General features: G+C 71.2%; 211 protein-coding genes, 27 tRNA genes, 8 pseudogenes and 1 riboswitch (1 of these 247 cut by a window edge). Of the genes and pseudogenes, 153 read left to right on the top strand and 93 right to left on the bottom strand.

What is annotated here, in order from left to right:
• Window positions 1-1,258 carry the 5' portion of a hypothetical protein gene (locus tag AB0J88_RS25235; protein ID WP_364351977.1) on the bottom strand. It extends 113 nt beyond the left edge of the window, so 1,258 of the gene's 1,371 nt are visible here — the first part of the coding sequence; it begins with the start codon at window positions 1,256-1,258; its stop codon lies off the left edge, out of view.
• A 41-nt stretch (window positions 1,259-1,299) separates the two neighbouring features.
• Here AB0J88_RS25235 and AB0J88_RS25230 point away from each other — a divergent pair, with 41 nt between their 5' ends.
• Both AB0J88_RS25230 and AB0J88_RS25225 read left to right on the top strand, forming a co-directional pair.
• Entirely contained in the window at window positions 1,300-2,592 is a 1,293-nt protein-coding gene (locus AB0J88_RS25230; RefSeq protein WP_364351980.1) for a pitrilysin family protein, read from the top strand.
• Entirely contained in the window at window positions 2,589-3,938 is a 1,350-nt protein-coding gene (locus AB0J88_RS25225) for a pitrilysin family protein (protein ID WP_364351983.1), read from the top strand. Before AB0J88_RS25230 ends, AB0J88_RS25225 begins: the two co-directional genes overlap by 4 nt.
• Here the strand turns inward: AB0J88_RS25225 and AB0J88_RS25220 are convergent.
• From AB0J88_RS25220 to AB0J88_RS25200, 5 genes are all read right to left on the bottom strand, one after another.
• A complete protein-coding gene (locus tag AB0J88_RS25220; protein WP_364351986.1) occupies window positions 3,935-4,351 on the bottom strand; it encodes a PPOX class F420-dependent oxidoreductase in 417 nt (138 codons plus the stop codon). The genes AB0J88_RS25225 and AB0J88_RS25220 overlap by 4 nt on opposite strands.
• Before the next feature lie 24 nt (window positions 4,352-4,375).
• Entirely contained in the window at window positions 4,376-5,401 is a 1,026-nt protein-coding gene (locus AB0J88_RS25215; RefSeq protein ID WP_364351989.1) for an aspartate-semialdehyde dehydrogenase, read from the bottom strand.
• A 62-nt stretch (window positions 5,402-5,463) separates the two neighbouring features.
• The gene (locus tag AB0J88_RS25210) at window positions 5,464-6,228 is read right to left on the bottom strand and encodes a putative protein N(5)-glutamine methyltransferase (RefSeq protein WP_364351992.1); all 765 of its coding nucleotides are present in this window, start codon (window positions 6,226-6,228) and stop codon (window positions 5,464-5,466) included.
• Window positions 6,221-7,111: an SDR family oxidoreductase gene (locus AB0J88_RS25205; protein ID WP_364351995.1), complete on the bottom strand. Its 891-nt coding sequence runs from the start codon at window positions 7,109-7,111 to the stop codon at window positions 6,221-6,223. The genes AB0J88_RS25210 and AB0J88_RS25205 overlap by 8 nt, the downstream gene beginning before the upstream one ends.
• Window positions 7,108-7,440 carry a TfoX/Sxy family protein gene (locus AB0J88_RS25200; protein ID WP_364351998.1) on the bottom strand — a complete coding sequence of 111 codons (333 nt, stop codon included), beginning with the start codon at window positions 7,438-7,440 and terminating at the stop codon, window positions 7,108-7,110. Before AB0J88_RS25200 ends, AB0J88_RS25205 begins: the two co-directional genes overlap by 4 nt.
• A 74-nt stretch (window positions 7,441-7,514) precedes the next feature.
• Here AB0J88_RS25200 and AB0J88_RS25195 point away from each other — a divergent pair, with 74 nt between their 5' ends.
• Both AB0J88_RS25195 and AB0J88_RS25190 read left to right on the top strand, forming a co-directional pair.
• Window positions 7,515-8,402 carry a hypothetical protein gene (locus AB0J88_RS25195; protein ID WP_364352001.1) on the top strand — a complete coding sequence of 296 codons (888 nt, stop codon included), beginning with the start codon at window positions 7,515-7,517 and terminating at the stop codon, window positions 8,400-8,402.
• Between the two features lie 27 nt (window positions 8,403-8,429).
• Entirely contained in the window at window positions 8,430-9,065 is a 636-nt protein-coding gene (locus AB0J88_RS25190; RefSeq protein ID WP_364352003.1) for an SRPBCC domain-containing protein, read from the top strand.
• Here AB0J88_RS25190 and AB0J88_RS25185 read toward each other — a convergent pair.
• Complete coding sequence (locus AB0J88_RS25185) at window positions 9,047-9,304, bottom strand: hypothetical protein (protein WP_364352006.1); 258 nt, start codon at window positions 9,302-9,304, stop codon at window positions 9,047-9,049. The two genes, AB0J88_RS25190 and AB0J88_RS25185, sit on opposite strands and share 19 nt — an antisense overlap.
• A gap of 124 nt (window positions 9,305-9,428) precedes the next feature.
• Here AB0J88_RS25185 and AB0J88_RS25180 point away from each other — a divergent pair, with 124 nt between their 5' ends.
• Window positions 9,429-10,283 carry a helix-turn-helix transcriptional regulator gene (locus AB0J88_RS25180; protein WP_364352009.1) on the top strand — a complete coding sequence of 285 codons (855 nt, stop codon included), beginning with the start codon at window positions 9,429-9,431 and terminating at the stop codon, window positions 10,281-10,283.
• Between the two features lie 83 nt (window positions 10,284-10,366).
• On the top strand, window positions 10,367-11,182 hold the full coding sequence (locus tag AB0J88_RS25175; protein ID WP_364352012.1) for an SAM-dependent methyltransferase: 816 nt from the start codon (window positions 10,367-10,369) through the stop codon (window positions 11,180-11,182).
• A gap of 57 nt (window positions 11,183-11,239) precedes the next feature.
• Here AB0J88_RS25175 and AB0J88_RS25170 read toward each other — a convergent pair whose 3' ends face one another.
• Window positions 11,240-11,422, bottom strand: coding sequence for a DUF397 domain-containing protein (locus AB0J88_RS25170; protein ID WP_364352015.1), 183 nt, complete (start codon window positions 11,420-11,422; stop codon window positions 11,240-11,242).
• A gap of 394 nt (window positions 11,423-11,816) precedes the next feature.
• Between AB0J88_RS25170 and AB0J88_RS25165 the strand changes: the two genes are divergently transcribed.
• Both AB0J88_RS25165 and AB0J88_RS25160 read left to right on the top strand, forming a co-directional pair.
• Window positions 11,817-12,089 (top strand): hypothetical protein, encoded by a 273-nt coding sequence (locus AB0J88_RS25165; protein WP_364352018.1) that lies wholly within the window; start codon window positions 11,817-11,819, stop codon window positions 12,087-12,089.
• 70 nt (window positions 12,090-12,159) lie between these two features.
• Window positions 12,160-12,570 (top strand): hypothetical protein, encoded by a 411-nt coding sequence (locus tag AB0J88_RS25160; RefSeq protein WP_364352021.1) that lies wholly within the window; start codon window positions 12,160-12,162, stop codon window positions 12,568-12,570.
• Here AB0J88_RS25160 and AB0J88_RS25155 read toward each other — a convergent pair.
• Window positions 12,567-13,235 (bottom strand): response regulator transcription factor, encoded by a 669-nt coding sequence (locus AB0J88_RS25155; protein ID WP_364352024.1) that lies wholly within the window; start codon window positions 13,233-13,235, stop codon window positions 12,567-12,569. The two genes, AB0J88_RS25160 and AB0J88_RS25155, sit on opposite strands and share 4 nt — an antisense overlap.
• The gene (locus AB0J88_RS25150) at window positions 13,232-14,014 is read right to left on the bottom strand and encodes a histidine kinase (RefSeq protein ID WP_364352102.1); all 783 of its coding nucleotides are present in this window, start codon (window positions 14,012-14,014) and stop codon (window positions 13,232-13,234) included. The genes AB0J88_RS25155 and AB0J88_RS25150 overlap by 4 nt, the downstream gene beginning before the upstream one ends.
• 146 nt (window positions 14,015-14,160) lie before the next feature.
• Between AB0J88_RS25150 and AB0J88_RS25145 the strand changes: the two genes are divergently transcribed.
• The 29 genes and pseudogenes from AB0J88_RS25145 to AB0J88_RS25005 all read left to right on the top strand — a co-directional run bounded on the left by AB0J88_RS25145 (window position 14,161) and on the right by AB0J88_RS25005 (window position 22,517).
• Window positions 14,161-14,844, top strand: coding sequence for an ABC transporter ATP-binding protein (locus AB0J88_RS25145; protein ID WP_364352027.1), 684 nt, complete (start codon window positions 14,161-14,163; stop codon window positions 14,842-14,844).
• Window positions 14,845-14,914: 70 nt separating this feature from the next.
• Window positions 14,915-17,257, top strand: a complete 2,343-nt coding sequence (locus AB0J88_RS25140) for an ABC transporter permease (RefSeq protein ID WP_364352030.1) — start codon at window positions 14,915-14,917, stop codon at window positions 17,255-17,257.
• 277 nt (window positions 17,258-17,534) lie between these two features.
• Window positions 17,535-17,607: transfer RNA gene (locus AB0J88_RS25135), tRNA-Trp, on the top strand.
• Window positions 17,608-17,676: 69 nt separating this feature from the next.
• Window positions 17,677-17,750, top strand: a tRNA-Glu gene (locus tag AB0J88_RS25130).
• A gap of 1 nt (window position 17,751) precedes the next feature.
• Window positions 17,752-17,824 (top strand) — tRNA-Gly (locus AB0J88_RS25125).
• 35 nt (window positions 17,825-17,859) lie between these two features.
• Window positions 17,860-18,300: an HNH endonuclease gene (locus tag AB0J88_RS25120; RefSeq protein ID WP_364352033.1), complete on the top strand. Its 441-nt coding sequence runs from the start codon at window positions 17,860-17,862 to the stop codon at window positions 18,298-18,300.
• 38 nt (window positions 18,301-18,338) lie between these two features.
• Window positions 18,339-18,411 (top strand) — tRNA-Gln (locus AB0J88_RS25115).
• Between the two features lie 4 nt (window positions 18,412-18,415).
• Window positions 18,416-18,488: transfer RNA gene (locus AB0J88_RS25110), tRNA-Leu, on the top strand.
• A gap of 12 nt (window positions 18,489-18,500) precedes the next feature.
• Window positions 18,501-18,574: transfer RNA gene (locus tag AB0J88_RS25105), tRNA-Thr, on the top strand.
• 139 nt (window positions 18,575-18,713) lie between these two features.
• Window positions 18,714-18,956 (top strand): annotated as a pseudogene (locus tag AB0J88_RS25100) (hypothetical protein); the annotation flags it as partial.
• Window positions 18,957-19,031: 75 nt separating this feature from the next.
• Window positions 19,032-19,113, top strand: a tRNA-Leu gene (locus AB0J88_RS25095).
• Window positions 19,114-19,214: 101 nt separating this feature from the next.
• Window positions 19,215-19,286 (top strand) — tRNA-Arg (locus AB0J88_RS25090).
• Window positions 19,287-19,291: 5 nt separating this feature from the next.
• A tRNA-Pro gene (locus AB0J88_RS25085) sits at window positions 19,292-19,368 on the top strand.
• A 6-nt stretch (window positions 19,369-19,374) separates the two neighbouring features.
• A tRNA-Asn gene (locus tag AB0J88_RS25080) sits at window positions 19,375-19,447 on the top strand.
• A gap of 6 nt (window positions 19,448-19,453) precedes the next feature.
• Window positions 19,454-19,525 (top strand) — tRNA-Val (locus AB0J88_RS25075).
• Between the two features lie 2 nt (window positions 19,526-19,527).
• A tRNA-His gene (locus AB0J88_RS25070) sits at window positions 19,528-19,603 on the top strand.
• A 1-nt stretch (window position 19,604) separates the two neighbouring features.
• Window positions 19,605-19,688: transfer RNA gene (locus AB0J88_RS25065), tRNA-Tyr, on the top strand.
• Window positions 19,689-19,692: 4 nt separating this feature from the next.
• Window positions 19,693-19,764: transfer RNA gene (locus AB0J88_RS25060), tRNA-Arg, on the top strand.
• 20 nt (window positions 19,765-19,784) lie between these two features.
• A tRNA-Leu gene (locus tag AB0J88_RS25055) sits at window positions 19,785-19,857 on the top strand.
• Between the two features lie 4 nt (window positions 19,858-19,861).
• Window positions 19,862-19,933: transfer RNA gene (locus AB0J88_RS25050), tRNA-Asp, on the top strand.
• 4 nt (window positions 19,934-19,937) lie between these two features.
• Window positions 19,938-20,025, top strand: a tRNA-Ser gene (locus AB0J88_RS25045).
• Between the two features lies 1 nt (window position 20,026).
• Window positions 20,027-20,100, top strand: a tRNA-Ile gene (locus AB0J88_RS25040).
• 5 nt (window positions 20,101-20,105) lie between these two features.
• Window positions 20,106-20,196, top strand: a tRNA-Ser gene (locus AB0J88_RS25035).
• 1 nt (window position 20,197) lies between these two features.
• A tRNA-Lys gene (locus AB0J88_RS25030) sits at window positions 20,198-20,272 on the top strand.
• Window positions 20,273-20,274: 2 nt separating this feature from the next.
• Window positions 20,275-20,353: transfer RNA gene (locus tag AB0J88_RS25025), tRNA-Met, on the top strand.
• A 1-nt stretch (window position 20,354) separates the two neighbouring features.
• A tRNA-Val gene (locus AB0J88_RS25020) sits at window positions 20,355-20,431 on the top strand.
• 4 nt (window positions 20,432-20,435) lie between these two features.
• Window positions 20,436-20,510 (top strand) — tRNA-Glu (locus tag AB0J88_RS25015).
• A 147-nt stretch (window positions 20,511-20,657) separates the two neighbouring features.
• Window positions 20,658-20,729: transfer RNA gene (locus AB0J88_RS25010), tRNA-Ser, on the top strand.
• 216 nt (window positions 20,730-20,945) lie between these two features.
• A complete protein-coding gene (locus AB0J88_RS25005; RefSeq protein ID WP_364352036.1) occupies window positions 20,946-22,517 on the top strand; it encodes a TROVE domain-containing protein in 1,572 nt (523 codons plus the stop codon).
• Between the two features lie 96 nt (window positions 22,518-22,613).
• On the opposite strand, the gene AB0J88_RS25000 is transcribed toward AB0J88_RS25005, so the two are convergent.
• Window positions 22,614-22,689 (bottom strand) — tRNA-Arg (locus AB0J88_RS25000).
• Window positions 22,690-22,737: 48 nt separating this feature from the next.
• Between AB0J88_RS25000 and AB0J88_RS24995 the strand changes: the two are divergent.
• Window positions 22,738-23,271 (top strand): annotated as a pseudogene (locus tag AB0J88_RS24995) (DUF1444 family protein); the annotation flags it as partial.
• A 127-nt stretch (window positions 23,272-23,398) separates the two neighbouring features.
• Here AB0J88_RS24995 and AB0J88_RS24990 read toward each other — a convergent pair.
• Window positions 23,399-24,439: an alpha/beta hydrolase gene (locus tag AB0J88_RS24990; RefSeq protein ID WP_364352105.1), complete on the bottom strand. Its 1,041-nt coding sequence runs from the start codon at window positions 24,437-24,439 to the stop codon at window positions 23,399-23,401.
• 178 nt (window positions 24,440-24,617) lie between these two features.
• Between AB0J88_RS24990 and AB0J88_RS24985 the strand changes: the two are divergent.
• Window positions 24,618-25,169 (top strand): annotated as a pseudogene (locus AB0J88_RS24985) (single-stranded DNA-binding protein); the annotation flags it as partial.
• 7 nt (window positions 25,170-25,176) lie between these two features.
• On the opposite strand, the gene AB0J88_RS24980 reads toward AB0J88_RS24985, so the two are convergent.
• Window positions 25,177-25,755, bottom strand: a complete 579-nt coding sequence (locus tag AB0J88_RS24980) for a TetR/AcrR family transcriptional regulator (RefSeq protein ID WP_364352039.1) — start codon at window positions 25,753-25,755, stop codon at window positions 25,177-25,179.
• A 53-nt stretch (window positions 25,756-25,808) separates the two neighbouring features.
• Here AB0J88_RS24980 and AB0J88_RS24975 point away from each other — a divergent pair, with 53 nt between their 5' ends.
• The 10 genes and pseudogenes from AB0J88_RS24975 to AB0J88_RS24930 all read left to right on the top strand — a co-directional run bounded on the left by AB0J88_RS24975 (window position 25,809) and on the right by AB0J88_RS24930 (window position 37,380).
• On the top strand, window positions 25,809-27,098 hold the full coding sequence (locus AB0J88_RS24975) for an NAD(P)/FAD-dependent oxidoreductase (protein WP_364352042.1): 1,290 nt from the start codon (window positions 25,809-25,811) through the stop codon (window positions 27,096-27,098).
• 105 nt (window positions 27,099-27,203) lie between these two features.
• Entirely contained in the window at window positions 27,204-28,388 is a 1,185-nt protein-coding gene (solA, locus tag AB0J88_RS24970) for an N-methyl-L-tryptophan oxidase (RefSeq protein WP_364352045.1), read from the top strand.
• Window positions 28,389-28,447: 59 nt separating this feature from the next.
• Complete coding sequence (locus AB0J88_RS24965) at window positions 28,448-29,416, top strand: cobalamin biosynthesis protein (protein ID WP_364352048.1); 969 nt, start codon at window positions 28,448-28,450, stop codon at window positions 29,414-29,416.
• Entirely contained in the window at window positions 29,413-30,945 is a 1,533-nt protein-coding gene (locus tag AB0J88_RS24960) for a cobyric acid synthase (protein ID WP_364352051.1), read from the top strand. The genes AB0J88_RS24965 and AB0J88_RS24960 overlap by 4 nt, the downstream gene beginning before the upstream one ends.
• 50 nt (window positions 30,946-30,995) lie before the next feature.
• A pseudogene (locus tag AB0J88_RS24955) lies at window positions 30,996-31,484 on the top strand (hypothetical protein); the annotation flags it as partial.
• A gap of 269 nt (window positions 31,485-31,753) precedes the next feature.
• Window positions 31,754-32,860: a M48 family metallopeptidase gene (locus AB0J88_RS24950; protein WP_364352054.1), complete on the top strand. Its 1,107-nt coding sequence runs from the start codon at window positions 31,754-31,756 to the stop codon at window positions 32,858-32,860.
• A gap of 32 nt (window positions 32,861-32,892) precedes the next feature.
• Window positions 32,893-34,263, top strand: coding sequence for a dipeptidase (locus AB0J88_RS24945; protein ID WP_364352057.1), 1,371 nt, complete (start codon window positions 32,893-32,895; stop codon window positions 34,261-34,263).
• A 53-nt stretch (window positions 34,264-34,316) separates the two neighbouring features.
• A complete protein-coding gene (locus AB0J88_RS24940; protein WP_089254827.1) occupies window positions 34,317-34,523 on the top strand; it encodes a hypothetical protein in 207 nt (68 codons plus the stop codon).
• A 76-nt stretch (window positions 34,524-34,599) separates the two neighbouring features.
• Complete coding sequence (locus AB0J88_RS24935; protein ID WP_364358401.1) at window positions 34,600-34,971, top strand: glyoxalase superfamily protein; 372 nt, start codon at window positions 34,600-34,602, stop codon at window positions 34,969-34,971.
• Between the two features lie 852 nt (window positions 34,972-35,823).
• Window positions 35,824-37,380, top strand: coding sequence for an ATP-dependent DNA ligase (locus AB0J88_RS24930; protein WP_364358398.1), 1,557 nt, complete (start codon window positions 35,824-35,826; stop codon window positions 37,378-37,380).
• Window positions 37,381-37,389: 9 nt separating this feature from the next.
• Here AB0J88_RS24930 and AB0J88_RS24925 read toward each other — a convergent pair whose 3' ends face one another.
• A complete protein-coding gene (locus AB0J88_RS24925; protein ID WP_364358395.1) occupies window positions 37,390-37,959 on the bottom strand; it encodes a GNAT family N-acetyltransferase in 570 nt (189 codons plus the stop codon).
• Entirely contained in the window at window positions 37,956-41,096 is a 3,141-nt protein-coding gene (locus AB0J88_RS24920) for a cobyrinate a,c-diamide synthase (protein WP_364358392.1), read from the bottom strand. The genes AB0J88_RS24925 and AB0J88_RS24920 overlap by 4 nt, the downstream gene beginning before the upstream one ends.
• Window positions 41,097-41,239: 143 nt before the next feature.
• Between AB0J88_RS24920 and AB0J88_RS24915 the strand changes: the two genes are divergently transcribed.
• The 3 genes from AB0J88_RS24915 (at window position 41,240) to AB0J88_RS24905 (ending at window position 44,491) form a co-directional block, all read left to right on the top strand.
• Complete coding sequence (locus tag AB0J88_RS24915; protein ID WP_364358389.1) at window positions 41,240-42,046, top strand: SURF1 family protein; 807 nt, start codon at window positions 41,240-41,242, stop codon at window positions 42,044-42,046.
• 476 nt (window positions 42,047-42,522) lie between these two features.
• Window positions 42,523-43,104, top strand: coding sequence for a hypothetical protein (locus tag AB0J88_RS24910; protein ID WP_364358386.1), 582 nt, complete (start codon window positions 42,523-42,525; stop codon window positions 43,102-43,104).
• A gap of 37 nt (window positions 43,105-43,141) precedes the next feature.
• Entirely contained in the window at window positions 43,142-44,491 is a 1,350-nt protein-coding gene (locus tag AB0J88_RS24905) for an APC family permease (RefSeq protein ID WP_364358383.1), read from the top strand.
• Here AB0J88_RS24905 and AB0J88_RS24900 read toward each other — a convergent pair.
• Window positions 44,488-45,138 (bottom strand): pyridoxal 5'-phosphate synthase, encoded by a 651-nt coding sequence (locus AB0J88_RS24900; RefSeq protein ID WP_364358380.1) that lies wholly within the window; start codon window positions 45,136-45,138, stop codon window positions 44,488-44,490. The genes AB0J88_RS24905 and AB0J88_RS24900 overlap by 4 nt on opposite strands.
• A 130-nt stretch (window positions 45,139-45,268) precedes the next feature.
• Between AB0J88_RS24900 and AB0J88_RS24895 the strand changes: the two genes are divergently transcribed.
• Window positions 45,269-45,721, top strand: a complete 453-nt coding sequence (locus tag AB0J88_RS24895; RefSeq protein ID WP_364358377.1) for a protein phosphatase — start codon at window positions 45,269-45,271, stop codon at window positions 45,719-45,721.
• Window positions 45,722-45,866: 145 nt separating this feature from the next.
• Here the strand turns inward: AB0J88_RS24895 and cobC are convergent, their stop codons facing one another.
• On the bottom strand, window positions 45,867-46,916 hold the full coding sequence (cobC, locus tag AB0J88_RS24890) for an Rv2231c family pyridoxal phosphate-dependent protein CobC (RefSeq protein WP_364358374.1): 1,050 nt from the start codon (window positions 46,914-46,916) through the stop codon (window positions 45,867-45,869).
• Between the two features lie 92 nt (window positions 46,917-47,008).
• Here cobC and AB0J88_RS24885 point away from each other — a divergent pair, with 92 nt between their 5' ends.
• From AB0J88_RS24885 to cobA, 3 genes are read left to right on the top strand one after another with little or no spacing between them, the layout of a single operon-like run.
• Window positions 47,009-49,165, top strand: a complete 2,157-nt coding sequence (locus AB0J88_RS24885) for a transglycosylase domain-containing protein (protein WP_364358371.1) — start codon at window positions 47,009-47,011, stop codon at window positions 49,163-49,165.
• Between the two features lie 52 nt (window positions 49,166-49,217).
• Entirely contained in the window at window positions 49,218-50,369 is a 1,152-nt protein-coding gene (locus AB0J88_RS24880; protein ID WP_364358368.1) for a nicotinate-nucleotide--dimethylbenzimidazole phosphoribosyltransferase, read from the top strand.
• Window positions 50,366-51,592, top strand: a complete 1,227-nt coding sequence (gene cobA, locus AB0J88_RS24875; RefSeq protein ID WP_364358365.1) for a uroporphyrinogen-III C-methyltransferase — start codon at window positions 50,366-50,368, stop codon at window positions 51,590-51,592. The genes AB0J88_RS24880 and cobA overlap by 4 nt, the downstream gene beginning before the upstream one ends.
• Here the strand turns inward: cobA and otsB are convergent.
• Both otsB and AB0J88_RS24865 read right to left on the bottom strand, forming a co-directional pair.
• Window positions 51,582-54,152: a trehalose-phosphatase gene (otsB, locus tag AB0J88_RS24870; RefSeq protein ID WP_364358362.1), complete on the bottom strand. Its 2,571-nt coding sequence runs from the start codon at window positions 54,150-54,152 to the stop codon at window positions 51,582-51,584. The genes cobA and otsB overlap by 11 nt on opposite strands.
• Window positions 54,149-55,558, bottom strand: coding sequence for a trehalose-6-phosphate synthase (locus AB0J88_RS24865; protein WP_364358359.1), 1,410 nt, complete (start codon window positions 55,556-55,558; stop codon window positions 54,149-54,151). Before AB0J88_RS24865 ends, otsB begins: the two co-directional genes overlap by 4 nt.
• A gap of 157 nt (window positions 55,559-55,715) precedes the next feature.
• On the opposite strand from AB0J88_RS24865, the gene AB0J88_RS24860 reads away from it, so the two are divergent.
• The 5 genes and pseudogenes from AB0J88_RS24860 to AB0J88_RS24840 all read left to right on the top strand — a co-directional run bounded on the left by AB0J88_RS24860 (window position 55,716) and on the right by AB0J88_RS24840 (window position 59,973).
• Window positions 55,716-56,261, top strand: a complete 546-nt coding sequence (locus tag AB0J88_RS24860; protein ID WP_364358356.1) for a hypothetical protein — start codon at window positions 55,716-55,718, stop codon at window positions 56,259-56,261.
• A 94-nt stretch (window positions 56,262-56,355) separates the two neighbouring features.
• The gene (gene ettA / locus AB0J88_RS24855) at window positions 56,356-58,032 is read left to right on the top strand and encodes an energy-dependent translational throttle protein EttA (protein WP_364358353.1); all 1,677 of its coding nucleotides are present in this window, start codon (window positions 56,356-56,358) and stop codon (window positions 58,030-58,032) included.
• A 31-nt stretch (window positions 58,033-58,063) separates the two neighbouring features.
• Window positions 58,064-58,429, top strand: a pseudogene (locus AB0J88_RS24850) (thioesterase family protein); the annotation flags it as partial.
• A 158-nt stretch (window positions 58,430-58,587) separates the two neighbouring features.
• Window positions 58,588-59,253: a hypothetical protein gene (locus AB0J88_RS24845; RefSeq protein WP_364358350.1), complete on the top strand. Its 666-nt coding sequence runs from the start codon at window positions 58,588-58,590 to the stop codon at window positions 59,251-59,253.
• A 129-nt stretch (window positions 59,254-59,382) separates the two neighbouring features.
• Window positions 59,383-59,973, top strand: coding sequence for a YbjN domain-containing protein (locus tag AB0J88_RS24840; protein ID WP_364358347.1), 591 nt, complete (start codon window positions 59,383-59,385; stop codon window positions 59,971-59,973).
• A gap of 186 nt (window positions 59,974-60,159) precedes the next feature.
• Here AB0J88_RS24840 and AB0J88_RS24835 read toward each other — a convergent pair whose 3' ends face one another.
• From AB0J88_RS24835 to AB0J88_RS24815, 5 genes are all read right to left on the bottom strand, one after another.
• Window positions 60,160-61,416 carry a PKD domain containing protein gene (locus tag AB0J88_RS24835; RefSeq protein WP_364358344.1) on the bottom strand — a complete coding sequence of 419 codons (1,257 nt, stop codon included), beginning with the start codon at window positions 61,414-61,416 and terminating at the stop codon, window positions 60,160-60,162.
• Between the two features lie 90 nt (window positions 61,417-61,506).
• The gene (locus tag AB0J88_RS24830; RefSeq protein ID WP_364358341.1) at window positions 61,507-61,926 is read right to left on the bottom strand and encodes a globin; all 420 of its coding nucleotides are present in this window, start codon (window positions 61,924-61,926) and stop codon (window positions 61,507-61,509) included.
• Window positions 61,927-62,044: 118 nt separating this feature from the next.
• Window positions 62,045-62,440, bottom strand: coding sequence for a DUF5130 family protein (locus AB0J88_RS24825; RefSeq protein WP_364358451.1), 396 nt, complete (start codon window positions 62,438-62,440; stop codon window positions 62,045-62,047).
• Window positions 62,441-62,510: 70 nt separating this feature from the next.
• Window positions 62,511-62,822 (bottom strand): hypothetical protein, encoded by a 312-nt coding sequence (locus AB0J88_RS24820; protein WP_090789270.1) that lies wholly within the window; start codon window positions 62,820-62,822, stop codon window positions 62,511-62,513.
• A 46-nt stretch (window positions 62,823-62,868) separates the two neighbouring features.
• Window positions 62,869-64,305 (bottom strand): amidase, encoded by a 1,437-nt coding sequence (locus AB0J88_RS24815; RefSeq protein ID WP_364358338.1) that lies wholly within the window; start codon window positions 64,303-64,305, stop codon window positions 62,869-62,871.
• Here AB0J88_RS24815 and kynU point away from each other — a divergent pair.
• The 3 genes from kynU to AB0J88_RS24800 all read left to right on the top strand — a co-directional run bounded on the left by kynU (window position 64,304) and on the right by AB0J88_RS24800 (window position 67,527).
• A complete protein-coding gene (gene kynU / locus AB0J88_RS24810) occupies window positions 64,304-65,587 on the top strand; it encodes a kynureninase (protein WP_364358335.1) in 1,284 nt (427 codons plus the stop codon). The two genes, AB0J88_RS24815 and kynU, sit on opposite strands and share 2 nt — an antisense overlap.
• A 63-nt stretch (window positions 65,588-65,650) precedes the next feature.
• The gene (locus AB0J88_RS24805; protein ID WP_364358332.1) at window positions 65,651-66,247 is read left to right on the top strand and encodes a hypothetical protein; all 597 of its coding nucleotides are present in this window, start codon (window positions 65,651-65,653) and stop codon (window positions 66,245-66,247) included.
• Window positions 66,248-66,906: 659 nt separating this feature from the next.
• Complete coding sequence (locus tag AB0J88_RS24800) at window positions 66,907-67,527, top strand: class F sortase (protein ID WP_364738019.1); 621 nt, start codon at window positions 66,907-66,909, stop codon at window positions 67,525-67,527.
• A 6-nt stretch (window positions 67,528-67,533) separates the two neighbouring features.
• Here the strand turns inward: AB0J88_RS24800 and AB0J88_RS24795 are convergent, their stop codons facing one another.
• A complete protein-coding gene (locus tag AB0J88_RS24795; protein ID WP_364358329.1) occupies window positions 67,534-68,076 on the bottom strand; it encodes an HNH endonuclease in 543 nt (180 codons plus the stop codon).
• A gap of 278 nt (window positions 68,077-68,354) precedes the next feature.
• Between AB0J88_RS24795 and AB0J88_RS24790 the strand changes: the two genes are divergently transcribed.
• The 3 genes from AB0J88_RS24790 (at window position 68,355) to AB0J88_RS24780 (ending at window position 72,184) form a co-directional block, all read left to right on the top strand.
• Window positions 68,355-69,371: a mechanosensitive ion channel family protein gene (locus tag AB0J88_RS24790; protein WP_364358445.1), complete on the top strand. Its 1,017-nt coding sequence runs from the start codon at window positions 68,355-68,357 to the stop codon at window positions 69,369-69,371.
• A gap of 225 nt (window positions 69,372-69,596) precedes the next feature.
• A complete protein-coding gene (locus tag AB0J88_RS24785; RefSeq protein WP_364358326.1) occupies window positions 69,597-70,946 on the top strand; it encodes an MFS transporter in 1,350 nt (449 codons plus the stop codon).
• Complete coding sequence (locus AB0J88_RS24780; RefSeq protein ID WP_364358442.1) at window positions 70,943-72,184, top strand: MFS transporter; 1,242 nt, start codon at window positions 70,943-70,945, stop codon at window positions 72,182-72,184. The genes AB0J88_RS24785 and AB0J88_RS24780 overlap by 4 nt, the downstream gene beginning before the upstream one ends.
• A 105-nt stretch (window positions 72,185-72,289) precedes the next feature.
• Here the strand turns inward: AB0J88_RS24780 and AB0J88_RS24775 are convergent, their stop codons facing one another.
• The 3 genes from AB0J88_RS24775 to AB0J88_RS24765 all read right to left on the bottom strand — a co-directional run bounded on the left by AB0J88_RS24775 (window position 72,290) and on the right by AB0J88_RS24765 (window position 75,677).
• Complete coding sequence (locus tag AB0J88_RS24775) at window positions 72,290-74,047, bottom strand: glycosyltransferase (RefSeq protein WP_364358324.1); 1,758 nt, start codon at window positions 74,045-74,047, stop codon at window positions 72,290-72,292.
• Between the two features lie 4 nt (window positions 74,048-74,051).
• A complete protein-coding gene (locus AB0J88_RS24770) occupies window positions 74,052-75,095 on the bottom strand; it encodes a glycosyltransferase family 2 protein (RefSeq protein WP_364358321.1) in 1,044 nt (347 codons plus the stop codon).
• A gap of 69 nt (window positions 75,096-75,164) precedes the next feature.
• Window positions 75,165-75,677 carry a hypothetical protein gene (locus tag AB0J88_RS24765; RefSeq protein WP_364358318.1) on the bottom strand — a complete coding sequence of 171 codons (513 nt, stop codon included), beginning with the start codon at window positions 75,675-75,677 and terminating at the stop codon, window positions 75,165-75,167.
• Between the two features lie 78 nt (window positions 75,678-75,755).
• Here AB0J88_RS24765 and AB0J88_RS24760 point away from each other — a divergent pair, with 78 nt between their 5' ends.
• Window positions 75,756-76,985: a GNAT family N-acetyltransferase gene (locus AB0J88_RS24760; protein ID WP_364358315.1), complete on the top strand. Its 1,230-nt coding sequence runs from the start codon at window positions 75,756-75,758 to the stop codon at window positions 76,983-76,985.
• Between the two features lie 24 nt (window positions 76,986-77,009).
• Window positions 77,010-77,438 (top strand): hypothetical protein, encoded by a 429-nt coding sequence (locus AB0J88_RS24755; RefSeq protein WP_364358312.1) that lies wholly within the window; start codon window positions 77,010-77,012, stop codon window positions 77,436-77,438.
• On the opposite strand, the gene AB0J88_RS24750 is transcribed toward AB0J88_RS24755, so the two are convergent.
• The 4 genes from AB0J88_RS24750 to AB0J88_RS24735 all read right to left on the bottom strand — a co-directional run bounded on the left by AB0J88_RS24750 (window position 77,428) and on the right by AB0J88_RS24735 (window position 80,112).
• Complete coding sequence (locus AB0J88_RS24750) at window positions 77,428-77,901, bottom strand: ribose-5-phosphate isomerase (protein WP_364358309.1); 474 nt, start codon at window positions 77,899-77,901, stop codon at window positions 77,428-77,430. The two genes, AB0J88_RS24755 and AB0J88_RS24750, sit on opposite strands and share 11 nt — an antisense overlap.
• Before the next feature lie 13 nt (window positions 77,902-77,914).
• Window positions 77,915-79,105, bottom strand: a complete 1,191-nt coding sequence (locus tag AB0J88_RS24745) for a DUF1015 family protein (RefSeq protein ID WP_364358306.1) — start codon at window positions 79,103-79,105, stop codon at window positions 77,915-77,917.
• Between the two features lie 55 nt (window positions 79,106-79,160).
• Window positions 79,161-79,433: a hypothetical protein gene (locus tag AB0J88_RS24740; RefSeq protein WP_364358303.1), complete on the bottom strand. Its 273-nt coding sequence runs from the start codon at window positions 79,431-79,433 to the stop codon at window positions 79,161-79,163.
• A 76-nt stretch (window positions 79,434-79,509) separates the two neighbouring features.
• Window positions 79,510-80,112 carry a disulfide bond formation protein DsbA gene (locus AB0J88_RS24735; RefSeq protein WP_364358439.1) on the bottom strand — a complete coding sequence of 201 codons (603 nt, stop codon included), beginning with the start codon at window positions 80,110-80,112 and terminating at the stop codon, window positions 79,510-79,512.
• 216 nt (window positions 80,113-80,328) lie between these two features.
• On the opposite strand from AB0J88_RS24735, the gene pepN (AB0J88_RS24730) reads away from it, so the two are divergent.
• Window positions 80,329-82,884 (top strand): aminopeptidase N, encoded by a 2,556-nt coding sequence (gene pepN, locus AB0J88_RS24730; RefSeq protein WP_364358300.1) that lies wholly within the window; start codon window positions 80,329-80,331, stop codon window positions 82,882-82,884.
• Between the two features lie 56 nt (window positions 82,885-82,940).
• Here pepN (AB0J88_RS24730) and gntF read toward each other — a convergent pair whose 3' ends face one another.
• The gene (gene gntF / locus AB0J88_RS24725; RefSeq protein ID WP_364358297.1) at window positions 82,941-84,179 is read right to left on the bottom strand and encodes a guanitoxin biosynthesis pre-guanitoxin forming N-methyltransferase GntF; all 1,239 of its coding nucleotides are present in this window, start codon (window positions 84,177-84,179) and stop codon (window positions 82,941-82,943) included.
• 109 nt (window positions 84,180-84,288) lie between these two features.
• On the opposite strand from gntF, the gene AB0J88_RS24720 reads away from it, so the two are divergent.
• Entirely contained in the window at window positions 84,289-86,343 is a 2,055-nt protein-coding gene (locus AB0J88_RS24720) for an AAA family ATPase (RefSeq protein ID WP_364358294.1), read from the top strand.
• On the opposite strand, the gene AB0J88_RS24715 is transcribed toward AB0J88_RS24720, so the two are convergent.
• Together AB0J88_RS24715 and AB0J88_RS24710 are read right to left on the bottom strand one after the other, a co-directional pair.
• The gene (locus AB0J88_RS24715; RefSeq protein ID WP_364358291.1) at window positions 86,289-87,674 is read right to left on the bottom strand and encodes an FAD-dependent oxidoreductase; all 1,386 of its coding nucleotides are present in this window, start codon (window positions 87,672-87,674) and stop codon (window positions 86,289-86,291) included. The two genes, AB0J88_RS24720 and AB0J88_RS24715, sit on opposite strands and share 55 nt — an antisense overlap.
• A gap of 75 nt (window positions 87,675-87,749) precedes the next feature.
• A complete protein-coding gene (locus AB0J88_RS24710; protein WP_364358288.1) occupies window positions 87,750-88,523 on the bottom strand; it encodes an SDR family oxidoreductase in 774 nt (257 codons plus the stop codon).
• 180 nt (window positions 88,524-88,703) lie between these two features.
• Here AB0J88_RS24710 and AB0J88_RS24705 point away from each other — a divergent pair, with 180 nt between their 5' ends.
• From AB0J88_RS24705 to AB0J88_RS24685, 5 genes are all read left to right on the top strand, one after another.
• The gene (locus tag AB0J88_RS24705; RefSeq protein ID WP_364358285.1) at window positions 88,704-90,404 is read left to right on the top strand and encodes an enoyl-CoA hydratase-related protein; all 1,701 of its coding nucleotides are present in this window, start codon (window positions 88,704-88,706) and stop codon (window positions 90,402-90,404) included.
• Window positions 90,405-90,475: 71 nt separating this feature from the next.
• Window positions 90,476-91,060 carry a TetR/AcrR family transcriptional regulator gene (locus AB0J88_RS24700; RefSeq protein WP_364358282.1) on the top strand — a complete coding sequence of 195 codons (585 nt, stop codon included), beginning with the start codon at window positions 90,476-90,478 and terminating at the stop codon, window positions 91,058-91,060.
• A 5-nt stretch (window positions 91,061-91,065) separates the two neighbouring features.
• Complete coding sequence (gene gap / locus AB0J88_RS24695) at window positions 91,066-92,061, top strand: type I glyceraldehyde-3-phosphate dehydrogenase (protein WP_364358279.1); 996 nt, start codon at window positions 91,066-91,068, stop codon at window positions 92,059-92,061.
• Window positions 92,062-92,077: 16 nt separating this feature from the next.
• On the top strand, window positions 92,078-92,392 hold the full coding sequence (locus AB0J88_RS24690) for a cold shock domain-containing protein (protein ID WP_364358276.1): 315 nt from the start codon (window positions 92,078-92,080) through the stop codon (window positions 92,390-92,392).
• Between the two features lie 49 nt (window positions 92,393-92,441).
• Window positions 92,442-92,750, top strand: coding sequence for a hypothetical protein (locus AB0J88_RS24685; RefSeq protein WP_364358273.1), 309 nt, complete (start codon window positions 92,442-92,444; stop codon window positions 92,748-92,750).
• A gap of 745 nt (window positions 92,751-93,495) precedes the next feature.
• Here the strand turns inward: AB0J88_RS24685 and AB0J88_RS24680 are convergent.
• From AB0J88_RS24680 to AB0J88_RS24670, 3 genes are all read right to left on the bottom strand, one after another.
• Window positions 93,496-93,822: a GNAT family N-acetyltransferase gene (locus AB0J88_RS24680; RefSeq protein WP_364358270.1), complete on the bottom strand. Its 327-nt coding sequence runs from the start codon at window positions 93,820-93,822 to the stop codon at window positions 93,496-93,498.
• Between the two features lie 1,064 nt (window positions 93,823-94,886).
• The gene (locus tag AB0J88_RS24675; protein ID WP_364358267.1) at window positions 94,887-96,212 is read right to left on the bottom strand and encodes a hypothetical protein; all 1,326 of its coding nucleotides are present in this window, start codon (window positions 96,210-96,212) and stop codon (window positions 94,887-94,889) included.
• On the bottom strand, window positions 96,205-97,314 hold the full coding sequence (locus AB0J88_RS24670) for an XRE family transcriptional regulator (protein WP_364358264.1): 1,110 nt from the start codon (window positions 97,312-97,314) through the stop codon (window positions 96,205-96,207). The genes AB0J88_RS24675 and AB0J88_RS24670 overlap by 8 nt, the downstream gene beginning before the upstream one ends.
• 206 nt (window positions 97,315-97,520) lie before the next feature.
• Between AB0J88_RS24670 and AB0J88_RS24665 the strand changes: the two genes are divergently transcribed.
• A complete protein-coding gene (locus AB0J88_RS24665; RefSeq protein ID WP_364358261.1) occupies window positions 97,521-97,823 on the top strand; it encodes a hypothetical protein in 303 nt (100 codons plus the stop codon).
• Window positions 97,824-97,913: 90 nt separating this feature from the next.
• On the opposite strand, the pseudogene AB0J88_RS24660 reads toward AB0J88_RS24665, so the two are convergent.
• Window positions 97,914-98,099 (bottom strand): annotated as a pseudogene (locus AB0J88_RS24660) (hypothetical protein); the annotation flags it as partial.
• A gap of 198 nt (window positions 98,100-98,297) precedes the next feature.
• Here AB0J88_RS24660 and AB0J88_RS24655 point away from each other — a divergent pair.
• Window positions 98,298-98,489 carry a hypothetical protein gene (locus tag AB0J88_RS24655; RefSeq protein ID WP_364358258.1) on the top strand — a complete coding sequence of 64 codons (192 nt, stop codon included), beginning with the start codon at window positions 98,298-98,300 and terminating at the stop codon, window positions 98,487-98,489.
• Between the two features lie 276 nt (window positions 98,490-98,765).
• Here the strand turns inward: AB0J88_RS24655 and AB0J88_RS24650 are convergent.
• A tRNA-Gly gene (locus AB0J88_RS24650) sits at window positions 98,766-98,839 on the bottom strand.
• A gap of 30 nt (window positions 98,840-98,869) precedes the next feature.
• Window positions 98,870-99,658 carry a hypothetical protein gene (locus tag AB0J88_RS24645; protein ID WP_364358255.1) on the bottom strand — a complete coding sequence of 263 codons (789 nt, stop codon included), beginning with the start codon at window positions 99,656-99,658 and terminating at the stop codon, window positions 98,870-98,872.
• A 138-nt stretch (window positions 99,659-99,796) separates the two neighbouring features.
• Here AB0J88_RS24645 and AB0J88_RS24640 point away from each other — a divergent pair, with 138 nt between their 5' ends.
• Window positions 99,797-100,693 carry a TAXI family TRAP transporter solute-binding subunit gene (locus AB0J88_RS24640; RefSeq protein WP_364358436.1) on the top strand — a complete coding sequence of 299 codons (897 nt, stop codon included), beginning with the start codon at window positions 99,797-99,799 and terminating at the stop codon, window positions 100,691-100,693.
• On the opposite strand, the gene AB0J88_RS24635 is transcribed toward AB0J88_RS24640, so the two are convergent.
• The gene (locus tag AB0J88_RS24635) at window positions 100,649-102,040 is read right to left on the bottom strand and encodes a HAMP domain-containing sensor histidine kinase (protein ID WP_364358252.1); all 1,392 of its coding nucleotides are present in this window, start codon (window positions 102,038-102,040) and stop codon (window positions 100,649-100,651) included. The two genes, AB0J88_RS24640 and AB0J88_RS24635, sit on opposite strands and share 45 nt — an antisense overlap.
• 1 nt (window position 102,041) lies before the next feature.
• Window positions 102,042-102,698: a response regulator transcription factor gene (locus AB0J88_RS24630; RefSeq protein WP_364358249.1), complete on the bottom strand. Its 657-nt coding sequence runs from the start codon at window positions 102,696-102,698 to the stop codon at window positions 102,042-102,044.
• A 241-nt stretch (window positions 102,699-102,939) separates the two neighbouring features.
• Between AB0J88_RS24630 and AB0J88_RS24625 the strand changes: the two genes are divergently transcribed.
• The 7 genes from AB0J88_RS24625 (at window position 102,940) to AB0J88_RS24595 (ending at window position 108,936) form a co-directional block, all read left to right on the top strand.
• A tRNA-Pro gene (locus AB0J88_RS24625) sits at window positions 102,940-103,013 on the top strand.
• Between the two features lie 94 nt (window positions 103,014-103,107).
• Window positions 103,108-104,442, top strand: a complete 1,335-nt coding sequence (tig, locus tag AB0J88_RS24620; RefSeq protein ID WP_364358246.1) for a trigger factor — start codon at window positions 103,108-103,110, stop codon at window positions 104,440-104,442.
• Window positions 104,443-104,545: 103 nt separating this feature from the next.
• Entirely contained in the window at window positions 104,546-105,187 is a 642-nt protein-coding gene (locus AB0J88_RS24615) for an ATP-dependent Clp protease proteolytic subunit (RefSeq protein ID WP_364358243.1), read from the top strand.
• 11 nt (window positions 105,188-105,198) lie between these two features.
• On the top strand, window positions 105,199-105,861 hold the full coding sequence (locus AB0J88_RS24610; RefSeq protein ID WP_364358240.1) for an ATP-dependent Clp protease proteolytic subunit: 663 nt from the start codon (window positions 105,199-105,201) through the stop codon (window positions 105,859-105,861).
• A gap of 159 nt (window positions 105,862-106,020) precedes the next feature.
• Window positions 106,021-107,304, top strand: a complete 1,284-nt coding sequence (gene clpX, locus AB0J88_RS24605; protein WP_364358237.1) for an ATP-dependent Clp protease ATP-binding subunit ClpX — start codon at window positions 106,021-106,023, stop codon at window positions 107,302-107,304.
• 6 nt (window positions 107,305-107,310) lie between these two features.
• Window positions 107,311-108,120, top strand: coding sequence for a carbon-nitrogen hydrolase family protein (locus tag AB0J88_RS24600; RefSeq protein ID WP_364358234.1), 810 nt, complete (start codon window positions 107,311-107,313; stop codon window positions 108,118-108,120).
• A gap of 3 nt (window positions 108,121-108,123) precedes the next feature.
• A complete protein-coding gene (locus AB0J88_RS24595) occupies window positions 108,124-108,936 on the top strand; it encodes a methyltransferase domain-containing protein (RefSeq protein WP_364358231.1) in 813 nt (270 codons plus the stop codon).
• Between the two features lie 132 nt (window positions 108,937-109,068).
• On the opposite strand, the gene AB0J88_RS24590 is transcribed toward AB0J88_RS24595, so the two are convergent.
• Window positions 109,069-109,287 (bottom strand): hypothetical protein, encoded by a 219-nt coding sequence (locus AB0J88_RS24590; RefSeq protein ID WP_364358228.1) that lies wholly within the window; start codon window positions 109,285-109,287, stop codon window positions 109,069-109,071.
• Between the two features lie 241 nt (window positions 109,288-109,528).
• Between AB0J88_RS24590 and AB0J88_RS24585 the strand changes: the two genes are divergently transcribed.
• Entirely contained in the window at window positions 109,529-110,344 is an 816-nt protein-coding gene (locus AB0J88_RS24585; protein WP_364358225.1) for an SAM-dependent methyltransferase, read from the top strand.
• On the opposite strand, the gene AB0J88_RS24580 is transcribed toward AB0J88_RS24585, so the two are convergent.
• A complete protein-coding gene (locus AB0J88_RS24580; RefSeq protein WP_364358222.1) occupies window positions 110,305-112,071 on the bottom strand; it encodes a hypothetical protein in 1,767 nt (588 codons plus the stop codon). The two genes, AB0J88_RS24585 and AB0J88_RS24580, sit on opposite strands and share 40 nt — an antisense overlap.
• Window positions 112,056-112,811, bottom strand: coding sequence for an ABC transporter ATP-binding protein (locus AB0J88_RS24575; protein WP_364358219.1), 756 nt, complete (start codon window positions 112,809-112,811; stop codon window positions 112,056-112,058). The genes AB0J88_RS24580 and AB0J88_RS24575 overlap by 16 nt, the downstream gene beginning before the upstream one ends.
• 333 nt (window positions 112,812-113,144) lie before the next feature.
• Between AB0J88_RS24575 and AB0J88_RS24570 the strand changes: the two are divergent.
• Window positions 113,145-113,735, top strand: a pseudogene (locus AB0J88_RS24570) (hypothetical protein); the annotation flags it as partial.
• Window positions 113,736-114,502: 767 nt separating this feature from the next.
• On the opposite strand, the gene AB0J88_RS24565 reads toward AB0J88_RS24570, so the two are convergent.
• Both AB0J88_RS24565 and AB0J88_RS24560 read right to left on the bottom strand, forming a co-directional pair.
• On the bottom strand, window positions 114,503-115,531 hold the full coding sequence (locus AB0J88_RS24565) for a hypothetical protein (protein ID WP_364358216.1): 1,029 nt from the start codon (window positions 115,529-115,531) through the stop codon (window positions 114,503-114,505).
• A gap of 171 nt (window positions 115,532-115,702) precedes the next feature.
• Window positions 115,703-117,217 (bottom strand): hypothetical protein, encoded by a 1,515-nt coding sequence (locus AB0J88_RS24560; protein WP_364358213.1) that lies wholly within the window; start codon window positions 117,215-117,217, stop codon window positions 115,703-115,705.
• A gap of 121 nt (window positions 117,218-117,338) precedes the next feature.
• Here AB0J88_RS24560 and AB0J88_RS24555 point away from each other — a divergent pair, with 121 nt between their 5' ends.
• A complete protein-coding gene (locus AB0J88_RS24555; RefSeq protein WP_364358210.1) occupies window positions 117,339-118,121 on the top strand; it encodes a metallophosphoesterase in 783 nt (260 codons plus the stop codon).
• A gap of 59 nt (window positions 118,122-118,180) precedes the next feature.
• On the opposite strand, the gene AB0J88_RS24550 is transcribed toward AB0J88_RS24555, so the two are convergent.
• A complete protein-coding gene (locus AB0J88_RS24550) occupies window positions 118,181-118,879 on the bottom strand; it encodes a DUF4097 family beta strand repeat-containing protein (RefSeq protein ID WP_364358208.1) in 699 nt (232 codons plus the stop codon).
• A 260-nt stretch (window positions 118,880-119,139) separates the two neighbouring features.
• Here AB0J88_RS24550 and AB0J88_RS24545 point away from each other — a divergent pair, with 260 nt between their 5' ends.
• Both AB0J88_RS24545 and AB0J88_RS24540 read left to right on the top strand, forming a co-directional pair.
• The gene (locus AB0J88_RS24545; protein WP_364358205.1) at window positions 119,140-119,874 is read left to right on the top strand and encodes a phosphotransferase; all 735 of its coding nucleotides are present in this window, start codon (window positions 119,140-119,142) and stop codon (window positions 119,872-119,874) included.
• A gap of 24 nt (window positions 119,875-119,898) precedes the next feature.
• Entirely contained in the window at window positions 119,899-120,396 is a 498-nt protein-coding gene (locus AB0J88_RS24540) for a YcxB family protein (protein WP_364358202.1), read from the top strand.
• Between the two features lie 11 nt (window positions 120,397-120,407).
• On the opposite strand, the gene AB0J88_RS24535 is transcribed toward AB0J88_RS24540, so the two are convergent.
• The 4 genes from AB0J88_RS24535 to AB0J88_RS24520 all read right to left on the bottom strand — a co-directional run bounded on the left by AB0J88_RS24535 (window position 120,408) and on the right by AB0J88_RS24520 (window position 125,979).
• Window positions 120,408-121,094, bottom strand: coding sequence for a lysophospholipid acyltransferase family protein (locus AB0J88_RS24535; protein WP_364358199.1), 687 nt, complete (start codon window positions 121,092-121,094; stop codon window positions 120,408-120,410).
• A 77-nt stretch (window positions 121,095-121,171) separates the two neighbouring features.
• Entirely contained in the window at window positions 121,172-124,288 is a 3,117-nt protein-coding gene (gene ileS, locus AB0J88_RS24530; RefSeq protein WP_364358196.1) for an isoleucine--tRNA ligase, read from the bottom strand.
• Between the two features lie 267 nt (window positions 124,289-124,555).
• Window positions 124,556-125,551, bottom strand: a complete 996-nt coding sequence (locus AB0J88_RS24525) for an aldo/keto reductase (protein WP_364358193.1) — start codon at window positions 125,549-125,551, stop codon at window positions 124,556-124,558.
• Complete coding sequence (locus AB0J88_RS24520) at window positions 125,548-125,979, bottom strand: VOC family protein (RefSeq protein ID WP_364358190.1); 432 nt, start codon at window positions 125,977-125,979, stop codon at window positions 125,548-125,550. The genes AB0J88_RS24525 and AB0J88_RS24520 overlap by 4 nt, the downstream gene beginning before the upstream one ends.
• Before the next feature lie 39 nt (window positions 125,980-126,018).
• Between AB0J88_RS24520 and AB0J88_RS24515 the strand changes: the two genes are divergently transcribed.
• A complete protein-coding gene (locus AB0J88_RS24515; RefSeq protein ID WP_364358187.1) occupies window positions 126,019-126,669 on the top strand; it encodes a helix-turn-helix domain-containing protein in 651 nt (216 codons plus the stop codon).
• On the opposite strand, the gene AB0J88_RS24510 is transcribed toward AB0J88_RS24515, so the two are convergent.
• From AB0J88_RS24510 to AB0J88_RS24500, 3 genes are read right to left on the bottom strand one after another with little or no spacing between them, the layout of a single operon-like run.
• A complete protein-coding gene (locus AB0J88_RS24510) occupies window positions 126,661-127,416 on the bottom strand; it encodes an SDR family oxidoreductase (protein WP_364358184.1) in 756 nt (251 codons plus the stop codon). The genes AB0J88_RS24515 and AB0J88_RS24510 overlap by 9 nt on opposite strands.
• Window positions 127,413-128,882, bottom strand: coding sequence for a cryptochrome/photolyase family protein (locus AB0J88_RS24505; protein ID WP_364358181.1), 1,470 nt, complete (start codon window positions 128,880-128,882; stop codon window positions 127,413-127,415). Before AB0J88_RS24505 ends, AB0J88_RS24510 begins: the two co-directional genes overlap by 4 nt.
• 29 nt (window positions 128,883-128,911) lie before the next feature.
• Window positions 128,912-129,931, bottom strand: coding sequence for a hypothetical protein (locus tag AB0J88_RS24500; protein ID WP_364358178.1), 1,020 nt, complete (start codon window positions 129,929-129,931; stop codon window positions 128,912-128,914).
• 60 nt (window positions 129,932-129,991) lie between these two features.
• On the opposite strand from AB0J88_RS24500, the gene AB0J88_RS24495 reads away from it, so the two are divergent.
• Window positions 129,992-130,387, top strand: a complete 396-nt coding sequence (locus AB0J88_RS24495; RefSeq protein ID WP_364358175.1) for a VOC family protein — start codon at window positions 129,992-129,994, stop codon at window positions 130,385-130,387.
• Here the strand turns inward: AB0J88_RS24495 and AB0J88_RS24490 are convergent.
• Window positions 130,384-131,397 carry a prenyltransferase gene (locus tag AB0J88_RS24490; protein ID WP_364358173.1) on the bottom strand — a complete coding sequence of 338 codons (1,014 nt, stop codon included), beginning with the start codon at window positions 131,395-131,397 and terminating at the stop codon, window positions 130,384-130,386. The genes AB0J88_RS24495 and AB0J88_RS24490 overlap by 4 nt on opposite strands.
• A 111-nt stretch (window positions 131,398-131,508) precedes the next feature.
• Between AB0J88_RS24490 and AB0J88_RS24485 the strand changes: the two genes are divergently transcribed.
• Both AB0J88_RS24485 and AB0J88_RS24480 read left to right on the top strand, forming a co-directional pair.
• On the top strand, window positions 131,509-133,446 hold the full coding sequence (locus tag AB0J88_RS24485) for a TIGR03960 family B12-binding radical SAM protein (protein WP_364358170.1): 1,938 nt from the start codon (window positions 131,509-131,511) through the stop codon (window positions 133,444-133,446).
• Window positions 133,439-133,870 carry a GNAT family N-acetyltransferase gene (locus AB0J88_RS24480; protein WP_364358167.1) on the top strand — a complete coding sequence of 144 codons (432 nt, stop codon included), beginning with the start codon at window positions 133,439-133,441 and terminating at the stop codon, window positions 133,868-133,870. Before AB0J88_RS24485 ends, AB0J88_RS24480 begins: the two co-directional genes overlap by 8 nt.
• On the opposite strand, the gene AB0J88_RS24475 is transcribed toward AB0J88_RS24480, so the two are convergent.
• The gene (locus tag AB0J88_RS24475; RefSeq protein ID WP_364358164.1) at window positions 133,843-134,598 is read right to left on the bottom strand and encodes an ABC transporter permease; all 756 of its coding nucleotides are present in this window, start codon (window positions 134,596-134,598) and stop codon (window positions 133,843-133,845) included. The two genes, AB0J88_RS24480 and AB0J88_RS24475, sit on opposite strands and share 28 nt — an antisense overlap.
• Complete coding sequence (locus AB0J88_RS24470; RefSeq protein ID WP_364358434.1) at window positions 134,595-135,536, bottom strand: ATP-binding cassette domain-containing protein; 942 nt, start codon at window positions 135,534-135,536, stop codon at window positions 134,595-134,597. Before AB0J88_RS24470 ends, AB0J88_RS24475 begins: the two co-directional genes overlap by 4 nt.
• 67 nt (window positions 135,537-135,603) lie before the next feature.
• Between AB0J88_RS24470 and AB0J88_RS24465 the strand changes: the two genes are divergently transcribed.
• The 4 genes from AB0J88_RS24465 to AB0J88_RS24450 all read left to right on the top strand — a co-directional run bounded on the left by AB0J88_RS24465 (window position 135,604) and on the right by AB0J88_RS24450 (window position 140,880).
• Entirely contained in the window at window positions 135,604-136,176 is a 573-nt protein-coding gene (locus AB0J88_RS24465; protein WP_364358161.1) for a TetR family transcriptional regulator C-terminal domain-containing protein, read from the top strand.
• Between the two features lie 117 nt (window positions 136,177-136,293).
• Complete coding sequence (locus AB0J88_RS24460; protein WP_364358431.1) at window positions 136,294-137,016, top strand: TIGR03936 family radical SAM-associated protein; 723 nt, start codon at window positions 136,294-136,296, stop codon at window positions 137,014-137,016.
• 144 nt (window positions 137,017-137,160) lie between these two features.
• The gene (locus AB0J88_RS24455; RefSeq protein ID WP_364358158.1) at window positions 137,161-140,172 is read left to right on the top strand and encodes an Rne/Rng family ribonuclease; all 3,012 of its coding nucleotides are present in this window, start codon (window positions 137,161-137,163) and stop codon (window positions 140,170-140,172) included.
• 153 nt (window positions 140,173-140,325) lie between these two features.
• Window positions 140,326-140,880: a hypothetical protein gene (locus tag AB0J88_RS24450; RefSeq protein ID WP_364358155.1), complete on the top strand. Its 555-nt coding sequence runs from the start codon at window positions 140,326-140,328 to the stop codon at window positions 140,878-140,880.
• On the opposite strand, the gene AB0J88_RS24445 is transcribed toward AB0J88_RS24450, so the two are convergent.
• Window positions 140,877-141,452 (bottom strand): TetR/AcrR family transcriptional regulator, encoded by a 576-nt coding sequence (locus AB0J88_RS24445; protein ID WP_364358152.1) that lies wholly within the window; start codon window positions 141,450-141,452, stop codon window positions 140,877-140,879. The two genes, AB0J88_RS24450 and AB0J88_RS24445, sit on opposite strands and share 4 nt — an antisense overlap.
• A gap of 72 nt (window positions 141,453-141,524) precedes the next feature.
• Here AB0J88_RS24445 and AB0J88_RS24440 point away from each other — a divergent pair, with 72 nt between their 5' ends.
• The 6 genes from AB0J88_RS24440 (at window position 141,525) to AB0J88_RS24415 (ending at window position 147,629) form a co-directional block, all read left to right on the top strand.
• The gene (locus AB0J88_RS24440; RefSeq protein WP_364358149.1) at window positions 141,525-143,291 is read left to right on the top strand and encodes an ABC transporter ATP-binding protein; all 1,767 of its coding nucleotides are present in this window, start codon (window positions 141,525-141,527) and stop codon (window positions 143,289-143,291) included.
• A 415-nt stretch (window positions 143,292-143,706) separates the two neighbouring features.
• The gene (locus tag AB0J88_RS24435) at window positions 143,707-144,192 is read left to right on the top strand and encodes a RidA family protein (protein WP_364358146.1); all 486 of its coding nucleotides are present in this window, start codon (window positions 143,707-143,709) and stop codon (window positions 144,190-144,192) included.
• A gap of 206 nt (window positions 144,193-144,398) precedes the next feature.
• The gene (gene rplU / locus AB0J88_RS24430) at window positions 144,399-144,713 is read left to right on the top strand and encodes a 50S ribosomal protein L21 (protein WP_090789446.1); all 315 of its coding nucleotides are present in this window, start codon (window positions 144,399-144,401) and stop codon (window positions 144,711-144,713) included.
• Window positions 144,714-144,723: 10 nt separating this feature from the next.
• A complete protein-coding gene (gene rpmA, locus AB0J88_RS24425) occupies window positions 144,724-144,981 on the top strand; it encodes a 50S ribosomal protein L27 (protein WP_364358143.1) in 258 nt (85 codons plus the stop codon).
• A gap of 684 nt (window positions 144,982-145,665) precedes the next feature.
• Complete coding sequence (gene obgE / locus AB0J88_RS24420) at window positions 145,666-147,120, top strand: GTPase ObgE (protein WP_364358140.1); 1,455 nt, start codon at window positions 145,666-145,668, stop codon at window positions 147,118-147,120.
• 35 nt (window positions 147,121-147,155) lie between these two features.
• A complete protein-coding gene (locus tag AB0J88_RS24415; RefSeq protein WP_364358137.1) occupies window positions 147,156-147,629 on the top strand; it encodes a GNAT family N-acetyltransferase in 474 nt (157 codons plus the stop codon).
• 5 nt (window positions 147,630-147,634) lie between these two features.
• Here AB0J88_RS24415 and AB0J88_RS24410 read toward each other — a convergent pair whose 3' ends face one another.
• The gene (locus AB0J88_RS24410; protein WP_364358134.1) at window positions 147,635-149,287 is read right to left on the bottom strand and encodes a DHA2 family efflux MFS transporter permease subunit; all 1,653 of its coding nucleotides are present in this window, start codon (window positions 149,285-149,287) and stop codon (window positions 147,635-147,637) included.
• A 63-nt stretch (window positions 149,288-149,350) separates the two neighbouring features.
• Window positions 149,351-150,343, bottom strand: a complete 993-nt coding sequence (trpS, locus tag AB0J88_RS24405) for a tryptophan--tRNA ligase (RefSeq protein WP_364358131.1) — start codon at window positions 150,341-150,343, stop codon at window positions 149,351-149,353.
• A 295-nt stretch (window positions 150,344-150,638) separates the two neighbouring features.
• On the opposite strand from trpS, the gene AB0J88_RS24400 reads away from it, so the two are divergent.
• The gene (locus AB0J88_RS24400; RefSeq protein ID WP_364358128.1) at window positions 150,639-151,160 is read left to right on the top strand and encodes a hypothetical protein; all 522 of its coding nucleotides are present in this window, start codon (window positions 150,639-150,641) and stop codon (window positions 151,158-151,160) included.
• A 26-nt stretch (window positions 151,161-151,186) separates the two neighbouring features.
• Here AB0J88_RS24400 and AB0J88_RS24395 read toward each other — a convergent pair whose 3' ends face one another.
• A complete protein-coding gene (locus tag AB0J88_RS24395; protein ID WP_364358125.1) occupies window positions 151,187-151,408 on the bottom strand; it encodes a DUF397 domain-containing protein in 222 nt (73 codons plus the stop codon).
• Window positions 151,409-151,510: 102 nt separating this feature from the next.
• On the opposite strand from AB0J88_RS24395, the gene pepN (AB0J88_RS24390) reads away from it, so the two are divergent.
• From pepN (AB0J88_RS24390) to AB0J88_RS24350, 9 genes and pseudogenes are all read left to right on the top strand, one after another.
• Window positions 151,511-153,994, top strand: a complete 2,484-nt coding sequence (gene pepN / locus AB0J88_RS24390; RefSeq protein WP_364358122.1) for an aminopeptidase N — start codon at window positions 151,511-151,513, stop codon at window positions 153,992-153,994.
• Between the two features lie 18 nt (window positions 153,995-154,012).
• Entirely contained in the window at window positions 154,013-154,624 is a 612-nt protein-coding gene (gene nadD, locus AB0J88_RS24385) for a nicotinate-nucleotide adenylyltransferase (RefSeq protein WP_364358119.1), read from the top strand.
• Between the two features lie 172 nt (window positions 154,625-154,796).
• The gene (gene rsfS / locus AB0J88_RS24380; protein WP_364358116.1) at window positions 154,797-155,219 is read left to right on the top strand and encodes a ribosome silencing factor; all 423 of its coding nucleotides are present in this window, start codon (window positions 154,797-154,799) and stop codon (window positions 155,217-155,219) included.
• Window positions 155,216-155,839, top strand: coding sequence for a histidine phosphatase family protein (locus AB0J88_RS24375; RefSeq protein ID WP_364358113.1), 624 nt, complete (start codon window positions 155,216-155,218; stop codon window positions 155,837-155,839). The genes rsfS and AB0J88_RS24375 overlap by 4 nt, the downstream gene beginning before the upstream one ends.
• A gap of 160 nt (window positions 155,840-155,999) precedes the next feature.
• Window positions 156,000-156,842: a DegV family protein gene (locus AB0J88_RS24370; RefSeq protein WP_364358110.1), complete on the top strand. Its 843-nt coding sequence runs from the start codon at window positions 156,000-156,002 to the stop codon at window positions 156,840-156,842.
• A 199-nt stretch (window positions 156,843-157,041) separates the two neighbouring features.
• A complete protein-coding gene (locus tag AB0J88_RS24365; protein WP_364358107.1) occupies window positions 157,042-157,884 on the top strand; it encodes a helix-hairpin-helix domain-containing protein in 843 nt (280 codons plus the stop codon).
• Between the two features lie 65 nt (window positions 157,885-157,949).
• Window positions 157,950-160,523 (top strand): ComEC/Rec2 family competence protein, encoded by a 2,574-nt coding sequence (locus AB0J88_RS24360; RefSeq protein ID WP_364358428.1) that lies wholly within the window; start codon window positions 157,950-157,952, stop codon window positions 160,521-160,523.
• Window positions 160,524-160,616: 93 nt separating this feature from the next.
• Window positions 160,617-161,615, top strand: a pseudogene (holA, locus tag AB0J88_RS24355) (DNA polymerase III subunit delta); the annotation flags it as partial.
• Window positions 161,616-161,886: 271 nt separating this feature from the next.
• Window positions 161,887-162,579 (top strand): hypothetical protein, encoded by a 693-nt coding sequence (locus AB0J88_RS24350; protein ID WP_364358104.1) that lies wholly within the window; start codon window positions 161,887-161,889, stop codon window positions 162,577-162,579.
• Window positions 162,580-162,589: 10 nt separating this feature from the next.
• Here the strand turns inward: AB0J88_RS24350 and AB0J88_RS24345 are convergent, their stop codons facing one another.
• The 6 genes from AB0J88_RS24345 to lepA form a co-directional block, all read right to left on the bottom strand.
• The gene (locus AB0J88_RS24345; protein ID WP_364358101.1) at window positions 162,590-163,420 is read right to left on the bottom strand and encodes a carbohydrate ABC transporter permease; all 831 of its coding nucleotides are present in this window, start codon (window positions 163,418-163,420) and stop codon (window positions 162,590-162,592) included.
• Window positions 163,417-164,310, bottom strand: a complete 894-nt coding sequence (locus AB0J88_RS24340) for a sugar ABC transporter permease (RefSeq protein WP_364358098.1) — start codon at window positions 164,308-164,310, stop codon at window positions 163,417-163,419. Before AB0J88_RS24340 ends, AB0J88_RS24345 begins: the two co-directional genes overlap by 4 nt.
• A gap of 95 nt (window positions 164,311-164,405) precedes the next feature.
• Window positions 164,406-165,701 carry a sugar ABC transporter substrate-binding protein gene (locus tag AB0J88_RS24335; RefSeq protein ID WP_364358095.1) on the bottom strand — a complete coding sequence of 432 codons (1,296 nt, stop codon included), beginning with the start codon at window positions 165,699-165,701 and terminating at the stop codon, window positions 164,406-164,408.
• A 167-nt stretch (window positions 165,702-165,868) separates the two neighbouring features.
• Window positions 165,869-166,156, bottom strand: a complete 288-nt coding sequence (locus AB0J88_RS24330; RefSeq protein WP_364358092.1) for a GlsB/YeaQ/YmgE family stress response membrane protein — start codon at window positions 166,154-166,156, stop codon at window positions 165,869-165,871.
• 91 nt (window positions 166,157-166,247) lie between these two features.
• Window positions 166,248-166,823 (bottom strand): NUDIX domain-containing protein, encoded by a 576-nt coding sequence (locus AB0J88_RS24325; RefSeq protein ID WP_364358089.1) that lies wholly within the window; start codon window positions 166,821-166,823, stop codon window positions 166,248-166,250.
• Window positions 166,820-168,700 carry a translation elongation factor 4 gene (gene lepA / locus AB0J88_RS24320; RefSeq protein WP_364358086.1) on the bottom strand — a complete coding sequence of 627 codons (1,881 nt, stop codon included), beginning with the start codon at window positions 168,698-168,700 and terminating at the stop codon, window positions 166,820-166,822. Before lepA ends, AB0J88_RS24325 begins: the two co-directional genes overlap by 4 nt.
• 97 nt (window positions 168,701-168,797) lie before the next feature.
• Here lepA and AB0J88_RS24315 point away from each other — a divergent pair, with 97 nt between their 5' ends.
• The 5 genes from AB0J88_RS24315 (at window position 168,798) to AB0J88_RS24295 (ending at window position 173,122) form a co-directional block, all read left to right on the top strand.
• Window positions 168,798-169,781, top strand: a complete 984-nt coding sequence (locus AB0J88_RS24315; protein ID WP_364358083.1) for a phosphotransferase — start codon at window positions 168,798-168,800, stop codon at window positions 169,779-169,781.
• A gap of 304 nt (window positions 169,782-170,085) precedes the next feature.
• Window positions 170,086-170,751 carry a HEAT repeat domain-containing protein gene (locus AB0J88_RS24310; RefSeq protein ID WP_364358425.1) on the top strand — a complete coding sequence of 222 codons (666 nt, stop codon included), beginning with the start codon at window positions 170,086-170,088 and terminating at the stop codon, window positions 170,749-170,751.
• A gap of 3 nt (window positions 170,752-170,754) precedes the next feature.
• The gene (locus AB0J88_RS24305) at window positions 170,755-171,747 is read left to right on the top strand and encodes a HEAT repeat domain-containing protein (protein ID WP_364358080.1); all 993 of its coding nucleotides are present in this window, start codon (window positions 170,755-170,757) and stop codon (window positions 171,745-171,747) included.
• Between the two features lie 124 nt (window positions 171,748-171,871).
• On the top strand, window positions 171,872-172,138 hold the full coding sequence (gene rpsT / locus AB0J88_RS24300) for a 30S ribosomal protein S20 (protein ID WP_364358077.1): 267 nt from the start codon (window positions 171,872-171,874) through the stop codon (window positions 172,136-172,138).
• A gap of 339 nt (window positions 172,139-172,477) precedes the next feature.
• Window positions 172,478-173,122: an MOSC domain-containing protein gene (locus tag AB0J88_RS24295; RefSeq protein ID WP_364358075.1), complete on the top strand. Its 645-nt coding sequence runs from the start codon at window positions 172,478-172,480 to the stop codon at window positions 173,120-173,122.
• 118 nt (window positions 173,123-173,240) lie between these two features.
• Here the strand turns inward: AB0J88_RS24295 and AB0J88_RS24290 are convergent, their stop codons facing one another.
• The 3 genes from AB0J88_RS24290 to AB0J88_RS24280 all read right to left on the bottom strand — a co-directional run bounded on the left by AB0J88_RS24290 (window position 173,241) and on the right by AB0J88_RS24280 (window position 176,162).
• Window positions 173,241-174,143: a phytanoyl-CoA dioxygenase family protein gene (locus AB0J88_RS24290; RefSeq protein WP_364358072.1), complete on the bottom strand. Its 903-nt coding sequence runs from the start codon at window positions 174,141-174,143 to the stop codon at window positions 173,241-173,243.
• A 314-nt stretch (window positions 174,144-174,457) separates the two neighbouring features.
• The gene (locus AB0J88_RS24285) at window positions 174,458-175,315 is read right to left on the bottom strand and encodes a hypothetical protein (protein ID WP_364358069.1); all 858 of its coding nucleotides are present in this window, start codon (window positions 175,313-175,315) and stop codon (window positions 174,458-174,460) included.
• Window positions 175,316-175,394: 79 nt separating this feature from the next.
• The gene (locus AB0J88_RS24280; protein ID WP_364358066.1) at window positions 175,395-176,162 is read right to left on the bottom strand and encodes an enoyl-CoA hydratase family protein; all 768 of its coding nucleotides are present in this window, start codon (window positions 176,160-176,162) and stop codon (window positions 175,395-175,397) included.
• Between the two features lie 18 nt (window positions 176,163-176,180).
• On the opposite strand from AB0J88_RS24280, the gene hemW reads away from it, so the two are divergent.
• Window positions 176,181-177,386, top strand: a complete 1,206-nt coding sequence (gene hemW, locus AB0J88_RS24275; RefSeq protein WP_364358063.1) for a radical SAM family heme chaperone HemW — start codon at window positions 176,181-176,183, stop codon at window positions 177,384-177,386.
• A gap of 32 nt (window positions 177,387-177,418) precedes the next feature.
• Here hemW and AB0J88_RS24270 read toward each other — a convergent pair whose 3' ends face one another.
• The gene (locus tag AB0J88_RS24270; RefSeq protein WP_364358060.1) at window positions 177,419-178,042 is read right to left on the bottom strand and encodes a DUF4870 domain-containing protein; all 624 of its coding nucleotides are present in this window, start codon (window positions 178,040-178,042) and stop codon (window positions 177,419-177,421) included.
• Window positions 178,043-178,203: 161 nt separating this feature from the next.
• Here AB0J88_RS24270 and hrcA point away from each other — a divergent pair, with 161 nt between their 5' ends.
• From hrcA to AB0J88_RS24255, 3 genes are all read left to right on the top strand, one after another.
• A complete protein-coding gene (gene hrcA / locus AB0J88_RS24265) occupies window positions 178,204-179,223 on the top strand; it encodes a heat-inducible transcriptional repressor HrcA (RefSeq protein WP_364358057.1) in 1,020 nt (339 codons plus the stop codon).
• A gap of 64 nt (window positions 179,224-179,287) precedes the next feature.
• Complete coding sequence (gene dnaJ, locus AB0J88_RS24260) at window positions 179,288-180,424, top strand: molecular chaperone DnaJ (RefSeq protein WP_364358422.1); 1,137 nt, start codon at window positions 179,288-179,290, stop codon at window positions 180,422-180,424.
• Window positions 180,425-180,445: 21 nt separating this feature from the next.
• A complete protein-coding gene (locus tag AB0J88_RS24255; protein ID WP_364358054.1) occupies window positions 180,446-181,183 on the top strand; it encodes a 16S rRNA (uracil(1498)-N(3))-methyltransferase in 738 nt (245 codons plus the stop codon).
• 264 nt (window positions 181,184-181,447) lie between these two features.
• Here AB0J88_RS24255 and AB0J88_RS24250 read toward each other — a convergent pair whose 3' ends face one another.
• A complete protein-coding gene (locus AB0J88_RS24250; RefSeq protein ID WP_364358051.1) occupies window positions 181,448-183,895 on the bottom strand; it encodes a glycoside hydrolase family 3 C-terminal domain-containing protein in 2,448 nt (815 codons plus the stop codon).
• Between the two features lie 98 nt (window positions 183,896-183,993).
• Between AB0J88_RS24250 and AB0J88_RS24245 the strand changes: the two genes are divergently transcribed.
• From AB0J88_RS24245 to AB0J88_RS24200, 10 genes are all read left to right on the top strand, one after another.
• Window positions 183,994-184,341 (top strand): histidine triad nucleotide-binding protein, encoded by a 348-nt coding sequence (locus AB0J88_RS24245; protein WP_364358048.1) that lies wholly within the window; start codon window positions 183,994-183,996, stop codon window positions 184,339-184,341.
• Window positions 184,338-185,684, top strand: coding sequence for a serine hydrolase domain-containing protein (locus tag AB0J88_RS24240; protein ID WP_364358045.1), 1,347 nt, complete (start codon window positions 184,338-184,340; stop codon window positions 185,682-185,684). The genes AB0J88_RS24245 and AB0J88_RS24240 overlap by 4 nt, the downstream gene beginning before the upstream one ends.
• Before the next feature lie 122 nt (window positions 185,685-185,806).
• Complete coding sequence (locus AB0J88_RS24235; RefSeq protein ID WP_364358042.1) at window positions 185,807-186,874, top strand: PhoH family protein; 1,068 nt, start codon at window positions 185,807-185,809, stop codon at window positions 186,872-186,874.
• 22 nt (window positions 186,875-186,896) lie between these two features.
• Entirely contained in the window at window positions 186,897-187,364 is a 468-nt protein-coding gene (ybeY, locus tag AB0J88_RS24230; protein WP_364358039.1) for an rRNA maturation RNase YbeY, read from the top strand.
• Window positions 187,364-188,710, top strand: a complete 1,347-nt coding sequence (locus tag AB0J88_RS24225) for a hemolysin family protein (RefSeq protein ID WP_364358419.1) — start codon at window positions 187,364-187,366, stop codon at window positions 188,708-188,710. Before ybeY ends, AB0J88_RS24225 begins: the two co-directional genes overlap by 1 nt.
• Window positions 188,703-189,068, top strand: coding sequence for a cytidine deaminase (locus tag AB0J88_RS24220; RefSeq protein WP_364358416.1), 366 nt, complete (start codon window positions 188,703-188,705; stop codon window positions 189,066-189,068). The genes AB0J88_RS24225 and AB0J88_RS24220 overlap by 8 nt, the downstream gene beginning before the upstream one ends.
• A complete protein-coding gene (gene era, locus AB0J88_RS24215) occupies window positions 189,065-189,949 on the top strand; it encodes a GTPase Era (protein ID WP_364358036.1) in 885 nt (294 codons plus the stop codon). The genes AB0J88_RS24220 and era overlap by 4 nt, the downstream gene beginning before the upstream one ends.
• A 13-nt stretch (window positions 189,950-189,962) precedes the next feature.
• A complete protein-coding gene (locus AB0J88_RS24210) occupies window positions 189,963-190,736 on the top strand; it encodes an NAD(P)-dependent oxidoreductase (RefSeq protein WP_364358033.1) in 774 nt (257 codons plus the stop codon).
• 64 nt (window positions 190,737-190,800) lie between these two features.
• On the top strand, window positions 190,801-191,970 hold the full coding sequence (locus AB0J88_RS24205) for an acyltransferase (RefSeq protein ID WP_364358030.1): 1,170 nt from the start codon (window positions 190,801-190,803) through the stop codon (window positions 191,968-191,970).
• Between the two features lie 56 nt (window positions 191,971-192,026).
• The gene (locus tag AB0J88_RS24200) at window positions 192,027-192,380 is read left to right on the top strand and encodes a response regulator (RefSeq protein ID WP_364358027.1); all 354 of its coding nucleotides are present in this window, start codon (window positions 192,027-192,029) and stop codon (window positions 192,378-192,380) included.
• On the opposite strand, the gene AB0J88_RS24195 is transcribed toward AB0J88_RS24200, so the two are convergent.
• On the bottom strand, window positions 192,365-193,003 hold the full coding sequence (locus tag AB0J88_RS24195) for a response regulator transcription factor (protein WP_364358413.1): 639 nt from the start codon (window positions 193,001-193,003) through the stop codon (window positions 192,365-192,367). The two genes, AB0J88_RS24200 and AB0J88_RS24195, sit on opposite strands and share 16 nt — an antisense overlap.
• A 57-nt stretch (window positions 193,004-193,060) precedes the next feature.
• Between AB0J88_RS24195 and AB0J88_RS24190 the strand changes: the two genes are divergently transcribed.
• The 5 genes from AB0J88_RS24190 to AB0J88_RS24170 all read left to right on the top strand — a co-directional run bounded on the left by AB0J88_RS24190 (window position 193,061) and on the right by AB0J88_RS24170 (window position 199,038).
• Window positions 193,061-194,404 (top strand): histidine kinase, encoded by a 1,344-nt coding sequence (locus AB0J88_RS24190; RefSeq protein ID WP_364358410.1) that lies wholly within the window; start codon window positions 193,061-193,063, stop codon window positions 194,402-194,404.
• A 64-nt stretch (window positions 194,405-194,468) separates the two neighbouring features.
• Window positions 194,469-195,389 (top strand): PrsW family glutamic-type intramembrane protease, encoded by a 921-nt coding sequence (locus AB0J88_RS24185; protein WP_364358024.1) that lies wholly within the window; start codon window positions 194,469-194,471, stop codon window positions 195,387-195,389.
• Window positions 195,390-195,546: 157 nt separating this feature from the next.
• Window positions 195,547-197,820, top strand: coding sequence for a protein kinase (locus tag AB0J88_RS24180; RefSeq protein ID WP_364358021.1), 2,274 nt, complete (start codon window positions 195,547-195,549; stop codon window positions 197,818-197,820).
• Between the two features lie 13 nt (window positions 197,821-197,833).
• A complete protein-coding gene (locus tag AB0J88_RS24175; RefSeq protein ID WP_364358018.1) occupies window positions 197,834-198,547 on the top strand; it encodes an NTP transferase domain-containing protein in 714 nt (237 codons plus the stop codon).
• An 11-nt stretch (window positions 198,548-198,558) separates the two neighbouring features.
• Window positions 198,559-199,038 carry a hypothetical protein gene (locus AB0J88_RS24170; RefSeq protein ID WP_364358015.1) on the top strand — a complete coding sequence of 160 codons (480 nt, stop codon included), beginning with the start codon at window positions 198,559-198,561 and terminating at the stop codon, window positions 199,036-199,038.
• Here AB0J88_RS24170 and AB0J88_RS24165 read toward each other — a convergent pair.
• Window positions 199,018-199,836 (bottom strand): sugar phosphate isomerase/epimerase family protein, encoded by an 819-nt coding sequence (locus AB0J88_RS24165; RefSeq protein WP_364358012.1) that lies wholly within the window; start codon window positions 199,834-199,836, stop codon window positions 199,018-199,020. The two genes, AB0J88_RS24170 and AB0J88_RS24165, sit on opposite strands and share 21 nt — an antisense overlap.
• Window positions 199,837-199,934: 98 nt before the next feature.
• Window positions 199,935-200,915: an SMP-30/gluconolactonase/LRE family protein gene (locus AB0J88_RS24160; RefSeq protein WP_364358009.1), complete on the bottom strand. Its 981-nt coding sequence runs from the start codon at window positions 200,913-200,915 to the stop codon at window positions 199,935-199,937.
• A gap of 77 nt (window positions 200,916-200,992) precedes the next feature.
• Between AB0J88_RS24160 and recO the strand changes: the two genes are divergently transcribed.
• The 3 genes from recO to AB0J88_RS24145 all read left to right on the top strand — a co-directional run bounded on the left by recO (window position 200,993) and on the right by AB0J88_RS24145 (window position 202,956).
• Entirely contained in the window at window positions 200,993-201,769 is a 777-nt protein-coding gene (recO, locus tag AB0J88_RS24155; protein ID WP_364358006.1) for a DNA repair protein RecO, read from the top strand.
• Entirely contained in the window at window positions 201,766-202,578 is an 813-nt protein-coding gene (locus AB0J88_RS24150) for an isoprenyl transferase (protein WP_364358003.1), read from the top strand. The genes recO and AB0J88_RS24150 overlap by 4 nt, the downstream gene beginning before the upstream one ends.
• A 189-nt stretch (window positions 202,579-202,767) precedes the next feature.
• Window positions 202,768-202,956, top strand: a complete 189-nt coding sequence (locus AB0J88_RS24145; protein WP_364358000.1) for a hypothetical protein — start codon at window positions 202,768-202,770, stop codon at window positions 202,954-202,956.
• A 26-nt stretch (window positions 202,957-202,982) separates the two neighbouring features.
• Here AB0J88_RS24145 and AB0J88_RS24140 read toward each other — a convergent pair whose 3' ends face one another.
• Genes AB0J88_RS24140 through AB0J88_RS24125 form a run of 4 tightly spaced genes read right to left on the bottom strand, consistent with a single transcriptional unit; the run spans window position 202,983 to window position 206,398 of the window.
• Complete coding sequence (locus AB0J88_RS24140) at window positions 202,983-203,582, bottom strand: N-acetyltransferase (protein ID WP_364357997.1); 600 nt, start codon at window positions 203,580-203,582, stop codon at window positions 202,983-202,985.
• A 33-nt stretch (window positions 203,583-203,615) separates the two neighbouring features.
• Window positions 203,616-204,416 carry an energy-coupling factor transporter transmembrane component T gene (locus tag AB0J88_RS24135; protein WP_364357995.1) on the bottom strand — a complete coding sequence of 267 codons (801 nt, stop codon included), beginning with the start codon at window positions 204,414-204,416 and terminating at the stop codon, window positions 203,616-203,618.
• Complete coding sequence (locus AB0J88_RS24130) at window positions 204,413-205,816, bottom strand: ABC transporter ATP-binding protein (protein ID WP_364357992.1); 1,404 nt, start codon at window positions 205,814-205,816, stop codon at window positions 204,413-204,415. The genes AB0J88_RS24135 and AB0J88_RS24130 overlap by 4 nt, the downstream gene beginning before the upstream one ends.
• A 6-nt stretch (window positions 205,817-205,822) precedes the next feature.
• Entirely contained in the window at window positions 205,823-206,398 is a 576-nt protein-coding gene (locus AB0J88_RS24125; RefSeq protein WP_364357989.1) for an ECF transporter S component, read from the bottom strand.
• Window positions 206,399-206,503: riboswitch (TPP riboswitch) on the bottom strand. It lies immediately after the preceding gene.
• A gap of 49 nt (window positions 206,504-206,552) precedes the next feature.
• Between AB0J88_RS24125 and AB0J88_RS24120 the strand changes: the two genes are divergently transcribed.
• From AB0J88_RS24120 to AB0J88_RS24105, 4 genes are all read left to right on the top strand, one after another.
• A complete protein-coding gene (locus AB0J88_RS24120) occupies window positions 206,553-207,362 on the top strand; it encodes an alpha/beta hydrolase (RefSeq protein ID WP_364357986.1) in 810 nt (269 codons plus the stop codon).
• The gene (locus AB0J88_RS24115) at window positions 207,359-208,168 is read left to right on the top strand and encodes an AAC(3) family N-acetyltransferase (protein ID WP_364357983.1); all 810 of its coding nucleotides are present in this window, start codon (window positions 207,359-207,361) and stop codon (window positions 208,166-208,168) included. Before AB0J88_RS24120 ends, AB0J88_RS24115 begins: the two co-directional genes overlap by 4 nt.
• A gap of 119 nt (window positions 208,169-208,287) precedes the next feature.
• Window positions 208,288-208,806, top strand: a complete 519-nt coding sequence (locus AB0J88_RS24110; RefSeq protein ID WP_364357980.1) for a DUF6328 family protein — start codon at window positions 208,288-208,290, stop codon at window positions 208,804-208,806.
• Window positions 208,807-208,940: 134 nt separating this feature from the next.
• Window positions 208,941-210,857 carry an acyl-CoA dehydrogenase family protein gene (locus AB0J88_RS24105; protein ID WP_364358407.1) on the top strand — a complete coding sequence of 639 codons (1,917 nt, stop codon included), beginning with the start codon at window positions 208,941-208,943 and terminating at the stop codon, window positions 210,855-210,857.
• Between the two features lie 37 nt (window positions 210,858-210,894).
• On the opposite strand, the gene AB0J88_RS24100 is transcribed toward AB0J88_RS24105, so the two are convergent.
• The 8 genes from AB0J88_RS24100 to AB0J88_RS24065 form a co-directional block, all read right to left on the bottom strand.
• Window positions 210,895-211,542, bottom strand: a complete 648-nt coding sequence (locus AB0J88_RS24100; protein ID WP_364357977.1) for a DedA family protein — start codon at window positions 211,540-211,542, stop codon at window positions 210,895-210,897.
• 71 nt (window positions 211,543-211,613) lie between these two features.
• The gene (locus tag AB0J88_RS24095; RefSeq protein WP_364357974.1) at window positions 211,614-212,216 is read right to left on the bottom strand and encodes a hypothetical protein; all 603 of its coding nucleotides are present in this window, start codon (window positions 212,214-212,216) and stop codon (window positions 211,614-211,616) included.
• A gap of 38 nt (window positions 212,217-212,254) precedes the next feature.
• The gene (locus AB0J88_RS24090; RefSeq protein WP_364357971.1) at window positions 212,255-212,653 is read right to left on the bottom strand and encodes a transcriptional repressor; all 399 of its coding nucleotides are present in this window, start codon (window positions 212,651-212,653) and stop codon (window positions 212,255-212,257) included.
• On the bottom strand, window positions 212,650-212,949 hold the full coding sequence (locus tag AB0J88_RS24085; RefSeq protein ID WP_089249188.1) for a metalloregulator ArsR/SmtB family transcription factor: 300 nt from the start codon (window positions 212,947-212,949) through the stop codon (window positions 212,650-212,652). Before AB0J88_RS24085 ends, AB0J88_RS24090 begins: the two co-directional genes overlap by 4 nt.
• Before the next feature lie 14 nt (window positions 212,950-212,963).
• On the bottom strand, window positions 212,964-213,854 hold the full coding sequence (locus AB0J88_RS24080; protein WP_364357968.1) for a metal ABC transporter permease: 891 nt from the start codon (window positions 213,852-213,854) through the stop codon (window positions 212,964-212,966).
• Entirely contained in the window at window positions 213,851-214,606 is a 756-nt protein-coding gene (locus tag AB0J88_RS24075; protein WP_364357965.1) for an ATP-binding cassette domain-containing protein, read from the bottom strand. The genes AB0J88_RS24080 and AB0J88_RS24075 overlap by 4 nt, the downstream gene beginning before the upstream one ends.
• The gene (locus tag AB0J88_RS24070) at window positions 214,603-215,544 is read right to left on the bottom strand and encodes a metal ABC transporter substrate-binding protein (RefSeq protein ID WP_364357962.1); all 942 of its coding nucleotides are present in this window, start codon (window positions 215,542-215,544) and stop codon (window positions 214,603-214,605) included. The genes AB0J88_RS24075 and AB0J88_RS24070 overlap by 4 nt, the downstream gene beginning before the upstream one ends.
• A gap of 75 nt (window positions 215,545-215,619) precedes the next feature.
• Entirely contained in the window at window positions 215,620-215,877 is a 258-nt protein-coding gene (locus AB0J88_RS24065; protein ID WP_364357959.1) for a DUF6703 family protein, read from the bottom strand.
• Window positions 215,878-215,904: 27 nt separating this feature from the next.
• Here AB0J88_RS24065 and AB0J88_RS24060 point away from each other — a divergent pair, with 27 nt between their 5' ends.
• The 3 genes from AB0J88_RS24060 to AB0J88_RS24050 all read left to right on the top strand — a co-directional run bounded on the left by AB0J88_RS24060 (window position 215,905) and on the right by AB0J88_RS24050 (window position 218,302).
• Window positions 215,905-216,246 (top strand): antibiotic biosynthesis monooxygenase, encoded by a 342-nt coding sequence (locus tag AB0J88_RS24060; protein WP_364357956.1) that lies wholly within the window; start codon window positions 215,905-215,907, stop codon window positions 216,244-216,246.
• Window positions 216,247-216,271: 25 nt separating this feature from the next.
• Entirely contained in the window at window positions 216,272-216,865 is a 594-nt protein-coding gene (locus tag AB0J88_RS24055; protein WP_364357953.1) for a hypothetical protein, read from the top strand.
• Between the two features lie 66 nt (window positions 216,866-216,931).
• Entirely contained in the window at window positions 216,932-218,302 is a 1,371-nt protein-coding gene (locus tag AB0J88_RS24050) for a glycine--tRNA ligase (RefSeq protein WP_364357950.1), read from the top strand.
• On the opposite strand, the gene AB0J88_RS24045 is transcribed toward AB0J88_RS24050, so the two are convergent.
• The 3 genes from AB0J88_RS24045 to AB0J88_RS24035 form a co-directional block, all read right to left on the bottom strand.
• Window positions 218,299-219,543 carry an MFS transporter gene (locus AB0J88_RS24045; RefSeq protein ID WP_364357947.1) on the bottom strand — a complete coding sequence of 415 codons (1,245 nt, stop codon included), beginning with the start codon at window positions 219,541-219,543 and terminating at the stop codon, window positions 218,299-218,301. The genes AB0J88_RS24050 and AB0J88_RS24045 overlap by 4 nt on opposite strands.
• Before the next feature lie 86 nt (window positions 219,544-219,629).
• On the bottom strand, window positions 219,630-220,919 hold the full coding sequence (locus AB0J88_RS24040; RefSeq protein ID WP_364357944.1) for an NAD(P)/FAD-dependent oxidoreductase: 1,290 nt from the start codon (window positions 220,917-220,919) through the stop codon (window positions 219,630-219,632).
• Complete coding sequence (locus tag AB0J88_RS24035) at window positions 220,916-221,473, bottom strand: TetR/AcrR family transcriptional regulator (RefSeq protein WP_364357941.1); 558 nt, start codon at window positions 221,471-221,473, stop codon at window positions 220,916-220,918. The genes AB0J88_RS24040 and AB0J88_RS24035 overlap by 4 nt, the downstream gene beginning before the upstream one ends.
• Before the next feature lie 83 nt (window positions 221,474-221,556).
• Between AB0J88_RS24035 and AB0J88_RS24030 the strand changes: the two genes are divergently transcribed.
• The 4 genes from AB0J88_RS24030 (at window position 221,557) to AB0J88_RS24015 (ending at window position 224,312) form a co-directional block, all read left to right on the top strand.
• On the top strand, window positions 221,557-222,147 hold the full coding sequence (locus AB0J88_RS24030) for an XRE family transcriptional regulator (protein WP_364357938.1): 591 nt from the start codon (window positions 221,557-221,559) through the stop codon (window positions 222,145-222,147).
• Window positions 222,148-222,186: 39 nt separating this feature from the next.
• A complete protein-coding gene (locus AB0J88_RS24025; protein WP_364357936.1) occupies window positions 222,187-223,653 on the top strand; it encodes a pyridoxal-dependent decarboxylase in 1,467 nt (488 codons plus the stop codon).
• Window positions 223,650-224,102, top strand: coding sequence for an HAD-IIIA family hydrolase (locus AB0J88_RS24020; RefSeq protein ID WP_364357933.1), 453 nt, complete (start codon window positions 223,650-223,652; stop codon window positions 224,100-224,102). Before AB0J88_RS24025 ends, AB0J88_RS24020 begins: the two co-directional genes overlap by 4 nt.
• Before the next feature lie 63 nt (window positions 224,103-224,165).
• The gene (locus AB0J88_RS24015) at window positions 224,166-224,312 is read left to right on the top strand and encodes a hypothetical protein (protein ID WP_364357930.1); all 147 of its coding nucleotides are present in this window, start codon (window positions 224,166-224,168) and stop codon (window positions 224,310-224,312) included.
• A 44-nt stretch (window positions 224,313-224,356) separates the two neighbouring features.
• Here the strand turns inward: AB0J88_RS24015 and AB0J88_RS24010 are convergent.
• Window positions 224,357-224,455: ricin-type beta-trefoil lectin domain protein (locus AB0J88_RS24010; RefSeq protein WP_364358404.1), on the bottom strand; the 99-nt coding region annotated here is incomplete at its 5' end.

The following is a 224,455-nucleotide window of genomic DNA, read 5'->3' as shown; positions in this document are numbered from 1 at the left end:
CGTCGTCGTCCGCGACGTACGGCAGCGGTGTGCCGGCTGGGTCGGTCAGCGGCGCGACCGTGGGCAGCACCGGCGCGAGGCCGCCGGGGTCGCCGCGCTCCGGAAAAGCGCCGTAGGAGTTGCCGACGTTCGAGCTCTCCAGCCAGTTGACCCCGGCCGCGTCGCGGAAGCGGTTCCACAGGTGGTTGTGCCCGTTGAGGACCAGGTCGACCCCGGCCGTGCCGAACAGCGGCGCCAGATCACGCAGGACGACGTCGTTCTCGATCGGGTACGCGAAGCGCCCGCCCGCCGGAACGGGGTCCGTGTAGGGCGGCACCACGTGCGCGCCCAGCGAGTGACTCGCGTGGTGGAAGATCACCACCCGGAACCGGGCCGCCCGGGCCGCCGCCGACCCCAGCTCGCCGGCCAGCCACGTGTGCTGAGCCGAGCCGGCGTCGACCCGCTCGAACAGGAACTGCCCGGGTTCCAGGTACGTGGCCACCGCGTCCTGCCACGCCCGGGTGACGAACAGCGACACGACGAACACGTCGCCCACCGTGCGGGACCACCAGCGTGACCCCGCCGGCCCCCGGGGCACGGGGAACAGCTCCTCGTAGGCGGCGGTGTCCCAGCCGCTGGGCGCCGGGTCGTCGAACCGCTCCTGCAGCGTGTGGTGCCGCTGGCCCATCACCTCGTGGTTGCCGATCGCGGGAAACAGCGGGGCGTGCTGGAGCAGCGGCGCGCCCCGGTAGCGCCGTCCCGCGATCTCCGTGTCGGCCCGCCCGGTCAGCCCCGCGAAGAAGCCACGCCCGTTCGGGTTCTCGAACCAGTCCGAGGCCCGCGCCGGCACGCCGACCATGTCGCCGGCGAACAGCACGCCGTCGAGCTCGACGCCGACGGTCTCGGCCACCTTGGCCAGGTTGGCCGGCGTCATCCGCCACAGCTGGTGGTCGCTGGTGAGCAGCAGCCGCACGGGGTCGCCGGCCGGCACGGCGGGGGCCAGGCTGTAGGTGTCCGACTCCCGCGTCGCACCCTCGTCGAGGACCGAGACGACGCGGTACGGCGTGCGACCCGCGCCGAGCCCGCGCACGTCCGCCCAGTGGCGGTGCACCGTCGCGCGTACCCCATCGTCGTCATGGAGAGCGACCAGCGCGGAGCTGGTCGCTTCGACGCGCCTCCCGTCGCCCAGCAGCACCGCGCCCGTCGCGGGCGCGCTGGTATGCCAGAGCACGTGCACCCCGTCGGCGGAAGGGTCGAGAAGATACGGCTCGCTGTGCACCGGGCAAGTATCCCGGCTCGCTCATCCGATAACGTCACTTCATGTCCGAGACGGGTTATCCCTGGCCGATCGAGACCACCCGGCTCGCCAACGGCATGCGCGTCGTGGTCAGCGAGGACCGCAGCGCACCGGTCGTGGCGGTCAACCTCTGGTACGACGTCGGGTCGCGGCACGAGCCCGACGGGCAGACCGGCTTCGCGCACCTCTTCGAGCACCTCATGTTCGAAGGCTCGGTCAACGTGCCCAAGACCGAGCACATGCGCCTCGTGCAGGGCAACGGCGGCTCGCTCAACGCGACCACCAACCCGGACCGCACCAACTACTTCGAGACGCTGCCCGCCGAGCACCTCGAGCTCGCGCTGTGGCTCGAGGCCGACCGGATGGGCGGCCTGGTGCCGGCGCTGGTCCAGGAGACCCTCGACAACCAGCGCGACGTGGTCAAGAACGAGCGCCGCCAGCGGTACGAGAACGTGCCCTACGGCGACGCCTGGCTGCGGCTGCTCCCGCTGCTCTATCCGGAGGGCCACCCCTACCACCACCCGACCATCGGCTCGATGGAAGACCTCAACGCCGCGGAGCTGCGCACGTTCCAGGCGTTCCACCGCAGCTACTACGCGCCCGACAACGCGGTGCTGACGGTGGCCGGCGACGCGTCCCCGGCCGAGGTGTTCGAGCTGGCCGGGAAATACTTCGGTGGGCTGAGCGCCGGCGGTTCGCGGCCCGCGGCGCCGACGGGCTCGCTGGAGGGCTGGGCCGGGCCGGTCTCCTCCGTCGTGGCGGCCGAGGTCCCGGCACCCCGCGTCTACGTGGCGCACCGCACCTACCCCTACGGCACGCCCGAGCACGACGCGGCGACCGTGCTGGCCACCGTGCTCGGCCAGGGTCGCGGCAGTCGGCTCTACCGGCTGCTCGCCGACGGCGCCCGGCTGGCCCAGCCCGACACGGTCGCCGCCTACGGTGTCGACCTCGCGTACGCGCCCGCGCCGCTGATCGCCTCCGCCACCGCCCGTCCCGGCGTCACCGCCGCCCGGCTCGGCGCGGCCCTGGCCGAGGTGGTCGACGAGCTCGTCACCGGCGAGGTCACCGAGCAGGAACTGGCCCGCGCCCAGGCCTTGCTGGAGACCGAGTGGTGGACCGCGGTCGCCACCGTGGACGGCCGGGCCGACCTGCTCAGCCGCTACGCCACCCTGTTCGGCGACCCGGCCCTGGTCGGCTCGCGGCTGCCCGGCTGGCGCGCGGTGACCACGTCCGCCCTGGCGGAGGTGGCCCGCGAGGTGCTCCGCCCCGAAGACCGCGTGACGCTCGTCTACGAGCCGATGGAGGCAGTGGCATGACGCAGCTCATCGCGCAGCGCCCGGAGCCCGGGACGCCGCGCCCCTACCGCTTCCCGACCGTGGTCCGGCGCTCGGTGGCCGGCGGTTCCGTGGTGGCCGCCGACCTGCCCGGCCACAACCTGGCGGTCGCGTCGCTGCTGCTCGACGCGGGCGGCGGTCGGGAGACGATCGGCGTCGAGGGCGTCGCCGAGGTGCTGGCCAAGGCCCTCGAAGAGGGCACCGAATCGCGTTCGGCCGCCGACTACGCCGTGGCGCTCGAGTCGCTCGGCACCGACCTGTCCCTGTCGGTCGACTGGGACTCGTTCTCGGCGACCGTCCAGGTGCCTGTCGCGGCGCTGCCGGCGGCGGTCGAGCTGCTCGCCGAGGCCGTACGCCGGCCCAAGCTCGACCCGGCCGACGTGGAGCGGGTCCGCGACGACGAGGCCGAGTCCCTGCGCCTCTACTGGGCCAACCCCGGCCCGCGCGCCGACGCGGTGCTGCGCGGCGACCTGTTCGGCGCCGAGGTGCGGCACGGCCGGCCGCTGTCCGGCGACCCGCGCACCGTGGGTGGGCTCTCCGTCGACGACGTGGTCGGCTTCCACCGCTCCTGGTTCATGGCACCCGGCACGCTGCTGGTGGCCGGCGACCTGTCCCGGATCGACCTGGACGCGCTGGGCCGGGCGGCGTTCGCCGGTGCGAACGAGTCCTCGCCGGTGGTCGGCGAGCCGTTCCCGGTCGACGGCCGGACGACGCGGCGGATCGTGCTGGTCGACCGGCCCGGGTCCGTCCAGTCGACGCTGCGGCTCGGCCACACCGCGCCGCACCGCTCACACCCGGACTACGTGCCGATGACGTTGGGCGCGATCGTGCTGGGCGGCGCGTTCACCTCGCGCCTCAACCACCTGCTGCGCGAGGTGCGCGGCTACACCTACGGCATCCGCTCCGAATACGGGCTGTCCCGGCGGTTCGGCCGGTTCGTGACCAGCGCCGGCGTGCAGACCGCGGTGACCGCGCCGGCCCTGGTCGACGCGGTCGGCGAGATCGCCCGCACCCAGGCCGAGGGGGTCACCGAGCCGGAGCTCGCGGTCGCCCGGGACTGGCGGGCCGGGCAGCTCTCGGTCGGCCTCCAGACGCCCCGCGCCTACGCCAGCGCCCTGTCGACGCTCGTGGTGCACGACCTGCCGGACGACTACCACGCCCGGCTGCGCGAGTCGCTGCTGCACGCCACCGTCGACGAGGTGTCCGCGGCGACCGCGGCCCACCTCAACGCCGAGGGCATCACCCTGGTCATCGAGGGCGACGCGGCCGCGATCCGCTCCGAGCTCGAGGACACGGGCCTCGGCGAGGTGGTCGTCGCGGCGATCTAGCTCCGGGGCCAGCCGTAGAGACGCTCGACGTGCAGGGTCAGGGCGATCCGGTGGTCGGTGACCATCGCCGCCCTGAACTCGGCCCAGTCCGGGTGCTCGCCGGCGATCTTCCGGTAGATGTCGACGAGGGCGTCGACGGTCGCGTCGGCCGGGTCGGCGGCCACGGGGGAGAGCTCGGCCCGGCACTCGGCCACCACGTAGCGGCCCAGGTCGGGCGTGGTGACCTCGAAGCTGGCTCGCGGGTCGCGCCGCAGGTTCACCGTCTTCTGCCGGTGGTCGGTCACCGAGACGCGGATGGTGCCGGCCGCCCGGTCGTACGTGTAGTTCACGTTGGACAGGTGCGGGCGCCCGTCGCGCTTGATCGTCGCGAGGACGCCCGCGTCACGGCTCTCCAGCAGCTCGTGAAAAGCCATAAGGTCTTCGCCTCTGTTCTGGCCTCAGCGGCCTTCGGCCGCGAGCAGCTCGGCGATCTGCACCGCGTTGAGGGCGGCGCCCTTGCGGAGGTTGTCGTTGGACACGAAGAAGGCCAGGCCGTTGTCGGCGGTCTCGTCTTCCCGGATCCGGCCGACGTAGGACGGGTCGCGGCCGGCCGCCTTGAGCGGGGTCGGCACCTCGTCGAGGACGACACCAGGCGCGCCGGCCAGCAGCTCGGCGGCCCGGGCCGGGCTCAGCGGTTGCGCGAAGCGGGCGTTGACCTGCATCGAGTGTCCGGTGAAGACCGGCACCCGCACGCACGTGCCGGAGACCCGCAGGCCCGGGATCTCGAGGATCTTGCGGCTCTCGTTGCGGAGCTTCTGCTCCTCGTCGGTCTCGGCCGAACCGTCGTCGACGATCGAGCCGGCCAGCGGCAGGACGTTGAAGGCGATCGGCTCGCTGAACTGGTGGGGCTCGGGGAACTCGACCGCGGCGCCGTCGTGGGTCAGCTCCGTGGCCCGCTCGCCGACCTTGCGGACCTGCTCGTCGAGCTCGGCGACGCCGGACAGCCCGGCGCCGGAGACCGCCTGGTAGGTCGCGACGACCATGGAGACCAGACCAGCCTCGTGGTGCAACGGGCGCAGCACGGGCATCACGGCCATCGTGGTGCAGTTGGGGTTGGCGATGATGCCGTGAGGCCGGTCGGCGATCGCGTGCGGGTTGACCTCGGCGACGACCAGCGGCACCGACGGGTCCATCCGCCAGGCCGACGAGTTGTCGATCACCACGGCGCCGGACTCGGCCACCTTCGGCGCGAGGGTCTTCGAGGCGCCCTTGCCGGCCGAGAACAGCACGATGTCGAGACCGCGGTAGTCCGCGGTGTCGGCGTCCTCGACGGTGATCTCCGTGCCCTGCCACGGCAGCGTGCGCCCGGCCGAGCGGGCGCTGGCGAACAGCCGCAGCTGCGTGGCCGGGAAGGCGCGCTCCGCCAGGATGCGCCGCATCACGCCGCCGACCTGGCCGGTGGCACCCACGATTCCGATCCTCATGCCCGCGAATCTACCGAGCCCGGGCGCGTTCGCTGATCAGGTTTCCCACGCTGTGGTGGCGTTCACCGCCGGCCGATGATCACCGTGGCGTCCAGGTCGTCGTCCGAGACCACCTCCGGGGCCAGCCCGGCCGAGGTCAGGGCCGTCTTGGCGGGGTCGATCTGGTCGACGCCGATCTCGCTGAGCAGGGTGCCGCCCGGCCGCAGCCAGCCCGGTGCGCCGGCGGCCACCCGGCGCAGCACGTCGAGCCCGTCCGCGCCGCCGTCCAGGGCGCGCAGCGGCTCGTGCTCGCGGGCTTCCGGCGGCAACAGGCCGACGGCGCCGCTGGGCACGTACGGGACGTTCGCCACGAGCACGTCCACCCGCCCGCGCAGGGTCGCCGGCAACGGGCCGAACAGGTCACCGACGTAGACGTGGCCGCCGATCGGCGCCAGGTTCCGCCGGGCGACGTCGACGGCGGCGGGCTCGATGTCGGCCGCGTACACGGCGAGCCCAGGGACCCGGTCGGCCACCGCGGCGGCGATCGCGCCCGAGCCGCAGGCCAGGTCGACCAGCACCCGCCCGCCGTCGACCGCGGCGGCGGCGAGCCGGACCAGCAGCTCGGTGCGGTGGCGCGGCACGAAGACCCCGGGGCCGACCGCGACCCGCAGCCCGCAGAACTCGGCCCAGCCGACCACGTGCTCCAGCGGCACGCCGCGGACCCGCTCGGCGACCATCTCGGCCAGCCGGTCCTCGTCCGACGCGGAGTCGACCAACAGCCGCGCCTCTTCTTCGGCGAACACACACCCGGCGGCCCGTAGGCGGGCCACGATCTCCCGTTCAGGCACGGGCGGCCCGGCGGAGCACCTCGGCGAAGTCGATCGGCGGATGGCCGGCGATCCGCTCGACGTCGTCGGTCACCTCGGCCAGGTCGCCGTTGGCGATCGCGGTGTACGTGCTGACCCAGCCGTCCACCTGCCAGGCCGGGGCGCCGTACCTGGCCCGCGACGCGTACGCCTCCTCGACCGTCTCCTCCGCGTACGAGTAGGGACGGTTGAGAACCGCCGTCATCGTGGCCGCGGCCTCCTCCATCGTGATCGCCAACGGCCCGGTCAGCGCGTACGCCTGGCCGGCGTGCCGACCCGGCTCGCCCAGCACCGCGACCGCCACGTCGGCGACGTCGTCCCGGGCGACGCCGGCCACCCGGCCCTCGCCGGCCGGGCCGCGGATCACCCCGTCGACCGCGAGGTTCGGCAGGAAGTCGAGGTAGAGGTTGTCGCGCAGGATCGTGTGCGAGATGCCGCTCGCGTGGATGTGCTGCTCGGTGGCGTAGTGGTGCCGGCCGAGGGTGAAGGTCGAGTCCGGCGCGGCGCCCAGGAACGAGGTGTAGACCAGGTGCCGCACGCCGGCCGCGATCGCCGCGTCGATGAACGTGAGGTGGTGGGTGACCCGATCGGCGGTCTCCGCGGCGGACACCATGAACAGGGTGTCCACGCCGGACAGTGCGGCCTCGGCGGCCGCGGCGTCGCCGTAGTCGGCCACGGCGACGGTCGCACCGGGCAGCGTCGGCGCGCGCTCGGGGTCGCGGACCACGAGCCGCTGCGGCCGACCGGCGTCGGCGAGCCGGCGGGCGACGCGGGAGCCGAGCTCACCGGTCGAGCCGGTCACGGCCAGCACGCCCGGGCCGGGTGCCTGGCTGCGGCCGGCCTCGCGGGCCGGGGTCGTGCTCATTTGGCGGGCAGGGTGCGCGCGTACGCGACGCCCCGCTCGACCCAGCCGCGCAGCGCCGCCTCGTTGGCGACGCCGGCGGGGCCGACCACCACCCAACCGGCGGGACGCCGGCCGCCGCCCATCTCGAACGGCGTGACGTGCGGCTCGGCCAGGGCCGCCTCGGTGGCCTCCTTGCCGACCCGGACCAGCAGGCCGCCGTCGCGTACGCCGCAGGCCATGTTCCCGTCGACCATGAAGACGAGGCTGCCGAACATCCGGCGCTCGTCGACCCCCGGGTCGCCGGCGACCAGCTCCCGGACCTGGGTGACCAGGCCTTCATCACGCACCATGCCCCCGATGGTGCCACGGGAACGAAGCGACTTTCGCCCGGAACGCAACCGGCCTCCGGATCGTCAGAGGAGGTATGGGACGTTCGACGTGGGCGGCTGTGGCCGCCGTTCCGCTGCTCGCGCTGGTCACCGCCTGCGGGGCACAACCCGCCGCTGACGCCGCACCACCGGCCCGACCGGCCGCCGCGTCGTTGGGTGCCGACGAGGTGGCGCTGCGGGTCACCTACACCGGCGGTTTCGTGACGCCGCAGTCGATTCCGGGGCGCGTGCCGGCGGTGTCGATCTACGGCGACGGCCGCGTGATCACCGAGGGTCCGGTGGCGGCGATCTACCCGGGTCCGGCGCTGCCCAACCTCCAGCAGGCCCGGATCTCCGAGGCCGACGTCGACGCGCTGGTCGAGCGGGCGGTCGCGGCGGGCGTGGGCTCGGGCGCCGACCTGGGCCAGCCCGGCGTCGCTGACGCGTCCACGACCCGGTTCGTGGTGAACACCGAGAACGGCATCAAGCAGACCGACGCGTACGCGCTGGGGATGGCCGACGCGGGCGGCATGCTGAACGCGTCGCAGACGGCGGCCCGCAAGAAGCTGGCCGACCTGCTGGCCGCGCTGCAGGACCTGCCGGCGACGCTCGGCACCGGCGCGGTGCGCGAGGAGGGCGGCTACCAGGCCAAGGCGATCGCGGCCATCGCCACGCCCTACGTCAAGCCGGAGCAGCCGCTCGAGCTCGAGCCGCCGGCGCCGGTCGACTGGCCCGGGCCGGCGCTGCCCGGTGACAAGGTCAACCCGAACCTCGAGGTGGGCTGTGTAACCGCGACCGGCGACCAGGCCCAGGCGGTGCTCACCGCTGCGGCCAAGGCCAACGCCGCGACACCGTGGGCCTCCGGCGGCGAGCAGTGGTCGCTGCTGCTCCGCCCGGTGCTGCCCGACGAGAGCGGCTGCGCCGACCTGGCGAAGCAAGGGTGACGCGTACGCCAAGATAAAGTGTCGAACATGGACTTTCTGGACGCGATCAAGGCCGCCACCCGCGAGGTGGGCCGGCAGAACCTGCCCGAGGGCCCGGCCCGTTCGGTGGTCCTGCGGCGCAGCCTTCCGGTGCCGGCCGACGACGTCTGGGACGCCCTGACGAACCCTGACCGCCTCGCCCGCTGGTTCCTGCCGGTCACCGGCGACCTGCGGGAGGGCGGCCTGTTCCAGATGGAGGGCAACGCCGGCGGCCGGATCCTGCGCTGCGAGCGGCCGACCGAGCTGGTGGTCACCTGGATCTTCGGTGCCGACATCGCCACGACCACCGGCAGCGAGGTGCACCTGACGCTCTCGCCGGAGCCCGACGGCGGCACGGAGCTGTTGTTGCGCCACGTCGCGGTGGTCGACCCCGCCCTGTGGGAGCAGTACGGCCCAGGCGCCACCGGGGTCGGCTGGGACCTCGCGTTCCTCGGGCTCGGCCTGCACCTCGCCGGTGGCGGCCTCGACGACGCCGAGGGCTGGGAGGAGTCACCAGAGGCGCAGGCGTTCATGGTGGCCAGCGCCGAGAGCTGGGGCGCGGCTCAGCTCGCCGACGGCGCTCCGCCGGAGGCCGTGACGGCCGCGGTCGCCAACACCATCGCCTTTTACGCCGCGTCGGATTGAGCGACTATCCCGAACGGTGGGCGGTCGTCGCGCACGTCCGACCAGACCCCGCTGGCGTCGATGCGGCGTTGCGCCTCGCCGAGGTCGATGTCGTAGATGTCGCAGAGCGCGCGGGCTGAAGGCAGCAGCTGCAGCCCGCCGTCGCGCAGCTGGCGCAGCACCACCGTTTCGGTGGCACCGGCTCGCGCTTCGGCGGATGCGTGCTGGACCAGGTCGGCATAGCCGGTAGGGAGCGGCATGACCGCAGTATCCCCCGATAGGGTGGCGCGCGGTGTACCTGTGGCGCTCCGGATCGATCTCATGGATTTGATCCTTCGGGTGGTGTAACTGGACTGGTACGGCCGGTAAGGTGTCGGCGTTGACATGAGAGGCGTCGCGGGGGCGCAGCGCACGGGAGGTCGGGAAGTGCCGGTCACTGGCCAGCGGGTGGTTCGGCGTGCCTTGGGGCGACGCTTGACCAAACTGCGAGTCGCCAACGGCAAGTCGCGCCGTGAGGTAGCCGAGGCGAAACTCGGCATCTCGGAGCCGACGCTGCACCGCATCGAGACCGGCAAGGTCCCGGTCACCGGTGCCAACGTGCGGGCGTTGTGCTGGCTCTACGGCGCCGACCAGAGCGTCACCGACGCGCTCGCGGAGCTCGCCCTCGGCACGTCGCGCGAGGAGTGGTGGGACGGCAGCCCGGTCATCCCGGACTGGTTCAAGCTCTACGTCGGCCTGGAGGCCAGCGCCTCGAAGATCTGCACCTACGACGGCGAGATCATCCCGGGCGAGCTGCAAACGGAGCAATACGCGCTGGCCGTCTTCGGCGCCGAGCAGCCTCGCGACGACGAGGCCGTGCACCGCCACGTGAAGCTGCGGATGCAGCGGCAGCGCGCGTTGCTGGCCCGCGCGCCCCAGCTGGTCACCGTGCTCGGCGAGGGCGCGCTGACCCGCCCGGTCGGCGGCAGGACCGTGCTCGACGGCCAGATCGAGCACCTGCGGCGCACCGCCAAGCGTGACAACGTCGAGATCCGGGTGCTGCCGTTCACGGTCGGCGCGCACGCGGCGATGGCCGGCGCGTTCCGCATCCTCGACTTCGACGACCCTGACGACCCTGACGTCGTCTACCTCGAGTCCCACGTCGGCGCCCTCTATCTCGAGGAAGAGCACGAGGTCGCCGAATACCGCAGGGTCTTCGACCTGGTCTGCCGCGCGTCGGTCCCGCTCGAGAACTTCTGAGCCGTCCCGGGGTGACCTTGGCCCGCGCCCTCGTGCATAGTGGACGCGTCGGCTTGTCGACCTTGAACCCTGGGGAGGGATTCGTGGCCGGTGTTGCGAACGATGGCAATTCCAAGCCCGCGACCGCGGCTCGGATCTACGACTTCCATCTAGGCGGCACGCACAACTTCACGGCCGACCGCGAAGCGGCCATGGCGATCACCAAGATGTTCCCGTTCGTGCCGCTGCTCGCCCGCAACAACCGGGCCTTCCTCCGGCGTGCGGTGCGGCACCTGGCGAGCCAGGGCATCACGCAGTTCCTCGACGTCGGCTCCGGCATCCCGACCGAGGGCAACGTGCACGAGATCGCCCAGGAGATCGTCCCCGAGGCGCGGGTCGTCTACGTCGACATCGACCCGGTGGCCGTGTCCGAGAGCCTCGACCTGCTGGCCGGCAACGACAACGCGACCGCGATCCGGGCGGACCTGCGCGACCCGCAGTCCATCCTGGACAACCCGCAGGTCCGCAAGATCATCGACTTCGACCAGCCGGTCGGCCTGCTGATGGTGGCCGTGCTGCACTTCGTCTCCGACGACGACGTGGCCAGCTCGTCCGTGCGCGAGCTGCTCGCGCCGCTGCCGCAGGGCAGCTACCTGGTCATCTCGCACGGCTCCGCCGAGGGCATGCAGCGGGACCTGACCGACCTCGACAGCGCCCAGGCCGTCTACAAGCGCGACACGGCGACGCCGTTCGTGCTGCGGTCCAAGGCTCAGGTCGCGACCTACTTCGAGGGGCTCGAGCTGGTCGAGCCCGGCGTCGTGTGGCTGCCCGAGTGGCGCCCCGCGGCCGACGACCCGCAGGACTTCACCGACCGTCCCACCGAGAGCGGCGGCGTGTGCGCCGTGGGCATCCTGCGCTGATCCGACGTCACGTGCGCCGGGCCGGTCTGACCGGCCCGGCGCTCTGTTGTTTCCGGCTCAGTCCGTCAGCAGCTGGTCGAACTCGCCGCGCCTGGCTCCGAAGAGGAACGAGTCCCACTCCTCGGTGGTGAAACGCACCAGGCCACCCGACCGGTTCTTGCTGTTGCGCACCTCGATCCAGCCGTCGTGGCGGCGCGCCTCGACGCAGCTGCCACCGTTGCCTGTGGATCGGCTGGACATGATCCATCCCGTGCTGTCCGGCATGGGGTTAGTCCCTTCTGGTCATTTGACGTGGAAACTGGCGCCCGCCACGGTTTCCGGCGAACCGGACATCCACTCGGCACGGACCCAGAAGTTGCTCTCGGTAGTCGAAGATCGGCACCGCGTGCCCCTTTCGCGCTTCCCGCACCGCACTTGCTCCTGGTAGTGACCGATATTGGGCTTACTGCTCACGGCTTGCTTCTTTCACCATGAAACCGTGGCGTACATAGCGTAACTGAAAGCCGCTGCGATGGATGTCCTCAGGATGTTAAAGATCGCCGTGAAATCTTGCACGCTGATGAGCCGGCTGCGATGCTCATGTGCACCACCCCTCGCGCCCCCCAGCACCGACATCGCGACGGAGATGATCCACATGGCTGCGCCGCTGCTCGACCCCAACCTCCGCATGGAAGCCCCGACCGTTCCCAGCGATGGTTTCCAGCCGGGCTCGTGGGTCTGGGTGCACACATTGGGCAGTTGGCGCCCCGGGATCGTGCTGCACTCGTCGCCGCACGCGGCGACCGTGCGTTACCGGCCGGCGCAGGGGCGGGGCACCAGCGTCGACACCGTGACGAGCCACTCGCTGGCCGCGCGCATGGACGAGGACCCGTTCCTCGACAACGCGCCGCTCTCCGCGCTGCGCTGACCACGCTTTCGTCCACATTGGAATAGATGCGCTGGGCCGCGTTCTGGTTGCATCATCCGGGGAAAAATCATTGTCCGTCCTGCTCATGGGCGCCGAGCTGATCGCCCTGCGCGCCGGTTTCCTGTCCGCCCGCCGGGTGCGGGACGCGTACCTTGGCTACGCGACGAAGCAGTTCCGGCTCCTGGCCAACCGTGGCGGCGACTACGACCCCCGGGTCGCCAAGCACGCCCGGCACCTGATGCGGCTGTGCCACCAGGGCCTGCACGCGTACCGGACCGGCGAGATCCGGGTCGAGCTCGACGACCCCCAGGCGTTCCTCGACTTCGGCGAGCGGGTCGCGGCCGGCGACCTCGGCGCCGCCCGCGCGATGCTGGCCGAGCACGAGGCCGGCTTCGCCGCCGCCACCACGCCACTGCCCGAGACACCCAACGTGGCGCCGGTCGAGGCCTGGCTCCACCGCGTACGCCTGGCGTTCCTCTAGTCCTCGCCCGGCGTGACCAGGCCGGTCTCGTAGGCCAGGACCACCGCCTGTGCGCGGTCGCGCAGCGTCAGCTTCGCGAAGATGCGCGCCACGTGCGTCTTCACCGTCGCCTCGCTCAGGGTCAGCGCCTTGGCCAGCTCCGTGTTGGACAGGCCGCGGCCGAGCAGGGCGAGCACCTCGCGCTCGCGCGGTGTCAGCGCCGACAGGTCCTGGTGCACCCGCGGCTGCCCGCCCTGCCGGTCCTCGACCGCGAACCGCTGCACCAGCCGTCGGGTGATCGACGGCGCGAGCAGGGCGTCGCCTGTGTCGACCAGCCGCACCGCGGCGGCCAGGTGGTCGGCGGTGACGTCCTTGAGCAGGAAGCCGCTCGCGCCGATCGACAGGGCGGCGTAGACGTACCGGTCGAGGTCGAACGTGGTCAGCATCAGCACGCGGCACGCCGCGCCCTCGTCCAGGATGCGCCGGGTCGCGTCGAGCCCGTTCATCGTCGGCATGCGGATGTCCATCAGCACCACGTCCGGCCGCAGCCGCCGCGTTTCGGCCACCGCCTCGGCGCCGTCGCCGGCCTCACCGACCACGTCGATGCCGCGGGCGGTCAGGATCAGCCGGAAGCCGGTCCGGATCAGCTCCTGGTCGTCGGCGATCACCACCCGGGGCGCGGTCACGGGTACTCCACCGGGATGCGCGCCCGGACCCGGTAGCCGCCGCCGAGCCGTCGTCGCGCGTCGAGGTCGCCTCCGTACACCGCGACCCGCTGTTTGAGGCCCAGCAGCCCGCGCCCGGCGCCGTTCGGGTCCGGCAGCGCGGGAGGGTCGCCGGTGAGCACGCTCGGGCCGCTCGTCAGCACCTCGACGCGCAGCGAACGCTCGGCGTACCGGACCGTCACCTCGGCCCTGCCGCCCGTGCCGTGCTTGAGCGCGTTGGTCAGGGCCTCCTGCACGATCCGGTACGCGGTGACGTCCACACCGGACGGCAGCGGTCTCGGCTCGCCGGCGATCCGCACCTCCACCGGCAGGCCGGCGAACGCGATCCGGTCGACCAGCGGGCTGAGCCGGCTCAGGCTGGGCTGCGGCGCGTCCTCCTCCTCGACGCCGTCCGCGGCCGGGGCGAGCAAGCCGAGCAGGTGCCGCAGCTCGGTCATCGTGGTGCGGCCGGCTGTCTCGACCGCGGCCAGTGCCGCTTCGGCGTCGGCGGGCAGCGTGGTCAGCACCTCGCGGGCGGCGGTCGCCTGCACGATCATCAGGCTGACGTTGTGGCTCACGATGTCGTGCAGCTCCCGCGCGATCCTGGCCCGCTCCTCCTCGACGGCGGCCCGGCCCGCGCTCTCCCGTTCGCGTTCGAGCAGCCAGCCACGTTCCTCCAGGGCCTGGCGGTGCCGGCGGCGGGCACGCAGAAACGCCACACCCAGCCCCGCGGCGATCCCGCCCGCGAGCGCAGCGACCAGCCAGCCCACGGGTCCACCATGGCAGACGGCGCGCGCGGTGGCGTCATCCGCGAGGTCCAGCCGGCTACATCCCGGGAATGACGGGGTCCCCGGGTTGCATCCCGCGGCCGACGTGCCACCGCCCGTGCGCTGGCTACCTTGCTGCCATGACCACTGTCGTGCGGCTGGAGAACGTCCGCAAAGAGTACGGAGACACGACCGCCCTGGACGGCGTCTCGCTGGAGATCAGGGCCGGCGAGGCCGTGGCGGTGATGGGTCCGTCGGGTTGCGGCAAGTCCACCATGCTCAACATGATCGCCGGGCTGGACCGCCCGACGTCCGGCTCGGTCCGCGTGCACGACGAGGAGCTCGGCCGGCTCAACGAGACGAAGCTGGCCCTGTTCCGGCGGCACCGGATCGGCATGATCTTCCAGTTCTTCAACCTGCTCGACGACCTGCCGGCCCTCGACAACGTGGCGCTGGCGGCCCAGCTGACCGGCAGCCGGGTCGGCACGGCCCGGCAGCGGGCGCTGGAGCTGCTAGACGAGCTCGGCATCGCGGACCGGCGCAACGTCTACCCGGCGGCGCTCAGCGGGGGCGAGCGGCAGCGGGTGGCGGTGGCCAGGGCGCTGATGAACCGCCCGGCGCTGCTGCTGGCGGACGAGCCGACCGGCGCCTTGGACAGCCGCGCGGGGGAGCAGGTGATGGACCTGCTGCTCGACCTCAACCAGATCGGCCAGACGCTGCTGATCGTCACGCACGACGAACGGCTCGCCACCCGCTGCGCGAGCCGGGTCGTCGAGCTCGCCGACGGCCGGGTCACCCACGAGCGCACGTTGGAGCGGGCATGAGCGAGCGAAGCGAGCGCGGTCAGCTCAGCGCCGGGCGGTCAGGCTCCGCCGACCGAAGGGAGGTGGCGGCATGACAGCCGTATGGCGGGCCGCTCGGGCGGCGGTTCGTCGGCGCAGGTTGCAGACGTTTGTCATCGGGCTCGTGGTGTTGTTGTCCACCACGACGATCGTGGTCGCGTTGGCGTTGTTGGCGGCTACGTCGGCGCCGTTCGACCGGGCCTTCGCTCGGCAGGCCGGTCCGCACGCCATCGCGCTGTTCGATCCGGGTGTCAACCCTCCGTCGCAAGGAACCGGCGTGGCAGCGGCGGCGGGGCCGTTCGGTCAGGTCGAGCTCGAGTCCACGGACAGCGTCCGGTTCGGGCCGCGGGGGCCGTTGACCGTCGTCGGGCGGGCCGACCCCGGCGGGCCGGTGGACAAGCTCGACCTGTGGCACGGGCGCTGGCCGTCCGCACCGGGGGAGATCGTGCTCAACGAGCCGGTCCACGACCTCGACCAGGGTCCGCCCCGGTCCGACGAGGTGACGCTGGGCGGCCACCGGTTCACGGTCGTCGGGTTGGCGCACAGCCTCGTCGGCTCGGCCGACGCCTGGGTGACTCCCGCGCAGGTCGCCGCCCTGCGGCCCACCGCCACGCAGATGCTCTACCGGTTCAGCGGCGACGTGTCGACCGAGGCGGCCGTCGAGGCCGACCTCGCCGCCGCCACCGCCGGGCTGCCGCTGACCGCCTCGCAGACCTACCTCGTGGTCAAGGAGCAGATCTCCGCGGACGTCGGGGTGTACGTGCCGTTCCTCGCCACCTTCGGCGTACTCGGACTGGTCGTCGGTGTCGTGATCGTCGGCAACGTGGTCAGCGGCGCGGTCGTCTCCGGCTACCGCCACATCGGCATCCTCAAGGCGATCGGCTTCACGCCACCCCAGGTGGTCGCCGTCTACCTGGCGATGGTGTCGCTGCCGGCCGTCGTGGGCTGCGTCCTCGGCACCGTCGCCGGCTCGCTGGCCGCCCAGCCCCTGCTGTCGGAGGGATTCGAAGGCCTCGGGCTCGACGTCGGCGTGGGTGTCGGACCGTGGATCTGGCTCGCCGGGCTCGTCGGTGTGCCCGCCACGGTCGTGTTCGCCGCGCTCGTGCCGGCCGTCCGTGCCCACCGCCTGTCGGCCGCCGAGGCCATCAGCGCCGGCAGCGCGCCCCGCCATGGCCGGGGCACCCGGATCCAGCACCGGCTCGCCGGCGTCCGGCTGCCGCGCTCGGTGTCTCTGGGACTCGGGCTGCCGTTCGCCCGGCCGGGCCGCACCGCGTTCACCGTCGCGGCCGTGCTGCTCGGCGTGACCACGGTGACGTTCGCGACCGGGCTCGCCGACACCCTGGTGCGGATCTCCACCATCGAGGACACGGCGGCCGGGCAGATCGGCGTACAACCGTCGAACGGTCAGTTCCGCGTCGCACCCGACAACGCGCCGCTGCCCGCCGGGGCGCCGGCCACCACCACCCGCACCAACGAGCAGGTCGAAGAGCTGCTCCGCGGGTTGCCGGACGCCGCCCGGGTGACCGCCATCCACCGCCTGCCCGTGTCGGCCGTCGGGCAGACCGAGCCGCTGCCCGTGAACTTCGTGCGCGGCGACTACTCCGCGATGGGCTACTCGGCGGAGCTCACCGCCGGCCGCTGGATGACCGGGCCGTCGGAGACCGTCGTGCCGACCGAGGTCATGCGCGGTCGGGGACTCGCGATCGGCGACCGGGTCACGCTGCGGCTCGGCAGCGGGCAGGCGGTGCTGACGGTCGTCGGCGAGACGATGGACGGGCCGCAGGGTCCGCCCGCCATGTTCGTCGACTGGACCGTGCTCAGCACCATGGCGCCGGACCGGGTGGTCCCGGCGTGGGACGTCTACTACCAGGTGCAGCTCGTGCCCGGCGGCGACGTCGTCGCCTACGTCGCCGCGGTGCTGGCCGCCGACCCGGCGATCGACGCGTGGAACAACGCGCAGCTCAGCGACTTCCTGGTCACCGTGGTCAGCTTCTCGTCGGTGCTGTCGCTGCTGCTGTCCACCGTCGCGGCGCTCGGCGTCTTCAACACGGTCGTGCTCAACGTCCGTGAGCGGCGCCGTGACCTGGGCATGCTCAAGTCGATCGGGATGACGCCACGCCAGGTGGTCACGATGGTGCTGACGTCCATGGCCCTCGTCGGCGTCGTCGGTGGGGTGCTCGGCATCCCGCTCGGCGTGCTGGCACACCGTTTCGTCGTGCCGTTGGCCGCGGACTCCGCCAGGGTCTCCCTTCCGCCGGCCGTTCTGGAGGTTTGGCAGGTGCCGACGCTCGCCCTGCTGGGCCTGGCCGGAGTGGTGATCGCGCTGCTCGGAGCCCTGGTGCCGGCGCGCGGTGCGGCCCGGCTCACCATCGCTTCCGTACTACACAACGAATGATCCTCGTTATTTCTGTTGCCCAAGACGGATCACGCGCTCTACCTTTGATACAGACAACGACGAACAAGGAGAACCCGAGATGTTGAGGCAGCGAGTTTCGCGACCGCAGTGGCTTACGCCGCGCGGCATCGCGGGCATGCCCAACGCCGGGCTATCCGCTTACCTGAAGCCCAGTGAGCACGCGACCTACGCGGGTCGGTGGCTGACGTAGCGTTGTTTTCACAAAGCGCTGACGCCGCCCACCCGCGAGGGACCGGGCGGCGTTTTCTTTATCCATAGGGGCGTGGCGCAACTGGTAGCGCACCGGCCTCCAAATCCGGTTGTTGCAGGTTCGAGTCCTGTCGCCCCTGCTTTCCTACCGTACCCATGGGCACGGTTGGGATTGTGATTTGAAAATTCCACAGTGGATGGCATTTTTTGGGCCGTTGGAGCAGCTGGACAGCTCGTCGCGTTCTCAGCGCGAAGATCAGGGGTTCGAGTCCCCTACGGCCTACGCGGATGTGGCGCAGTTGGTAGCGCGGCACCTTGCCAGGGTGCAGGTCGCCGGTTCGAACCCGGTCATCCGCTCGCTTCTTTGTTTCTATCGCTGAAAGGAGGATCCGGTGGACGTGCTGGTCATCAACGCCGACCTCGGCCCGCTCCACCGGGTCAGTCTCAGGCACGCCGTGCGGATGCTGGTCCGCCAGGTCGCCGAGGTCCACGAGTCGCGGCCCGACGGCCTGATCGGCGTCTACCCGGTGCCGACGGTCGTGCGACTGGTGCGCTATGTGGTCACGCGCTGGCGCTACACGGCGGTGCCGGGCTGGTCCCGGTCCGGCGTCCTGGTGCGCGACGGCCGGGCCTGCGGCTACTGCGGCGGACACGCGAGCACCGTCGACCACGTCCTGCCCCGCTCGCGCGGCGGCCGGAACACCTGGTCCAACACCATCGCGGCCTGCGAAGGCTGCAACCAGCGCAAGGGCGACCGCACCCCGGCCGAAGCCGGGATGACCCTGCGGTCCGAGCCGACGACCCCGTCGTGGGCGTCACTCACCCGGCGCTGACCGCGGCCGGCGGAGCTCCCTACCGCCGGCCGCACCCATGGGAGCTGATGTAACCCGGCAGCATGGTTGGCTCTGAACCAGCTCGTGGAGGTTCGAATCCTCCGCTCCCAGCTCTGCCCTCGTAGCCCAACGGCAGAGGCGACGGTCTGAGGGGCCGTAGGTTGCGCGTTCGAATCGCGCCGAGGGCACGTTCTTTCCTTGCCGCCGTAGCTCAGCTGGTAGCAGCGCCGCTCTCGTAAAGCGGAGGTCCCCGGTTCGAACCCGGGCGGCGGCTCTTGGTGTTTCCTTGGGGTGGGTGCAGGTGCACAGCGTTGCCTTGCAAGCTTCGCGTGCGCGGTTCGATACCGCGTCACTCCACGCACGTCGCCGCGTGTTACAGGGCGCGCGTCAAGGTCGATGACTATCGTTGTCTTATGCCGAGGGTCCGCACGTGGACGGACGAGCAACTCGCGAAGGCCGTTTCGGCGTCCACTACCGCGGCCGGTGTGCAGCGGCTTCTAGGCCGCGTCAGCGGGTTGCGTGACCGACTTATCGCTGCCGGGTTCCGCGAAGCCCGGTGCGAGGAGTGCGGGCTTACCAGGTGGCGTGGTCGGCCAGCACCACTGCAAGTCGACCATCTGGACGGGGACCGCATGAACAACGAGTTGGCCAACCTTCGGGTGCTGTGCGCCAACTGTCACATGCTCACGGAGAACTGGGGATTCAAGGGTGCGCGCAGGCGCCCCCGCCAAGCGCTTGTGGTGGAAATGGTAGACACGCCGGCCTCAGACGCCGGTGCCTCAGGGCATGGGAGTTCGACTCTCCCCGAGCGCACGCAAGATACCGCGAAGCAACGCTTGGTGCCGTAGCTCAGCTGGTCAGCGCACCGGTTGACAGACCGGGATGGCAGGGTCGAGTCCCTCTCCTCCCACCGAGCCTCCGTAGCTCAACGGACAGAGCACCGGTCTACGAAGCCGGGGGTGGAGGTTCGATTCCTCCTGGGGGCACACAACGGGCTGTGGCGCAGTTTGGTAGCGCACCGCGTTCGGGACGCGGGGGTCGTCGGTTCAAATCCGGCCAGCCCGACCAGATCATTTCCCCGTAGCTCAATCGGCGGAGCAGGCGACTGTTAATCGCAAGGCTGCTGGTTCGAATCCAGCCGGGGAAGCGCAACGCCCGGGTAGCTCAGCGGGAGAGCACTGCTTTCACACAGCAGGGGTCCCTGGTTCAAGCCCAGGTCCGGGCACGGTGTTCGTGGTGTACGGGTGTGCACGCCGGATTGTGGCTCCGGAAGGCGAGGGTTCGACTCCCCGCGATCACCCCACGGGAGCGCGCCACCGACGGTGAGGTGGGACTGGCTGTAACCCAGTTGCCTTCGGGCTCAGGGGGTTCGAATCCCTCCGCTCTCACGATGCCCTCGTAGCTCAGCGGAAGAGCGCGGCTCTCCGAAGGCCGAGGCCGCTGGTTCGAATCCAGCCGGGGGCACGTCTTTTTGTCGTCGTTTCGCCGAGGTAGCCCAACGGGAGAGGCGCGGAACTCAAAATTCCGTTGTTGCGGGTTCGAGTCCCGCCCTCGGCACGTTGCCCTGTTAGCTCAATGGAAGAGCGTCCGCCTGTCGAGCGGAAGGCCGCCGGTTCGATCCCGGTACGGGGCGCAACGGAGAGTCCGCCATCGGTGAGGCAAGCGGGTTGCTAACCCGTGGGCGGGGTGACTCGTCGGCCGGTTCGACTCCGGCACTCTCCGCCACGTCGTCGTGGCCAAGGTGGTGAAGGCACTGCGCTGATATCGCAGAGATCGGTGGTTCGAGCCCACCCGACGACACGCGTGGTGAGGCCAGCCGACAGTCGGCGCCGGCCGCGGTCCCGAAAACCGTTGGGGTTTACGCCCGTAGGAGTTCGACCCTCCTCCTCACCGCCACGTTCCGTTAGCTCAGCCTGGTCAGAGCGGCGGCCTCTTAAGCCGCGCGTCGGGGGTTCGAATCCCTCACGGAACACTTGCGGGATAGAGGAGTTCGGTCGTCCTCGCAGGGCTCATAATCCTGAGATCGCGGGTTCGAATCCCGCTCCCGCTACCACGTTCCGGTAGCTCAGCCTGGTAGAGCGCCCGCTCGACGCGCGGGAGGTCGGGGGTTCGAAACCCTCCCGGAACACCACCCTGGCGCGGTGGACGAATAGGTAGAGTCGCCCGGCTTTCACCCGGGACAGGTGCGGGTTCGAATCCCGTCCGCGCTGCTCGATGCCATCCACTGTGGACGATGACGCAGGAGGACGTTGGCTGTCCAGCCGCCGCTCATAACGGCGGTCCGCCCGGTTCGACACCGGGGCCTGCGACGGTGGGGCCATCCGGTCCCGCCCTCACACGCACCTCCCCGGTGCGCGGGCGACGGCTACTTCTCGGTAACGCGACCCTGTAAAGGTCGGCGGGTTCGATCCCCGCTAACGCCGCCGCCAACTTGATCTCGGGGAGCACAACGTCAGATGCGGTGCCCGGTGCGCAGGTTCGGAGTTCTTCCATTCGTAATGGGGTGGTTGCGGGTTCGAGTCCCGTCGTCGGCTCTGCGCCGGCGTAGCTCAATCGGCAGAGCACCTAATGACCGCCGGACCGACTTGATCTCGGGCACCTCCATCTGAAGCTTGGCTCCCCTCCGGGCGGAGGGACCCAAACCCATGTCGAAGTTCAACAGCACGGCGACGCGTACGGCGGCCGGCTCGAGCCCGGTCACGACCGCGAGCACGCCGACCGGGCGTACGTACGAGGGCGCTCCGGGTTTCACCCGTGACCAGAAGTCCGAGCTCTTCCTGCTCGCCGTGACCAACATGGTCGGCGAGGCCACGTTTTACGAGTCCGCGGGCGACCGCGACAGCCGCTTCGCGCACCTGGTCCGCGAGGTAGCCGTCGCCGACCCGGCCTGGATGGGCGGCTTCCTCGGCTGGCTGCGCTCCGACGCGAACATGCGTTCCGCGTCGCTGGTCGGCGCGCTCGAGGCCACCCGTGCGCTCGTCGCCGCAGGCGTTCCGGGCGGCCGTCAGCTCGTCGCCTCGGTGCTGAAGCGGGCGGACGAGCCGGGCGAGGCCCTGGCGTACTGGACGTCCCGCTACGGTCGGGCGATCCCGAAGCCGGTCAAGCGCGGTGTGGCCGACGCGATCGCCCGGCTCTACACGGAGTACGGGCTCCTCAAGTACGACACCGCCAGCAAGGGTTTCCGGTTCGCAGACGTCATCGACCTCGTGCACCCGACGCCGGCCGCGCCCTGGCAGGGCGACCTGTTCCAGGTCGCGCTCGAGCGACGGCACAACCGCGACGTGGTCCAGCGGGAGTCGCTGCCGATGCTCGCGGCGAACAGCGAACTCCGGCGGGCCGCGGTCGCCGATCCGCGCGTGCTGCTCGACGCCGAGCGGCTGCGGGCTGCGGGCATGACGTGGGAGGACGTGCTGTCGCTGGCCGGCGACCGCCTCGACAAGGCGGCGCTGTGGTCCGCGCTGGTTCCGGGCATGGGCTACATGGCGCTGCTGCGGAACCTGCGCAACCTCGACCAGGCCGGCGTTTCCGACCAGGTCGCGAGCGTGGTGGCCGCGCGGCTGGCCGACCCGGCCCAGGTCGCGACGTCGCGGCAGCTGCCGATGCGGTTCCTGTCCGCCTACCGGGCCGTGCCGTCGCTTCGGTGGGCGTACCCGCTGGAGCAGGCGATCGGACACTCGCTCGCGTCGGTCCCCGCGTTGCCGGGCCGCACGCTGGTGCTGGTCGACACGTCGTACTCGATGAACGCTGGTTTCAGCAAGGACGGCACGCTGCGCCGGTGGGACGCCGCGGTCACCTTCGGCATCGCGCTCGCCCAGCGCTGCGCCGCCGCCGACGTGGTCTCGTTCTCCACGTCGACGAAGGTCTTCCCGCTCGTCGCGGGAGAGTCGTTGCTGCGGTCGATCGAGCGGTGGAAGGCCGGCGGGTTCTTCCTGGGCGACGGCACGGACACCTCCGGCGCGCTCCGGCGACACTTCGCACGCCACGACCGGGTGGTGGTGGTCACGGACGAGCAGGCGTCGGCCGGCGGCAGCGTCGACCGCGCGGTCCCGGCGTCGGTGCCGATGTTCACCTGGAACCTGGCTGGCTACCGCATGGGGCACGCGCCGTCCGGGTCGGGCAACCGGCACACCTTCGGCGGCCTGACCGACCAGGCGTTCCGGATGATCCCGCTGCTCTCGGCGGGTCGTGACGCCGACTGGCCGTGGATGCGCGGCTGAGTGTCTCCGGCGGCCGCGGACTCACCGCGGCCGCCGGACTCAGGGCTCAGGGCTCACGGGTCGGTTCGTGGCTCGTGGCTCGTGGCGAAGGACTGTTGGTGCGCTCGGCAGGATTCGAACCTGCGACCCTGGGCTTAGAAGACCCCTGCTCTATCCACTGAGCTACGAGCGCCTGGCGGATGTCGCGCCCTGTGTCGGCCGATTGACGGACAGCCAGGGCGTGACGATCTCGCCTGCACATATTAGGTTTCCACGCGTGCAGGTGACGAGCACCCGCTTTCTACCGCTCCTGGTGTCGACCGCTGATCGCTCGGTCGACGAGGGGCACGTGCTCGACGAGTTCACGGAGGGTATCGCCGTCGCGTACTCGTTCGGTCCTCCGTTCGGGGAGAGATTGGTCAGCTGGTCGGATCTTGATCGGTTGGCCATCAACCGGCGCACGCTGCGGCGCGTGGCTATCGACCACCTTTACGACAATCTGCGCAGGGCGCAGATTCACGGCCGGCCACCAGCGCTGATGCTCTCGTTCGAGGGTCTCGAGTCGAGTGTGCTGCTGGCCGAGGAGTTCTGGGAGGAGATCGCGCCGCGCGTACCCGGTGAGCTGGTCGTCGGGGTTCCGGCTCGTGATGTTGTGATTATCACGGGAAGTGAGTCACCGCCCGGGCTGAACAAGGCGCGGCGGGCGATCGAACGGGTCTTCATGGCTGGCGACCGGCATCCGATCAGCCGGGAGCTGCTGGTGTGGCGCCAGGGGGAGTGGCAGCCGCTGCTGCTCGGCCGGCGGCCCGGCCCGCGACCGCCCGAACCCGGATGGGGTGGTGGTCCGCGCGCCGCTCAGGGCTGGTCGGGGCCGCGGCCGGTCAGCTCGGCACCGCGGCCGGTCAGCTCGGCACCTGATCCGGCATCGCCCCGGTGGCAGCCGCCGCGCCAGCACCCGGAGCCCGATTATCGCCCTCGGTGGCGTCAACCACCGGAGGACCCCCGTCAGTGGGAGTCACGTACGCGTCGATCCAGCGCCCCACCTCAGTGAAGAGGCGCTCCCGAGGCTGCGGCCCGGAGAGCGTGAGGTCGTGGAGGCCGCCGTCGATGCGCACCAGGGTGACGTGCTGGCCGAGCCGCGGCGCGTAGCGGACGATGTGCTCGACGTCGAGGACGGCATCGGCCACGTTGATGCTTTCGTGCCATTTCGCGCCTCGGAACGTGCGGGTCGAGCAGGCCACGAGCACCGGTGCCGGGATCTCGAGGCCGGCCCAGAGCTGGCGGTGCGCGGCGCGGATCGCGCCGACCCAACCGGCGTAGATCGGGAACGCCTCGATCGGCTTCCAGGCCAGGTTGTAGTCCCACTCGCCGCGGTAGTTGATGTGCAGGCTCTGCCCGTAGAGGCTTTCGAGCCCGCGGGGTACGACCCGGCGCGGGCGGCGGCGGCCCAGGCGGGCCACTCCGGCGAGCGCGGGGCCGCGCATCAGCCAGGGCATGTTGAACTCGAAGAACGGACTGTTCAAGAAGAGACCGTCGATCATTTTCCGGTCACGCCGGGCATGCGCCCACAGTGACGCGACCAGGCCGCCGGTGGAGTGGCCGTTGACCAGCAGCGTCTCGGCGCCGATGAGCTCGGCGGCGATGTCGAGCTCGGTGAAGTACTCGTGCAGGTCGGTGGTGAAGTTCGGGGTCTGGTGCGGCAGCAGGCTGCGGCCGTAGCGGCGCAGGTCGATGGCGTGGAAGTCCCAGCCGCGGTCGACGTAGAAATCGGCCAGGTGGGTCTGGAAGAAGTAGTCGACGAAGCCGTGCACGTAGAGGACGGCGCGGCCGGTCGGGCGCTCCGTGCGGCGGCTGACCAGCGTCGCTATCAGCGGTCCCTCGTCGTCGTGTCCGAGGTCGATGACCCGGCGCTCGTACGGTTTGCCGAGGACGTCAATCTCCACGTCTGCCACGACCCGAATTTACCGCTCCCGTAGCACATCCGAACTTGATCGTTCGGTTTTCCACAGTCGGCCACTTATCCACAGCCGTCAGTCCGTCCGTGGCGTCCGCCCTCGTACCCGGCGAGGCTGGTCCTCCGAGTCGACTCACGTCCTGTCCAGCCTTCTCGTGGAGATGATGATGTTCGATACCTACGTGACTCTGGTCGGCAACGTGCTGACCGCGCCCGAGTGGCGCCGCACCACCAAGACCAACTCGCTCGTGGCCAGCTTCCGGGTGGCGTCCACGGCCCGCCGCTTCGACCGCGACAACGACCGGTGGGTCGACGGCAACAGCCTTCGCGTACGCGTGACGTGCTGGAGGCGGCTCGCGGAGGGCATCGCGTCCTCGGTGATGACCGGCGACCCGGTCGTCGTGGTCGGCCGCCTCTACACGCGCGACTGGTCCGACGGCGAGGGCAACAACCGCACGTCGTACGAGGTGGAGGCGATCGCCGTGGGCCATGACCTGTCGCGGGGCAAGGCCCGGTTCATCCGCACCCGCGGCGCCGGCGCGATCAGCGAGCTCGACGACGACGAGGGCGCGCTGCAGGCGCGTGGCGAGCCGACCGAGGAGGTCGCCGACGACGAGGTGCCGGCCCGCTACGGCGACAGTGCGGAGCTGTTCGAGGACGCGGAGCTCGCCGAGCGCGATGCGCCGGCGATCGTTCCCGAGGAGGAGCCGGTGCCGGCCTGACCGCTTAGTTGGCCGCCGGCTTGCCGTTTTCGCCCAGCACGGCGGCCAACACCGTGCCCAGGTAGGCCTCGAGCGCGGGACCCTGTGGCACCGCTTCCGGAATCCGCACCACGAGCTGGATGTGGCCGATGTAGGTGGCGTACGCGAACAGGGCCCTGCGCTCGGCCTCGGCCTGGTCGAAGCCGAGCGCGGTGAGCTGGGAGGCGATGTAGGCGGTCCGCCGGGCGACGGCCCGGCGCATCGCCGACGCCACCGCCGGGTGGTCCGCGGCCGCGTGCAGGTGCACCTCGACCGGTGCCCGCTCCGAGGCGGTCACCGCGATGAACAACGCGCGAAGGCGTGCGGCGGGGTCGGGCTCGGCGTCGACGGTGCGCAGGATCTCGTCGGTGTAGGTCTCGTCCCAGCTGCTCAGGGCGGCTTCGAGAAGGGCGTCGCGGTTGGCGAAGTGCCAGTAGAAGCTGCCCTTGGTGGTGCCGAGCCGGGCGGCGAGCGGCTCGACGGCGACGCCGGCCAGGCCCTGCTCGCCGATCGCGGTCAACGCCGCGGCGGTCCAGTCGTCGCGTCCGAGACGGGGTTTACGCACAGCCATACGCTACCGTATGGTCTCTCCATACGGTTCCGTATGGAGGAGGCCTCATGGACCATGACGTGATCGTCGTCGGCACCCGGGCAGCCGGTGCCGCGACCGCGATGCTGCTGGCCAGGGCCGGGCTGCGCGTGCTGGCCGTCGACCGGGCGCGCTTCCCGAGCGACACCCTCTCGACGCACCAGGTGCAGGTGCCCGGCATCGCCCGCCTGCGGCGGTGGGGCGTGCTCGACCGGATCGCCGGGGTGACGCCGGCGGTGCCGACCGTGCGGCTCGATGCCGGGCGGGCGGTGCTGCACGGGCGCTATCCGGTGGTCGACGGGGTCGGGGAGCTCTACGGTCCGCGCCGCACGGTGCTCGACGCGGCGCTGGTGGAGGCAGCGCGGGAGGCGGGCGTCGAGGTCCGCGAAGGCTTCGCGGTCGAGAAGCTGACCCGCGACGCCGAAGGCCGGACAACCGGCATCCGCGGCAGAGAACGCGGGGAGGGGAGGGGGAGGGGCCCCTCTGCCAGGCGCATCACCGCGACCGCTCCCCTCGTGATCGGCGCCGACGGCAAGCGGTCCACGATCGCCGAGGCGGTCGGCGCCAAGGCCTACCACGTGCGGCAGCCGGCGACGTTCGCCTGTTACACCTACTGGTCGGGGGTCGACCTCCCCGTCGGCGAGATCCACACCCGCCCCGGCCTGACCGTTCCGGCCTTTCCCACCAACGACGGGCTCGTGATGGTCGCGCTGTTCGCGCCCCTGGCCGACTTCGACCGGTTCCGCGCCGATCCGGCGGCGAGCTACCAGGCCGCGCTCGACCGGTGCGGTGGCGACCTCGGCGACCGTGTCCGGTCCGGGGTGCGGGCCGAGCCGTTCCGGCTGGCTCCCGACGTGCCGAACGGCTTTCGGGTGCCGCACGGACCGGGCTGGGCACTCGTCGGTGACGCCGGCGTCGTGATGGACCCCGTCGCGGGTCAGGGCATCAGCAACGCCTTCCGGGATGCCGAGCTCCTCGCCGCGGCGATCGTGCGGGGCCTCGCGCCCGGCGGCCGGCTCGACGACGAGCTCGCCGGCTACCAGCGGGACCGCGACGCCACCGCGCTGCCGATCTATTCGATGACCAGGTCCCTTGCCGCGTTGCGGGTCTCGGTCGGGCAGCGGCTGCTGCTGGCCGCGATCGCCGACGACCCGGCGGAGACCACGCGGTTCCTCGGCGTGCTGGCCGGCTCCGAGCGCTACGACGACTACCTGCGCGCCGGGAACGTACTCGGTCGGCTCGGCGCCGGCGTCGGGCGGCGGCTGCTGTGCAAGGGACCGGCCGCGGACCAGGCAGACGCCGCACCGGTGGCTGGATGACCTGGGTCAGCCCATCGAGTCGGGGTCCTGACAGGGCGACGCGTCAGGGTGGATTACGCATCTCCTGTCCGCTTCCGTACGGGCCGTTGCGTCTAGGCTGCCGGAATGGAAACGACCGCCAGCCGGCCCGAGGTCATCGTCGTGGGGCTCGGCACGATGGGTGCGGCGGCCGCGTACCACTTGGCTAGCCGCGGCATGCGGGTCTTGGGCATCGACCGGTTCACGCCGCCGCACGGGCGCGGTGAGCACGCCGGCGGTTCGAGGATCATTCGCCAGGCGTACGCCGAGGGTCGTGCCTATGTGCCCCTCGTGCTGCGCGCCTACGAGCTCTGGGAGCAGCTCGGCGAGGTCCACGGCGTCGAGCTGATGACCCAGACCGGCGGCCTGATGGTGGGCCGCGAAGACTCCGCGCAGGTGTCCGGGGCGTTGGCGTCCGCGCGTGCGCACTTCCTGGACCACGAGGTGCTCGACGCCGACGCGATCCGGCAGCGGTTCCCGGCGTTCACGCCCGCCGACGACGAGGTCGGGCTCTACGAGCGCGCCGCCGGCATCATCCGGCCCGAGGCCGCGATCAGCGCTCACCTGCGGCTGGCCGAGCTGTCCGGTGCCGAGCTGCGCTTCGGCGCCACCGTCGGCGGTTGGGACGCCACTGCCGACGGGGTGACCGTGCGGGTCGGCGGCGACACGATCGAGGCCGACCGGCTCGTCGTCTGCCCGGGGCCGTGGGCGGCCGACCTGCTGCAGATGCCCGGCACGCCCGTGACGTTGCAGAGCCGGTTGCAGCACTACTGGCTGCCGTCCGACGCCTTCGCGATCGGCCGGTGCCCGGTCTGGATCTGGGAGCCGACCGACGACGCGGTGGGGTACGGCATCCCCGCGTTCGCCCCGCCCGCCGACTTTCACGACCTGGGGCCGGGGGTGGGTGCCGTGGTCAAAGCCGCCTTCCACACCGGTGAGCGGCCCGCGGACGCCGAGCTCGGCCCGCCGTCGGCGACCCCGGACGACCTGTCGACGATGCTGTCGTGGCTGTCCGGACGGCTGCCGGGGCTGGCCGACGCCAAGTACCTCGAGGCCAAGCCCTGCCTCTACACCATGACCCCGGACGGCGACTTCATCCTCGGCACGCACCCACAGGCACCCACGGTGACGCTCGCGGCCGGCTTCTCCGGGCACGGCTTCAAGTTCGCGCCGGTCATCGGCGAGATCCTCGCCGACCTGGTCCAGACCGGCCACACGCTGCACAACATCGACCAGTTCGCGCCGGGCCGGTTCACCGCGAAGGCCGCCTGAGGCGGTCCCCGAGGCGGCCACGAGCCGGCCGCTAGGGTGATCATGTGGGATGGCTGGCGGTGGATCGGGTAGCACTCGGTGGGCGGGTGGCCGACGCCGCCGGGCTGCTGGCCGGGTACGGGCTGGACGCGTTGCTGGGTGACCCCCGCCGGTTCCATCCGGTCGCCGGGTTCGGGACCCTCGCGCAGCGCCTGGAACGCCGGCTCTACCGCGACAACCGGCGCGCGGGGGCCGCGTACACGCTGATGGCCGTCGGTGCTCCCGCGGCGCTCGGGGTGGCGGCGGCGCTCGCGACGCGCGGGCATCCCGTGTCGCGGTTCGTGGTGACCGCGGCGGCCACCTGGACCGTGCTCGGCGGGCGGACGCTGCGGGCCGAGGGGCAGCGGATGGCCGGTTACCTGCGCGGCGGCGACCTGCCGGGCGCGCGCGGGCGGCTGAACTACCTGTGCGGTCGCGACCCGGCCGCGCTCGACGAGGCGGAGCTCGCCCGGGCGACCGTGGAGTCGGTCGCCGAGAACACCTCCGACGCCGTCGTCGCGCCGCTCTGGTGGGGTGCCGTCGCCGGCGTTCCGGGGCTGCTGGCCTACCGCGCGGCGAACACGCTGGATGCGATGGTGGGTCACCGGTCGGCGCGGTACGCGCGGTTCGGCACTCCCGCGGCCCGGCTCGACGACGTGCTCAACCTCGGTCCGGCCCGGCTGACCGCGCTGCTGACGGTGGCGGCCGCGCCGCAGGTCCGGGGGCGGCGCGCGGAGGCACTGCGGGTCTGGCGGCGCGACCGCGACGACCACCCGAGCCCCAACGCCGGCCAGTGCGAGTCGGCGATGGCCGGCGCGCTCGGGGTCCGGCTCGGTGGCCGCAACGTCTACTTCGGACGCACCGAGACCCGTCCGTACCTCGGTGACGGGCCGCGTCCCGACTTTCGCCACATCAACCGCGCCGCGAAGCTGTCGGCGACGGTCGGGGTCGCGTCGGTGGCGCTCGCGGCGGCGGTCTCGTTCGTCCGCCCCAGGCGGGTCCGCCTGTGAACGGCGGCCTGCTCGTCGCCGGCACCACCTCCGACGCCGGCAAGAGCGTCGTCACCGCCGGCATCTGTCGCTGGTTGCGCCGGCAGGGAGTACGCGTGGCGCCGTTCAAGGCCCAGAACATGTCCAACAACTCGGCCGTCGTGGTCGGGCCGGACGGGCGCGGCGGCGAGATCGGGCGGGCGCAGGCGATGCAGGCCGCCGCCTGCGGGATACCGGCTGAGGTGCGTTTCAACCCGGTGCTGCTCAAGCCCGGCAGCGACCACTCCAGCCAGGTCGTCGTGCTCGGCGAGGCCGTGGACCGGGTCGACGCCGGCAACTTCCGCGCGCTCAAGTCGCGGCTCGCCGGCACGGTCTTCGAGACTTTCGACCAACTGCGCACCGAGTACGACGTCATCGTGTGCGAAGGTGCCGGCAGCCCGGCTGAGATCAACCTGCGGGACAGCGACTTCGTCAACCTCGGGCTGGCCCGGCACGGACGGCTGCCCACCGTGGTGGTCGGCGACATCGACCGCGGTGGTGTCTTCGCCGCCATGTTCGGCACGGTCGCGCTGCTCGACAAGGCCGACCAGGACCTCGTCGCCGGGTTCGTGGTCAACAAGTTCCGCGGCGACCGCGGGCTGCTCCAGCCCGGCATCGACATGCTGGAGCGGGTCACCGGGCGGCCGACGTACGGCGTACTCCCGTGGCATCTCGATCTCTGGTTGGACGCGGAGGACTCGCTCGCCTACGGCAGCACGCTCGGGCGGCCCGCGGCGCCGCACGGCAGCGAGTGGCTCGACGTGGCGGTGGTGCGGCTGCCGCGCGTCTCGAACGCGACCGACGCCGAGGCGCTCGCGACCGAGCCCGGCGTGCGGGTGCGGCTGACCGTCGAGCCGGCCGACATCGCCGCCGCCGACCTGGTCGTGGTGCCGGGCAGCAAGTCCACCGTGGACGACCTGCGGTGGCTGCGGGAGACCGGGTTGGCTTCGGCGGTCAGTCGCCGGGCCGCGGCGGGGCGGCCGGTGCTGGGCATCTGCGGCGGCTACCAGATGCTCGCGCGTGCCATCCACGACGACGTCGAGAGCGGTCGGGGCACCGTCGACGGGCTCGGGCTGTTGCCGATCGAGATCACGTTCGACCCGCGCAAGACCGTGACGCTCGCGTCGGGCACGGCGGAGGGCGGGCTGCCGGTGCGCGGATACGAGATCCATCACGGGTACGTGTCCGCGGGGGCGCCGTCGGCACCCCTGCTGACCTATTCGGACGGTCGGCCCGAGGGTGCCCGGGACGGTGCGGTGTTCGGCACGCACTGGCACGGCGCCTTCGAGTCCGACGGGTTCCGCCGCTGGTTCCTCGCGGAGGCGGCGGGGCTCGCGGGTCGGACGGGGTTCACACCCGCACCGGGCACGGAGTTCGCCGCTGTCCGCGAGCGCACGCTGGACCTGCTCGGCGACCTGGTCGAGGAGCACCTCGACACCGACGCGCTGTGGCGGCTGGTCGAGCGCGGCGCGCCGGCCGGTCTGCCGTTCGTGCCGCCCGGCGCGCCGTGAGGCCGTCCACTTTCGACGGTATGGCGCGGGAGATCCTGCGGCGTCGACCTCGGCTGGGATCGACGCGGCTGGTCGCGGTCGACGGGCCGAGCGGTGCGGGCAAGACGGTGTTCGCCGAGCGGCTCCGGGCGGCCGTCGGCACCGGCGTTCCGTTGGTGCACACCGATGACTTCCTCGACGGGTGGGACGACCAGTTCACCTACTGGGAGCGGCTCGAGGAGCTGGTGCTGGCGCCGCTGCGGTCGGGTCGGCCCGGGCGGCATCGGCGGTACGACTGGGAGCGGGGTGCGTTCGTCGGGCCGTGGGTGCCGGTGCCGGCCGCGCCCGTGGTCGTGCTGGAGGGGTTCGGTGCGATGCGGGCCGGGCCGGAGCTCACGTTCGCCGTCTTCGTGACCGCGCCCGCTCGGCTGCGTCTTCGGCGGTCGTTGTCGCGGGACGGTGCCGATACCCGTCCCGAGTTGCTGCGGTGGCGGCGGCGCGAGAACCGGCATTTCGCGGTTGACCGCACCGCGGCGCGCGCCGACGTCGTGGTGTCGGGGGTCTGGAGCGCGGAGCCGGTCCTGCTCGACCGCTGACCTGGGTGGTGTCGTCCACAGGGGTTGACCAGTGTGCTCCTTCGTGCTGCGGGCGCACGGTCGCGCGTATCCCCTGGGACGCTCCTTGATTTTTGATCTTGACTTGCGCCACGGTTGATCTGGTTGTCGGGATCTGACCATCCGAGTGGTCAGTGGTTATCCACAGGCATAGACGGGCGCCGTGCCGTCGTGCACGCTGGTCGATGACAGGCAGCGGCGACCCGGGGGAGCCCATGACCAGTGACGAGCAGGGCGAGACGCTTCCCGTGCGCCGGCGCGTGGTGCTGACCGGCATCAGCTCACGGGCCTGGGAGCACCCGGCCGACCGTGGCGCGCTGACGGCGTTGCGGGAGTTACGGGGCTTCGACGACGTGGTCAAGGCGTTCTTCGGCATGTGGAACGAGCGCGGGTTCCGGCTGACCTACCTGGCCTCGGCGATCCGCGTCGACCACCGGCAATATCCGCGGGTCTACACGCTCTACACCGAGGCCGCGCAGGCACTCGACCTGCCCGAGCTACCTGAGCTGTTCGTGCGACAGTCGCCCATGATCGGCGGCATGGCGATCGGGCTCGACCGGCCGTTCATCGTGCTCAACTCGGCATCCACCCAGCACCTCGATGACGACGAGCTACGCACCCTGCTCGGGCACGAGCTCGGCCACGTGCGCAGCGGGCACGCCGTCTACAAGACGATCCTGATGATCCTGACCCGATGGGCCGCCAACCTGAGCTGGCTACCCGTCGGCGCGATCGCGCTGCGGGCGATCATCGCGGCGATGCTGGAGTGGTGGCGCAAGGCCGAGCTGTCCGCCGACCGCGCCGGTCTGCTCGCCAACCAGGATCCGGCGGCGGCGCTGCGGCTGCTGATGAAGCTCGCCGGCGGGGGCGACCTCAGCCAGATCGACACGGCGGCGTTCCTGGAGCAGGCGGCCGACTACGACGGCGGCGGCGACCTGCGCGACAGTTTCCACAAGATCCGCATGACCGCGTGGAGCAGCCACCCCGTCCCGATCGCGAGGGCGGCCGACCTGCGCCACTGGGTCGATTCGGGCGATTATGCCCGAATTCTTGGCGGCGACTATCCGCGCCGTGACGACGACCGGGGCGCCAGCGTCAGCGAGGAGATCAAGGCCGCGGCCGCGTCCTACCGCGACGCGTTCGGCCGCAGCCAGGATCCGCTGGTCGGGCTGCTTCGCCGACTAGGCGACGGCGCGAGTGACCTGGGCGACTGGGCCGGCACAGGAGCGGCGCGGGCGCGCACCTGGGTGGCCAACGCGGCCGACGCCGCCGGTCGGGCCGCGCGCGGGCGTCCCGAGGACTCGACCCCGAACGGCGGGTGAGGGCCTGATCGGGGGCGGCTTACGATCACGGGATGACCGCTGCCATCCCCACCGAGTCCGAGCTGCGCGCTGCGATCGAGCGCGAGATGCCGGGCGTCCGTGCCGATCTTGAACGGCTGATCCGCATCCCGGGCATCGCGTTCGACGGCTTCGACTTCAGCCAGGTCGAGCGCTCCGCCGAGGCGGTGGCCGAGCTTCTGCGCGGCTGCGGCCTCGAGGTGTCGATCGTCCGCAACGGCGGGCAGCCCGCGGTGATCGGTCACCGCCCGGCTCCCGAGGGCGCGCCGACGGTGCTGCTCTACGCGCACCACGACGTCCAGCCGGTCGGCGACCTCTCGCTCTGGAAGTCCGAGCCGTTCGAGCCGACCGAGCGCGACGGGCGGCTCTACGGGCGCGGCGCCGCCGACGACAAGGCCGGCGTGATGGCGCACGTGGCGGCGCTGCGAGCGTTCGGCGACGCACTGCCGGTGGGTGTCGTCGTCTTCGTGGAGGGCGAGGAGGAGTTCGGCTCGGAGTCGCTGGGCGGGCTGCTGGAGCAGCACCGCGAGACGCTGCGCTCCGACGTCATCGTGATCGCGGACTCGGGCAACTGGGACATCGGCGTGCCGGCGCTCACCACGTCGCTGCGGGGGCTCGTCAACTGCTTCGTCGAGGTACGCGTGCTCGACGCGGCCGTGCACAGCGGCATGTTCGGGGGCGCGGTGCCGGACGCGCTGACGGTGCTGTCGCGGCTGATCGCGACCTTCCACGACGCCGCTGGTGACGTGGCGATCGCCGGCCTTTCCTCGCGCGACGCCGCGGTGGTCGACTACCCCGAGGACCGGCTGCGCGAGGAGGCCGGGCTGATCGACGGAGTTTCCTTCATCGGCACCGGGCGGCTCACCGACCGGATCTGGAACCACCCGACCGTCTCCATCCTCGGCATCGACGCGCCGCCCACCGCGGGCGCGCCCAACGCGCTGATCCCCGTCGCGAAGGCCAAGGTCAGCGTCCGGCTGGCGCCGGGTGAGGACCCGAAGCACGCGTACGCGGCGATCGTCGAGCACGTCGAGAAGCACACGCCGTGGGGAGCCGTGGCGTCGGTGGTCCTGGAGTCCGACGGCGCGCCGTGCGAGATCGACACCAGCGGGCCGATGTTCGCCGCCGGCCGCTCGGCGTTCCGGTCCGCGTGGGACGGCGTCGAGCCGGTCGACATGGGTGTCGGCGGTTCGATCCCGTTCATCGCCACGTTCCAGGAGATGTTCCCCGCGGCGGCCATCCTGGTCACGGGCGTCGAGGACCCGAACTCGAAGGCGCACGGCCCGAACGAGAGCCTGCACCTGGCCGAGTTCCAGCGGGCGTGCCTGGCCGAGGCGCTGCTGTTCGCTCGGGTGGCGGAGGCGGCCCGCGGCTCGGTCGGGTGACTCTTCGATCTCTGGGTGCTCTTTTGTCGGTGGGTTGCCCTAAGCTATCGAACATGAGTACGAACGAGGCCATCACGCGGCTCGGTGCCGCGGTCAGTGCACTGGGAGACCTCGATGTCTCCGCGTGGTCGGAGGAGGCCCTCCGCGAGCAGCTCGGCGAGCTGTCGGTGAACCTATGCGCCCTCGACGCCCTGCTCGCCAAGGTCGCCGACGGCGTACGCGCCCGCGGCCTACGGATCGAAGAGCCGGTCGCCGCTTGACCCGATCGGGGGTCGGCCCTGGCCGACCCCCGACAATCCGGAAGAAGTTGTCGCACCCGCTCGCTAACGTCGCTCCATGGACTGGAAGATTGAGCTCGTAGCCATCCCCGTGACCGACGTCGACCGAGCCAAGTCGTTCTATGTCGACCAATGCGGCTTCAACGCCGACCACGACCACCAGGTCAGCCCCGAGCTCCGCTTCGTGCAGCTCACGCCGCCCGGCTCGGCCTGCTCCATCGTCCTCGGCACCGGCATCACCGAGATGGCGCCCGGTTCGCAGAAGGGCGTGCAGGTGGTTGTCGCGGACGCGGCCAAGGCCCGCGAGGAGCTCATCAGCAAGGGAGTCGAGGCCAGCGAGGTCGACATCCAGGCGTGGGGACATTTCGTCTATTTCGCGGACCCGGACGGCAACACGTGGTCGCTCCAGCAAATGCCGCCGCGCGGGTGAGTTAGTGCCGCCTTGCGGGCGGACGCGTATGGGCTGGGGGCACGGTCTGGGGGTCGGGTCCGCGGTCTGACGCTGTCCGCCCGCCGGTCGCACGATTCGCGCGGCTTGGGGATGGCTCGTTGCCGTGTGTGGCTTTGGGCGGCTCTGGCCGCTTGCCAGGCGGTTGGGGAGTGGCTGGCTGCCGCGTGCGGCCTTTGGCGGACCTGGCCGTTTGCCGCGCGGTGGTTGGGGAGTGGCTGGCTGCCGCGTGCGGCCTTGGGCGGACCTTGCCGCCTGGCACGGGGCGGTTGGGGGAGTATCTGGCCCCCGTGTGCGGCCCTTGGCGGCACTGGCCGCCCGCCGCGTGCGCCCAGGGGACATGGCGGCCCCCACGCGGCGGCATAAGAGTGGCTGGAAAACGCGTGTGGCGCTGGGCGGACCTGGCCACGCGCCGCCACAACCCCCTCTCCGCCACCGGCTGCTCGCTCCCGCGGACGCCGGGGCCAGCCGCATGGCCAACACCCCCATACCCACTGCCGTCCGAAGCCGGCCAACCGCTCGCCCCGGTTCCGACCGGCTACCGAACGCCGCGGCCACTCACTCCGCCTGGCGTCGGGAGCTGACCAGCGATCCGCACGCCGCCAGCACCCACACACGCTGCGGCTACCTGCAGAGCCGCATGGCCAACACCTGCGTCCGCACCCGGCCACTTGCTCCCACCGGACGTGACCCCCGCAGCTCTTTGGTCGAGGTCGGCGTCGCGTGGGTTGCCTCGGTCGGTGGCGATGCCGGTCGTCGTGGGCCGTCGTTGCGGGCGAGGTTGGTGGGATTCGGTGGCCGACGGTTGTCGTACCCGGGTGTCAGGATGTGGAGATGCTGTTCGCAGATCTTGCCGCTACCTCGGCAGGGGTGGCGGCCACCTCTAAGCGGCTCGTCAAAGTCGATCTGCTCGCGGCCGCGCTCCGGGCGCTCGAGCCCGCCGAGGTCGAGGCGGGGTCGGCCTACCTCGCGGGTGAGTTGCGGCAGCGGCAGACGGGGGTGGGCTACGCGGGCCTACGCGACCTGCCGCCGCCGGCGGAGCAGCCGTCGCTGACCGTCGGGGCGGTCGACGCCGCTATCGCGGAGATCTCCTCCGTCAGCGGGAGTGGCTCGCAGGCGCGGCGAAAGGCGCTGTTGGGCGCGCTGTTCGGCGCCGCCACCGTTGACGAGCAGCGGATGTTGCGCGGGCTGTTCAGCGGTGAGCTGCGGCAGGGTGCGCAGGCGGGGCTGCTCGCCGACGCGATCGCCCGGGCCGCCGACGTGCCGGGGCCGGCCGTGCGGCGGGCGTTGCTGCTGGTCGGCGACCTCAAGACCGTCGCGGTCGCCGCGCTCGGCGGTGGGGTGGGTGCGCTTTCCGAGTTCTCGCTGCGGGTCGGGCGGCCGCTCGCGCCGATGCTCGCGTCCAGCGCGCCGAGCGTCGACGAGGCGCTCGAGGCAACCGGGGCACCGTCGGCGGTCGACGTGAAGCTCGACGGGATCCGCATCCAGGTGCACCGCAGCGGCGACGACGTCGCCGTGTTCACCCGCAGCCTCGACGAGATCACGCCGCGGTTGCCCGAGGTGGTGGCGGCGGTCCGTTCGCTGCCGGCGCGGGACATCGTGCTCGACGGCGAGGCGATCGGGATGGACGCCGACGGGCGGCCACGGCCGTTCCAGGAGACGGCGAGCCGGGCGGCGACCCGGGGCGCGCGGCGTGGTGCTCCCACGGCGCCGGCCGCTGACGGGGTGAGGCTGACGCCGTACTTCTTCGACGTCCTGCACATCGACGGCGCCGACCTGCTCGACGCGCCGGGTGTCGAGCGTTGGGCGGCGCTCGAGGCGGCCCTGCCCGAGTCGCTCCGGGTGCCGCGCACCATGGTCGAACGGCCCGAGCAGGCGCAAGAGTTCTACGCGAAGGCGCTCGACGCCGGGCACGAGGGAGTGGTGGTCAAGTCGGCGACAGCGGCCTACGACGCCGGGCGCCGGGGAGCCGCCTGGGTCAAGGTCAAGCCGCGGCACACGCTCGACCTGGTCGTGCTCGCGGTCGAGTGGGGCAGCGGGCGGCGCACGGGCTGGCTGTCGAACTTGCACCTGGGCGCGCGCGATCCGCGTACCGGCGGGTTCGTGATGCTCGGCAAGACCTTCAAGGGTTTGACCGACGAGCTGTTGCGCTGGCAGACCGAGCGGTTCCAGGAGTTGGCCGTCGACAAGGGCGACTGGGTGGTGCGGGTCCGGCCCGAGCAGGTCGTCGAGATCGCTTTCGACGGGGTGCAGACCAGCCCGCGCTACCCGGGCGGGGTGGCGCTGCGGTTCGCGCGGGTGCTGCGCTACCGCGACGACAAGACGGCCGACGAGGCCGACACGATCGACACGGTGCTGGCGATCCACGCCGGGCGGCCGATCACGCCCTGACCCCGGCGGTCAGCGCAGGTCGGCGGCGACGAACGACCAGACCTCCAGGTCGACGCGACCGCTGTGCACATAGCCGGCGTTGCGCAGCAGCCCCTCGTAGGTGAAGCCGGCCTTCTCCGCCACCCGCCGCGACGCCGTGTTGCCCGGTGCGACGCGCAGCTCGATGCGCTGGAAGCCGTGCTCCAGGATCAGCGCGATCGCGAGCGCGACGACCGCCTCCGGCGCGACACCGAAACCGCGGGCTTCGGGCGCGACGGCGTACGAGATCTCGGTGACCTTCGCACCCCAGTCGGTGCGTTTGGTCCAGAGGCAGCCGACCAACCGGTCGTCCTCACGCCGGACGACGCCGTAGTGGTCGCCGGCACCGCTGTCGCGCCGCTCCTGGGCCATCTCCGTGCACCACGCCGTGCCGTCGATCTGGCCGAAGTCCCGTGGAAAGGGCAGCCAGCGCTGGGTCTGCTTGTCGGCGAAGATCTCCGTGACCGGCTTGGCGTCGTCGTCGACCAACTGGCGCACATGCACCCGCGGCGTCGAGACCCGCAGCACCGGAAACTGGCGCAGCGGAAGTTGGCCCCTCACGCGATACCCCCGTCTTCGTCGCGCATCCGTCCGCCGCCGCCGGTCTGGCGCGGCGGCTGCGGCGCCCGTACCCGGACCGTCGGCACCTCGGCCGTGCCGCCGTCCAGCGCCCCGTCGGCCGCCGCCCGTCCCGACAACGTCTGGTCACCGCCGCCGGGTACGGGCTGCCCACCCGTGACCGGCGCCACTCCCCACTGGTTAGCCGGCCGACCGTCAGCGGGGTGCCGACCGCCCGGGCCACTCGGTTGATGCGGCACACCGGCTGGCCCGCTGCCGTCCTGCATCGATCCGTGTCCGCCGCGGCTCAGAGCCGAGGGCTGACCCTGGTAGCCGCCAGTCGGCCGGAACGGTCCTGCCTGGTCTGCGGAGGCCGGTCCGTGCCCGCGGCTCGGCGGTGGGAAGGGTCCTGGCTGGTCAGCGGATGCTGGACCGTGGCCGCTAGGGGGCGCGAAGAGTCTTGCCTGGTCCGCGGATGCCGATCCGTGCACGCTGCCGGGCTGTGGCAAGGGTCCTGGCCGGTCAGCGGATGCTGGACCGTGGCCGCTAGGGGGCGCGAAGAGTCCTTCCTGGTCCGCGGATGTCGATCCGTGCCCGCTGCCAGGCGGCGGAAACGGCCCTGGCCGGTCATGGGAAACCGGCCCGTGCCCGCCGCCAGGCGGTAGGAGGGTTCCCGCATCGTCCCGTGATCTCGGCCCGTAACCATCACCGGGCGACGGAAACGGTGCGGCTCCGTCGGCGAACGCCGGCCCGTGCCCGCGCCCAACCGGCGGGAAGGGTCCTGGCAGGTCCGCGGGCGCCGGCCCGTGCCCGCCGCCAGGACGCGGGAAGGCTCCCGCATGGTCAGGAGACCCCGGCCTATAACCAACACCGGGTGACGGAAACGGCGCGGTCTCGTCAGGGGACGCCGGCGCGTGCCCGCCGCCGGGCGGTGGGAAGAGTCCTGGCTGGTCAGGGAAGCCGCCGCTACGGGCGGGCCCTGCCGGCGGCTGACCTGGAGACACCGGCGGAGGAATCCCCCCGCTGCTCCACTCAGAGGAGGCCGGGCCGAACCCACCGCCAGGCCCTGGGCCGAACTCGTCGTCGTACGCGGGAATGCTCGAGACCGCTCGCAGTCTCGGTCGCTGGTCGAATCCATCGCCGTCCAGGGCTGGGACCGCCGACGGTTGACCGGCCGAGCCCATCGGCCCAGGACCGCGTCCCGGAAACGGTGGTGAACCACCGTCCGCGAAGCCGTGCGCCGGCACACCCGACGCCGGCCCTGGCATCGCACGCGGGCCGAAACCGTCGGCAGGAACAGCCGAGCCGGGTGGAACCGGCTCGTCATCACGGCGCGCCGGAGAACCGAACCTGTTGCCCGCGGCCGGCCGGCCTACCGGGAAGCCGAACTCGGCACCCCCCGGCCGGCGCGGGTCGCCGGCGTCCGGCGGCACCTGCTCGCCCGGCATCACGTACGCGTAGCCATCGCCCATCGGCTCACCCGCCCGCGCACCCGGAACCCCGGCGAACCCGAAACCGTCAGTCACCTGCTCGGCGGCGTCATAGCCGCGGCCGTCGTCCGGCTCGGGCAACGGCGGCACGACCCGCAGCCGAGGCGGTCCGGGGGACGTCGACGCCTCGGTGGTCTCGACGACCGAACCACCCGCGGGGACCGCACGCAAACGGGGCGCAGACTCCGCCGTGGGGGTGCCGTAGTCGAGCGCCCCGCCGACCACCGGCACCGGCCCGGTCGCTTGCGCCCACGAGCCTTCGGGCGTCGGCCCGTCGCCGGGTCGGGCTGACAGCACCAGCCGGCGGGCGATCTCTGGGAAGCCGGCCCAGTGCAGGCTGAGCTGGGACGCGTGTACCCGGCGCCAGACGAAGCCCTCGGGCGTGCCGCTGTTCCACGTCCACGCGGGGGTCTGGCCGGACCGTGGGTTGACCACGCCGCGGTGCTGCTTGTAGCCGACCACCCGGGCGCCGACCTCGGCCACCGCGGTGGTCGCGCGGGCGGTCGCGTCGCGGTAGCCGACGATCATCTGGTCGCCGGTGCTGCCCGTCGCGTCGAGCACCCCGCACATCGGCCGCCCGTCGAACGACTGGGCCAGCCAGAGCAGACCGGCGCCTTCGGCGATCACCGGGCGCCCGGAGCGGGCCAGGTCGGCCACGTCGGCGCAGAGTCGGCGGTTGGCGGACAGCTCCTCCGCGTACGCCTCCGGAAGCGCGCCCCCGACGATCAGGGCGTCGGTGCCCTCGGGAAGCAGCTCGTCGCGCAGCGGGTCGACGGGGACGACGGTCGCACCGGCGGCTTCCAGCAGTTCGCGCGTCTCCGCGTACGTGAAGGACAGCCCCTGACCGCCGGCGAGCGCGACGACCGGGCGGCGGCCGACCATGACGGCGGCGGTGTCATCAGGGGCGAGGGCCAGCTCACTGGCCGGTGACCAGGGCGTCGCCGGCAGGTCGGGCGCGGAGTGGGCGAGTGCGAGCAGGCCGTCGAGGTCGACGGCGCCGGCGACCGACTCGCCGAGCCGGCGGATGCCGCGCAGCGCCTCGACCTCGCGGTGCAGCACCGGAACCACGCCCTCGTGCCTCGGCGGCAGCGTCGACGGCAGGTCGCGGCGGCGCAGCGCACCGTAGACCGGCACACCGATGTCGTCGAGCGCCTCGCGGAGCAGCTGCTCGTGGCGGTCGGAGGCGACCCGGTTGAGGATCACACCCCCGAGCCAGGTCAACTCGTCGTACGCGCGGAAGCCGTGCACCAACGCCGCCACCGACTGGCCCATGGCTCCGACGTCGACGACCATGATCACGGGTGCGCGGAGGGCGGCGGCGACGCCGGCGGTGGAGTCGGTCTCGACCCGGCCGGCGAGGCTGTCGAAGAGGCCCATCGTGCCCTCGACGACAGCGATGTCGCGGCCCTGCGCCGCGTGGGCGAACAGCGGGGCCACCCGATGGGCGCCGACCAGCCGGGGGTCGAGGTTGCGCCCGGGACTGCCGGCGGCGGCGCCGAGATAGGCCGCGTCGGTGTGGTCGGGGCCGACCTTGAACCCGACGGCGGACAGGCCGCGGCCGGCGAACGCGGCGAGCAGCCCGACCGCCAGCGCGGTCTTGCCGTGGCCGGACGACGGCGCGCTGACCACCACCCGGGGCACGGCGGACATCGGCGACTCCTCGGCGGAAAAAGGTGAGCCGTCCGACGATACCTAATGGCCCCGACAACATCAGGCTGACGACACATCGACGAATCTGGTACGCGGGGTGACCGCACAGAAAACCCGTCATACCCCCGCAGTAGCCTCTTGGCGTGTACCGGTTCCTGCTGACCCCCCGCTGGCTGGGCTTCCTCGCTCTCGCGCTGGTCGCCGCCACGGTGATGGTGCTGCTCGGCAACTGGCAGCACGGGCGCTACGAGCTCCGCAAAGACGTCAACCACCGGATCGACGTGACGGGCACCGCCACGCCTGTGCCGCTCGACTCGGTGGTCACGCCGGGTGGCACTGCGGGCACGCCGGGTCCTGGTCCGGCGCGCGTGACCGAATGGACCCGGGTGACGGTGACGGGGCGCTACGACCCGACCAACGTGGTCCTGGTCCGCGGCCGCACCGTCGACAACAAGGTCGGCTTCGAGATCGTCACGCCGCTCCGACTATCCGACGGGTCGGCGGTGCTGGTCGACCTGGGCTGGGTGCCGGCGGCCCCGGGCGGTGGCGCCTACACGCAGCCCACCGTGCCGCCGATCCCGACGGGCCAGGTCACCGTGACCGGCGCGGTCAAGCTCTCCGAGAGCCGAGGCACAGCGGTCGACCGGGCCGAGGGCAAGCTGGAGACCCGCCGCATCGCGGTGCCGCAGATCGCGGCGGAGCTGCCCTACCCCCTGCGCGGCGCGTTCGTGCAGCTCGACACTCAGGTGCCGGCAGCCGACAAGGGCTTCACGGCGGTCCCGCCGAACTACGAGAACGACTGGCTCAACCTGGGCTACACGGTCCAGTGGTGGCTGTTCGGCGTGATGACTTTGTTCGCGTTCGGCTGGGCCGCCCGCCGCGAGGCCCGCGGCCCGCGAGACCGCAACGACCGCACAACCCAGGAACGAGAACTAGCCGGCACGGCCTGATTTCTCGGCGCGGCCTCACCGGCCCAGCCATCGCGACGCGGACAGGAAGTTCCGGTAGGCGTCGGGCGGGGTCGCTGCGTGGGCTTGTCAGTGCGCGAGCAGAGCAGGAACTTGCCGGCGCGTGCTGGCGAGTCGTGGCGTGGGCTTGTGGAGGCGCCCGCGCAGGATGAACTTCGCGGTGCGCTGATAGTTGGCAGTGCCGGCTTGTGGGGTGGGGCCGCGCGGAGCGGGAACTTGGTGGCGGCGCTGGTAGGTCGCGGTCCCGGTGTGTCGGTGTGGGGCGTCGGCGGAACAGGTACCTGCCGGCGGTGCGCGGGAAACTTGCGTGCGGTGCTCGCAGGTCGCGGCGTGGGCTTGTCCGTGCCGGGCGTCGACGAGAGGGCAACTTGCCGGCGGCGGCTGATGTCGTGGCGGGTGGTTGTCGGTGCCGGGCAGTAAGGTGCCGGGGGAGAAGCCGCGCGACGAGGGGGTGCGTGATGGGCACGGAGCCGACGCTGCCGCTTCCCGGGGCGGGGGAGCCGGGCCAGTTCCCGCCGGCGACCGATCCCTGGTCGACGCCCGACCTCGGGCCGATGCCGGATCCGACCTCGGACCCCGGGCCTGTCTACGCCCCACCGCCAGAGCCCGCGTCACCGCAGCCCACCAGCGTCAGCGGTCAGCCCGTGTCACCGTCCGCACCGCCGGGGGCGTTTCCGCCCGGTGGCGATGCGACCGTCGTCGCGCAGATCGGTGAGATTCAGGTGACCTCGAAGCTGGTGCACACGCCGGCCGGGAGTTTTCCGCTCGCCGGGTCCACCTGGCAGGTCAACGACTTCTGGCACACCGAGCAGAAGACGCCGACCTGGGCCGTGCTCACCGCGATCTTCGGGTTCTGCGTCCTGACCGTGTTCAGCCTGCTGTTTCTGCTGGTCAAGGAGACCGTCCACCGCGGAACAGTGCAGGTCACCGTCAGCAACGGTCGGCATCAATATGTTGCCCGCAACGCGGTGACCAACCAGGAGCAGGTGCAGTACCTGCACCAGCAGGTCAACTACGTGCGCGCGCTCGCTGCTTTGTGAGGCATGCCACAGCCCTCGGCTGGGTATGGCGCCAGGCATGACCGTCGATACCAACACGGCCGAGCCGACCGGCGAGGGTCTTCGCCGGGTGATCTCGCGGCCGATGCTGACGTTCTTCATCGTCGGCGACATTCTCGGCGCGGGCATCTACTCGCTGACGGGTGAGGTCGGCGGCGACGTCGGTGGTGCGATCTGGGCGTCGTTCCTCGTCGCGTTCGCGCTGGCGTTCCTGACGGCGTTCGCGTACATGGAACTCGTCACCAAATATCCGCAGGCCGCCGGCGGAGCGCTCTACTGCGACCGGGCGTTCCGGATCAAGTTCCTGAGCTTCCTCGTCACCTTCGCGATCATGGCGTCCGGTGTCACCTCGGCGACGTTCGCCGCGAGCCGGATCGGTGGCGACTACTTCACCGGCCTGTTCGGCGTCGAGAACCCGCCGATGGTCATCATCGGAATCGTGGCCATCCTGCTGGTCGCGGCGGTCAACCTCTGGGGCGTGGCCGAGTCGGTGCGGGTAAACGTCGTGATCACCTGCATCGAGCTCGCCGGCCTGCTGTTCATCATCGGGGTCGGCATCGTCGTGCTCGGCGGCGGCGACGGCGACCCGGGACAGGCATTCACCTTCTCGGGCACGGGCTTCGGTGTCGTCACCGGCCTCCTGACCGGCGCGGCGACGGCGTTCTACGCCTTCCTCGGCTTCGAGGACTCGGTCAACCTGGCCGAGGAGACCGAAGAGCCCAGCCGGTCGTTCCCACCCGCCATGATCACCGGTCTGGTCCTGGCCGGCGTGGTCTACCTGCTGGTCGCGTTCACGGCCGCGATGACGGTGCCGCTCGACGTGCTCACCGAGTCCACCGCCCCGCTGCTCGAGGTGGTCCGGTTGGGCGCGCCCGACCTGCCGGTCACCGAGATCTTCTCCGCGGTCTCGATCATCGCGGTGACCAACACGATGCTGATCAACATGCTGATGGCAAGCAGACTGTTGTACGGCATGGCCGAGCGCGACGTCCTGCCCGGCGTGTTCGGTCGGCTCAGCCCGCGCCGTACACCATGGGTGTCGATCGCCTTCACGACCGCGATCTCGATCGTCCTGCTGTTCTTCGTGGACGACCTCGGCGACCTGTCGGACACCACGGTCCTCCTGCTGACCGCGGTCTTCCTGCTGGTCAACCTCTCGGCCCTGTACCTGCGCCGCGACCCGGTCGACCATCCCCACTTCCGCGCCCCGACGGTGGTCCTGGTCCTCGGCGCCGGGGTCTCGCTGCTCTTCCTGCTGCCGATGGTCCGCGAGGCGTCGATCTACGTCCTGGCCCTGTGGCTGCTGCTGGGCGGCGTTGCGCTGTGGGCGGTCAACTGGGCCTTCCTCCGCAGGTCGGCGGCGCGCTAGGGCCAGAGCAGCTCCTTGCGCCAGGCGTCGCCGGACCGGAGATACCGCAGGCGTACGTGACGGCGCGAAGCGTCCCCCTGCCAGAACTCGACGCTCGTGGGTGTCACGGCGTACACGGTGTGGTCCGGGCACGGGGTTTCCGGGTCGGCGGCGACGGTCGTCTCGGCCGCGGCGAGGGCGCGCTCGAGGTCGGCCGGGTCGGACAGCACCGCGCTCTGCTCGCTGGCCAGGCTGGCCACGCGGGAGGACACCGGCCGCGCGCGGAAGTCGGCGGCGGAGGTCTCCGGGTCGAGCGCGGCGACGGTGCCTCGGACCCGGACCTGCCGCCCCTGCTCGCGCCAGTAGAAGCCGAGGGCGGCGGCCGCCGTGCCGGCGACCTGGCGTCCCTTGGCGCTGCCGCTGGAGGTCGCGAACTGCCAGCCGCGGTCGTCGATGTCTTTGAGCAGGAGTACGCGGGTGTCGGGCACCCCGTCGCCGTCGACCGTGCTGAGGGTCATCGCGTGCGGCTCCACCACGCCGGCGTCGATCGCCTCCGCCAGCCACGTCACGAACAACTCGTCGGGGTTCGCCGGGGCGTCGGCCGGTACGAACCGCGGCAACGGTCGGGCGAAGACGGGAAGACCCCGCAGAAGATCACGAATGGACACGACCCGATCCTGCCACGAGGGGGTACGCGCTCTGGATCTTGTTGGCAGGCGGTGAGCGGAAGACGTGGCGAAGGGTCCGGAAAATGGCAGAATCTGCCTCGAAAGGGTAGGTGGCCATTATGGTGGGCTCATGATCGACTCGTGGGATCCAGCCGGCGCCGGTGTGCTGCGGCTGCCCTCGGGGCGGCTGGTCCGGGGGAGGGGTCTGCTGCGGGCGTACCCGATGGGGCCCCCGCCGACCTTCGGGTTGTATCTGCTCGGGAAGCCCGCGTCGCTGACCGCCTGGGAGAGTCGCTGGGTTCGCTGGCCGGACCTGTGGCTGCCGAGCGACCCGGCCGATGCGGGGCTGGCCCTGCGCGAGGCGTGGGAGCGGGCGGCCACGGAGCGGGTCGAGCTGGCCTGCCGCGGCGGTCGCGGCCGCACCGGCACGGCACTGGCCTGCCTCGCGATCATCGACGGCGTGCCGGCCGCGGAGGCGGTGACCTACGTCCGCGAGAACTACGACCGCCGGGCGGTCGAGACACCCTGGCAGAAGCGTTTCGTCGCCCGCTTCGCGGCTCCGGACCCCCGCGACCTGAACTGATGCGCCCTTCCCGCTGGTGGGCGGGGCGAACGGATTTGGTCGCCGATCGGGAGCCGCGCGAGCTGAACTGATCCGCGCCCGAGCGGAGTCGGTCGCTGCGATACCGGGCAAGCGTTGACAAGGGTCCCCATGCGCTGCGGAAGCGTTAAGAGGCTGCCCGTTCTTGCAGCACCGCCGACAGTTCGCGGGTGAAGGCGTCCGTTGTCGCGCGGTCGCGGACCGCTACCCGGACGAAGTCCGTGCCCAGGCCCGGGAACGTGTCCCCCCGCCGCACCGCATAGCCGCGGTCCCGCAGCGCCAGGCGGATCTTGTCCGCGTTGGGGATCCGTAGCAGGACGAACGAGCTCGACGGTGGCGCCGCGATCGAAACCCCAGGGATCTGGGACAGCTGGTCCAACAGGTGGTCACGGTCGGCCGCCAGAGAACGCGCTATCGAGTGCTCCGCCGCAACCGCGACCGGGCTCGCGCACGTGATGGCCGCCGCCAGGGCCGGCGTGGAGACCGGCCACAACGGCTGCACCGTGGCCAGCCGACCGACGACCTCCGGCGCCGCCAGGGCGTACCCGATCCGTAGCCCTGCCAGCGCCCACGTCTTGGTCAGGCTGCGCAGCACGATCAGCCCCGGGAGATCGTCGCGGCCCGCCAGCGACGACGGCTCCGGAGAGCCCGACGGCCCGAGCGTCGTGTCCGCGAACGCCTCGTCGACCACCAGGATCCGGCCCGGCCGGGCCAGGGCCGCGAGCGAGCGCGACGGGTGCAGCACCGACGTCGGGTTCGTCGGGTTGCCGATGAAGACCAGGTCGGCCGATTCCGGGACAAGGGCCGGGTCCAGCGTGTACGGCGGCGGCAGCACCACCCGACCGACCCGGTGGCCAGCCGCCAGCAACGCGGCCTCGGGCTCGGTGAACTGCGGATGCACGACCACCGGTGCCACACAGGAGCGAAACGCCTGGGCGATCAGTACGAACGCCTGCGCCGCCCCCGCGGTCAGCAGGACCGACGACGGGGAACGGCCGTGCCGGGCGGCGACCGCCGCGCGTGCCGGCTCGGGCGACGGGTACGCGGCCAGCGAACCCAGCGACTCCGCCACCGGCGCCAGGAGCCACGGTGGCAGCGGCGCCTGCCGGACGTTCACCGCCAGGTCGACCAGTCCCGGACCGACCTCGGCGTCACCGTGATGTCCCAACTCGATCACGCGCAGAACCGTACCCGGGAACAGGAACATGAGACGTAGACGTTGCTCGCTTTCGGGTACGGACATATCAGCTTATGTCCTAGTTTTAGTTGGTGATTAAGCGCACCCTCTCCGCGACCAGTCGGTTCGCTCCGCTGCTGCGGGCCGGGCTCATAGCCGGCGTCGTCGTGGCGGCGGTCGCCTATCCGCTGGTGGCCGTCGGCGGTCTCGGCGCCAAGAAGGGCGCCGACGCGTTCAACAACATGCCGAGCCAGCTCAACGTCAAACCCCCGGCCCAGACGAGCTACGTGTACGCGTCCGACGGCAAGACGCTGCTCACGATGTTCTACGAGGAGCATCGCAAGTACGTCCCGATCGCCGACATGTCGCCGTACATCCAGCAGGCCATCGTCGCGAGTGAGGACCAGCGCTTCTACGAACACAACGGCGTCGACCCCAAGGGCATCGCGCGCGCGTTCGTGGCCAACCACCAGAGCGACGGTGTCCAGCAGGGTGCCTCGACGCTGACGATGCAGTACGTCCGGATGGCCCAGCGCGACGGCGCCACCACGCCCCTCGAGGTGCAGCAGGCCACCGAGCAGACCAGCACCCGCAAGCTGCGTGAGATGCGGCTCGCGCTCGCGGTCGAGAAGCAGTACTCGAAGCAGGAGATCCTCGAGCGCTACCTGAACTCGGCCTACTTCGGACACCGGGCGTACGGCATCTACGCCGCGTCCGAGGTCTTCTTCTCCAAGTCGCCCAAGGACCTGTCGCTGGTCGAGGCCGCCACGCTCGCGGGTCTGGTCAAGGCGCCCACCGAGTACGACCCGGCGACGCAGGACAAGCTCGCGGCGACCGCCCGGCGCAACTACGTGCTCGACAACATGCAGAAGATGGGCTACCTGAGCCCGCAGGACAACGCGGCCACCAAGCAGCTCCCGATCCAGCTCAACCTGAGCACTCCGGCCAACGACTGCGTCTCCGTGCCGAAGAACCTCAACAGCTGGGGCTTCTTCTGCGACTACCTCAAGGCCTGGTGGGTGGAGCAGGCCGCGTTCGGTGACAACTCCTCGATGCGCGAGGACAACCTGCGCCGCGGCGGCTACAAGATCATCACCTCGCTGGACCCGAACATCCAGAACATCGCCGAGACCAACGTCATGGCGAAGGAGAAGTCCACCAGCAAGTTCGCGCACGGACTCGTGGTGGTCCAGCCCGGCACCGGCCTCGTCAAGGCGATGGCCGTCAACCGCGTGTACTCGCTCGACCAGAGCAAGAACGGCACGCACTCGGACCCGCAGAAGGCCTCGAAGATCAAGGGCAACTACCCGAACACGGTGGTGCCGTTGCTCGGCGGCGGTGACATGCCGGGCTACCAGGCGGGTTCGACGTTCAAGATGTTCACCATGCTGGCCGCGCTGGACGCCGGGATGCCGCTGTCCACCGCGTACAACTCGCCGATGAAGCTGGTCTCCCAGTACCCGGGCGAAGGACCGGCCTCGTGCGGCGGCCGCTGGTGCCCGTCGAACGCCTCCGGCGCGATGACCGGCAAGCACGCCATGTGGTCCGGGTTCGGCAAGTCCGTGAACACGTACTTCGTGCAGCTCGAGCAGGCGGTCGGCGCGGACAAGGCGGTCCGGATGGCCGAGCGGCTGGGCCTGACCTGGCGCACCGACGTCGACCAGATGATGGCCAAGCCGCCGCGGTCCAAGACCTGGGGTGCCTTCACGCTCGGCGTCTCCGACGTGACACCCCTGGAGATGGCCGGCGCGTACGCCACCGTGGCCGCCGACGGTGTCTACTGCGAGCCGTTGCCGGTGACGTCGATCCAGACGCCCGACGGCAAGCAGGTGACCTGGAAGAACCCGCACGGCGACGTGGTGGACGTGGCCAAGCCGCGCTGCCGCCAGGAGGTCACCCAGGACGTGGCCCGCGCCGCGGCCGACGCCGCCCGCTGCCCGACCGGTGGCAAGGCACAGACCGGCTCCTGCCAGGAGTGGTCGACCGCGCCGAGCGTGACCCCGACGGTGGGGCGCCCGGTCGGTGGTAAGACGGGTACCACGGACAGCACCCGGTCGGCCTGGTTCGTCGGCTTCACCCGGGAGTTGGCGGCGGCGAGCTTCATCGCCGACCCGGACAACCCGTTCAACGCGGTGGGTGACGCGCAGTCGCAGAAACCGATCGACTCGGCGGCACAGACACTGCGCGACGCGCTGAAGGGCCAACCGATCCAGAACTTCCCACCACCGTCACCAGCGATCGTCAAATGAGGAAAGGGCCCCCACCGGGGGCCCTTTTCACGTCGGACGGGATCATGGGCACATGACCCTCCTCGCCGAGACCGTGGCCGCGATCAGGCCGCTCGACGCCGCCGCCATGGCGGCCGCCGACGCGCGGCACGCCACGCTGACCAAACCGCCGGGCTCGTTGGGGGCGTTGGAGGAGTTGGGCGTACGCCTCGCGGGGCTGGCCGGCACGAACCCGCCGCCGCTGCCCGAGCCGGCGGTGGTCGCGGTGTTCGCCGGCGACCACGGCGTGCACGCGCAGCGGGTCAGCCCGTGGCCGCAGGAGGTGACCGCGCAGATGGTCGCCAACTTCCTCGCCGGCGGCGCGGTGGTCAACGCGTTCGCCCGCCAGGCCGGCGCGGACGTCGTCGTGGTCGACGTCGGCGTCGCGACCCCGCTCATCAGCCCCGGGGCAGAGGCCGGAGCCGCCGGGGACGACGCGGCGTCGGCAGGGGCCGCCGGCGGCGAGCCATTGATCGTGGGCCAGCCGGACCGTGCCGCGCAGCCGCGGCTCGTCCAGGCGAAGGTCCGCAGCGGCACCGCGGACCTCAGCGTCCAGGAGGTCATGACCCGCGACGAGGCGGTCGCCGCCGTCGAGGTCGGCATCCGGGTGGCCAACGACCTGGTCGACGCCGGCGCCGGCTGCCTGCTGACCGGCGACATGGGCATCGGCAACACGACGCCCGCCGCCGCGCTGATCGCCGCGTTCACCGGCGCCGCGGCCGCCGACGTGACCGGACGCGGCACCGGCATCGACGACGAGACCCACGGCCGCAAGGTCGCCATCGTGCAGCGGGCGCTGGCCCTGCACCGGCCGGACCCGGCCGACCCGATCGGTGTGCTGGCCGCGGTCGGTGGCCTGGAGCACGCCGCGCTGGCCGGCCTCGTGCTGGGAGCGGCGGCGCGCCGCGTACCCGTGATCCTCGACGGGGTGATCGCCGACTCCGCCGCGCTCGCCGCGGCGGCGCTGGCCCCCGACGCGGTCGGCGCGATGGTCGCCGGGCACCGCTCCGCCGAGCCGGGCGCGGCGATCGCGTTGCGCCACCTCGGCCTCGGCCCGCTGGTCGACCTGGGCCTGCGCCTCGGCGAGGGCACCGGTGCGGTGCTGGCGTGGCCGATCGTGGCCAGCGCGGCGCGGGTGCTGCACGACGTCGCCACCTTCGACTCGGCCGGGGTGGCCGAGAAGTGAGCGACCTTTACCCCTTGGCGCTGCGGCTCGACGGGCGGCCGGTGCTGGTCGTCGGCGGCGGCGCCGTGGCCAGCCGGCGCGTGCCGGCCCTGTTGACCGCCGGCGCGGACGTCACCCTGGTCGCGCCGGAGCTGACCCCGACCCTGCACGGCCTGGTCGACGCCGGCCGGATCCGCTGGGAACGGCGCCGGTTCGAGCCGTCCGACGTGGACGGCGTCTGGCTGGTCCAGGTCGCGGTCGACGATCCGGAGGCGGCGGCCCAGGTGTCGACGGCCGCCGAGGAGCGCAGGGTGTTCTGCGTCCGGGCCGACGACCGAACCGCCGCGACCGCCTGGACCCCGGCGGTGACCCGCCGTGGCCCGGTCACGGTCGCGGTGCTCGGCGGCGGCGACCCGCGCCGGGCCGTGGCGACCCGCGACGCGATCGCGGCGTTCCTGGCGGGCTGGACCGGGGCCGCGGCCAGCGCCACCGCGGTCGGTGCGCCGCCGGTGCCGAAGGGAGGCCAGGTCGCGCTCGTGGGCGCCGGCCCCGGCGACCCCGAGCTGATCACCGTCAAGGGCCGGCGGCTGCTGGCCGAGGCCGACGTGGTGGTGGCCGACCGGCTGGCGCCCGGGCTGCTGCTCGACGAGCTGAGGCCGGACGCCGAGCTCGTGGACGCGGCGAAGAACCCGTACGGGCCGGCGCGTACGCAGGACGAGATCAACGAGATCCTGGTCGACCGCGCCCGGCAGGGCCTGTCGGTGGTGCGGCTCAAGGGCGGCGACCCGTTCGTCTTCGGCCGCGGCGGCGAGGAGGTCATCGCGTGCGCCGAGGCCGGCGTCCCGGTCGTGGTCGTGCCGGGGGTGACCAGCGCGGTGTCGGTGCCGGGCGCGGCCGGCATCCCGGTCACCCACCGGGGTGTCGCGCACGAGTTCACCGTGGTCTCCGGGCACCTCTCGCCGGACGACCCGGAGTCGCTGGTCAATTGGCCGGCGCTGGCGGCGACCAGCGGGACGTTGGTCGTGCTGATGGGGCTGAAGAACCTCGCCGCGATCACCGCGACGCTGGTGGCGCACGGGCGCCCGGCCGGGAGCCCGGCCGCGGTGATCCAGGAGGGCACCACCGCCAACCAGCGCGCCGTCGAGGCGACCCTCGGCGAGCTGGCGGAAACGGTGCGGGAGGCCGGAATCCGGCCTCCCGCGATCGTCGTCGTCGGCGACGTGGTCTCCGCCCTTAGGGCTTGAGCAGCCCGGAGAGCAGCAGGGCGCAGCGGACCAGACCCAGGTGGCTGTACGCCTGCGGGTGGTTGCCCAGCCCACGTTCGGCCAGCGGGTCGTACTGCTCCGGCAGCAGGCCCGTCGGGCCGGCCGTGGCGATCATCTGCTCGAACAGCTCCTCGGCGTCGGCCCGGCGCCCGGTGCGCAGGTAGGCCTCGACCAGCCAGGACGTGCAGATGTGGAACCCGCCTTCGCGCCCCGGCAGGCCGTCGTCCCAGCGGTACCGGTAGACGACCGGGCCGCTGCGCAGGTCGGCCTCGACCTTGAGGACGGTCGCCAGGAACCGCGGGTCGTCGTCGGGGAGCAGCCCGGACAGGCCGATCCACAGCGAGGACGCGTCCATCTCCTCGTCGCCGTACGCCACGGTGTAGGCGCCGGCCTCCTCGTGCCACCCGTGCTCGAGCACGTTGTGACCGATCCGGTCGCGCAGGGCGACCCAGTCCGGCCGGTCCTGCCCGGCGTGCTTGCGCACCACGTGCAGTGCCCGGTCGACGGTCATCCAGCACATGACCTTGGAGTAGACGTGGTGCCGCGGCTGGAGCCGGGCCTCCCAGAGCCCGTGGTCCGGCTCGTGCCAGCGGCGCTCGACCGCCTGCACCATCGCCTCCAGCACCCGCCACTCCTCGTCGCGGACGGAGCCTCGGGCGTCGGCGACGGCGGCCAGCAGGTCCGCGACCGGGCCGAAGACGTCGAGCTGGAGCTGGTGGTTCGCGAGGTTGCCGACCCGCACCGGGCGGGAGCCCGCGTAGCCCGGCAGCGTGTCGATGACCGCCTCCGCGCCCAGCTCGTACCCCTCGACCGTGTAGAGCGGGTGGAGCCGCTCCGGGTGGCCGCCGGTGCGCTCGACGCAGCCGTCGACCCAGCGCAGGAAGCCCTCGGCCTCGTCGAGCGAGCCCAGGTCGACCAGCGCCCGGGCGGTCATCGCCGCGTCGCGCAGCCAGCAGTAGCGGTAGTCCCAGTTGCGGACCCCGCCCAGCTCCTCGGGCAGCGAGGTGGTCGCGGCCGCCAGGATCGCGCCGGTCGGCTCGTGGGCGAGGCCCTTGAGCGTGAGCGCGCTGCGGGCCACGAGCTCGCGGCCCTCGCTGGGCAGGTGCAGCCCGCGCACCCAGTCCTTCCACGGCTGCTCGGCCGACTCCTGCCGGTCCTGTGCCGCGGTCGGGTGCGCGTGCAGGCTGTGCGTGCCGAAGCGCAGCTCCAGCAGCTGTTCGCCGTCGAGGGCGGCGAGGTCGACGGTGGCGCGCGCCGTGTCGTACCCGCCGTCCTCGCTGATCTCCCAGGCGACGCCGGGGGAGTAGAGCGCGACCGGCTCGTTGGAGCCCAGCACGAGCAGGCCGTCGCCGAGCGCCTGCAGCCGCACCTGGACCTGCCCGAACTCGGGCCGCGGCGCGAACTCCAAGCCGACCTTGGCGTGGCCGGTCAGGCGGCGGACCAGGGCCGCGTCGCCGGTCGGGGCGCGGTCGAGCCAGTCGGTGACGGTCAGGCCCGACCAGCGGGTCTCGACGGTCATCGTGCCGGGCCGGTAGCGCTGGCCGAGCGGGAGGCCGCCGCGTTCCGGCGCGACCGCGAAGTGCCCGGCCGGGCCGCCGCCGAGCAGGTCGGCGAAGATCGCCGACGAGTCCGGCCGCGGGTGGCACAGCCAGGTGACCTTGGCCTCGGGGGTGACCAGCGCGACCGTCTCGCCGTTGGAGAGCATCGAGTGCCGCTCGATCGGCACCGCCGCCTCGCCGAACAGCCAGTGCCGCCGGGTCTGGAGCAGCAGCCCCAGCAGCCGGGCGGCGTCGATCGGCTCGGCGACCCGGTGACCGGCCTTCGTCTCACCCGGGCCGATCTTCACGCCGACGTCGGGGCCGTGCAGGTTCGCGAACGCGTTCTCGTCGGTGATGTCGTCGCCGATGAACAGCACGGCGCTGGCCGACAGCGAGGTGCGCAGCTGGTCGACCGCGGTGCCCTTGTGGGTCGGCACGACGGAGAGCTCGATCACCTCTTTGCCGTGCGTGACCGTGACCTCCGGCCACGTGGCCGGCCCGGCCGCGACGCGCGCCTTGACCTCCTCGGCCACCGGCCGGTCCGCCGTGCGGTAGTGCACCGCGACGCTGGCCGGCTTGTTCTCCAGGCGTACGCCCGACTGGCCCGAGACGATGTCGCGCAGCGCCACCTGGAGCCGGGTGCGGACCTCGACCAGCTCGGGCGTCAGCCGCTCGACGAAGCCGATGTCGAACTCGGAGCCGTGGCTGCCGACGAGGTGCACCTCGCTCGGCAGCCGCGACAGCGTCGCCAGGTCACGCAGCGCACGCCCGGAAACCACGGCCACCGTGGTCTGCGGGAGCGCGGCCAGGGCGCGCACCGCCGCCACACTCTCCGGCAGCGGCACGGCCAGGGTCGGGTCGGCGACGATCGGCGCCAGCGTGCCGTCGTAGTCGCACGCGATGAGAAGCTGGGGAACCCGCGCGATGCGGCCGATGGCCGCGCGGAGCTCCGCGTCGATCTGGCCGGCGGCCTTCTGATCGACCTCGATCACGTTGGTCACGCCGGGTCAGCCTCCACCTCAGGCACGCCCAGCTCGTTGAGGAACGAACGGGCCCAATGGCCGACATCGTGGGTGCGCAGGTGCCGCTGCATGAGCCGCATCCGGCGGCGGGCTTCCGGATGTTCGACATGTACCGCGCGCAGCAGCGCCTCCTTGACTCCGTCGGGGTCGTGCGGGTTACACAGGAACGACTGTCGTAGTTCCGTCGCGGCGCCGGCGAACTCGCTGAGCACCAGCGCTCCGCCGGTGTCGGCACGCGCCGCCACGTATTCCTTTGCCACCAAATTCATCCCGTCTCGCAGCGGGGTCACCATCATGACGTCGGCCGCGCAATAGAGCGCGGCCAACTCGGTGCGACTGTACGACTGGTGAAGGTAGTGGACGGCGGGCACGCCTACGCGACCGAACTCGCCGTTGATCCGGCCGACCTCGCGCTCGACCTTGACCCGCAGGGTCTGGTAGTGCTCGACACGCTCCCGGCTCGGCGTGGCGACCTGCACCATGACCGCCTCGGGCACGCTCAGCTTGCCGTCGGAGAGCAGCTCCCGGAACGCCTTGAGGCGCAGCTCGATGCCCTTGGTGTAGTCGAGCCGGTCGACGCCCAGAATGACCATCCGCGGGTCGCCCAGCTCGGCCCGGATCTGCTTGGCCCGCGCCTGCACCGCGGGGTCGGCGGCCATCCGCTCCATCTCGGCGACGTCGATCGAGATCGGGAACGCGCCCGCCTTGACCGGCCGGCCGTCGACGTCGATGACCTGGCCCTCGTAGCGCAGCCCCAGCAGGTGCCGGGCCAGCCGGACGAAGTTCTGCGCGGCCAGGCGCTGCTGGAAGCCGATCAGGTCGGCGCCGAGCAGCCCGCGCAGGATCTCGGCGCGGAAGGGCATCTGCATGAACAGTTCGATCGGCGGGAACGGGATGTGCAGGAAGAACCCGATCTTGAGGTCCGGCCGGCGCTCGCGCAGCATCGCGGGCACGAGCTGCAGCTGGTAGTCCTGGACCCAGACCGTCGCGCCCTCGGCGGCCACCTCGGCGGCGGCTTCGGCGAAGCGGGCGTTGACCTGCCGGTACGACTCACGCCAGCGCCGCTTGAACACCGGCGTCTCGACCGCGTCGTGGTAGAGCGGCCAGATGGTCGCGTTGGACATGCCCTCGTAGTAGCGCTCGAGGTCGCTGGCGGTCAGGGGCACCGGGTGGATGTGGATGCCTTCGAGGTCGAACGGCTCCGGTGCCTGCTCGCTGGTCCCGCCGGCCCAACCGACCCACGTGCCCTTGTGCTCCGCCAGCACCGGGTGCAGCGCCGTCACCAGACCGCCGGGGCTGCGTCGCCATTGGCGCCCCTCGTCGGTGGTGACCTCGTCAACCGGTAGTCGGTTCGCTACAACGACAAAAGAGCTACGAACCGTCACGCTCCGCACACCTCCGGTGATCACGGGTCCGCCGTCGAGCCTACCTGCGTGGCGTTGCGGCGGTTGCGGGCCTGGTTGCCCCCGATGAACGGGATACCCGTACACCCGAGGTAATGATCCTTCCGTTCGGTTGCTGTTGGATGTCAGGCTCATAGGCGTGTCGACACCGGGGCCGAAACCACGCGTGGTGGCCTTCCTGGCCGCCCTGGCGCTGCTGGCCGTGATCGGCGGCGCCGGCGGATGGATCTACGGCGCCCGGGTCGCGGACGAGCGGGCGGCGAACCGGCAGGCCCAGGAGACGCAGAACACGCCGGTGGTGATCGACACGCCGGAGTCGCAGGAGCCGCCGCGCGGCGAGGACTGCCCGCGGGCGACCCAGGTGGCGGCGGAGGCTGTCGGCTCGCCGGGAGGGCTGACGGAGGTGCTGTTCATCCGCACCGAGGACGACCGCCAGGTGTGGATCTGCCGCGACGAGGCGGGGACGCTGTTCTACCAGGGCTACATCGGCCCGGCCGACGGCGATTTCATCCAGGGGGAGAACGCCCTTTTCCTGACGACTGTCGAGGAGACGGACGGCGGCTACCTGGCCACGAACCGGACGGACGACGGCACGACCACCTACAGCGTCACCCCGTACCGCCTGACCCAGACGACGAACGGAAAAGACTCGACCTTCCCGGTAACGGAGCGCCGCCCCGACTAGTGCCTGGGGTGATGTGGGCGTTCGGCTGGCTACCTGTCAGGATTGACGACGGCGTTCTGCCGGTATCGACAATTACTCGGAGGTAGGCCGCACCGTGGCCCAGTACATCTACGTCCTGGAGAAGGCGCGCAAGGCGCACGGCGACAAGGTCGTGCTCGACAACGTGACGCTCAGTTTCCTGCCGGGCGCCAAGATCGGGGTCGTCGGTCCCAACGGCGCCGGTAAGTCGAGCCTGCTCAAGATCATGGCGGGGCTCGACAAGACGAGCAACGGCGAGGCGCGGCTGATGCCCGGCTACACCGTCGGCATGCTCGCGCAGGAGCCGCCGCTCAACGACGCGAAGACCGTGCTCGGCAACATCGAAGAGGCGGTCGCCGAGACCAAGAGCAAGCTCGAGCGGTTCAACAAGATCGCCGAGCAGATGGCGACCGACTATTCCGACGAGCTGATGGAAGAGATGGGCAAGCTCCAGGAGGAGCTCGACCACGCCGACGCGTGGGACATCGACTCCGCGCTCGAGCTCGCCATGGACGCGCTGCGTTGCCCGCCGCCGGACGCCGACGTGACCACCCTCTCCGGTGGTGAGCGCCGCCGGGTCGCGCTGTGCAAGCTGCTGCTCGAGGCGCCCGACCTGCTGCTGCTCGACGAGCCCACCAACCACCTGGACGCCGAGAGCGTGCAGTGGCTGGAGCAGCACCTGGCCAAGTACGCGGGCACCGTCCTGGCGATCACCCACGACCGGTACTTCCTCGACAACGTGGCCGGTTGGATCCTCGAGCTCGACCGCGGTCGCGCGATCGGCTACGAGGGCAACTACTCGACGTACCTCGAGAAGAAGGCCGCCCGGCTCGCCGTCGAGGGCCGCAAGGACGCCAAGATGAAGCGGCGTCTCTCCGAGGAGCTCGAGTGGGTGCGGTCCAACGCCAAGGCGCGGCAGACCAAGTCGCGTGCCCGGCTCGACCGCTACGAGGAGATGGCCACCGAGGCCGAGAAGACCCGCAAGCTCGACTTCGAGGAGATCCAGATCCCGCCGGGCCCGCGCCTGGGCAACACGGTGATCGAGGCCAACAAGCTGACCAAGGGCTTCGGCGACCGTACGCTGATCGAGAATCTCTCGTTCTCGCTGCCCCGCAACGGCATCGTCGGCATCATCGGCCCGAACGGCGTCGGCAAGACCACGCTGTTTAAGACCATCGTGGGCCTGGAGCAGCCGACCGACGGCTCGGTGCGCGTCGGTGAGACCGTTTCGCTGTCGTACGTGGACCAGAACCGCTCGGGTCTCGACGGCGACAAGACCGTCTGGGAGGTCGTCTCCGACGGGCTCGACCACCTGATGGTGGGCAAGGTCGAGATGCCGTCCCGGGCGTACGTGGCGGCGTTCGGTTTCAAGGGTCCCGACCAGCAGAAGCCGACCAAGGTGCTGTCCGGCGGCGAGCGCAACCGGCTCAACCTCGCGCTGACGCTGAAGATCGGCGGCAACGTGATCCTGCTCGACGAGCCGACCAACGACCTCGACGTCGAGACGCTCTCGTCGCTCGAGAACGCGCTGCTGGAGTTCCCCGGCTGCGCCGTGGTCATCTCCCACGACCGGATGTTCCTCGACCGCGTGGCGACCCACATCCTCGCCTGGGAGGGCGACGAGGAGAACCCGGCCAAGTGGTTCTGGTTCGAGGGCAACTTCGAGGCGTACGAGAAGAACAAGATCGACCGCCTCGGCGCCGAAGCCGCCCGGCCGCACCGGGTGACGTACCGCAAGCTGACCCGCGACTGACGTCGTGGCCAGGTTCGTCTACGAGGCCGCCCTGCGGTGGTCCGACATGGACGTCTACGGGCATGTCAACAACGCGCGCTTCCTCACGCTGTACGAGGAGGCGCGCGTTGCGCTCATGTTCGTCGCGGCGCGCCGGCACGGGCTGACCTCGCTTGAGGAGGGCGTGGTGATCTCGCGGCACGAGGTCGACTACGTGCGCCCGGTCGACTACGGCGACACCGTGCGGATCGAGATGTGGGTCGAGGAGATCCGGGCGTCCCGGTTCGTGATCGCGTACGAGCTCTTCGACGACGACGCGGTGGCCAGCCGGGCCAGGTCGGTCTGCGTGCCGTATGACCTGGCCGCGGGTCGTCCGCGGCGACTCTCGGCGGAGGAGCGGTCGTTCCTGTCGCCCTACGGCCCGGAGCCCGCCGGTGCGGAGCCCGCCGGTCCGGAGCCCGCCGGTCCGGAGCCCGCCGGTCCGGAGCCCGCCGGTCCGGAGCCCGCCGGTCCGGAGCCCGCCGGTCCGGAGCCCGCCGTGGCGCCGGCTCAGGGCGGTCCCGCTCGCGAGTCGGTATGACCGGCGCACACGGGCTGGCGTCCCGGTCGGACGCGGGCGCGTTCCTGAGCCGGCTGATCCGCCTGGACGCGGCGACGGTGGTCCGGCTGCGTCCGGTGGACGGCCGCGTGCAGCTCTGGGCGCCGCTGCCGTGGGGCGTGCTGGTCGGGCGCACGGTGCCCGGGGATGGTGCCGGCGACGCCACGGTGTCGGCCGCGGCGCTCTTCGAGGAGGTCGCCCGCGGCGGTGCGGTGCTGCCGCCACGCCGGGACGCGGACTGGCGCTGGCCGCTGCCGCCGCTCGCCGGTGGCCGGGTCGTGGAGTCCGTGCCGGGCGAGGAGGTGCGCCGGGTCGCCGCGGCCGCCGCGGGCACGTTGCGCACCGCGACGGCGGAGGGCGTGGGCGGGCGAGCGGTCGGCCAACGGGCGCTTCGGGACGCCCTGCTCGACCATGTACCGATCGTCGTCTCCGATGGCCAGTCGTCGGTCGATGTCTCACAACGGTTGATCCAGGCAGTAGTCCGGATGGGCTTTCTGGGTCAGCCGGACGTATCGGTTGCCGCATTCATTGATGTGCGTGTATCCGGGAGATGGATAGGCCTCTCTGCACCGTACGGGGTCGCCTGGCTACCACCCGTTCAGCAATTCTCCCTAAAACCGGCATCGCCTCGTACTTTCGGCTGATACGCAGCCGGCCGTTCGGGTCCGGCCTGTCGTTGGGGGGATGCCCTCCGCCGACCTTCCGGGTACCGTCACCCCGGGTCCAACGCAACGTACGCGGACGGATTCGCTGGGGAGTGAGGTGCGCGAGCGATGCCTTGGTGGTCATGGCGTCCCGGCCACGCCGGTGGGGTTGAGTCCGAGCTTCGGTCGGAGGACAGCAACGTCCGATTGGGAGTGCCTCCGCAACGTGATCCCAACGCCGTCGTGCTAGAGCCACTGGCCGCGCTCGCCGTGCCCCGGGAGACCCCAGACCGCCCCGCCGCGGTCGAGACGGTGACGCTGCCCCGCCTGGGCAACGCGCTCGACCTGCTCGACATCCGCTACCTCGCCGACGGCGACGGCAGCCTGCTGGCGATGTGGGAACGCCACGCGGTGCTGTTCACCCTCGAGGGTCCGGAAGACGAGATCCTGGTGATCCGCGCCCGCCCACACTCGACAGTGCCGCCGGACTGGGCCGACCGCGCGTACCGCGTCGTCAACGAGTGGAACCACACGCGGCGCTTCTGCAAGGCCTACGTGGGAGACCCGACGGAGCGCGGCCAGCTACCGATCTACGCGGAGATCCAGGTGCCGCTGGGCGCCGGAGCCCACGACGCCCTGCTGGTCGAAATGCTCGACTGCGGAGCCGCCGTCTCCAGCACCTTCGTCGACTGGCTACACGACGAAGGCGCGCTCCTCTAGACCGACGATCGGATCTTGTCCCGGGTCCGCCGGGGGCACGACCGTTGCTCCCGCCGGAGACCGCTCCGCTTCGCTCCGCTGCCACCTCCGCCGTGGGTCGCGCGGCGACACGCGGAGCAGCCGGACCGGTGACCCACCGCGACCCCGGGACCGCTCCTTGCTCTTCTGAACCAAGAATTTGATCGATTACGGGAGCGGGAACATGCCGATCCTGCCGTGGTACTCCTTGCCGAGTTTGTCGGTGTCGGAGCCTACGTAGAGGCCGGTTTTGGTGGCGACGATGGCTCGGGCGCCGATGCCTCGGCTGCGGGTCGGGTTCCAGGGCAGGGCTTTGCCGGTCTTCGGGTTGATGGCGCCGATGCCGGGGCGGTCGACGGCGCCGGGGCCTTTGCTCTTCTTGCCCTTCGGGTTGTCGAGCCACTGCTGGTGCCCGCCCACGTAGACCGCCGCGCCGGTAACCGAGACCGAGAACAGGGTGTTGCCGCCCGTGTGGTTGACCCAGGTCGGCTTGTGAGCCCCAGCGCCGGCGCTCTCGAAGCGGGCCGCTGAGTCGCACATCTTGCCCGGGCCGGTGAGGGCGCCGGTGGTGACGGTGACGAAGTACGCGCCGTCCGGCGAATAGTCGACACCGCGCAGGTAGGTGTCCAGCGACGTGTCGCACTGCGACCGGAACGCGTCCGTATACCAGTTGGCGACCACCGCCTTCGGGCCGGAGACGTCGAGCATCGCGAGCTGGTGGCGGGGCTGGCCGCCCGCGTGGGTGATCGCACCGACCGCTACCAGGCGGCGGCCGTCCGGTGACAGGGCCATGTCCTCGACCCGCACCCGGGCCATCTCGGTCGCCGCCAGCTTGGCGTCAAACCCGGCGTCGACCGCGCCGCTGACGCCGTCCAGACGGGCCAGGCCCGCCCGGTTGACGCCGTTGACCGCCGAGAACGGGCCGCCCGCGTAGAGGCGCTTTCCGTTGACCGCGAGGGTACGCACGTCGCCCCAGTTGATTTCCGCCTTGAACGGTGACACGCGGGCGCCGTTGGTGACCGACAGGCGGGCCAAGCCGCGCGATGAGACGCCGTTGACCGTGCGGAAGGCGCCGCCGACGTAGACCGTGTTGTCCGGGCCCGCGGCGAGCGCGTAGACCGCGCCGTCGACCGTCGGGGTGAAGGCCGTGCGGATCACGCCGGTCTTGGCGTCGAAGGCGAACAGGTACGGGCGGCGGACCGACCGGAAGCCGCCCTCGTTGGCGACGCTGCTGAACGTGCCGCCGACGACGATCGTGTTGCCGACCGCCGCGATCGCACGGACGGTGCCGTCCAGTGCGTGCGGGGTGAAGTCGACCGGGTCCGCCGTCACGACGGTCGGCTGGGCCGTGTCCGCCACGGCGGGCAGCGCACCGGCGATTCCGGCGGCGATGACCACGGCGGCGGCGATGAGTCGGCGGCGCATGCGGGCGAGGCTCCTCGGGGTGCGGCCCCCACGATCCTTCCGCGGCGGCGGTCGTCCGGATCAACGACCGAGAAGTGCCCTGCGATGCGTTTATGTCGGATTTGTGGCGGCTGGGTCGTCCATGGTGTTGACCATGAAGTACGCCGCCCGCTCCAGGTAGTCCCAGAGCGTCTTCTCCTGGTCGGCCGGCAGGTCGAGCGAGTCGACGGCGTCGCGCATGTGCCGCAGCCAGGCGTCCCGCTCCGCCGGGCCGACCCGGAACGGGGCGTGCCGCATCCGCAGCCGGGGGTGGCCGCGGGTGGCGGAGTAGGTGTTGGGACCACCCCAGTACTGCATCAGGAACAACGTGAGTCGCTCGGTTGCCGGCTCCAGGTCTTCCTCGGGGTAGAGCGGCCGCAGCAGCGTGTCGTCCGCCACGCCCTCGTAGAAACGGGCGACCAGCTTGCGGAAGGTCGGCTCGCCACCGATCAGCTCGAAGAAGGTCGGCTCACCGTTCGCCTGTGCAGTCACGCCTTCCATCCTGCCAGGCCGCGATCCGGGAGCCATTCACGCGGGACTGTGCCTGCCGCCACAGCCCACCCAAGCGAAAGGCCCGGCACCCTGGGTGCCGGGCCTTTCGTGGAGAGATCTAGGAGCGGCCCGCCCGGGTGGCGAGCTGGTCGAGGCCGCTGATGATGCCGCCTGCCAGGTCGCCGCCGCCGAACGCCGCCACCATCGACAGCGCGGCCAGCTTGGCGTCGCGGTCGGGGATGCGCCGGCGAGCGTCGCCGCCCGTGACGACCTCGAGCACCCGCTGGTTGGGGCTGACGGCGATCAGCACGGCCGACGCGACCTCGGGAAGCTGCTGGTGCATCCGCTCGGCGTGGCCGCGGACCGGCTCCTCCAACTCTCCGACGTAGACGGAGAAGACGAGCCCGGTCGCCCGGTCGGCGGTGCGCAGCGCCTCGTCGAGACGGAGCAGCTGGCGGGTGCTGAACGGTCCCTCGAGCACCTCGGGCTGGCCGTACTTGTGCTCTTCGATCAGCTCGGCGCGGTGCTGCGCGGCATCCGACGGTGCCTCGTCGGGCTCGCGGGCCAGCAGGGGACCGGACGTCTCACCAGCGGTCACTTGCGCCTCCAACCTTGCCCGCCGACGCCGCCGAGGGCACCGGCTCGATCGCGCCGACCGGGCCGCCGTAAGGCGTCGCCGCGGTGGAAAGCGCGCGGGTCTCGCCCGCCTCGATCATGTGGGAGTCCGCCTCTTCCGGCGCGTGGGAGAGCAACTCCGGAGCGGACAGGAACCAGACCGGCCGGAAGTCGTACGGCCGCCCGGGCCGGTAACGCTTCGGACGGGGTCCGCCGCCCGCGGCCGCCAGCCCCGCGATCACCAGTACGGCGGCCGCCGGGATGACGACGAAGTAGAGCACCGTCTCGGTAACTGACAACGCCAACGCCCTTTCAAAGCCGACCGGCTCAGACGCCGTTCACGGTAGCGGAGGGCGCGTCCGTCCAGATCGCCGGGTGGCGATCAACACGCCCGGCGATCCGCTCCAGCTGCGCCGCGGCGGCCAGCAGCCGCGCGTCGTCACCGTAGCGTCCGCTGCACAGGACACCGACCGGAAGACCGTCGTCGGTCGCGCCGATCGGCACGCTCACCGACGGTTGGCCGGTCACGTTGAAGATCGCACAGTACGGCGAGAAGCGCCGCTGGCGGTCGAAGTCCTCGCCCGGTTCGTCCGCCGAGGTGAACCAGCCGACCTCGGCCTGGGGCACCGCCAGTGTCGGGCTGAGCAACAGGTCGTAGTCGGCCAGCCGGGCCAGGCCCTGCCGCACCTGGGTCTGGAGCTCGGCCAGCACCGCGATCAGCTGGCCGGCGCCTACGGTCTCGCCGCGGGCGCGCAGGTAGCGGGTCAGTGGCAGCAGCGACGGTTCCGCCGCCGGGGGCACGGGTCCCAGGGACAGCACGTACCAGAGCGTCTCGAACAGCGGCCAGATCTCGGGTGTCAGCGGCGCCGCGACCTCCTCGACCCGATGCCCGGCGCCGGCCAGCGCGGCAGCGGCGTCGTCGACGGCCCGCACGCACGCGGGGTCGACCGGGGTGTCGACCAGCATCGGCGTGGTGAACCGGCCGATCCGCAGCGGGCCGGGTGCCGCCGTGCGCGCGGCGCCGAGGTAGCCGCCGCCCGGGGCGGGCGGCGCCAGGTAGGGCTCGCCGACGGTCGGCACCGCCATCGCGTCGAGGAAGGCGGCGGCGTCGGTCACCGTGCGGGCGATCGCGCCGTGTGTCGGCAGGCCGAACCCGGTGGAGCCCAGCGGGCCGCCGGAGACCACGCCGCGGCTCGGCTTGTAGCCGACCAGGCCGCAGATCGCGGCGGGTATCCGCACGGACCCGCCGCCGTCCGAGCCCTGCGCGACCGCCACGAGCCCGGCGGCGACCGCGGCCGCCGCGCCGCCGCTGGAGCCGCCCGCCGTGTCGGCCAGCGCCCACGGGTTGCGGGCCGGCGGTGCGACCAGGCTCTCCGCGTGGCACGAGGTGCCCAGCTCCGATGTGGTCGTCTTGCCCAGCGACACGGTGCCGGCCGCGCGCAGGTAGGTCACCACGTCGGCGTCGATCGGCGGCACGTAGTCGGCGAAGGCCGCGGAGCCGAACGTCGTGCGTACACCGGCGGTCAGGGTCAGGTCTTTGATCGCGGTCGGAACGCCGTGCAGGGGACTCTTCCGGGGCGCCCCGTCCAGGGCCGCGGCCTCGCTGCGCGCCTGGTCCGCGGTCACGGTGACGAAGGCGCCGACGCGGTCGCCGAACGCGGCCACCCGCGCCAGGTAGTGCTCGACGAGCTCGGCGCTGGTCAGCTCGCCGGCGGCGATCGCGGCACCCTGCTCGAGCGCGGTCAGGTCGTGGAGGTCCGCCATGCCTCTCATCCTGCCCGGCTACGGTGTCGGCGTGCCCGTTGATCGCCTCACCCAGGCCAAGCGACTCGATGCCGAGGACCCGCTGGCCGCATTCCGCGACGAGTTCGTCATCGACGAGCCCGATTTGGTGTACTTCGACGGGAACTCGCTGGGCCGGCTGCCTCGCGTGACCCGGTCGCGGTTGCGCGCCGCTGTGGACCAGGAGTGGGGCGTCGACCTCGTGCGCGGGTGGGACCGCTGGATCGCTCTGGCCCGCGAGGTCGGCGACGTGCTGGCCGGCGGCATCCTGGAGGCCTCGCCGGGTGAGGTGGTGCTGGGCGACTCGACCAGCGTCAACCTCTACAAGCTGGCGGTCGCCGCATGTGACGCACGGCCCGGGCGCCAGGTCATCCTCACCGACGACGACAACTTTCCGACCGACCGGTACGTGCTGGAAGGGGTAGCGGCGGCGCGTGGCATGACGCTTCGGGTGCTGCCGTCCGACCTGGACACCGGCGTGACGCTGGCGGCGGTGCGGGAGGCGCTCTCCGACGACGTGGCGCTGGTGTCGCTGTCGCACGTCGCCTACCGGTCGGGCGCGATCGCGGACATCGCCGGCATCACGGCGGCGGCGCACGCGGCCGGGGCGCTGGTGCTGTGGGACCTGTGCCACTCGGCGGGTGCGGTGCCGGTGCCGTTGTCGTCGGCCGGGGTGGACCTCGCGGTCGGGTGCACCTACAAGCACCTGAACGCGGGGCCGGGCGCGCCGGCGTTCCTGTACGTGCGGCGTTCGCTGCAGGACTCGCTGCGGCAGCCCATCTGGGGATGGTTCGGGCAGCGGGACCAGTTCGCGATGGGGCCGGCGTACGACCCGGCGCCGTCGGTGGACCGGTTCCTGGTCGGGACGCCCCCGGTGCTCGGCGGGTACGCCGCCTTGTGCGGGGTCCAGCTCTCGGCGTCGGCCGGCATCGACCGGATCTTCGCCAAGGGGACCGCGCTGGGCGACTTCGCGGTCGAGCTCTTCGACGAGTGGCTGGCGCCGCACGGCTTCGCGCTGGCGTCGCCCCGGTCCGGCCGCGGCGCGCACGTGACCCTGCACCACCCGGCGGCGTGGCAGATCAGCCAGGCGTTGCGGGACGCGTCGGTGGTCCCGGACTACCGCACGCCGGATCGACTCCGGTTGGGCTTCGCGCCGCTCTACACCAGGTTCGTCGACGTGCACGAGGGCTTCGCCCGCCTCCGCACGATCATGGAGGCGGAGTCCTGGCGCCGATTTTCCGCGAATCGTTCTCGGGTTACCTGACCGATTTCGGGTCTTTGACCCGATAGGCGGGGTTATCGTCTCCCCATGCGGAGGGGGGCTTTCGTGTCTGTCGTTTCGTTTGCCGCAGTTAGCCGGATCGTGGTGGCCGGGGTCGCTGCGGCCGCTGGGACCGTGCTGATCGCCGGTGTTCCCGCTCATGCCGAACCGCCGTCACCCGCCGCGCCGGCCTACGGGTCCGAGGGTTCGCAGCCCGGTGGCGGTGAGCGTCCCGGTGACGGCCAGGCTCAGGCCGAGGGCACCTGGATCGAGGTCAGCCCCAGCACCGTACAGGCCGGCGAGCAGGTCGAGATCAAGGCGAGTTGCAAGGAGAAGGTCGACGAGGCCAAGGCGCACTCGAAGGCCTTCGGCGAGGTCGTCCTGGTGCCGAAGTGGGGATTCCTGACCGGCTCGGCGACCGTGCCGGCCGACACCCGGGCCGGTGACTACGAGGTGAAGCTGAGCTGTGTCAAGAGCGGCCACGCGGAGACCAAGCTCAAGGTCATCGAGCGGTCGCGACCGACGCACGGCCCACACACCGGCGGCGGCGGCCTGGCCGGCTCCGGCAGTGACGGGACGGTCGCGCTGGTGAGCGGACTCGCGACGTTGACCGCGGGCGCTGGGCTGGCCGTGGCACTCCGCCGTCGCCGGCGACTGGTCTAGCCGCGATGTCCGATGGCCCGGAGTCGATCCCGGTCATCCGGGACCTGCTCCGTCTTCCGGGGGCAGGCGCACCCCCACCGGTAGCGCCGCCCCCGGACACCGCCTCCCCGACGCCGGCGACGGCCCCAGGCCGGGTCTCCCGGCCGGCCTCGGCCGCGCCGGCTCCGGCGGCCTCCGGCCTCGTCGGGGCTGGGTCTGCTGTCCCGGGTGCAAGCCCCGGTCCCGTCTCGGCCGGGCTTGTGGACCCGGCCCTGGCCTCCGGGTTCGTCTCGGCTGGGCCGACCGTCCCGGGCGCCGGCTCCGGGTTCGTCTCTGCTGGGCCGACCGTCCCGGGCGCCGGCTCCGGGTTCGTCTCGGCTGGGCCGACCGTCCCGGGCGCCGGCTCCGGGTTCGTCTCGGCCGGTTCTGACCCGTCAGATGCGGGCTCTGGCCTTGTGCCGGTCGGTTCTGCCGCGCCGGGCTCCGCCTCGGGCCTGGTGGCGACCGCGCCCGGTTCCGGTCTTGTCCCGGCTGGCTCGGCCGCGCCGGGTTCGGAGGCTGGGCTCGGCGCGGTCGGGTCTGTCGGTTCGGGCGCCGCCCACGGGGCCGGGTCTGCCGGAACCGCCGCCTCGGCTCGGTTGCTCGGGCTGTCCCAGCGCGCCCCGGCGCCGAAGCGGCGGCTGTTGGGCGTACCCGGCGTGCTCGCCCTGGTCCTGCTCGGGGTGTTTCTGTCAGGGCTCGGGCTCGGTCAGGCGACCGGAGGCTTCTCGATCTCGATGCCGAACTGGTTCGGCTCGCGTGACAAGCCGCCGCCGCGGGAGTTTCCGGTGATGGAGCCGAGTCGGCCCACCCGGATCAAGATCGCGGCTATCGGCGTCGACGCCCCGGTCAACGACGTGGGACTGGCCGACGACGGCACGATCGCCGTGCCGCCGGTGGACGAGCCCAACGAGACCGGCTGGTACGAGGCCGGACCGACGCCGGGCGAGTTCGGGCCCGCGGTGGTCGTCGGGCACGTCGACACCAAGACCGGGCCGGCCGTGTTCGCCAAGCTGTCCACGCTGAACCCCGGTGACCGGGTCGAGGTGAGCCGGCGCGACGGCACCGTCGCGGTGTTCGAGGTCAACTCCGTCGAGCGCTTCGACAAAGGAGACCTGCCGGCCGACCGCGTGCACGGTGACTTCAGCCGGCCCGCGCTGCGGCTGATCACGTGCGGCGGGCGCTGGGTGGGCGGGGCGACCGGCTACGCCGACAACATCGTGGTGTTCGCGTCGCTGGTCTCCGCCCGCGACCGAAGCTGACCGGAGCTAAGCCGCCTCGGCCTTCTCGGCGATCGGCAGGTCGAGCCAGCTCGCCCAGCGCGGGTCGGGCGCCCGGTGGCCGAGCACGCGCCACGCGACTCCTTTGGGTGCCGCCGGCTTGGTGTGCAGCCGCCAGCCGAGCTCGGCCGGGGTCTTGTCGCCCTTGCTGTGGTTGCAGCGGGCGCACGCGGCGACCACGTTCTCCCAGGCGTGCCGGCCGCCCCGGCTGCGCGGGAACACGTGGTCGATGGTCTCGGCCGGGCCCTTGCAGTAGGCGCAGCGCCAGCTGTCGCGGGCGAATATCGCTCGGCGGGAGAGCCCGACGGTGGCGCGGTAGGGGACCCGGACGTAGCGGGTGAGCCGGACCACGGACGGCACCGGAAGCTCGTGGCGGACGCTGTGCAGGAAACCCTCGCCGTCGGCGACGCAGACAGCCTTGGCGGATAACACGAGGATCGCGGCTCTTCGCACTGACACGACGCACAGGGGCTCGTAGGTAGCGTTCAGGACTAATACCCCAGAGCCCACAGTTGGTCGTATGTCAGGCATCCCGCTCACCCTCTCGGTCGTTCTGTCGCCCGCTCCACAAGTCCGCGATGTGTGGTCGTGGTGCGCAGCGCCACGACCGGCGCCGGCGAGGTGCCTTCGCCCGTGCAGCAATCGTCCCTGATGGGGGACCCGATTGCACGTACTAATCGGGGGTCGGTAAGTGAAGCTTTGTTTTCGTGTGGTGAGATGGTCGGTTCCGTCCGGTTGCGGGCTGGCTCAGGCCGCCTCTTTGACCGAACGGCCCATGCGGTACGAACACACGTGTGACTGCCATCGACATGATCATGAACCTCGCCGAGGCATCCCCGTCCCCGTCGCCCACCCCCAGCTGCGCGAAGGATGACCCTTTCTGCGGCTGGATATGGGACGTGTCCGGTTCCGTCTGGGCGGCCGAGGGAAGCTACTACTTCCTGGTCAAGCCGCTGCGGATCGTCGCCATCCTGCTGCTCGCGATCCTGGCCCGCTTCCTCCTGCACAAGCTGATCAGCCGCCTGGTCCGGACCACCTCCGAAAGCTCCGTCCCCGCGATCCTCAAGCCGCTCCGCCAGCGGACCCCGACCGCCCCGGACGCGGACCCGGCCTCCGTCGTGCCCGAGCGGCGGCGCCAGCGGGCCGAGGCCATCGGCTCCGTCCTGCGCAGCCTGGTGACCGCCTTCGTCTTCTCGATCGCCCTGCTGATGGTGCTCGAGGAGTTCAGCTTCAACCTCGGACCCCTGCTGGCCAGCGCCGGCATCCTCGGTCTGGCTGTCGGCTTCGGCGCGCAGAGCCTGGTCAAGGACCTGCTGGGCGGCCTGTTCATGCTCCTGGAGGACCAGTACGGCGTCGGCGACACCGTCGACCTGGGCGAGGCGACCGGCATCGTCGAGTCGGTCGGGCTCCGGATCACCACCGTGCGGGACGCCCGCGGAGTGCTCTGGTACATCCGCAACGGCGAGATCATCCGGGTCGGCAACAAGAGCCAGGGCTGGGCCATGCTCATGATCGATATGCCGATCGGCTTCGCCGACGCCGAGGAGGCGACCGAGGTGCTGCGGACGGCGGCCGCCAGCGTGTACGCCGACCCGGAGCTCACCGAGCACTTCGTCGACGCGCCGGAGGTGCTCGGCGTCGAGACGGTGACCGTCGAAGGCACCGTCATCCGCACGATCGCCAAGACCACAGCGGACGGTCAGTACGTGGTCGGGCGGGAGCTCCGCCGCCGGCTGACCGAGGCGCTGGCCGGCGCGGGCATCACGGCACAGCTCGCCGCCAACCGGGTGTTCCCCCGTCCGGCCACACCGGAGGGTGGTTCTTAAAGCTCTCTTCGCCCATCCCGCACATCGAAGGTCGTGCCGGCCGGGGTCGCGCGCCGGTCGAACGGTCGGGTATCGTCCGATCGTTCAGTCGGACAAGCGACCCCCTGCCCGTTCGCCCTAGCCAGTTGTCAGACGATCGGGCAGAATCCGTCCCAAGCTCACTTCACCACCGACGTCTGACAACGTTGCTCGGTCGCACCGCCACAAGTGGGCTGGCCGAGGACGATGGAGGCTTACGCAGTGTCCGAAGAGACACGACCGTCCGATCGGCCGGCGACGTTTCGCGAGGTGTTCGGCGAGCGCGAATACCGGGCGGTCTTTGCGGCGAGTCTGCTCTCCTGGCTCGGCGACTACATCTCCAAAGCCGCGGTCACGGTCATCGTCTACCAGGAGTCGCAGTCCGTCGCCCTGTCGGCCGCCGCGTTCGCGATCAGCTATCTGCCCTGGTTGGTCGGCGGCCCATTGCTCGCCACGCTGGCCGAGCGCTACCCGTACCGCAATGTCATGGTCGTTTGTGACCTGGCGCGGATGGCGCTCATCGCGCTGATCGTGATCCCGGGCCTGCCGGTGCCGGTCATGCTGGTCATCCTGTTCGTCGCGACGCTGGCCAACCCGCCGAGCCAGGCGGCCCGGTCGGCGCTGATGCCACTGATCCTGCCGGGCGACAAGCTGGTCGTCGGCCTGTCGCTCAACAACAGCGTGGGCCAGGCGGCCCAGGTCGCCGGCTACGCCATCGGCGCCGGCATCGCGGCCTTCAACCCCCGCGCGGCGATCGTCGTCGACTCGTGCACGTTCCTCGCCTCGGCGCTGCTGATCTGGTTCGGCACGAAGCACCGGCCGCCGGCGATGCGCGAACACCTCCGGTCCAACCTGCTCCGCGAGACCGGCGAGGGCTTCCGCCTGGTCTTCGGCCGCCCGGTGCTGCGCGGCATCGCCCTGCTGGTCTTCTCCGCGATGCTGTTCTCGATCGTGCCGGAGGGCCTGGCCGCGGCCTGGGCCCAGGAGAGGTCCGAGGGTACGACGGCCGGGGTGTACCAGGCCCTGATCATGGCGGCCAACCCCCTCGGCTTCATCATCGGCGGCCTGGCGATGGCCCGCCTCGTGCCTCCGAACCTCCGCCGCCGGCTGGTGCGCCCGTTCGCGGTGATCTCCCCGCTGATCCTGGTGCCGTCGCTGCTCAACCCATCACCGGTCTGGGTCGCGGTGCTGGCGTCGATCTCCGGGTTCGCGGTGGCGGGCCTGATGCCGGTCGCCAACGGCCTGTTCGTGCAGGCCCTGCCCCACGGCTACCGCGCCCGCGCGTTCGGCGTGATGGCCACGGGCGTCCAACTCATGCAGGGCGCCGCGGTCCTGATCACCGGCGTCCTGGCCGAACACTTCGAGATCCCGTTGGTGGTCGGCGTCTGGAGCATCGGCGGGGTCGCCCTGATGCTGATCATGGCGAGCAGTTGGCCGAACACCGAGCAGTTCGACGTAGCGATAGCGGAAGCCGCCAAGTCGCACCCGGACGCGGAAGAACGCCCACCGGCCCAACGCGGCCCGTCCAGCCACCGCCCGGCGCACGCCCAACCCTGACGGCGCGGTCGCGTAGTCGACCCGTAAGGAAGAGCACACTCGACCAAGATCGAAAACTGGATAGGCTGGCCGGCGTGCGTAATGTCGCAATCACGGCCTTCGTCTTCTGGACCGTCATGCTCGGGACGACGGTGCCCACCCCGCTCTATCCGCTCTACGAGCAGTCGTTCGGCATCGTCCCGGTCGAGATCACGGTCCTTTTCGGCGTGTACGCGCTCGGCGTCGTCGTCGGTCTGCTCACCCTCGGCCGGCTGTCGGACCAGATCGGGCGCAAACCCGTACTCGCGATCGCACTGCTCCTCTCCGCCCTCGCCGCGAGCCTGTTCCTCGTCTCGGACAGCCTCGGCATGCTGCTCGCCGCCCGGGTGATCTCCGGCTTCTCGGCCGCCCTGGCCACCGGCGCGGGCACCGCCGCGATCGCCGAGCAACTTCCCGAGCGCCGCAAGTGGCTCGGTCCCGTGATCGCCCTGCTGGCCAACATGGGCGGTCTGGCCTCCGGCACGATGATCTCCGGCCTGCTGGCCCAGTGGGCGACCCATCCGCTGCGGCTGAGCTGGGTGGTCGACCTGGCGCTGATCGCGGCCAGCCTGGTCGGACTCACCGTGGTCGCCGAGACGGTCCGTCGCGGCCGCGCCACGTTCCACCTCGAACGGCTCCGCGTCCCGCACGAGATCCGCGGCGACTTCATCCGGGCGGCGGCCACCGGCGGCGCCGGGTTCGGTGTGCTCGGCGTGCTCACCTCGGTCACCGGCATCCTCCTCGGCGTGGAGCTCGGCAAGCACGACCCGGCGCTGACCGGCTTCGTGGTGTTCCTCGGTTTCGTGTCCACCGCCGCCGGTCAGCTCATCGACCGCCGCCTGCCGCCCCGGCTGTCCCTGCCGCTCGCCTGCGTGGCCCTGATCATCGGCGCGGCGCTGATCGCGTCCGCCGTGCTGGGTGCCGCGCTGCCGCCCCTGCTGGCCGCGGCGGTGGTGGTCGGCCTCGGCACCGGCAGCGCGGTCAGCGCGGGCCTGCGCGCGATCGCGACCGGCGTGCCGCCCGAGCGCCGCGGCGGGGCGTTCTCGGCCCTGTTCGCGATCCTCTACACGCTGCTCGCACTGCCGGCGATCGGCGTCGGCGTCGTCATCGAGTTCGCCGGGCTGCGCTGGGCGGGCGGCATCTTCACGCTCGTCGTCGCTCTCCTGGCCGCAGGGGTGCTGGTCAGCCTCGCCCGCCGCCGCCAACCGGTCCACGCCTGACCGGCCGCGGGCGCAGACGGCCGGGCGGCCGATCGCCGTCAAAATGCCGACGACCCGAGCGCGCCGACGGCGTACGTCGGCGCGCTCGGGTCGGTTCGTCAGCTCTTAGACCGAAGCCGTGGCGAGCGGTACGCCGAACTCCGAGTACGGCGGCAGCCCCTGCCAGGTGACCTGGGCCGAGTCCAGGAAGTACTGCTGGCCCGGGTCCCAGGTGTGTCCCTTGGCCCGGCGGTGGTAGATGTAGCCGAACGGGTGTGTCCGGTAGATCAGCCCGCCGTCGGCCTTGACCCGGGTGATGATGCCCAGGTCGACCGAGCGCGGCACCGGCCGCCAGCCGCCCGCGTTCTCCAGGTCGCCGCGGCCGATCATGATCGTGCCGCCGGCCACCGACTCCGCGAACGACTCCGGGTTGCCGAACTTGCGGCGGATCGTCTCGTTGCGGTCCTCGAGGTGGACGAACTCGGCGCCCTTGCCGACCATCGTCGCGCCGGAGTAGTGGCGGCCGAGGACCAGGTCCCACATGTGCTCCGGGCCGTACGTGTCGTCGTCGTCGACCTTGGTGACCAGGCTGCCGTTGGAGCGCGCGGTCACGATGCCGAGCCCCGTGCCGAAGTCGACGTCCGCCGGCACCTCGACCACGGTGACCGGTCGCGCGGACCGGGCCACCCAGGCGTTGAGCGCGTCCGGCGGCGGGCAGCCGTGGAGGCCGACCACGATCTCCAGCTCCGGGTACGACTGCTTCTCCAGCGCGTCTAGCACCGGACCGAGGATTTCTGGCCGCCGGGTCATCAGGATCGCGCTGACGCTCGGCAGCTGGCGCAGCATCGGGAAGCCGTCGGCGGCGAGGCGCGGCAGCACCAGCTCGGACGCGTGGCCGCGCAGTGCGGCCCGGCGCTGCCGGATGCTGTGCACCTCCAGCGCCACGGAGTCGGTGACGTCGGGTGCCGGCTCGGCCAGGATCGCGGCGAGCTCGGGTGCGAGCAGCTTCGCCACCGCCGGCTGCAGGTCGGGTGCCAGCAGCACCGCGCCGGTCGCCGCCACCTGCACCAGGATCGCGGCCGCCTGGCCGGGGTCGCCCTGGTAGCCGGCGAGGTCACCGACGTCGACGAGGGCCCGGCGCCGGACCATCTCGATGGTCAGCTGGTCGAGGCCGATCCCGTCGAGCCGGCCCGAGCGCACCGTCGGCCCGGACTGGGCGTCGCCGAAGACCAGTCGCTGGGTGCCCTTGGCGGTGCGGTCGGGACGACCCCGCGGGTTGATCCGGATGGCGTCGAGCAGCACCGCGCCACCGGCCTGGGCTGAGTCGCTGGTCAGCACGACGCCGGCCGTGCTCGGGTCGGCGGCCGGGTCGGCCGTCAGCAGCACGTCGGTCGGCCGGATCTCGTCAGGAGACGGCAGCTTGCCGACCCGCGCGCTCGGCGGCAGGTACGCGGGGGACAACCCGGTCGCGGCGATGTCGGCGCTGGCCGGCATCGGCATCCGGCGCACCGGCAGCAGCGCGCTGAGCCCGCTGCGCACGATCTCGCGCAGCGGCAGCGGCTCGTGCAGGCGGAAGGTGATCGACGCCACACCGCGCTTGCGCATCGGTAGGGACACCTGGTGCCGGCGCATCCGGGGCAGCGGGTCGACGGCGCCGGCCCAGCCGGGCCGGATGGTCTGCCAGATCGTCATGATCCGGACGGCGCGGGCCGGTGCCACCGACTCCGGCGCCGCGATCAGGTCACGCAGGTGACCCGGAGTGGCCGCGAGGATCAGCACCCGTTGCCGGGGCAACCGGATGACCCGCAGGCCGAGCAGGCGCTTGATCCGGTTGAGGCGGCCGCGCGGCCGGGGGCAGTCGAGCAGGGACCAGTATGACGACACGCGGCTAGGGTACGGCGTCCGGAACCCGCGGCTTAGCCCTGGCCGGCCGGGTGGCGCGCCGGATCATCCGGACCTGCATCTTGCGACCGGCCCGCAACGCCTCGAAGAGCAGGAATGCGTTGCGCGCGACCAGCCGGTGCTTGACACCCTCGTCACCGGCCGGCAGCGGGTAGCCGCCCGCGGGTCGTTCGGCCCGGTAGAACGCCACGACGCGGGCGAAGAACGGGCGACGCAGGTGCTGTGGCACCCGGGCGTAGTGGTTGAGCACGCGGAGCAGGTGCCAGATCGCCCGCTCGAAGATCGGCGCGCGCAACGCGGCGTCGTCCGGGCCACGGCCGTTCAGGAACTGGAACACGAACTCCCACTGCCCGATGACGTCCATGTGCCGGGGGCTGACGGTCCGGGTGATCGAGCCGGTCGGCCGCTGGCGGTACGCGTACGCGGTGAAGTCCAGCAGCGTGATCCGGTCGGCGGCGATCATCAGGGGCATCGAGAACGCGACGTCCTCGTACCAGCCGGGGCGGAACACCAGGCCCAGGTCGACCAGCAGTTGCCGGCGGATCACCTTGTTGCAGGCGATGTGGAGGAGCTTGACCAGCCCCGGCACCTCGGCGAGGCGGAACGTCTCCGGTGCCGGGCCGGCCTTGCGGACCGTCGACTCGGAGGTCTTCCCGGTGTCCCAGACCTTGGCGAAGCCGGTGATCAGCAGGTCGGCGTCGGTCTTCGCCAGCCGGTCGGCGACCTCCTGGACGGCACCCTCGGTGAGCCAGTCGTCACTGTCGACGAACCACACGTAGTCACCGGTGGCGGCGGCGAGGCCGGCGTTGCGGGCCGCGCCGAGCCCGCGGTTGGTCTCGAAGCTGAGCACCCGGACCCGGCTGTCGCGGGCGGCGTAGTCGGCCAGGATGGCCGCACACCCGTCGTCGGAGGCGTCGTCGACGGCGATCAGCTCCAGGTCACGGAAGCTCTGGCGGAGGATCGAGTCGAGGCACTCGGCGAGGTAGTCCTCGACCCGGTAGACCGGGACCACCACAGAGAGGAGCGCCATCCCGGGTCGCCTTCCTTCGACGGAAATGCGTGAAGTGTAGGGCGGACGGTCAAGCCCCGGCAGCCCGCGTCAGAACAGGCCCGCGAACCAGCTCCAGACGCTGACGACCCAGTCGATCTGCCGCAGGTACGCGACGCCGACGCCGACCAGGAACACGGCGGTGACCAGGTGGGCGCCGCGCGCGGACTTGCGTACCCGGCCGAGCTGTTTCTCCCACACGACCCGGCCGACCACCCGCGCCAGCGCGTACAGGCCGAGCGCGACCAGGCCCGTCAGCACGAACAGGGCGAACGGGGTGCCCAGGTTGCCGCCGTCGGAGATGGCCCAGAGACCCCAGCTGACGAAGGCGAACAGCGCGCCGGTGAGCATCAACCGGGCGCCGCGGCGGAACAGCCGGAGCTCCTCGGAGAACACCGGGCGCGGGATCGAGCCGGTCTCGCCGGGCCAGCCGGTCCCTGTCGGAATGTGCGGCTCGGCGGGTCTGGCCGGACCCACCTGCGCCCGCCCACTGCGGAACGGGTTCTGCCCGCCCGGCGGCATCTCGACGGTGCGCTCGGCCCACGGCTCGCGTTGATCGGTCATCACGCCCCCCTCCTGACGCCAGGGTAGCGAGCCGACAAACCGGTCGCCTCGGGGCCGACATTCCGGTACGCAGAACGCATGACTTCCCCCGACGTGGTGCTGCGGACGGCTACCGCCGACGACTTCGAACCGATCGCCACGATGCTAGGTGTGGTCTTCCACCACACGCAGGACCCGGCGGTGCTGGCCGTCGAACGGCCACTCCACGACCCGGCGCGCGGCCTGGTCGCGGTCGACGGTGACGCGATCGTCGGCGCGGCGGCCTCGTTCGACCGCGAGATGGCGGTGCCCGGTGGCGCGCTGCCGTGCGCGCACGTCACCGGCGTCGGCGTCCTGCCGACCCACCGCCGGCAGGGCATCCTGCGCCGGATGATGGAGCGCCAGCTCCGCGACGTGTCCGCCGCCGGGCGCGAGCCGATCGCCGCACTGTGGGCCAGCGAGACGGCGATCTACCCGAGGTTCGGCTACGGCGCGGCCGGCGGCCGGATCCGTTTCCAGGTCGACCTGACCAGCGCCGGGCTGCCGGCGCCCGCGCCCGGCCGCCTTCGCGCCGGCGCGCCCGAGACGCTGCGGCCCGAGCTGGTCAAGGTCTACGACGAGGTGCGGGCGCGCCGGCCCGGCTGGTCGAGCCGCGACGAGAACTGGTGGAGCTGGCTGCTCGCCGACGTGCCCTCCGAGCGCGACGGCGCCACCGAACGGCAGGTGGTGCTGCACGAGGACACCGACGGCACGGTCGACGGCTTCGCCCTGTGGCGGGTCAAGAACGAGTGGAACCAGGGCGGCCCGGCGGCCGAGGTCCGCGTAGACGAGGTGGTCGCCGCCGGGCCGGACGCCTACCGCGCGCTCTGGCGCTTCCTGTTCTCGCTGGACCTGACCCGGCAGCTGACCTACTCGTTCGCCACGCCTGACGAGCCCTTGCCGCATCTGGTGGCGGAGCCGCGCCGGCTCGGCGCGACGGTGGCCGACGGGCTGTGGGTGCGGCTGGTCGACGTGCCGGCGGCGCTGCGCGGGCGGGCCTACAGCGCGCCGCTGGACGTGGTGGTGGAGCTGACCGACGCGATCCTGCCTGGCAACGCGGCCCGCTGGCGACTGAGCACGGACGGTGGCACCACGACGTGCGAGCGCACGACCGACTCCGCGGACCTGGCCTGCGACGTGCTGGAGCTCGGAGCCGCCTACCTCGGCGGCACCTCGCTGGCGGCGCTCGGCCGGGCCGGGCGGGTCCACGAGTGGCGCCCCGGTGCCCTGGCCGCCGCCGACACCGCCTTCCGCTGGCATCAGGCGCCGGGCGGAGCGGAGGTGTTCTGACGGGCGAGCGGGTACGGTGCGCTGATGGGTGAGAACGAACGGCGCCGGCGGCGTCAGCGCCACCCGGCGGACCGGCCCGCGCCGGCAGCGCCACCGTCCGATCCCGACGACGGCCTGCCCTCGGCGACGACCGCCGAGGTGCACGACCCCGCGCCGCCACCCGCGCCGCGCCGCCCCGATCCCATCGAGAGCCGGCCGCGCCGCCCGGCCGGCCCGCGACCGATGGGTGGGCTGCCGCCGTCGGAGGAGCGCGAGGCCGAGCGGGGGTTGCGCGGGCTGGTCGGCTCGGGCGCGTCGCAGGTCGCCATCACCGCGGCGATGCGGGCGCGCGACGCGTCCCGGCCCAGCGCGGCGGACGAGGCGGAGGCGATGGAACGCCTGGTCGTCGTCCGCCGCAACTGGGTGCCCCGCGAGGACCTGCCCCGCGGGAGCGGCGGCCGCCCTAAGGGTTAGGCAGCGCCGGCAGCTCCTGGGCGACCTCGTAGTCGGCGACCTCGGCGATCCGGCGGGAGTGCCGCTCGGCGCCCGAGAACTCCGTCGAGAGGAACGCCTCGACCAGCGCCGTCGCCTCGTCGAGCGAGTGCTGGCGGGCACCGACGCCGGCCACGTTGGCGTCGTTGTGCTGCCGGCTTAGCCGCGCCGTGTCGAGGTTCCAGATCAACGCGGCGCGTACCCCCTTGATCTTGTTGGCGGCGATCTGCTCGCCGTTGCCGGAACCGCCGATCACGATGCCGAGGCTGCCCTCGTCGGCCACCACCTTGGCCCCGGTGTGCAGGCAGAACGCCGGATAGTCGTCCTCGGCGTCGTAGGTGTGCGCACCGACGTCGACCACGTCGTAGCCCACGGTGGCGAGGTGGTTGACGAGGTGGGACTTGAGTTCGAAGCCGGCGTGGTCGGAGCCGAGGTAGACGCGCATGGTCAGCAGTCTCTCAGTGGTCGCCGAGCTCGGCGAGCACCAGGCCACCTCGCGCCTTCGGGGTGAACCAGGTGCTCTTGCGCGGCATCTTGGCCCGGGCCAGGTTGACGGCCACGAAGTCGTCGACGGTCACCGGTGCGACCAGGATCGCCAGCTCCGCCCGGCCGGCGTCGACCTCGCCGGTCAGCCACTGCGCCGGGTAGTCGCCGCCGACGTACGTGATCCGCTTGTCGCCGGGCTCCAGGCCCAGTGCGTCGCGCAGGATGATCCGCTCGACGAGCGCGTGGTCGAGGTTCTCGACCCGGCTGACCGTGGGGTCGTGCGGGAGCGTGACCGCGTGCGCGGCGCCGGCGGCGTACAGGACGACCGAGGCCGGCTCGAGGTCCGTCGTCGGGGTGACCGACGCGCCCGCGGCGCGCAACGCGTCGAGCAGCTCCGCCGGGGTGCTGGTCAGCTCGCTGATCAGGCGGTTGTAGGGCTGGATCGCGACCGAGCCGGGGGTGGTGATCACGGCGAGGAAGCGCGGCAGCCCGCCGGTCTGCGCGGCCAGGCTGCGGTGGTTGCCGTCGGCGACGACGAGCTCGCCGCCGCCGGCCAGCGCGGCCAGGCGGTCCTGCGCCTCCCCGGGGCCGAGCGGCCAGATCGCGTGGGTGCGTCCCGCCTGGTCGAGGTCGGTCGCGGCGGGGGCGCCGGCCGCGTCGCACGCCTCGGCGAGGGCGGCGTGCAGCTCCGCGCCGCGCGCGGTCTGCAGCAGGAGTACGGGGGAGAGCAGGTGACCGACCGCCTCGGCGAGGGCGACGCGCTCGCGCACCTTCTCGATGAAGACGTCCTCGTTGCGGATCACGAGGCCCGGCTCGTCGGCGCTCGTCGAGATCTGGTCGGTGTCCACCATGGCCCACAGGCCGTACGCCGGCTCCTCACCGGGCGCCGTGATGCGGTAGAGCACCATCGCCTGTTCGGCCGGGGTGTAGCTGCCGTCGGCCTTGGCGTCCGCGAGCCGCTGGGCGGCTGCGGGCAGCGAGTCGCGGAAGGAGCGTCCGCCCGCGTCCGGAGCGCGGTGCGGCATCTCGATCGCGAGCGCGCTGCGCGGGTTGTCGGCGATGATCGCGGTGATCTCGTTGTCGTCGGCGAACTCGTCGTAGTTCTGCGCGCCGGTGCCGCCGGTGGTGATCCAGGCCCGGGCGATCGGGTGCACGATCGTCATGTCCGAAACGCTACCGATGGGCGTTCACGTGACGGCCGACACCCAGGTGCGTGTCTCAGGCTATGGCCACGGCCCGCGGCTCCCGGGCCGCCGGCACCAGCATGTCGAGCCGGTCGAGGGCGGTGGGCGGGCCGGTCGGGTCCGGCATCGGCAGCGCCGCGACCGCGTCCGTGCCGCAGGGGGCCGCGCCGACCAGGATCGGCGGTGCCAGCAGGTCCACGACGTGGTCGGGGAGAGCCGGCGCGACGGTTTCCCAGCGGCCTTCGTCGACCGACCAGTAGGCGCCGCCGATGCTCTCGGCGACCTCGTCTGACGTGTGCTCGGACATAGGTGATCCTTCGCTGCGAGGGTGCCCGTTCGACACCCTGCGCAACGAATCGATCAACCCAGTGGAAAGCGTCCGATCAGTCGAAAATCGGACCCACGTCGCGGGTCCGCTTGAGCTCGAAGAAGCCCGGCGTGCCCGCGACCAGCACCACGCCGTCCCAGAGCCGGCCGGCGGCCTCACCCTTCGGAGCCGGCGTGACGACCGGGCCGAAGATGGCGACCCGGTTGCCCTCCGGGCCGGGGGCGTGGATCACCGGCGTGCCGACGTCCATGCCGACCGGCTTCATGCCGGCGTCGTGGCTGGCCCGCAGGGCCTCGTCGTACTCGGTGCTCTCGCCGGCCTCGACCAGCGCGGGGTCGAGCCCGACCTCGGCCAGGGCGGCGGCGTAGAGCTCCGGGCCGCGCTCCTGCTTGCTCGGGTGGATCCGGGTGCCGAGGGCGGTGTAGAGGTCGCGCAGCACGGCGTTGCCGTACTTCTGCTCGGCGGCAATGCAGATCCGCACCGGAGCCCACGCCGTACGCAGGAAGTTCTTGTAGTTCTCGTCGAGCTCGTCGCGACCTTCGTTGAGGACCGCGAGGCTCATCACGTGGAAGCTGATGTCCAGGGGGCGGACCTTCTCGGTCTCCAGCAGCCAGCGGGAGGTGACCCATGCCCAGGGGCAGGCGGGGTCGAACCACATGTCTACCTTCTGACGGTCATTGCTTTCGGACACGGCAAGTCCTTGGGGGGAGAGGGGTACGTACCCTGATATTCACCCTCGCCCAACCCTTCTGCCACCGGCCGGGCACCGTGACGTGGGTTACCGTGGTTGGCCGCGGCCGGCATGGAAGACTCGAAAACGATGCCGCCGGTGTCGTCGGCGAAAATGCGAATGGGAGAACAGACCGTGGCTGGTGTGCGCAACCTGACCCAGGCCGAGGCGGCCGAACGAGCCCGACTGCTCGACGTCACCTCGTACGACATCAGCCTGGACCTGGCCTCCGCCGGGCAGGGTGACGCGCGGACGTTCCGCTCGACGACGACGATCGTGTTCGACTGCAGCGAGCCGGGGGCCACCACCTTCATCGAGCTCGCGGCCGCGTCCGTGCGCTCGGCCACGCTCAACGGCGCGCCGGTCGACATCAGCGGTTGGGCCGCCGACAAGGGCCTCGCGGTCACCGGCCTGGCCGCCGCCAACGAGCTCGTGGTCGACGCCGACTTCAACTACTCGACCTCCGGCCAGGGCCTGCACCGCAGCGTCGACCCGGTCGACGGCGAGACCTACCTCTACAGCCAGTTCGAGACCGCCGACGCCCAGCGCGTGTACGCGTCGTTCGACCAGCCCGACCTCAAGTCGGTCTACACCTGGCACGCGACGGTGCCGGCGCACTGGAAGGTCATCTCGAACTCGCCGGTGTCCGGGGTCGAGGCCGTCGACGACGAGCTCAAGACCGTCCACTTCGAACAGTCCGCGCGGATGTCGACCTACATCACGGCGCTGTGTGCCGGGCCGTACCACGAGGAGCGCTTCCAGCACGACGGCATCGACCTGGGCTACTTCTGCCGGGCCAGCATGGCGCAGTACTTCGACGCCGACGACCTGAACCTGATCACCACGCAGGGCTTCGACTTCTACCACGCGAACTTCGGTGTCCGTTACCCGTTGCCGAAGTACGACCAGCTGTGGGTGCCCGACTTCAACGCGGGCGCGATGGAGAACTTCGCCTGCGTCACCCACGCCGAGTCGGCGTACGTCTTCCGCTCGCAGGTCACGGATTTCGAATACGAGCAGCGGGCCAACACGATCCTGCACGAGCTCGCCCACATGTGGTTCGGCGACCTGGTCACCATGCGCTGGTGGAACGACCTGTGGCTCAACGAGTCGTTCGCCGAGTGGGCCAGCCACTGGTGCAACACCAACGCCACCCGGTTCACCGACGCGTGGACGACGTTCCTGTCGATCCGCAAGAACTGGGGCTACCGGCAGGACCAGCTCAGCTCCACCCACCCGGTCTACTGCGAGATGCCCGACCTGGAAGCGGTCGAGGTCAACTTCGACGGCATCACGTACGCCAAGGGCGCCTCGGTCATCAAACAGCTCGTCGCGTACGTGGGCATCGAGCCGTTCCTGGCCGGCCTGCGCGCCTACTTCGCCCGGCACGCGTGGGGCAACGCGACCTTCGACGACCTGCTCGGCGAGCTCGAGTCGGCGTCCGGCCGTGAGCTGCGCAAGTTCGCGGCCCAGTGGCTCGAGACGGCGCAGGTCAACACGCTGCGCCCACAGGTGGTCATCGGGGCTGACGGCACCTACGAGTCGGTCGTCGTGCTCCAGGAGGCGCCGGCGGACTACCCGACGCTGCGTACCCACCGGATCGGGGTCGGCCTCTACGACCTGACCGACTCGGGCTCCCTCGTGCGGCGGGAGCTGCTCGAGATCGACGTGACCGGCGAGCGGACGCAGGTCTCGCAGCTCGTCGGCGTCCGCGCGCCGGACGTGCTGCTGCTCAACGACGACGACCTGACCTACGCGAAGCTGCGCCTCGACGAGCGCTCCATGGCCACGGTGGTGCAGCACATCGACGGCTTCGAGTCGTCTCTCTCACGCGCCCTGTGCTGGGCCGCTGCCTGGGACATGCTGCGGGACGCCGAGCTCGCGGCCCGCGACTACGTCGCCCTGGCGCTGACCGGCCTGCCGGCGGAGACCGACATCAACCTGGTGACCGCGACGCTGCGCCAGGCCGCCGGCGCCTTGTCCTACTACGCCGACCCGGAGTGGGCACCGACCGGCTGGGCACAGCTCGCCGACACGGCCCGCACGGCGATGCTGTCCGCGGCGCCGGGCAGTGGCTTCCAGCTGGCGTGGGCGCGCACGTTCGCGTCGGCGGCCCGCTCGGACGAGCACCTGGCGGTGCTGCGGGGTTGGCTGGGCGGCGACAACATCCCGGACGGCCTGCCGATCGACACGGAGTTCCGCTGGTCGCTGCTGCGCGCGCTGGTCGCCAACGGAGCCGCGGACGCCACGGAGATCGAGGCGGAACTGGCCCGCGACCGCACGTCGAGCGGCGAGCGCGAGGCCGCGGAGACCCACGCCCTGATCCCGACGGCCGAGAGCAAGGCATCGGTATGGCGGACGCTGACCGAGTCGAAGGAACTGCCGAACTGGCGCAACCGGGCGCTGCTGATCGGCTTCCAGCACCCGACGCAGGTCGAGCTGACAGCCCCGTACGCCCCGAAGTTCTTCGAGTCGGCGGCCGCCGTGTGGTCGATGCGCGACTCGGAGCCGGCCCAGGAGTTCGTGGTCTACGGCTACCCGACCCACACGATCACGGACGAGGTCGTCGCGGCCGCGGACGCGTGGCTGTCGCAGACGGGCCACCCGGCGGCGCTGCGCCGCCTGGTAGCGGAAGGCCGCGACACAACCGAGCGCGCCCTCCGCGCCCGCCTCCGCGACATCGCCGCCTCGCAGTCCTGACCCTCCGCACGTCGATGCCTGGGGAGGCCGAGCCAACGGCCCAGCCTCCCCAGCGGTCATCGGGCGCCGCGCTTACGGGCGCTGGCCAGCAGGACCGAGGCGTAGCCGTGCGCGGTTTGCTGGCCTGTCGAGCACACCTCGACGGAGTCGTCCAGCACCTCGAAGTCCGGGCGTAGGGACGCTCGCAGGTCGGCCTCGCTCACGTTCGCGCTCGGGAAGCGGCGGTCTCCCACCGTGTACGCCGTGCAGCGGTGCAGGGCTGCCGTGATGAACAGACCCCCGGGTGAGACCAGGCCGGTGATGTTGCGCATGAGCTCGCGCCACGTCTCCAGGTTGTCCGTGGCCGAGTCCGCGCAGTACGGGCTGATCACCGTCGCGTACCGGCGGTCGGTCGGGCGATGCACGCGGGCGTCCACCTGGATCAGATCGGTGATCTTCTTGCGGGTCAGGTCCTCGCGGAGCGTCACCTCGTCCTCCGTCGGCTCGCTGACTCCCTCACAGCGCAGCGTGTAGCGCACGAACGGCCGCCAGTCGTGCGCGTCCGGCGCGCGGTCGATCCAGCGTTGGAGCTCGGCGAGGTTCGAGTGCAGGAAGTCGCCCAGGTGGATCTCCGAGGCCACCTCCGCCGCGGCGAAGACGTGGTGCAGTGTCGGGCCCACGCCGAAGTACAGGATCGGTTCGTCGCGGTCCGCCGACCGCAGCGCCTCGACCAGGAAGGCGATCGTGGCCAGCTCGTCCGGCTCGACGGTGCGGTAGTAGTCGGCCAGGTAGCGACGCGGCACCCAGTCCCGCTCGAACGACGCGAAACGGCGCCGCAGGAACACCGTGGTCAGGCGGCCCAGGCCGTACTCGTACACCGCGGCTCCGAGGTTCGCTCCTGCCAGGAAGACCAGCGCGTCCGCCGAGGTGATCGCGTCCGTCGCGGCCGCTGCCCCGAACGCCGCCGCGTAGTAGGGCAGCTCCTTGACGACCTCCGTGCCCGCATAGGCGACCGCCGCCGCCACGCGTGGCGCACGCCCCGCACGCGAGAAGCGTCGGGTCAGGTCGTGCGCCGCCTTCGACAGGACGTTCGTGCTCGTGCCCGTCGCGGCCAGCAGAGCGCCGTTCGCGCGCAGGTTCGTGCGCAGTCCGGCCGCCCAGACCACATAGCTGGCGACCAGGATCACCACCACCCACTGGTACGCGAGCCCGTCGAGCACGCCCGACGTCACGACCAGAGCGCCCGCCGCGGCGGCGAACGCGTCCAGCGCGTAGGTCGACACGACGGTGGCGGCGGCGCTCACAGTCCATCTCATGCACGCAGGGTCGGGTCACGGGCCGCTCACCCACCACGTCAGATAGTGGCTAATCGCTGTCCAAACCCACGCTGCCGGGCGGACAGTAGGGCAACCGAAGGAGAAGGGTGTGACCACGAGCCTCGGCGACCTGCTGGACACCGCGCGGCGCGAACGATTCGTCGGGCGCCGCCGGGAGCTCGCCTGCTTCGACGACGCCATCGCCGGGCGCTCGTCGCACCGGGTGCTGTTCGTGCACGGCCACGGTGGCATCGGCAAGACGACCCTGCTGGCCGAGTTCCGTGCCCGTGCCCGCGCCGCCGGGCGCACCGTCGTGCAGCTCGACGGCCGTGAGGTCGACCCGTCACCCGACGGGCTGACCGCCGCCGTCAACCACCACGACCTCGACGACGCGGTGCTGCTCGTCGACGGCTACGAGGAGCTCGGTGCGATCGACGACTGGCTGCGCGACGCGTTCGTGCCGGGCCTGTCCGCCGACACCGTCGTCGTGCTCGCCGGCTGCGACCCGCCCGCCGCGCCCTGGCGCACCGACGCCGGGTGGCGCCGGCTCGTCGCCGTACACCAGCTCGATCATTTCGACGCCGCGGAGAGCACGGACCTGCTCGCCCACGCCGGCGTCCCGCCGGAGATCCGGTCGCACCTGGCGCGGCTCGGCCAGGGGCATCCGCTGACCATCGCCCTGCTGGCCGACCTGGCGGCGACCGGCACCGTGCCCGGCTCGTTGGCCGACGCGCCGGACCTGATCTCCGCGCTGCTCGGGTCGTTCCTGCGCGACGTGCCCGGCGACGCGCACCTGACCGGCCTCGCGACGTGCGCGATCGCCTGGCTGACCACCGAGGACCTGCTCGAGCGCATGGTCGGCGCCGACGCGCCCGAGGTGTGGCGCTGGCTCGCGCGACGCCCGTTCGTCACCCGGGGACCACGCGGGCTGTTCGTCCACGACCTGGCGCGCGACGTGCTCGACGCCGAGTTCGAGCGCCGGATGCCCGAGCGCTACCACGCGCACCGCAGGGTGATCCACGCCCACACGGTCACCGGCCTACGGGCCACCACCGGCCCCGACCGGCAGCGCCACGCCCAGCAACTGCTCTTCCTCCAGCGCAACAGCCCGTACGCGACCGCCTTCTCGGCCCTGCGGGCGTTGGGTTCCGCCGCGGTGGTGCCGGGCCGGGCCGACGACCACGACCAGGTCTGCCGAATCGTCGAACGGTTCGAGGGACCGGCGGCCGCCGAGCTGACCCGGGCCTGGCTGCACGAGCAACCCGAACATCTTTACGTCGTGCGTACGCCCGACGGTGTCGCGGGTTTCGCCCTGCACCTGTTCTGTCCCAGCGGGTCCGCGCTGGAGGAGCGCGACCCCGCGGTCCGGGCCGTCCTCGACCACGTCGCGCGGCACGGCCCGACGCGGCCCGGTGAGCTGGTCAACATCGTGCGGGTCGTCGCGGGCGCGCGGGAGTACGAACGCGACCCCTACGCCGTGCTCGCCGCACCGGTCTCCAGCGTGATCGAGTGGTTGACCCGGCCGCTCGCCTGGTCGGTCGGGGTCACCTCGGACCCGGAGTTCTGGGCGCCCCGATTCGAGCACGTCGCGTTCGCGCCGCTGGTCTCTGTCGAGGTGGACGGGCAGCGGCGCGTCGGCTTCGGCATCGACTGGCGGCGCCTCCCCGTCGACGGCTGGCTCGACCTCATGCGGGAACGCGGGCACTCGGGGGAGACCGGCCCACCCCCGGCCGCGCTGCTGCGCCCACCGCCGATGGGCCGCGACCGGTTCGGCTCGGCGGTCAAGGCGCTGCTGCCGGTGCTGCACCGCCCTGACCAGCTCGCCGCCAGCCCGCTGATGGGCTCCGCGCTGGCGTCCACGCCCGAGGGGCCGACCGCGGCGCAACTGCGCGCCACGATCGAGGCCGCCGTCGCCCGGCTCGCCGACGAGCCCAAGGGCGAGCAGCTGCGGGCCGTCCTGCACCGCACCTACCTGCGCCCCGCGCCGACCCAGGAGGCGGCCGCGCAGGTCCTGGACCTGCCGCTGAGCACGTACCGCCGTTATCTGGCCCGGGCGCTCGAACACCTCACCGATCTGCTGTGGACGGTCGAGATCGGCGATGTGCGCCTTCAGCCCCCGATGGCGGCCAGCAGCTCCCGGCGCCCCGGGCCGGGCAGCGGATAGTTCGGCGCGCCGGCACCGAGCTTCATGATCTTCTCGGGCAGTCCGGGCCGGGCGCGCAGGTCGTCGGGCGTGCTCAACAACGAGCTCAGCGACTGGTACGCGCGGGCGACCTCCTCGTCACCCAGGCTCGCGGCGAACGTGGCCAGGCCGAACGCCCACCTCGGGTCGCCCGGCCGGTACGGCACGCCCTCCGCGTCGGCGTCGAGTTCGGCCAGGCGGTGGGCGTCGAACCACAGGGTGCCTCGATAGAGCGGCTCCACGTTGGCCATCGTCCAGTCGTGGAAGCCCCGGACCAGCTTCTCGTGCTCGCCCGCGTCGGTGTCGCGCAGTACGTCACGCAGCCCGATGGCGTGCAGCAGGCCGATCGCGGCACCGCGCCCCAGCGAGGGGTTCGTGCACGCCCACGCGTCGCCGACCGCGACGACGCCGGTCGCGACCGGCTCGCCGTCGACGACGAACGAGCGGTGGCGGTCCTCGATGCCGGCCATCACGTCGACGCCAGGGGTCGGTTCGCCGTCACACCAATGAGCGGCCAACGGGTACAGGGCCACCGCGGCATCCCAGCGCGCCGGCTCACGCAGGCCGCGCATCACCCGGTCGCGGGCGCTGGTGATCACGGCGACGCTCCATGTGCCGTTGTCGCCCGGCAGCGTCAGGATCGACGCCGACTCGTGCCGTTGCACGACGTTCGTGCGCCCCTCGGGCATCGCGCCCCTGAAATGCCGGCCGTAGTAGACGAAGCCACAGTCGGCCCGCTCCTCGGCGGGGGGCCGGGCACCGGCGGCGACCAGCCACGACGCGACCGCCGAACGGCGACCACCGCAGTCGACGACCAGGTCGGCCCGCAGCGTGTGGCCGCCTTCGGCGAGCACGCCCGTGACGCGCGTCCCCTCGGTGAGCAGCCCGCTGACGGTGATGCCCCGCCGGATCGTGACGTCCGGCGTGGCCGCGGCGGCCCCGGCCATCACGGCTTCCAGGACCGGCCGGCGGGCGGTGACGGTCTCGAAGATCTCGTCGCCGGACCGCCAGTCGCCGCGCTGGGCCGACGGCAGCAGCCCGAGCAGGTTGGTCCGGAGCCCGCCGACGGCGACCAGGTCGTCGAGCACGTGCGGCAGCTCGCGGGCCATCTCGACCCGCCAACGGGCCGCCATCAGATGCGGCAGCCGGAACTGGTTGACACCGGGCCGCTGCCACGCCTCCCAGGCGTCCGCGACGGGTGGTGGTTCGGCGGGGTCGCGCTCGAGCACGGTGACGTGGTGACCGTCGCGGGCGAGCAGCATCGCGGTCGACAGCCCACACAGGCCGGCGCCGAGAACGAGGATTCTGGACACTGTGCACCTCCGGACCCGAGGATCGAGCCCGCGGGTGCTCACGCGACAGGTCAGTTGGTTACTAATCGCTGTCCACTAGAGCGACGTCGTCAGGCCGCCGTCGATGATGTGGTCTGTGCCTGTGACGTTGCCCGGTAGGGCGCTGGCCAGGAAGACCACCAGGTCCGCCACCTCCTGCGGGTGGGTGAAGCGGTTCGTCGCCGACTGGCCGGCCGCCGCGTCCTTGACGTCGCCCGGGTTGGCTCCCGTCGCCGCGCCCATGGTCTGGGCCATGCCGTGCTCGCCCAGCCAGAGGTCGGTCTCCACCGGGCCGGGGCTGACCGTGTTGACCCGCACGCCGCGTGGACCGACCTCCTTCGACAGGGCCTTGGAGAAGTTGAGCAGGGCCGCCTTGGCCGCGCTGTAGTCCATGACCAGCGGGTCGGGCAAGGTCGCGTTGACCGAGCACACCGTGACGACCACCCCGCGCCGCTCCAGCAGTTGCGGCAACGCCGCGCGCGTCGCACGTACCGCCGTCAGGAAGTTGATCGTGATGGTCTGGAGCCAGTCGTCGTCGGTGATCGAGGCGAAGCCGTCCGGGCGCGGCCGGGTCGCACCGACGTTGTTGACGAGGATGTCGGCGCCGCCCTGCTGCTCCGCCTCGGCGAGGAGCCGCACCGGCCCGTCGGGCGTCGCGAGGTCGAGCGCGATCGGGCGGACTCCCTCGAGCTCGCTCAGCTCGGGGGTGATCGTGCGTGAACCGGCTATCACGCGTACGCCTTCGCGGGCGAGCGTGCGGGTGATGGCGAGCCCGATGCCTTTGCCGGCCCCGGTGACCACCGCTGTCTTTCCGTTCAGACCCAGATCCACAACCCATCTTCTCGCCGATCCCGCCGCCCGCAGGTGGATTCGGCTGACATTTCGTCCGTCGCCGTCGAGCAGGGGCGCGCGTTAATCGGGCTCGTGCGCGATTCATGGTCGGAATGGTTTCTCCGCGGCGGTGAGGCCGACTCGGTCGTTGGACTGGATGACCGGATTGGGAGTATTGCCGTGGTCTCACGTCGCATACAACGGGTGCTGTTGCTGTCCAACGGGTTCGGCGGTGCCACGATGGCCGCCTACTGCTGGCTGCGGGACCGCGGGATCCAGACCGCGTTCCAGCCGGTCGGCTCGCCGGAGGCCATGGTCGAGGCACACCGGTGGTACGGGCCGGACCTCGTCTTCGCGCCCACGCTGACCACCCGGGTGCCGGACGAGCTGCTCGGCCGCGTCGTCATCAACCACCCGGGCCGGCTCGGCGACCGCGGCGCCTCGTCGATCGACTGGGGACGGTGCCGCCGCGAGCCGTTCGGCGGCACGACCCTGCTGCTCGCCGCGGCCGGCTGGGACACCGGCGACATCGTGCACACCAGCACCTTCCGCTATCCGGCCGGGCCGGCCACGAAGAGCTGGATTTACGCGTACCAGAATCGGGCCGCCATGTTGGCCGGGCTCGAGCGGGTCGTGGCCGACCCGCCGCCGGACCCGCGGCCCCTCGACTACGAGCACTCGGACGTCCTCGGCCGCTGGAACGACGTGCTCCGGCAGGACGACTGCACCGTCGACTGGTCGCTGCCCGCCGAGGAGGTCGTCTGGCGGGTGGCGGCCCGCGACGGCGCCCCCGGCGTCCGCACGGCGCTGCTCGGGCATCCGGTCCACGTCTTCGACGCGCACCCCGCCGGCCCGTGCCGGGGCGACCAGGGCGAGGTCGTCGGCTGGCTCGCGGACAGCGCCATCCAGGTCGCGACCGGCCCGGTGCGCGGCGACGGCCGGCGCGACAGCGTCTGGATCGGCCACGTCAAGACCGACTTCAAACAGCCGGCGGCCTGGTGGCTTCGCGACGTCCTCGGCTACCTGCCGGCGTGGCAGGGCGACCCGGCGTCGTACCGTCCGGTCGTCACCCGCCGCCGCGGTCCGGTCGCCGTGATCACCGCGGCCGCGTACAACGGAGCCTGGTCGACGGGTTTCTGCCACGCGGTCGCCAGCAGCATCACCGCCGCGGCGCGCCGCACCGACGTCGACCAGATCGTGCTGCGCGGCGGGGGCGGCGGCCCGTTCGGCAACGGCATCAACCTCAACCACGTGTACGCCTCCCGCGCCGGCCTCGTGCCCGAGGCCCAGGCCAACATCCGCGCGATCAACGAAGTGGCCCTGGCGATGTTCCAGGCCCGGCGCGACGGCGTCTCGGTCATCGCGCTCCTGGACGGCGACGCCGGCGCCGGGGGCGCGTTCCTGTCGCTGTGCGCGGACGTGGTGGTCGCGGTGCCGGGCCGGACCTTCAACTACCACTACGTGGGCATGGGCGGCCTGACCGGTTCGGAGTTCCACACGCTGACGCTGCCGGCGCGCCTGCCCGACGAGCAGTCCCGGGCCGACCTGCTGCTCGACTGCCTCCCGCTCAGCGCCTACCAGGCGCACCGGCAGGGCCTGGTCGACTACCTGGCACCCGACGGCCTGGCCGGCGACGACCTGACGGAGTGGGTGCACGAGCTCGCGGTGAACCACCGGGACGTGGGCAAGCGAGCGGGGCGGGCACGGTGGCGGCCTCTGCCGACGGAGGCCGAGCTGGCGGCCACGCAGGCACGGGAGCTCGCCCGGATCGACCGGGACTTCGCGAGCCCGGAGTTCCAGTCGGCGGTGGCCAACTTCGTCCGCAAGCGCGCCACGGCCCCACCGACGGCGGCGATCGAGTACCGCGGCGCGTACGCCTGACCGGTGTGCTGCGTCACGTCGTGAGCGCGTGGGTGTTGCGCTGTACCTACTGGTATGTACAGACTGGCCGCATGGACTCGCGAGAACTGTTGGTCGAGACGATGAGCGAGCTCATGTGGGAGCGGGGCTACGCCGATACGAGCCCGCGTGACGTGCGCGAACGGTCCGGGGTCGGCCAGGGCAGCATGTACCACCACTTCCCGGCCAAGCGCGACCTGGCGTTGGCGGCCCTCGAGCGCAACGTCGCCGACCTGCTGCCGGCCGCGTCCGAACTGGACGGTCCCGGCGACCCGATGGCCCGGATCGAGGCCTACCTGATGCGTCCCCGCGACGCGCTCAAGGGTTGCAAGGTCGGCCGGATGACGCAGGACCCTCAGGTCCGCGAGGACCCCGTGCTGCTCGCCCCGGTGGCGAGCGCGTTCGCCCAGGTCCACGTCAGCTGGGTCAAGGTGCTGAGCGAGGCGGTCGCCGCCGGCGAGCTGCGGGCCGACCTCGACGCCGAGCGCCTCGCCCACACCCTGATGGCCGTGTTGCAGGGCGGCTACGTGATCGCGATCGCGCAGCAGGACCCGGGACCGTTCGAGGACGCCCGCGCCGGCGTCCTCGACCTGCTCCGGGCGGCCGCGCCCGCGCCTGACAAGAAGAAGAGGAACTGAACGCCATGACGGTACGCATCGGCATCAACGGGTTCGGCCGCATCGGGCGCAGCTACCTGCGCGCGGCCCTGGCGAACAACGCCGACGTGCGGGTGGTCGCTGTCAACGACCTCACCGACGCCCGCACGCTGGCCACCCTGCTCGAGTGGGACTCGGTCTCCGGCCACCTCGACGGCGTCGCCGTGGACGGCGACACGATCACCGTCGCCGGCAACAGCATGCGGGTCTTCGGGCAGTCCGACCCGGCCGGCATCCCGTGGGGTGACGTGGGCGCCGACGTCGTCATCGAGTCGACCGGCCACTTCACGAACGCGGTCACGGCTGCGGGACACCTGCGGGGCGGCGCGCGGAAGGTCCTCATCTCGGCGCCGGCCAAGGGTGACGTACCCACCTACGTGCTCGGGGTGAACGACGACACGCTCGACCCGGACAGCCACGACGTCTTCTCCAACGGCTCGTGCACCACGAACTCGCTCGCGCCGCTGGCGAAGGTGCTCAACGACGCGTTCGGCATCGAGTCCGGCCTGATGACGACGATCCACGCGTACACGGGTGACCAGCGGCTGCACGACGCCCCGCACTCCGACCTGCGCCGCGCCCGTGCCGCCGCGGTGTCGACCATCCCGACGTCGTCGGGCGCGGCGAACGCGATCGGCAAGGTCATCCCGGAGCTCGACGGCCGGCTCACCGGTGCCGCACTGCGCGTACCGGTCCCGGTGGGCTCGATCACCGACCTCACGGTGGTCCTGCGGCGCGGCGCGAGCGTCGACGAGGTGAACGCGGCCTTCCGCGAGGCGGCCGCCTCCCCGCGACTGCGGCATTACCTCCAGTACTCGGAAGCGCCGCTGGTCTCGGCGGACATCGTGGGCAACCCCTACTCGTCGATCTTCGACGCCCCGCTCACGGAGGCCGTCGGCAACCAGGTCAAGGTCTTCGGCTGGTACGACAACGAATGGGGTTTCGCCAACCGCCTGGTCGAGTTCTCGGAACGGCTCGCCTGACCGCGATACTGATGCCGTGGACACGGTGGGCATCGTCCGGGAATGGCACAGCGACGAGGGGTGGGGCGTCATCGACTCCGCCTCCACCCCTGGCGGATGCTGGGCTCACTTCAGCAGCGTCCGCATGACGGGCTACCGCACGCTGCACCCGGGCCAGCACGTCTCGTTCGACTTCGAACCGGCGGAGCAGGACGGCTATGCCTACCGGGCGGTCACCGTCCGAACCGGCGACGACCACCCCGAGCCTCCCGCGGACCAGAGCCCGTCGGCGGCGTACGGCAGCACCCTGCGGCTCGACGTCGACCCGCCGGACGAACCCGCTCGAATGTGACCGCGGCAACCCACTCCTCGCCACGATCGGCGACGGCTAAGTTCACACCGTGCTTAAGCAGGGGAGGAACAAGTTCGGCCAACTCCTCGTATGGCGCCTGGGCCGCCGCCTTGCCTGGCGTCCCCGGCTGCCCGCGCCGGACGGCGGAGACGGCGGACCCTTCGAGATCATCGTCCTGGCCATCCTGGCGGTCCTGGTTATCGCCCACCTACTCAACTGGCTCGCCGCACTCCTCGCCACGGCGGTCATTTGGCCCTACCAAACGGTGACAGGCCGCTGGCTGGTCATCGCCCACGTGGTCTCGTCCACGTCGAGACCTACGACCATGACAGCGCCCGTCCACATCGGCGACGGGTGACGTCCCGCTCCGCCGCGATGGCACTGATTCACCAGGGGACGAGCGACATCGAAGAGTTCGGCCACCCTCAGCCCGCGCCCCACGACAAGACTCCCGATCCCGCGATCCCTGCCTCCGAGGACACCTGAGCCAGGCTGCCGACCGGCGCGCCGACCCTCGCTGTGCGCGAACCGGGCCGCAGCTCTTCCGCTCTGCTCCGGCACAGCAGTGGTGTGGCAGTGTGGGCCGCCGGTTGGCGGTCCGCGTAGCCGCTGGGGTCAGCCACCGCGCCCAGTTTGGGCTAGGTTCCGCCCGGTGCGGACAAATCTGCCGAGAAGGATTCGCGCGTGGCTGTTGGGGGCGCAGGTCGTCACCACCGTCGCGGCTGTGGCCTTGGCGGTCACAGCCCTGATGCCTTCGTCCAGGGGCGTCTCGGACGGGCAACCGACGACAATCGTAGGCGCTGCCGTTTCGACGCCCTTGCTGGTCGTTTGTGTCGTCCTCCTGTGCGGCGCCGGCCTCGCGGCCGCGGCACTGCGTCACGGGACCCCCACCTCCCGGCTCCGGGCAGGCCTGGTCCTCATCGCGCCCGCGGACACACAGACTCGCCTTCCTGGCGATGCTCCTGGCGACCGCGTCCGCCGTGCTCGTCCTGTTCGGCGGCCAGAGGATGGCGTGGCCCCCTGCCCCGAGCTAGCGGAGCGGCCGTCGGCTCGCTGATCGAGGAGCCCTCGGCGACCGTGGTCGTCCGGCGCGGGTTCCGGGATCAGAGAGCTCGCGCCATCTCGATCTCAGGCCCCAGCGATCCGTGGCACTCCCTCCCAGTGGACGTGAACCCGACCTTCTCGTAGGCGCGTCGCGCGCGGACGTTGTCCGCGTGCACGTAGAGGCGCACCCTCGTAAGGTTCCGCTGACGCATCCAACCCACTGTCCCGTCGAACAGGCGCCCGATCACACCCGTGCCGCGGTGCTCCGGCTTCAGGAAGACCCCGGTGCGGTCTGGCAGGGCCTTCCGGTCTTCTCCGCCGGGTTCGGCGACCCCGACGACGGGGCCGAGGGACAGCGCGGGGTGGCGGCCGCGGAGCCTTCCCACCGACGGCCGATATCATGAAACCCACTTCACCGGCTTAACGGGCAGCGTCGCCGGCCGGCTTGCCTGACCGAGGTGGGGGTGGGACGCGACGAGCGGCGCGAACGTCGGGGCGTGGCGCTGATGTTCGCGGCCAGCGGGGTTGTGCAGGCATCGTGGATCTCCCGGTTGCCGACCCTGTGGGACAGGCTCGACACAGGCACCGCGGGTCTGGGCCTGGCGCTGTTCGTGCTCGGTGTCGGCACGCTGCTGCCGATGGTCGCCGCCAGCCAGGGCCGATTGTCGTTCGACAGCGGCAACGTCCTGCGCCTCGCGGCATGCTTCGCGAGTGTTGCCCTGATCGCCATTTCCCAGGTGGCGACGGCCGTCCAGTTGGCCAGCGTCCTCTTCGTATTCGGGCTGGCCGCCGGCGCCTGGGACACGGCCATGAACGTCCTTGGCACGACGGCACAGGCCCGGGCCGGCCGCGACTGGATGTATCGCTTCCACGGCTGGTGGAGCGTGGGCACTGTCGGCGCGGCCGTTTCCGGCGTCGTCGCCGCCGCGGTGGGCGTGCCCTTGACCGTCCATTTCAGCACGGCCGCGGGCGTCGCCCTGATCATGTGCCTGGCCGGCTCCGTGAAAGTGCCCGGCGAAGTCATTCTCGCCGACGACCGCACCGACGTGACTCGCCACCGGCTGCTGGTGCTCGGCGCGTTGATCCTCATGGGAGCGGTGCTGGAGGGCATGGCCAGCGACTGGCTCGCCGTCTATCTGCGCGATGTACGCCAGCTCTCGCAGGTTGACGCGGCACTGGGCTATGCGCTTTTCGTCGCAGCCATGGCAGCGGGGCGCTTTCTAGCCAACGGGACCAAGCGGTGGATCGGCCCGACGCAGACCGTACGCCTCGGTGTAGGTCTCGCCGCGGGTGGCGCGCTTTTGGCCGTGCTTTCGGAACAGCTCGCCGCCGGCTATGCCGGCGCACTCTGTTGGGGCTTCGGCATCTCAGTGATCTTCCCGGCGGCGCTGAGCGCCAGCGGTCGCATGGGCGACATGCAAGCGGTGGTGTCGCGGATGACGCTGGTGGGCTATGCCTCGGGGTTGGCCGGCCCGCCGACCATTGGGTTACTCGGCCACTGGGCGGGGTTCAGGACGGCGCTCGTCGTGATGGTCCCGGCGCTGGCCATCGGCGTGGTCCTGCTCGCGCCGGAGTTGGGGAGGCGCACCGTGCGGTGAGCCGGCGTGTTCAAACGGCGGCGGGCCGTGCGCAAGTGGGGTTCGCGCGGCATCTCTCCGGTGCGATTGAAGCGGATGGTCGTCCTCTTGGTCAGCCCGAAGCGACCGATCGCCTCCTCCGCTGAGATCGGCCCGTCGACGGCCCTCCAGCGCTCGGACCAACCGTTCTTGTCGTCCTCCCAAGCAGCCAGGAAGGCGACGCAGAGCTCGGGCGCGATCAGCAGCGATCGGCCCAATGCCGCCGTGAGCGACGCGACGATCCGGTCACGGTCGCGCCGGTCGGAGCCACGCGCGTCGCCGAGAAGGCCGTTGATCAGGCGGCGTCGCGCGGCGAGAAAGTCCTTCCAGTAGGCGCGGTCGGCGTCGTGCATCCGGCCGCCTTGGTCGAGCAGTGCGAACAACCCCTCGGCCAACACGTCGCCGAACTCCTCGCGGCGGGCCCGTTCGGGATTGGCATAGGGGTCGTAGTCGTATTGCGTCGCCGTGCCCATCCGCGCGACCGGCCGGAGGCCGTCGTCGCCTTTGAGCAGAAAGAACCAGTCTTCGTTGTAGACCTCGGGAAAGAACCCGTCGACGCGACCGGTGGCCACGGCCAGAGCGCCGGCGCCGAGAAAGCTACCTTGGTCGCCGCCTGTATCGCGGATCGCGTGGCAGACGACGGAGTTGTCGAGACAGCCGACGATCTCAAGCCCCACGGCATCATGGGTGTCGAGCAGGGCCGCCGCACGGCGCAGATCGGTGGGGTCGTCGACCCGGATATCGTCGTCGAGGAACACGGTCCGCTCCCACCCCACCGCACGGGCCAGCAGCAGAGCCAGGTTGCGCTTGAGGCTCACGTCGGTGCGCGGCCAGAACGGCGTGTCGCGCAAGAGCTCCGAGGCCCTGAACGACGGTAACGACGACATCCACGGCGGCATGTCGACCGCGATCACGTCGGCGACGATGGCGTGGTCTTCGATGTCGCGCAGCACCTTCGCCCGCTCGGCGCGCTTGCTGCACAACACAAGAAGAGTGCAGTTGAGTTCCATGGCGAGCCCGGCCGCCTCACGCAGGTAAGGAGCGGTGCGCGCGCTGGGCACCACGATGGCGTCGACCCCGCCCTGGTCCGTGCGCCGCGGTGGAACCTGACGGAGGAGTCCACTGTGGTTGCCGATGTGTGCGGTCGGGCGGTCAGTCATCGCCGTCGAGCCATTCGTGGAGCCGTTGACCCGGATCGGTCCAGTCGGGCGTCAACGCCTCGCCCTTACCTGCGATGGTCACCCGGGTAAGAATGCCGTAAGACGAACTCCCCGGGAACCGTTCTGCTAGAAATTCCTCGTTACGATCCCGGAACCGGGCATCGGTCAGCGCACGCACCGCCCCGTAGGTGCCCCGGCCGAAACTGCCGCTGCAGATGGTCACCGTTCGCAGGCGGTTGTAGGGATTGCGTCCTCGGTAGAACAACGCGACGTCCTCGAGCAAGGTGACGGTGGCACCCTCTCGCGCGACGACCGGCTCGTGGCGGGCGTCTGATACGTCGAACCCGCCGAGATCTTCATCGGTCTCCCGATGTAACTGCCGGACCGGGAGGATCAGGCGGCGGGTCATGTCCCGGAAGGCAGGATTCCAGTCGACGCCACCGAGCAGCACAAGATGGCCGGTGTAGTCGTCTTCTTCGAGATCGTCGGCCGTCCGGATGTGGACCTCGACGGTCGGGTTCACCGCGCGAACGTGGCCGTGGACCTCGACAAGCGCGTCGAGGTCGGTCCAGCTGTAGGCGCGGACGTAGTCGGGCTTTGCCGGATCGGCGTAAGGGATCCTGCTGCGGTGCTCGCGCGGTGCTGGCGCGACGGCGATGATGACCGGCTTCTCATCGGCGAAGTGCCAGAGCCCGCCACCGATCTCGTCGGTGGAGCCCGCCAGCCGCAGGCGACGCGGATCGCCGGACGCGCCGGACCTGTCATCGGGAAAACGCAACTGAAGGAGCATTTCATGCAGCTCGTCGCGAGCGGCGCGCTCCTCGTCGGTCAACTCGTCGTCGGGGATCAACCGGGCGTGACGGCCCTCGACAGAACGCCTGGTGGCGAAGAAGGTGGCGTAAGCGGCCATCCGCTGCGGCGGCGGCATAACCGCACTGTCGGGCGACTCCCAACCGGAGATCAGGGAAACACTCAGCGGCTTGCCCTCGCTGCCGAACGCCTCGGCCAAGTGGCGCTGGGTGACCTTCAGGTCGGGCCAGTGGCGTTCGCGAAGCGCACGGAGCTGCTTTGCGAGCCCGCGGTTCGGCTGCTCCGGGTTCAAGACCCTTCACCTTCCGACGAGTGAATTTCATTGAACGCGACCGCAGAGATTGTAAGGCACCGGACCATGCCTGCGGGAGGCCTTGCGAATAACTGATATCGGTCCTTGTTGTTCGCATCACGCGAGACCAGCTCGTTGCTTCAAACTCGGTCGTGGCGCAAACTTCAAAGAAGTTCATAGTACTTCCTTGAAGAGGGGATCAGGCCATGAACACACCCCAATCAGCCGCCCGGGGCGACCGCCCGCAGCGCCGCATCCTGGCCATCGCCATCGCGACGGGCCTTCTGTTCTCGCTCGGCGGTTGCTCAAGAGGCGCGTCGGGCGACGACATCCTCTTCGGACTCGCTGTCATCGTCGCCGGCTTCGTGGCCACGCAGATTCCGAGCATCGTTCGAGACATCGGAATGGCGATCGAGGCACTGACCCGCGCGGTCTGGTCGATCGCACTGATCGGGCTCGTCGTGTTCAGCGGCATCATGGCCGCCATCGCCTTCGTCCTCACCCGCTGAAAGAACTTGGACGGTCACAAGACCTTAGCCGGCCTCGTCACAGAGGCCGGCGAGGATCGCCACAGAACACCTAGACGCCCGGAATCCTCGTCATCGGCCGACGTCGTCGGGCGGGATGTCGACCGCGATCTCCTCGCCCAGCTTCGCGTTGCTCTCCAGCTCGAGCTCGTCCCCGCTCCAGAAGCGCCCCGGGTCACACCAGTTGGGCTTGCGACCGCCTTGCAGCAGCCCCATCGCCTCGTAGGTCACCGCCATCACCTCCGCGCAGTAGACCGTCGGGGACGGGAGGTTAAGCCGAACCCCCGACCCGGCGTCATCAACCACATTCGCCAGAAGGGGAGGGCTGACCATGGCCGCGTTAGTCCGTGCTGCCCGCGTTTCCCGGGTTCTGTGGCGTGAGTGCGTCGGCTGCGGCCGGCTGTTCCCCGCTGGCCCGGCCGAATCCCTATGCCTGCCGTGTGCGGGGTGGTCGTGATGCGTGTCGTCGCGTTCTGCCGCGCCGTGGCCGACTCGACCGTGATCGTCGTCGGCGCGGCCTCGGCGACTGTCGTCGAGATCCGCTGTCCGCGTTGCCGCCGCTGGCACAAGCCGCGTCGCTTCGACATCCACACCAACGCTTGCACCCGGTGCAAGGCCACGCTCGCGCGGGAGGTGTGGCGGCCGTGACCTGTACCCGCCGGCGCACAGTCGTCGAGATCGCCGTCGCGGCCGGCGCGAACACCAAAGAAATGATGACCCGTTTCTGCCAGTCGAGCACGCGCGCAACCTTCGGCGGCCAGCACGCCGCCAGCGAACGCGACCGAGAGATCGCCCATGTCATGGACAAGCGGATCAAAGAAACGGCCGGCTATCGAGGACCGCAACCACCGGACCGTGGGGTGTCCGGGGCTCGGCCCCGGAATCGGAATGGCTCCATATCTCATGACCGGAGGTCAAGAGATATGGAGCGGGCGACGGGAATCGAACCCGCACCGTCAGTTTGGAAGACTGAAGCTCTGCCATTGAGCTACGCCCGCGCGGATACCTCCGACAGGATACTGGCTACCTCACGACGCCACGCGGAGTGGGGGTGTGGTGATCTCCAGCAACGCGGCTTGCGACGTTACCGACGTCACCGAGACCTGAAGGCACCCGGGCCGCGACCGGATCGACGCCGTGCCGCCCAGCAGCCGCGCGCTGCGGACCAGCACCGCTGCCATCTCCTGGTCGGCCAGCCGCACCCCGAACAGGTCGCCCCGTCGCTGACGGCCGGCAGCCAGCGACGCTGCCTGCCACGCCCGCCGGGCCAGCGCCTCCCGCCGTGCGTTGTGCGGTGACGACGCCCCCACCGGATCAGTCCGGAGCAGGAAGTGTCGGCCCTGCCGCCATCCCAAGCCCAGCTGGCCCACCGTCTGCATCCAAGACGCCCCGGGGATCGTCACCCGGTGCACGAAGTACTGCCGCCGGCCGCCGCCCACCAGGGTTGCCCAGGTCGCGGAGACACCCAGGTCCGAAAGCAGCCGCGACAGCCGCTCCGCGGCTTCCGGTTGGTTGAACTCCGCCAGGACATGGCCGGCCCGCGGCGCCGCGCCGGCCGAAACCGGCGCGGCGCCCGGGCCTGGCAGCGCCGTGTCGCCCCCCGACAGGAAGGACGCTCCTGGTGTCAGCGTCCCGATGGCGCTGCCGGGCGTGGGTCCGGGTGCCGGCCCGGGCCCAGGTCCGAAGTCGTGGCTCGGCGGCCGCGCACCGGTGGGGGATCGACCGACCCCTGTGCACCGGATCAGGCAGGCCGCCTCGAAGATCGAGGGCAGTGAGCGCATGGCCGCTTCCCCGGTGCTGTCCCACAAAATGGCCATCGTCATCGCCTCCGCGTTCAGCGTGGCCGGTCCGGCCTTTCAGGGGGATGCGCCGGCCCCGGACTTGAGGAAAACTTGCGCTCCGTGCGGAGGCGGAGGCGGACACGAACCAGAGCGCAGACGGCCGGGTTGGCCGTGCTGGTGCTGCTGCTCGTCGCCACCGGGGTCTACGCGGAGGGCAACCCGCCGGTCACCCACATCCGGATCGCCACCGGCAGCCAGACCGCCGTCTACTACGCCTTCGGGCGGGCGCTCGGCCAGCTCGTCGACGACAACCTGCCCGACGCCGACGCCGAGGTGCTGGTCACGGCCGCTTCGGCCGAGAACGTGCGGCTGGTCGAGAACCGGGGCGCCGAGATCGGGTTCACCCAGGCCGACATCCTGGTCACCGGCACGGAGCCGCCCGACCCGCGCGTCAGGGCACTGGCGCGCGTCTACGAGGACCTGCTCCACCTCGTCGTGCCCACCAACTCCACGATCAAGACGCTCGAGGACCTCAAGGACCGCAGGGTCGGCACCGGTGCGGCCGGGTCCGGGACCGAGATCACGGTGGGCCGGCTGCTCGAGGTCGCCGGCCTGCAGAACGCGATCCAGCGGCAGCGGTGGAACCTCGACGACTCGGCCGCCGCGCTGCGGGACGGGCGGATCGACGCCTTCTTCTTCTCCGGCGGGCTTCCCGTGCAGGCGATCGAGGACCTCAACAACAGCCTGGGCATCCGAATCGTCGACCTCGGCAAATGGGTCGAGCCGATGAGAAAGGCCCATTCAGCCGTGTACGTGCGGCGCGAGGTGAACGACTCCGTCTACGACCTGCCGGCGGTCAGCACCCTCGCGGTGCCGAACTTCCTCGTGGTGCCGACGGAAATGCCGGACGACATCGCGTACGACCTGACGAGGCTGCTGATGGAGCGGCACGAGGCGCTGGCCCGCGCGCACCCGGCGGGGGAGCGGTTCGACGTCCGCTCGGCGATCGGCACGATGCCGGTGCCGTTACACCCGGGCGCCGCCCGCTACTTCCGCTCCGTGAAGCCGTAGCCGCACCCGCGCCTCCAGCCCGTGCGGTGACAGCGGGGCCAGCACCAGCGACCCGCCCGACGCCTCGACCAGGACCGTGGCGATCGACAGGCCGAGCCCCGCGCCGTCGACGTTCTGCGTGTTGGGCGCCCGCCAGAACCGCCGCGTCGCCAGCCGGCACTCCGCGGCGGTCATCCCGGGTCCGTCGTCGCGAACCGTGACCACGACCCGGCCGGGCAGCGTGCTGACCGACACGGACACGTGCCCGCCCGCCCCGGCGAACTTGAGCCCGTTGTCGATCAACGCGTCGAGCGCCTGGTCGAGGGCCGTGTCCGCCGCCGACGCGAAGACCGCGGAGGGAGGCACCGAGGCCGTCAGGGTCACGCCGCGCTGCGCCGCCAGCGGCAGCCAGGCCTCGACCCGAGCGGCCACGAGCGAGCCGGCGTCGACGACGACCGGCGGCCGGCCGTCCCACTCCGCGCGCGCCAGCGCCAGGAGGCTGTCCAGCACCCGGGCCAGCCGGTCGGACTCCTCCAGCGCCAGGTGGTGCTCGGGCCGCGCCTCGGTCGGCAGCATGTCGCCCAGGCCCTCGACCCGCAGCCGCAGCACCGTCAGCGGGTTGCGCAGCTGGTGGCTGGCGTGCGCGACGAACAGCCGCTGCCGTTCCAGGGCGTCGGTGACCGTGTCGGCCATCTCGTTGAAGCTGGTGGTCAACCGGCGCAGCTCGGGTGGTCCGAGGGCGTGCGGCACCCGCGCGGTGCTGTCGCCGGCGGTGATCTCGTGCACGGCGGTGTCCAGCGAGAAGACGGGCCGCAGCACCCAGCGGGCGAGCCGGACCGCGGCCACCAGCGAGCCCACGAGCGCGACCAGGCCGACGATGCCGAGCATGGCCCACGCGAACAGCATCGAGCCGCGGGCACGCTCGGTCGACGAGACGGTCAGGATGCCCCCGAGCACGGCGCCGCCCTCGTAGATCGGCACCGCGACCAGGAGCTGGCTCTTCTGCCAGGGCCAGACGTTGGTCGGCGAGCTCATCTGCCGGCCGGCGAGGGCGCCGCGGATGACGGGGTCCGCCAAAGGGCCGGGATGCGGCCCGGCCGCGTTCACCACGTGCCGGTTCTGGTCGACGACGATCACGTCGATCCCGTAGAGCTCGTGGTAGCGACCCAGCTCCGCCGCGACGGGGGTGAGGTCGCCGCCGCGGATGGCCGGTGCGGCCAGGGCCGCGAACCGGGTCGCGTCGGCCAGCCGGTCGGCCAGCAGCGCCTGGGTGGTGCGCCCGCTCATCACCAGCGCCAGCGGCACCTCCAGCGCCAGCAGCACCAGACAGAGCAGCAGCAGGTACGTGGTGACGAGCCGGCGCCGCACGTCACTCGGCCTGCAGCCGGTAGCCGACGCCGCGCACGGTGCGGACCAGGTCGGGCTGGCCGAGCTTGGCCCGCAGGGAGGCCACGTGCACCTCCAGCGTGTGCCGGCCCGACCAGGTGGTCTGCCAGACGTCGAGCAGGATCCGCTCGCGGGTGACCGCCACGCCGGGCTGCCGGGCCAGCGAGGCCAGGATGTCGAACTCCTTGCGGGTCAGCGCGACCGGTTTGGCGTCGACGCTGACCTCGCGTGCGGTGAAGTCGATCCGCAGCGGGCCGATCTCCCGGGTCTGCCGCGCGGCCACCCCGCGGGCGGCCCGGCGCAGCAGGGCCTCGATGCGGAGCTGGAGCTCGGCCATCGAGAACGGCTTGACCACGTAGTCGTCGGCGCCGACCCGGAAGCCGTTGACCTTGTCACGCTCGTCGGAGCGGGCGGTCACGGCGATGATCGCCAGGTTGTCGTCGCGGGTGCGCAACGCCCGGCACACGTCGATGCCGTCGCCGTCGGGCAGGCTGAGGTCGAGCAGCACGAGGTCACAGGGCGCGGCCTCGACCGCGGCCTTGGCGGTGGACGCGTGCTCGACCTGGTAGCCCCGGCGCACCAGCATCGACTTCATGACGGACGCCACCCGCAGGTCGTCCTCGACGAGCAAAATACGCATGGCTCCGCCTCCTCCCCGGGCTATTTCCGCGCATCCTAACCGGGGTGCGCGGCAGAAAAGGTCGCCCAAGTGACGCGGAGCTTGCAGCGACGCGAAGCGAGCGGTCCCCGGCGGGAGCGACGGTCTGGGCCGTCGCGGACCCGGGCAATATGCTTTGTCCGGTTTATCCGTCACCCACCGTGCGGGAATGGGACGCCGGGCGCGGACGGTGCGCCGGTACCGCATAGACTTCGGTTCGCCACGGGGTGTGGCGCAGCTTGGTAGCGCACTCGCTTTGGGAGCGAGGGGCCGTGGGTTCAAATCCCGCCACCCCGACTGTGATCACCGAGGCCGGTGCCTGCGGGGGTTGGCGCCAGCGCGCCTACACTCGGGTCTGATCACCCCAAAAGACATTTCGAGGAGTACGCCTGTGAAGAGCACCGTCGAGACCCTGAGCCCGACCCGGGTGCGGCTCGCCATCGAGGTGCCGTTCGTCGAGCTCGAGCCGAGCCTGCGTAAGGCGTACCGGGAGATCGCCCAGCAGGTGACCGTGCCCGGTTTCCGCAAGGGCAAGGTGCCGTCCGCGGTCATCGACCAGCGGGTCGGCCGTGGCGCCGTGCTCAACGAGGCCGTGCAGGAGGCGATCCCCGAGAACATCGTCGCCGCCGTCCGTGAGCACGAGGTCAAGACGCTCGGTCGCCCCGAGGTGGAGATCACCGAGTTCGGTGACGGCGAGCCGCTGAAGTTCACCGCGGAGATCGACGTCCGTCCGGAGATCACCCTGCCCGACCTGTCGACCATCGAGGTCACGGTCGACGAGCTGGCCATCGGCGACAACGAGATCGACGACCAGGTCAAGGCGCTGCGTGAGCGGTTCGCGACGCTGAAGACGGTCGAGCGTCCCGCCGCCGAGGGCGACTACGTGCAGATCGACATGAAGGCCACCGTCGACGGCGAAGAGGTGCCGGGCGGTTCCGCGACCAACATCTCCCACGAGGTCGGCAGCAAGCAGCTGCTCCCGGGCCTCGACGAGGTGCTGGTCGGCCTGGCTGCCGACGCCGAGACCTCGTTCAGCACGCAGCTGGTCGGCGGTGACTTCGCCGGTCGCGACGCCGACGTGGCGGTCACCGTGCGCACCGTCAAGGAGAAGCAGCTGCCCGAGCTGGACGACGAGTTCGCCCAGCTGGCCAGCGAGTTCGACACCCTCGACGAGCTCCGCGAGGACCTGCGCAAGCGGGTGACCCAGGCCAAGCAGGCCGAGCAGATCTACGCCGCCCGCGACAAGGCGCTCGAGCAGCTCGTGGCGGCCGCCGAGGTGCCGGCGCCCGAGGGCGTCGTCAAGGAGGAGGTCGAGCACCGCAAGCAGGCGATGGCCGACCAGCTCGAGCGGATCGGCGCCTCGTTCGAGGAATACCTCGCGGCCGAGGACAAGACCGAGGAGCAGATCGACACCGAGCTGACCGACGCGGCCACCGAGGGCGTCAAGATCCAGCTCGTACTCGACACCCTGGCCGACGCCGAGGACGTGCAGGTCTCCGACGACGAGTTCGGTCACGAGATCATGCACCGTGCGCAGCGCGCCGGGATGCAGCCGCAGCAGTACTACGACCAGCTCGTCCGCTCGGGTGCCGCGGGTGCGGTGTTCGGCGACGTGCGGCGGGGCAAGGCGCTCACCCTGGTGATGGAGCGGGTCAAGATCACTGACACCGCCGGCAACCCGATCAGCCTGGACGCGGTGCGCGAGGTCACCGAGCACAACCACTGATGCGCCCGCCTGCGCTCTGAGCGAACACGCTCTTGGGCGGGAAGTCAGCGCACAGGTCTGCGGTTAATGTCGGGCGTAGAACGGAAACGAGCGAGAGGCTGCCATGACCGATCTGCATATTCCAGCGACGCCCATCCGGGCGCACGAGGCGCGCGGCGACCAGCTCGCCGGCGGGCTCGACGACTCGGTCTACAACCGGCTGCTCAAGGAACGCATCATCTTCCTCGGCAGTGAGGTTACCGACCAGGTGGCCAACCGCATCTGTGCACAGCTGTTGCTGCTGGCCGCGGAGGACCCGGGCCGTGACATCAACCTGTGGATCAACTCGCCGGGTGGCTCGGTCTACTCCGGCATGGCGATCTACGACACGATGCAGTTCATCGACAACGACGTGTCCACGGTCGCCATGGGCATGGCCGCGTCGATGGGCCAGCTCCTGCTCTGCGCGGGCACCAAGGGCAAGCGCTACGCCCTGCCGCACGCGCGGATCATGATGCACCAGCCGTCCGGCGGCATGGGTGGCACCGCGTCCGACATCGCGATCCAGGCCGAGCAGATGCTCTACACCAAGCGGATGTTCCAGGAGCGGGTCTCGCACCACACCGGCCAGAGCCAGGACCAGATCGAGGCCGACTCCGACCGCGACCGCTGGTTCACGGCCGCCGAGGCCAAGGACTACGGATTCATCGACAAGGTGATCACCGGAGCCGCCCAGGTTCCGGAAGGCGCCGGGACACTGGGCTGAGGAGGCCAACCATGACTGATCTGACGCTGCCTCCGCAGTTCGCTCCGGTGCACAACCGCTACGTGCTGCCCTCGTTCGTCGAGCGCACCTCGTACGGGATCAAGGAGTCGAACCCGTACAACAAGCTGTTCGAGGACCGGATCATCTTCCTCGGCGTCCAGGTCGACGACGCGTCGGCCAACGACGTGATGGCGCAGTTGCTGACGCTCGAGGGCACCGACCCGGACCGCGACATCATCATGTACATCAACTCGCCCGGTGGCTCGTTCACGGCGATGACGGCGATCTACGACACCATGCAGTACGTCCGTCCGGACATCCAGACGGTCTGCCTGGGTCAGGCGGCCTCGGCCGCGGCCGTCCTGCTGGCCGCCGGCACGCCGGGCAAGCGGATGGCGCTCCCCAACTCGCGGATCATCATCCACCAGCCGGCCACCGAGGGCGGCTACGGGCAGGGCTCCGACATCGAGATCCAGGCGCGCGAGATCCTGCGCATGCGGTCGCAGATGGAGGAGATCATCTCCCGGCACTCGGGCCGGGCGCGGGAGCAGGTTTCCCGCGACGTCGACCGTGACAAGATCATGACGGCCGACGAGGCCCGGGAATACGGCCTGGTGGACACGATTCTCACCAGCCGCAAGAAGGGCCTGCTGGCAGCCGCTGCCGCCAGCTGAGATGGCAGAGTGTCGGGGATCGGCCAGCTTGGTTACAGTGGCCGTTCCCTGACACACCCATTTTGGGGGTCGGAGATAACGCCCCTAGCGGGTAACGTCGAGTTTGCACACAACCCCGGAGGCGGTCCGCCGCGGCCGACGAGCGCAGGGAGAACGTAGGTGGCACGGATCGGCGACGGTGGCGACCTACTCAAGTGTTCCTTCTGTGGCAAGTCGCAGAAGCAGGTCAAGAAGCTCATCGCGGGACCAGGGGTCTACATCTGCGACGAGTGCATCGACCTCTGCAACGAGATCATCGAAGAGGAGCTGGCCGAGTCCGGCGAGGTGAAGTGGGAAGAGCTTCCCAAGCCGATGGAGATCTACCAGTTCCTCAACGGCTACGTGGTGGGTCAGGACCAGGCGAAGAAAGCACTCTCCGTAGCGGTCTACAACCACTACAAGCGGATCCAGGCCGAGTCCCACACCGGGTCGGGCAACGAGGTCGAGGTCGCCAAGTCCAACATCATGCTCATCGGCCCCACGGGCTGCGGCAAGACGCACCTCGCGCAGACCCTGGCCCGCATGCTCAACGTGCCGTTCGCGATCGCCGACGCCACCGCGCTGACCGAGGCCGGCTACGTCGGTGAGGATGTCGAGAACATCCTCCTCAAGCTGATCCAGGCGGCCGACTACGACATCAAGCGCGCCGAGACCGGCATCATCTACATCGACGAGGTCGACAAGATCGCGCGCAAGTCGGAGAACCCGTCGATCACCCGCGACGTCTCCGGCGAGGGTGTCCAGCAGGCACTGCTCAAGATCCTCGAGGGTACGGTCGCCAACGTGCCGCCCCAGGGCGGTCGCAAGCACCCGCACCAGGAGTTCATCCAGATCGACACCACCAACGTGCTGTTCATCTGCGGTGGCGCGTTCGCCGGGCTCGACCGGATCATCGAGTCCCGCACCGGCCAGGGCGGCACGGGCTTCGGCGCCCGACTACGCGCGGTGTCCGAGCGGTCGACCGATGACGTGTTCAGCCAGGTCATGCCCGAAGACATGCTCAAGTTCGGGCTGATCCCCGAGTTCATCGGCCGGCTCCCGGTGATCACCAACGTCCGGTCGCTCGACCGCGAGGCGCTGGTCAAGATCCTGACCGAGCCGCGCAACGCGCTGGTGAGGCAATACCAACGGCTCTTCGAGCTCGACGGGGTCGAGCTCGAGTTCGACCCGGCGGCCCTGGAGGCCATCGCCGACCAGGCCATGCTCCGCGGCACCGGCGCCCGCGGCCTGCGGGCCATCCTCGAAGAGGTCCTCCTCTCCGTGATGTACGAGGTGCCCAGCAACCCCGACGCCGCCCGCGTCCTGATCACCCGCGCGGTGGTCATGGAGCGCGTCAACCCGACGATCGTGCCTCGCGAGTTCGCCGGCCGTCGCCGGCGCGACCGCGAGGAGAAGTCGGCCTAGGTTCCCGTGCGCGTCGCGGTCTGCCAGCTCAACGCGCGGGACAACCGCGCCGACAATCTCAAGGTGGCCCGTTCCCTGCTGGAGCGGGCTGCCGCGCTCGGCGCCGACATCGCCGTGCTGCCGGAATACACCGACTATCTCGGGCCGTCGTCGGGGATGCCGGCCCCTGAGCCGGTCGACGGCGAATACGGGTCGTTCTTCGCGGCCACCGCCCGGGACCTCGGGATGTGGGTGCACGCGGGGTCGTTCCACGAGGTCGGGCCGACGCCGGCGCATTCCTACAACACGTCTCTGCTGTTCGACCGTTCCGGGACGCTGGCGGCGACGTACCGGAAGATCCACCTTTACGATGTAGATATTCCGGGCAAAGTCTCTTATTTGGAGTCGGCATCGATCGCGCCGGGCACGTCGACGTCGGTCGCGACGGTCGAGGGCGTGCCGTTCGGTCTGACCATCTGCTACGACCTTCGGTTCCCGGCCCTGTATCAGTCGCTGGCGCTGTCGTCGGCGGCCCAGGTGCTGGTGGTCCCGGCGGCGTTCATGCTGCACACGGGCCGCGACCACTGGGAAGTCCTGCTACGCGCCCGCGCGATCGAGAACCAGTGCTACGTGGTGGCGGCCGGTCAGATCGGCGACCACGAACCGGGCCGTTCCTGCTTCGGCCGCTCAATGATCATTGACCCGTGGGGGACCGTCGTGGCGCAGGCGCCCGACGAGGTGACCGTGGTCGTGGCCGACCTCGACCTGTCGCGGCTCGCCCGGATCAGGCGCGAGTTGCCGTCGCTGGCCAACAACCGCCCGTTCGACGTCGGCTGATCGTTGGGGTCACGCTTCGACGAGCACGAGCGTGCCCAATGGTCCGGTCGTGGGTCGGTCTACCGGGACACCCTCGCGGCCCTGTGCGCCGGTCCGGCGTCGGCGTTGCTGTCGGCGGCCGGGGTGTCCGCGGGGGCCACGGTGCTCGACGTCGGCACCGGGTCCGGGACGGTCGCGTCGCTGGCAGTCGCGCGTGGTGCGTCGGTGGTCGCGGTCGACGCGGAGCCGAGCATGGTCGCGCTGGCAGCGTGCCGGGTGCCTTCGGCTTCCTTCCACCTGGCGGCGCTGCCTGCGCTGCCGTTCGCGGCCGGCGCCTTTGACGCGGCGGTGGCCAACTTCGTGGTCAACCATGTCGGTGATCCGCTGGCGGCGGTGGCCGAGCTCGGCCGGGTGGTGCGGCCCGGTGGCCGGGTCGCGGTGACAGTCTGGCCACATCCGCAGCCGGTCGCGCAACGCCTGTGGACGGACATCTTCGCGGCTGCCGCGGTGGCGCGGCCTCCGGACCTGCCGCGTGTCGACGCTGCCCATGATTTCGCGCGGAGTGTCGAGGGGTTGAGCTCTTTGCTGCATCGCTGCGGTTACGCGGATGTCGCGGGCGCGGAGATCTCCTGGGTCCACAAGACCACGTCCGAAGCCTGGTGGGACGGCCCGGCGGCAGGGATCGGCGCCACAGGGGCGGTCCTGGCCGCCCAGGACGCGGAGACCCGCGCGCGGGTGCGCTCGGAGTTCAACCGCCTCACGACGCCGTTCACGGAGGCCGACGGTCAGCTGGCGATGCCGACGGCGGCGGTGCTGGCCCGCGGCCGGGTGGCCTGACCACCACCGCCCTCGCTGTCTGCGTTCCGGCCTGTCCGCGGCCGAGGCTGCGGTCCATGCTGGCGCGACACGAGGCCTGGATGCCCTCGGAGCAGGCTACGACCTCCGCCGGGCGGCGAGACACGTGCGTGGTCAGAAGCCGCCTGCGAGGTAGCTCAGGACCGCGATGCCGACCACCGCCGCCCCCGTGACCAGCATGGCCGTCGTCATTCGGGACGGGCCGCGGGCAGCCAGCCGATACGCGGCCGCGCCGACCGCGAGCACCACGCAGACTCCGATGACCAGTTGCCAGAACGAGACCAGCATTCCCAGCAACGCGTCTCCGGCCAGCACATGGCTCCCGTCGGGCATGACCCACTCTCGCACACCCGGCGTGACCTGCTCACTTCACCGAGCCGTCTCCACCTATGCCGAGTGCCTGGAGCTCGCGGCGGCCGGTGATCCCGTTGCTCGGCGGGTTCGAGGATTGGGCCAGGGGTGCCGCCGTGACCGCCATCCCGTCGTACACCGCCCCCGGGGGCAGCGGATTGGTGCACCGTTAGTGCATAGTGGACGCCGACGCGGTTCGACGAGCTCGAGCGGAGGACGCGACGTGGTCGAGGCTCCACCCGATCGTGGCTCGAAGCCGGCCACGGCCGCCCGGATCTACGACTACATCCTGGGCGGCACCTTCAACTTCCCGGCTGACCAGCAGGCCGGTCAGAAGATGATGGAGATGTTCCCGATGGCGCGGGCGGCCGCTCGCGACAACCGGGCCTTCCTGCGCCGGGCGTCGCGGCACGTCGCCGACGCCGGAGTGACCCAGTTCCTCGACGTCGGTTCGGGCATCCCCACCGAGGGCAACGTCCACGAGGTGGTGCAGCAGGTCACGCCCGACGCCCGCGTGGTCTACGTCGACATCGACCCGGTCGCCGTGTCGGAGAGCCTCGACCTGCTCCGCCACAACGCCACCGCCACGGCGATCAACGCCGACCTGCGCGACCCACGAGCGATCCTCGAGCACCCGCAGGTGCGGGAGACCATCGACTTCGAGAAGCCGGTCGGCCTGCTGCTGTGCGCGGTGCTGCACTTCGTCCCCGAGGACGAGGTCGCGACCGGCGTCGTCCGCACGCTGCTCGAAGCCCTGCCGTCCGGCAGCCACCTCGTGCTGTCACACGGGTCCGTCGAGGGCATGCCAGAGCGTTCGGCGCAGCTCGAAGACGCCAAGGACCTCTACCGGCGCAACACCTCGAGCCAGCTGTTCACGCGTACGCGTGACGAGGTCCTGCGTTTCTTCGACGGCCTCGACCTCGTCGAGCCGGGCGTGGTGTGGGTGCCCCAGTGGCGCCCCGACCCCGACGACCCGAGCAACTTCGAGGACAACCCGCCTCAGAGCGCCTCGGTGGGAGGCGTCGGCAGGCTGCCCTGACGCTCCTTCGGCAGGACCAGCCAGGTGCCGAGGGCGTACATCGCCAGCCCGAGCACTACGAAGCCGATCGCGACGGGATAGCGCAGGCCCGGTGACAGATAGGTCGCCACGAACCACGACTGCCGTGTCAGGCCCTTGGAGACGAAGACCGCTGCGACGATGCCCTGCGGGAACAGCGGGATCGCACCGAGTCCGAAGCACACCCACGCGATCGCCTTGCGCCCGGTGGGGAGCTGGTCGAAGCGCGTCTGGACAGACGTCGAGCCCGTCGCCTTGCGGCCCGTGCGCATCTCGTGGAGCAGTTCCGGCCCGTGGCTGTGCAGCCGCCGCTCCGCCAGGGCGCCGAAACCCCAGTAGCTCAGCACCCCGGTCACGACGCCGACCGCCGGCCCGGCCCAGCCGAACCAGTGAGCGGCCAGCGCAGCCGGCACGCCGGTGGCGACCACGCCGGCCAGGGCCGCGTACGCCTGACCGGTCAGCCCGCCGTCGTCCTCGCTGGTGCGCAGCGGGTTGTTGGCCCGGCGGTGTGGGTCGGTGCCGGGCACCAGGCTGTACACGGAGATCAACGGCACGAGGCCCACGGCGCCGCCCAGGAGAGCCGGCAGCAGCGCCAGGACCAGCGGCCACGGACCACCCGCGATCGCGGTGCAACCCACGGTCAGCACCACCGCGATCGGCGCGTGCACCGAGAGCCATGCCAGCTGCCGGCCGCGCACGTCGTGGGCGCCCGGTGTCATCAGGCTGAGCCAGAGCGCGGTGCCATCGGTGCCGTACATGTTGGCGGCCAGCCCGGCGGCCATCACGATGAAGATCGGCCCCGCGTACGGGAGCATGCCGTCCCACCCGATCAGCAGCGGGCAGGCCGCGAAGCCGACGCCGTACGCCAGCGCGAAGGTGAGTTGGTAGTTCCGCACCAGGTCACGTGACCAGGTCCGCAGCTCCTTGGCGACGATCGCGCCCGCGGGCGAGGCGGCCCGGATCGGGTGACGGCCGCCGCCGGACGCCCGGCTGGCACCCAGCCGCCGGGTCAGCAGCGCGGCCCACGTGGCCAGCAGCACGAGCACCAGGGCGACGAGGGCAGGGATGGCCCACCACACGCCGCGCACCGCCAGCAGCCCCCAGCCGGACGGCAGATATTCGACCGCCGTCGGGATGCCGGTCTGGCCCAGGGCCAGGAAGACGACCCAGATCTGGCCCAGGCCGGCCAGGATGGTTCCGTTGACCAGGCCCGTCCCGATCGCGCCGAGCCGGCTGCGCAGGCCCAGCCCTACCAGTGCGACGCCCACTTTGGACAGCAGGACGAACACGGCGAGCTGCAGGAGCATCGCCGGCACCGCGACAAGCGCGTTCCCGGCGCCGAGGCGGACGCCGGCGGTCAGCAGCCCGGTCAGGGCGACGACGCTGACGAGCGGCGCGAGGCCCACGAACGCGGCGAACAGCAGGCCGGTGGCCAACCTGCGGGGAGGCAGGCCGAGCAGGGTGAAGTATTCCGGCCTCAGGGTCTCGTCGCCGCCGCCCATGAAGACCGGGCCGAGGAGCCAACCGAGCAACCACACGGCGTACGCCGCGGCCAGCAGATCGAGCTCGCCCAGCGCGAGGTAGATCGTGCCGCCGGCGAGCACCGCACCGAGGACCGCACCGGTGCCGGCGAGCTGGGCGCGAGTTCCGCGCAGGGAGTGCCGGAGCGCCGCGACCTTCATCGCGGCCATCGTCATCGCGACAGCCACGACAGCTCCTTCACGCCGCCGTCCTCGTCGCCGACCAGCGCGACGAAGGTGTCCTCGAGGGAACGCCCGCCGCGCACCTCGTCGAGCGTGCCGGCGGCGGCCACCGTGCCCTGGTCGATCACCGCCACGTGGTCACAGAGCTGCTCGACGAGCGCCATCACGTGGCTGGACAGCACGACCGAGCCGCCTCCGACGACGAAGCCGCGGAGAATCGTCTTGATCGTGGCGGCGGACACCGGGTCGACGGCCTCGAACGGCTCGTCGAGCACCAGCAGCCGGGGCGCGTGGAGCAGTGCGGTGGCCAGGCCGATCTTCTTGCGCATGCCGGTCGAGTACTCGACGACCAGGGTCCGGTCGGCGCCGTCGAGCTCGAGAACCGACAACAGCTCGTCGGCCCGCCCGACCACGACGTCGCGGGGCAGGCCGCGCAGCAGGCCGAGATAGGTCAGCACCTCGCGGCCGGTCAGCCGCTCGGGCATCGCCAAACCGTCGGGCAGCACACCCACCAACGACTTGGCCCGGTCGGGCGCGGACCAGACGTCTTCGCCGAAGATCCGGGCGTGGCCGCTGTCGGGACGCAGCAGCCCGACCGCCATCGACAGCGTCGTCGTCTTGCCGGCGCCGTTCTGGCCGACGAGCCCGAAGAAGGATCCCTGCGGGACCCGCAGGTCGATCGCATCGACGGCGAGCTTGGCTCCGAACCGTTTGGTCAGTCCGTCGATCTCCAGGGCCGGTGTCATGGCCAAAGGTGTACCGGATCATGGCTCGGATCGCCACGTCTATCTCATGTAGGCGGTGCGGCTGCTGCCGGTGTCCCGCCTTCCGATGGCCGCAACGTCCGGTCGAACGTCGTCCTCAACGGCCTGGTGCGGTGGTGTTTCTCGCGATCCCATTGGCCGGTCGCGTGATCGGAATGCTCGCGACCCTGTCCCTGCCCCCTCGACAGAAGAAGAGCGATGCACCCCTTCTCGAGAACGACGGCGACGCCGAAGCGTCGCACGCCACGGTCGCGACGCGCGTTCGCCGTGCTCGCACCGCTGGTGGTGCTGTCCGGCATCCTCACCGCACCGGTCCCGGCGAACGCCGCGGCCAACCCGAACCCCTCCCGGATCACCGATGCGTCCTGGTGGCTCATGGAGCAGCTGCTCGCTCTCCAACCTGGATCGCGGAACGGCGGCATCTACGCGAACAAGCCGGGCTACCACAACACCCGGGCCAACAACTCGTCCTCGAACTACTCCGTCAGGGACGCCGAGGACCAGGGCGGCCCGTCGGACAAGGCCGCGGCGTACGACTGGACCTTCCCGGAAGCGCAGGGCTTCGCCGGCACCTTCGACGCGCACTCGGACGAGCCGATGCCGTTGCGGACCCTGGCGGTCGACAACAGCAACATCGCCCGGTACTCCAGCCGCCTGCTGGCATCCGCGCGGGACTCGAACGACCCGCGGCTCGACGGATGGCGGGAGTTCTTCGGTCAGGCGGACAACGACGACACTGTCGAAGGTTGGGACTTCCGTTACGGCCGAGCCGCGACGTCCGACGACTCGCACCTGTGGCACATCCACCTGAGCGAGGACCGCGACAAGGTCACGAGCCTCGACAACAAGAAGGCTCTGCTGAGCGTGCTTCGCGGCGAGACCGTGGACCAGTGGCGGAACGTCCGCACGGAGGACATCCCGATCTCCGGTGACTGGAACAACGACGGTGCCGACACGATCGGCGTGTTCCGGCCGAGCAACTCGACGTTCTACCTGCGCGACGTCAACAGCGGCGACGCGACCACCATCTTCAAGTTCGGCCACGGCCCTTCCGGTGACATCCCGATCGCCGGCGACTGGGACAACGACGGCTTCGACACCGTCGGCGTTTTCCGGCCCAGCGAGTCGACGTTCTACCTGACGAACGGCACCACCAGCCTGGACAAGAAGTTCATCTTCGGCCATGGCCCGTCGGGCGACATGCCCGTGGCCGGTGACTGGAACAAGGACGGGATCGACACCGTCGGGGTGTTCCGGCCCGGCAACTCGACCTGGTACCTGACCAACAACGCCGGCAGTCTCGACAAGACTTTCATCTTCGGTCACGGCGCTTCGGGCGACCAGCCGGTCGCCGGTGACTGGAACCAGGACGACATCGACACCGTCGGGGTGTTCCGGCCCGGCAACTCGAACTGGTACCTGACCAACAACGCCGGAAGCCTCGACTACAACTTCATCTTCGGGCACGGCCCGTCAGGTGACGTCGCGGTGCCGGGCGACTGGAACAACGACGGCATGGACAGCCCGGGCGTGCGCCGTCCCGGCAACAACACCGTCTACCTGCGCAACGCCAACAGCAGCGGCCCGGTCGACGAGGACTTCCTCTACGGCATCTGACCCGATCGGCGGCGGGCCCGAACTCCGGGCCCGCCGCCCTTGGCGCAGGCAGTCGATCAACGCTGGTAGATCAGCCCCGCGGTGTTGTCCCAACCGGTCGCGGCCGCCAGTCGGCCGCTGGTGACCATGCTGGCGGGCACGTTGAACCCGTATCGTTGCTGGGCCGCGTGGCCGCCCGGGCGGCGGTCGAAGGCCTGACAACCGACCATCGACGTCTCCAGGCCGCCGATGACATAGAAACCGTCGGCGGTGTTGGTCGTGCCTTGCACGTCGTACATGGCCGCAGTGTCGGCTACGCAGCCGACGAAGGTGTTGCGGTCCCATTCGACGTACCAGCCGTGTGCCCGCGTGTCCTGTGACTCGCATGCCACGAACTTGTTCCGGGTGGACTTGACGTGCCAGCCGTAGCCGCGCGTGTACCAGGCCTTGCAGGCCTGGAAGAAGTTGTTCGCCGCGCTGCCGCCGATGTAGAAGCCGGCATTCGCCCCCGTCGAGTCCCTGGTGGTCGCCTCGCACGCTGTCCACCAGTTGTCCGGAGCCTCGACCCGGAAGCCGTACTGCCCGGCGCCGCGTACCCGGACCCGGCTCGTCGAGGTGGCCTGGGTGTCGGTGCCGCGGTAGCTGATTCCGTCCTGCACCGGGCTGTACACCCAAAGGTTGTCCAGGCGGCACATCGAGTCCGGCTCACCCTTGTAGTTGCCGGTCGTGCCGACGATGTTGACGTCGATGCCGATGACGGCCTTCGTCGCGCAGTCGAGCACCAGGTCGCCGACGTAGACGCCGTCGATGGCCGATCCGTTGCCGATCGCGATCATGGCGGGCATCGCGGCCTGTGCGACGAGCTCCGTCAGCCGCCCCACGCCCCGGATGGTGCATCCCCGGCTCGGAACGACCGGCGCGGCCAGGTCGTAGCGGCCTGGGCCGAGCTGGATCGCTTTCGCGCCCGCCGTGATGGCGGCCTGGATCGAACCGCCCGGAGCGACGTATTCCCAGGGGCCGACCACGGCGGCCGCCGCGGGAGTGGCGGCGGTCGCGCTTGCCGCGACGCCGGCGAGCCCGGCGAGTGCGAGTCCTCCACCGCGCATCAAGGCTCGCCGGGAGCTGCTGGTGGGCTCAGGGGCCGCCGGTGGGATAGCTGGAGTTGGCATGTCTCTCCCCGATCGAGCTGATTGGCAGGTCCCGATCATGGGATCGCGACGAGCCGGCATCGCACCAGAACGTTGAGGGCGACATTCGACCGGACGTTATGGGCTTGTTCAGGTCTTCCGCACGGCGCTGGTGAAACCGGCGATGAAGAGGGTCGCGAACGTCCAGGCCAGCAGTTGCAGCAACCAACCGGCGACGGTGAGGATCTCGCCGGCGGTGGTGGCCGTGGGTTGGCAGCGGTCGCGCGCACCGGTCTTGAGCAGCGGGGTGCCGAGGTCGAGGCCGACGCCGATCTGGTCGACGGTCGAGCAGGCCGCGGTCCCCGGCTTCTGCGTGAGGCCACCGTGGTGGCCGCCGACGACGCTGAGCGCGACCGCGGCGGCGAGCGTGGCGAGCAGCAGGAGCAGGGCGCGCCAGGGTTGATAGCCGTAGCCCAGGGTGAAGCCGGTGACCCGGCTCCAGGCCCGCTCGGAGCGCGACAGCCCGGCCCGCTGGACCTGGTCGCGGCGTTGGGCGATGAGGATGGCGCGGGCGTCGCGGTCATGCCCGGCGCTGCGGTACGCGCCGGCGAGCTGCTGATAGGCCTGCGCGCTGTAGGCGGGCGTGTGGGTGCGCAGCACGGTCAACCAGCGCCGTGCGGACGTCGGCCACGGCAACCCGGTGTAGGTCAGCCCGTCCAGGTCGACCAGCGGCCCCTCGCTCGTGACCCCGTCGACGTCGAGGGCGAAGGTGCCACCGACGCGCGCGAAGGTCAGCTCGAGCACGGCCCGGTCGCCGGCGCCGGTCGCGGTGAAACCCCAGTCGAGGGTCAGGTCCCGGTCGACGCGGAGGCCATCGCCGACCATGGCCGGCCCGGCGTCGATCGTGATCCGCGCGCCGTCGCAGGTCAACGAGCCGAGGTAGGCGCCGATCAGCCGCACGGCGCCGTGCTCGGTGGTGGCGACGGCGCTGAACCCGTCACGGAGGAGCACCTCCTGGGCGACCCGGGCGTTCCCGACGTCGAGGGCGGGTCCGGCGGTGTTCTCCAGCCGCGCGCCGCGACAGTTGAGCTGGCCGGCGACGTCGGCACCGACCAACCGGACCGTGCCACGCTCGCTGGCGCTGACGGCGGTGAAGCCGTCGTGCAGGAACACGCTCTGGTCGGTGTGCAGCCCGTCCGCGTCGAGTGCCGGCGTTGTCGTGCTGTCGAGCCGGGCGCCGCCGCAGTTCAGGGTGCCGACGCGCGCGGCGAGCAGTCGCACCCCACCGGTCACGGTGCTCTTCTCCAACGAGAAGGTGCGCGCGGCGAGCCGGGTGGCTTCGATCGGCTGCTCGACCCGGCATCCGATCAGGGCGACCGCTCGAAGCTGGGCGTTCTGCAGCGTCAGGCCGTCCGGCAGCACGCAGTCCCGCAGCTCGACGGCGATGTCGCTCGTGATGTTGTCGAGGTCGATCCGGCCCTCGACGCGCGCGCCGCGGATCCGCACGCCGTGGGGGTCCGGCTCGTCGGCGAGCCGACCGCGGACGAGGTCGCGGATCACCTCGGCGGAGATCGTGCGGTCGTCGGCCGACCCGGTCAGTTCGAGCACGTCGCCGGCGACGACGGCTTCGACGAGCCGCCGCTCGACCTGCCCGGTGCTGGACAACGAGGTGACCTCCTGAGATCGCGTTGGAGTGTTTCACAATGGACCTTGCCCCGGCGAGCGCCGATTGACCGGATCGCGCAGCCCGGACTGTGATGGCTCGGTTGCTGGCTACGGTGGCCGGATGGCACCTTTGTTCGTCGTTGCCGACGTCCACGGACACCGGGACGAGCTGGCGGCTGCGTTGCGTGCGGCCGGTCTGGTCTCCAGCGCTGGTCGGTGGGCCGGAGGGGATGCCCGACTGTGGCTGCTGGGCGACTACGTCGACCGCGGCCCTGACGGGATCGGCGTCATCGACGACATCCGCGCCCTGTCGGCGACCGCCGGTGGGCGGGTGCGGGCTTTGCTGGGAAACCACGAGGTGCAGCTGCTGGCCGCGCATCGGTTCGGCAGCGCACCCGTACCCGGCTGGGAGGAACCCGGCGGCTTTCGTGGCGGCTGGGCGCGGTTCGGCGGCAGGGAGGCGGATCTGCGTCGCCTCACCGCTGACCACATCGACTGGATCACGGGGCTGCCCGCGGTCGCCGTGGTCGACGACCACCTGCTGGTGCACTCGGACACGCTCAGCTACCTGAGGTTCGGCTCCACTGTCGCCCAGATCAACGCCGGCGTGGCCGCGGCCTTGCGAAGCACGGACATCGCCGGCTGGCTGACGCTCTGCGGCCGGATGAGCGACCGCGGCGCGTTTCGCGCCGCCGAGCCGTCCCACCCGAACGACGCGGTCGCACGAATCCTCGACACCCTCGGCGGCGCGGTGCTCGTGCACGGCCACAGCACCCTCACGAAGCATTTCGGGGTCGAACCCGAAAAGGTCGAGGAGGCCCTGCGGTACGCGGACGGTCGAGTCCTCGCTGTCGACGGCGGAATCTACGAAGGCGGCCGCCTCCTACTCACGCGACTGACCTGAGGGTCGGGCTCGTCCCACCGCGACAGTCTCGATCCTGTCGCGGTGGGACGTCGCCGGCTTTAGAGGCTGCGCGCCGTGATGTCGCCGTGGGAGGTGGTGGCGCGGATGTCGAGCTCGGCGTTGCCGTCGTTCTTCAGGGTGTTGTTGGTGCGGCCGTAGCCGGTGCCGGCGTCCAGGGTGGCCGAGACGCCGGTCGCGGCGGCGACCGAGATGTCGCCCAGGTGGGTGGAGAGCACGACCGTCCCGCGTGCCGCCTCGGCGATCTGGATGTTGCCCCGCGCCGTGGTGATCTGGGCCGGGCCGCCCAGCCGACCGACCTGCACGTCGCCGTCGATGGCGGTGAGGTGCAGGCTCGCGGCCTCGTCGATCGTGATGTGGCGGTACGCGCCGTCGAAGGTGACGTCGCCGAGGCGGCCGACGCCGCGGACCTCGCAGGCGGCGGTCTTGGCCTCGACGCGGGACCCGGCGGGCAGTTCGACGGTCACCTCGACGGAGCCCGTCGAACCGATGATCTTGCTTGCCGCGGTCGGGTCCGTGATGCGCAGGACGCCCTCCTCGTATTCGACCGTGGTCCGTTGCGCCGCCTTCACGTCGCGGTTCTTCGCGGCGTCCGCCGGCACGATCCGGACCGTGGTGTCGGCGCGGTCCGCGGCGACGAACTGGACCCGGCCGGCCGGGACGGAAAGGACGACGGAGATCGGGCCGGTGGTCTCGAACTTCTGCATGACGCTCTCCTTCAGGTGGCTGTTGTTCGTCATGCGTCGACTATCGGCAGCGGTCCTGCCATGCCCCCGCCACCGACCTGACACGGCCGCTGACACGACGGTGCGGGCTGGTTCCCCCGCGCGGGGGAGGCGGTTCCCGCCGCCAGGGGAAGGTTGCGCGCCGGCGGCTTGCGACCGATCGCCGCAAGCCGTGGGTGATCGTCCTCGCGCTCGCCGGCCTCGGACTCTCACTCGTCCTGGCCGCTACGGGCCGGCGGCGTCGCGGACAGGACGAACTCCGTACGATCTGACCAATGGGATGGGAAGCGCTCGCCGCGTGGGGTGACGACGTCGCTCGCGTCGAGCGCCTGGCCGGCGGAGTCGCCAACGACGTGTGGAGCGTGCGTGTCGACGGGCGCCTCGCGGTCGGCCGGCTCGGCACCAGGAGCGACGCTGATCTCGCCTGGGAGGCCGAGCTTCTCCGGCATCTCGACCGGCACGGTCTGACGGTGCCCGTTCCCATCCCGACGAGGGACGGCCGGCTGTTCGTCGACGGTCTCGTGGTGATGACCTATGTGGACGGTGGGCCGCCCGGGACGCGGGCCGACTGGCGTCGGGTGGCCGGCACGCTCCGGGAGCTGCATCGGCTGACGCGGGATTGGCCGCAGCGCCCCGGGTGGCGGTCGTCGACCGAGCTGCTGACCGCCGAGACCGGGACCAAGGTCGACCTCGGCGCGATGCCCCCTGAGGGCGTCGTCCGCTGCCGGGCGGCGTGGGCGCGGCTCACCGGGCGGCAGACCTGCGTGGTCCATGGCAACCCCAACAACCCTGGGAACGTACGCGTGACCGCGCACCGCGTCGCCCTGATCGACTGGGACGAGGCGCACGTCGACGTCCCGGACCTCGACCTCGTGCTGCCCGACAACGCCGCGGACCTCGGCGACACCGCGTACGACATCGCCGCCCAGGCCTCGGCCGCGTGGGAGGCCGCTGTCTGCTGGGACGACGCGTACGCGGTCAAGCGGCTCGCCGAAGTGCGACCGGTCTGAGGACCGGGCCACTATCGTTCTGACGTGCACATCCGTTTTGACGTCCCGGCCGATCCGGCCTACCCGGGCCGCGTGGCCGCCGTGCTCAGCAGCGTCGGGCTCCGCAAGTACGCCTACGTGGGCGCGGTGCTGACGTTGCTCGGCGTGATCGGTCTCGCCGTCTCACAGGCGTTCGACTGGGCCGCTCAGATCTCGCCGCTCTACATCGCGATGATCGTGGGTGGGCTGCTGGCGATGGTGTACGCGCCTCTGGTGCGGCTGCGTGCCCGCCGTCGCTCGGGTCAGTACGCCGTCGAAGGCGGATACGACATCGACGACGACAACATCATGATGCGCAGCGGCACGGAGTCCGGCGGCATCGCCTGGGAGGGCGTCGCGCAGGTGACGGAGACGCCCGAGTTCTGGGTCGTGTTCGTCGGCCGCATGCCCGCCACGGTGATCCCACGCCGCCTGATGTCCGCCGAGGACGACGAGACGCTGCGCTCGTTCATGGCCGAGCGGGGGCTGCTCCAGCCGAGCTGAACGGCGGCCCGCTACTCGGCCTGCGGCGTGCCCACCCGCAGCATCGGGGCGTACCTCGGCACGTACTCCTGGCCGGTCAGCTCCTGGATCGCGACCATGACCTCGTCGGTGATCTGGCGCAGCGACGAGCTGTCGCTGCCGCGGCCCGTGACCTCGATCGGCTTGCCGAACTTGACCGTGGCCGTGCCGCGCTTGAAGCGGGGCACGCGGTGGCCGATCGGCTGGAGCTCGTCGGTGCCGATGAAGCCGACCGGGATGATCGGCACGTCGGCGGCCAGGGCCAGCCGGGCCACGCCCGTGCGGCCGCGGTAGAGGCGGCCGTCGGGGGAGCGGGTCCCTTCCGGGTAGATCGCGACCAGGTCGCCCGACTTGAGCACCGGGATCGCACCGTCGAAGGCGCTCAGGGCCGCACGCCCGCCCGCGCGCTCGACGCGGATCGCTCCGATGCCGGTCATCACGGAGCGGCTGAACCAGCCCCGGAGGCCCGTACCGGTGAAGTATTCCGCTTTCGCCCAGAATGCGATGTGGCGCGGGATGACCGAGCCGAGGAAGAGCTCGTCGGCGACCGAGAGGTGGTTGCCGGCCAGGATCGCGCCGCCGTGTGGCGGGACGTTCTCCAGGCCTTCGACCTTCGGCGCCCACCCCCACCGCATGCTCACGCCGATGGTGAGCTGGCCGATCGTGTAGAGCAGCGGCACGGGTCCTCCGGATCTCGCGGCGTGGGCGGTGTCACCGTAACCGACACCGCCCGCCGCCGCGAGTGGACGAACAGGCGCTAACTACGCGTGACCGTCACTCGGACGGGTTCGCCGTCACCGACCTCGCCTTCGAAGCCCGTGGAGCCCGCACCAAAGGTGATGTCGTCGGCCAGGACCTCGCGGGCGACGAAGTCACGGTGCGTCTCGACTGCCGCCCGCACCCCGTCAGATCCGTTGAGATCGACAGTGATCCGGTCCGAGACGTCCAGGTCCGCGTCGCGGCGGGCCTGCTGGACCACCCGGACCACGTCGCGGGCGACGCCCTCCGCGGCCAGTTCCGGCGTCACCGCGCTGTCCAGCACGACCACGCCCTCGCCGCCCGGCAGGGTGGCCGAGTTGTCCGGATCCGCGGCCACCAGCTTCAGGTCGTACTCGCCCTCCTGAAGGGTGACCCCCGCGGCGACCGGCTGGCCCTCGACCAGCGACCAGTCGCCGGCCTTGACCGCCTTGATCACCTGCTGCACCTGACCGCCGATCCGGGGACCGAGCGCCCGCGGCACGACCGTGAGCACCCGCTCGCAGTGCGCGGCCACGTCGTCGGTGAACTCCACCGACTTGACGTTGACCTCGTCGGTGACCAGGTCGACGAACGGCCGCAGCACGGCGGCGTCCGGCGTGGCCACGGTCAGCGACGGCAGCGGCAGGCGGACCCGCAGCCCCTTGGCCTTGCGCACCGAGAGTGCCGACGACACGAGGTCGCGCACGGCGTCCATCGCGGCAACAAGCGAGTGGTCGGCCGGGAACTCGTCCGCGACCGGCCAGTCGGTCAGGTGCACCGACCGCTCACCGGTCAGCCCACGCCACACCTCCTCGGCCGTCAGCGGCGCCAGCGGGGCCATCAGCCGCGTCAGCGTCTCCAGCACCGTCCAGAGCGTGTCGAAGGCGTCCCGGTCGCCGGCCCAGAACCGGTCGCGGGACCGGCGGACGTACCAGTTGGTCAGCGCGTCCAGGAACGTGCGCACGCTCAGGCAGGCACCCGAGATGTCGTACGCGTCCATCTGCCGGGTGACCGTCTCGACCAGTTCCCGGGTCTTGGCCAAGGCGTACCGGTCGAGCAGGTGCGTCGAGTCGACCCGGCGCACCGCCTCGTAGCCGTCGGCGTTGGCGTAGAGCGAGAAGAAGTACCAGACGTTCCACAGTGGAAGCAGCACCTGCCGCACGGTGTCGCGGATCGCCGGCTCGGTGACCGGCATGTCGCCACCGCGCAGCACGGGCGACGACATCAGCATCCAGCGCATGGCGTCGGAGCCGTACGAGTCGAACACCTCGTACACGTCGGGGTAGTTCTGCAGGCTCTTGCTCATCTTGCGGCCGTCGGACCCTTGCAGGATCCCGTGGCTCACGCAGGTGCGGAACGCCGGCCGGTCGAACAGCGCGGTGGCCAGCACGTGCATGGTGTAGAACCAGCCGCGGGTCTGTCCGATGTATTCCACGATGAAGTCACCCGGGTAGTGGTGCTCGAACCAGTCCGCGTTCTCGAACGGGTAGTGCACCTGGGCGAACGGCATCGAACCCGACTCGAACCAGCAGTCGAGCACCTCGGGTACGCGTCGCATCGTCGACTGACCGGTCGGGTCGTCCGGGTTGGGGCGGGTCAGGTCGTCGACGTGCGGGCGGTGCAGATCGGTGACCCGCACGCCGAAGTCGCGCTCGAGGTCCTCCAGCGAGCCGTAGACGTCCACCCGCGGGTAGTTCGGGTCGTCGGACTTCCACACCGGGATCGGCGAGCCCCAGAACCGGTTGCGGCTGATCGACCAGTCGCGGGCGTTGGCAAGCCACTTGCCGAACGAGCCGTCCTTGACGTGCCCGGGCGTCCAGTCGATCTGCTGGTTGAGCTCGACCATCCGGTCCTTGAACTTGGTCACCTGCACGAACCAGGACGAGACCGCCTTGTAGACCAGCGGGGTGTCGCACCGCCAGCAGTGCGGGTAGGAGTGCGTGTAGGTCTCCTGCCGCACCACGACGCCGCGCTCCTTGAGGTCGCGCGTCACCGGCTTGTTGGCCTCGAAGACCTGCATTCCCTGGTACGGGGGAACGAGCGCGGTGAACCGGGTGTGGTCGTCGACCGTCACGATGGTCGGGATGCCGGCCGCGTTGCAGGCGTTCTGGTCCTCCTCACCGAAGGCGGGCGCCATGTGCACGGCGCCGGTGCCGTCCTCGGTGGTGACGAACTCGCCGCCGAGGATCTGGTAGGCGTTCGGGCCGGCCTGGTCGACGAGGAAGTCGAACAGCGGCGTGTAACGCTTGCCGACCAGGTCAGCGCCGCGCCGGCTGCCGGTGCGGGTGAACCCTTCCAGCTCCTTGGCGTAGTAGTCGGTGCGGGCGGCGCCCACCAGGTAGACCTGGCCGGCGTCGTCGGTGAACTCGGCGTACTCGATGTCGGGGCCGACCGCCACCGCGAGGTTCGACGGGAGCGTCCACGGCGTGGTGGTCCAGACCGCCAGCTTCTCACCGCTGTCCAAGGTGAACCAGACGGTCAGCGAGGGGTCGTGGCGGTCGCGGTAGACGTCGTCCATCCGGGTCTCGGTGTTGGACAACGGGGTCTCACAGCGCCAGCAGTAGGCCAGCACCTTGAAGCCCTCGTACACCAGGCCCTTGTCGTGGAGGCTCTTGAACGCCCACATGACGCTTTCCATGTAGGACAGGTCGAGCGTCTTGTAGTCGTTGGTGAAGTCGACCCAACGCGCCTGACGCGTGACGTAGCGCTCCCAGTCCTGGGTGTACTGCAGGACCGAAGTGCGGCACACCTCGTTGAACCGCTCGACGCCCAGATCGACGATCTCGGCCTTGGTGGTGATCCCGAGCTGCTTCTCGGCGACGACCTCGGCGGGCAGGCCGTGGGTGTCCCACCCGAACCGGCGCTCGACCCTCTTACCGCGCATCGTCTGGTAGCGAGGAACGACGTCTTTCACATAGCCGGTGAAGAGGTGGCCGTAGTGAGGAAGGCCGTTGGCGAAGGGGGGACCGTCGTAGAAGACGAACTCGTTGTCGCCGTTGGTCCCGGCGTCCCGGAGCTCGACGGAGGCCTCGAAGGTCTTGTCGGCCGTCCAGTGATCCAGCACACGCCGCTCGACCGCGGGCAGGTCGGGGCTCGCCGGGACGCCCGGCTTGCTCTCGTGCTTGGGATAGGCCATCGGTGGTCAATCTCCTCGAACAGCTCACAAAGGTCGTGGACTGCGAGGACGACCCAGAGGGCCGCGGTACCACCCCGCTTGATGATCAAAGAACGACCACCCGCTCGTTGGCCGGCTGTAACGGGCCGAACCCGTCCGGTTCTACTGAGATCCGAAGATCCGTTCTTCCGGAGGCTCACCGGTGATGGCCGGGTCATCGCCAATTGCAGACAAGGCTACCTGACCGGTAACAACGAGCGCGCGCGACTTATTCTGCGGCGGCGCGGGTCAGAGCGCCGCGGCGCCGAGCACCCACGGCTCCGTCTGGGCGATGAAGTCGGTCGGGAATCCGAGGCTGAACCCGGTCGCGTCCTCCATGCGGGTGACCAGCTCGGGCGGCAGGGTGACCTCGGTGCAGCCCAGGTTGTCCCGAAGCTGTTCGACGGTTCGTGCGCCGATGATCGGCAGCACGTCGCCGCGCAGGCGGGTCCAGGCGAGGGCAACCTGGGCCGGGGTGACGCTCAGCTCGGCGGCGACCTCTTCGACGACCTTGGCCACCGCGAGGTCGCCGTCGTCGATGCCGGCGTGGCCCAGTCGGGTCTTCCCGGCGGGTTGACCGGAGTTGTATTTCCCCGAGAGCACGCCACCGCCGAGCGGGCTCCACGCTGTCACGGTCAGGCCGGACGCCTCGGCCATCGGCAGCAGCTCCCGTTCGGCGTCGCGGTTGACCAGGCTGTACGGCACCTGGAGGCCGGCGAACGGGCTCCAGCCGCGCCACTCGGCAACCGTGTTCGCGCGGGAGATCACCCAGGCCGGCGTGTCGGAGACGCCCACGTAGAGCACCTTGCCGGCGGTGACGGCATCATCGAGTGCCCGCATCGTCTCGTCGATGGGCGTGTGCCGGTCCCAGATGTGCATCCAGTAGACGTCGACATGGTCGGTACGCAGCCGGCGAAGGCTGGTCTCCAGCGACAGCCGCAGGTTCTTGCGGTGGTTCCCGCCGCCGTTGGGGTCCGCCGGGTCCCGGGTCACCGTGTATTTCGTGGCCAGCACGAACCGGTCACGCCGCCGGCCGAGCAGGTCGCCGAGGATCTCCTCGCTGGCACCGCCGCGATAGTTGATCGCGGTGTCGACCATGTTCCCGCCGGCCTCCGCGTACGCGTCGAGAATCCGTCGGCACTCCTCGACGGGCGCACCGACGCCGCCCTGCTCCCCGAACGTCATCGCACCGAGCACGAGCTCGGACACCCGTAGGCCGGTCGGCCCGAACGTCGTGTACCTCATGCGAACATCGCCGCCACGCGCTCGGCCAACTCCTCGGCCGGCACGTCACGCACGTGTCGGTCGACCGCCCAGCGGTGCCCGGACGGGTCGAGGAACTGGGCGGTGCGGTCACCCCAGAACGCGTCGTGCGGCGGCTCGAACGCGGTGGCCCCGGCGGCGATCGCGCGGTCGTAGGCGGCATCGACGTCGGGCACCGCCACGTGGAAGGCGGCCGGTGAGCCGCCCAGCGCTGCCGGCGTCCGCAGACCGCGCTCCGGGAACTCACCGGCGACGGCCAGCACGGTGGTGCCGATGCGGAGCTCGACGGTGAGTGGACGGCCGTCGGGCAACGGGACCCGACTCGTTTCCTCGGCGCCGAACACGTCCTGGTACCAGGCGGTTGCGGCTTCGGGATCGTCCACCACGAGGTGGAGGTCAACCTGGATCATGAGGTGACCATACAAGCTGTCTGGTCAAGCTGTCTAGACATGGGATACGGTAAGCTGGCGGCCGTGATGGCGCGACGTGACGATTCCCCGCAAACCAACGCGGCGCTGCGGGAACGCATCCTCGACGCGCTGCGGGAGCTGTTGCGCGAGCGCACCTTCGACACGCTCAGCGTCGCCGAGATCATCACGGCCGCGGAGATCTCCCGCGCGAGCTTCTACTTCTATTTCCCGGGCAAGCAGGCCGTGCTGGCCGAGCTCGTCCGGCGGGCCGTTGGCGCCGGCCACGAGGCCGCGCAGCCCTGGGTGCGGGCGACGGCGGACCCGCGCGAGACGCTGCGGATGGGTGTGGACGCGGGGGCAGGGCTGTGGCTCGCCAACGCCGCCGTGCTGCGCGCGATCGTGGAGAGCTGGGCGTCCGACCCGCAGCTACGCGAGTTGTGGCTGGCCCAGATGGCGACGTTCACCGAGGCCGCGATCGCCCGCATCGAGGCCGACCGACGCACCGACCCCACGGTCGCGGCCCGCCTCGAAGGAGTCGACGTGCCGGCCCTGGCGGCATCGCTGACCTGGACCGGTGAACGCCTCTACTACCTGGCGGCGAGCGACGTGCCGCCGTTCAACGACCGGAAGATCCTGGTCGACACCCTGACCCACCTGTGGGTCACAGCGCTGTACGACACGTCAGCGTGACTCGGGGTCCTGGCCCTGGGCCGCGCGGCCACCGTCGACCGGGATGACCGCGCCGGTGATCAGGCTGGCGGCCGGGGAGAGCAGGAAGGCGACCGCCTCCGCCACCTCGTCGGCTCGGCCTATCCGGCCGATCGGGTGCAGGCGGGCCATCTCGTCCTCGACCTGGCTCACCGCAGCCGCTGGCAGTCCGGCCAGGTAGCCCGCGTACCGGTCCGTTTCGATCGAGCCCAGTGCCACCGCGTTGGCCCGGATGCCCGCGGGGCCGTAGTCGACCGCCAGCGACCGGGTCAGGCCTTCGACCGCGGCCTTCGCCGTCGCGTAGGGCAGGGCGCCGCGAACTGCGCGTTGGGCCTGGTGGGAAGAGACGTTGACGATCGCTCCGCCGGTTCCGGCCGCCAGGAAGTGGCGGATCGCGACCGAGGAGCCGACCACCGCCGGTGCCAGGTTGAGGGCGATTAAGGCCACCACTTCGGCCGCCGGGGCCGCGTCCAGCGAGAGGTCTCGGAAGACCGCGGCGTTGTTGACCCAGCCTGCCAGCGGTGCCGCCGCGCTGGCGGCGTCGGCCGCCGCGGACGCCGCCGCCTCGTCCGTGGCGTCGCCGGTCACCGGCACCATCCGGGGATGGGACCACCTCACCGGGGCCAGGTCCAGGACGACCACCGTGGCGCCGTGCACGGCCAGCAGGCGTTCGGCGATCGCGCGACCGACCCCGCCCGCGCCGCCGGTGACCACATAGGACGTCGTCACGGTGCCTTGTCGCCCCTGTCGCGTTCCTGCTCCCGCACTGCGCCCAGGTCCTCCAGCCGGTCCAGTTGGCGCATCGCCTGGCCGATGCGGGCGTTGCCCAGCAGGCGACCCCGGTTGCGGTCGAGGAACGACCAGTAGCCGGCCGTGTAGGGACAGGCGTTGACGCCCAGCCGCGACCGGGGGTCGTAGCGGCAACCCCGGCAGTAGTCGCTCATGCGGTTGATATAGGCACCGCCGGCCGCGTACGGCTTCGTGGTCATCGCACCCAGGTCCGCGTACTGGCTCATGCCGATGACGTTCGCCGTCATCACCCACTCGTAGCCGTCGACGAAGCTTCGGTGGAACCAGTCCACGATCTCCGCCGGGCGCCAACCCCGTTGCAACGCGTAGTTGCCCAGCACCATCAGGCGCGGGATGTGGTGCACCCAGCCTCGGTCCCGGACGCCGGCCAGGACGTCCGACAGGCAGCGGGCCTCCAGAGCGTCCGCGTCCAGGTCGCGGAACCACGACGGGACGTGGCGGGTCGCGCGCAGGCCGTCGGCGGCGGCATAGCCCGAGCCGAAATACCAGTACAGATGCCAGATGTAGTCGCGCCAGCCGATCAACTGCCGGACGAAGCCCTCCACCGACGACAGGGGCGCCGCACCGGACCGGTACGCCGCCTCCGCTCGGTGCACCGCGTCCAGCGGGTCGATCAAGCCCAGGTTCAACGGCGCCGACAGGAGGCTGTGGGCCATCCACGGGTCGGCGGCCAGCATCGCGTCCTCGTACGGGCCGAACGCGGGTAGTCGGTGTTCCACGAAGTGCCGCAGGCGGGCCAGGGCCTCCCGGCGCGTGGCGGGGAACAAGCGCGGACCGTCCCGGCCGACGAAGCGGATGCCCTCGCGCTCCCAGCGATCGAGATCAGCGCGTACGCCCTCGTCGATCTCGTCCTCGACCGGCATCGGCGGCGATGGCACCTCCAGGCCCGACGCGGGCGGCGGGAGACGGTTCGACGCGTCCAGGTTCCACTTGCCCCCGGCCGGTGCGTCGCCGTCCATCAGCACGTCGAGCCGTCGCCGGGCGTCGCGGTAGAAGTCCTCCATCCGCAGCCGCCCGTGGCGACCGTCGGCCCACGCCACGAACTCGGCGGGGGAGGTGGCGAAGCCGCGCGGCGGCAGGACGGTCACCCCGTCAAGGGATCGGACGAAGTCGCGCGCTCGGCGAGAGGTCGGATGGCATACGTCGAGTGGCTCGCCGCTGACCTTGCGTAATGCCTCGCCGTACGTGTCGGTGCGCAGGAAGATCGCTTGATCGCCCAGTTCGGCCGCTCGGTGTCGCAGCGCGGAAAGGACGAGGTGGGCCTTTTGCCGGTGGAATGCTCGGCGGCGGAACACGGCCTTCGACTCGACGAGCAGGACGGGTTGTCGGGGCGCGTCCAGGAAATGTGGCCCCAACTGATCGGCGAACAACCACCGACGGATCATCCGATCATTGTGCCCCTCTAACGGGTAGATCAACCGTCCGATTTGCGGGTCACGATCGTGTCGCGTAGTTGACTCAGCCGCGCGTTGCTGTCGTCGATGCCGAGTCGCGTGAACACTCCGGTGCCCAGACTGCCGTGGTCGGCCCACGAACACACCACGACGTCAGCGCCGTTGTCGGTGCCGACGCCGCAGCGCCGGCTCTCGCCGCGTTCGGTGGCGTCGACCGTGCGTACGTCGCGCAGGCGGTACTCGCTCGTCACCCGGGTGATCTCGTCGACCACGTCGCCGTCGGGGGAGAAGTGGAAGCCCGTCGTGCCATACACGGTGGCCCGTTTGTTGTCACCGTCCACGTAGATGCCGGCGAACGTCGACTCCCGCCACAGGTACGCCTTGCTCAACTCGTTCTTGAGGCTCTCGGCGGCACGCTGGCTCTGTGGGTCGTCCCGCAGCGTCAGGCTGCCGACCACGCTGGGCATGACCGAGCTCGACGGATACTGCGCGAAGATCGGCTGGCCGAACCACGCCGGACAGCCGCAGCAGCAGAGCAGCGAGAGCAACGCGAACCAGGGCCAGCGCCGGCGCCGGCGGACCGGGACCGCGACGTAGCCGGGCGGCGGCCGCCACCCCGGCGGCGGACCGGCGGGCTCGGGCCGCTTCTTCGCCTTGCGCGGCTTACGCACCTCGACCGGCGCGGGAACCGGGAGCGGCGGCGGCGCCGGCACCGGGCGGGGTGGCGGCGGCGGAGGGGGTGGCACGGCCGGTTCCACCGTGGTGGGTGGATAGGAGATCTCCACCGGGTACGCCGGCAGCGGGTCCACATCGCCCCAGGGGTCGACGGGAGTGTCCGGCTCGAACGCCCGCCCGGTGGGCAGGTCCAGCGTCGGGTCGGGCCGGTCGGCAGGTGGCGGCGGAGGCGCCGGAAAGGCCGACTCGTCGTCGAGCCAGCGCTCGCGCTTCGGCGTAGGCGGCGGCACCGGCGCGGCGCCGCTCCAACGCGGCTCGCCCGGCTCGGTCGCGTCGCCCGGACGCTCCCGCTCCTCCTCCGCCATCGCGGCGCTCCTCTCCCAGCCCGACCCGAGGTTAGACGAGCCGGGCTAGTCTTCCCCACCATGCACATCGAACTAGCCGCGGTGGTCGTCGACGACTACGACGAGGCGATCGGCTTCTTCGTCGACGCCCTCGGATTCGACCTCGTCGAGGACAGCCCGTCGACCACCAACGACGGCAGGCCGAAGCGTTGGGTGGTCGTCCGCCCGCCGGGCGCCGCGACCGGACTGCTGCTCGCCCAGGCCGACGGGGACGACCAACGCGGCGTCGTCGGCAACCAGCTCGCCGGCCGGGTCGGCTTCTTCCTGCGCGTCGACGACTTCGAGGCCGCGTACGCCCGGATGCGCGAGGCGGGCGTCACCTTCCACGGCGACCCGCGGCACGAGCCCTACGGCTCGGTCGTGGTCTTCGAGGACGTCGCCGGCAACAAGTGGGACCTGCTCGGCCCGCGCCCTTAGAAGGCCCGGTACACCGCCCAGGCGGCCAGGCCGACGATGAGCAGAGCGCCGGCCCGCCGCGTGTGGATGAAGGCCAGCGGTGCCCACCACAGTGGCCAGACCGGATTGTCCGGCGGCGGGTCCACCGGCTTCGGCTCGCGGAACCGCCGCCACACCCAGACCATCGTCGGCAGCCCACCCAGCGTGAGCAGGGCCGGCCACGGCAGCTCACCGAGCACGACCAGCACCACCACGCCCACGTAGTAGAGCAGCATCATGCCGACCGTGGCCGCCTTGGCCGCCGGCTCACCGAGCACCACCGGCAGGGTCCGGGTGCCGCTGCGGCTGTCGTACGGCAGCTTGTCGATGTGCTTGCCCATCAGCACGGTCGTCGGCAGCAACGCGTAGACGAGCGCGGTGACCACGACGGCCCAGGGCAGCGTGCCGGTGCCGGCGTAGTAGACCCCGCCGACCATCAGCGGACCCCAGGTGACCAGCACGTCCGCCTCGCCCAGGCCGATCTTCTTGAGCCGCAGCGGCGGCGCGGTGTAGGCCCACGAGAGGAACAGCCCACCGAGCGCGAACGCGGCGATCCACCAGTCCTGCCGGACGATGAGCGTGATCATGATGGCCAGGTCGACCACCTGGCAGAGCAGGATGCCGACGAGCAGCTGCCGGCGGGTGACGAGGCCGGCCAGGATGGGGTGCGGCGCGTAGAGCGCGCGGGGGTAGTCGGCGGTGTCGTTCCCGACGTCGGTGTCCGTCAGGTCGTTCATCAGGTTGTTGGCCAGGTGGGCGACGACGATCCCGATCACGGCCAGTGCGATGTTGAGCCAGTCGACGGGCACGACGGCGACGGCAGCGAGCAGCACGGCGATCAAACCCGAGACGAAGGTCATCGGGAGTACGCCGGCGCGGGTGACGACCAGCCAACGGGTGACCGAGTCGACGACGCCCTGTTCGGGCGGGTTGGTGGTGGCGAACGCGTATCGCCAGGCCGACAGCCGGTCGGCAACGCTGAGCGTGGACACGCCATCGATGCTACGCCGATCTTGAACCCGTTCAACTCGAGCGTCGTACGCGCGAAAAGGGAGCACCAGGCCGCCGCGTACCCTGGTTGGTTGGGATTGAAGGAGGGGTCGATGACCGTCGCAACCGTGTGGCCGCAGCTCGAGGAGCTGCTGCCGCGGGTCAGCAAGCCGATCCAGTACGTCGGCGGCGAGCTGGGCGGGGTGCGCAAGGAGTGGGACACCACCACCGTGCGCTGGGCCCTGATGTACCCCGACGCGTACGAGGTGGGCGTGCCCAACCAGGGCGTGCAGATCCTCTACGAGGTGCTCAACGAGCAGCCCGACGTCCTGGCCGAGCGCACGTACGCCGTCTGGCCGGACCTCGAGGCGCTGATGCGCGAGCACGGGGTCCCGCAGTTCACGGTCGACGCGCACCGCCCGGTCCGCGCCTTCGACCTGCTCGGCGTCTCCTTCGCCACGGAGCTCGGCTACACGAACCTGCTCACCGCGCTCGACCTGGCCGGCATCCCGCTGCTCGCGCGGGACCGCACCGACGAGGACCCGATCGTGCTGGCCGGCGGGCACGCCGCGTTCAACCCCGAGCCGATCGCCGACTTCCTCGACGCCGCCGTGCTGGGTGACGGCGAGGAGGCCGTCCTCGAGGTCACCGCGCTGGTCCGGGCCTGGAAGGAAGAGGGCTCCCCGGGCGGCCGGGACGAGCTGCTGCTGCGCCTGGCCAAGACCGAGAGCGTCTACGTGCCGCGCTTCTACGACGTCGACTACCTGCCCGACGGGCGGATCCAGCGGGTCGTGCCGAACCGGGCCGGCGTCCCGTTCCGGGTGCACAAGCGCACCACCATGGACCTCGACCAGTGGCCGTACCCGAAGAAGCCCCTCGTGCCCCTGGCCGAGAGCGTGCACGAGCGCTACGCGGTGGAGATCTTCCGTGGCTGCACGCGCGGCTGCCGGTTCTGCCAGGCGGGCATGATCACCCGGCCGGTACGCGAGCGGTCGATCACCACGGTCGGCCAGATGGTCAAGGAGGGCCTGGAGTTCTCCGGCTTCTCCGAGGTCGGCCTGCTCTCGCTGTCCAGCGCCGACCACTCCGAGATCGGTGACATCTGCTCCGGCCTGGCCGAGCAGTACGAGGGCACCAACGTGTCCCTGTCACTGCCGTCCACCCGGGTCGACGCGTTCAACATCGAGCTCGCCCAAGAGCTGTCGCGCAACGGCCGGCGGACCGGTCTGACCTTCGCGCCCGAGGGCGGGTCCGAGCGGATCCGCAAGGTGATCAACAAGATGGTGTCGGAGGAAGACCTCATCCGCACCGTGGTCACCGCGTACACCAACGGCTGGCGCCAGGTGAAGCTCTACTTCATGTGCGGGCTGCCCACCGAGACCGACGAGGACGTGCTCCAGATCGCCCGGCTCGCGCACGAGGTGATCAAGGCCGGTCGCGCGGCCACCGGGTCCAAGGACATCCGGTGCACGGTCTCCATCGGCGGGTTCGTGCCCAAGCCGCACACGCCGTTCCAGTGGGCCTCGATGGAGACGCCCGAGGTGATCGACAACCGGCTCAAGCTGCTCAAGCAGGCGATCAACAGCGACCGCTCGCTGGGCCGGGCGATCGGCTACCGCTACCACGACGGCCAGCCGTCGCTGATCGAAGGACTGCTGTCGCGCGGAGACCGCCGGGTCGGCGCGGTCATCCGGCGCGTGTGGGAAGAGGGCGGGCGGTTCGACGGCTGGTCGGAGCACTTCTCCTACCAGCGCTGGGTCGACGCGGCCGGCGCGGTGCTCCCGGACTTCGGCCTCGACCTCGACTGGTTCACCACCCGCGAGCGTGACGAGCTCGAGGTGCTGCCCTGGGACCACCTCGACTCCGGTCTCGACAAGGACTGGCTGTGGCAGGACTGGCAGGACTCGATGAGCGAGTACGAGCAGGACGACTGCCGCTGGACCCCGTGCTTCGACTGCGGCGTCTGCCCGTCCATGGACACCGAGATCCAGATCGGCCCGACGGGCCGCAAGCTGCTGCCGCTGACGCCGGTCGGCAGCGGTCGTGACTGACCTGCGGTTCGCTTTCCCGGGCGACGATCCGGCGCTGGAGGACTGGCGCCGGATCCACAACACCGTCGTCCCGCCCTGGCCGCTCTCGCTGCCCGAGGTGCGCGAGCGGGCCGGGCGGAACCGGCTGGAGCTCGCCTACCTGGGTGCGGCCGCGGTGGGCAACTCGACCGTGCGGCCGCCCGACGCCGACGGCGTGGCCACCGTCATCGCCCGGGTGCTACCCGAGCATCGGGGGCGGGGGTTCGGCACGCTGATCCACTCGCGGGCGTTGGACGCGGCCCGGGCGCTCGGGGCCGCGGCGATCGAGACGCTGGTGCTGGCGGCCAACGTCGACGGAGTGCGCTTCGCCGAGCGCCAGGGGTACGTCGAGGTCGAGCGCTACGAAGTCCACGGCGCTCAGGAAGTCAGGCTGCGCCTGCGGTAGGCGGCCAGCGCCAGCGGCGCGAACACCGCGACGAAGCCGATCATCCACGCCAGGGTGATCAGCACCGGCCGGGCCACCGGGCCGCCGAGCATCAGCCCTCGCAGGGCGTCCATCAGGTGCCGCACCGGGTTGACCTGGACGAACGCCGCCAGCCAGCCGGGCATTGTGTCGGTCGGCACGAAGATGTTGCTGGCGAACGAGAGCGGGAAGATGATCACCGCGCCGAGGCCCTGCACCGCCTGGGCGTTGGGCAGCGACAGGCCGAGCAGCACCCAGACCCAGGACAGCGCCAGCGCGAAGCCGAGCGCCAGGGCACAGGCCGCGAGCACGGGCAGGGGACCGGTGCTGAAGCGGAAGCCGAGGGCCAGGCCGAAGCCGAGCAGGGCGATGATCGCGACCACCTGGCGTACGACGTCGGCACCGATCGCCCCGACCAGCGGTGCGATGCGCAGGGTCGGCAGGCTGCGGATGCGGTCGAAGACGCCCTTCTCGATGTCCTGGTTGAGCGCCGTGCCGACGCCCATGGTGGCCAGCAGCGTCATCAGGCCGAGCATGCCCGGCAGCACGAACTGGAGATACTCGCGCGTGCTGCCGGCGATCGCCCCACCGAACACGTAGACGAACAGCACCAGGAAGATGGCCGGACCGAAGACGACGTCGGCGAGCGACGCGGGATGCCGACGCAGCTTCACGATGCCGCGCCAGGTCAGGGTCAGGCACTGGCTCATGCCGCCAACTCCTTCTGTGTCGTGAGTGCGCGGAAGACGTCGTCGAGGCTGGGCAGGTGCAGGGCGATCTCGGCGATCTCGGCGCCCGCGTCGTCGAGCCGGCGCACCACGGCCGGCATCATCGCGCCGTCGGTGACCGGCACGCTCAGCCGCTCGCCGACCCGGGCCGGCACGGTGCCGACGACGGCGGTGACCAGCGCGGCAGCCTCGTCGACCCGGGCCGGGTCGGCCAGCCGCAGGTCGAGCGTCTGGGTCCCGAGGCGACGCTTGAGAGCGGTGGGGGAGTCGTGGGCGGCGACGCGCCCGTGGTCGAACACCACGATCTCGTCGGCGAGCGCGTCGGCCTCCTCGAGGTACTGCGTGGTGAGCAGCACCGTGGTGCCCTCGGCCACCAGCGCGCGGATGCGGTCCCAGAGCGCGCCGCGGGCGACCGGGTCGAGGCCGGTGGTCGGCTCGTCGAGGAACACCACGCGGGGTCGGTTGACCAGGCTGGCGGCCAGGTCGAGCCGGCGCCGCATGCCGCCCGAGTACGTCTTGACCGGCCGGTCGGCGGCGCCGTCGAGGCCGAACTCGGCGAGCAGCGCGGTCGCCCGGGCCGCCGCGTCCTTGCGGGAGAAGCCGAGCAGCCGGCCGACCATCCGCAGGTTGTGCCGGCCGGTTAGGTCCTCGTCGACCGAGGTCTGCTGGCCGGCCACGCCGATCAGCTGCCGCACCTGGTGGCCGGCCGTGGTCACGTCGTGTCCGAGCACCGCCGCCGTGCCCGCGTCGGGGCGCAGCAGGGTGGCCAGGATCCGCACCGCGGTCGTCTTGCCGGCACCGTTCGGGCCGAGCACGCCGATCACCGTGCCCGTCCGCACCGCGAGGTCGACCCCGTCTAGGGCGGTGACCTCCCCATACCGTTTGACCAGGCCGTACGCCTCTATCGCCAATTTTTGCATCACGACTGTAATGTAAAACGTGATGATGCTCCGCGTCAATACGACCGCAATGTGACAGCATTGCCGCATGCCGAAGCGGGTCGACCCCACCGAGCGGCGCACCCTGATCGCCGACGCCCTGATGCGGGTGGCGGCGGAGCGCGGCCTCGAAGCGGTGAGTTTGCGCCACGTGGCCGCCGAGGCGGGCGCGACGACGGGGCTGGTGCAGCACTACTTCGGCACCAAGGACGAGATGATGCTGTTCGCGCTGGAGGTGGTGAGCGGGCACATCGGCGCGCGGATGGAGGCGGCCGTCGACGCGCTGGGTCCGGCACCGGCGCCGCGCGAGGTGATCCGGGCGATGTGCGCACAGCTCCTGCCGCTCGACGAGGCGCGGCGAGCCGACGGGAAGGTCGCGTTGGCGTTCTTCGCGTACGCGGCCACCCGGCCCCACGTCGCCGAGGTGCAGCGGCGCGGCTCCGAAGGGCTGCGCGACTACTTCGCGACGATGATGCCGGAGCCCGCCGCGACCACATTGCTGGCGCTGGTCGAGGGGCTCGCGCTCTACCTGCTGACGGACACCTACCCCGCGGCTACCGCGCTCGGGGCACTCGACGGCTATCTGGACTCGGTGTTCGGCCGACCGGACTCCTTGGTGTAGCCGCCGATTAATGGGTGGGAGGATGGAGCCGAAGCGGTCGAACAGGCGAGGAGCACAGCGATCAGCAGGAAGCCACAGCCGGAAGGTGGGCAGGCGCCCGTCGTCCAGCGCATCCGGATCAGGTACGCCAAGCGGGGGCCGTTGCGGTTCACCTCGCACCGTGACTTCGCGCGCGCTTTCGAGCGGGCGTTGCGGCGGGCCGGCGTACCCATCGCGTTCTCCCAGGGGTTCACACCGCACCCCAAGATCTCGTACGCCAGCGCGGCGCCGACGGGCACCGCGAGCGAGGCGGAGTATCTGGAGATCGGCCTGCAGCGGGTGGTCGACCCGGCCTGGGTGGTCACTTCTCTGGATGCGGCGCTCTCTCCGGGTCTTGACGTGCTGGACGCGGTCGAGGCCGTACCGGGGGAGAGCCTGGCCGACCGGATCGACGCGTCTCGGTGGCGGCTGGAGCTACCGGGCGTTACTGATGCCGTCGTGTCCGAAGCTGTCACGAAATTTCGGGATTCGTCCGAAGTGCTGGTCGAGCGGCAGACGAAACAGGGTCGGCGCACCTTCGACACGCGGGGCGCCGTGGTGTCCATCGAGGTGATCACTTCCGGTCCGGCCGCTTCCGGAGCCCCCGACGTGCCGTGTGCGATACTCGACGTAGTCGTGCGGCAGGTCACCCCGTCCGTACGACCCGATGACGTCCTTGCCGGCCTCCGTGTGGTGGCCGACCTGGAGCCGCCGGTCCCGCCACGGGCAATCCGGCTGGCACAGGGCCGGCTGACCGCGCAGGGGGCGATCGCGGATCCGTTGGAGGCGGACCGCGACGGGGCTGTTGTCGGTGAACGCTGACCGCGGCGACGCGATCAGTGTTTAGCCCGCCAGACTTCGGTCTGCCCGCCGCTTCCAGCAGCGGGCGTGGCCGGAAACACTTTGCGGCGACCCTGCGTGGCAGCGCTCACCCGCGCCCGGGGTTGCCAGAACTGGAGAACGTCCATGCTCGAGAACGAGCCAACGGGCGGCGAGGTGCAGGGCAACGAGCCCAACGCCGAGACCGAGGCCCCGGCCACGCCCGTCAAGCGCACCCGCGCCCGTAAGTCGACCGCGGCCGCCGCCGCTGCTGACGCTTCCGACGAGGCCACCCCGACCCGACGCCGGCGTAAGGCCACAACCGCCGCCAAACCCGACACCGAGGGCGAGTCCCCGGCAGAGGGTACGAACGAGGCGCCGCCCGTGAAGCGGACCCGGCGCCGCAAGGCCGCTACCGAGGACGCCGCCCCGGCCGCCGCCGCCGTCGACGCCGTGGTCAACGCCGAGTCCGACGACCCGGCCGCCGAGCCCGCCGCCGGTCTGGGCGACGTGGAGCCCGCTCCGGCCCGCCGCCGCTCCACCCGGCGCGTGATCGCGGCCGAGTCCGACGACCCCGCCGCCGAGCCGGCCGCCGGCCTCGGCGACGTCGAGCCCGGTGCCGCCGGCGCCGGCCCCCGCGACGCCGACCCCGGCCTGGTCGACAGCCAGGCACCGGGCGTGCCCGGCGAGCCGGTCGACGACGAGGAGACCGAAGAGGCCACCACCGAGCCGCTGCGGCTCGACGCGGACGAGGAGCCGGCACCGAGCCGTCGCCGCCGGGCTGTCGCCGCCCCGCTGCTGTTCATGGCGCCCGAGCCGGACGACGAGGCGGCCGCGCCGGCCGCGCCGGCCCGCCGCACGCGGCGCACCCGGGGTGCCGCGGCTGAGCCCGCCGAGGCTCCGGAAGCGCCCGCCGCGCCGGTCTCCGCTTCGGCTCCTGCCTCTGCCTCGGGAGACGCTGACGCGGACGGCGCCGAGACCACCAGCCGGCGGCGCCGGCGCGGGCGGCGTACCGGTGACGAACCGGCTGTCGTCGAGGTCGAGGAGACCGACGAGGCCGCGCCCACCGCGAGCGACGAATCCGAGGAATCGGACGACGACGACCTCGACGAGAACGGCCGCCGCCGGCGGCGCCGTGGCCGCCGTGGCCGGGGTCGCGGCAAGGGCCCGGTCGACGAGGCCGACGAGACCGAGGAGCCCGCGGCCGCGTCCGCCGACGACTCCGACGACTCCGAGGACGGCGACGGGGTGACCCGCCGGCGCCGGCGTCGCCGCCGCAAGGGCGACACCGACACGGGCGCCGACGACGGCGTGCACACCGTGGTCCGGATCCGCGAGCCGCGCACCACCTCCGACGAGGTGCAGGGCGTCTCCGGTTCGACCCGGCTGGAGGCCAAGCGGCAGCGCCGGCGCGACGGCCGTGAGCAGCGCCGCACCCGCCCGCCGATTCTGAGCGAGTCGGAGTTCCTGGCGCGGCGCGAAGCCGTCGACCGGGTGATGGTCGTCCGGCAGCGCGCCGACCGCACCCAGATCGCGGTGCTCGAAGACGGCGTGCTCGTCGAGCACTACGTGACGCGGGCGTCGTCCGGCGCGATGGCCGGCAACGTCTACCTGGGCAAGGTCCAGAACGTGCTGCCCTCGATGGAGGCGGCGTTCGTCGACGTCGGCCGGGGCCGCAACGCGGTGCTCTACGCCGGCGAGGTCAACTGGGACGCCTCCGGCCTGGAGGGTCGGGCGCGCTCGATCGAGCAGGCGCTGCGCTCCGGCGACTCGGTGCTGGTGCAGGTCACCAAGGACCCGATCGGCCACAAGGGCGCCCGGCTGACCAGCCACATCGCGCTCTCCGGCCGGCACCTGGTCTACGTGCCCGGCGGCAACGCGTCCGGGATCAGCCGCAAGCTGCCCGACACCGAGCGCAAGCGACTCCGCGACGTCCTGAAGAAGCTGATCCCCGAGGGCGCGGGCGTGATCGTCCGTACCGCCGCCGAGGGTGCTTCCGAGGACGAGCTCGCGCGCGACGTCAAGCGGCTCCAGGCGCAGTGGGAGGACATCCAGGAGAAGGCGGCGGCCGGTGGCGCGCCGACCCTCCTCTACGAGGAGCCCGACCTGCTGATCCGGGTCGTCCGCGACCTGTTCAACGAGGACTTCCGCGAGATCATCGTGCAGGGCGACGACGCGTACGAGATGGTCGACACCTATCTCGGCCACGTCTCGCCGGACCTGGTGCCGCGTCTGCACCGGCACACGTCGACGGTCGACCTGTTCGCCGAGAAGCGGATCGACGAGCAGATCCTCAAGGGTCTCGACCGCAAGGTGTTCCTGCCCTCCGGCGGCCACCTGGTCATCGACCGCACCGAGGCGATGACCGTGGTCGACGTCAACACCGGCAAGTACACCGGCGCCGGCGGCAACCTCGAGGAGACGGTCACCCGCAACAACCTGGAGGCGGCCGAGGAGATCGTCCGCCAGCTCCGGTTGCGCGACCTCGGCGGCATCGTCGTCATCGACTTCATCGACATGGTCCTGGAGAGCAACCGCGAGCTGGTGCTGCGCCGGCTCACCGAGTGCCTCGGCCGCGACCGCACCAAGCACCAGGTCACCGAGATCACCTCGCTGGGTCTGGTGCAGATGACCCGCAAGCGGATCGGTGCGGGACTGCTCGAGGCGTTCTCCGAGACCTGCGAGACGTGTAAGGGCCGCGGCCTGATCATCCACACGGAGCCGGTGCCGGTTAAGGGTGCCGGGCATTCGCACGGGGCCAACGGCTCGGGTGGCGCTGGTGGCTCGGGTGGCTCCGGCGGCGACAAGGTCAAGGCGGTGGCGTCCGCGGCGGCTGCCACCACCACGTCGGCGTCGTCGCGGCGGCGCGGCCGCAAGGCGGCGCCCGCGCAGGCCACGGCTCCGGACACGGTCGAGCCCACGGTGGTCGAGGAAGACGACACGATGGGGTACGACCTGTCCCGCTACGACGACGTCGTGCTCGACCCGGTCGACGAGGTCGAGGCACCGACCGACATCGCGCCGGCCACCAACGGCCGGCTCGCCGGCAGCGACGACCCGGACGCCGCTGGTGACGACGAGGACGGCGAGCTGGCCGAGGCCAGCACCGGCCGTCGGCGTGGTCGTCGGGGTGGCACGCGCCGCCGCACCCGGCCGTAGTCCATCGCTTCAGCACTGCCCGGCCACCTTTGTGGAGGCCGGGCAGTGCTGTGTCCGGGGTCGGGGTCCTGTCCGGGGCCGGGCGGGCGGCGGTTGTGAATGCGCGTTAGGGTCGCGGCAGCGTTCCGCCGCCATCCCCGGAGGACACCCCCCATGCGCCTGCGTCGTCACCTTGCCGTGCTCGCCGTATCCGTCGCGTTCGTCGCGACGGCCGGTTGCTCCGCGGATGTGGAAGGCCGCGGCGACCCGACGCTCGGCACCCCGTCGGCGGCGCCGTCGGCTTCCGGTGTCGCGCCCTCCTCCTCACCGGCTCTGCCTGGCTCTTCGGCCGCGCCCGAGCTGTCCTTGGGCCCGCAGCCGACCGCCCGGGCGGGCGGCAACGCGACGCAGGTCTGCGCCGACGTCAACAAGGCCAGTGAGAAGGGCACGACGGCGTACGTGCAGGCGCTGACCGCCGTACTCGAAGCGCAGGGCAGGAACGACAAGCAGGGCGAGCAGGCGGGGGAGAAGCGACTCGGCGCGGTGATGGCCACCTGGGCGGGCGAACTGCGAAAAGCGTCGTCCGCAGCGACGGATCAGCAGCTCAAGACGACGCTGACGCAGATGGCCGGTCAGATCTCCACGATGACGTCGAACGTGGCGACGATCGACGACGCGGCATTGGGTGCCATCCAGGATCGGCTCGAGACGCTCTGCCCGACGTCCTAGCCGGTTGTGGTGCGTGGGGCGACCGCGCCGTCGACGGTGCGGACGAGGAGCTCGAGGACCTCGTGCCGCGACGCGCCCTGGTGGGAGACGTAGCTCCAGCCCGCGTAGAGCTGTGACCACATCAGACTGGACAGCCACGGAGCGGGCAGGGCGACGTCGATCGTGCCGTCGCGATGCCCCCGGTCGATCATCGCGGAGAACCGGTCGTCACAGCCGTCGTCGAGGATCGGCGTCGCGCCGCCCAGGCACTCCGGGTCGGTGAAGATCAGCGAGAGCAGGCTGCCGAGGTCGAAGTACTCCCGGCAGAGGCGCAGCAGCGCGTCCGCACCCGAGCCCTCGTTGAGCTTGGCGCTGGCGGTGGCGCGGTCGAGCCGGGCGGAGCCCTCGGCGGCCACGGCGCGGAGCAGGTCGGACCGCTCCGGGAAGTAGCGGTGCAGCGTCGTGCGACCGACCTCGGCCGCTGCGGCGATCTCGCTCAGCGCCGCCGCCGGGTTCTGCCCCAGCACGTCGATCGCGGCAGACAGGATCGCCTGCCGGGTGCGGGCCCGCGCACCCCGTTCATTTTCCGGCACATCGTGAGGTTAGCAGTCTCAAATCGGATTAACACTTGACTGAAGTGGAACACCTCCGTTCCACTAGAGCGCATGACCGACCCGCCACCCCTGGCCCGGCTCCGCACCCTCGTCTCCTTCGTGGTCCCGCACCGGCGGGTGCTGGTCGCCGGGTTCGTGCTGGGCCTGCTGGGCAGCGCGCTCGGCCTGGCCCTGCCGCTGGTCACCAAGTGGGTGATCGACACGCTGGGCCCGGGTGACACGTCCCTCTGGCGGCCCGTCGGGGTGCTGCTCGCTCTGGTCGTGGTCGGCGCCGCCATCTCGATGTGGCAGTGGGTCATCATGGGCACGGTCTCCGAGAAGGTGGTGCTGGACGCCCGGGTGTCGATGATCAGCCGCTACTTCTTCGCCCGGGTGCGGGAGATCACCGGGCGCCCGAGCGGTGAGCTGGTCACCCGGGTCACATCCGACGCGGGCCTGCTGCACAACGCCTCGGCGAGCATCGTGGGCCTGCTCAACAGCACCCTGGCCCTGATCGCCACGCTGATCCTGATGGGCGTGCTCGACCTGGTCCTGCTCGGCCTCACCCTGGCCTCGGTGGTGGTGATCGCCGCGGTCATGACCGCCCTGATGCCGGCCATCGCCCGCGCGCAGGAGGCCGCGCAGGAGTCGGTCGGCCGGCTCGGCGGCGCGCTCGAGGGCACGCTGCGGGCGATCCGCACGGTCAAGGCGAGCCGCGCCGAGCGGCGGCAGACCGACCGGATCGTCGCCGACGCCCGAGACTCGGCGGCCCACGCGATCCGCGCGGCCCGTCGCACGGCGACGGTCTGGACCATCTCGTGGACGGGCATCCAGCTGGCCATCATCGTGATCCTGGGAGTGGGCGCCTGGCGGGCCGACCGAGGCCTGATCGAGGTCTCCAGCCTGATCGCGTTCCTGCTCTACGCGTTCCAGCTGATGGGCCCGGTCACCGAGCTCACGCAGAACATCACGAACCTGCAGGCCGGCATGGCCGCGGCGGCCCGGATCCGCCAGGTGGAGGCGATGGAGATCGAGCCGTCGCACCCGGCCCTGCCCGCCGCTGAGTCGTCGACCGCCGACCCGACTCCGGTCCTGGAGTTCCGGGGTGTCACGGCCCGCTACGCGCCCGGCACCGAGCCGGCGGTGCGCGGCATCGACCTGGCGATCCCACGCCGCGGCCACACGGCGATCGTCGGCCCGTCGGGAGCGGGCAAGACGACGCTGTTCTCGCTGATCCTGAGGTTCCTGGAGCCGGAGAGCGGCGAGCTCCTGCTGGACGGACGACCGTACCGGTCCTTCACCCACGACGAGGTGCGCTCCCGTCTGGCATACGTCGAGCAGGAGACCCCGGTCGTCCCGGGCACGATCCGCGACAACCTGCTCTTCACCCACCCGGACGCCACGGAAGCCGAGGTCCTGTCGGTGCTGGCCGCGGTCCGCCTGGACGACAAAATCGACTCGCTGGCGGACGGCCTCGACACGTCGCTGACGGAGAACGAGGTGAGCGGCGGCCAGCGCCAGCGGATCGCGCTGGCGCGGGCGATCCTCCGTACGCCGGAGGTCCTCCTCCTGGACGAGGCCACGGCCCAGGTAGACGGCCTGACGGAAGCGGCTTTGCACGACTGCATCCGCGAGCGGGCCGCGGTGGGCGCGGTAGTCACGATCGCCCACCGACTATCCACGGTCCTGGACGCGGACACCATCGTGGTCCTGGAAGAGGGCCACATCCGAGCCCGCGGCACCCACCAGGAATTGCTGGCCACAGACGCCCTCTACCGCAGGCTGGTCGAGGCCTTGCGAATCGCGGAAACCAACCCCGAACCCATCGGCGCGGCCTAAGGCATTCCGGCGGGTCTGATCAAGCCCGCGCGGCGGCTCGTCCGCGGCCAGCCACGGCTGCGGGCGCGGGCCTAGGCGACCGTCCCGGCGAAGACGCCGGGTCGCCGCAGAGCGGCTTTGCCCGCCCCTGGCCCTTGCGTCGGCGTTGCGTCCTCTGGCTCCGCATTTCGGCTGGCTCCACATTTCGCACCGCGTCCGCGCTGCCTCCGCCTCCGGGCTCTGCCTCCGGGCTCTGCCTTCGGCTCCGCGCTGCCTCCGCCTCCGGCTCCGCCTTCCCTCTGCGCGGGTCCGCGTTGGCTAAACCGGGCGGTCCGAACCGCGCGCGCGGATTTCGTCCTTTTGGGCCGGAGTGCATCGTGTTGAGGATGCGGCAGACGGGGTTGTCGTGACAACCGTCGGTCTTAGGCTGGGCCGCGTGAGTGAGATCGAGCGGCGATTGGCCGAGCTTGGGTTGCGGCTTCCGGAGCCGATGCGGTTGCCGCCGGGTGTGACCTTGCCCTTCCCTTGGGTGCGGGTGCATGGCAGCCGGGTCTTCGTCTCCGGGCATGGGCCGCTGCTGGCCGACGGGTCGTTGGCCGGGCCGTTCGGCAAGGTCGGTGACCAGGTGACGCCTGAACAGGCGTATCAGGCCGCCCGGCTGACCGCGTTGGCCGTCCTGGCCAGCCTGCGCCGGGAGCTCGGTGATCTTGATCGGATCACGGCCTGGCTGCGGGTCTTCGGCATGGTCAACACGGCGCCGGGCTTCACCGGTACGCCGATGGTGATCAACGGGTTCTCCGACCTCGTCCTGGAGCTGTGGGGCGAGCGTGCCGGCAGCCACGCGCGGTCCGCGGTTGGGCAGGCTGAGCTGCCGTTCAGCATCCCGGTCGAGATCGAGGCCGAGGTGGCCATCGACGGCTGACCCTGGCCTGGCGTGCCGGTAGGGTTGGCTTGGCCCCCCATGGGGTGAGCGTGCTCCCCGGGGCTGGTTTGGGGAGCCGGGCGGGGATGCCGTACGCTTGCCTGTGGCGCACTCCCGTGCGCCGCGTTCACGTGTGCCCGCCGATTGATCCGGCGCCGCGTGCAACGCCGAACGACCCGCCACGCTACGACAGGAGTCCGCGTCCCATGTACGCGATCGTCAAGACCGGCGGCAAGCAGTACAAGGTCGCCGAGGGTGACGTCATCGAGGTCGAGAAGCTCGTCGGCGAGCCCGGCGACGCGGTCTCGCTCGCCGCGGTGCTCCTCGTTGACGGTGCCGACCTGGTGACCGACGCGGCGCAGCTTGCCAAGGTCTCGGTGTCCGGCGAGATCGCCGCGCACACCAAGGGACCGAAGATCCGGATCCACAAGTTCAAGAACAAGACCGGCTACCACAAGCGCCAGGGTCACCGCCAGAAGCTGACCCAGGTGAAGGTCACCGGCATCACCAGCGGGAAGTAGGCGTTAGGCGATGGCTCACAAAAAGGGTGCGTCCAGCTCGCGCAACGGTCGCGACTCCGCGGCTCAGCGCCTGGGCGTCAAGCGGTTCGGTGGCCAGGTGGTCAGCGCCGGCGAGATCCTGATCCGCCAGCGCGGCACCAAGTTCCACCCGGGCGACCTGGTCGGCCGCGGCGGCGACGACACGCTGTTCGCGCTCGCCGACGGTGCGGTCCTCTTCGGCACCAAGCGCGGTCGCAAGACCGTCAGCATCGTGCCGAGCGAGCACTGAGGCGGGGTAACCCCACACCAGCAGTTGCCGAAGCGGGCCGTGGACCAGGTGTCCCGGCCCGCTTCGCATTGCTGCTGACCCGCCTCGCGGCGGCTCCGCTTCGTCGCGAGAACGACGTCCGTCTGTCGGCACGGCCTGCTACAACGCCAGAGACGCTGCGTGCCGAGCGACCCGCGGGTCGGCGGGGATGTGTTGACCTCGGTGGCGGCAAGGCCGGCTCGGCAAGCGGGTCTGATCGCGTCCGTTCCGCGTCGCAGCGTGCCGGTCTCGCAAGCGCGCGTGGGGGTGCGTCCACTTCGCGGGGCGGCACGGCCGGTTCGGCGGGTGGATGTGATCGCGTCCCACCTGGTCGTGGCGGCAAGATCGGCCCGGCGAGCGGACTGGACCGTGTCCGCTGCGCGCCGCGGCCGGGGCAGCAAGCAGGTCCGACCACGCGTTTGGCGGCGTGGAACGGTTGGTCCCGATAATCCGGGGCCGACCTGACGGACGTCACGTTCGTGGCAGGTTCGGGGCGTCCGTTTCGGGCATAGCGGTCGGTCACAATGGAAGAAGGTCGGTGACCGGCGGCGGACCTGGCAGCGAAGCGCAGCGAGCGGTCCCTGGCGGGAGCGGCGGTCGCGCCCACGGCGGGCCCGAGCAATGAGATCGATCTGAAGTTTTGAGATAGACGGGAAATGAGGAGTCGTGGCGACGTTCGTTGACCGGGTCGTCCTGCATCTGCGGGCCGGCGACGGCGGGCACGGCTGTGTGTCGATCCATCGGGAGAAGTTCAAGCCGCTCGGCGGTCCCGACGGCGGCAACGGTGGGCACGGCGGCAGTGTCTCGTTCACCGTCGACCCGCAGATCCACACGCTGCTCGACTTCCACTTCCGGCCGCATGTGAGCGCGTCGAACGGGGTGGGCGGCGCCGGGTCGAACCGCGACGGTGCCCAGGGCGACGACCTGGTGCTGAAGGTGCCGGACGGCACCGTGGTGCTCACCACCGACGGCGAGGTGCTGGCCGACCTGGTCGGCGCGGGCACGACCATCGAGGTGGCCCGCGGCGGCCGCGGTGGCCGGGGCAACGCGTCGCTGGCCAACTCGCGCCGGAAGGCGCCCGGGTTCGCCGAGCTCGGTGAGCCGGGGGAGCGGCTCGACGTCGTGCTCGAGCTCAAGAGCGTCGCCGACGTCGGTCTCGTGGGTTATCCCTCGGCGGGCAAGTCGTCGCTGATCTCGGTGCTCTCCGCGGCCAAGCCGAAGATCGCCGACTATCCGTTCACGACGTTGGTGCCGAACCTGGGCGTGGTGCGGCTCGACGAGCACACGTTCACGATCGCGGACGTGCCGGGTCTGATCCCGGGCGCGGCCACCGGCAAGGGACTCGGGCTGGAGTTCCTCCGGCACATCGAGCGGACCGCCGTGCTGGTGCACGTGGTCGACGCGGCCACGCTGGAGCCCGGGCGCGACCCCGTCTCCGACATCGACGCGATCGAGGCGGAGCTCAGCGCGTACGGCGGCCTCGAAGACCGGCCCCGCCTCGTAGCGCTGAACAAGATCGACGTGCCGGACGGGCGCGACCTCGCCGAGATCGTCCGGCCTGATCTGGAGGAGCGCGGCTACCGCGTGTTCGAGGTCAGTGCCGCGACCCGCGAGGGGCTGCGCGAGCTGACGTACGCGATGGCCGAGCTCGTCGCCGAGGTGCGGGTGACCGCTCCGGAGGCCGAGGCGACCCGGATCATCCTGCGGCCCCGCGCGGTCGACGACGCCGGCTTCACCATCGAGGAGACGCCGGACGGCGCGTTCGTCGTGGTCGGTTCGCAGCCCGAGCGGTGGGTCCGCCAGACCAACTTCGACAACGACGAGGCCGTGGGCTACCTCGCGGACCGCCTCAACCGGCTCGGTGTCGAGGAGAAGCTCGCCAAGGCCGGCGCCGTGCAGGGCAGCCTGGTGCGGATCGGCGACCGCGAGTTCGACTGGGAGCCGACGCTGGGCACGGGCATCGACCCGACCGCCGGCCTGCGCGGCACCGACCCGCGGATCACCGAGCGGTCGACGCGCCCAAGGGCATCGGACCGGTTGGCCGCTCGCAAGGCGCGTCGCCAGCCGACCCCCGACCTGCCCGAATACGGCACCGACTTCGAGGACGACGACGAGTCGTAACAGCCCGGAAACGGGACCTCGCTACCGTTCGGCCGGTGAAGGTCGAAAGCCGGCAGGGCGACGAGCCGGACCTGGTCGCGCTGGTCACCGCCCAACAGGCTGAGCTGAGAGCCGCGGAGCGCGCCAGCGACGCGATCGACGGGTCGTTTCCTCTGCACGACGACATCCGCTACCTCGTGGTCGTCGTCGACGACGAGGTCGTGGCCTGCGGGGCGCTCCAGGCGATCGATGCGCGAGCCGTCGAGATCAAGCGCATGTACGTGCGCCCGAACCGACGCGGCGACGGCTTCGGCCGGGCGATGCTCGCCGTGCTGGAGGAGCGCGCGGCCGCGGACGGCTTCACTGTCGCGCGGTTGGAGACCGGCAGCTATCTGCCGGCGGCGTTGGGCCTCTATCGCAAGGCGGGCTACCGCGAGATCCCGACCTACGGCGAGTACGTCACCAACCCGTACAGCCGCTGCTTCGAGAAGGCCCTCAAGGCGTCGGCTCCGGCCCAGGGCGTGTCGTAGACGGCTCAGGCTTGCGCCGGCTCCTCCGCTCGCAGGGGGTCGGCGGGCGGGGTGGTCTCGGTCGGACGGGTGCGGACGAAGAGGCAGCTGACCGCCGCGATCGCGAGCACGATCAGGGGCAGCAGCAGCGTCGCCTTCATCGCGTTCGTGAAGCCCTCGTGGAACGTGCGCGTGGCGATGTCGGTCAGCGCCTGCCGGTACTGCTCGGGCACGCCCGAAGGCAACGCCGCTCCCGACTGGCCGGTGCCGATGTGCAGGCTGCCGCCCGTCGCGCCGGCGACCGCGTCGACGAACGGCTGGCGGACGTCGGGCGGCAGGTCGGCGGCGTTGGTGCGCGCCGACGCGGTCAGCTTGTCGGCCAGTTGAGCCTGTAGCAGCGCACCCACCGCGGCCGAGCCGATCACCCCACCGAGCTGTCGGGCCGTGTTGATCAGCCCGGACGCCGCTCCTGCCTGCTGTGGTGCCACGTTGCGCATCGCGATCGTCTGGAGTGGAGCGAAGACCATGCCGAGGCCGGCTCCCGCGATCAGCAGGCCCGGTAGCAGCCCCCACTGCCCGGTGCCGACCTTCGCCAGCCCGACGACCGTCGCGTTGCCGGCGCACCAGAGGGCGAGCCCGGCCGTCAGCACCCATTTGCCGGCCGGGCGGTCGGCGGCCCGGCCCGCGAACGGTGCGATCACCATCGACAGGAGCGACAGCGGCGCGACGGCGATGCCGGCCTGGAGGGCGGTCAGCCCGAGGACCGACTGCAGGTAGATCACCAAGGGTAGGAACAGGCCCAGCATGCTGAAGGCGATCGCCGCGCTCACCCAGCTCATGACCGCGAAGTTGCGGTCCTTGAAGATGGTGAAGGGGACGAGCGGCTCGCCGGCCCGGCTGACGTATTGGTGGTAGAGGAAGACGGCCAGCACCAGCACCCCGGCGCCGATCACCTCGATGATCGTGATCGGGCCCCAGACCCGGCCCCAGTCGTGGGGCTCGCCTTCGATCAGGCCGAAGACCAGCAGGAACAGGCCGACGGTGGCCAGGCCCGTGCCCGTCCAGTCGAGCCGGTGCCGGCGGTTGAGCCGTAGGTCGGGCATCGCGACCAGGGCGAGTGCGATGGTCAGGATGCCGACCGGCACGTTGACGAAGAAGATCCACTCCCAGCCGAAGTCGGTGACCAGGTAGCCGCCCAGGGTGGGGCCGGCGACCGTGGCGATGCCGGCCACCGAACCCCAGATGCCGAACGCGACACCACGTTTGTCCGCCGGGAAGATCACCGTGATCGTCGACAGGGTCTGCGGTGTGAGCAGGGCGCCACCGACGCCCTGGATCACCCGGAACACGATCAGCTGCTCTGGCGTGCTGGCCAGGCCGCACGCGGCCGACGCGGCCGTGAAGACCACGAGCCCGAGCACGAACAGGCGCTTGGGGCCGAAGATGTCACCCAGCCGCCCTGCGGTGATCAGGAGGACCGCGTAGACCAGCACGTACGCGTTGACGATCCAGAGGATCTGATCCAGTGACGCGTCCAGGCTCGTGCTCATGTCGGGGATCGCGATATTGACGATCGTCGTATCGAGCAAGATCATGAAGAAGCCCAGGCAGAGCGTCGCCAGGATCAGCCACGGGTTGCCGGGGCGTTCCTGCGGCGGTGCGCCGGTCGGTGCGGTCATCACATGACCCCCTCGGACGTGGATGTGCGTCCATAGGTCTAACACGCGCGTACGACAGGATGGTCACGTGAGTACCCCGATCGCGCGCTTAGCACGGAAGACCGTCTCGGCGGTTCGGGTCCGCGCCCGCTCGGCCCCCTCGGCGAGCACGCGGCGCACATAACCGGGGTCCCGCGCCAGCGTCTCGAAGCGCGACGCGAGCGGCCGCAGCAGGCCCAGCACCGCCTCGGCGGTGGCGCTCTTGAGCTCGCCGTACCCCCGTAGTCCCGATCCGACCTCCGTCGGCGACCCGCCGACGCACGCGGCCATGATCTCCAGCAGGTTGCTGACGCCAGGTCGCACCGCCGGGTCGTACGCGATGATCCCGTCCGAGTCCGTGACCGCCCGGCTTATCTTGCGGGCGACCAGGTCAGGTGGGTCGAGCAGGCCGATCGCGCCGGATGCCGACGACGTCGTCTTGCCCATCTTGAGCGTCGGGTTGGCGAGGTCCATCACGCGTGCGGCGACGGTCGGCGTGACCACCTCCGGCACGACGAAGGTCGGCCCGTACCGCCGGTTGAATCGGTTCGCGATGTCCCGGGTGAGCTCGACGTGCTGCCGCTGGTCGTCGCCGACCGGCACCTGGGTGGCGTCGTGCAAGAGGATGTCGGCCGCCTGCATCACCGGGTACGTGAGCAGGCTCAGCCGCACGTTCTGCCGGTCGACGGCCTTCTCCCGGAACTGGATCATCCGATGCGCCTCGCCGTACGCGGTGGTGCATTCCAGCAGGTAGTGGAGTTCGGAGTGGTCCGGCACCTGGGACTGCACGTAGAACAGCGTGCGGTCGGGGTCGAGACCGGCCGCGAGCAGCACGGTCGCCTGGCGCAGGGTGGTCTCCCGCAGCGTGCGCGGCTCGTGCGCGACGGTCAGCGCGTGCAGGTCGGCGAGGAACACGGTCGAGTCGGTCGTGTACTGGTCGCGGATCATCGGCGCGATGGCGCCGAGCAGGTTGCCCAGATGCAGCTCACCGGTGGGTTGGAGACCGGTGAGGCGACGGGTCGCGACGGTGGTGGTCATGGCTGCCTCCGTGATTCGAGAGGAGCCGCGCGAGCCGGGTGGAGGCATGAAGAAACGGCCACCCGAACTCGGGCGGCCGTTGACGTGGGCACGCGGATGCGGGGCCGCCCTTAGGGCGACCACCAGCCGAGGAAACTCAGCGTCCGCATCCCTTGAGACTAGCAGCCGGTACGCGGGCGACGGTACCGCCGAGGCGCGGTCGCTGGCCCCCTCCGCTGGCTCCTCCCGGGGAGCCGGATGGCGGCAAGAGTCATCCACGAGCGGGTGCACGGGGCGCCCGACGGGGGAGGCGGCGATGCGAGTCCAACATTTCCTGCTGGTCGTCGACCGGGCACCTGGCCTCATCCAGCGCCGCGGGTTGGCCACGTTGCCGGCGCCGCCGATGCCCCAGGCCGGCGACGACGGCACGCACCGGCTGGCGTTCGACCGTCCCGCGGCCGGGTTGGCCGACGCCCTCGCGACCGCGATCAACGAGGTGGAGACCAGGACCGATCTGCACGTCGTACGGGTGGCCGACCGCGACTGGCTGACCCTGGCCGAGATCGGCGCGCGGATCGGCCGCTCGCGTGAGATCGTCCGGCTCTGGGCTCTCGGCCGGCGCGGTCCGGGTGGGTTCCCGGCGCCGCTCGAACCCGACCGGGACACCAGCTACTACAGCTGGGCGCAGGTGTCGCCGTGGCTGCGTGAACGAATGGGCTACGACCTGCCCGACGACGAGCCGATCCTGGCGGCCACCAACCTGGCGTTGCAGTTGCGGGCGCTGGCGCCCCGGATCAGCGACATGCGGCTCATCCGCGACCTGCTGGCCGCGGCATGAGCAGGTTCGTCGTCCGGCCGGCGTCGTCAGGCCAGGTCGAACTCGCCGTCGCGGGCACCGGCGACGAACGCGTCCCACTCGGCCTGCGTGAAGACCAGCACCGGCCCCTCCGGGTCGGCCGAGTTGCGCAACCCGATGAGATCGTCGACGAACGCGACCTCGACCGCGCCGCGCTCCGCCGATACCTCGCCGTAGCGTTGCCAGTTGGCGCGCGTCAGGTCGAAGTCTCCCTTGGGATGGTGTGCCATCGCGCTGCTCCTCGGATGCTCGGGCCGCGGGGGCGGACAGTCAGGCTATACCGCATCAGGGTGGGGTCGCCCGGCCTGCACGCGTTCGTGCACGATAGGCGGATGCGCAGCCTGACGCAGCAGGAAGCGGCCGACCGGGCGGCCGCGATCACCGTCGAGTCGTACGCGATCGATCTCGATGTGACCAGCGACGACCATTTCCGGTCGACCACGACGGTGCGATTCCGCGCGACCGAGCCCGGCTCCGCGACGTTCGCCGAGGTCAAGCCCGTTCGTCTGCATGCGGCGACGCTCAACGGCGCGCCCTTGGACCCGGCCTCGCTCGACGGCAACCGGCTGGCGCTGACGGACCTGCGCGCCGACAACGTGCTGACGGTCGAGGCCGACATGGCGTACTCCAACAGCTCCGAGGGTCTGCACCGGTTCGTCGACCCGGCCGACGGCGGCGTCTATCTGCACGCCACGTCCTTTCTGGACGAGGCGCAGCGCATCTTCGCCTGCTTCGACCAGACCGACCTCAAGGCGCCGGTGACCATGCGGGTGACGGCGCCGGCCGGGTGGACGGTCGCCGCCAACGCCCCCGTCGCGTCTTCGACGCCCGCCGGCGTGACCACCACCTGGGAGTTCTCCCCGAGTGAGCCACTGGCGACCTATTTCGTCACGGTGATCGCCGGCCCGTACCACGTGGTCCGCTCGGAGCACGACGGCATCCCGCTGGCGCTCTACTGCAAGGCGTCGTCGGCCGAGCACCTCGACAAGGACGCCGACGAGATCTTCGAGATCACCCGGCAGTGTCTCGACAAGTTCCACGAGCTGTTCGGCTACCGCTACCCGTTCGGCAAGTACGAGCAGGCCTTCGTGCCCGAGTTCAACGCCGGTGCGATGGAGAACCCGGGCCTCGTGGTGATCCGCGACGAGTACGTCTTCCGGTCGGCGGTCACCGACTCCGAGCGCGAGTTGCGCGCCATCACGATCGCGCACGAGATGGCCCACATGTGGTTCGGTGACCTGGTCACGATGCGCTGGTGGGACGACCTGTGGCTCAACGAGTCCTTCGCGGAATACATGGGAATCCGGGTGACCGCCGAGGCGACCCGGTTCCGCACCGCGTGGAGCAGCTTCGGCATGCGGCGCAAGGCCTGGGGGTACGAGACCGATCAGCGGCCGTCGACCCACCCCGTCGCGCCGACGAGCGTGCCGAACTCCGCTGACGCGTTGGTCAACTTCGACGGCATCTCGTACGCGAAGGGCGCCTCCGCTCTGCGCCAGCTCGTCGCCTGGGTGGGCGACGAGGCGTTCCTGGCCGGCCTCCGCGCGCATTTCCAGACGCACGCGTTCGGCAACGCGACGCTGGCCGACCTGCTCGACGCGCTGACCACCGCCAGCGGGCGCGACCTGTCGGCATGGGCCGCGGTGTGGCTGCGCGAGGCCGGCGTCAACACCTTGCGAGTCGAGGCACCCGCCGGCGGCGGCGTGGCGGTGGTCCAGTCCGGCGACGTGCTGCGCCCGCACCGGGTCGCGTTCGGCCTCTACGACCGCGGCGACGGCGGTGCGACGACGCTGCGGCGCCGGGTCGAGATTGACGTCGACGGCGAGCGCACGGAGGTGCCGGAGCTGCGCGACGAACCGGCCGCCGACCTGCTGCTGCTCAACGACGGTGACCTGACCTTCGCCAAGGTCCGGCTCGACGAGACGTCGGCCGCGGCGGTGCCGGCCGTGTTGCCCGGGCTGCGCGATCCGCTCAGCCGGGCCGTCGTCTGGACCTCCATGATCGACGCTGTGCGCGACGCCGAGCGTCCCGTCACCGACCTCGTCGACCTGCTGTCGGCGGCGCTGCCCGCGGAGTCCGAGGTCATCGTCGTCCAGGACGCGCTCCTGCAGGGGCGGGCGCTGATCGACCGCTACCTGCCTGCGGCCGGGCGCGCGGCGGCGCTGGCCCGGGTCGCGTCGGTGTGCGAGGAGCTGGTCCGCATGCCCGACGCCGGAGCTTCGCGGCGGCTGGCCGCGATGCGGGCGCTGGTCGACGCCAGTGTCGACGCTGGGCGCCTGCTCGGCTGGCTCGACGGCGCGGGTGTGCCCGACGCGATCGAGGTCGACGCGGACCTCCGCTGGCGGATCGTCCTGCGGCTGGCCGTGCTCGGCGCGATCGACACCGACCGGATCGAGGCCGAGCTCGCCGCCGACCGCAGCGCGGCGGGGGCGGAGTGGGCGGCCCGAGCCCGGGCGGCACGCCCCGACCCGGCGGCCAAGGCGGCCGCCTGGCACGCGGTGATCAACGACGACCAGCTCTCCAACCGGCTGCTGGAGGCGAACGGCCGGGGGCTGTTCCAGCCGGAGCAGGTGGAGCTGACCGCGCCCTATGTCGAGCGGTACTTCCTGGAGATGCCGGCTGCCGCCCAACGGCGCACGCCGTACGCCGCCGAGCGGCTCGCGGACCTGGCATTTCCCCGGTACGCCGTCGAACCCCACACCCGCGAGCTGGCGGCGGCGATGCTCACCCGCGACGATCTTCCGCCGGGGCTGCGCCGCATAGTGATCGACAATGATGATGACCTTCGTCTCGCCCTGGCCGCCCGGGCGAGGTGACAGGCATACGATCCGGTCATGAACGCGAACGACGATCTCGGTGTGCGCCGGGTCGGGATCATGGGTGGCACGTTCGACCCGATCCACCACGGCCACCTCGTCGCGGCGAGCGAGGTCGCCGACAACTTCGCGCTCGACGAGGTGGTCTTCGTGCCCACCGGCAACCCCTGGCAGAAGGACCACCGCGAGGTGTCGCCCGCCGAGGACCGCTATCTCATGACTGTGATCGCCACGGCGTCCAACCCGCGGTTTCACGTCAGCCGGGTCGACATCGACCGCGAGGGCCCCACCTACACCGTCGACACCTTGCGTGACATCCGTGCCATGTACGGACCCAAGACGCAGCTCTTCTTCATCACCGGCGCGGACGCGCTGCAGCGCATCCTGTCGTGGAAAGACACCGACCAGATGTTCGAGCTGGCGCACTTCGTCGCGGTCACCCGGCCGGGCTTCACGCTCAACAACGACCATCTGCCGGCCGACGCGGTGTCGATGATCCAGGTGCCGGCGATGGCCATCTCCTCCACGGACTGCCGCACGCGGGTAGCTGCCGACAAGCCCGTCTGGTACCTGGTGCCGGACGGAGTCGTCCAATACATCGCGAAAAGGCATCTTTACCGCGCCTCCTGACGGGGTCGAGGACTGCCGGCGTGGTTGTCGTGGCTGAGGTGACGACCGAGGCTGGCTGGACGTCGAGCCGGCGCCGCGGTGCGGGCGGGTCACCCTCGCCGAGGACGCTTGGGTGGACCACGTTGCGGCATGTGAGAGGCTTGAAGGGAATGTCGTCGACCAGAGGAGCACGGTGACCGCTTCCGACCGCACGCGCGAGCTGGCGCTCGCCGCCGCGCAGGCCGCTGCCGACAAGAAGGCGCAAGACATCGTCATCATCGATGTCGCCGACCAGTTGGTGATCACAGATGCCTTCCTTATCGCCTCCGCGCCCAACGAGCGCCAAGTCCTCGCCATCGTGGACGCGATCGAGGAGTCGTTGCTGAACCTGCCCGAGAAGGCCAAGCCCGTCCGCCGCGAGGGTGAGCGGGCCGGCCGTTGGGTGCTGCTCGACTACGTCGACCTGGTGGTGCACGTCCAGCACACCGAGGAGCGCGAGTTCTACTCGCTCGACCGGTTGTGGAAGGACTGCCCGACCATCCCGTTCGTCGACCGCGATCTGGTGCCGGCCGCCCCCGCCGCCGCTACCGGCGACGAGGCGAGCCCGGCCGAATGACCAGACTGCTCGTCTGGCGGCACGGCAACACCGATTACAACGCGGGCGGCCGCGTCCAGGGCCAGACGGACGCGCCCTTGAACGCCCGTGGCCGCGACCAGGCCGCGGCCGCGGCCGCCGTGTTGGCGTCCTTCCATCCCGACGTCCTCGTCAGCAGTGATCTCTCACGGGCGCACGACACGGCATCGGCGCTCGCGTCGTTGACCGGCCTGTCGATCACCCCGGACCAGCGCCTGCGCGAACGCCACTTCGGCGAGTGGCAGGGCGCCCTGCTGACCGACATCGAGGAGCGGCACCCCACCGAGTACGCCCGCTGGCGCGCCGGCAACCCGTCGCCCGGCTGCGGCATCGAGAGCCTGGACGACCTGGCCAAGCGCGTCCTCGAGGCCTTCCAGGACGCGGCTGAGCTCGCGCCTGGCGGCACGGTGGTCGTGACCACGCACGGCGGTGCCGCCCGACAGGGCTGCGGAGCCCTGCTGGGTTGGCCCAACGAGGCGACCCGGACGTTGGGGTCCCTGCGTAACTGTCACTGGACGGAGCTGACCGACCGCTCCCGCCGCGTAGGCGGAACCGGTTGGCAGCTGACCGCGCACAACGTCGGCGCACCGAGCCAGAGCTGACCGCCCGCCGGCTCGGCGCCCGCCGTCCACCGGCTCGGCGCCCGCCGCCCATGCGGTTAGACCAGGGTGGTTGAGCTTTGTCGGATTCGTCTTCGGTCACCGCGAAACCTTCTTCCTCGCATCGTCGGCGTCGCCGGCTGATCTCGGCTAACGTGCCGGCATGTCCGTAGCGGTCGTCACCGACTCCACCGCCTACTTGCCACCGTCCGTGAAGGCGGCGGTGTCGGTGGTGCCGTTGACTGTCGTGATCAATGGCGTCGAGGGTTTGGAGGGCGTCGACGTCTCGCCCGCCGAAGTGGCCCGCGCCCTCGGCGGCCGCCGGGTCTCGGTCAGCACCTCCCGTCCGTCACCAGCCGCGTTCGCGGCCGTGTATCAGCAGTTGCTCGACAACGGCGCGTCGGCCGTGGTCTCCGTGCACCTCTCGGCGCACCTGTCCGGCACGATCGAGGCCGCCCGGCTGGCCGCGGCCGAGATCGGCCCCGTCGTCTCCGTCGTCGACGCGAAGTCGACCGGTATGGGCCTCGGCTTCCCCGCGCTCGCGGCGAGCGCGGCGGCCGACACTGGTGCCGACGCCGAGGAGGTCTGTCGCGCGGCGGTCGAGACCGCGGACCGCACCTCGACGCTGTTCTACGTCGACACCCTGGAGTTCCTCCGTCGAGGTGGCCGCATCAACGCCGCGTCGGCGTTGCTCGGCACCGCGTTGTCGGTGAAGCCGATCCTCAACATGGTCGAGGGCAGCATCGTCCTGCGTGACAAGGTGCGCACCGCCAGCCGTGGCCTCTCCCGCCTGGTCGACCTCGCCGTGGAAGCCGCCGGCGACGCCGATGTGGACCTGGCGGTGCACCACCTCGGCCGCGCCGAGCGCGCGGACGAGCTCGCCGCGACGCTCACGGAGCGGCTCGGCGCGCGCCTGCACGACTGCTACGTGACGGAGGTCGGTGCCGCCGTGGCCGCGCACGTCGGCCCTGGTCTGGCCTCGGTGGTCGTGCACCGCCGTCCGTAGCCCCCGCCTCGTGGCCGCCGGTCGGCCGGCCCCGCGGTATCGATCGAACTCATGATCTGGCTCCCTCCTCGTGCCGCGTTGGAGACCCAGTGTCGAAGAGGACGGCCAAGATTTTTCGGTTATCCACAGGGACGGAGTTATCCACAGGCTGCGATGGACGGCGCACATCGAGTGATGCGTTCGCCCTAACGTCGCCCGCGTGTCCGATGACGAGACGCTCGTACGCCAACGGTTGGCACGGCTGCGCGCCGAGCCGAACCCCGCTGACCCCTACACGGCGCTGACCCGGCCGCTACGGTCGCCGTTCGAGGGCCTCGACGACCCGGCCTCGCTCGCGACCACGTGGCCGCACCTCACGCCGCCGGAGAGTCCCCGCCCCGAGGGGTTCGGCCCGGAACCGACGCCCGAGCAGCCGCGTGCGCGCGGTGGCCCGGGTCCGTTCGACCCCGGCCGGCGCGGCGTCAAGGCCTTGGCCGTCGTCGCCGCGGTCGTGGTGCTGGTGGCCGCGTTCTTCGCCTATCGGGCACGCCCGAAGGTCGAGCCCGTCGCGGCCGTGTCCCCGCCACCGGCGGTCGATGCCGTCCCTCCAGCGACCAGCGGAGCCACGGAGATCGTGGTGTCGGTAGCGGGCAAGGTCCGAAATCCGGGCCTCGTGCGCCTGCCGGCCGGCGCGAGGGTGGCCGACGCGGTCGAAGCGGCCGGCGGCACGTTGCCCGGCACCGACCTGGCTTCGGTCAACCTCGCGCGCCACCTCACCGATGGCGAACAGGTCCTGATCGGCGTCACGCCACCACCGGGCGCGGTGACCGGTGCTCCCGCCGGCGGCACCGGGTCCGACAGCGGTGCCGGCGGCAAGGTCAACCTCAACACCGCGACATTGGCCGAGCTGGACAGTCTGCCCGGCGTCGGTCCCGTTCTGGCCCAACGCATCCTCGACCACCGCACGGCCAAAGGCGGTTTCAAGTCCGTCGGCGACCTTCGCAACGTCGACGGCATCGGAGCGAGCCGCTACGAGGACCTCAAAGAGCTGGTGACGGTGTGACCAGCCGCCCGGAGCATGCGTCGGCTGCCAACGAGCGCCCGCCGCCGGACCTGCGCCTGGTCGGCATGGCCCTGGGCGCCTGGCTGACGGCCCTTGCCGCGCTCTACTTGACCGCCAGGGCCGGCGTTGTGATCGCGGCCGTGGCCGCAGTGCTCGCGACGCTGTTGCACCTGACCCGCGGCCGCGCTCCAGGCCCGCGCGACGGGTCGCAGGAGCGGCCGGTCGCCGGGATGCGTCGGTGGCTGCGCGCTCCCCATCCCGCCGCGCTGGCTGGCGGCAGGCGGGGTAGCCACCCCTCCGGGGTAGGTGGCGGCAGGCGGGTTACCCACCCCGGCGCGTTGGGCGGCGGTATGCGGCGCTCCCGCGCCGCCGCTGACGGGCCTGCGCCACGGCGGATCGCGGCAATGGGTGCCACGCGACTTGGGCGTCTGCCGCGCGCGCTGCGATCTGCGGGGGACGGGCCGGTGCGGCGGCGGATCGCGGTCGCGATCCTGCTGGGAGCCGTCTGCGGCGCGGGCGCGACCGCGGCGCGGGTAGCCGTGCGGGACGCGCCGGCCCTCACCGACCTCGCCGACGAACGGACGTCGGTGATCGCCGAGATCGTCGTGCGCGACGACCCGCGGCTGATCGGGGGTGCGAACAGACCGATGTACGCCGTCGCAGCCGAGCTCCGGCGGCTACGACCGGTCACCGACGACCATCGGCAGCTCGAGGTCCGGGCGCGCGTCCTCGTGCTCGCTACGCACGATGCGTGGGGTGCGCCGTTGCCAGGCCAGCGCGTACGGGTCGAGGGGCGGCTCGACAACCCGCGCGGCGGTGACCTGACCGCGGCGGTCATCTCCAGCGGTGCCGCTCCGGAGCTGGTCGGTCGACCGTCGTGGGCGCAGCGGGCCGCAGGTTCCCTACGGGCCGGCCTCCAACGGGCCTGTGCGGGCCTGCCCGCCGATTCGGGCGGTCTGCTGCCCGGCCTGGTCCTCGGCGACACCAGCCGACTCGACCCGGCGGTGGCCGACGACTTCAAGACCACCGGCCTTACGCACCTGACCGCGGTTTCGGGGGCCAACGTCGCGATCATCATCGGCTTCGTGCTGCTCGTCACCCGCTGGTGCCGGGCCGGTCGGTGGACCTCCGCGATCCTGTGCGGAGTCGCGCTGGTCGGGTTCGTGATCCTGGTGCGTCCGTCGCCGAGCGTCGTGCGGGCCGCGACCATGGGCGCGATCGGGCTGATGGCGCTCGCGAGCGGGCGGTCCCGTGCGGCCGTGCCGGCACTGGCGGCCGCGATCGTCGTGCTGGTGGTGGTCGACCCCGAGCTGGCCGGCGACGCCGGCTTCGCGCTGTCGGTACTCGCCACCGGCGGTCTGCTCCTGCTCGCGCCGAAGATGCGTGACTGGCTGCGCCGGCGGCGGGTACCGCCCGGCATCGCAGAAGCGCTCGCGATCCCCGCCGCCGCCCAGGTGACGTGTGGCCCGGTGGTCGCCGGCCTGTCGAGCGCGGTCAGCCTGGTGTCGATCCCGGCGAACCTGCTGGCCGCGCCGGCCGTCGCGCCGGCGACCGTCCTCGGGGTCTTCGCCACCATCGATTCCGCGGTCTGGCCGGCCGGTGCCAGCTTCCTCGCCTGGGTCGCGCACTGGCCCGCGCGGTGGCTGGTGCTGATCGCGCGTCACGGCGCGAGCACCCCGATGGGCAGCCTGCCCTGGCCGGGTGGCGTCGGCGGCGGGCTGCTGCTGGGCGCCCTAACCGTGGTGTTGCTGATCGCCATGCGGCGCCGGCTGGCTCGGCGGCTGGTCGCCGTCGTGACGGTCGCGGCGGTGGTCGGTGCTCTGCCGGTACGGGTGCTCACCAGCACCTGGCCGCCCGCCGGTTGGGTGGTCGTGGCCTGTGACATCGGCCAGGGCGACATGGCGGTGCTCGCCGCGGGCTCGGCGACGGCCGTGGTGATCGACGCCGGGCCGGATCCGGCGTCCGCCGACGGCTGCCTCGACCGGCTCGGCGTGCGCACCGTGCGCCTCTTCGTCGTCAGCCACTTCCACGCGGATCACATCGGTGGCGTCGAGGGGATCGGCCGTGGCCGCCGGATTGAGGCAGTCGCCACACCGCGGCACGCCGAGCCGGCGGCCGGGCGGGACCAGGTCGTCAACGCCGCGGCGGAGGCCGGTGCCACCGTCGCCGTGATCGACGCGGGACGGCGACTAACGGTGGGCGCCGTGGACCTCGTCGTGTTCGGGCCGCCCGTGGAGATGGCCGGAACACGGTCCGATCCCAACAACAACTCACTCGTTCTCCGGGCGACAGTCGACGGGGTGGGCGTCATGCTTCCCGGCGACGCCGAAGAGGAGGAGCAGCGGGTGATCATCGACCACTTCGGCAGTTCCGCGCTGCGTGCCCAGGTGCTCAAGGTCGCCCACCATGGGTCGGCGTACCAGGAGCTGTCGTTTCTCGACGCCGTCGATCCGGCGGTGGCGCTCGTGTCGGTGGGCGTCGATAACGGTTACGGCCATCCGAACCCCGCGCTGCTGGCGCGGCTGACGCGGGGTGGCGCTCGGGTACTGCGTACCGACCAGGCCGGTGACCTGGCAGTCGTCCGGAGGGGAGGTGGTCTGGCGGTCGTGGCAGCGGGCGGGCCTCGCGGGGACCATTGATCCCGTGTACGGGATGATCGGCGCAACGTGGCACACGTCATGTCGCACAGTAATTTGTCGTGATTTGCGGTTGATGAGTGATCGACAACTCATATGGGTGAGGACGTTCGGTCCGTCAGGGGCGCATGCGAGTATGGCCCGGTGACCGGCAGCCTTCCCTCAACTCAACTCGTGCTCGGCGACGAGGAACTGCTGGTGACGCGTGCCGTCGACAAGGCGATCGAAGCCGCCCGGGCGGCGGACGCGTCGACCGATGTCCGGCAGTACGACGCCAGTGCGCTCGCGGCCGGTGAGCTGGCCGAGATGATCAGCCCGTCGTTGTTCGGCGGTCGTCGCCTGCTGGTCGTCCGAGGTGGCCAGGACGCCCGCAAGGACGTGGTGACGGCGCTGCTCGACTACGTGAAGCACCCTGATCCCGACGTGACTCTCGTCGTCACCCACACCGGCGGCGGGCGGGCCAAGGCGCTCGCCGAGGGTCTGCGCAGTGCCGGCGCCGACGTGGTGACCGCGGCCAAGCTCAAGTCGCACCGCGACCGGGTGGCGTTCGTCCGCGAGGAGCTTCGGCGAGGGAGCACCCGCGGTTCGGAGGAAGCCGCGGAGGCGTTGCTCGCCGCGGTCGGCAACGACCTACGCGACCTGTCGGCCGCCTGCTCGCAGTTGCTGGCCGACGTCGAAGGCCGGATCGACGCCGCGACGGTTGCCCGTTACTACCGCGGGCGGGCCGAGGTGAGCGGCTTCACCGTGGCCGACGCCGCGATGGTCGGCGACGTGCCCGGCGCTCTCGAGGCGCTGCGCTGGGCGCTGCACGTCGGTGTCGACCCCGTGCCGATCGCCGACGCCATCGCCGACGGCGTCCGCACGGTGGCACGGGTCGCCTCGGCGGGGCGGGGCAACGCCTACCAGATGGCGAGCACGCTGGGCATGCCCGCGTGGAAGATCGAACGCGCGCAGCGCCAGGGCCGAGGCTGGTCGCCGGAGGGCCTGGTCGTCGCGATGCGCGCCGCCGCCGACTGCAACGCGGCGGTCAAGGGCGGCGCCGACGACCGCGGCTACGCACTGGAGCGCGCCATCTTCGCCGTAGCCGCCGCGCGGTCCGCCGACGGCGGCAACAACTCAGGCGACACGCACGGCGGCCCGACCCGCCGACCGGACCCGGCCGGCGCGGACTCCGGACGGCCCATGGACGGTCGTGCGGCTGCTCGCGCGGCGGCCGCGGGCCGCGGCGGTTCGGCCACGGCCAGCCGGCGACCAGGCGGTGGCCGGTGATGGCCCGGCGGGCCGCGACAGGCGGCCTGTCCGGGGGAGACTTCGGGCGGCTTGTGAACGGTCGTGCAGCGGTGGGTCGGCGACGAGGCGGTGGCCGATGATCGCGCGGCGGTTAGCGGCCCAGTTCGCCCCGGCCGGTGCCGAGAGCGGAAGACCCTTCTACGCCCGCGCGCTGCGCCTGCGGCACCTCAACCCCAGTTCCACGGTCTGCTTCGTCTTCCTGGAGGGTGCGACCGCTTTCGCGGTGATCCTCGCGCTGGCCGAGCTCATCCCGATGTGGGGCGTCGTGCTCCTGCCCATCTGCATCGCCGCGATGGTCAAAATCAACGACCTCGTCGCTGGCGCCGCCGTCCGGGCCGCCGCGACGCGCACCGGAGGCGCGTCCGCCCGTCGCCCTATGCGACCCTTCCGCACGATCGGCCGCGCCACCGTTCCGGGCGGTGCGGGCACCGACAATGTCGGGCGCGTCTACCGCTCCGCTCTGCCGGAGACGGTTGCCACAGCCGACGCGGCAACCGTCGGCGCCGACAGCGGAACGACCGGATTCGACGACGACTGGGCCGACGACGACGACGAACCCGAGCCGAGCCAAGGAGCCCGCCGCGCGCCGCACGGTGGCGCCATCCCCGCCGCCCGACCGGCCAACTCGGCCGCGGCCGTCAACTCACCACCGGTCGACCTCGACCACGGCAAGCCGGCCCGCACCACCACCGCCCGCGAATGGGCGGCAGACGTCTTCGACACGCCAACCCAACGCGCCCGCCACTCGGCGAGCCGCCGCTACGAATAGCTCCGGCCGCTCAGCCCTTGATCGCCCCCGCGGCCAGCCCACTGACCATCCTCCGCTGCACGACCAGGAAGAAGATCAGCACCGGGATGGTCAGGATCGTCGACGCGGCCATCACCGGGCCCCAGGCTGTGTCGTCCCGGCCGAAGAAGAAGGTCATCGCGACCGGCAACGTATACCGCGTCTGATCGTTGAGGAACGTCAGCGCGAAGATCAGCTCGTTCCACGCCACGATGAACGAGAAGATGCTCGTGGCCGCCAACCCGGGCGCGACCAACGGCAGCAGAATCCGTCGGAAGATCTGAGCCCGGCTCGCCCCGTCGATCGCCGCCGCCTCCTCGAGCTCGACCGGCACGGCAGCGACGAAACCCCGCAGCATCCAGACCGCGAACGGCAGCGAGAACCCCACGTACGTCAGCACCAGGCTGGCCAACGTGTCGTACAGCCCCAACCGCTGGATCATCAAGAACAACGGGATGACCAGGGCCTCGAGCGGAATCATCTGTACGACCAGCAGCATCACCAGGATGCTCGTCCGACCCCGGAACCGGAACCGGGAGACCGCCGTCGCGGCCAGCAGGGCGATCAGCCCGCTGATGACCACCGTCGCGAAAGCCACCAGCACGCTGTTGCGGAAGAAGTCCACGAAGGTCACGCCGGGGATGAGGTCGCCCGTCAGGATCGTCCGGTAGTGCACCAGCGTCGGATGCCGCGGGAACGGCACCGGGCCGCCCGAGAAGATCTCCGGCGTCGACTTGAACGACGTCGCGACCATCCACACGACCGGGAACACCGCGAACGCCGCGACGAGCAGGCCCAGCAGGTTGAGCGCCGACCGTCTCACAGTTCCTCCTGCTTGAGCAGGGACCGCACGTACACGCCGGTCACGATCAACAGGATCACCGTCAGCACGACGGCGATCGTCGCTCCCAGGCCGTATTTCGGCGGCGGCGAGAAAGCCGTGGCGTACGAGTAGATCGAGAGCATGAAGGTCGGGCGGTCCTGCGTGCCCCCGGCCAGCACGTACTGCTGTGTGAAGACCTTGAAGTCCCAGATCGTCGAGAGCACCACCAGGATGCCGAACACCGGGCGCAGCAGCGGGAACGTGATCGACCAGAACGACCGCCACGGCCCGGCGCCGTCCACCCGCGCGGCCTCCAGCAACTCGCCAGGGAGGCTCTTCAGCCCGGCCAGCACCGACACCGCGATGAACGGGAACGAGTGCCAGACGATCACCAGAGTCAGGATCGAGAAGAACGACAACGGCGCGTTGAACCACCCGTACCCGGTCCAATCGGACCGACCAAAGAGCCACGACGAAAACCCGTCAGGCAGAGCATTGAACAGCCACGTAACCAGCCCGTTGGTGTCGTCGAAGATCCACTTCCAGGTGATCGTCCCGGTCAACGCCGGCGTAGCCCAGGCCAACAGCACGCACCCGCCCACGAACGCCGCCATCCGCCGCCCCAGCCGGTGCAGCAACAGCCCGACCAGCGTCCCCAGCACCATCGTCAGGACAACGTTGGCAACCGCGAACAGCACCGTGTTGCGCAACACCGTATGGAAGAACGGGTCCGTCAGAATCTCGCGGTAGTTCGCCAGCCCCGCGAACGGCCACGGCCGATCGCCGCGCACCTGCCGCACGCTGTCCAGGTCGTACAGCGACATGACCGCGACCTGTCCCAACGGCCAGAGCAGCAGCGCCGCGATGACCAGAAGACAGGGGAGCAGCAAGAGGTACGGGACCCGGCCCGCCCCCCGGCGCGCGGAGCGAGCCGGAGAAGCGGGCCGGGCAACAGGTGCGTCAGGGGCGACGCGCGTCGACGTCGTCACTTCGCGTTGAGGATGCTCTCGATCTCGGCGGCCGCGTCGGTCGTGGCCTGGTCGACCGTCTTCTGGCCCTTCATGACCGCGCTGTTCATCGCCTGGGTCACCGTCTTGGTGCGGCTGACCTCGACCCACTTGGGCGTCATCGGGGTGAGCTTGGTGCTCTTCATGCTCGCCGCGAACGCCGCCATGATCTTGTCGTCGTTGTAGCCGCTGGCGACCAGGTCGGTGTAGACCGGGAAGAACTTCAGGCTGTCGGCGTACTTCTTGTTGTTCTGCTTGTCGAGCAGCACCGTCATGTAGTCCCAGGCCGCGTCCTTGGCCTTGCTGTCCTCCCAGATCGCGATGTCGGACCCACCGGCGAACGCGGGCGACTCACCACCGGTCGGCCCGGGGATCGGGAACGTGCCCCAGACCTTGTCGAGGTTGGGGTCGGCCTCGAGCATCGCCGCCTGCTGCCAGCTTCCGCCGAAGGCCATGGCGGCCTTGCCGGTGGCGAACTGGGTTCGCGCGTCGACCTCGTTCCAGGCCGCCGCCGCGGGTGGCGCCACCTTGTGCACGGTGACCAGGTCGGTCCAGAACTGCACCGCCTTACGCGACTCCGCCGACGTGTATCCGGACTTCCAGGTGCCGCCGTTCTCCGTGGCGATCTCGCCGCCGGCGCCCCAGAGGAACGAGTAGAACGGCAGCTCGGAGTTGCCCGGCACGGCGATGCCATACGTGCCCGGCTTCTTCGCCTGCACGGCCTTGGCCACGGTCACGAGCTCGTCCCAGGTCTTCGGCGGCTGTACGCCCGCCGCCTGGAACCAGTCGGTCCGGTAGTAGATCGCGCGCACGCCGGCGTACCAGGGAATGCCGTACTGCTTGCCGTCGAGCTGCGCGTTCTTCACCAGGTCGGGCAGGATGTCCTTGCCCGGTGCCCAGCCGCCGAGCTTGTCGGTCAGGTCGGCGAGCGCCTCCTGTTGCGCCCAGCCCTGCGTCTCGGTGTTGCCGAGCTCGGTGACGTCGGGGCCTTCGCCGCCGGCGAGCGCCGCCTGGAACTTCTTCGGCGCCTCGAGCCACGGGATGTACTGCACGACCACGTCGGTGTTCGGGTGCTTCTGCTTGAACTCCTGCTCGACGCCGTCGAGGAAGGTGTTCTGTGCGTCGCCGCCCTCACCCATCATCCAGACGGTGAGCTTGGCCGGGTCTGCCGCTTTCTCCTCATTGCCGCTATCGTCGCTGCCGCACGCGCTGGCGAGCATCGCGGCGGTCAGGATCACCGTGACAACCTGGAACGGTTTCCGCCTCGTCTTCACGACGCATTCCCTTCCGCGATGGGGGTTCGGGTGATGTAGGTAACCTTCTTCGCGGCAGACTAGTACGAAAATTTCTTTTACGACAGTGGTGTACATCGTTTCGTGCCCCGGCCGTGGGCACAACGAAACGGGCGCCCCGAAGGGCGCCCGTCTCTAGTTACCGTGCGTCAGTAGCGGCTCACCCGGCGGCGGCCACGGCCGTACATGCTCACGGTCAGCAGCACGCCGACGGCGGCGAGAGCGATCTGCAGCAGCAGCTCGCGCCAGTCGACGAAGCCCCCGGTGTCCGCGAAGCCGCCGGCGCGGGCGATCGCGGAGCCCAGCAGCGCGGCGACGACACCGATGACCAGCGTCAGCCAGATCGGGATGTTCTGGCGACCCGGGACGGCCAGCCGACCCAGGGCACCGATGACGAGACCGATAATCAGCGCGGTGATGATCCCACCTGCGGTCATGGCCCTTCCTCCTCCTCGGGGGGTGTGTGACAACCCGTAAATAACCGAGGTGGTCGAGCGCCAAACCGGATCTATCCTCCGGATGGGAAGTTTATTTCGCCGATGGCAAGGATTCGGCTACGGCAGTACGCATGACCAGGTGTTTCGCCGCATCGGCCAGGGCGGCATCCATTGTCGAGAACGCCATTTTCGGGGGATCGGACAGGTCGAACCAGGCCAGATCGGTGGACTCGGCGGGGTCGAGCCGGATCGCCGACGGGTCCAGGGTCGCGAAGTAGAAGCAGTCCAACACCGGCAGAAGCTCGTTCTGGAACTCGTACGCGCCGACGTACATGCCGATGAAGCCTGTGATCTGGATCTCGACGCCGAGCTCCTCGCGCCCCTCGCGGATCGCGGCCTCCAGCGGGTGCTCGAAGCCGTCGCAGAACCCGCCCGGCGTCTCCCAGAGTCCGGCCATGGGCTCCATCGCCCGGCGCAGCGCCAGGAACCGGCCCGCGTCGTCGAGAATGACCAGGCTCGCGGTCGGACGGGCGTTGACGTAGAGCTGGTACCCGCAGGCCGAGCACGCCGTCGGCGGCCGACTGGCCAGCGCCGCCCCGCACCGAGAGCAGAAACCGGCGGTCGGACCGGTCGCGAGCGGCGCCCGGTCCGACGACCCGGTGCTCACTTCTTCGCGGCCTTGGCGTCGCCGGCGGAGTCCGAGGTGGACAGGGCGGCGATGAAGGCCTCCTGGGGCACCTCCACCCGGCCGACCATCTTCATCCGCTTCTTGCCTTCCTTCTGCTTCTCCAGCAGCTTGCGCTTGCGGGTGATGTCACCGCCGTAGCACTTGGCCAGCACGTCCTTGCGGATCGCCCGGATGGTCTCGCGGGCGATGACCCGGCTGCCGATCGCGGCCTGGATCGGCACCTCGAACTGCTGCCGGGGGATCAGCTTCTGCAGCTTCGACGCGATGTTGACGCCGTAGTTGTAGGCCTTGTCCTTGTGGACGATCGCGCTGAAGGCGTCGACCGCCTCGCCGTGCAGCAGGATGTCGACCTTGACCAGGTCGGAGTGCTGCTCGCCCGAGGGCTCGTAGTCGAGGCTCGCGTACCCCTTGGTGCGGCTCTTGAGCTGGTCGAAGAAGTCGTAAATGATCTCCGCCAGCGGCAGCGTGTAGCGCAGCTCGACCCGGTCGGTCGAGAGGTAGTCCATGCCGAGCAGCGACCCGCGCCGTCCCTGGCACAGCTCCATCACCGCGCCGACGTAGTCGTTGGGTGTCAACACCGTCGCCCGCACCACCGGCTCGTAGACCTCGGCGACCTTGCCGACCGGGTACTCGCTCGGGTTCGTCACCGTGATCTCACTGCCGTCGTCCATGATCACGCGGTAGACCACGTTGGGCGCCGTGGAGATCAGGTCGAGGGCGAACTCGCGCTCGAGCCGCTCCCGGATGATCTCCAGGTGCAGCAGGCCCAGGAAGCCGCAGCGGAAGCCGAAGCCGAGCGCGGCGCTGGTCTCCGGCTCGTAGACCAGCGCGGCGTCGTTGAGCTTGAGCTTGTCGAGCGCGTCGCGCAGCGCCGGGTAGTCGGAGCCGTCGATCGGGTAGAGGCCCGAGTAGACCATCGGCCGCGGGTCCTTGTAACCGCCGAGCGCCGTGGTGGCCGGCCGCCCGTTGATCGTGACCGTGTCACCGACCCGCGACTGCCGGACGTCCTTCACGCCGGTGATCAGGTAGCCCACCTCGCCGACGCCGAGGGCCGGCGACTTGACCATCTCGGGCGAGATGACGCCGATCTCCAGGAGCTCGTGCGCGGCGCCGGTCGACATCATCTTGATCCGGTCGCGGGCCTCGATCCTGCCGTCGATCACCCGGACGTACGTGATGACGCCGCGGTAGATGTCGTACACGGAGTCGAAGATCATCGCTCGGGCCGGCGCCGCCGCGTCGCCGACCGGCGGCGTGAACTGCCGGACGATCTCGTCGAGCAGGTGCGCGACGCCCTCGCCGGTCTTGCCGGAGACCCGCAGGCAGTCCTCGGGCCGGCCGCCGATCAGGTGGGCGAGCTCCTCGGCGTACTTGTCGGGCTGCGCCGCCGGCAGGTCGATCTTGTTGAGCACCGGGATGATGTGCAGGTCGTTCTCGAGCGCCAGGTAGAGGTTGGCCAGCGTCTGCGCCTCGATGCCCTGCGCGGCGTCGACCAGCAGCACGGCGCCTTCGCAGGCGGCGAGGCTGCGGGACACCTCGTACGTGAAGTCGACGTGCCCCGGGGTGTCGATCATGTTGAGGACGGCCTGCTCACCGGCCTGCTCGCCCTCGCGTACGGTCCACGGCATCCGGACCGCCTGCGACTTGATCGTGATGCCGCGCTCGCGCTCGATGTCCATGCGGTCCAGGTACTGGGCACGCATCTGGCGCGGGTCGACCACCTCGGTCAACTGCAGCATCCGGTCGGCCAGCGTCGACTTGCCGTGGTCGATGTGGGCGATGATGCAGAAGTTGCGGATGCGCGCCGGGTCGGAGGAGCCAGGCTGGTTGGCGCCGGGGTCGAGCGTCGGTGGCACGGTGGTCCGTTCTGGTCGGCGTCGGTCAAGGTCGCTCTCTATGCTCCCATGTCCAATTGGGTTGGCCGGCAGGGCGCGGTCCGGCAGCATGCTGGCCATGCTCGCGCCACCGCCGTTCGCCTACGACGCGACGGCCAGCCGTCCGTCCTGGGGGTCTTTGTCCGCAGACCTGCGGGCAGCGATCGAGGACCGGCTGGGCGCGCCGGTGGTCGCGGCTTCGCCGGCCGGGGCCGGCTTCACCACCGGCTTCGCCGCGCTCCTGTCGACGGCCGCGGGGGACCAGGTCTTCGTGAAGGCCGCACGCTCCGCGGACCAACGGCATCTGTGCGACTGGTACGCCCACGAGGCGCTGGTCTCGGCGGTGTTGCCGGCGGCCGTGCGCGCACCGCGGCCGCTCTGGACCCTGGCCACGCCGGACTTCTTCGTGCTGTGCGCCGAGGCGGTCCCGGGCCATACCCCCGCGTTGCCCTGGTCGCCCACGGAGCTGACGGCAACCCTGGACACCTGGGCCTCGGCGGCCGCGGCCCTGGCCGACCCGCCCCAGGCGCTGCTCGACCTGCGGCTGCCCGCGCTGGCCCCGATGCTGGCGGACGAGTTCGGGGGCTGGCGGTGGATGGCCGAGGGCCGCGTGCCGGTGCCGGCGGCGGCTTCGCCGGCCCGCGACCGCCTGCGCGCGTTGGCCGCCCTGGAATCGCACGCGCCGGCGCTGGTGGCGTCCACGAGCCACGAGCTCACCCACTGCGACCTACGCCTGGACAACGTGATCATCGACGGCGCCGGCCAGGCCTGGCTGTGCGACTGGAACTGGCTCTGCCACGGTCCCGCGTGGTTCGACACGGCGGTACTGCTGATCACGGCGCACGCCGGCGGCCTCGACGCCGATCGGCTCTGGTCGTCGCATCCGACGACGGCTGAGGCGCCGGCGGGCGCCTTGGACGCGGCGTTGGCGGCGCTGTCGGGCTATTTCCTGACTCGCGGCGCCGCGCCGCTCAACGACGCGGCCCCGACGGTCCGCGCCCACCAGACCTGGCACGGCGAAGTCGCCCTCGACTGGCTCTACACCCGCCAAGGCTGGAAATAACTGGGCGCAAGCTGGGTCCAGGGGACGAAAGACCAGGATCTGGACTCGGGTCCGTCGGGGGCGCGACCGTTGCTCCCGCCAGAGACCGGTCGCTCCGCTCCCTGCCAGGTCCGCGGAACCAGCCCGAACAACCAACCGCCTCGCGGCCCGGCGGTCGGACACGCTGGCCCAGCCGAGTGGGCAATTGCTTCGCGGCCTTGGTGTCGGCAGCCGCCGGCCCGGCCCCGGCGCTCACGCCTCGCGTGTTCGGTTGACCTTGACATCGTGGCAAGGCCTTCACTGGGTTGCGGAGGTGGTTCTGATGGTGGTGCCGACAGAAGAGACGGAAACCACGCGCGCTCGTCGGGCCTTAACGCACGGCGATCCGTCCGTGCGGGTGCGGGCGGCCATGGCCGTGGGGACCGCGCCGGATCCGCGGCTCGTCGACGACCTGGTCGAGCGGTGCGCGGTCGAGGCCGAGTTCTCCGTGCGCGAGATGCTCACCTGGGCACTCATCCGCTACCCACCGGCGGTGACGGTGCCCAAGCTCGTCGGCGAGCTTCGGTCGCGGCGGCCGCAGGCGCGGAGTCAGGCTTTGCACACCCTTTCCAAGATCGGAGATCGGCGGGCGTGGCCGGCGATCAGCCGGGAGCTACTCACCGACCCCGACGACGAGGTGGCCCGGAGTGCCTGGCGGGCGGCCGTCGTGCTCGCCCCCGATGACGCGAGGTTCGAGTTGGGTCAGGTGCTGGCCACGCAGCTCGGTCGTGGCGGCAAGGACATCCGGTTGAGCCTCAGCCGGGCGTTGGTCGCGCTCGGTGAGGTGATCACGCCGATCCTGCGGGCGGCCGCGGAGGCTGCGGATCCTCTGGTACGCCAGCACGCGATCGCCACCGAGCGGCTGGTGCTCGACCCGGATGCCGGGTTCGAGTTGGCGATCGAAGAGGCGAAGCGGATCGTGGCACTGGGCGGCGGCCGGGAGGGGTCTTAGGCGGTGTTGATCGGCGATGTGGCGCGACGGTCGGGGGTCAGCGCCCGCATGCTCAGGCATTACGACTCGCTCGGACTGGTACGGCCGACCGGGCGCAGCACTGCCGGCTACCGCGAGTACTCCGACGCCGATATCCGCCGGATCTTCCACGTCGAGAGCCTGCGGTCACTGGGGCTGTCGTTGCGCGAGGTAGCGCGTGCGCTCGACGATCCCGCCTTCACGCCCGCGGGGCTGGTCGACGACCTGGTGCGCCAGACGCGGGAACGCATCGCGGCGCAGACGGCGTTGCTCACCCGGCTCCACCGTATCGGTGACGCGGAACCCGCTGACTGGACGGACGTACTCCAGACCGTCGCCCTCCTCCAGGAGTTGGGGTCGGACAGCGCCGCGCGGCGCCAGCGGGCGGCTCTGACCGCGGATGACGAGGTGCCGGTCGCGGCGCTGGTCGAGGCCGCACTGAGCGAGACGGACCCGAACGTCGCGGGCGCCCTGCGCTGGGCGCTGGCGCGGGCGGGCGACGGCGCGATCACCCTCCTGGCGGAGGGCCTGAAATCACCGGCACCCGAGGTACGCGAACGCGCCGTCCGATCCGTCGCCGAGGTCCCCGGGGACGCGGCGACCGACGTGCTTCGCGGCGCGTTGGCCGATGACGACGTCGCGATCCGGGGATACGCGGCCCTGGCACTCGGAAACCGTGGCGTGGCAGCCGCGATCCCGTACCTGATCGACATGATCGTCGATGAGCGGTCCGACGCTGACGCGGCCGACGCGCTCAGTGGGTTGGCGGGCGAGCCCGCGGTGGCGGATCAGATCGCGACCGGCCTGGTGGCGGGCCTCGCCCACAACGACGCGGGCGTACGTCGCCGGCTCACGCAGGCACTCGTGGACATCCCTGGGGACTCCGCGACCCGTACCCTCGAAGCTCTGTCCCACGACGCCGACGGGGTGGTCGCCGGGACCGCGAAGTACGCCCTCGGGCTGCGCGCCGCGCCCTGATGGATCTTGGATGCCCGGGGGCGTTTTGGCCCGTCAATGGGTTCCTGGTAATCTGGTTTTTCGCGTGTGGCGACGGTTCGCCTGCGCCCCATTCAACCAACGAAGAGCAGGACGAGGCTGTCGCGTGGCGAACATCAAGTCCCAGATCAAGCGCAACCGGCAGAACGAGAAGCGCCGTCTGCGTAACAAGTCGGTCAAGTCGTCGCTGAAGACCGCGATCCGCCGCTTCCACGAGGCGAGCGCGGCCGGCGAGACCGAGAAGGCCGCCGAGCTGATGCGCGAGGCGTCCCGCAAGCTGGACAAGGCTGTCAGCAAGGGCGTCATCCACAAGAACCAGGCTGCGAACCGCAAGTCGGCCATCGCCAAGAAGGCCAGCGCGACTGCCGCCTGATCCACCCGGATCCCCGCTGAGGGCCGGCCGCAACCACCGCGGCCAGGCCCTCGCGCCATTTCCAGCGGCCCTGCACCGAGGCCGTCCACGCACTGCCGCCACCGGCCGCTCGCGCTGTTTCGGCGGTTCCTCCCTGCAGGCCGTGCGCTCGGTCGGCCGCAGGCAGCCGCTCGCGCCCTTTCCACGAACCCATGGCGCATGCGCCGCCAGAGCGGGTGCCGTCCTCGGCCGGGCGCTGCCGGCGTCCGTGCCGGCCGCCGGCGAAGCTCGTTGCGGTCGCGCCGCCCGCCCAGGATGACCGGGGTCGGCTCCTTGGCTGCGGCCACGTAGCGTGGGCGCATGACAGGGCGCGTTCTCTCGGTCAACACTGGTCGGCGCAAGATCACGGATTACGCCGATGGGCCTGGTGGGCAGACCGGTATCGACAAGCAGCCGACCATCGACCGGGTTTCGGTGTCGGATGCTGGCGTCGACGGTGACTACATCGGCAACCGGCGGGTTCATGGGAGTCCGGAACAGGCCGTTTACGCCTATGCCGTCGAGGATGCTCGTTGGTGGGCCGACGAGCTCGGCCGCGAGCTGTGGGCCGGCTCGTTCGGCGAGAACCTCACCACCGAAGGCATCGACGTCACCGGCGCGCGGATCGGTGAGCGGTGGGCGATCGGGTCCGCGGTCGTCCAGGTGACGAAGCCGCGCGAGCCCTGCATGACCTTCGCCGGGTTCTGGGGCGTCCCCGACCTCATCAAGCGCTTCAGCAAGCGCGGCGCGCCCGGCGCCTACTTGCGGGTGCTGACGCCCGGCCAGATCGGTGCGGACGACACCATCGAGGTGATCCACCGTCCCGACCACGACGTCACCATCGGCCAGATGTTCCGCGCCTTCAACGGTCACCCGGAACTGCTCCCGACCCTGCTGGCCGCCACGGACATCCCGGAACCACTACTAGCGAAGATCCGCCGCCGCGTGGGCTCCAAGACGATCTGAGCTGAACCGACCGCGCAGGTGGCAGGGCCGGGCCCCCAAGGGCCTGGCCCGGTCTCCGGCGGGAGCAACGGTCGTGCCCCCGGCGGACCCGGGCCAGGTCGAGGGTCTTGACGTCAGGTCAGCGGAGCCAGGGGATGTTGCGGTCGAGGAGGCCCCGCGTCTTGAGCTCCTTGCGCAGCGGGATCTCGTCGTCGATGTAGCCGTCCCAGTTGATGCCCCAGTAGTTCGCCGTGTGGGTGCCTTCGCCGAGAAGCTGGCGCTGCACCGGCGTGCGGTTCTGCCACCACTGCGACGCCAGGTCCGGGTGCAGTTCGTCGAGCGGGCGGATCCACCGGTACGTGTAGCCGACGAACAGCATCTTGCGCGTGATGGTCGACAGGTTCGTCGAGCGCGAGTGCCACTGGCGGCGGTCGAAGATGAACGCGTCGCCGGGGTTCGCGGTGATCTCGACCGTGCCCTCGGGGTCCGGGTTGTGGACCGTCAGGTCGGCCGGGCGGGGCAGCGAGTTCCAGAGGTGGCTGCCCGGGATGACCTTGGTCGCGCCGCGGCCGGTCTCGGACAGGTCCGAGAGGACGTACGCCACCTTCAGCGAGAACATCGGGCGCGGGAGGTTCGGGTCCATCGTCTCCGGGTCGGAGTTCTGGCGGTACCCGTCCTGGTGCCAACCCCAGTACGGCTTCTCCGGCTCCAGCGCCGGCGGCGTCACGTCGAGGTGGTTGTGGTGCGTGTAGATGTTCCAGCCCGCGAGGCCCCACATGTACGGGAAGGCGATCGGGTGCGTGAGCAGCTCGCCGAACAGCTCGTCGCGGTCGAGGAAGCCGAGCAGGTGGAGGGTGCCGTCCTTCGTGGTGTTGCCGGCGGCCCTCTCCTCCGCGTACACGCGGTCGACCGCCTCTTCGAGCGCGGCCCGGTGGTCCTCGGTCAGGACGTTGCGCAGGAGCATGAAGCCCTGCTCGTGGAACTCCTTGCGGTCGACCTCGCTGATCGGCTCATAGCCGGTGCGGCCTCCGTAGTCGAACACGTGATTCCTCCTCGTGACGTCGCTGGGGCCGTCACTCGACCGTCGTTCGGGCCGTCGCCGGCCCCTGATAACGCAAAACCCGAGGGGATTTCGCGCACATCCGGCGATGCTAGAGCCACTTGTCGTCCCGAAAACACTTCTTCCGGCTGAGAATCTGCGGCGTTCGGGGGATCGGCACGATCCGGAGGGGCGCCATTACGACGGGCGATGATAGGTCACCCTAAATGTCTGCAAAAAGGGCGCAAGATCGCACGGAAAGTGAGATAGAACTCAGTTCGCGCCTGGTGAACGACGGGCGATTCGCACCCAACGGGTCAGGCGTCCGCGAAGACCTCGGCCAGGACCTGGGTCGTGCCGGCGCCCTCGACCTTGGACCAGCGGCCGCCATCGGCCGACCATTCCAGCCCCGCGAACCGGACCGTCTTCACCCCGTGGTCCGTCGCGTGGGAGACCAGCCAGTGCGCGTAGCGCCAGCCCGCGGTCGCGTCGGCGGCGGCCACCGCGAACCCGGCGCCCTCCGGCACCGTCTCGACCTTGCCCCAGTCCAGGTTGAGCACCTTGGTCAGCGACGTCGCGGCCAGCACGCCCCGCATCAGCGGCTCGCCCGGCACCGTGCAGGCGACCGCCCCGGTCGCCCGGCCGAGCAGCGCCGCGGCCAGCACGCCGGCCTCGTCTGCCCACTTCTCGTAGGCCTCCGGGTACGCCGACCGCTGCACCGCCTGGGCCGCGTCCGTGACCCGCATGTCCTGCCAGCCGCGCACCTTCTTGAGGCCGGTGTAGAACTTGCCGGCCGCGTAGCGCGGGTCGCGGATCTGCTCCGGTTTGCCCCAGCCCTGGCTCGGGCGTTGCTGGAACAGCCCGAGCGAGTCGCGGTCGCCGCCGGGCAGGTTCTCCAGCTTCGACTCCTGCAACGCCGTCGCGAGCGCCACCACCACACCGCGTTCCGGGACCTTCCGGCGTACGCCCACCGCGGTGATCGTGGCGGCGTTGGCCATCTGGGCGGCGTCGAGGGTGACCGGCGGGCTGTCCTCGCCGGCGCGCACCGTGCAGTCGCGGGACGGGGCCGGAAGTGTGATGTCGGGCGCCTTGAAGTCCTGCTTGCTCAGCCAGACGCCGAACGCCGCGACCAGGAAGAGCGCGACGATCCCGACAATGACGCCACGACCTCGCACCGACACCTCCGCGCTCCTGTTGTGGCAAAGGTTACGACGACGGGGCGACAGCGGGAAACGACATCGCGGCTACGTGGCGTCAACCAGGGATCCAGGAAGGGTCGCGCTTCTCGCGGAACGCGGCCACGCCCTCGCGACCTTCCTCCGACAGGAAGTAGCCGACCGAGCGGGCGCCGAGCTCCGCGGCGTCGTCGCGGACCGAGGCCAGGGGAGTACGGGACAGCAGCTCCTTGGTGCCGGCCAGGGCGCCGGGCGCGCCGCGCACCAGGGCCGCGCAGTAGGACCGGACCGTCGCGTCCAGCTCCTCCACACGCACGGAGGCGGTGACCAGGCCGATCTCGGCCGCCCGGGCGCCGTCGAACAGCTCGCCCGTCAGATACAGGGCCTGCGCCGCGCGGGGCGACAGCCGGCGGAGCACGGTCGACGAGATCACCGCCGGGATCACCCCGAGCCGGACCTCGGTGAAGGCGAACGTCGCCTCCGAAGCGCACAGAGCGATGTCGGCGGCGGCGACCAGGCCGAGCCCGCCGGCCCGGGCCGGGCCGCCGATCCGGGCCACGACCGGCTTCGGGCACTCGACCACCGCGGCCAGGACGTCGCCGAGCATGCCGACCGGGACCTGGCCCGAGGCGTACGCGGCGGCAGTCTCCTTGAGGTCGGCGCCCGAGCAGAACACCGGCCCGGTGTGTGACAGCACCACCACCCGCACCGCGGGATCGGCCACAGCCGCCGCCAGGGCGTCCAGCAGCTCGGTCATCAACGGTGTCGACAGCGCGTTGCGGTTGTGCGGGCTGTCGAGGGTGAGGGTGGTAACCCCACGGTCGGTGTCGACCCGGACGAGAGTCATGGGGCGCACACTAGTGGAATGCCCGGTCCACTTCCCGACGGCGAAGCCGTGCCGTCCGACGGCGCGCTGCCCGACTCCGCCCTTCGTGCGGTCGGCGCGCGCGGCTTCGGCGTCTACGTGCACGTCCCGTTCTGCACCTCACGGTGCGGCTACTGCGACTTCAACACGTACGCGCCGGGCGACCTGCCGGGCTGGCGCACCGACGGCTACGCCGACACCGTGCTAGCCGAGCTCGAGCTCGCGGCGCGGACGCTGGGCACGGCTCCGGCCGTCGACACGGTCTTCGTCGGCGGCGGCACGCCCACGCTGCTGCCCACCGACGACCTGGCCCGGATCCTCGAGGCGATCGACAAGACCTGGGGGCTCGCGCCGGACGCCGAAGTGACCACCGAGGCCAACCCCGAGTCGGTCACGCCGGAGAGCCTGCGTGGGCTGCGTGCCGCCGGCTACACCCGGATCTCGCTGGGAATGCAGTCGGTCGCGCCGGGCGTGTTGCGCGTGCTGGACCGCAAGCACTCGCCGGGGCGGGCGGCCCAGGCCGCCATGGAGGCGCGCGCGGCCGGCTTCGACCACGTCAACCTGGACCTGATCTACGGGACGCCGGGGGAGACCGCCGACGACTTCGCCGCCTCGCTGGCGACCGCGATCGGCGCCGAGGTCGACCATGTCAGCGCGTACGCCCTGATCGTCGAGGACGGCACCCGGCTGGCCACCCGGATCCGCCGCGGCGAGCTGCCGCAGCCGTCCGACGACGTGGCCGCGGACCGCTACCTGGCGGCCGAGGCGGCACTGAGCGCGGCCGGCTTCGACTGGTACGAGGTCTCGAACTGGGCCACCACCACGGCCGGGCGGTGCAGGCACAACCTGCTCTACTGGACCGGCGGCGACTGGTGGGGCGTCGGCCCGGGGGCGCACAGCCACGTCGGCGGCGTGCGGTGGTGGAACGTCAAACATCCCGCCGCGTACGCGCAGCGCCTGGCCGAGGGCCGCTCACCGGGCGCGGGCCGGGAGGTGCTGACCGCCGGCGACCAGCACACGGAAGACGTCATGCTGCGCCTGCGGCTGGCCTCCGGGCTGCCGCTGGACGTGCTCGACCCGGCGGGCCGCCGGGCCGCGGAGCGAGCCGCGGCCGACGGTCTGCTGGAACTCGACGGCGGCGTCGCGGTGCTGACCCTGCGGGGCCGCCTGCTCGCCGACGCCGTGGTCCGCGACCTGCTCGACTGAGAAGCGAGCCGAGCAGATCGCGAACCGGGGAACTACTTGATCATGTTGACGCTCATGGGGTAGCGGTAGAGCTGCCCCTCGTTGGCCTTGACGCCCGCCACGATGCCGAAGATCACCTGGAGCACCAGGACGATCACGCTGGGGATGAAGAGCAGGCACCAGCTCACGAACACCAGCACGAACGCGATGATCGACCAGAGCAGCTGGAAGTTCAGCGCCGCGACGGCGTGCGCCCGGACCGTCGGCGACTGCTGACCCTTGGCCAGGTAGGCGACCAGCGGGCCCACGAAGCCGAGCACGCCGAGGCTGACGAACGCGCCGAGCGCGCCGCCGAAGTGCGCGACCATCGCCCAGGTCTTCTCTTCACTGTTGGCGAAGCCCGCCGGGGCCGCGCCACCGTAGTAACCGCCCTGGGGCGGGTAGCCGCCGCCCTGTGGTGGGTAGCCACCGCCCTGGGGCGGGTAGCCGCCACCCTGCGGGGGATAGCCACCGCCCTGGGGCGGGTAGCCACCACCCGGCGGCGGGTAGCCACCGGCGGGCGGGTAGGCGCCGCCACCCGAGGTAGGCGGCGGGTAGGCGCCGCCACCCGAGGTGGGAGGCGGTGCGGAGTTGGGATCCGGGTAGCCCTCGCCGGGCGGCCGGGGTGGCTCAGTCATGCCTGCACCGTAGGGGTATCGATCAACCCGCGCCAGATGGGAGTTCTGACTTGTTCTGGACAGCTTGGCCACGGCAAACACCGATCATCGCCAGGCGGACGGGTGCGTCGTAGACTGGCACTCGCTACAGTCGAGTGCCAAAGGGCGCAAGGGGGTGACGCATGGCTCTCGATGACCGCAAGCTCGACGTGCTGCGGGCGATCGTCGAGGACTACGTCGCCACCCAGGAACCGGTCGGCAGCAAGTCCCTCGTCGAGCGCCACCAGCTGGGCGTTTCCCCCGCCACGGTGCGCAACGACATGGCGGTGCTCGAGGACGAGGGTTACATCCGGCAGCCGCACACCAGCGCCGGCCGGGTGCCGACCGACCGGGGCTACCGGCTCTTCGTCGACCGGCTCTCGACGGTCAAGCCGCTGAGCCCGGCGGAGCGCCGGGCGATCGAGCGGTTCCTGGTGGGCGCGGTCGACCTCGACGACGTGGTGCACCGCACAGTGCGGCTGCTCGCCCAGATCACCCGTCAGGTGGCGGTCGTCCAATACCCCAGCCTGGCCCGCTCGACGGTTCGCCACCTCGAGCTGGTGCCGATCTCCACCACGCGGCTGATGGTCGTGATGATCGCCAACACGGGGCGGGTCGAGCAACGCCAGGTGGAACTGCCGGCGCCGCTCGACGAGAGCCAGGTCACCACCCTGCGTCGGCTGACCAACGAGAAGCTCTGTGGCAGCAAGCTCTCCGACACGCCGCCACTGGTGCAGGCGCTGGTCGACGAGGCTCCCCAGGAGCTGCGCGCGGCCACCGTCGCCCTGTCGACGGTGCTGCTGGAGACGCTGGTCGAGCGGCACGAGGAGCGGGTCGCGCTGGCCGGCACGGCCAACCTGACCCGCGGCGGGCTGCTCGACTTCCAGGGCTCGCTGCGCCCGATCCTCGAGGCGCTTGAGGAGGAGGTCATCCTCCTCAAGCTGATCGGCGAGGTGGAGCCGATAACCCGGGTCCGGATCGGCGACGAGAACGAGATCGACAACCTCCGCGGCACCTCGATCGTGAGCACCGGCTACGGCCCCGGCGTCACGATCGTGGGTGGCCTGGGTGTGCTCGGACCCACTCGGATGGACTACCCCGGCACCATCGCGACCGTGCGCGCCGTGGCACGCTACGTAGGCGAGATGCTGGCCCAGAACTGACACCACCCCCCACCTGATCACCGGCGGCCGGCACAAGCGAGACGACATGAGGACTCAGAACACAGTGGCCAGGGATTACTACGGGATTCTCGGCGTCGCCCGAGACGCCAGCGACGACGAGATCAAGCGCGCCTACCGCAAGCTGGCGCGTCAGTACCACCCGGACGTCAACCCCGATCCCGCGGCGGCCGAGAAGTTCAAGGAGATCAACGCCGCGTACGAGGTGCTCTCGGACGACCAGAAGCGGCAGATCGTCGACCTGGGCGGCGACCCGCTCGCCCCGGGCGGCGGTGGGCCGGGTGGTGGCCCGGGTGCCGGCCCGTTCGTCGGCTTCCAGGACATCATGGACGCGTTCTTCGGCGCGGCCGGCGGCGGCGGAGCGCGTGGCCCGCGCCCGCGCACCCGGCCCGGCGCCGACGCGATCCTGCGGCTCGAGCTCGACCTGCTGGAGACCGCGTTCGGCGTCGAGGCGCCGATCACCGTCGACACCGCTGTGCTCTGCACCACCTGTGCCGGCGCCGGCACCGCGGCCGGCACCCACCTGGCCACCTGCGAGACCTGTGGCGGCCGCGGCGAGGTGCAGTCGGTCCAGCGCACGTTCCTCGGCCAGGTCGTCTCGTCCCGCCCGTGCACCGTCTGCCAGGGCTACGGCACGGTCATCCCGCACCCCTGCCCGACCTGCGCCGGTGACGGCCGCGTGCGCACCCGCCGCTCGCTGACCGTGAAGATCCCGGCCGGCGTCGAGGACGGCATGCGCATCCGGCTCGCCCAGCAGGGCGAGGTCGGTCCGGGCGGCGGCACGGCCGGCGACCTCTACGTCGAGATCCACGAGCGGCCGCACGACGTCTACTCCCGCAAGGGCGACGACCTGCACTGCCGGGTCACCGTGCCGATGACGGCGGCGGCGCTCGGCACCCGACTGACCATCAAGACGCTCGACAGCGAGGAGACGGTCGACGTCAAGCCGGGCACCCAGCCCAACTCGACCCTGCGGCTGCGCGCCCGCGGCGTGCCGCACCTGCGCGGCGCCGGGCGTGGCGACCTCTACGTGCACCTCGACGTGCGCACCCCGGCCAAGCTGACCGCCGACCAGGAGCGCGTGCTGCGCGAGTTCTCCCGGTCCCGGGGCGAAGAGGTGGCCGAGCTGACCAAGCAGGGCGGCTTCTTCTCCCGGGTGCGCGACGCGTTCAACGGACACTGACGCCTTGCGTCCAACAGCACAGTGAGCAGATCTCAGTTTTTGGTCGACGCGCTGCCTAACGGCGACGAGTTCGTGCTCGACGGCCCTGAGGGACGGCATGCCGCCGCCGTGCAACGGATCGGCCCCGGCGAGGAGCTGCTCCTCGCCGACGGCCGGGGCGCGACGGCGGAGGCGGTGGTCACGGGTGCCGGCAAGAACAGCCTGACCCTGACGATCCGATCCCGGGCGTACGAGTCGGCGCCCGACCCCCGCCTCGTCGTGGTGCAGGGCATCGCGAAGGGCGACCGGGGCGAGCTGGCCGTGCAGGCGATGACCGAGGTCGGCGTCGACGAGATCGTGCCCTGGGCCGCGACCCGCTCGGTGAGCCGGTGGCGGGCCGAGCGCGGCGACAAGGCCCGCGACCGCTGGGTCGCGACCGCCCGCGAGGCGGCCAAGCAGTCCCGGCGCGCCTGGTGCCCGACGATCGCCGGCGACCCCGACGAGTCGACCCGCGTGGTCGCGGCGCGGCTCGGCGCCGCCGCGGCCGCGTTCGTGCTGCACGAGGAGGCCACGACCCCGCTCGCCACGGCCGCGCTGCCGACGCACGGCGACGTGCTGCTCGTGGTCGGGCCGGAGGGCGGAATCACGCCGGACGAGGTCGCCGCGTTCGAGGAAGCGGCTGCCACGCCGGTGCGGCTCGGACCGACAGTGTTGCGGACCTCGACGGCGGGCGTCGCCGCGCTGTCGGTGCTCAGCGCCCGGCTGGGCCGCTGGGGCTGAGGGTCAAACCCGCGCCGGCTCCGGGCCGTTTGCGGCCGACACCGCGGTGGCCCGCGCTGCGTCCGGGCCGTTGCGCCCGGCACAGCACCGAGGCACGGCGCTGACCGGGCATAGATACGAGTTGACGGCCGGCACCCACGGGGGAAGGCGCCGGCCGTCCCATATACGAGACCACATCACCCGGTCTTCAGCAAGTCCGGCCTCCCCGTTCGAGCGAACGTCGAACGTGCGCCATTTGCCGACCAGGGCAAGATCGTCCTTAGCTCACAGATCGACCGTGGCCGTGACCTTCAGGTCGGCCACCGAGGCCCCCGCCTCGACCCGGTAGGTGCCCGGGACGGTCTGCCAGCCGCCGTCCGCCCAGACCTGGAACGTCCGCTCCGGCAACGGGATCCGCACGGTCACGGCCTCGCCCGGCTCGGCCGTCACACCCGCGAAGCCGGCGAGCCAGCGGGCCGGCCGCACCGGGCCACCGTCGGTGGTCGGGGCGACGTACACCTGGACGACCTCGCGGCCCGCTCGCGCGCCTGTGTTCCGCACGGTGACCACCGCGGCGCCCTCCTCGACGGTCATCGAGTCCCAGGACCACGTGGTGTAGCCGAGGCCGTGGCCGAAGGGGAACAGGGGTTCGCGGTCTCGGGCCTCGAGACCGGCGGCTGGCCCGGCGGTCCAGCCCCGGTAGCCGATCAGCACGTCCTCGTCGTAGGTCAGCGTGCCGTCGGTCGGCGTGGTGGACAGCACCGGCAGGTCGGCCATCGTCCGCGGCCAGGTGGTCGGCAGCCGGCCGCCCGGCTCGGCCACCCCGAGCAGCACGTCGGCCAGTGCGGCGCCGGCCTCCTGCCCGGGGAACCAGGTGAGCAGCACCGCGGCCACGTCGTCGACCCACGGCATCAGCACCGGGGAGCCGGCGTTGACCACGACCACGGTGCGCGGGTTGGCCGCCGCGACCCGCGCGACCAGCTCGTCCTGCCGGCCGGGCAGGGCCAGCGTGGTGCGGTCGAAGCCCTCGGACTCGACCTCCTCCGTCGTGCCGACGACCACGACCGCGACGTCGGCCTCGGCCGCGACGCGGGCCGCCTCGGCCAGCAGCGTCTCGTCGTCGGCGACCGGGCGGCCGTGGCCGAGGGTCAGCGTCACGAAGCCGTGCCGGCCGGGGTAGATCTTGTGCGTGAGCACGACCTCGACCGGCTTGCCGGCGACCGCCTCGACCGGGAAGCGCCGCTCCACCGGGGTGAGGAACGCCGTGGTCAGCGGGTCGTCGCCGGTCCAGTAGACGGGCTCGTCGAGCAGCGTGTCGCCGCCGACCTGGAACACCAGGTCGCCGAAGCCGTTGGCGGCCAGCTGGTGGGTGCCGGTGACCGCGGGGGTGAACGTCGCCGAGATCTCGACGGTGGCGGCCGCGGCCGGGTCGACGCCTTCCGGCAGGTCGCCCATCCAGCGCACGTCGGCGGCGTCGATCGACGCCTCGTAGAGCGGGTTGCCGGCCGCGTCGCGCAGCGTCGTCGCGATCGGTGTCCACTCCAGGCCGGTGGCGGCGGCGAGCTCCGGGCGGGGGTCGGCGCCGACGGCGTAGACGACCTCGGTGTCCGGCAGCGCGGCGGTCAGCCCCGCGAGCGGGGAGATGATGTGCCGCGGCAGCACCCGGGCCGAGCCGCCGCCCTGGATCCGGGCGTCGTCGGCGAGCGCGCCGAGCACCGCGACCCGGCGCAGGGCACCGGCGTCCAGCGGGAGCATGTCCGCGTTGCGGGCCAGGACGAACGAGCGGGTGGCGATCTCCCGGGCCGCGCTGTCGAGGTCGAGGCCGGTGGCCACCGCGTCCGACGGCACCGCGGGCGGAACGCGGTCCCAGGCGCCGACGCGGCCGGCGAGCAGCAGGATCCGGCGCACCTTGTCGTCGATCACGTCCTCGGCCACGTCACCGGCGCGGACGGCGGCGAGCAGCTTGTCGCCCCACGGCGCGGCGAAAGCCGGCATCACCACGTCGAGGCCGCCGTTGGCGGAAGGCACCGTGGTGCGGGCGGCCGTCCAGTCGGAGACGACCGCGCCGTCGAAGCCCCACTCGCCCTTGAGCAGCCCGTTGACCAGCTCGTCCTGCTCGGTCATCGGCGAGCCGTTGACGCCGTTGTACGCGGCCATCAGGCTCCACACGCCGGCGGCGACGATGCGCTCGAACGGCACGAGGTAGAGCTCACGCAGCGCGCGCTCCGAGACCCGGACGTCGACCGTGAACCGCTCCGTCTCGGAGTCGTTGGCGACGTAGTGCTTCACCTGTGCGCCGACCCCCTGCTCCTGAAGCCCGGCCACGTAGCCGAGGCCGATCTCGGCCGTCAGCAGCGGGTCCTCGGAGTAGCACTCGAAGTGCCGGCCGGCCAGCGGGCTGCGGTGCAGGTTGACGGTCGGCGCGAGCAGGATGTGGATGCCCCGGGCGCGGCACTCCTGGCCGAGCACCCGGCCGGCCAGCCGGGACAGCGACGGGTCCCAGGTCGCGGCCAGCGCGGTCGGGCTGGGCAGCGCGATCGATGGGCGATCGGGCGACCAGCGCACGCCGCGGACGCCGATCGGGCCGTCCGACATCGTGAGGTTGGCCAGGCCGATCTCGGGGACGGCCGGCAGCCGCCAATAGTCCTGACCAGTCAAAAGCCGGACTTTGGTCTCGAGGTCGAGGGTCGCGAGAGCGCTCTCTATCGCGGCCCGATGCGTCGTGTCCACCACGCCGGTCATCATGCCCTATGCCCGGAGGGCACGGGGCTGCGTCAGCAGCCACGTGGCCGAGGACCCATTCCTGACGTGCGCGCCCTACGATCGCCCTCGTGACTGACTGCCTCTTCTGCCGCATCGTGGCCGGTGACATCCCCGCGACCGTGGTCCGCGAGACGGATACCACGCTGGCCTTCCGCGACATCGACCCGAAGGCCGCGGTGCACGTGCTCGTCGTGACCAAGGAGCACTACGTCGACATCGCCAGCCTGGCGCAGGCCGACCCCGAGCTGACCGGCGAGCTGATGGACACGGCGGCCACCGTCGCCGAGACCGAGGGCCTGCTCGCCGACGGGTTCCGACTGATCTTCAACACCGGTGTGTACGGCGGCCAGGAGGTCGACCACGTCCACGCGCACGTGCTCGGCGGGGAGCCGCTCGGCCCGATGGTCTGCAAGTGAAGGCGCTCGACCGGCTGGTCCGCGAGGCCCAGGCCAAGGGCCGCATCCCGGCGCTGTCCGCCGCCGTGCACCGCGCGGACCGTCCGCTGTGGACCCTCGCGGTCGGCGCGGAGCCCGAGGCCGCGTTCCGGATCGGCTCGGTCACCAAGACGTTCACCGCCGTGCTGGTCATGCGCGCCCGAGACGCCGGCCTGCTCGACCTCGACGACCCGATCGGCCGGCACCTCGACGTGCCCGCACACGGCGAACTGACCGTCCGCCGGCTGCTCTCGCACACGAGCGGGATCCAGCGCGAGCCGCACGGCGACGTCTGGGACACACTGGTCGCCCCGGACGCCGCCCAGCTCGTCGCCGACCTGGACCGGGTCGAGCGGGTGCTGCCGCCGGCCCGCCGCTACCACTACTCGAACCTGGGCGTGGCCCTGCTCGGCCTGACCGTGGCCCGGCTGCGCGGCGGCACCTGGGGCGAGGTGCTCGCGGACGAGATCCTCGGCCCGCTGGGCCTGGCCGGCACCTCGGTCGCCCGCCCGGCCAACGCGACCACCGGCTACCTGGTCGACGCCTACTCCGACGCCGCCCGGCCGGAGCCGCCGCTGGACTTCGGCGCCGTCGGGCCGGCGGCGCAGCTCTGGAGCACCGCGGCCGACATGGCGAAATGGGCGGCGTTCCTGGCTGATCCGGCCACCGTCGACCCGGCGGGCGACGTGCTGGCGTCCGCGTCGGTCGACGAGATGAGCTGGCCGGTGACCACCACCGACCAGGGACTCTGGGCGGTCGGCTTCGGGCTCGGGCTCATCCTGGTGCCGCGTGGCGACCGGGTGGTGCACGTGGGGCACGACGGCGCCATGCCCGGCTTCCTGGCCGGCGTCTACGGCCGTCCGCGGGCGGTGAGCGGCCAACCCGGCCCGGCCGGCTTCGGCGCCGCCGTGCTGGGCGCCTCGGGCACGGCGCTGGAGACCGTGGAACTGCCTCACCAGCTGCTCACCGCTTCCGCCGATGGCGACCCCGCCGAGATCCAACCGTGGACCCCCGGCGAGCCGGCCCCGGAGCACTACCGGTCGGTCCTCGGCCGCTGGTGGGGTGAGGGCTTCGAGTACGTCTTCAGCTGGCACGACGGCGCGCTGCGGGCGCGCGGTGCCGGGGATCCGGCCGGCCGGCCCCCGTCGACGTTCCGGCCGTCGGCTGACAATCCAGACATTCTCCGTACCGTGTCCGGTCGTGAGGTTGGGGAGTTGCTCCGGTTGACCCGCGACGCCGACGGGCGGGTGGTCCGGATGCACTGGGCGACCTACCGGTTCACCCGGGACCAGCAGACGTTCGAGGGGCAGTCGTTCACCGTGTGAGGCCCGGGCCGCTGTGACGCGAGGAAATGCGCGCGGTGGGCACAGGGTTGAACCGATACGATTGACGCCTAACGACCGGCACGAGATGAGAGCAGGTGGCGCAGGGCCCACGGGTCCGACTTATGACCGGCACTCCACCCCCCGGACAGCCCCGGGTGCAGACCAAGATCACGGTCCCTGACCCGCAGATCATGGTCAACCTCGTCGGCGCAGGAGACGAGATCCTGCGGCTCGTCGAGCGCTCGGTCGCCAGCGACGTCCACGTGCGCGGCAACGAGATCACCATCACCGGCGCCCCTGCGGAGAACGCGCAAGCCGAGCGCCTCTTCACCGAGCTTCTGGAGCTGATCCAGAAGGGTGAGACGCTGACCACCGACGCCGTTCGCCGCACGGTCGGCATGCTCGAGCAGGGCACCGCCGAGCGCCCCGCCGACGTGCTCACGCTCAACATCCTGTCCCGCCGCGGGCGCACCATCCGCCCGAAGACGCTGGGCCAGAAGCGCTACGTCGACTCCATCGACGAGAACACCATCGTCTTCGGCATCGGCCCCGCCGGCACCGGCAAGACCTACCTGGCCATGGCCAAGGCGGTCCAGGCGCTGCAGGCCAAGCAGGTCAACCGGATCATCCTGACCCGTCCGGCGGTCGAGGCCGGCGAGCGGCTGGGCTTCCTGCCCGGCACGCTCTACGAGAAGATCGACCCCTACCTGCGCCCGCTCTACGACGCGCTGCACGACATGCTCGACCCCGAGTCGATCCCGAAGCTGATGGCGGCGGGCACGATCGAGGTCGCGCCGCTGGCCTACATGCGCGGCCGCACGCTCAACGACGCGTTCATCATCCTCGACGAGGCCCAGAACACGACGCCCGAGCAGATGAAGATGTTCCTTACCCGGCTCGGCTTCGGCTCCAAGGTGGTCGTCACCGGCGACATCACGCAGGTCGACCTGCCCGGCGGCTCGACCAGCGGTCTGCGCCTCGTGCGCGAGATCCTCGACGGGCTCGACGACATCCACTTCGCGACGCTGAGCAGCAGCGACGTGGTGCGCCACCGGCTCGTCGGCGAGATCGTCGACGCCTACGGCAAGTGGGACGAAGAGCGCGAGAGCCGCCAGGCCCAGGGTGTGCACGCGGTCCCCGGCCGGGGTGCCGCACAGGCGACCGGCGGCCGAGCCGGCCGGCGCCGATAGCCAGCTTTTGAAAGAGGCAGTGTTGTCCATCGAGATCGCCAACGAGTCCGGCGTCGCCGTCGACACCGACGCGGTGCTCGCCGTAGCCCGCCACGCCCTCGACGAGATGGGTGTCAACCCGCTCGCCGAGCTGTCCGTGCTGCTCGTCGACGTCGACTACATGACCGAGCTCAACCACCGGTGGATGGGCGGCGACGGCCCCACCGACGTGCTCGCCTTCCCCATGGACGAGGGCAGTGTCGACCACGGGCCGGGCGAGGTCAGCGGCACCGAGCCGGCGCTGCTCGGCGACATCGTGCTGTGCCCCGAGGTCGCGGCCAAGCAGGCGACGACCGCCGGCCACACGGCGGCCGACGAGCTGCACCTGCTCACCGTGCACGGGGTTCTCCACCTCCTGGGCTACGACCACGCGGAGCCCGACGAGGAGCGGGAGATGTTCGAGCTGCAGTCGCGGCTCCTGACGGGCTGGCGGGCGGCGCGGGCGCGGTGATCCACTTAGCCGCCTCCGCCCAAGCGATCCAACCGGGGCTGCCGGACATCCAGCTCCTCCTGATCGCCGCGGGGCTGGTGGTCCTGGGCGGGTTCTTCGCGATGACGGACGCCGCGCTCGGCGCGGTCTCCCCGGCCCGGGCCGGAGAGCTGGCCCGGGAGGGCGTGCGTGGTGCGCGCACCCTCCAGATCGTCGCCGCCGACGCCGTGCGCCACATCAACCTGCTGCTGCTCCTGCGGCTGCTCTGCGAGCTGACCGCCACCACCCTGGCCGCGCTGGTCGCCGTCGACACCTGGGGTGCCGGTTGGCGGGCGGCACTGGTCACCGCCAGCGCGATGACCGTGGTCAGCTTCGTCGTGGTCGGCGTCGCGCCGCGCACCATCGGCCGGCAGAACGCGTACGCCGTCGGTCGGGCCACCGCGCCCCTGGTGCGCTGGCTGGGCCGGGCGCTCAACCCGCTCGCCTCGCTGCTGATCCTGATCGGCAACGCGGTGACGCCGGGGCGCGGCTTCCGGGAAGGCCCGTTCGCCACCCAGGTCGAGCTGCGGGAGCTGGTCGACCTGGCGGAGCAGCGCGGCGTCGTGGAGAGCGGCGAGCGCCAGATGATCCACTCGGTGTTCGCGCTCGGCGACACCATCGCCCGTGAGGTGATGGTCCCGCGCACGGACATGGTCTGGATAGAGGGCACCAAGACGCTGAGCCAGGCGCTGGCGCTGTTCCTGCGCTCCGGCTTCTCGCGCATCCCGGTGATCGGCGAGAACGTCGACGACGTGCTCGGCATCCTCTATCTCAAGGACGTCATCCGGCGGCTGGACGGCGAGGACGAGCAGGAGGTGCCGGTCGCCGACGTGATGCGCGACGCCACCTTCGTGCCCGAGTCCAAGCCGGTCGACGACCTGCTCTCCGAGATGCAGGCGGCGCGTACCCACCTCGTCGTCGTGGTCGACGAGTACGGCGGCACCGCCGGCCTGGTCACCATCGAGGACATCCTCGAAGAGATCGTCGGCGAGATCACCGACGAGTACGACAACGAGCGCCCCCCGATCGAGCACCTCGAGGACGGCGCGGTGCGGGTCGCGGCCCGCGTGCCGGTCGAGGACCTCAGCGAGCTCTTCGACGTCGACCTGCCCACCGACGAGGTGGAGACGGTCGGTGGCCTGCTCGCCCAGGCGCTCGGCCGGGTGCCGATCCCGGGCGCCGAGGCGACCGTCGACGGACTCCACATGGTGGCCGAGGGCGTCGTCGGCCGCCGCAACAGGATCGATACCGTACTGGTCCGGCGGGCCCACCAGGACCCGGACGGAGCCAGCGATGACAGTGACGAGAGGCAACACGCGGATGTTTGAGTCGCCCGACCTCGGGCCACCCGCCCACCTCGACGCCGAGGACACCAAGCTCGTCACGCTGGCGCGTGGTGCCCGGGCGCGGGCCGGTGCGGTGGAGGGCGCCGCGGTGCGCGACCAGGACGGCCGCACGTACGCGGCGGCAACCGTCGCCCTGCCCTCGCTGACGATGACGGCGCTCCAGCTCGCGGTGGCCTCGGCGGCCGCCGCCGGCGCGACCAAGCTCGAGGCGGCCGCGGTGGTCACCGAGGCCAGCACGCTCGACGGCGCCGGCCACGCCGTGGTCCGCGACCTCTCCGCCGACGCGCCGATCCACCTGGCCGCCCCGGACGGCACCGTGCTCGGCACGGTCGGCGCATGAGCGCGGCCTATCGTGCCGGTTTCGGGTGCTTCGTCGGGCGGCCCAACGCCGGCAAGTCCACGCTGACCAACGCGATCGTCGGGCAGAAGATCGCGATCACGTCGAGCAAGCCGCAGACCACCCGGCACGTCATCCGGGCCGTCCTGCACCGGCCCGACTCCCAGCTCGTCCTGGTGGACACCCCGGGGCTCCACCGGCCGCGGACCCTGCTCGGCGAGCGGCTCAACGACCTCGTGCGGTCGACCTGGAGCGAGGTCGACGTGATCGGCCTGTGCATCCCGGCCAACGAGGAGGTCGGCCGCGGCGACCGCTTCATCACCGGCGAGCTGGCCGAGCTGAAGGCCACCGTGCTGGCCGTGGTCACCAAGACCGACCTGGTCGACAAGGCCACCCTGGCCAAGCAGCTGGTCGCGGTCGGCGAGCTGGCCGACTTCGCCGCGGTGGTGCCCGTCAGCGCCACCACCGGTGACCAGGTCGACACGCTGGTCGACGTGATGACCGGCTTCCTGCCGAAGTCGCCACAGCTCTACCCCGACGACATGATCACCGACGAGCCGGAGCAGATCCTCATCGCCGAGCTGGTCCGCGAGGCGGCCCTCGAAGGTGTGCGCGACGAGCTGCCGCACTCGATCGCGGTCGTGGTCGAGGAGATGTTCGACGAGGGCGACCTGACCAAGATCTACGCGGACGTCTACGTCGAGCGCCAGAGCCAGAAAGCTATCGTGATCGGGGCTCGGGCGAGCCGCCTCAAGGAGATCGGCATCCGCTCGCGCCAGGAGATCGAGGCACTCCTGGGTCGCCGGGTCTACCTCGACCTGCACGTCCGCGTCGCCAAGGAATGGCAGCGCGACCCCAAGCAGCTGCGCAAGCTGGGGTTCTGAGCTGGGAGGTTCGATGCGGCGGGTGCTGATCACCGGTGGCGCCGGCCGCATCGGCGGGTTGCTGAAGACCCGGCTGGCGGGCGACTACGCCGTGCGTTCGTTCGACGTGGCCGTCCAGGAGCCGATGCCGGGCGTCGAGGCCGTCCGGGGCGTGATCGGCGACCTGGACGCGCTGGTCGAGGCGTGCGCCGGCGTCGACGTGCTGATCCACCTGGCCGGCATCCCCGTCGAGGCGCTCTGGGAGGACCTGGTCCGGGTCAACCTCGACGGCACGCGCACCGTGCTGGAGGCGGCGCGGCTGGCCGGCGTACCCAAGGTGGTGTTGGCGTCCTCGATCCACGCTTCGGGGTTCCAGTCGCCGACCACGACCCCGCTGCCGGCGTCGTCGGCGCCCCGGCCGGACACCTACTACGGCTGGACCAAGGCGGCCATGGAGTCGCTCGGCAGCCTCTACAGCGACCGGTACGGGCTGACCGTGTTCGCGGTCCGGATCGGCGCCTTCCAGGAGACGCCGTGGTCGGAGGTGGACGTGCCGATCTGGCTGTCGCCCGACGACTGCGTGCGCCTGATGCGTGCGCTGGTGGACACCCCGGTCACCGGTTTCCGGGTGGTCTGGGGCGTGAGCGCCAACGCGACGGGCTGGCTGGAGCTCGACGCCGAGGTCGGCTACACGCCCGCCGACGACTCCGCGACCGTCGCCCACCTGGCCGCACCCAGTGACGCGGCCGCGCACGCCCACCTCGGCGGGGTGTTCTGCGCGGTCCCGCTCGGCAAGCCGTTCTGGTGATGTGGGATTGCTCACCGGCCCCTGAGGTTTGATGTTGAAAGAGCACAGGGTACGGCTTGACCCGATGCGGAACCGTTACATAGACCTGCTGCGCGCGGTGGCCATCGCCCGGGTCGTCGTCTACCACACCTCCGGCTGGACGCTGCTCTCGTTCGTACCCGCGATGTCGTTGATGTTCGCCCTCGGCGGCTCGCTGATGGCGTCCTCATTGGACAGAGCCGGGGTGCGTGCGGTCGGCCGCCGCCTCCGCCGCCTCCTTCCGTCGCTCTGGGTGGTGTCCGCGGTCTTCGTGCCCGCGATGTGGCTGACCGGCCTCGACGCGCACTGGAAGCTGCTGCTGTGGGTGGTGCCGCTGGCCGATCCGCCGGCCAACCACTGGGGCGCGCTGGCGCTGAGCACGATCTGGTACCTGCGCGACTACCTGTGGTTCGTGCTCGTCTCCCCGCTCGCGCTGTGGCTGTTCCGCCGCTCGCCGGTGCCCATGCTCGTCGCGCCGTACCTGCTGCTGGTCGTCTTCGAGCTCGGCCTGCTGACCGGCCCGCCGGTGCTGCGCGACTTCGGCCTCTACCTCGGCGCCTGGATGCTCGGTTTCGCACACCACGACGGCCTGCTGCGCCGCTGGTCGCGCCGGACGCTGTCGGTGGTCGCCGTGGTGCTCTGCGGCTTGGGCCTGGCCTGGATCCTCACCCATCCGGGCTTCCGGGGGTACGACCTCAACGACATCCCCATGGGCAACGCACTCTGGTCGGCGGGCGTGATCCTGGTGGCGCTCGGCTTCCTGCCCGCGACGGCCGACTGGATCACCCGCTGGGGCTGGTTCGACCGGCTCGTGACGCTGCTCAACTCGCGCGCGCTGACCATCTACCTGTGGCACATGCCGGGGGTCATCCTGGTCGCCGCGGTCGCGGCCCCGCTGGGCTACGAGGGCCTTCAGGTGGACCGGGCGGCGGTCCGGCTGGCCTTCGTCGTGCTGCTGGTGGCGGTCGCGGTGGCGGCGTTCGGCTGGGTCGAGGACCTGGCCGCGCGGCGCCGCCCGGTGCTGCTGCCCGGCGCCCGCCGCCGGCCCCCGATGCCGATCCCGGTGTCGCCGGCGCCCGTCGGGGCCTCGACCGCTCCGGACCGGCCTGTCCTGGTCTGGCGCTGGGACCAGGCCGGCGCGCCGGCCCAGCTCGAGGAGCGCCGGCACGTCGCGGTGGTCTCCCGGTGGACCTCGGCGTCCGGTCCGCACGTCTGACGAATTGCCGGCTAGCAGGGATGCCGGCCTACCTACGGCGGGGTCATGGTGGTGGGGTGAACCTGCGGTGCCTCATCGTCGACGACAGCGAGCGGTTCGTCCGGTCCGCCCGGCGCCTGCTGGAGCGCGAGGGCGCCGTCGTGACGACCGCTTCGAGCTCGGCCGAGGCGCTGGCGGCGGCCGCCGCGCTCGAGGTCGACGTCTCGCTGGTCGACGTCCAGCTCGGCGCTGAGAGCGGCGCCCGGCTCGCCGACGAGCTGGCCGCCCAGGGCCTGGGCGGTCGGATCCTGCTCATCTCGACGCGCGGCGCCGACGACCTGGCGGACCTGGTGGCCGGTTCCGCGGCGGTCGGGTTCGTCCCGAAGTCGGACCTGTCGGTGGCCGCGATCCGTGCTCAGGCCTGGAGGTAGCGGACCACGGCCAGCACCCGCCGGTGGTCGGCCTCGGTCTCCGGCAGCTCGAGCTTGGTCAGGATGCTGCGGACGTGCTTCTCCACGGTCCCCTCGGCCAGCCAGAGCCGCTGTGCGATGCCGGCGTTGGACCGGCCCTCGGCCATCAGCGCGAGCACCTCGCGCTCGCGGGGGCTCAGCGGCGCCAACGGGTCGACCCGGCGGCGCGTGTTGACCAGCTCACGGACCAGGTCGGGGTCGACGACCGAGCCGCCGGCGGCCACCCGCTGCACCGCCTCGACGAAGCTCGCCACGTCGGTCACCCGGTTCTTGAGCAGGTAGCCGACGCCGCCCTCGGCGCTGAGCAGCTGGAGGGCGTGCTCGACGGCGACGTGCGCCGACAGCACGAGAACGCCGGTGCCGGGGTGCCGGGCGCGGATCGTCTCGGCCGCGGTCAGCCCGGCGGTGCGGTCGGGCGGCATGCGTACGTCGAGGATGGCGATGTCGGGTTTGGTCTCGGCCACGAGCCCGACGGCGCCGGGTCCGTCGCCCGCGGTGCCGGCCACCTCGATGCCGGCCCGCTCCAACAGCCCGGCCAGCCCCTCCCGGAGCAGCACGTCGTCGTCGGCGAGCACCGCCCGGATCACCATCGTCGCCCCTGTCATCGGCCGCCTGCAGGCCGCACCATGGTACGCGTGCGAATGGGGCTGCTAGGACGTGTGCTCGTCGGGGCCGGCGTGCCCACGCTGGTCGCGGCGGCCGCGTTCGTGACGATGCTCGGCTCGATCTCCGCCGTGCGCGACGCGCAGGGCCGCGTCGCCAACTCCCAGGAGGCGGTGATCGCGGCCGAAGGGCTCTCCCGCGCGGTCGGCGACGTCGCGCTGGTCCAACGCGGCCGCTTGCTCGGCGTCGCGGACAGCGCGTCGGCCGAGCTCGCCGCCGCCGACCGGGTCCGTGCGCAGGCGTCCGCGCTGGCCGACCTCGACCTCGCGGGTGCGGGGGAGCAGAGCCGGGTCGCCGACCTGACGGCCGCGGCCGACGCTTATCTCCGCCGCTCCCAACGCGGCGCCGACCCCGCCGCGGTGCTGCTGGCCGCCGTCGACCACCGGCTCGACGCGTTCCTGGCCCAGGAGCGGGTGGTCGCGGCCGAGCAGGAGCGATCAGCCTCGGCAGCGACCACCCGCGCCGTCACGGCCGCCGGCATCGGGCTCGCCGCGTCACTGGTCGCGGTGGTGCTGGTCGGCATCTACCTGACCCGCACCGTCTCGCTGCCGATCCGCCGCGCCGGCGCGGTGGCGGGACGCTTCGCCGGGGGAGACCTCGACGCCCGGCTCCGCGTGACCGGCGTGGGCGAGGTCGGCGACCTGCAACGGGCACTCAACGCGATGGCCGCGGGGCTGGCGTCGACCCGCGCGGAGCTGACGGCGTCGCGCGCCCGCATCGTCGCCGCCGACTTCCGGGTGCGCCGGTCGATCGAGCGTGACCTGCACGACGGCCTCCAGCAGCGGTTGGTGGCGCTGGCGCTGGACCTGCGCGCGCTCAGCGCGGACGCGCCGTCGTCGCTGCGACCGCAGGTCGACGAGGTGACGACGGGCCTGGTCGAGGCGACAGAGGAGTTGCGGGACTTCGTGCATGGCATCCAGCCGGCGGCTTTGACCGAGAGCGGCCTGGGCGCGGCGCTGCGGACGCTGGCTCGCCGCGCGGCGCTGCCGGTCGAGGTGGGTGGTGACCTGGCCGACCGGCTGCCTGCCGACGTCGAGTCGGCGGCCTATTACTTCGTCTCGGAAGCCTTGACCAACGCGACGAAGCACGCCTCGGCGTCCTATGTGGAGGTCTCCGTTGCGGCTGCCGACGGGATGCTGGACGTGGTGGTCCGCGACGACGGCGTCGGCGGCGCCTCCCCTGCCGCCGGCACCGGCCTGGTCGGGCTGGCGGACCGGATCGAGGCGCTCGGCGGGCGTTTCACGCTGGTCAGTCCGCCGGGCGAGGGCACGACGCTGACGGCCACGATGCCCAGCCAGCCGGGTGGGGCGGTTACCGGCTAGCCGGTAGCACGGATGGCGGCTGGCATCGAAGCGTCGCGGGACCCTTGCGCGGCACGCTCATCTCATGACGACGCTCTCGCACCCCATCGCCTTCACCGCCCGCCGCCACCTGCCATCGTGGGCCCGAATCCTGCTGGGCGGCGGCGCCCTATGGCTGGCCACGGTGGTCATCACCTTCGTGACGGGCAACGTCAACCTGGTGCCAACCATCATCCTGGTAGGCGCGTTCCTGGTCCCGGTCGCCTTCGTAGCGTGGGCCTTCAACCGCGCGGACGCTCTGCTCACCCCATCAAAGATCTTCACCGCCTTCCTGTACGGCGGAGTCCTGGGCGTCCTGGGCGCCTCGGTCCTCGAGGCGGCCTTCGTCCACAACACGTCGATGCTCGGCTTTCTGGGCGTGGGCCTCATCGAGGAGGGCGTCAAGCTGGCGGTGCTGTTCCTGATGGCCCGCGGTTTGGGCCGCTGGACGATGCGCGACGGCCTGGTCCTGGGAGCGACGGTGGGCTTCGGCTTCGCGGCTTTCGAGAGCGCCGGGTACGCGTTCCAGGCGCTCTTCAACGGCCAACAGGGCTTGTCCCTACTGGGCGTGGTCCAGACCGAGCTGTTACGCGGCATCCTGACCCCGTTCGGCCATGGCCTGTGGACCGCGATCGCGGGAGCGGCCCTGTTCGCGGTGGCCGCCCGCCGGGGCAAGGCAACCCTGTGGGCGCGTCCGGTGGTACTTGCCTACCTGGTGGTGACGGCACTGCATGCCCTGTGGGACGCGTCGGGCCTGGCCGCGGCGTGGCTAACCCTGCACCTGACGGGCACGCCACAGCAGTGGGCACAGGCGCGCCAAGGGATCGCGATCGCGGCAACCCCGACCCAACTCCACCTGGACGCGATCCTGAGTCTGGCCCTCCCAGCCGCGGACGCGCTGGTCGGTGTGGCCCTGGTGATCGTCCTGGCCGCCCGAGTCCCGCGCGAGGAAAGGACCATGTTCTGACCGGCTTTGCTCTGCACCCAGATACGCACCACCCTCGTCCCTAGGGTGGTGCGTATCTGGGTGCAGAGCAAAGCCAGTCGTGTCAACTAAAGCGAAAGTGGACTTTAAGTGCCTAGCGCTTACTGCGCACCGAGCGCTACATTCGCGCCAGGCCGCGATGGAGGTGACTCCGCTGAATGTCGATCTTGTTTCCGGTTCTTTCATCTGGGATGAGGCCGGTGGCAACCAGGACAGTGCGTGGACAATTTCCCACATCCTTGGCCGAGGTGATTTCGCCATCGTCTACCAGGCCGAACGCGACGGCCAGCAGGCAGCGATCAAGCTCACCTCCAGGGGCGGCAGCCCGGAGCAACGGGCGCAGATAGAGCGCGACGCTCTCAAGCAATTGCGACACCCAGCCATCCCAAGGGTTCTCGACGAAGGCACCTGGCAGAACAGCGACTTTTTCGCGATGTCACTGGCGCGGGGTGAGACGCTTCAGGCCAGGGTGACGCGGAAGCTGGTCGACGGCGAGCTGCACGGCGACATCACGACGCTCCGGATCCTCTCGCGCCTGCTGGACGCCCTCGCCCACGTGCACGCCCAAGACCTGGTCCATCGCGACATCAAGGACGCGAATCTCGTCTACGACGAGACGACTGGTAACGTCGGCTTGCTCGACTTCGGCTTCTGCCAGAAAAGCGGCGTCGCCGGCATCCGCACAGCGGACTCGTTCTGGCGCGTGGGGGCAGCGCGGTTCAGCCCGTTGGCGAAACTCCACGACTCTAGCCTGTCCCATCCGGCCCATGATGTGTTCGCGATGGGCGTCATCGGCTACCGCTTGCTGACCGGCGAATATCCGTGGAGCGTCAGCGAGAACGAGGGGCTGGAAGCCCTGAGGCAGCGACATAAGGATCAGCCGCTCGTCTCCGTCCTCGACCGCAACTCGTTCGTCGCTCCCGAGCTTTCCGGCTTCATCAGCCATCTCTTGGCCCGGCACGACGACCAGCGTCCGTCGGCTGCCACGGCGGCTCAGAAGGCGCGGAAAATACTCGACGATCTCACCGCACGACGTGCGGCCGGAGGACGGATCGCCCGTGGACGCCCGTGGGAGAGCCGGCCGCACGTCCTGCGCGATCCCATCCACGGCGACATCCGGCTGAGCGAGCACGAGTACAAGATTCTGAATACGAAAGAGATGCAGCGGCTGCGGTGGATCCGGCAACTCGGCCTCACCTCCCTGGTGTTCCACGGCGCCGAACACTCCCGGCTGTCCCACTCCATCGGTTGCGTCTTCGTGGTCGAGAAGATGCTCTCCACCATGGAAGACGCGGTCGGCGTCCGGATCGACCCGGAGCTGAGGTCGGTGGCGCGACTCTTCGCGCTGGTCCACGACGTCCCGCACATCGCGTTCGGTCATACGCTGGAAGACGAGTTCGGCATCTGGCCTCGGCACGACGCCAACATGAACCGCTTCGAGCGGCTGCTGCTCGCCCCGACGTCGCAGCTCGGCGAGCGGCTGAGAGCCGACGCGGTCGGCCGGGCGGTTCTCGACCTGATGAATCCGGAGCAGCAGGACAAGCCACCTGAGATCGAGGAACTCGTCTCGGGCGCGACCGGCGCCGACGTGCTCGACTATGTCGATCGCGACGCCGAGTTCTGCGGGCTCAACCACCGAATCGACACCGCCATCTACCGTCAGCTCCGGATCGAGTCGTTCTTGAAGCTCGAAGACCAGCACCTGGTCTCCAACATCGCCGGCAAGTACGGCGTGCGCGTTGACCGCGAACTCGCCGTCGAGTCGGTCCTCCAGCAGCGGTACGCGATGTTCCTCAAGGTCTACTCGCATTCGGCGAAGCTGGCGTCTTCGTGCCTGCTCGCTCGCGCCGTCTACGACGCCTCACGACAGGAAGATCCCCTTAAGGAGGACACCGTCGAGTGGCTCGGTGACGAAGGCCTGCTTCGTCATTTGCGCGATTTCCCCAGCGGGACCCAGGCGCACAAGTGTGCGAGCCTCATACTGGAGCGCAGCATCCCGCGCGGCGTTTACCGTGCAAAACTGCTGTCACGTGGTGCGAACACGGGCCTCACGTACGGTCAAATGCTGGATTGGGTGCGCGACAACAAATACGCCACCCCAGAGGGGAGACTGCGACTCGAGGCGGAGATCGGCCGGCGGGCCGAGTTCGATCCTGAGCGGATATTCGTCTACTGCCCGGCCAAGGCCCCGGGTTATCAGACGATCGAGCACTGGGTGATGCAGCGGAAGAACCACCTCGAACCCTGGGCACGCGAGAGTGGTATAACCGCGAGCCATCTGGATCTCTGGCAATTCTGGACCTTCGTGCGCGGTGGCACGGAAGAGGAGCGACGGCGCGTCGCCAACGTCTCGCAAGCGATCGTCCGACGGCCAAATACGATTGAGGACTACCGGCCGGACGCGTCGGCCTGAGGAGGACGTAGCGATGTCTGGCGACATGGTTGAGCAGGCCATCATCGCCGTCGGCGGCTACGGTTCCCGGCTTGGCGACATGACGGGCGGCAGACCGAAGTCGCTCATTGAGGTGCACGGCCAGCCGATCATCTACTGGACCTTGCGGGCACTCGGCGCGGCCGAAGTCCGCCGCATCCTCCTCGTGTGCGACCGGGTCGAGTTCACGGCCAGCATCGAGAGGGTGGCGGCGTCCATCGCGAAGCTTTTCGACTCCATCGATGTGATCGTCGACCACGGATACGGCGTGCACGGCATCCCTGTGCATATCGCCGACCGCCTCGAGTCGCGGTTCTTCTTCGAGGCCGGCAACAGTCTGCTTCCGCATCTGCACTATCGCCAAATGTCGGCCCGACACAAGCCGGGTCACTGGGTGATGTCGAGCTTTGTGCCGCGCAGTGACAACCCGACTCGCTATCCCTTGGTGGTGCCGGTAGAGTCGCGCACCGCGAGACCGCGGGTCGCCGCGCTGCCGTACCTGTTGGAGCCGGACTACTGCGCTGACATCCAGGCCGTCGGCTTCAGGGTTTGGCGTGCGATTGAGCGCCGGCAGTCCCAGCAGCGGATCGAGTTCGTCGACTCTCCGTTCGTCCCGGAGTTCGACCTGCCCGAAGAGCTTGGTGACGTCCGGTCCCTCGCCCGCTCCATTCTTGGCTCGTCCGCTGGTCAGCGTTTCGAGAAGGACTGAGAGGAGTGGGCATGGTCGCGGCAGTGCCCAGATACCTGGTGAGTCGGCCGGAAGTCATCTGCGGTCTTCCGTTCGCGATCGTGCGGTGCGGTTATCTCTTCATCGGCGACCAGGTGAGCGTTGGGGTGGAGCGGCGCACCGCGCTCGACCAAGACGGGCAGCCGTTCGGCGAAGGTATGGAAAGCCTGGTGGTCGTCGGGTCGCACGCGACGCGCATCGAGTTGTCGACGGAGGCGGCCGTGCAGATGTTCCTGACGGCGCGCGCCAAGACCTTCCGCATCGAGTACCGGCCGTTGACGATCTCGATGCCGTGGGTGCTCTGGGTCTACAAATTCGCCAACACGGGCCTGGTCATCGCCGAGTCGCAGCTCGAACCCGGCGGCCGAATGGCCGAGACACCAGAGTGGTGCGACGACGACGTCACCGACGATCCGCGGTTCAGTGACGCGCAGCTGGCACTGAACCCCTATTCACCGGCGGCGTTGGCCTGAGTTCAGCATCCAGGCCGCCGGCCAGGAGGACACGACGCCCTCCCAGCCGAAGACCTCGATCCCCACGAAGCCGGCGTAGGCCGCGAGGTCCGGCGCCAAGGACGACAGGTTGAGCTCTCCTTCGCCGAGAGGGAGGTGTGCGCGCCCTTTTGGTATGCCGTCGTGCAGGTGGATGTTGCTGATCACTGGACCATGGTCTCGGAAGAACGCCCGTGGGTCGATACCGCTCTGCAACGCGTGGCCGACGTCCAAGGTGAACCGCAGGTCCGGGACCCGGGCCAGCAGAGCCGTGAAGTCGGCGGGCTCGACCACCGGCTCGTAGGTCACGCCGTGCCGCACGGCCATGTTCTCGATGGTCATGATGGGTCCGTCGGTAATCGCCGCGCCTAGGCGGACCAGGCTCTCAGCGAGACGATCGTGTGCCTCGGTTCGGTCCGTTCTGAAGAATGCCGCTCCGGAATGCATCGTGATCAATTCCGCACCCAGATCGCACGCGACACTGTGGGCGCGCGACAGGCACATCTCGCTGGCCAGGCGCAATTCCTTGGCCGGGCCGACGAGCGAGAGGCCCACGAACGGTGCGTGGACGACGACGCGCATACCACTGAGGAGCTTGGCGAGCTTGCTGACCTGTGCCGGAGTTCCTGGAACCCATTCCAGCCAGACCTCCACGTGACCGATCCGGTCGAGGTCGGCGGAGCCGGCGAGCGCCTCAGCGACTGGCGCAGGATCGTCATCGACGACGTTGAGGAAAAAGCCTTGAGACCACAATTGCTTTCCCGCCATTCCGGTCCGCACCGGGCAACGTTGTCGACACAGTGTAGCGTCACGACTCCGCCGCGCAGCCTACTGGGAAAGGCCGATGCCTAGACTCGATGAGGCTGCCACAATGGCGCTCAGAGCGCGACGACCGCGACCGTGGATTCGGTGAGGCTGCCCAGGTAGAGGTGGCCCTCGTGTTCTCGGACGCCCGTCACCATGTGGTAGTCCGTGCCCTCGCGTTGTAGGTCCGCCACCACCGTGCCTGTCGCGTCCACCGCCTGCACCCAGATCGTTCGGGCCGGCGCCGGTTGCAGCGCCAGCGGTAGCGCCCACACCACCTTGCGCAGCGCCGGTGGGCGGGGGAGCAGCCGGTCCAGCCGCGGGTTGCGCGGCGTGGCCAGGGCGATCCAGATGCGGCCGTCGGTGCCCGTCGACAGGTTGTCCGGGAAGCCCGGCAGGTTGTCGACCAGGATGTCGTGCTCGCCCGCCCGCGGACCCGTCAGCCACACCCGGCTGATCCGGTACGCGCCCGTCTCCGCCACCGCCACGAAGGACTCGTCGGCCGCCAGCGCCACCCCGTTCGCGAACTGCAAGCCGTCGAGGACCACTGAGACGGAGCCGGACGGGTCGCGGCGGAGCAGGCGGCCCGTGCCCGTGTGCTCCAGGATGTCCGCCCGCCAGTGGGCCAGGTCGTGTCGCTGCGAGGAGTCGCTGAACCAGATCGTGCCGTCGCGGGCCACCGCGGCGTTGTCGCACAGTCGGTAACCGGACGACAGCACCTCGACGGCGCCACCCGCCGGAGCGACGCGCAGGACGCCCCGGTACGCGTCGCTGACCACCAGGTCGCCGTTCGGGTCGACCTCGATCCCGAGCGGTCGCCCGCCGGTCGTCGCGACCATCGACGGTGGGCCGCCGGCCAGCGGCAGACGCAGGATCCGGCCGTCGGCCACGCCCGTGTAGAGGTGGCCGTCCGGGTGGATCACCACGTCCTCCGGCCCTGCGGCGCCGACCGGCCAGAACAACGGCTCCGGCATCGGTGGGTCGCTGGCCGACAGGCGCGCCCGCGGCGGCGAAACAGGTGGCTGCCAGACGACCGGCTCAATCCGGGGACGCATGGCCAAGACACTAACCCATATCGATCTTCACAGAACCCGCCGAGACGTACCCGGAAAACAAGGACCACAATTGGCGGGTGCCGGGATATCGCCGTCAGCTCTACCGCGACGACGCGGTGGTTCTGCGTGTGCAGAAGCTGGGCGAGTCCGACCGGATCATCACGCTGCTCAGCCGGCGGCACGGCCGGCTCAGGGCGGTGGCGCGCGGAGTCAGGCGGACCACCTCGCGGTTCGGTGCCCGGCTGGAGCCGTTCGGCCACGTCGACCTCCAGATCGCCGGTGATCCCAATGGCGGCGACGGGCTGCACTCGGTCAGCCAGGTCGAGGCGATCGAGCTCTACGGGAAGCGGTTCCTCGACGACTACCCCCGTTACACGGCGGCCAGTGCGATCGCGGAGACCGCCGAGCGGCTCTCACCTGTCGAGCGGGAGCCGTCGCTGCGGTTGTTCCAGCTCACACTCGGCGCGATCCGGGCGCTGGCCGCCCGCGAGCACGCCGGGACGCTCGTGCTCGACGCGTACCTGCTGCGGGGCATGGGGGTGGCCGGCTGGGCACCGGCCCTGGTCGAGTGTGCGGTTTGTGGCACCAGGGGGCCGCACAAGGCATTCTCCGTACCCGCGGGTGGGGCCGTCTGTCCGGATTGTCGGCCGCCGGGTGCCGCTCATCCGGCTCCCGCCACGCTCGACCTGATGGTCGCCCTCTCGTCCGGCAACTGGCACGTCGCCGACGCGGCCGAGGCCGGGCCGCGGCGCGAGTGCAGCGGGCTGGTCGCCGCGCACCTCCAGTGGCACCTGGAACGCGGGTTACGCTCGCTGCCGCTGGTTGATCGCACAACGGGGGAAGAACAGAAATGATCAGGTCACGCAGTACGCGCCGCGAGGTGCGGCCGCCGACGCCGCACGTGTCGGGCGCCCGGCCGCCGGAGCTCCCCACCGGCGCCCTGCCCAAGCACGTCGCGATCGTGATGGACGGCAACGGCCGCTGGGCCAAGGAGCGCGGCCTGGCCCGCACGGCCGGGCACGAACGCGGCGAGCACTCGCTCTTCGACACGATCGAGGGCGCCATCGAGATCGGGATTCCCTACCTGACCGCGTACGCGTTCTCCACCGAGAACTGGCGCCGGTCGCCCGAAGAGGTCCGCTTCCTGATGGGCTTCAACCGCGACGTCATCCGGCGGCGCCGGGACCAGCTCGTCGACCTCGGCGTGCGGGTCGTCTGGTCCGGCCGGGCCGGGCGGCTGTGGAAGAGCGTGATCTCCGAGCTGCAGACGGCCGAGGAGATGTCCCGCGGCAACACGAAGCTGACGCTCCAGTTCTGCGTCAACTACGGCGGCCAGGCGGAGATCGCCGACGCTGCGGCGGCGATCGCCCGGGACGCGATGGCCGGGAAGATCGACCCCGACCGCATCTCCGAGAAGACGATCCAGCGCTACCTCTACCACCCCGAAGTGCCCGAGGTGGACATGTTCCTGCGGCCGTCGGGGGAGGAGCGCATCTCGAACTTCATGCTCTGGCAGTCCGCGTACGCGGAGCTGGTCTTCCTCGACACCCTCTGGCCGGACTTCGACCGGCGCCACCTGTGGTACGCATGCGAGCTGTTCGCCAAGCGCGACCGCCGCTTCGGTGGGGCGATCCCGAACCCGATCGCGCCGCCGCCCGCGTAATCACCTAGCCAACGCGCGCGGCGGCGGTGTACCGTCGTCGCATGCGTTACTGATGCCCTCAGGGATTTCTGTGTGCCGGTCCGCCCTTCGTCGGCGGTCATCGAGCGCCCGGGGCGTCATGCTTATTTCCTGATCACAGTGCGCCGCCGGGCATCCGTCTGTCTCTTCTCCGTTTTCGGAGGCCTTCGTATGCCTGCATCAGACAAGTTCACCGTCGACATCTCGGAGGTCCCGGACCTCGACCTCGGCGGCAACCGCGCCGCGCGACGCGCCAAGGCGACGCCGCAGCGCGGTCTCGACCGCACCACCACGTCCACAAAGGGCGGTCGTGGAAAGCCGGCAGCGCAACCGAAGCGCTACGCCTTCCGCCGCGCCTAAGGAGCAACTCCGGCCCTGGCCGCGGTTCACAACCGCGGCCAGGGCCGGCGCAGGTCGATGGCGTAGAACACCTTGTCGTAGCGCAGGTGCCCGACCGCCACGAAGTCGACCAGCCGCCCGTACTCGTTGAAGCCGAGCGTGCGATAGAGCGCCAGCGCCCGCTCGTTGTCGCCGCGCGCGTCGAGGGTCAGCACCTCGATGCCGGCCTTGCGGGCACTGGCCACCAGGCCCTCGGTCAGCGCGCGCCCGATCCCGCGTCCCTGGTGCGCCTCGGCCACCGCCACGCGCTCCAGGTCGGCGTGCGGCCGGTGGGTCTGCCGGCTGTAGCGGCGCCAGTAGCCGAGCCCGGCCACCGTGCTGCCGTCATCCAGCCGCGCCGCCAGCGGGTCGAGCCCGGCCGGCTCCGGGACGTCGTCGCCCGACGCGAAGGCGACCAGCAGCGCGGCCTCGCCGCCGGCGGCGCCCTCGACCACTCCGGTCAACAGCTCGCGCACCTCGTCCGGGCCGGGCGGCACGGCCCAACCCAGCGCGGCACCACGCGAGACCATCTGGAAGATCCGATAGACGTGCGGCACCAACGCCTCGACCTCAGCCGCGTCCGTCACTTCCCTCAGCACAACGCTCATCCGCCACCGCCTAAGAAAAACGTGTGCGTGAGACTAGCCCAGAACCGGGCGGAACGTACCTGTAGCGATGCTCACGGTAAGGATGGCCGCTGTGAGCAGCACCGCGCCGAGCAGGAACAGCCAGTCGGCGCGGGTGAAACGTTGCTCCCGGGCGTGCGTACGCGTGATGCCGCTGTCGAATCCCCGCGCGTCCATCGCCGTGGCCAGCCGGGTGCCCCGCCGGATCGCGCCGACCAGCAAGGCGAACACCGTCGACGCGAACAGCCGCGCCGCCGCCACCGGATTGCCGCCGGAGTCGACGCCGCGTGCCCGCCGGGCCATCCGCAGCGCCTGCCACTCCTGGCCGAGCAGCGGCACCAGCCTGAACGCGGCCAGCGTGCCGATCGCGAACCGGGCCGGGGTCTTGGCGTTCTGCACCAGCGCGTCCGCGAGGTCGGTCGGGTCCGTGGTCGTGAACACCATGATGCCGGGCAGCGCGAGCGCCACGAGCCGCAGCGCGAGTCCTAATGCGACGGTCAGCACGCCGGTGGTCACGTCGACGGGACCGACCGCGAAGACCAGGGACCCGTCGCGGTTGGCGCCGAACAGGATCGTGGTCAGCACGACGCCGAACACCGAGAGCAGCACCGGCCACCCGCGGCGCAGCAGGGTGCCGTAGCCGACGCCGAACAGCGGCAGCAGCACCAGCTCGACGGCGATCGCCAACGCCGGCGTCAGCGGGTCGAGGGTGGCCAGCACGCCGACCGCGAACACGGTGGCGGCGACCAGCTTCGCGACCGGGTTGCGCCGGGCCAGCGGCGCCGACGAGCGGACCATCACCGCGGAGAGCGTCATGGCGCCAGCTCCAGCCGCCGGTCCGCCAACGCCTCGACGAACGCCGGGTCGTGGGTGACGGTCAGCACGCCGTGTCCCTGGTCGCGCAGGTCGGCCAGCAGCGCGACCAGCTCGACCCAGGTGCGCCGGTCCTGGCCGAAGGTCGGCTCGTCGAGCACCAGCAGCCGGGGCGCCGACGCCAACGCCGTCGCGACGCTCAGCCGCCGGGCCTCACCACCGGAGAGGGTGTACGGGTTGGCCCGCGCGAGATGGTCGAGGTGCAGCCGGGCCAGCAACTCGTCGACGACCGCGAGCGGCCGACCCAGTCGGCGCGGGCCGACGGCCAGTTCCGCGTGCACGGTCGACGCCACGAACTGGTGCTCGGGGTTCTGGAACACCGAGCCGATCCGGGCGGTCAGGTCGGCGGCCCGCCATCGGTGCGGCGGTCGCGCCGCATCGGAGCCCGCCAGTGCCGCGGACGCCGCCACCCGGCCGGCTCCCGGTTTGAGAAGGCCGCCGAGCATGAGCGCCAGGGTGGACTTGCCGACGCCGTTGGGTCCGAGCACGGCGAGCGCCTCGCCGGTGCGCACCGACAGGTCGGTCGGTGCCAGCCGCGGTGTCAGCGCCACTCCGTCGGCCGTGACCAGCACTTCGCCGGGAGCGCCGGCCGCCCGACGGGGCGGTGGCAGTGGTTGCCCCGGCACCCAGATGCCGTCGGCGGCGAGGGCGGCGCCGTGCTCACCGAACACCTGTGCCGGCGACCCGGAGGCGACCACCCCGCCGCCGGCCGCCAGCACGACGACCCGGTCGACGAACGGGACGACCTCGGCCAGCCGGTGCTCGACCATGATGACCGTGGTCTCCCGTGACACGGCCGCACGCAGCGACGACCGCACGAGCTCCGCGCCGGCCGGGTCCAGGTTGGCGGTGGGCTCGTCGAGCAGGAGCAGATCGGGTCGCAGCGCGAGCACGCCGGCCAGGGCGAGCCGCTGTTGCTCGCCGCCGGACAGCGCGTGGGTGGGCCGGTCCAGCGGGTGGGTGAGGCCGACCGCGCCCAGCGCCTCGGCCACCCGGGGCCAGATGTCCGCGCGAGGGACGCCGCGGTTCTCCAGGCCGAAGGCCACGTCGTCGCCGACCCGCGACATCACCAGCTGGGTCGCCGGGTCCTGGAACACGATGCCGACCCGTTCGCGCGCCTTGCGGGTGTCGAGCCCGTCGATCTCGGCCGTGCCCTCGCGCTCGCCGGAGTCGTCGGCGAGCAGGCCGGCCAGCGCCGCCAGCAGCGTGCTCTTGCCCGCGCCGGACGGCCCCAGCAGCAGCACCCGCTCGCCGCGCTCGATGCTCAGGTCGACCCCGCGCACGGCCCACGCCTTGCGACCCGCGTGCCGCCAGCCGAAGCCGCGCAGTTCGACGGCGCTCACGACGGGTCAGACTGCCGTGCGTTCCCGGCCGGCCGGGAAGCGGTCGAGCACACCGGTGTTGACCAGCGCGCGCGTCAGCGCCCAGCCGCCGACGCCGGCGATCACCAGCGAGCTGGCCGCGGTGAGCGCGAGGTAGGGGACACCGAAGCTGGCCCACGAGTTGCCCGGGTACCAGTAGAGGACGTCGTAGAGCGCGGCCACCAGTCCCGCGACGGCGCCGGCCAGCGCGGCCACCGGCAACCGGTAGACGCGGTACGCGAACAGGGCGAAGACGAGCTCCGCGCCGAGCCCTTCGAGCGGTCCCTGGAGCACCAGCGTCCAGCCCCAGGTCGTGCCGAAGGCGACCGAGACCAGCGCGGCGACCGTCTCGGTGAACAGCGCCGCGCCCGGCTTGCGGATCACCAGCGCGCCGAGCACGGCGGGCAGCAGCCAGACGCCGTAGAGCAGCGTGCGCGCGGGCAGGGGGATCGCGTCGGCGGGTCCGTTGTAGAGCAGGCCCCAGGCCCAGAAGACGACGCCGAACGCGACACCCAGGACCGCTGCGACGACGATGTCGACCGTACGCCAACGATTGTTGCTCATAATGCTTGCCTCCCGAGCTCCCTGCGCTGGCATTACCCAGATCAGGTTCGAGGGTCTGCGGATGACTCCGCACTCTCAGCGCTGCGCGCTCCCCTGTCGGACGTGAAGTTGTTCCACCACGTTAACACCGGTGTCGGCAGGTACGCTCGCGCGCATGCGGATCGAGACACGCGGGCTGGCCTTCGACGTCACGGAGGGTGGCCCGCCCGGTGGGCCGCCGGTGATCCTGCTGCACGGCTTCCCGACGAACCGGCACAGCTGGGCCGGCGTGACCTCTGTCCTCAACGAGGCGGGACTGCGCACTTTCGCGGTCGACCAGCGCGGCTACTCGCCCGGCGCGCGGCCGAGCGGGGTCGACGCCTACCGGCAGGCCGAGTGCGTGGCCGACGCGGTCGCGTTCGTCGACGAGCTGGCCGGTGGGCGCGCCGACGTGGTCGGCCACGACTTCGGCGCGCTGGTCGGTTGGCAGCTCGCCGCGACCCACCCGGAGCGGGTCCGGTCGCTGACGGCGGTCTGCGTGCCCCACCCGGCCGCGTTCGCGCAGGCCCTGTTCAGCGATCCCGACCAGCAACGCCGGTCGTCGTACATCCAGCTGTTCCTCATGGTCGGCAAGGCCGAGGCGGTGCTGACCAGCGACGACGGCGCCCGGCTGCGGGCGATGCTCGACGGCGTGAGCGATGCGGCGCCGCTGCTCGAACCGGGCGCGCTCACGCCGGCCCTCAACTGGTACCGGGCACTGTCGATCGAGGAGCTGGCGAAGGTCGGCCCGGTGGACCGGCCGACCACGTTCGTGTGGGGTGACCGCGACTCGGCCGTCGGGCTGGTCGCGGCGAGCGCGGCCGGCGAGCACGTGACCGGCGACTACCGCTTCCTGCCGCTGCCCGGCGTCGACCACTGGGTCCCCGAGCGGCAGCCCGACGTGCTCGCGCAGGCGGTCCTCGCCCGGATCGCGGACGCGTCGTGAGCAACCACCCCGCGGAGGCCGCCGAACGCCTGCCGCACACCCGCGAGTCGCTCGCCGCCGATCTGGCCGCGCTCGGTGTCCGGCCCGGCTCGACGCTGCTCGTCCACGCGTCGCTCAAGCCGGTCGGCTACGTGGCCGGCGGCCCGCACGCGCTGGTGCTGGCGCTGCGCGACGCGATCGGTCCGGACGGGACGCTGGTCGTGCCCACGCACACCCCCGACAACTCCGACCCGGCCGGCTGGCAGAACCCGCCCGTACCCGAGGACTGGTGGCCCGTGATCCGGGGGCACATGCCGGGCTTCGACCCGCAGGTGACGCCGAGCCGCTGGATGGGCGCGGTCGCGGAGGTGGTCCGCACCTGGCCGGGTGCACAGCGCAGCGACCACCCGCAGGTCTCGTTCGCGGCGCTGGGCCGGTTGGCGGCCGAGGTGGTCTACGGCCAGCCACGCGCGGGCATGCTCGGTGCCGACTCGCCCCTGGGCAAGATCTACGGCCTCGACGGCGACGTCCTGCTGCTCGGCGTCGGGCACGACTCCAACACGTCCCTGCACCTGGCCGAGTACCGGCAGGCGGACCCGCCGACGGCCCACCTGGGAGCAGCGGTGCAGACCGCGGACGGCGGCCGCGAGTGGGTCTGGTGGGACGACGTCGACCTGGACGAGAGCGACTTCGAGCTGCTGGGCGCCGACTTCGACGCGACCGGAGCGGTCCGCACGGGCCGCATCGGCGGCGCCCTGGCGCGCCTGATGTCCCAACGCGCGGCGGTCGACTTCGCGGAACGCTGGATGTCCGAAAACCGCAAGTAGCTGATCAAGTCTCGCGTTTCAGCGAAGTGCCGGGCGGGAATTGACCGCGGACCGGCGCCCCCAGCGACGACCATGGAAGGGCTAGCCGGCTTCCGTCACGGCCGGACAAAGGAGCCCGCATGGCCCAGGAGCACCGCAAGGAGACCCCGAAGCAGCGGTGGGACCGCAACTTCGCCGATCTTCTGCAGGAGTTGCGGGTCGCGCAGACGGGCGTCCAGATCCTGTTCGCGTTCCTGTTGACCTTGCCGTTCAGCAGCGGGTTCCCGGAGACCACCGAGTTCCAGCGCGACATCTACCTCGTCGCGCTGCTGGCCGCGGCCGCCGCGACCGCGATGATCATCGCTCCGGTGGCGTTCCACCGGGCGCTGTTCCGGCAGGGGCGCAAGCCCGAGTTGGTCCGGTTCGGCCACAAGATGGCCACCGGCGGCCTGTTCTTCATGCTCGTCTCGATGTCCGCCGCGGTCCTGCTGATCACCGACTTCATCCTCTCGCGCGGCATCGCCATCGGGCTCAGCGCGGTGACCGCCTTCTTCTTCCTCACGTTCTGGGCGATCCTGCCGTGGTCGCGGCGGGACTGGGGAGAGGCGGACGAGACCGAGGAAGAGATCGAAGAGCGTCGCGAGAACCCCGAGGAATAGCAGAAGCCTACCGGCGGGTAACAAAGCGGGGTACCGTCAGAACCAGCACAGCCAAGCCCGGACAAAAGGGGGAAGCCGTGACGACTACGCAGAACAGGCCGCCGGAGGCCGGCGGCGCCGACGGTGCCGGTGCTCTGCCGCAGGAGGCCGGCACGGTTTCCTACCAGGAGTCCCGCGAGGTCGCCGAGGCGTCCCGCGAGACCAACTGGACCAAGCCCAGCTTCGGCAAGGAGCTCTTCCTGGGCCGGCTGCGGCTCGACCTGATCGACCCGTGGCCTCAGCCCGACCCGATGCGCTCCGCCAAGGGCGAAGAGTTCGTCAAGAAGCTCAACGCCTACATCCGCAGCGATGTCGACGGTGCCCTCATCGAGCGTGAGGACCGGATCCCGGACGACGTGTTCCACGGCCTGGCCCGGCTCGGCGCGTTCGGCATGAAGATCGACGAGAAGTACGGCGGCCTCGGGCTGACCAACCTCGACTACGCGCGCAGCCTGATGCTGGCCGGCTCGGCCAGCCCGGCGATCGGCGCGCTGCTCTCCGCACACCAGTCGATCGGCGTGCCGCAGCCGCTCAAGCTGTTCGGCACCGCCGAGCAGAAGCGGCGCTACCTGCCCCGCCTGGCCGGCGGCGAGGTGTCGGCGTTCCTGCTCACCGAGCCCGACGTCGGCTCCGACCCGGCCCGCCTCGGCACGATCGCCGAGCCGGTCGAGGGCGGCTACCGGCTCAACGGCGTCAAGCTCTGGGCCACCAACGGCACCATCGCCACGCTCCTCGTGGTGATGGCCCGGGTGCCCAAGTCCGAGGGCCGGCGCGGCGGCATCACCGCGTTCGTCGTCGAGGGCGACTCGCCGGGCATCACGATCGAGCGCCGCAACAGCTTCGTCGGCCTGCGCGGTCTCGAAAACAGCGTGACCCGCTTCCACGACGTGTTCGTGCCGACCGACCAGATGATCGGCGGCGAGGGGCGCGGCCTGAAGATCGCGCTGACCACGCTCAACACCGGCCGGCTGTCGCTGCCCGCGATGTGCGTCGGCGCCGGCAAGTGGTGCCTCAGCGTCGCCCGGCAGTGGTCCGCGGAGCGGGTGCAGTGGGGCCGGCCCGTCGGCGACCACGAAGCCATCGCGCAGAAGCTGTCCTTCATGGCCGCGACCACGTACGGCATGGAGACCATGCTCAACCTGTGCTGCATGCTGGCCGACGACGACCGCAACGACATCCGCATCGAGGCGGCGCTGGTCAAGCTCTACGCGAGCGAGATGGCGTGGAAGATCGCCGACGAGCTCGTGCAGATCCGGGGCGGTCGTGGCTACGAGACGGCGGACTCGATGGCGGCCCGCGGCGAGCGCGCGGTCGCGACCGAGCAGATCCTCCGCGACCTGCGGATCAACCGGATCTTCGAGGGCTCGACCGAGATCATGCACCTGCTGATCGCCCGTGAGGCGGTCGACGCGCACCTCTCGGTCGCCGGCGACATCATCGACCCCAAGGCCGACCTGGGCCGCAAGGCGAAGGCCGGTGCCCGGGCGACCGCGTTCTACGCCAAGTGGCTGCCGGGTCTGGCGGTCGGCAAGGGGCAGAACCCGTCGGCCTTCAATGACGAGTACGGCCCGCTGGCCCAGCACCTGCGGTACGTCGAGCGGGCGGCCCGCAAGATGGCCCGGTCGACCTTCTACGGCATGTCCCGCTGGCAGGCGCGGATGGAGGACCGCGAGGTCTTCCTCGGCCGGATCGTCGACATCGGCGCGGAGCTGTTCGCGATGGCGGCGGTCTGCGTGCGGGCCACCTCGGAGCGGGAGACCCGGCCGGAGGGCATGGAACTGGCCGACCTGTTCTGCCGGCAGGCCAAGGTACGCGCCGACGCGCTGTTCACCGCACTCTGGGACAACACGGACGCGGTGGATGTGAAGGCGGCCAAGCGGATCCTCGACGGGCGCTACACCTGGCTCGAGGACGGCGTCGTGCACCCCGAGGGCGACCTGCCCTGGGTGGCGACCTGGAAGCCGGGTCCGTCGACGGCGGAAGACGTGCGGCGGCGAATTCCACCTATGTGACGCGGCGGCGGCCCGGGCTCAGGCCCGGGCCGCTTCGCTATTTTCCGTCCCCGCCGACACCCACCTCTTGAGGCTTGGGCCTCTCCGGCGGCCTGCGGCGGCGCCGCAACCACTGGATCAGCTCGGCCACCCCGGCCAGGGCCAGGGCGATACCGAAGCCGAGTGCGAGCCCCTGGATCGGGTGGTCCTCGAAGGCCGATCCGCCGACAAAGCCCAACAGCGTGGTGTACGCCGCCCAGGAGAAGCAGGCGAGCGCGTCGAACGCGGTGAACCGCCGGCGTGGGTACCTGATCGCACCGCAGGTCAGCGTGATCGCGGTCCGGCCTCCGGGAATGTAGCGGGCGATCACCAGCGCGACGCCACCGTGCGCGAAGAGAAGCTCGCGTACCCGCTCGAAGGTCCTGGCCCGGCGGGTGCCCTCGGGTATCCGGTTGATCACGCTCTCGCCGCCGGCGCGGCCGATGAAGTACGAGATGTGGTCGCCGACCATGGCACCCGCAGCGCCGGTCAGGATGATCAATAGGACGTTGGGCTCACCACTGGCCGCGAAGACCCCAGCGGTGATCAGCGTGGCCTCACTGGGCACGATCGGGAGAAACGCGTCGAGAGCCGCCAACGCGAAAACGACGCCGTAAACCCACGGCGACGTGATGAACGGGTCCAGGAAGTCTAGAAAGCCATCCATGGCGTGAAGATCGCGTTGACAGTGATCTTCAAAGCCTAGCCGGGGTATCGCCGTTCACCCAGTCGCGCCGATCATCGTTGTCGCAGGCCAAGCGACTTGAGCTCGAGCGCCGCCAGGGCATCCACTGTGGAGTCGTCGGAGCGGCGCCAGGACTCGGCCACGTCCGGGCCCAGCTTGGCCAGCTTGCTCAGCGGTTGGGTGGCCAGGGCGCGCAGGGCCAGCAGGTCCCGGCCCGCCGCCGACTTGCGGACGCGCGACGCCGCGCTGGCCCGGCGGACCCAGCGGACCCGCAACGGCAGCCAGAACAGCAGCACGAACAGGATCGGCAGCACGGCGGTGATCACCGCCAGTGCCAGCGCCAGGTCGCCGACCACGTCCTGCTGGGACTGGCCCGCCTCGGCGACCGAGCGGGCCGCTCCCGCCGCCTTCTCGAACGGCGTCGTGAGCTCGTCGCCGACCAGCGGCACCCGGCCCACCTTGCTGCTCGCCTCGGCCAGGTTCGCGGCCAGCGCGCTGCCGGCGCCTTCGAGCTTCTGGCCGGGTACGCCCAGCTTCTGGACCTGGTCCTGCAACCACAGGGCGCCGCGGATCCAGAAGTAGACCCACGCGATCACGAACAGGTCGGTGACGACCTGGAGGAGGAACCGGGGAAAGCGGTCGGCGTAAATCTTCACGCCCACAGGGTCCCGCACCGGCGGCCCCGCCGCACTAGTCAGCTCCGGCAGCAGCCCTGGCAGGTTCCGAAGATCTCGAGCGTGTGGCTCACGTCGGTGAAGCCGTGCTTCTCGGCCACCCGGTCCGCCCAGTTCTCGACCGCCGGACCCTCGACCTCCACGGTCGAGCCGCAGGACCGGCAGACCAGGTGGTGGTGGTGCCCCTGGCTGCACCGGCGGTAGAGGTGCTCGCCGCCGGGCGGGCGCATCACGTCGATCTCACCGGCGTCGGCCAGGCTCTGCAGGGTGCGGTAGACGGTGGTCAGCCCGACCCGCTCACCCCGGTCGCGGAGCATCGAGTGCAGCTCCTGGGCGCTGTGGAAGCCCTCGACGGACCCGAGCAGCGAGCTGACCGCCCGCCGCTGGTGCGTGTTCCGCAGCGTGCCCGCCTCGCTCATGATGCCTCCCGGGCGTGGCTGACGGCGTCGGCCACGATGTGCGCGATGTGCTCGTCGACAAGGGAGTACGCGATCTCCCGGCCCCGCCGGTTGCCGCGTACGAGGCCGGCGCCGCGCAGCACCCGCAGATGCTGGGACACCAGGGGCTGCGGCGCGCGCAGCGACTCGACCAGCTCGTGCACGCAGCGTTCGCCGCCGCCGAGCTCCGTGACGATGGCGACCCGGATCGGCGCCGCCAGGGCGCGCAGGAGCTCTCCCGCGCGCTCGTACGACTCGTACCCGTTGCCCTCCGTCATACCGGAACCGTAGCTCAGCGCCGATTGAGGACAACCTCGTGTGGCTCCGGGTCGGGTATGGCGACGGAGCGGCTCGCGCGCAGGGCCGTGCGTCTGCGGACCGCCCGCAGCACCGCCAGGGACACGGCGACGACCAGGAAGCCGGCGATCGCGAGCACTACGATGGTCGCGCCGAGCGCCGTGTCGATCTCCCAGGCCAGCCAGACCCCGGAGCCGGCGGCGGCCACCCCCAGCACCATCGCGAGGCCCATCGTGGCCAGGAAGCCGCGGGCCACCTGTTGCGCGGTCGCCACCGGCACGACCATCAGCGCGCTGACCAGCAGCAGGCCGACCGCGCGCATGGAGATCGTCACGGTGACCGCCGTCATGACCGCGACCAGCAGGTTGAGCGCGCGCACCGGCAGGCCGGAGACCCGCGCGTACTCCTCGTCGTGGCTGGCCGCGAACAGCGCCGGCCGCAGGCCGATGGCCAGCCCGAGCACGACGGCGCCGAGCACCAGGATCAGCACCAGGTCGGAGCGCGAGGTGGTGGCCAGGGATCCGAAGAGGTACGTCATCAGGTTGGCGTTGCTGCGGCTCCCGGACAGGCCGACCAGCATGACGCCGCCGGCGATGCCGCCGTAGAAGAGCAGGGCGAGGGCCAGGTCGCCGGACGTGCGGCCGCGTTCGCGTATCAGCTCGATGGCGACCGCGCCGACCGCCGAGACGATCACCGCTGTCCAGACCGGCGAGGTGTTGAGCAGCAGGCCGACGCCGACACCGGTCAGCGCGACGTGGCCGACCCCGTCGCCGATGAGCGACATCCGCCGCTGTACGAGGTAGATGCCGAGCGCGGGCGCGGTCAGGCCGATCACGACGGCGCCGACCAACGCCCGGATCATGAACTCGTTCGCGAAAATACTCATGCTCCCCACATCCCCGGTGCCTCGTCGGGCGCGTGCGGGTGCACGTGGTCGTGGCCCGGGTCGGCGTGGTGGCCGGCCGGCGCCGGCACGGAGCCCTCGTGCGCGATCTCGCCGTGGTGCACCACGACGCAGCGGGTGATCAACGGTTGCAGCGGGCCGAGCTCGTGCGCGACCAGCAGCACCGTGCCGCCGCCGGCCACGAACTCCTCCAGCGCTCCGGCGAAGGCGGCCTGGCTGGCCGCGTCGACGCCGGCCGTCGGCTCGTCGAGGACCAGCAGCTCGGGGCGGCCCGCGAGGGCGCGGGCGATCAGGGTGCGCTGCTGCTGGCCACCGGAGAGGCTGCTGACCGGATCACCGGCGCGGTCGGCCAGCCCGACGGCGTGCAGCGCGGTCGCCACGGCGGCCCGGTCGGCGGCACCCGGTGGGCGGAAGATCCCCCGGCGGGCGACCAGGCCTGAGCCGACCACCTCGGCGACGGTCGCCGGGACGCCGGAACCCGCTCCGATGCGCTGCGGCACGTACCCGATGCGTTGCCATTGCTTGAAGCGCTTGTCGCCGAACAGGGTGATCGCGCCGGCGCTCAGCGGCACCAGCCGCAGGATCGACCGCACCAGCGTGGACTTGCCGGAGCCGTTGGCGCCGAGGATCGCGACGACGTCGCCGCGCTGGACGCTCAGCGAGACGCCGCGCAGGACGATCTTGTCGTCGTACCCGACGATCGCGTTGCTGACCTCGACGACGGGAGCGTTCATGAGCAGTCCAGGGCGGTGCGGATGGCGGTCAGGTTCGTGCGCATGATCGAAAAGTAGTCGCCGGTCGCGCCGGGCCGCAGGCCCTCGATCGGGTCGAGGACCGCGGTCCGGGCGCCGACCTCGGCCGCGATCGTGTCGGCGACCTTGGGGCTGACCAGCGTCTCGAAGAAGATCGTCGTGGCGCCGTGCTCGCGCGCCTCGGCGGCGACGGAGGCCAGCCGCTGCGGTGCCGGCTCGGTGTCCGGTGTCACCCCGGTCAGCCCCACCTGCTCCAGGTGGTAGCGGTCGGCGAGGTAGCCGAACGCGGCGTGGCTGGTCACGAGCTCGCGCCGCTGGCAGGTGGCCAGACCGGTCGCGTACTCCTGGTCGAGCCCGGTCAACTCGGTGCGCAACCGGGAAGCGTTGGCGGTGTAGTCCGCCGCGTGCTCCGGATCTTGAGCTGCCAACCGGTCGGCGACCTGCTGGCCGATCATGGCGAGCCGGATCGGGTCGAGCCAGATGTGCGGGTCGGTGCTGCTCTCGCCCTCGTGCGCGGGCTCTTCCTCACCCTCGTGGGTGTGGTCGCTCTCACCGGCCTGGAGCAGCGGCACCGCGGTGCTCACGTCGAACGCCCGGTCGCCGCCGACCTGCTCGACCGCGTCGTCCATCGCCGGCTGGAAGCCCTTGAGGTAGACGATCACCTCGGCGTCGGAGACCCGGCCCACCTGGCGGGCGCTGAGCTCGAGGTCGTGCGGTTCGGCGCCCGGTTTGGCCAGGTTGGTCACCGTGACGTGCCCGCCGCCGACCTCCTCCGAGACGAACTGGAGGGGGTAGAAGGCGGCAACCACGTCGACCTTGCCGGGCGCGGCCGCCGACTCGTTGGTGCAGGCCGCCAGGCCGATCGCGGCGAAGGCGGCGAGACCGGCGAAAACCGCGGCGAGGGTACGGCGGCGACGCATGCCTCAACTGTCGCCGACAATGAAATTGATTGTCAAAAACGCATGAGTCGTGGCGGGTGACGGTCCTTGTCGGCCCTAGAGGATCTTGAAGATCGCGATGCCGATGAGGGCGGTGAGCAGCACGAGGCGCACGACGCGCGTCTGCGGCGCCTGGATCGGCCAGGTCAGCCGGGCGAGTGCGATCATGCCGGCGGCCAGGACCAGCAGCACCAGGCCGCCGATGATGCCCGGCAGCAGCAGGCCGGCCAGGATCAGCGCCAGGGCGAGGAGGAACGCCCGCGTCGGGTTGACCCGGGCCAGCCGCTCCGGCAGGGCGCGCTGCGTAGGCTGCATGCCGACACTCTACGAGGAGGTTCGTCCGTGCTGGTCGTCAACCGGTTCGTGGTGGCCGAGGAGGCCGCCGACGGGTTCACCGAGCGGGCCCACGCCGCCCTGGAGGCACTGGCCGCGCGGCCCGGCTACCGGTCCGGGCAGCTGGTCCGCGGCCTCGACGACCCGACCGCCTGGTGCCTGGTCACCGACTGGGAGTCGGTGGGCACGTACCGGCGCGCGCTGGGCGGGTTCGACGTCAAGGTGCACGCGACGCCGCTGCTGGCCGAATCGCTCGACGAGCCGTCGGCGTTCGAGCCGCTGGCGAGCGCGGAGCCCGGCGGCTTTGTGGTGGTCCGGGCCAGCGACCGGTCGGTAGGGCCCGGCCGGTGAGCCTGGTCCCATTACGCTGGCTGACATGAACCCGACGCCCGGCCCGCCGGAGATCCCACCCGGCCCGCCGTCGGGCTACTTCACGCCGCCGCCGGACTCGCCGGCGCCGGCGCCCGTGGCTCCTCCGGTCGGGCCGCCGCTGCCGCCGCAGGGTCCGGGCGTCGCGCCCCCGTTCGCCGCACCGCCGACCGAGGGCCGCACCAAGCGGATGTGGCTCGGGCTCGGCGCGGCCGGGGCGTTCGCGCTGCTCTGCTGCGGCGGTGGGGTCGCCTCGTTCGCCGGGCTGACCGTCTTCGGGGTTCGGGCGATCGAGGAGCAGGCCCGCGTGGTGGTCACCGACTACGTCGAGGCGCTCCAGCACGCCGAGTACGGCGAGGCGTACGCCCTGCTGTGCGACTCCCGGCAGCTCGCCCAGTCGCCGAGCGACTTCGCTGCCACCGAGTCGATGGAGCCGCGGATCGACCGGTTCCAGGTGCGGTCCGTCAAGACCGGCACCACCGACGGCATCATCGTGCCGGTCGAGGTCACGTACACGACCGGGGCGTCGTCGACGCTGAGCTTCACCATGGCGCAGGACCGGGGGACGGGCGGTTTAGAGGTCTGCGGCGTCACCGACTAATCTCGGTGCGTTGTCTGTCCCTTTTGCAAGCCCTCAGCCGGCCGCCAGCCGGCGTAGGAGGAAACCATGCCAGCCGATCGCATCGACGCCATCGTCAGCCTCGCCAAGCGCCGGGGCTTCGTCTTCCCCTCGAGCGAGATCTATGGGGGCACCCGGTCGGCGTGGGACTACGGTCCGCTCGGCGTGGAGCTCAAGGAGAACGTCCGCCGGCAGTGGTGGAAGACCATGGTGCAGGAGCGCGACGACATCGTCGGCCTCGACTCCGCGGTGGTCCTGGCCCGTGACGTATGGGTGGCCTCCGGCCACATCGGTGAGTTCGTCGACCCGCTGACCGAGTGCCAGTCGTGCCACAAGCGGTTCCGGGCCGACCACCTCGAAGAGGCGTTCGAGGCCAAGCACGACCGCCCGCCGACCGGCCTGTCGGAGATCAACTGCCCGAACTGCGGCGTCAAGGGCGCGTTCACCGAGCCGCGCATGTTCAACGGGCTGATGAAGACCTACCTCGGCCCGGTGGAGAACGAAGAGGGCATGCACTACCTGCGGCCCGAGACCGCGCAGGGCATCTTCGTCAACTACAACAACGTCGCGACGGCCGCCCGCAAGAAGCCGCCGTTCGGTGTCGCCCAGGTCGGCAAGTCGTTCCGCAACGAGATCACGCCGGGCAACTTCATCTTCCGTACGCGCGAGTTCGAGCAGATGGAGATGGAGTTCTTCGTCGAGCCGGGCTCGGACGAGAAGTGGCACGAGTACTGGCTGCAGGAGCGCTGGAACTGGTACCGCGACCTGGGCCTGTCCGAGGCCAACATGCGCTTCTACGAGCACCCGAAAGAGAAGTTGTCGCACTACTCGAAGCGCACGGTCGACATCGAGTACCGCTTCCGCTTCGGCGGCACGGAGTTCGCGGAGCTCGAGGGCATCGCCAACCGCACCGACTTCGACCTGACCACCCACTCCAAGCACTCGGGCGTCGACCTGTCCTACTTCGACCCCGAGAAGAAGGAGCGCTGGGTCCCGTACGTGATCGAGCCGGCCGCCGGCCTCACCCGCGCGGTGTTGGCCTTCCTGCTCGAGGCGTACGACGAGGACGAGGCCCCGAACACCAAGGGCGGCGTCGACAAGCGCACGGTGCTGCGCTTCGACAAGCGCCTGGCGCCGGTCAAGGTCGCTGTGTTGCCGCTGTCGCGCAACCCGGAGCTGTCGCCGAAGGCCAAGGACCTGGCGGCCCGCCTGCGCAAGCGCTGGGTGGTCGAGTTCGACGACTCGCAGGCGATCGGTCGCCGCTACCGGCGCCAGGACGAGATCGGCACGCCCTACTGCGTGACGGTCGACTTCGACACGCTCACGGACGACGCGGTCACGATCCGGGACCGCGACACGATGACCCAGGAGCGGGTGTCCCTGGAGGCGATCGAGCGCTACCTGCTGGACCGGCTCTAGGCTCCCACTCGGGCTTCGACCGGTTCCGGGGTGACGTCTAGCGGAAGGTCGCGCAGCCCGCGGATCGGGGTCGACAGGTAGATGATCGGCGACAGCACCGTGAGCGCCCCGAAGACCAGCAGAGTGGTGCGGGCACCGAGCGGCCCGGCCAGGACGCCGGCGAGCAGGCTGCCGAGCGGGATGGCGCCCCACGAGACGAACTTGACCGTGGCGATCACCCGCGACAGAAGCTCTGGCGGGCTGGCCAGCATCCGGTAGGTGCGGGTGGTCACGCTGAGCACCACTGTGGAGCCGGCGAAGACGAGGTTGCCGGCGGCGAAGCACAGATAGGCGGCGGTGCCGGTCCCGAGCGGGATGACCAGCGCGCCGGCCACGCCGACGAAGGCGGCGACGATCAGGCCGCGCGCGGTGCCGACCCGATCGGTGAATCTTGTCGTCAATGCGGCGCCGACGAGCGTGCCGAGCCCGTCGGCGGCGAGCAGGAGTCCGACCAGGAGCGGCGTCGCGTGCAGGTCGCGCACCAGGTAGAACGGGAACAGGGCCAGCATCGCGCCGCACACGAAGTTCGTCGCGGTGGCATCCCACATGGCCGGCCCCATGATCGGGTGCCGAAGCACGAAGTGCCAGCCCTCGCGGATCATCGCGACCATCGGTGGTCGCTCGGCGGGCCGCCGCACCCGCCGGGCCGGAAGGGTCCCCAGCAGCACGGCGGAGATCAGATAGCTGACGGCGTCCACCAACAGCGTCGGCACCGCGCCGAGCAGTTGCACCGCGAGTCCGCCCAGGGACGGCCCGCCCAGCTGGGTCGCCGCGTGCGTTCCCGAGTTGAGGCTGTTGCGCGCCTGGAGCTGCGCGGCCGGCACGATCTCGGGCAGGAAGGTCTGGTTCGCCACGTCGAACAACACGTTGGCGAAGCTCACGACCAGCGCGACCAGGACCAGCTGGGCCACCGTCAGGGAGTCGAGCCACCAGGCCAGGGGGACGGACGCGATGGCGACGGCCCGGACCAGATCCAGGGCGACCTGCATGCCGCGTAGCGGCACCCGCTGCACGATCACCCCGGCGGGCAGGCTGATCAGCAGGTACGCGAGGTAGCCGGCGGCCGTGATCAGACCCATTTCGAACGCCGAGGCGTCGAGTACGGCCAGGGCGGTCAGCGGGAGAGCGATGCCGCCGACCGCCGAGCCGACGTGACTGGTCGTCCCGGCCGTCCACCAGCGCCAGAAGGCAGTCAGTCTCATAATGAAACTGACTCTAGTGGTGCCGCCGACGACGTCTCAAGGGGACAGCCGGAACGATGTGGAACGGCGCGACCGGACGGTGACTCTCAGGGCGTGCGGTCCGTGGCGGCGGCCGCCCGCTCCCACTGGCGCGGGGCGCTGACCTTTGCCCAGCTGTTGCCGAACGTCATCCGCCGAAGCGGCGTCGCCAGGTCGCAGAGACGGAACCACCCGCGGCTCAGGAACAGGTCGAGCGGACTGCTCGCCAGCCCCTGCCGCAGGGTCTCCATGGCCAGGTCGACCGCCTGGAAGCCGTATTCGCGCATGTCGGCCTCGTAGTCACCGAGGGCCTTGAGCAAGGGCAACCGGCCTTGGGCGACCTGCGACAGTTGCCGCGTGAGGAGGGCGGCGTCGCGCAGGGCGGTGTTCGCGCCGTTGCCGCCGGTCGGCGGCATGCTGTGCACCGCGTCGCCGAGGACGGTGACCCGGGAAGGCGTCCATGGCGCGGGGCGGTCGGACGCCCGGAAGGGGAACGCGCTCACGTGCTCCGGTGGGCAACGGTCGACAAGCCGGCGCAGTGCCGGGTGCCAGTCGGCGGTCAGGCCGGCGATGTGGGCTTTGAGGAGGGTGCTGTCGAGGCGTTCCGGATGTGCCGGGAACTGGTCGTCGCGGGCGACGAAGGCACACAGCAGGTAGTCGTCCCCGGCTGGCTGTTGACGTGCGAACGCCGAGGTGAACAGGAAGTACGGTGCGGCTGCCATGATGAGGTTCATTCCCTGGCCGAGCCGGGCCGGCAGCCACGCCCGGGTGTCGTCGTCGAGCGGCAGCTTGAGTCCGACGCCGACGGCGTGAGCGTCGCGGCGGGTGGCGGCGGGTAGGTATTGCGCGCGCAGGCGCGAGTTGCTCCCGTCCGCGCCGACGAGGACGTCGCCCGTCGCCGAGGTGTCGTCGGCGAAGTGGGCCGTCGGGCGGCCGTCGGCGTCGACCTCGTAACGCTCGAAGGTCATGCCATAGTGGACAGTGTCGCCGAGCCCGTCGAGGAGGATGCCGCGCAACGTGTGACGGTCGACGGGGTAGGAGCGCTCGGCGGGATCGGGAACACGCGGATACATGATCGCGTCCTCGACGAGCACCAGCTCGCGAAGGTCGCTGCCGAGGAAGCCGAATCCGCCACCGGGCCGGCCCGCGGTGTCCAGGAACGCCTGCCATTGCCGGTCGGGCAGGCAGGCCCGCAACGACCGGCTGCCGGCCGGGTTGATCGCCAGCCGGTAGCGGTCCACGCGGTCGTCGCGATGCGCGTCGCGCTCGTAGACCGCGACCTCGATCCCGTGTCGCCGCAGCCCGTGCGCGAGCGCGAGACCGCCGATGCCGCCACCGATGACGACTACGTCGATCATTCTGGCGCTCCCTGCGAGTAGAGGTCGCACAGCTGCTTGACGACCACCCCGGCCGTGTCGGGACGGAGTCGAACGCCCTTCAGGCTGGCGATCACCAGCTCCACACTGGCGTGGACGTCGAGGTCCACCGACCAGGTCCCTTGCTCGGCGCCTTCTTCGAACAGCGCCACGAGCGCGGCCCGCCAGCCCTGCTCGTCATCTTTGATGGTGGCCGCCATCGTCGCGTCGCGGCGGGCGCGCAGGTCGAGCTCGTCGAGCACGATGAACAGGTCAGGCCGTTCCACGATCGCCGTGGCGATCGCTCCCAGGTGATGGCGCAGTCGCTCGGCGGGTTCCAGGTCGGATCGCATGGATCCCTCGAGTTGGCTGGTCACGTGCTCGAGCACGGCGGCGATCACGTCCTCCTTGGTCCGGAAGTAATGGTGCAGCGTGGAGTGGTCGATGCCGGCGGCGGCGGCGATCGGTCGCAACCGGAAGCCCTCGAAGCCTTCGTCGGCGATCGCCGCGAACGCCGCGCTGATGAGCGCTTGTCGACGATCGACCGGGTCAGCCATTCCGCGCACCTCACCTCTCAACCAACTGGTTGGTTGACAGTAGCACCCCTTGAGTGGCCCGTGCGATCTGTTAGCGTCAGCCGGTGCCCGCTCCGCTCCGCACGGACATCGATCCTGCTGAGCTCGGCAGGCGACTGCGCGAGGTGCGCCGCCGTCGCGGTCTCACCCTGGACGCCCTGGCCGCCAGCTGTGCTGTCAGTCGCAGCATGCTGTCGCAAGTGGAGCGGGGCAGCCGCGTACCCACCGTTCTCGTCCTCGATCGCATCGCAACCGGTCTGGGAACCAGCATCGCGCGACTGCTTCGCAACGAGAGCGAGGCGGGCGTGGTCGTCGTGCGCCGGGACGAGCAGAGCGTCGTCCGTGACGGCCCGCGGTGGGAGCGGCGGGTGCTGAGCCCGGTGCTTCCCGGCGTGGAGTTCGAGTTCATGCGAACGACGATCGGCCCGCACGTCGATGCCGGGCTGTTCCTGCCGCATGGCCCGGGATCCCGGGAGTATCTCGCCGTCGAGTCAGGCACCTTGCGGTTGTCGCTCGACGGGGACCAGGTGGAGCTGTGCTCGGGCGACAGCATCTACTACGCCGGGGACTGTCACCACGGCTTCGCCAACCTTGCCGGGGAACCGTGTGTCTACTACCTCGTCATGAACCTCGCGGACGCGGAACAGCACGCCTGAGGCCGCCGCGGCCGACCGGATTCCACTATAGTGGAATGCGTGGATGCGACTCATCCTCCGGCCGGCGCCGACGAACCTGCTCCGGAAGCGTTCGGTGTGCGGGTCGCCATGATCATCGAACGGTATCTGGCCGACCTGCCGAGCCGGCCCGTTTTCACGCCGTATCCCGCTAATCTCGCCGCGGCGCTCGCCGCCGAGCCGGTGCCGGCGGCGGGATCCGATGTCGACGCCGTGTTCGCGGAGTTCCTGGAGAAGGTGGCGCCATATCCGTTCGGCAACGGGCATCCCCGCTTCGCCGCATGGGTCAACTCTCCGCCGCATCCGCTCGGGATCGCCGCCGAAGCGCTGGCAGCCACGATGAACCCGAGCGTGGCCGGCGGCAACCACGCCGCCGTTCACGTCGAACACCAGGTGGTGCGCTGGTTCGCCGAACTGGCCGGCTTCGGCGGCCCGCCGGACGGTGTCGGCCTGCTCGTCAGCGGCGGATCCGCGGCGACGCTGACCGCCTTCGCCGCGGCCCGGCACCGGGCGGCGGCCCGCGCCGGCATCGACGTGCGGACCCAGGGCCTGCAGGGTCACGGCCGGCGTTTTCTGCTCTACGTGGGCGAGGAGGGCCACGGCTGTGCCCGCAAGGCGGCCGAGCTGCTCGGGATCGGTTCGGCGCAGGTCCGCACGATCGGCTCCGACGAGGCCCACCGGATGCGGCCGGACCTGCTGCGGGCCCACCTCGAGCGGGACCGCGCCGAGGGCGGGCTGCCTGTCGCGGTGATGGCGAGCGCCGGCACGACAGGCACCGGTGCTGTCGACCCGATCGGTGCGATCGCCGATGCCTGCGCCGAGCAGGACGTGTGGCTGCACGTCGACGGCGCGTACGGAGGACCGGCTGTCCTGCTGCTCGAGCGGTACGCGTACGAGCGCGCCGCGATAGCGCGCGCCGACAGCCTCGCCCTCGACCCGCACAAGTGGCTCTACACGCCGGTCGACGCCGGTTTGCTGCTGTTGCGGGACCAGCAGGGGGCGCGGGACACCTTCAGCCTGGTCCCGCCGTATCTGCGCACCGACGAGGACCCGGACGGCGTCGGTGGCCCCGTGTGGTTCAGTGAGTACGGATTCGACCAAACCCGTCCATTTCGCGCGCTCAAGTTGTGGTTCCTCCTCAAGCACCTCGGCACCCAGGGGTATCGCGCTCGGATCGCTCGTGACGTCGCGGTCGCGGCCAGGCTCGCGTCCACGGTGGACGCCGCCCCCGACCTGGAGCTGCTCGCGCACGGCTTGAGCGTCGTGTGCTTCCGTTGCCGCCCGGCCGGGCATCCGACCGAGGCGCTCGACGACCTCAACCGCGCGGTGTTGCGAGCGGTTCAGCTGGGCGGCCGGGCCTTCTTCGCCGGCACCACGCTCGACGGGGTGTTCGCGCTGCGCGCGTGCGTGGTGAACTTCGGCACCACCGCGTCGGATGTCGACGCGATGGTCGCCGAGGTCCGGGCGACCCTGGCCCGGCACACATGAGCCGCCCGGCCCACTTCTTCGATCTCGGTGGCACCCTGCTCGCGCTCGACGACCACGGTGAGATCGACTACGACGAGGCCGGCCGGGTCACCGTCCTGCCCGGCGTACCGGAGAAACTCGCCACCCTGGCCGGCTCTCCCGTCTTCGTCGTGACCAACCAGTCCGGGATCGCGGAGGGCACGCTGAGCGCCGCACGGTTCGACGACTTCTGCGAGCAACTGCGGGCCGCCGTTCCGGGCGTGATCACCGCGGTGGCCGTGTGCGCCCACGCACGGGACGCCGGGTGCCCCTGCCGCAAACCGCGTCCCGGGCTGATCCGTCGACTGGCCGCCGCCCACGACCTGGACCTGTCGTCGTCGGTGCTGGTCGGTGACTCCGAAACCGACCGGCGGCTGGCCCGCGCCGCCGCGATCGGCACCTTTCGCTGGGCGGACCGCACCTTCGCCTGACCGGAGTCCACGGTGGACCGTGGCAGGTTTCCCTGGTGCACCTTGGGGGGTACCAGGGGCGCCATGTCTGTTCAAGCGGTCCTATATGTACTCGCGGTCATCCTCATCGCCGTCGGCGCCCTGCCCGTGCGGCCACGGGGACTCTCCCTGCCCCTGCTGGGCGCGGCCTGCGCGGTGCTCGCGTACGCCTGGCCGGTGGTCACCGGCTGACCGGCCCGCGACGATGTGTCGCGGGCCGGCCGGCCGACCCGGGTCTACGCGCGGGTCCAGCGTTGGTTGCTGCCGTTGTGGCAGGTCCAGACGATGACGGGGGTGCCGTTGGCGGTGGCGGCTCCGTTGACGTCGAGGCAGAG

The organism is Asanoa sp. NPDC049475 (assembly GCF_040676915.1).
Taxonomy (GTDB): Bacteria; Actinomycetota; Actinomycetes; order Mycobacteriales; family Micromonosporaceae; genus Asanoa.
The sequence above is the reverse complement of the archived record's forward strand: the minus strand, read 5'-3'. Positions and strand labels throughout refer to the sequence as shown.

Excerpts from the sequence above, each read along its gene's own strand:
- AB0J88_RS25225 (WP_364351983.1), top strand. The coding sequence starts at position 2,589 with ATGACGCAGCTCATCGCGCAGCGCCCGGAGCCCGGGACGCCGCGCCCC.
- AB0J88_RS24575 (WP_364358219.1), bottom strand. The coding sequence starts at position 112,811 with ATGACACCGGCCCTGGAGATCGACGGACTGACCAAACGGTTCGGAGCC.
- AB0J88_RS24465 (WP_364358161.1), top strand. The coding sequence starts at position 135,604 with ATGCCGAAGCGGGTCGACCCCACCGAGCGGCGCACCCTGATCGCCGAC.
- AB0J88_RS24450 (WP_364358155.1), top strand. The coding sequence starts at position 140,326 with ATGCGCCTGCGTCGTCACCTTGCCGTGCTCGCCGTATCCGTCGCGTTC.
- AB0J88_RS24940 (WP_089254827.1), top strand. The coding sequence starts at position 34,317 with ATGAGTACGAACGAGGCCATCACGCGGCTCGGTGCCGCGGTCAGTGCA.
- AB0J88_RS24610 (WP_364358240.1), top strand. The coding sequence starts at position 105,199 with ATGACTGATCTGACGCTGCCTCCGCAGTTCGCTCCGGTGCACAACCGC.
- AB0J88_RS24675 (WP_364358267.1), bottom strand. The coding sequence starts at position 96,212 with ATGACTGACCGCCCGACCGCACACATCGGCAACCACAGTGGACTCCTC.
- AB0J88_RS25140 (WP_364352030.1), top strand. The coding sequence starts at position 14,915 with ATGACAGCCGTATGGCGGGCCGCTCGGGCGGCGGTTCGTCGGCGCAGG.
- AB0J88_RS24235 (WP_364358042.1), top strand. The coding sequence starts at position 185,807 with ATGACCGGCACTCCACCCCCCGGACAGCCCCGGGTGCAGACCAAGATC.
- AB0J88_RS24515 (WP_364358187.1), top strand. The coding sequence starts at position 126,019 with ATGGGATACGGTAAGCTGGCGGCCGTGATGGCGCGACGTGACGATTCC.
- AB0J88_RS24180 (WP_364358021.1), top strand. The coding sequence starts at position 195,547 with ATGGAGGTGACTCCGCTGAATGTCGATCTTGTTTCCGGTTCTTTCATC.
- AB0J88_RS24495 (WP_364358175.1), top strand. The coding sequence starts at position 129,992 with ATGCACATCGAACTAGCCGCGGTGGTCGTCGACGACTACGACGAGGCG.
- AB0J88_RS24815 (WP_364358338.1), bottom strand. The coding sequence starts at position 64,305 with ATGGCGGACCTCCACGACCTGACCGCGCTCGAGCAGGGTGCCGCGATC.
- AB0J88_RS24655 (WP_364358258.1), top strand. The coding sequence starts at position 98,298 with ATGCGTGTCGTCGCGTTCTGCCGCGCCGTGGCCGACTCGACCGTGATC.
- AB0J88_RS24440 (WP_364358149.1), top strand. The coding sequence starts at position 141,525 with ATGACCGACCCGCCACCCCTGGCCCGGCTCCGCACCCTCGTCTCCTTC.
- AB0J88_RS24145 (WP_364358000.1), top strand. The coding sequence starts at position 202,768 with ATGCCTGCATCAGACAAGTTCACCGTCGACATCTCGGAGGTCCCGGAC.
- pepN (WP_364358122.1), top strand. The coding sequence starts at position 151,511 with ATGCGCAGCCTGACGCAGCAGGAAGCGGCCGACCGGGCGGCCGCGATC.
- AB0J88_RS24280 (WP_364358066.1), bottom strand. The coding sequence starts at position 176,162 with ATGACTCTCGTCCGGGTCGACACCGACCGTGGGGTTACCACCCTCACC.
- AB0J88_RS24550 (WP_364358208.1), bottom strand. The coding sequence starts at position 118,879 with ATGACGAACAACAGCCACCTGAAGGAGAGCGTCATGCAGAAGTTCGAG.
- AB0J88_RS24360 (WP_364358428.1), top strand. The coding sequence starts at position 157,950 with ATGGCCCTGGGCGCCTGGCTGACGGCCCTTGCCGCGCTCTACTTGACC.
- AB0J88_RS25190 (WP_364352003.1), top strand. The coding sequence starts at position 8,430 with ATGGACTTTCTGGACGCGATCAAGGCCGCCACCCGCGAGGTGGGCCGG.
- AB0J88_RS24295 (WP_364358075.1), top strand. The coding sequence starts at position 172,478 with ATGACAGGGCGCGTTCTCTCGGTCAACACTGGTCGGCGCAAGATCACG.
- AB0J88_RS25170 (WP_364352015.1), bottom strand. The coding sequence starts at position 11,422 with ATGTCCAGCCGATCCACAGGCAACGGTGGCAGCTGCGTCGAGGCGCGC.
- AB0J88_RS24050 (WP_364357950.1), top strand. The coding sequence starts at position 216,932 with ATGCCAGCCGATCGCATCGACGCCATCGTCAGCCTCGCCAAGCGCCGG.
- AB0J88_RS24935 (WP_364358401.1), top strand. The coding sequence starts at position 34,600 with ATGGACTGGAAGATTGAGCTCGTAGCCATCCCCGTGACCGACGTCGAC.
- ileS (WP_364358196.1), bottom strand. The coding sequence starts at position 124,288 with ATGGCCTATCCCAAGCACGAGAGCAAGCCGGGCGTCCCGGCGAGCCCC.
- AB0J88_RS24065 (WP_364357959.1), bottom strand. The coding sequence starts at position 215,877 with ATGCAGCCTACGCAGCGCGCCCTGCCGGAGCGGCTGGCCCGGGTCAAC.
- AB0J88_RS25200 (WP_364351998.1), bottom strand. The coding sequence starts at position 7,440 with ATGGTGCGTGATGAAGGCCTGGTCACCCAGGTCCGGGAGCTGGTCGCC.
- trpS (WP_364358131.1), bottom strand. The coding sequence starts at position 150,343 with ATGACCACCACCGTCGCGACCCGTCGCCTCACCGGTCTCCAACCCACC.
- AB0J88_RS24615 (WP_364358243.1), top strand. The coding sequence starts at position 104,546 with ATGACCGATCTGCATATTCCAGCGACGCCCATCCGGGCGCACGAGGCG.
- AB0J88_RS24455 (WP_364358158.1), top strand. The coding sequence starts at position 137,161 with ATGCTCGAGAACGAGCCAACGGGCGGCGAGGTGCAGGGCAACGAGCCC.
- AB0J88_RS25180 (WP_364352009.1), top strand. The coding sequence starts at position 9,429 with ATGAGAGGCGTCGCGGGGGCGCAGCGCACGGGAGGTCGGGAAGTGCCG.
- AB0J88_RS24315 (WP_364358083.1), top strand. The coding sequence starts at position 168,798 with ATGCTCGCGCCACCGCCGTTCGCCTACGACGCGACGGCCAGCCGTCCG.
- AB0J88_RS24190 (WP_364358410.1), top strand. The coding sequence starts at position 193,061 with ATGGGGCTGCTAGGACGTGTGCTCGTCGGGGCCGGCGTGCCCACGCTG.
- AB0J88_RS24140 (WP_364357997.1), bottom strand. The coding sequence starts at position 203,582 with ATGAGCGTTGTGCTGAGGGAAGTGACGGACGCGGCTGAGGTCGAGGCG.
- AB0J88_RS24220 (WP_364358416.1), top strand. The coding sequence starts at position 188,703 with ATGTTTGAGTCGCCCGACCTCGGGCCACCCGCCCACCTCGACGCCGAG.
- AB0J88_RS25220 (WP_364351986.1), bottom strand. The coding sequence starts at position 4,351 with ATGGCTTTTCACGAGCTGCTGGAGAGCCGTGACGCGGGCGTCCTCGCG.
- AB0J88_RS24630 (WP_364358249.1), bottom strand. The coding sequence starts at position 102,698 with ATGCGTATTTTGCTCGTCGAGGACGACCTGCGGGTGGCGTCCGTCATG.
- AB0J88_RS24760 (WP_364358315.1), top strand. The coding sequence starts at position 75,756 with ATGACTTCCCCCGACGTGGTGCTGCGGACGGCTACCGCCGACGACTTC.
- AB0J88_RS24110 (WP_364357980.1), top strand. The coding sequence starts at position 208,288 with ATGGCCCAGGAGCACCGCAAGGAGACCCCGAAGCAGCGGTGGGACCGC.
- AB0J88_RS24070 (WP_364357962.1), bottom strand. The coding sequence starts at position 215,544 with ATGCGTCGCCGCCGTACCCTCGCCGCGGTTTTCGCCGGTCTCGCCGCC.
- AB0J88_RS24590 (WP_364358228.1), bottom strand. The coding sequence starts at position 109,287 with ATGCCCGACGGGAGCCATGTGCTGGCCGGAGACGCGTTGCTGGGAATG.
- AB0J88_RS24910 (WP_364358386.1), top strand. The coding sequence starts at position 42,523 with ATGGGCACGGAGCCGACGCTGCCGCTTCCCGGGGCGGGGGAGCCGGGC.
- AB0J88_RS24475 (WP_364358164.1), bottom strand. The coding sequence starts at position 134,598 with ATGAGCCAGTGCCTGACCCTGACCTGGCGCGGCATCGTGAAGCTGCGT.
- AB0J88_RS24735 (WP_364358439.1), bottom strand. The coding sequence starts at position 80,112 with ATGTGGTTCGACCCCGCCTGCCCCTGGGCATGGGTCACCTCCCGCTGG.
- AB0J88_RS24085 (WP_089249188.1), bottom strand. The coding sequence starts at position 212,949 with ATGACGGAGGGCAACGGGTACGAGTCGTACGAGCGCGCGGGAGAGCTC.
- AB0J88_RS24700 (WP_364358282.1), top strand. The coding sequence starts at position 90,476 with ATGGACTCGCGAGAACTGTTGGTCGAGACGATGAGCGAGCTCATGTGG.
- hrcA (WP_364358057.1), top strand. The coding sequence starts at position 178,204 with ATGGCTCTCGATGACCGCAAGCTCGACGTGCTGCGGGCGATCGTCGAG.
- AB0J88_RS24895 (WP_364358377.1), top strand. The coding sequence starts at position 45,269 with ATGATCGACTCGTGGGATCCAGCCGGCGCCGGTGTGCTGCGGCTGCCC.
- AB0J88_RS25205 (WP_364351995.1), bottom strand. The coding sequence starts at position 7,111 with ATGAGCACGACCCCGGCCCGCGAGGCCGGCCGCAGCCAGGCACCCGGC.
- AB0J88_RS24520 (WP_364358190.1), bottom strand. The coding sequence starts at position 125,979 with ATGATCCAGGTTGACCTCCACCTCGTGGTGGACGATCCCGAAGCCGCA.
- AB0J88_RS25145 (WP_364352027.1), top strand. The coding sequence starts at position 14,161 with ATGACCACTGTCGTGCGGCTGGAGAACGTCCGCAAAGAGTACGGAGAC.
- AB0J88_RS24565 (WP_364358216.1), bottom strand. The coding sequence starts at position 115,531 with ATGCGCGGTGGAGGACTCGCACTCGCCGGGCTCGCCGGCGTCGCGGCA.
- nadD (WP_364358119.1), top strand. The coding sequence starts at position 154,013 with ATGAACGCGAACGACGATCTCGGTGTGCGCCGGGTCGGGATCATGGGT.
- AB0J88_RS24370 (WP_364358110.1), top strand. The coding sequence starts at position 156,000 with ATGTCCGTAGCGGTCGTCACCGACTCCACCGCCTACTTGCCACCGTCC.
- AB0J88_RS24755 (WP_364358312.1), top strand. The coding sequence starts at position 77,010 with ATGGGTGAGAACGAACGGCGCCGGCGGCGTCAGCGCCACCCGGCGGAC.
- AB0J88_RS24210 (WP_364358033.1), top strand. The coding sequence starts at position 189,963 with ATGCGGCGGGTGCTGATCACCGGTGGCGCCGGCCGCATCGGCGGGTTG.
- era (WP_364358036.1), top strand. The coding sequence starts at position 189,065 with ATGAGCGCGGCCTATCGTGCCGGTTTCGGGTGCTTCGTCGGGCGGCCC.
- AB0J88_RS24835 (WP_364358344.1), bottom strand. The coding sequence starts at position 61,416 with ATGCGCCGCCGACTCATCGCCGCCGCCGTGGTCATCGCCGCCGGAATC.
- AB0J88_RS24120 (WP_364357986.1), top strand. The coding sequence starts at position 206,553 with ATGCGGATCGAGACACGCGGGCTGGCCTTCGACGTCACGGAGGGTGGC.
- AB0J88_RS24770 (WP_364358321.1), bottom strand. The coding sequence starts at position 75,095 with ATGGCGCTCCTCTCTGTGGTGGTCCCGGTCTACCGGGTCGAGGACTAC.
- AB0J88_RS24035 (WP_364357941.1), bottom strand. The coding sequence starts at position 221,473 with ATGGCTGACCCGGTCGATCGTCGACAAGCGCTCATCAGCGCGGCGTTC.
- AB0J88_RS25195 (WP_364352001.1), top strand. The coding sequence starts at position 7,515 with ATGGGACGTTCGACGTGGGCGGCTGTGGCCGCCGTTCCGCTGCTCGCG.
- AB0J88_RS24765 (WP_364358318.1), bottom strand. The coding sequence starts at position 75,677 with ATGACCGATCAACGCGAGCCGTGGGCCGAGCGCACCGTCGAGATGCCG.
- AB0J88_RS24920 (WP_364358392.1), bottom strand. The coding sequence starts at position 41,096 with ATGTCCGCCGTGCCCCGGGTGGTGGTCAGCGCGCCGTCGTCCGGCCAC.
- AB0J88_RS24185 (WP_364358024.1), top strand. The coding sequence starts at position 194,469 with ATGACGACGCTCTCGCACCCCATCGCCTTCACCGCCCGCCGCCACCTG.
- AB0J88_RS24745 (WP_364358306.1), bottom strand. The coding sequence starts at position 79,105 with ATGACGATCGTGCACCCGATCGCCCGGGCCTGGATCACCACCGGCGGC.
- kynU (WP_364358335.1), top strand. The coding sequence starts at position 64,304 with ATGCCTCTCATCCTGCCCGGCTACGGTGTCGGCGTGCCCGTTGATCGC.
- AB0J88_RS24135 (WP_364357995.1), bottom strand. The coding sequence starts at position 204,416 with ATGACGCTCTCCGCGGTGATGGTCCGCTCGTCGGCGCCGCTGGCCCGG.
- AB0J88_RS24750 (WP_364358309.1), bottom strand. The coding sequence starts at position 77,901 with ATGCGCGTCTACCTCGGCTCCGACCACGCCGGCTTCGAACTCAAGTCC.
- AB0J88_RS24160 (WP_364358009.1), bottom strand. The coding sequence starts at position 200,915 with ATGCGTCCCCGGATTGAGCCGGTCGTCTGGCAGCCACCTGTTTCGCCG.
- AB0J88_RS24080 (WP_364357968.1), bottom strand. The coding sequence starts at position 213,854 with ATGAGTATTTTCGCGAACGAGTTCATGATCCGGGCGTTGGTCGGCGCC.
- AB0J88_RS24930 (WP_364358398.1), top strand. The coding sequence starts at position 35,824 with ATGCTGTTCGCAGATCTTGCCGCTACCTCGGCAGGGGTGGCGGCCACC.
- AB0J88_RS25165 (WP_364352018.1), top strand. The coding sequence starts at position 11,817 with ATGGCTGCGCCGCTGCTCGACCCCAACCTCCGCATGGAAGCCCCGACC.
- AB0J88_RS24950 (WP_364352054.1), top strand. The coding sequence starts at position 31,754 with ATGACCAGTGACGAGCAGGGCGAGACGCTTCCCGTGCGCCGGCGCGTG.
- AB0J88_RS24790 (WP_364358445.1), top strand. The coding sequence starts at position 68,355 with ATGATCATGAACCTCGCCGAGGCATCCCCGTCCCCGTCGCCCACCCCC.
- AB0J88_RS24395 (WP_364358125.1), bottom strand. The coding sequence starts at position 151,408 with ATGGCACACCATCCCAAGGGAGACTTCGACCTGACGCGCGCCAACTGG.
- AB0J88_RS24040 (WP_364357944.1), bottom strand. The coding sequence starts at position 220,919 with ATGATCGACGTAGTCGTCATCGGTGGCGGCATCGGCGGTCTCGCGCTC.
- AB0J88_RS24020 (WP_364357933.1), top strand. The coding sequence starts at position 223,650 with ATGAGCCGCCCGGCCCACTTCTTCGATCTCGGTGGCACCCTGCTCGCG.
- AB0J88_RS24330 (WP_364358092.1), bottom strand. The coding sequence starts at position 166,156 with ATGACCGCAGGTGGGATCATCACCGCGCTGATTATCGGTCTCGTCATC.
- AB0J88_RS24075 (WP_364357965.1), bottom strand. The coding sequence starts at position 214,606 with ATGAACGCTCCCGTCGTCGAGGTCAGCAACGCGATCGTCGGGTACGAC.
- AB0J88_RS24100 (WP_364357977.1), bottom strand. The coding sequence starts at position 211,542 with ATGGATGGCTTTCTAGACTTCCTGGACCCGTTCATCACGTCGCCGTGG.
- AB0J88_RS24055 (WP_364357953.1), top strand. The coding sequence starts at position 216,272 with ATGAACCCGACGCCCGGCCCGCCGGAGATCCCACCCGGCCCGCCGTCG.
- AB0J88_RS24945 (WP_364352057.1), top strand. The coding sequence starts at position 32,893 with ATGACCGCTGCCATCCCCACCGAGTCCGAGCTGCGCGCTGCGATCGAG.
- AB0J88_RS24645 (WP_364358255.1), bottom strand. The coding sequence starts at position 99,658 with ATGGCCATTTTGTGGGACAGCACCGGGGAAGCGGCCATGCGCTCACTG.
- AB0J88_RS24665 (WP_364358261.1), top strand. The coding sequence starts at position 97,521 with ATGAACACACCCCAATCAGCCGCCCGGGGCGACCGCCCGCAGCGCCGC.
- AB0J88_RS25185 (WP_364352006.1), bottom strand. The coding sequence starts at position 9,304 with ATGCCGCTCCCTACCGGCTATGCCGACCTGGTCCAGCACGCATCCGCC.
- rpmA (WP_364358143.1), top strand. The coding sequence starts at position 144,724 with ATGGCTCACAAAAAGGGTGCGTCCAGCTCGCGCAACGGTCGCGACTCC.
- AB0J88_RS24555 (WP_364358210.1), top strand. The coding sequence starts at position 117,339 with ATGGCACCTTTGTTCGTCGTTGCCGACGTCCACGGACACCGGGACGAG.
- AB0J88_RS24840 (WP_364358347.1), top strand. The coding sequence starts at position 59,383 with ATGCCTTGGTGGTCATGGCGTCCCGGCCACGCCGGTGGGGTTGAGTCC.
- AB0J88_RS24375 (WP_364358113.1), top strand. The coding sequence starts at position 155,216 with ATGACCAGACTGCTCGTCTGGCGGCACGGCAACACCGATTACAACGCG.
- gntF (WP_364358297.1), bottom strand. The coding sequence starts at position 84,179 with ATGAGATGGACTGTGAGCGCCGCCGCCACCGTCGTGTCGACCTACGCG.
- AB0J88_RS24500 (WP_364358178.1), bottom strand. The coding sequence starts at position 129,931 with ATGGCGGAGGAGGAGCGGGAGCGTCCGGGCGACGCGACCGAGCCGGGC.
- AB0J88_RS24545 (WP_364358205.1), top strand. The coding sequence starts at position 119,140 with ATGGGATGGGAAGCGCTCGCCGCGTGGGGTGACGACGTCGCTCGCGTC.
- AB0J88_RS24795 (WP_364358329.1), bottom strand. The coding sequence starts at position 68,076 with ATGCCTGACATACGACCAACTGTGGGCTCTGGGGTATTAGTCCTGAAC.
- AB0J88_RS24410 (WP_364358134.1), bottom strand. The coding sequence starts at position 149,287 with ATGACCGCACCGACCGGCGCACCGCCGCAGGAACGCCCCGGCAACCCG.
- AB0J88_RS24090 (WP_364357971.1), bottom strand. The coding sequence starts at position 212,653 with ATGAGCGAGGCGGGCACGCTGCGGAACACGCACCAGCGGCGGGCGGTC.
- AB0J88_RS24205 (WP_364358030.1), top strand. The coding sequence starts at position 190,801 with ATGCGGAACCGTTACATAGACCTGCTGCGCGCGGTGGCCATCGCCCGG.
- AB0J88_RS24170 (WP_364358015.1), top strand. The coding sequence starts at position 198,559 with ATGGTCGCGGCAGTGCCCAGATACCTGGTGAGTCGGCCGGAAGTCATC.
- rplU (WP_090789446.1), top strand. The coding sequence starts at position 144,399 with ATGTACGCGATCGTCAAGACCGGCGGCAAGCAGTACAAGGTCGCCGAG.
- AB0J88_RS24400 (WP_364358128.1), top strand. The coding sequence starts at position 150,639 with ATGCGAGTCCAACATTTCCTGCTGGTCGTCGACCGGGCACCTGGCCTC.
- AB0J88_RS24470 (WP_364358434.1), bottom strand. The coding sequence starts at position 135,536 with ATGCAAAAATTGGCGATAGAGGCGTACGGCCTGGTCAAACGGTATGGG.
- AB0J88_RS24125 (WP_364357989.1), bottom strand. The coding sequence starts at position 206,398 with ATGAGCAACAATCGTTGGCGTACGGTCGACATCGTCGTCGCAGCGGTC.
- AB0J88_RS24485 (WP_364358170.1), top strand. The coding sequence starts at position 131,509 with ATGACCGTCGCAACCGTGTGGCCGCAGCTCGAGGAGCTGCTGCCGCGG.
- AB0J88_RS24150 (WP_364358003.1), top strand. The coding sequence starts at position 201,766 with ATGATCAGGTCACGCAGTACGCGCCGCGAGGTGCGGCCGCCGACGCCG.
- AB0J88_RS24015 (WP_364357930.1), top strand. The coding sequence starts at position 224,166 with ATGTCTGTTCAAGCGGTCCTATATGTACTCGCGGTCATCCTCATCGCC.
- AB0J88_RS24350 (WP_364358104.1), top strand. The coding sequence starts at position 161,887 with ATGATCGCGCGGCGGTTAGCGGCCCAGTTCGCCCCGGCCGGTGCCGAG.
- AB0J88_RS24905 (WP_364358383.1), top strand. The coding sequence starts at position 43,142 with ATGACCGTCGATACCAACACGGCCGAGCCGACCGGCGAGGGTCTTCGC.
- AB0J88_RS24270 (WP_364358060.1), bottom strand. The coding sequence starts at position 178,042 with ATGACTGAGCCACCCCGGCCGCCCGGCGAGGGCTACCCGGATCCCAAC.
- AB0J88_RS25215 (WP_364351989.1), bottom strand. The coding sequence starts at position 5,401 with ATGAGGATCGGAATCGTGGGTGCCACCGGCCAGGTCGGCGGCGTGATG.
- AB0J88_RS24880 (WP_364358368.1), top strand. The coding sequence starts at position 49,218 with ATGACCCTCCTCGCCGAGACCGTGGCCGCGATCAGGCCGCTCGACGCC.
- AB0J88_RS24845 (WP_364358350.1), top strand. The coding sequence starts at position 58,588 with ATGACCGGCGCACACGGGCTGGCGTCCCGGTCGGACGCGGGCGCGTTC.
- hemW (WP_364358063.1), top strand. The coding sequence starts at position 176,181 with ATGCCCGGTCCACTTCCCGACGGCGAAGCCGTGCCGTCCGACGGCGCG.
- AB0J88_RS25230 (WP_364351980.1), top strand. The coding sequence starts at position 1,300 with ATGTCCGAGACGGGTTATCCCTGGCCGATCGAGACCACCCGGCTCGCC.
- AB0J88_RS25005 (WP_364352036.1), top strand. The coding sequence starts at position 20,946 with ATGTCGAAGTTCAACAGCACGGCGACGCGTACGGCGGCCGGCTCGAGC.
- solA (WP_364352045.1), top strand. The coding sequence starts at position 27,204 with ATGGAAACGACCGCCAGCCGGCCCGAGGTCATCGTCGTGGGGCTCGGC.
- AB0J88_RS24175 (WP_364358018.1), top strand. The coding sequence starts at position 197,834 with ATGTCTGGCGACATGGTTGAGCAGGCCATCATCGCCGTCGGCGGCTAC.
- AB0J88_RS24975 (WP_364352042.1), top strand. The coding sequence starts at position 25,809 with ATGGACCATGACGTGATCGTCGTCGGCACCCGGGCAGCCGGTGCCGCG.
- AB0J88_RS24740 (WP_364358303.1), bottom strand. The coding sequence starts at position 79,433 with ATGTCCGAGCACACGTCAGACGAGGTCGCCGAGAGCATCGGCGGCGCC.
- AB0J88_RS24045 (WP_364357947.1), bottom strand. The coding sequence starts at position 219,543 with ATGAGACTGACTGCCTTCTGGCGCTGGTGGACGGCCGGGACGACCAGT.
- AB0J88_RS24505 (WP_364358181.1), bottom strand. The coding sequence starts at position 128,882 with ATGATCCGTCGGTGGTTGTTCGCCGATCAGTTGGGGCCACATTTCCTG.
- gap (WP_364358279.1), top strand. The coding sequence starts at position 91,066 with ATGACGGTACGCATCGGCATCAACGGGTTCGGCCGCATCGGGCGCAGC.
- AB0J88_RS24525 (WP_364358193.1), bottom strand. The coding sequence starts at position 125,551 with ATGAGGTACACGACGTTCGGGCCGACCGGCCTACGGGTGTCCGAGCTC.
- AB0J88_RS24785 (WP_364358326.1), top strand. The coding sequence starts at position 69,597 with ATGGAGGCTTACGCAGTGTCCGAAGAGACACGACCGTCCGATCGGCCG.